This window comes from Companilactobacillus sp. RD055328 (genome assembly GCF_022835675.1).
Taxonomy (GTDB): Bacteria; Bacillota; Bacilli; order Lactobacillales; family Lactobacillaceae; genus BQUT01.
In genome coordinates, this window is record NZ_BQUT01000005.1 from 230,685 (window position 1) to 447,109 (window position 216,425).

212 protein-coding genes and 2 riboswitches (1 of these 214 only partly in view) are annotated in these 216,425 nt (G+C 32.9%); of the genes, 32 read left to right on the forward strand and 180 right to left on the reverse strand.

Features of this window, described 5'->3' with window-relative positions; genetic code table 11:
- Positions 1–605: the 5' portion of a lipoate--protein ligase gene (locus RD055328_RS03290; RefSeq protein WP_244087381.1), read on the reverse strand. Its footprint begins 409 nt before the window's first position; only the first 605 of its 1,014 coding nucleotides appear in the window; it begins with the start codon at positions 603–605; its stop codon lies off the left edge, out of view.
- Between the two features lie 151 nt (positions 606–756).
- On the opposite strand from RD055328_RS03290, the gene RD055328_RS03295 reads away from it, so the two are divergent.
- From RD055328_RS03295 to RD055328_RS03325, 7 genes are all read left to right on the forward strand, one after another.
- Positions 757–1,134 (forward strand): EbsA family protein, encoded by a 378-nt coding sequence (locus RD055328_RS03295; protein WP_244087382.1) that lies wholly within the window; start codon positions 757–759, stop codon positions 1,132–1,134.
- Positions 1,135–1,147: 13 nt separating this feature from the next.
- Entirely contained in the window at positions 1,148–2,815 is a 1,668-nt protein-coding gene (locus tag RD055328_RS03300; protein ID WP_244087383.1) for a formate--tetrahydrofolate ligase, read from the forward strand.
- Between the two features lie 16 nt (positions 2,816–2,831).
- Positions 2,832–3,284 carry a signal peptidase II gene (gene lspA / locus RD055328_RS03305; RefSeq protein WP_244087384.1) on the forward strand — a complete coding sequence of 151 codons (453 nt, stop codon included), beginning with the start codon at positions 2,832–2,834 and terminating at the stop codon, positions 3,282–3,284.
- A gap of 3 nt (positions 3,285–3,287) precedes the next feature.
- Positions 3,288–4,205: an RluA family pseudouridine synthase gene (locus tag RD055328_RS03310; RefSeq protein ID WP_244087385.1), complete on the forward strand. Its 918-nt coding sequence runs from the start codon at positions 3,288–3,290 to the stop codon at positions 4,203–4,205.
- 119 nt (positions 4,206–4,324) lie between these two features.
- Entirely contained in the window at positions 4,325–4,840 is a 516-nt protein-coding gene (gene pyrR / locus RD055328_RS03315) for a bifunctional pyr operon transcriptional regulator/uracil phosphoribosyltransferase PyrR (RefSeq protein ID WP_244087386.1), read from the forward strand.
- 15 nt (positions 4,841–4,855) lie between these two features.
- Positions 4,856–5,923, forward strand: coding sequence for a carbamoyl phosphate synthase small subunit (locus RD055328_RS03320; RefSeq protein ID WP_244087387.1), 1,068 nt, complete (start codon positions 4,856–4,858; stop codon positions 5,921–5,923).
- 22 nt (positions 5,924–5,945) lie between these two features.
- Complete coding sequence (locus tag RD055328_RS03325) at positions 5,946–8,321, forward strand: ATP-grasp domain-containing protein (protein WP_244087388.1); 2,376 nt, start codon at positions 5,946–5,948, stop codon at positions 8,319–8,321.
- On the opposite strand, the gene RD055328_RS03330 is transcribed toward RD055328_RS03325, so the two are convergent.
- A complete protein-coding gene (locus tag RD055328_RS03330) occupies positions 8,310–9,977 on the reverse strand; it encodes an NFACT family protein (protein WP_244087389.1) in 1,668 nt (555 codons plus the stop codon). The two genes, RD055328_RS03325 and RD055328_RS03330, sit on opposite strands and share 12 nt — an antisense overlap.
- A gap of 99 nt (positions 9,978–10,076) precedes the next feature.
- On the opposite strand from RD055328_RS03330, the gene RD055328_RS03335 reads away from it, so the two are divergent.
- The gene (locus RD055328_RS03335) at positions 10,077–10,943 is read left to right on the forward strand and encodes a DegV family protein (protein WP_244087390.1); all 867 of its coding nucleotides are present in this window, start codon (positions 10,077–10,079) and stop codon (positions 10,941–10,943) included.
- An 18-nt stretch (positions 10,944–10,961) separates the two neighbouring features.
- On the opposite strand, the gene RD055328_RS03340 is transcribed toward RD055328_RS03335, so the two are convergent.
- Positions 10,962–12,287, reverse strand: a complete 1,326-nt coding sequence (locus tag RD055328_RS03340; RefSeq protein ID WP_244087391.1) for an APC family permease — start codon at positions 12,285–12,287, stop codon at positions 10,962–10,964.
- 147 nt (positions 12,288–12,434) lie between these two features.
- Between RD055328_RS03340 and RD055328_RS03345 the strand changes: the two genes are divergently transcribed.
- The 3 genes from RD055328_RS03345 to RD055328_RS03355 are packed head-to-tail and all read left to right on the forward strand — an operon-like array spanning position 12,435 to position 14,273.
- Positions 12,435–13,112, forward strand: coding sequence for a VIT family protein (locus RD055328_RS03345; protein WP_244087392.1), 678 nt, complete (start codon positions 12,435–12,437; stop codon positions 13,110–13,112).
- Positions 13,113–13,117: 5 nt separating this feature from the next.
- Positions 13,118–13,810 (forward strand): VIT family protein, encoded by a 693-nt coding sequence (locus RD055328_RS03350; RefSeq protein WP_244087393.1) that lies wholly within the window; start codon positions 13,118–13,120, stop codon positions 13,808–13,810.
- 28 nt (positions 13,811–13,838) lie between these two features.
- Positions 13,839–14,273: a Fur family transcriptional regulator gene (locus RD055328_RS03355; protein ID WP_244087394.1), complete on the forward strand. Its 435-nt coding sequence runs from the start codon at positions 13,839–13,841 to the stop codon at positions 14,271–14,273.
- Between the two features lie 17 nt (positions 14,274–14,290).
- Here RD055328_RS03355 and RD055328_RS03360 read toward each other — a convergent pair whose 3' ends face one another.
- The gene (locus RD055328_RS03360) at positions 14,291–15,526 is read right to left on the reverse strand and encodes a D-alanyl-D-alanine carboxypeptidase family protein (protein ID WP_244087395.1); all 1,236 of its coding nucleotides are present in this window, start codon (positions 15,524–15,526) and stop codon (positions 14,291–14,293) included.
- 234 nt (positions 15,527–15,760) lie between these two features.
- On the opposite strand from RD055328_RS03360, the gene RD055328_RS03365 reads away from it, so the two are divergent.
- Complete coding sequence (locus tag RD055328_RS03365) at positions 15,761–17,446, forward strand: DUF6792 domain-containing protein (protein WP_244087396.1); 1,686 nt, start codon at positions 15,761–15,763, stop codon at positions 17,444–17,446.
- A 41-nt stretch (positions 17,447–17,487) separates the two neighbouring features.
- Here RD055328_RS03365 and rbsU read toward each other — a convergent pair whose 3' ends face one another.
- The 5 genes from rbsU to parE form a co-directional block, all read right to left on the reverse strand.
- Positions 17,488–18,381: a ribose/proton symporter RbsU gene (gene rbsU / locus RD055328_RS03370; protein WP_244087397.1), complete on the reverse strand. Its 894-nt coding sequence runs from the start codon at positions 18,379–18,381 to the stop codon at positions 17,488–17,490.
- 105 nt (positions 18,382–18,486) lie between these two features.
- Entirely contained in the window at positions 18,487–19,410 is a 924-nt protein-coding gene (locus tag RD055328_RS03375; RefSeq protein ID WP_244087398.1) for a manganese-dependent inorganic pyrophosphatase, read from the reverse strand.
- Positions 19,411–19,427: 17 nt separating this feature from the next.
- Positions 19,428–20,396 carry a LysR family transcriptional regulator gene (locus tag RD055328_RS03380; RefSeq protein ID WP_244087399.1) on the reverse strand — a complete coding sequence of 323 codons (969 nt, stop codon included), beginning with the start codon at positions 20,394–20,396 and terminating at the stop codon, positions 19,428–19,430.
- Between the two features lie 79 nt (positions 20,397–20,475).
- Positions 20,476–22,950 carry a DNA topoisomerase IV subunit A gene (parC, locus tag RD055328_RS03385; protein ID WP_279593912.1) on the reverse strand — a complete coding sequence of 825 codons (2,475 nt, stop codon included), beginning with the start codon at positions 22,948–22,950 and terminating at the stop codon, positions 20,476–20,478.
- 17 nt (positions 22,951–22,967) lie between these two features.
- On the reverse strand, positions 22,968–25,028 hold the full coding sequence (gene parE, locus RD055328_RS03390; RefSeq protein WP_244087400.1) for a DNA topoisomerase IV subunit B: 2,061 nt from the start codon (positions 25,026–25,028) through the stop codon (positions 22,968–22,970).
- 103 nt (positions 25,029–25,131) lie between these two features.
- Between parE and plsY the strand changes: the two genes are divergently transcribed.
- A complete protein-coding gene (plsY, locus tag RD055328_RS03395) occupies positions 25,132–25,746 on the forward strand; it encodes a glycerol-3-phosphate 1-O-acyltransferase PlsY (RefSeq protein ID WP_244087401.1) in 615 nt (204 codons plus the stop codon).
- Positions 25,747–25,787: 41 nt separating this feature from the next.
- On the opposite strand, the gene RD055328_RS03400 is transcribed toward plsY, so the two are convergent.
- From RD055328_RS03400 to dnaE, 34 genes are all read right to left on the reverse strand, one after another.
- Positions 25,788–26,669 carry an aldose 1-epimerase family protein gene (locus RD055328_RS03400; RefSeq protein ID WP_244087402.1) on the reverse strand — a complete coding sequence of 294 codons (882 nt, stop codon included), beginning with the start codon at positions 26,667–26,669 and terminating at the stop codon, positions 25,788–25,790.
- Positions 26,670–26,678: 9 nt separating this feature from the next.
- Positions 26,679–28,079 (reverse strand): ATP-dependent protease ATPase subunit HslU, encoded by a 1,401-nt coding sequence (hslU, locus tag RD055328_RS03405; RefSeq protein WP_244087403.1) that lies wholly within the window; start codon positions 28,077–28,079, stop codon positions 26,679–26,681.
- Positions 28,080–28,089: 10 nt separating this feature from the next.
- The gene (gene hslV, locus RD055328_RS03410) at positions 28,090–28,614 is read right to left on the reverse strand and encodes an HslVU peptidase proteolytic subunit (protein ID WP_244087404.1); all 525 of its coding nucleotides are present in this window, start codon (positions 28,612–28,614) and stop codon (positions 28,090–28,092) included.
- Positions 28,615–28,631: 17 nt separating this feature from the next.
- A complete protein-coding gene (xerC, locus tag RD055328_RS03415) occupies positions 28,632–29,528 on the reverse strand; it encodes a tyrosine recombinase XerC (protein WP_244087405.1) in 897 nt (298 codons plus the stop codon).
- A gap of 66 nt (positions 29,529–29,594) precedes the next feature.
- Positions 29,595–31,667, reverse strand: a complete 2,073-nt coding sequence (gene topA / locus RD055328_RS03420; protein WP_244087406.1) for a type I DNA topoisomerase — start codon at positions 31,665–31,667, stop codon at positions 29,595–29,597.
- A 104-nt stretch (positions 31,668–31,771) separates the two neighbouring features.
- Complete coding sequence (gene dprA, locus RD055328_RS03425) at positions 31,772–32,551, reverse strand: DNA-processing protein DprA (protein WP_244087407.1); 780 nt, start codon at positions 32,549–32,551, stop codon at positions 31,772–31,774.
- Between the two features lie 37 nt (positions 32,552–32,588).
- Positions 32,589–33,341, reverse strand: coding sequence for a ribonuclease HII (locus RD055328_RS03430; RefSeq protein ID WP_375708062.1), 753 nt, complete (start codon positions 33,339–33,341; stop codon positions 32,589–32,591).
- Positions 33,328–34,185 carry a ribosome biogenesis GTPase YlqF gene (ylqF, locus tag RD055328_RS03435; RefSeq protein WP_244087408.1) on the reverse strand — a complete coding sequence of 286 codons (858 nt, stop codon included), beginning with the start codon at positions 34,183–34,185 and terminating at the stop codon, positions 33,328–33,330. The genes RD055328_RS03430 and ylqF overlap by 14 nt, the downstream gene beginning before the upstream one ends.
- 11 nt (positions 34,186–34,196) lie before the next feature.
- Positions 34,197–35,609 (reverse strand): S41 family peptidase, encoded by a 1,413-nt coding sequence (locus tag RD055328_RS03440; RefSeq protein ID WP_244087409.1) that lies wholly within the window; start codon positions 35,607–35,609, stop codon positions 34,197–34,199.
- Between the two features lie 10 nt (positions 35,610–35,619).
- On the reverse strand, positions 35,620–35,844 hold the full coding sequence (locus tag RD055328_RS03445) for a YozE family protein (protein WP_244087410.1): 225 nt from the start codon (positions 35,842–35,844) through the stop codon (positions 35,620–35,622).
- Positions 35,844–36,455 (reverse strand): YpmS family protein, encoded by a 612-nt coding sequence (locus RD055328_RS03450; RefSeq protein ID WP_244087411.1) that lies wholly within the window; start codon positions 36,453–36,455, stop codon positions 35,844–35,846. The genes RD055328_RS03445 and RD055328_RS03450 overlap by 1 nt, the downstream gene beginning before the upstream one ends.
- Positions 36,452–37,264 (reverse strand): SGNH/GDSL hydrolase family protein, encoded by an 813-nt coding sequence (locus RD055328_RS03455; protein WP_244087412.1) that lies wholly within the window; start codon positions 37,262–37,264, stop codon positions 36,452–36,454. The genes RD055328_RS03450 and RD055328_RS03455 overlap by 4 nt, the downstream gene beginning before the upstream one ends.
- Positions 37,265–37,313: 49 nt before the next feature.
- Complete coding sequence (locus RD055328_RS03460; protein WP_244087413.1) at positions 37,314–38,168, reverse strand: DegV family protein; 855 nt, start codon at positions 38,166–38,168, stop codon at positions 37,314–37,316.
- Between the two features lie 84 nt (positions 38,169–38,252).
- Positions 38,253–38,732: a dihydrofolate reductase gene (locus tag RD055328_RS03465; RefSeq protein WP_244087414.1), complete on the reverse strand. Its 480-nt coding sequence runs from the start codon at positions 38,730–38,732 to the stop codon at positions 38,253–38,255.
- Positions 38,733–38,743: 11 nt separating this feature from the next.
- Positions 38,744–39,694, reverse strand: coding sequence for a thymidylate synthase (locus tag RD055328_RS03470; protein WP_279593913.1), 951 nt, complete (start codon positions 39,692–39,694; stop codon positions 38,744–38,746).
- A complete protein-coding gene (locus RD055328_RS03475) occupies positions 39,694–41,583 on the reverse strand; it encodes an ABC-F family ATP-binding cassette domain-containing protein (protein WP_244087415.1) in 1,890 nt (629 codons plus the stop codon). Before RD055328_RS03475 ends, RD055328_RS03470 begins: the two co-directional genes overlap by 1 nt.
- Positions 41,584–41,682: 99 nt before the next feature.
- The gene (locus tag RD055328_RS03480) at positions 41,683–42,150 is read right to left on the reverse strand and encodes a hypothetical protein (RefSeq protein ID WP_244087416.1); all 468 of its coding nucleotides are present in this window, start codon (positions 42,148–42,150) and stop codon (positions 41,683–41,685) included.
- A gap of 48 nt (positions 42,151–42,198) precedes the next feature.
- A complete protein-coding gene (locus RD055328_RS03485; protein WP_244087417.1) occupies positions 42,199–43,395 on the reverse strand; it encodes a CCA tRNA nucleotidyltransferase in 1,197 nt (398 codons plus the stop codon).
- Between the two features lie 9 nt (positions 43,396–43,404).
- The gene (locus RD055328_RS03490) at positions 43,405–44,655 is read right to left on the reverse strand and encodes a lipopolysaccharide assembly protein LapB (RefSeq protein ID WP_244087418.1); all 1,251 of its coding nucleotides are present in this window, start codon (positions 44,653–44,655) and stop codon (positions 43,405–43,407) included.
- 99 nt (positions 44,656–44,754) lie between these two features.
- The gene (locus RD055328_RS03495) at positions 44,755–45,030 is read right to left on the reverse strand and encodes an HU family DNA-binding protein (RefSeq protein WP_244087419.1); all 276 of its coding nucleotides are present in this window, start codon (positions 45,028–45,030) and stop codon (positions 44,755–44,757) included.
- Positions 45,031–45,205: 175 nt separating this feature from the next.
- A complete protein-coding gene (gene der / locus RD055328_RS03500; RefSeq protein WP_244087420.1) occupies positions 45,206–46,519 on the reverse strand; it encodes a ribosome biogenesis GTPase Der in 1,314 nt (437 codons plus the stop codon).
- Between the two features lie 48 nt (positions 46,520–46,567).
- On the reverse strand, positions 46,568–47,761 hold the full coding sequence (rpsA, locus tag RD055328_RS03505; protein ID WP_244087421.1) for a 30S ribosomal protein S1: 1,194 nt from the start codon (positions 47,759–47,761) through the stop codon (positions 46,568–46,570).
- 68 nt (positions 47,762–47,829) lie between these two features.
- The gene (gene cmk / locus RD055328_RS03510) at positions 47,830–48,483 is read right to left on the reverse strand and encodes a (d)CMP kinase (RefSeq protein ID WP_244087422.1); all 654 of its coding nucleotides are present in this window, start codon (positions 48,481–48,483) and stop codon (positions 47,830–47,832) included.
- Between the two features lie 80 nt (positions 48,484–48,563).
- On the reverse strand, positions 48,564–49,286 hold the full coding sequence (locus tag RD055328_RS03515) for a LysM domain-containing protein (protein ID WP_244087423.1): 723 nt from the start codon (positions 49,284–49,286) through the stop codon (positions 48,564–48,566).
- A gap of 89 nt (positions 49,287–49,375) precedes the next feature.
- Positions 49,376–49,930 carry an ECF transporter S component gene (locus RD055328_RS03520; RefSeq protein WP_244087424.1) on the reverse strand — a complete coding sequence of 185 codons (555 nt, stop codon included), beginning with the start codon at positions 49,928–49,930 and terminating at the stop codon, positions 49,376–49,378.
- Between the two features lie 81 nt (positions 49,931–50,011).
- A riboswitch (FMN riboswitch) is annotated at positions 50,012–50,129 on the reverse strand.
- A 5-nt stretch (positions 50,130–50,134) separates the two neighbouring features.
- Positions 50,135–50,863, reverse strand: coding sequence for a pseudouridine synthase (locus tag RD055328_RS03525; RefSeq protein ID WP_244087425.1), 729 nt, complete (start codon positions 50,861–50,863; stop codon positions 50,135–50,137).
- Entirely contained in the window at positions 50,856–51,452 is a 597-nt protein-coding gene (scpB, locus tag RD055328_RS03530; protein WP_244087426.1) for an SMC-Scp complex subunit ScpB, read from the reverse strand. Before scpB ends, RD055328_RS03525 begins: the two co-directional genes overlap by 8 nt.
- Positions 51,436–52,188, reverse strand: coding sequence for a ScpA family protein (locus RD055328_RS03535; RefSeq protein ID WP_244087427.1), 753 nt, complete (start codon positions 52,186–52,188; stop codon positions 51,436–51,438). The genes scpB and RD055328_RS03535 overlap by 17 nt, the downstream gene beginning before the upstream one ends.
- Positions 52,181–52,558, reverse strand: coding sequence for a RibT protein (locus tag RD055328_RS03540; protein WP_244087428.1), 378 nt, complete (start codon positions 52,556–52,558; stop codon positions 52,181–52,183). Before RD055328_RS03540 ends, RD055328_RS03535 begins: the two co-directional genes overlap by 8 nt.
- 13 nt (positions 52,559–52,571) lie before the next feature.
- Positions 52,572–53,474 carry a site-specific tyrosine recombinase XerD gene (gene xerD, locus RD055328_RS03545; protein WP_244087429.1) on the reverse strand — a complete coding sequence of 301 codons (903 nt, stop codon included), beginning with the start codon at positions 53,472–53,474 and terminating at the stop codon, positions 52,572–52,574.
- 20 nt (positions 53,475–53,494) lie between these two features.
- On the reverse strand, positions 53,495–54,376 hold the full coding sequence (locus RD055328_RS03550) for a S1 RNA-binding domain-containing protein (protein ID WP_244087430.1): 882 nt from the start codon (positions 54,374–54,376) through the stop codon (positions 53,495–53,497).
- Positions 54,377–54,522: 146 nt separating this feature from the next.
- A complete protein-coding gene (gene pyk / locus RD055328_RS03555; protein WP_244087431.1) occupies positions 54,523–56,295 on the reverse strand; it encodes a pyruvate kinase in 1,773 nt (590 codons plus the stop codon).
- Positions 56,296–56,327: 32 nt separating this feature from the next.
- A complete protein-coding gene (pfkA, locus tag RD055328_RS03560; RefSeq protein WP_244087432.1) occupies positions 56,328–57,287 on the reverse strand; it encodes a 6-phosphofructokinase in 960 nt (319 codons plus the stop codon).
- A 115-nt stretch (positions 57,288–57,402) separates the two neighbouring features.
- On the reverse strand, positions 57,403–60,699 hold the full coding sequence (gene dnaE, locus RD055328_RS03565) for a DNA polymerase III subunit alpha (RefSeq protein ID WP_244087433.1): 3,297 nt from the start codon (positions 60,697–60,699) through the stop codon (positions 57,403–57,405).
- Positions 60,700–60,820: 121 nt separating this feature from the next.
- Between dnaE and RD055328_RS03570 the strand changes: the two genes are divergently transcribed.
- Complete coding sequence (locus RD055328_RS03570) at positions 60,821–61,015, forward strand: YjzD family protein (RefSeq protein WP_244087434.1); 195 nt, start codon at positions 60,821–60,823, stop codon at positions 61,013–61,015.
- 43 nt (positions 61,016–61,058) lie between these two features.
- On the opposite strand, the gene RD055328_RS03575 is transcribed toward RD055328_RS03570, so the two are convergent.
- From RD055328_RS03575 to obgE, 20 genes are all read right to left on the reverse strand, one after another.
- Complete coding sequence (locus tag RD055328_RS03575) at positions 61,059–62,372, reverse strand: hypothetical protein (RefSeq protein WP_244087435.1); 1,314 nt, start codon at positions 62,370–62,372, stop codon at positions 61,059–61,061.
- 18 nt (positions 62,373–62,390) lie between these two features.
- Positions 62,391–62,819 (reverse strand): accessory Sec system protein Asp3, encoded by a 429-nt coding sequence (gene asp3 / locus RD055328_RS03580; protein WP_244087436.1) that lies wholly within the window; start codon positions 62,817–62,819, stop codon positions 62,391–62,393.
- A 1-nt stretch (position 62,820) separates the two neighbouring features.
- Positions 62,821–64,362 carry an accessory Sec system protein Asp2 gene (gene asp2 / locus RD055328_RS03585; protein WP_244087437.1) on the reverse strand — a complete coding sequence of 514 codons (1,542 nt, stop codon included), beginning with the start codon at positions 64,360–64,362 and terminating at the stop codon, positions 62,821–62,823.
- Positions 64,362–65,942: an accessory Sec system protein Asp1 gene (asp1, locus tag RD055328_RS03590; RefSeq protein WP_244087438.1), complete on the reverse strand. Its 1,581-nt coding sequence runs from the start codon at positions 65,940–65,942 to the stop codon at positions 64,362–64,364. The genes asp2 and asp1 overlap by 1 nt, the downstream gene beginning before the upstream one ends.
- Positions 65,939–67,195, reverse strand: a complete 1,257-nt coding sequence (gene secY2 / locus RD055328_RS03595) for an accessory Sec system protein translocase subunit SecY2 (RefSeq protein ID WP_244087439.1) — start codon at positions 67,193–67,195, stop codon at positions 65,939–65,941. Before secY2 ends, asp1 begins: the two co-directional genes overlap by 4 nt.
- Before the next feature lie 25 nt (positions 67,196–67,220).
- Complete coding sequence (locus RD055328_RS03600; protein ID WP_244087440.1) at positions 67,221–67,403, reverse strand: hypothetical protein; 183 nt, start codon at positions 67,401–67,403, stop codon at positions 67,221–67,223.
- The gene (gene gtfB, locus RD055328_RS03605) at positions 67,400–68,734 is read right to left on the reverse strand and encodes an accessory Sec system glycosylation chaperone GtfB (protein ID WP_244087441.1); all 1,335 of its coding nucleotides are present in this window, start codon (positions 68,732–68,734) and stop codon (positions 67,400–67,402) included. Before gtfB ends, RD055328_RS03600 begins: the two co-directional genes overlap by 4 nt.
- A complete protein-coding gene (gtfA, locus tag RD055328_RS03610; protein ID WP_244087442.1) occupies positions 68,727–70,238 on the reverse strand; it encodes an accessory Sec system glycosyltransferase GtfA in 1,512 nt (503 codons plus the stop codon). Before gtfA ends, gtfB begins: the two co-directional genes overlap by 8 nt.
- An 11-nt stretch (positions 70,239–70,249) precedes the next feature.
- Positions 70,250–71,275: a sugar transferase gene (locus tag RD055328_RS03615; RefSeq protein WP_244087443.1), complete on the reverse strand. Its 1,026-nt coding sequence runs from the start codon at positions 71,273–71,275 to the stop codon at positions 70,250–70,252.
- 9 nt (positions 71,276–71,284) lie between these two features.
- Entirely contained in the window at positions 71,285–72,307 is a 1,023-nt protein-coding gene (locus tag RD055328_RS03620) for a beta-1,6-galactofuranosyltransferase (RefSeq protein WP_244087444.1), read from the reverse strand.
- Between the two features lie 21 nt (positions 72,308–72,328).
- Entirely contained in the window at positions 72,329–74,671 is a 2,343-nt protein-coding gene (secA, locus tag RD055328_RS03625; protein WP_244087445.1) for a preprotein translocase subunit SecA, read from the reverse strand.
- A gap of 189 nt (positions 74,672–74,860) precedes the next feature.
- Positions 74,861–76,084, reverse strand: a complete 1,224-nt coding sequence (locus tag RD055328_RS03630) for a hypothetical protein (protein WP_244087446.1) — start codon at positions 76,082–76,084, stop codon at positions 74,861–74,863.
- 150 nt (positions 76,085–76,234) lie between these two features.
- Positions 76,235–79,660: a KxYKxGKxW signal peptide domain-containing protein gene (locus RD055328_RS07280; RefSeq protein WP_279593914.1), complete on the reverse strand. Its 3,426-nt coding sequence runs from the start codon at positions 79,658–79,660 to the stop codon at positions 76,235–76,237.
- Between the two features lie 245 nt (positions 79,661–79,905).
- A complete protein-coding gene (locus RD055328_RS03650; protein ID WP_244087447.1) occupies positions 79,906–81,156 on the reverse strand; it encodes an Ig-like domain-containing protein in 1,251 nt (416 codons plus the stop codon).
- Between the two features lie 157 nt (positions 81,157–81,313).
- Positions 81,314–81,496, reverse strand: coding sequence for a 50S ribosomal protein L32 (gene rpmF, locus RD055328_RS03655; RefSeq protein ID WP_244087448.1), 183 nt, complete (start codon positions 81,494–81,496; stop codon positions 81,314–81,316).
- Positions 81,497–81,577: 81 nt separating this feature from the next.
- Complete coding sequence (locus RD055328_RS03660) at positions 81,578–81,841, reverse strand: lipopolysaccharide assembly LapA domain-containing protein (RefSeq protein WP_244087449.1); 264 nt, start codon at positions 81,839–81,841, stop codon at positions 81,578–81,580.
- 9 nt (positions 81,842–81,850) lie between these two features.
- Positions 81,851–82,651, reverse strand: a complete 801-nt coding sequence (locus RD055328_RS03665; RefSeq protein ID WP_244087450.1) for an SDR family oxidoreductase — start codon at positions 82,649–82,651, stop codon at positions 81,851–81,853.
- A 3-nt stretch (positions 82,652–82,654) separates the two neighbouring features.
- Positions 82,655–83,587 carry a ribonuclease Z gene (rnz, locus tag RD055328_RS03670; RefSeq protein WP_244087451.1) on the reverse strand — a complete coding sequence of 311 codons (933 nt, stop codon included), beginning with the start codon at positions 83,585–83,587 and terminating at the stop codon, positions 82,655–82,657.
- A gap of 14 nt (positions 83,588–83,601) precedes the next feature.
- Positions 83,602–85,503, reverse strand: a complete 1,902-nt coding sequence (locus RD055328_RS03675) for an acyltransferase family protein (RefSeq protein ID WP_244087452.1) — start codon at positions 85,501–85,503, stop codon at positions 83,602–83,604.
- Positions 85,504–85,537: 34 nt separating this feature from the next.
- Complete coding sequence (gene obgE, locus RD055328_RS03680; RefSeq protein WP_244087453.1) at positions 85,538–86,812, reverse strand: GTPase ObgE; 1,275 nt, start codon at positions 86,810–86,812, stop codon at positions 85,538–85,540.
- Positions 86,813–87,048: 236 nt separating this feature from the next.
- Here obgE and RD055328_RS03685 point away from each other — a divergent pair, with 236 nt between their 5' ends.
- The 3 genes from RD055328_RS03685 to RD055328_RS03695 are packed head-to-tail and all read left to right on the forward strand — an operon-like array spanning position 87,049 to position 90,616.
- Positions 87,049–87,795: a DeoR/GlpR family DNA-binding transcription regulator gene (locus tag RD055328_RS03685; protein WP_244087454.1), complete on the forward strand. Its 747-nt coding sequence runs from the start codon at positions 87,049–87,051 to the stop codon at positions 87,793–87,795.
- Positions 87,795–88,709, forward strand: coding sequence for a 1-phosphofructokinase (gene pfkB, locus RD055328_RS03690; protein WP_244087455.1), 915 nt, complete (start codon positions 87,795–87,797; stop codon positions 88,707–88,709). Before RD055328_RS03685 ends, pfkB begins: the two co-directional genes overlap by 1 nt.
- An 11-nt stretch (positions 88,710–88,720) precedes the next feature.
- A complete protein-coding gene (locus RD055328_RS03695) occupies positions 88,721–90,616 on the forward strand; it encodes a fructose-specific PTS transporter subunit EIIC (RefSeq protein ID WP_244087456.1) in 1,896 nt (631 codons plus the stop codon).
- Between the two features lie 36 nt (positions 90,617–90,652).
- Here RD055328_RS03695 and RD055328_RS03700 read toward each other — a convergent pair whose 3' ends face one another.
- The 6 genes from RD055328_RS03700 to uvrC all read right to left on the reverse strand — a co-directional run bounded on the left by RD055328_RS03700 (position 90,653) and on the right by uvrC (position 95,209).
- Positions 90,653–91,411, reverse strand: coding sequence for a hypothetical protein (locus RD055328_RS03700; RefSeq protein ID WP_244087457.1), 759 nt, complete (start codon positions 91,409–91,411; stop codon positions 90,653–90,655).
- Positions 91,411–92,115 (reverse strand): ABC transporter ATP-binding protein, encoded by a 705-nt coding sequence (locus RD055328_RS03705; protein WP_244087458.1) that lies wholly within the window; start codon positions 92,113–92,115, stop codon positions 91,411–91,413. The genes RD055328_RS03700 and RD055328_RS03705 overlap by 1 nt, the downstream gene beginning before the upstream one ends.
- The gene (locus RD055328_RS03710; RefSeq protein ID WP_244087459.1) at positions 92,108–92,476 is read right to left on the reverse strand and encodes a GntR family transcriptional regulator; all 369 of its coding nucleotides are present in this window, start codon (positions 92,474–92,476) and stop codon (positions 92,108–92,110) included. Before RD055328_RS03710 ends, RD055328_RS03705 begins: the two co-directional genes overlap by 8 nt.
- Positions 92,477–92,568: 92 nt before the next feature.
- Complete coding sequence (locus tag RD055328_RS03715) at positions 92,569–92,745, reverse strand: hypothetical protein (RefSeq protein WP_244087460.1); 177 nt, start codon at positions 92,743–92,745, stop codon at positions 92,569–92,571.
- Positions 92,745–93,401, reverse strand: coding sequence for an NAD(P)H-dependent oxidoreductase (locus tag RD055328_RS03720; protein ID WP_244087461.1), 657 nt, complete (start codon positions 93,399–93,401; stop codon positions 92,745–92,747). Before RD055328_RS03720 ends, RD055328_RS03715 begins: the two co-directional genes overlap by 1 nt.
- Positions 93,402–93,403: 2 nt before the next feature.
- Positions 93,404–95,209: an excinuclease ABC subunit UvrC gene (gene uvrC, locus RD055328_RS03725; protein ID WP_244087462.1), complete on the reverse strand. Its 1,806-nt coding sequence runs from the start codon at positions 95,207–95,209 to the stop codon at positions 93,404–93,406.
- A gap of 116 nt (positions 95,210–95,325) precedes the next feature.
- Between uvrC and RD055328_RS03730 the strand changes: the two genes are divergently transcribed.
- The gene (locus RD055328_RS03730) at positions 95,326–95,469 is read left to right on the forward strand and encodes an SPJ_0845 family protein (protein ID WP_244087463.1); all 144 of its coding nucleotides are present in this window, start codon (positions 95,326–95,328) and stop codon (positions 95,467–95,469) included.
- Between the two features lie 304 nt (positions 95,470–95,773).
- On the opposite strand, the gene add is transcribed toward RD055328_RS03730, so the two are convergent.
- The 15 genes from add to RD055328_RS03805 all read right to left on the reverse strand — a co-directional run bounded on the left by add (position 95,774) and on the right by RD055328_RS03805 (position 111,210).
- On the reverse strand, positions 95,774–96,802 hold the full coding sequence (gene add / locus RD055328_RS03735; RefSeq protein WP_244087464.1) for an adenosine deaminase: 1,029 nt from the start codon (positions 96,800–96,802) through the stop codon (positions 95,774–95,776).
- A gap of 193 nt (positions 96,803–96,995) precedes the next feature.
- Positions 96,996–97,421: a universal stress protein gene (locus RD055328_RS03740; RefSeq protein ID WP_244087465.1), complete on the reverse strand. Its 426-nt coding sequence runs from the start codon at positions 97,419–97,421 to the stop codon at positions 96,996–96,998.
- 14 nt (positions 97,422–97,435) lie between these two features.
- A complete protein-coding gene (locus RD055328_RS03745) occupies positions 97,436–99,004 on the reverse strand; it encodes an Nramp family divalent metal transporter (protein ID WP_244087466.1) in 1,569 nt (522 codons plus the stop codon).
- A 240-nt stretch (positions 99,005–99,244) separates the two neighbouring features.
- Positions 99,245–99,700, reverse strand: a complete 456-nt coding sequence (locus RD055328_RS03750; RefSeq protein ID WP_244087467.1) for a low molecular weight protein-tyrosine-phosphatase — start codon at positions 99,698–99,700, stop codon at positions 99,245–99,247.
- 212 nt (positions 99,701–99,912) lie between these two features.
- Positions 99,913–101,250 (reverse strand): M20 family metallopeptidase, encoded by a 1,338-nt coding sequence (locus tag RD055328_RS03755; protein ID WP_244087468.1) that lies wholly within the window; start codon positions 101,248–101,250, stop codon positions 99,913–99,915.
- Between the two features lie 12 nt (positions 101,251–101,262).
- Complete coding sequence (locus tag RD055328_RS03760) at positions 101,263–102,765, reverse strand: YfcC family protein (RefSeq protein ID WP_244087469.1); 1,503 nt, start codon at positions 102,763–102,765, stop codon at positions 101,263–101,265.
- A gap of 140 nt (positions 102,766–102,905) precedes the next feature.
- A complete protein-coding gene (locus tag RD055328_RS03765) occupies positions 102,906–103,892 on the reverse strand; it encodes a quinone-dependent dihydroorotate dehydrogenase (protein WP_244087470.1) in 987 nt (328 codons plus the stop codon).
- The gene (gene pyrE, locus RD055328_RS03770; protein ID WP_244087471.1) at positions 103,889–104,521 is read right to left on the reverse strand and encodes an orotate phosphoribosyltransferase; all 633 of its coding nucleotides are present in this window, start codon (positions 104,519–104,521) and stop codon (positions 103,889–103,891) included. The genes RD055328_RS03765 and pyrE overlap by 4 nt, the downstream gene beginning before the upstream one ends.
- Complete coding sequence (gene pyrF / locus RD055328_RS03775; RefSeq protein WP_244087472.1) at positions 104,521–105,219, reverse strand: orotidine-5'-phosphate decarboxylase; 699 nt, start codon at positions 105,217–105,219, stop codon at positions 104,521–104,523. Before pyrF ends, pyrE begins: the two co-directional genes overlap by 1 nt.
- A gap of 117 nt (positions 105,220–105,336) precedes the next feature.
- Positions 105,337–106,599: a dihydroorotase gene (locus RD055328_RS03780; protein ID WP_244087473.1), complete on the reverse strand. Its 1,263-nt coding sequence runs from the start codon at positions 106,597–106,599 to the stop codon at positions 105,337–105,339.
- Positions 106,596–107,489 (reverse strand): aspartate carbamoyltransferase catalytic subunit, encoded by an 894-nt coding sequence (locus RD055328_RS03785; protein ID WP_244087474.1) that lies wholly within the window; start codon positions 107,487–107,489, stop codon positions 106,596–106,598. Before RD055328_RS03785 ends, RD055328_RS03780 begins: the two co-directional genes overlap by 4 nt.
- Positions 107,490–107,878: 389 nt before the next feature.
- A complete protein-coding gene (locus tag RD055328_RS03790) occupies positions 107,879–108,538 on the reverse strand; it encodes a Crp/Fnr family transcriptional regulator (protein WP_244087475.1) in 660 nt (219 codons plus the stop codon).
- A gap of 19 nt (positions 108,539–108,557) precedes the next feature.
- Entirely contained in the window at positions 108,558–109,103 is a 546-nt protein-coding gene (locus tag RD055328_RS03795) for a DNA starvation/stationary phase protection protein (protein WP_244087476.1), read from the reverse strand.
- The gene (locus RD055328_RS03800; protein WP_375708063.1) at positions 109,100–109,318 is read right to left on the reverse strand and encodes a heavy-metal-associated domain-containing protein; all 219 of its coding nucleotides are present in this window, start codon (positions 109,316–109,318) and stop codon (positions 109,100–109,102) included. The genes RD055328_RS03795 and RD055328_RS03800 overlap by 4 nt, the downstream gene beginning before the upstream one ends.
- Before the next feature lie 59 nt (positions 109,319–109,377).
- Positions 109,378–111,210, reverse strand: a complete 1,833-nt coding sequence (locus tag RD055328_RS03805) for a heavy metal translocating P-type ATPase (protein WP_244087477.1) — start codon at positions 111,208–111,210, stop codon at positions 109,378–109,380.
- A gap of 135 nt (positions 111,211–111,345) precedes the next feature.
- Here RD055328_RS03805 and RD055328_RS03810 point away from each other — a divergent pair, with 135 nt between their 5' ends.
- On the forward strand, positions 111,346–112,287 hold the full coding sequence (locus RD055328_RS03810; RefSeq protein WP_244088137.1) for an NADP-dependent oxidoreductase: 942 nt from the start codon (positions 111,346–111,348) through the stop codon (positions 112,285–112,287).
- Between the two features lie 31 nt (positions 112,288–112,318).
- Here the strand turns inward: RD055328_RS03810 and RD055328_RS03815 are convergent, their stop codons facing one another.
- From RD055328_RS03815 to rpsO, 15 genes are all read right to left on the reverse strand, one after another.
- Positions 112,319–113,197, reverse strand: a complete 879-nt coding sequence (locus RD055328_RS03815; protein ID WP_244087478.1) for a sulfite exporter TauE/SafE family protein — start codon at positions 113,195–113,197, stop codon at positions 112,319–112,321.
- Between the two features lie 163 nt (positions 113,198–113,360).
- Entirely contained in the window at positions 113,361–113,762 is a 402-nt protein-coding gene (locus RD055328_RS03820; RefSeq protein WP_244087479.1) for a GNAT family N-acetyltransferase, read from the reverse strand.
- Positions 113,755–115,149, reverse strand: a complete 1,395-nt coding sequence (nhaC, locus tag RD055328_RS03825; RefSeq protein WP_244087480.1) for a Na+/H+ antiporter NhaC — start codon at positions 115,147–115,149, stop codon at positions 113,755–113,757. Before nhaC ends, RD055328_RS03820 begins: the two co-directional genes overlap by 8 nt.
- Positions 115,150–115,167: 18 nt before the next feature.
- Positions 115,168–116,574: a tyrosine-tyramine antiporter gene (gene tyrP / locus RD055328_RS03830; protein WP_244087481.1), complete on the reverse strand. Its 1,407-nt coding sequence runs from the start codon at positions 116,572–116,574 to the stop codon at positions 115,168–115,170.
- Between the two features lie 32 nt (positions 116,575–116,606).
- Positions 116,607–118,457, reverse strand: a complete 1,851-nt coding sequence (gene tdc / locus RD055328_RS03835; protein ID WP_375708064.1) for a tyrosine decarboxylase — start codon at positions 118,455–118,457, stop codon at positions 116,607–116,609.
- Positions 118,458–118,591: 134 nt separating this feature from the next.
- Positions 118,592–119,845 carry a tyrosine--tRNA ligase gene (tyrS, locus tag RD055328_RS03840; protein WP_244088139.1) on the reverse strand — a complete coding sequence of 418 codons (1,254 nt, stop codon included), beginning with the start codon at positions 119,843–119,845 and terminating at the stop codon, positions 118,592–118,594.
- Positions 119,846–119,866: 21 nt separating this feature from the next.
- Positions 119,867–120,058, reverse strand: a complete 192-nt coding sequence (locus RD055328_RS03845) for a helix-turn-helix domain-containing protein (RefSeq protein ID WP_309295421.1) — start codon at positions 120,056–120,058, stop codon at positions 119,867–119,869.
- A gap of 370 nt (positions 120,059–120,428) precedes the next feature.
- A complete protein-coding gene (yihA, locus tag RD055328_RS03850) occupies positions 120,429–121,010 on the reverse strand; it encodes a ribosome biogenesis GTP-binding protein YihA/YsxC (protein WP_244087483.1) in 582 nt (193 codons plus the stop codon).
- Between the two features lie 64 nt (positions 121,011–121,074).
- Positions 121,075–121,398 carry a heavy metal-binding domain-containing protein gene (locus RD055328_RS03855; protein WP_244087484.1) on the reverse strand — a complete coding sequence of 108 codons (324 nt, stop codon included), beginning with the start codon at positions 121,396–121,398 and terminating at the stop codon, positions 121,075–121,077.
- A 95-nt stretch (positions 121,399–121,493) separates the two neighbouring features.
- On the reverse strand, positions 121,494–122,747 hold the full coding sequence (gene clpX / locus RD055328_RS03860; RefSeq protein WP_244088140.1) for an ATP-dependent Clp protease ATP-binding subunit ClpX: 1,254 nt from the start codon (positions 122,745–122,747) through the stop codon (positions 121,494–121,496).
- A 108-nt stretch (positions 122,748–122,855) separates the two neighbouring features.
- On the reverse strand, positions 122,856–124,145 hold the full coding sequence (gene tig / locus RD055328_RS03865; RefSeq protein WP_244087485.1) for a trigger factor: 1,290 nt from the start codon (positions 124,143–124,145) through the stop codon (positions 122,856–122,858).
- Positions 124,146–124,301: 156 nt separating this feature from the next.
- Positions 124,302–125,492: an elongation factor Tu gene (gene tuf, locus RD055328_RS03870; protein ID WP_244087486.1), complete on the reverse strand. Its 1,191-nt coding sequence runs from the start codon at positions 125,490–125,492 to the stop codon at positions 124,302–124,304.
- A 204-nt stretch (positions 125,493–125,696) separates the two neighbouring features.
- Entirely contained in the window at positions 125,697–126,629 is a 933-nt protein-coding gene (locus tag RD055328_RS03875) for a hypothetical protein (protein ID WP_244087487.1), read from the reverse strand.
- Positions 126,630–126,683: 54 nt separating this feature from the next.
- The gene (locus tag RD055328_RS03880) at positions 126,684–128,366 is read right to left on the reverse strand and encodes a ribonuclease J (RefSeq protein ID WP_244087488.1); all 1,683 of its coding nucleotides are present in this window, start codon (positions 128,364–128,366) and stop codon (positions 126,684–126,686) included.
- 162 nt (positions 128,367–128,528) lie between these two features.
- Positions 128,529–128,798 (reverse strand): 30S ribosomal protein S15, encoded by a 270-nt coding sequence (rpsO, locus tag RD055328_RS03885; protein ID WP_244087489.1) that lies wholly within the window; start codon positions 128,796–128,798, stop codon positions 128,529–128,531.
- Positions 128,799–129,003: 205 nt separating this feature from the next.
- On the opposite strand from rpsO, the gene rpsT reads away from it, so the two are divergent.
- Positions 129,004–129,258 (forward strand): 30S ribosomal protein S20, encoded by a 255-nt coding sequence (gene rpsT, locus RD055328_RS03890; protein WP_244087490.1) that lies wholly within the window; start codon positions 129,004–129,006, stop codon positions 129,256–129,258.
- 35 nt (positions 129,259–129,293) lie between these two features.
- On the opposite strand, the gene holA is transcribed toward rpsT, so the two are convergent.
- From holA to pdhA, 14 genes are all read right to left on the reverse strand, one after another.
- Complete coding sequence (gene holA, locus RD055328_RS03895; RefSeq protein ID WP_244087491.1) at positions 129,294–130,301, reverse strand: DNA polymerase III subunit delta; 1,008 nt, start codon at positions 130,299–130,301, stop codon at positions 129,294–129,296.
- A gap of 1 nt (position 130,302) precedes the next feature.
- Positions 130,303–132,336 carry a DNA internalization-related competence protein ComEC/Rec2 gene (locus tag RD055328_RS03900; protein WP_244087492.1) on the reverse strand — a complete coding sequence of 678 codons (2,034 nt, stop codon included), beginning with the start codon at positions 132,334–132,336 and terminating at the stop codon, positions 130,303–130,305.
- 188 nt (positions 132,337–132,524) lie between these two features.
- Positions 132,525–133,151 carry a helix-hairpin-helix domain-containing protein gene (locus tag RD055328_RS03905; protein WP_244087493.1) on the reverse strand — a complete coding sequence of 209 codons (627 nt, stop codon included), beginning with the start codon at positions 133,149–133,151 and terminating at the stop codon, positions 132,525–132,527.
- A gap of 50 nt (positions 133,152–133,201) precedes the next feature.
- Entirely contained in the window at positions 133,202–133,696 is a 495-nt protein-coding gene (gene coaD / locus RD055328_RS03910; RefSeq protein WP_244087494.1) for a pantetheine-phosphate adenylyltransferase, read from the reverse strand.
- Positions 133,697–133,699: 3 nt separating this feature from the next.
- Positions 133,700–134,251 carry a 16S rRNA (guanine(966)-N(2))-methyltransferase RsmD gene (gene rsmD, locus RD055328_RS03915; RefSeq protein ID WP_244087495.1) on the reverse strand — a complete coding sequence of 184 codons (552 nt, stop codon included), beginning with the start codon at positions 134,249–134,251 and terminating at the stop codon, positions 133,700–133,702.
- Positions 134,252–134,260: 9 nt separating this feature from the next.
- Positions 134,261–134,533: a YlbG family protein gene (locus RD055328_RS03920; protein WP_244087496.1), complete on the reverse strand. Its 273-nt coding sequence runs from the start codon at positions 134,531–134,533 to the stop codon at positions 134,261–134,263.
- Positions 134,534–134,547: 14 nt separating this feature from the next.
- Positions 134,548–135,714, reverse strand: coding sequence for an FtsW/RodA/SpoVE family cell cycle protein (locus RD055328_RS03925; protein ID WP_244087497.1), 1,167 nt, complete (start codon positions 135,712–135,714; stop codon positions 134,548–134,550).
- Between the two features lie 100 nt (positions 135,715–135,814).
- A complete protein-coding gene (gene typA / locus RD055328_RS03930) occupies positions 135,815–137,659 on the reverse strand; it encodes a translational GTPase TypA (RefSeq protein WP_244087498.1) in 1,845 nt (614 codons plus the stop codon).
- 83 nt (positions 137,660–137,742) lie between these two features.
- Positions 137,743–138,510, reverse strand: a complete 768-nt coding sequence (locus RD055328_RS03935) for an inositol monophosphatase family protein (RefSeq protein WP_244087499.1) — start codon at positions 138,508–138,510, stop codon at positions 137,743–137,745.
- A 330-nt stretch (positions 138,511–138,840) separates the two neighbouring features.
- A complete protein-coding gene (locus tag RD055328_RS03940) occupies positions 138,841–139,122 on the reverse strand; it encodes a UPF0223 family protein (RefSeq protein ID WP_244087500.1) in 282 nt (93 codons plus the stop codon).
- A gap of 109 nt (positions 139,123–139,231) precedes the next feature.
- The gene (lpdA, locus tag RD055328_RS03945) at positions 139,232–140,659 is read right to left on the reverse strand and encodes a dihydrolipoyl dehydrogenase (RefSeq protein WP_244087501.1); all 1,428 of its coding nucleotides are present in this window, start codon (positions 140,657–140,659) and stop codon (positions 139,232–139,234) included.
- A gap of 6 nt (positions 140,660–140,665) precedes the next feature.
- Entirely contained in the window at positions 140,666–141,955 is a 1,290-nt protein-coding gene (locus tag RD055328_RS03950) for a 2-oxo acid dehydrogenase subunit E2 (protein WP_244087502.1), read from the reverse strand.
- A 32-nt stretch (positions 141,956–141,987) separates the two neighbouring features.
- Entirely contained in the window at positions 141,988–142,965 is a 978-nt protein-coding gene (locus RD055328_RS03955) for an alpha-ketoacid dehydrogenase subunit beta (protein ID WP_244087503.1), read from the reverse strand.
- A 2-nt stretch (positions 142,966–142,967) separates the two neighbouring features.
- Entirely contained in the window at positions 142,968–144,068 is a 1,101-nt protein-coding gene (pdhA, locus tag RD055328_RS03960; RefSeq protein ID WP_244087504.1) for a pyruvate dehydrogenase (acetyl-transferring) E1 component subunit alpha, read from the reverse strand.
- A gap of 312 nt (positions 144,069–144,380) precedes the next feature.
- Here pdhA and def point away from each other — a divergent pair, with 312 nt between their 5' ends.
- From def to RD055328_RS03980, 4 genes are all read left to right on the forward strand, one after another.
- Positions 144,381–144,941 (forward strand): peptide deformylase, encoded by a 561-nt coding sequence (gene def, locus RD055328_RS03965; RefSeq protein ID WP_244087505.1) that lies wholly within the window; start codon positions 144,381–144,383, stop codon positions 144,939–144,941.
- A gap of 137 nt (positions 144,942–145,078) precedes the next feature.
- Positions 145,079–145,291, forward strand: a complete 213-nt coding sequence (locus RD055328_RS03970; protein WP_244087506.1) for a DNA-directed RNA polymerase subunit epsilon — start codon at positions 145,079–145,081, stop codon at positions 145,289–145,291.
- A 5-nt stretch (positions 145,292–145,296) separates the two neighbouring features.
- On the forward strand, positions 145,297–146,985 hold the full coding sequence (rnjA, locus tag RD055328_RS03975; protein ID WP_244087507.1) for a ribonuclease J1: 1,689 nt from the start codon (positions 145,297–145,299) through the stop codon (positions 146,983–146,985).
- A gap of 64 nt (positions 146,986–147,049) precedes the next feature.
- Positions 147,050–148,015, forward strand: a complete 966-nt coding sequence (locus tag RD055328_RS03980) for a diacylglycerol kinase family protein (protein WP_244087508.1) — start codon at positions 147,050–147,052, stop codon at positions 148,013–148,015.
- 18 nt (positions 148,016–148,033) lie between these two features.
- On the opposite strand, the gene eis is transcribed toward RD055328_RS03980, so the two are convergent.
- The 26 genes from eis to mraZ form a co-directional block, all read right to left on the reverse strand.
- The gene (gene eis, locus RD055328_RS03985; protein WP_244087509.1) at positions 148,034–149,251 is read right to left on the reverse strand and encodes an enhanced intracellular survival protein Eis; all 1,218 of its coding nucleotides are present in this window, start codon (positions 149,249–149,251) and stop codon (positions 148,034–148,036) included.
- Positions 149,252–149,254: 3 nt separating this feature from the next.
- Positions 149,255–151,633: an ATP-dependent RecD-like DNA helicase gene (locus RD055328_RS03990; protein WP_244087510.1), complete on the reverse strand. Its 2,379-nt coding sequence runs from the start codon at positions 151,631–151,633 to the stop codon at positions 149,255–149,257.
- Between the two features lie 4 nt (positions 151,634–151,637).
- A complete protein-coding gene (locus tag RD055328_RS03995; protein ID WP_244087511.1) occupies positions 151,638–152,300 on the reverse strand; it encodes a lipopolysaccharide assembly protein LapB in 663 nt (220 codons plus the stop codon).
- Between the two features lie 8 nt (positions 152,301–152,308).
- Entirely contained in the window at positions 152,309–152,968 is a 660-nt protein-coding gene (locus RD055328_RS04000; protein ID WP_244087512.1) for a histidine phosphatase family protein, read from the reverse strand.
- Between the two features lie 105 nt (positions 152,969–153,073).
- On the reverse strand, positions 153,074–154,189 hold the full coding sequence (gene mnmA / locus RD055328_RS04005; RefSeq protein ID WP_244087513.1) for a tRNA 2-thiouridine(34) synthase MnmA: 1,116 nt from the start codon (positions 154,187–154,189) through the stop codon (positions 153,074–153,076).
- A gap of 9 nt (positions 154,190–154,198) precedes the next feature.
- The gene (locus RD055328_RS04010; protein WP_244087514.1) at positions 154,199–154,534 is read right to left on the reverse strand and encodes a DUF1831 domain-containing protein; all 336 of its coding nucleotides are present in this window, start codon (positions 154,532–154,534) and stop codon (positions 154,199–154,201) included.
- A gap of 1 nt (position 154,535) precedes the next feature.
- A complete protein-coding gene (locus RD055328_RS04015; protein ID WP_244087515.1) occupies positions 154,536–155,675 on the reverse strand; it encodes a cysteine desulfurase family protein in 1,140 nt (379 codons plus the stop codon).
- A 15-nt stretch (positions 155,676–155,690) separates the two neighbouring features.
- Entirely contained in the window at positions 155,691–156,374 is a 684-nt protein-coding gene (locus RD055328_RS04020; protein WP_244087516.1) for a 5'-methylthioadenosine/adenosylhomocysteine nucleosidase, read from the reverse strand.
- A 20-nt stretch (positions 156,375–156,394) separates the two neighbouring features.
- Positions 156,395–156,598, reverse strand: coding sequence for a hypothetical protein (locus RD055328_RS04025; RefSeq protein WP_244087517.1), 204 nt, complete (start codon positions 156,596–156,598; stop codon positions 156,395–156,397).
- Complete coding sequence (locus tag RD055328_RS04030) at positions 156,591–157,154, reverse strand: NUDIX hydrolase (RefSeq protein ID WP_244087518.1); 564 nt, start codon at positions 157,152–157,154, stop codon at positions 156,591–156,593. The genes RD055328_RS04025 and RD055328_RS04030 overlap by 8 nt, the downstream gene beginning before the upstream one ends.
- Positions 157,138–158,556 carry an MFS transporter gene (locus RD055328_RS04035; protein ID WP_244087519.1) on the reverse strand — a complete coding sequence of 473 codons (1,419 nt, stop codon included), beginning with the start codon at positions 158,554–158,556 and terminating at the stop codon, positions 157,138–157,140. The genes RD055328_RS04030 and RD055328_RS04035 overlap by 17 nt, the downstream gene beginning before the upstream one ends.
- A 52-nt stretch (positions 158,557–158,608) precedes the next feature.
- A complete protein-coding gene (locus RD055328_RS04040) occupies positions 158,609–158,809 on the reverse strand; it encodes a cold-shock protein (RefSeq protein ID WP_244087520.1) in 201 nt (66 codons plus the stop codon).
- A 1-nt stretch (position 158,810) separates the two neighbouring features.
- Entirely contained in the window at positions 158,811–161,588 is a 2,778-nt protein-coding gene (gene ileS, locus RD055328_RS04045; RefSeq protein WP_244087521.1) for an isoleucine--tRNA ligase, read from the reverse strand.
- Positions 161,589–161,889: 301 nt separating this feature from the next.
- A complete protein-coding gene (locus RD055328_RS04050; RefSeq protein ID WP_244087522.1) occupies positions 161,890–162,663 on the reverse strand; it encodes an RNA-binding protein in 774 nt (257 codons plus the stop codon).
- Positions 162,660–162,926, reverse strand: coding sequence for a YggT family protein (locus RD055328_RS04055; RefSeq protein WP_244087523.1), 267 nt, complete (start codon positions 162,924–162,926; stop codon positions 162,660–162,662). The genes RD055328_RS04050 and RD055328_RS04055 overlap by 4 nt, the downstream gene beginning before the upstream one ends.
- Positions 162,927–162,945: 19 nt before the next feature.
- Positions 162,946–163,338, reverse strand: a complete 393-nt coding sequence (locus tag RD055328_RS04060) for a cell division protein SepF (RefSeq protein ID WP_244087524.1) — start codon at positions 163,336–163,338, stop codon at positions 162,946–162,948.
- Positions 163,339–163,352: 14 nt separating this feature from the next.
- Positions 163,353–164,621: a cell division protein FtsZ gene (gene ftsZ, locus RD055328_RS04065; RefSeq protein WP_244087525.1), complete on the reverse strand. Its 1,269-nt coding sequence runs from the start codon at positions 164,619–164,621 to the stop codon at positions 163,353–163,355.
- A gap of 36 nt (positions 164,622–164,657) precedes the next feature.
- Positions 164,658–166,043, reverse strand: a complete 1,386-nt coding sequence (gene ftsA, locus RD055328_RS04070; protein ID WP_244087526.1) for a cell division protein FtsA — start codon at positions 166,041–166,043, stop codon at positions 164,658–164,660.
- Positions 166,044–166,135: 92 nt separating this feature from the next.
- Positions 166,136–166,891, reverse strand: coding sequence for a cell division protein FtsQ/DivIB (locus RD055328_RS04075; protein ID WP_244087527.1), 756 nt, complete (start codon positions 166,889–166,891; stop codon positions 166,136–166,138).
- 14 nt (positions 166,892–166,905) lie between these two features.
- Positions 166,906–167,997 carry an undecaprenyldiphospho-muramoylpentapeptide beta-N-acetylglucosaminyltransferase gene (gene murG, locus RD055328_RS04080; RefSeq protein WP_244087528.1) on the reverse strand — a complete coding sequence of 364 codons (1,092 nt, stop codon included), beginning with the start codon at positions 167,995–167,997 and terminating at the stop codon, positions 166,906–166,908.
- Positions 167,994–169,370 carry a UDP-N-acetylmuramoyl-L-alanine--D-glutamate ligase gene (gene murD / locus RD055328_RS04085; RefSeq protein ID WP_244087529.1) on the reverse strand — a complete coding sequence of 459 codons (1,377 nt, stop codon included), beginning with the start codon at positions 169,368–169,370 and terminating at the stop codon, positions 167,994–167,996. Before murD ends, murG begins: the two co-directional genes overlap by 4 nt.
- 17 nt (positions 169,371–169,387) lie before the next feature.
- Positions 169,388–170,350 carry a phospho-N-acetylmuramoyl-pentapeptide-transferase gene (gene mraY, locus RD055328_RS04090; RefSeq protein WP_244087530.1) on the reverse strand — a complete coding sequence of 321 codons (963 nt, stop codon included), beginning with the start codon at positions 170,348–170,350 and terminating at the stop codon, positions 169,388–169,390.
- Positions 170,351–170,369: 19 nt separating this feature from the next.
- Positions 170,370–172,541 carry a penicillin-binding transpeptidase domain-containing protein gene (locus tag RD055328_RS04095; RefSeq protein ID WP_244087531.1) on the reverse strand — a complete coding sequence of 724 codons (2,172 nt, stop codon included), beginning with the start codon at positions 172,539–172,541 and terminating at the stop codon, positions 170,370–170,372.
- Positions 172,541–172,915, reverse strand: a complete 375-nt coding sequence (gene ftsL / locus RD055328_RS04100; RefSeq protein ID WP_244087532.1) for a cell division protein FtsL — start codon at positions 172,913–172,915, stop codon at positions 172,541–172,543. The genes RD055328_RS04095 and ftsL overlap by 1 nt, the downstream gene beginning before the upstream one ends.
- A 14-nt stretch (positions 172,916–172,929) precedes the next feature.
- The gene (rsmH, locus tag RD055328_RS04105) at positions 172,930–173,874 is read right to left on the reverse strand and encodes a 16S rRNA (cytosine(1402)-N(4))-methyltransferase RsmH (RefSeq protein ID WP_244087533.1); all 945 of its coding nucleotides are present in this window, start codon (positions 173,872–173,874) and stop codon (positions 172,930–172,932) included.
- 8 nt (positions 173,875–173,882) lie between these two features.
- A complete protein-coding gene (mraZ, locus tag RD055328_RS04110; protein WP_244087534.1) occupies positions 173,883–174,314 on the reverse strand; it encodes a division/cell wall cluster transcriptional repressor MraZ in 432 nt (143 codons plus the stop codon).
- A 228-nt stretch (positions 174,315–174,542) separates the two neighbouring features.
- On the opposite strand from mraZ, the gene RD055328_RS04115 reads away from it, so the two are divergent.
- Positions 174,543–174,653 carry a DUF4044 domain-containing protein gene (locus RD055328_RS04115; RefSeq protein ID WP_244087535.1) on the forward strand — a complete coding sequence of 37 codons (111 nt, stop codon included), beginning with the start codon at positions 174,543–174,545 and terminating at the stop codon, positions 174,651–174,653.
- A 60-nt stretch (positions 174,654–174,713) separates the two neighbouring features.
- Here the strand turns inward: RD055328_RS04115 and thiT are convergent, their stop codons facing one another.
- The 10 genes from thiT to RD055328_RS04165 all read right to left on the reverse strand — a co-directional run bounded on the left by thiT (position 174,714) and on the right by RD055328_RS04165 (position 187,153).
- Positions 174,714–175,292: an energy-coupled thiamine transporter ThiT gene (gene thiT / locus RD055328_RS04120; protein WP_244087536.1), complete on the reverse strand. Its 579-nt coding sequence runs from the start codon at positions 175,290–175,292 to the stop codon at positions 174,714–174,716.
- Between the two features lie 38 nt (positions 175,293–175,330).
- Positions 175,331–175,428, reverse strand: a riboswitch (TPP riboswitch).
- A 69-nt stretch (positions 175,429–175,497) separates the two neighbouring features.
- Complete coding sequence (gene mreD, locus RD055328_RS04125) at positions 175,498–176,046, reverse strand: rod shape-determining protein MreD (RefSeq protein WP_244087537.1); 549 nt, start codon at positions 176,044–176,046, stop codon at positions 175,498–175,500.
- Positions 176,046–176,903 carry a rod shape-determining protein MreC gene (gene mreC / locus RD055328_RS04130; RefSeq protein ID WP_244087538.1) on the reverse strand — a complete coding sequence of 286 codons (858 nt, stop codon included), beginning with the start codon at positions 176,901–176,903 and terminating at the stop codon, positions 176,046–176,048. Before mreC ends, mreD begins: the two co-directional genes overlap by 1 nt.
- Before the next feature lie 54 nt (positions 176,904–176,957).
- On the reverse strand, positions 176,958–177,956 hold the full coding sequence (locus RD055328_RS04135) for a rod shape-determining protein (protein ID WP_244087539.1): 999 nt from the start codon (positions 177,954–177,956) through the stop codon (positions 176,958–176,960).
- A 96-nt stretch (positions 177,957–178,052) separates the two neighbouring features.
- The gene (radC, locus tag RD055328_RS04140; RefSeq protein WP_244087540.1) at positions 178,053–178,709 is read right to left on the reverse strand and encodes a DNA repair protein RadC; all 657 of its coding nucleotides are present in this window, start codon (positions 178,707–178,709) and stop codon (positions 178,053–178,055) included.
- Between the two features lie 25 nt (positions 178,710–178,734).
- Entirely contained in the window at positions 178,735–180,003 is a 1,269-nt protein-coding gene (locus tag RD055328_RS04145) for a folylpolyglutamate synthase/dihydrofolate synthase family protein (protein WP_244087541.1), read from the reverse strand.
- A 42-nt stretch (positions 180,004–180,045) separates the two neighbouring features.
- On the reverse strand, positions 180,046–182,688 hold the full coding sequence (locus RD055328_RS04150; protein WP_244087542.1) for a valine--tRNA ligase: 2,643 nt from the start codon (positions 182,686–182,688) through the stop codon (positions 180,046–180,048).
- A 318-nt stretch (positions 182,689–183,006) separates the two neighbouring features.
- Entirely contained in the window at positions 183,007–184,224 is a 1,218-nt protein-coding gene (thiI, locus tag RD055328_RS04155; RefSeq protein WP_244087543.1) for a tRNA uracil 4-sulfurtransferase ThiI, read from the reverse strand.
- 11 nt (positions 184,225–184,235) lie between these two features.
- A complete protein-coding gene (locus tag RD055328_RS04160; RefSeq protein WP_244087544.1) occupies positions 184,236–185,381 on the reverse strand; it encodes a cysteine desulfurase family protein in 1,146 nt (381 codons plus the stop codon).
- A gap of 77 nt (positions 185,382–185,458) precedes the next feature.
- Entirely contained in the window at positions 185,459–187,153 is a 1,695-nt protein-coding gene (locus tag RD055328_RS04165; RefSeq protein ID WP_244087545.1) for a septation ring formation regulator EzrA, read from the reverse strand.
- A gap of 317 nt (positions 187,154–187,470) precedes the next feature.
- Here RD055328_RS04165 and rpsD point away from each other — a divergent pair, with 317 nt between their 5' ends.
- On the forward strand, positions 187,471–188,079 hold the full coding sequence (gene rpsD / locus RD055328_RS04170; protein WP_244087546.1) for a 30S ribosomal protein S4: 609 nt from the start codon (positions 187,471–187,473) through the stop codon (positions 188,077–188,079).
- Positions 188,080–188,132: 53 nt separating this feature from the next.
- On the opposite strand, the gene RD055328_RS04175 is transcribed toward rpsD, so the two are convergent.
- On the reverse strand, positions 188,133–188,702 hold the full coding sequence (locus RD055328_RS04175; RefSeq protein WP_244087547.1) for a DUF1054 family protein: 570 nt from the start codon (positions 188,700–188,702) through the stop codon (positions 188,133–188,135).
- 60 nt (positions 188,703–188,762) lie between these two features.
- Here RD055328_RS04175 and RD055328_RS04180 point away from each other — a divergent pair, with 60 nt between their 5' ends.
- The 3 genes from RD055328_RS04180 to RD055328_RS04190 all read left to right on the forward strand — a co-directional run bounded on the left by RD055328_RS04180 (position 188,763) and on the right by RD055328_RS04190 (position 191,174).
- Complete coding sequence (locus RD055328_RS04180; RefSeq protein WP_244087548.1) at positions 188,763–190,037, forward strand: replication-associated recombination protein A; 1,275 nt, start codon at positions 188,763–188,765, stop codon at positions 190,035–190,037.
- 265 nt (positions 190,038–190,302) lie between these two features.
- Positions 190,303–190,587, forward strand: coding sequence for a hypothetical protein (locus RD055328_RS04185; protein WP_244087549.1), 285 nt, complete (start codon positions 190,303–190,305; stop codon positions 190,585–190,587).
- Between the two features lie 113 nt (positions 190,588–190,700).
- Entirely contained in the window at positions 190,701–191,174 is a 474-nt protein-coding gene (locus RD055328_RS04190) for a universal stress protein (RefSeq protein WP_244087550.1), read from the forward strand.
- Positions 191,175–191,191: 17 nt separating this feature from the next.
- Here RD055328_RS04190 and RD055328_RS04195 read toward each other — a convergent pair whose 3' ends face one another.
- The 22 genes from RD055328_RS04195 to RD055328_RS04300 form a co-directional block, all read right to left on the reverse strand.
- Positions 191,192–192,031, reverse strand: coding sequence for a helix-turn-helix domain-containing protein (locus tag RD055328_RS04195; protein WP_244087551.1), 840 nt, complete (start codon positions 192,029–192,031; stop codon positions 191,192–191,194).
- A 130-nt stretch (positions 192,032–192,161) separates the two neighbouring features.
- On the reverse strand, positions 192,162–192,455 hold the full coding sequence (locus tag RD055328_RS04200; protein ID WP_244087552.1) for a glycine cleavage system protein H: 294 nt from the start codon (positions 192,453–192,455) through the stop codon (positions 192,162–192,164).
- Positions 192,456–192,470: 15 nt separating this feature from the next.
- Positions 192,471–193,679, reverse strand: a complete 1,209-nt coding sequence (locus RD055328_RS04205) for an FtsW/RodA/SpoVE family cell cycle protein (protein WP_244087553.1) — start codon at positions 193,677–193,679, stop codon at positions 192,471–192,473.
- A gap of 12 nt (positions 193,680–193,691) precedes the next feature.
- Complete coding sequence (locus RD055328_RS04210) at positions 193,692–193,910, reverse strand: DUF2969 family protein (RefSeq protein ID WP_244087554.1); 219 nt, start codon at positions 193,908–193,910, stop codon at positions 193,692–193,694.
- 14 nt (positions 193,911–193,924) lie between these two features.
- Positions 193,925–194,176, reverse strand: coding sequence for a membrane protein insertion efficiency factor YidD (gene yidD / locus RD055328_RS04215; RefSeq protein WP_244088141.1), 252 nt, complete (start codon positions 194,174–194,176; stop codon positions 193,925–193,927).
- An 8-nt stretch (positions 194,177–194,184) separates the two neighbouring features.
- Entirely contained in the window at positions 194,185–194,370 is a 186-nt protein-coding gene (locus RD055328_RS04220) for a DNA-directed RNA polymerase subunit beta (protein WP_244087555.1), read from the reverse strand.
- Between the two features lie 13 nt (positions 194,371–194,383).
- Positions 194,384–195,364, reverse strand: a complete 981-nt coding sequence (locus RD055328_RS04225; protein ID WP_244087556.1) for a rod shape-determining protein — start codon at positions 195,362–195,364, stop codon at positions 194,384–194,386.
- Positions 195,365–195,454: 90 nt separating this feature from the next.
- On the reverse strand, positions 195,455–196,774 hold the full coding sequence (murA, locus tag RD055328_RS04230) for a UDP-N-acetylglucosamine 1-carboxyvinyltransferase (RefSeq protein ID WP_244087557.1): 1,320 nt from the start codon (positions 196,772–196,774) through the stop codon (positions 195,455–195,457).
- 14 nt (positions 196,775–196,788) lie between these two features.
- Positions 196,789–197,019, reverse strand: a complete 231-nt coding sequence (locus tag RD055328_RS07285; protein ID WP_279593915.1) for a DUF1146 family protein — start codon at positions 197,017–197,019, stop codon at positions 196,789–196,791.
- 104 nt (positions 197,020–197,123) lie between these two features.
- Complete coding sequence (locus RD055328_RS04240; RefSeq protein WP_244087558.1) at positions 197,124–197,555, reverse strand: F0F1 ATP synthase subunit epsilon; 432 nt, start codon at positions 197,553–197,555, stop codon at positions 197,124–197,126.
- Between the two features lie 11 nt (positions 197,556–197,566).
- Positions 197,567–199,012 carry a F0F1 ATP synthase subunit beta gene (atpD, locus tag RD055328_RS04245; RefSeq protein ID WP_244087559.1) on the reverse strand — a complete coding sequence of 482 codons (1,446 nt, stop codon included), beginning with the start codon at positions 199,010–199,012 and terminating at the stop codon, positions 197,567–197,569.
- Between the two features lie 17 nt (positions 199,013–199,029).
- Positions 199,030–199,953: a F0F1 ATP synthase subunit gamma gene (locus RD055328_RS04250; protein WP_244087560.1), complete on the reverse strand. Its 924-nt coding sequence runs from the start codon at positions 199,951–199,953 to the stop codon at positions 199,030–199,032.
- Between the two features lie 21 nt (positions 199,954–199,974).
- Positions 199,975–201,492 (reverse strand): F0F1 ATP synthase subunit alpha, encoded by a 1,518-nt coding sequence (atpA, locus tag RD055328_RS04255; protein ID WP_244087561.1) that lies wholly within the window; start codon positions 201,490–201,492, stop codon positions 199,975–199,977.
- Between the two features lie 18 nt (positions 201,493–201,510).
- Complete coding sequence (atpH, locus tag RD055328_RS04260) at positions 201,511–202,056, reverse strand: ATP synthase F1 subunit delta (protein ID WP_244087562.1); 546 nt, start codon at positions 202,054–202,056, stop codon at positions 201,511–201,513.
- Positions 202,043–202,561, reverse strand: a complete 519-nt coding sequence (gene atpF / locus RD055328_RS04265) for a F0F1 ATP synthase subunit B (RefSeq protein ID WP_244087563.1) — start codon at positions 202,559–202,561, stop codon at positions 202,043–202,045. Before atpF ends, atpH begins: the two co-directional genes overlap by 14 nt.
- Positions 202,562–202,599: 38 nt before the next feature.
- Entirely contained in the window at positions 202,600–202,812 is a 213-nt protein-coding gene (gene atpE / locus RD055328_RS04270; RefSeq protein WP_244087564.1) for a F0F1 ATP synthase subunit C, read from the reverse strand.
- Between the two features lie 25 nt (positions 202,813–202,837).
- On the reverse strand, positions 202,838–203,548 hold the full coding sequence (gene atpB / locus RD055328_RS04275; protein WP_244087565.1) for a F0F1 ATP synthase subunit A: 711 nt from the start codon (positions 203,546–203,548) through the stop codon (positions 202,838–202,840).
- Between the two features lie 164 nt (positions 203,549–203,712).
- Positions 203,713–204,342 carry a uracil phosphoribosyltransferase gene (gene upp, locus RD055328_RS04280; RefSeq protein ID WP_244087566.1) on the reverse strand — a complete coding sequence of 210 codons (630 nt, stop codon included), beginning with the start codon at positions 204,340–204,342 and terminating at the stop codon, positions 203,713–203,715.
- Positions 204,342–205,364: an L-threonylcarbamoyladenylate synthase gene (locus tag RD055328_RS04285; RefSeq protein ID WP_244087567.1), complete on the reverse strand. Its 1,023-nt coding sequence runs from the start codon at positions 205,362–205,364 to the stop codon at positions 204,342–204,344. Before RD055328_RS04285 ends, upp begins: the two co-directional genes overlap by 1 nt.
- Positions 205,365–206,219, reverse strand: coding sequence for a peptide chain release factor N(5)-glutamine methyltransferase (gene prmC / locus RD055328_RS04290; RefSeq protein WP_244087568.1), 855 nt, complete (start codon positions 206,217–206,219; stop codon positions 205,365–205,367).
- A complete protein-coding gene (gene prfA, locus RD055328_RS04295) occupies positions 206,197–207,294 on the reverse strand; it encodes a peptide chain release factor 1 (protein WP_244087569.1) in 1,098 nt (365 codons plus the stop codon). Before prfA ends, prmC begins: the two co-directional genes overlap by 23 nt.
- Before the next feature lie 12 nt (positions 207,295–207,306).
- The gene (locus RD055328_RS04300) at positions 207,307–207,882 is read right to left on the reverse strand and encodes a thymidine kinase (RefSeq protein WP_244087570.1); all 576 of its coding nucleotides are present in this window, start codon (positions 207,880–207,882) and stop codon (positions 207,307–207,309) included.
- Positions 207,883–208,030: 148 nt separating this feature from the next.
- Between RD055328_RS04300 and RD055328_RS04305 the strand changes: the two genes are divergently transcribed.
- Positions 208,031–209,368, forward strand: a complete 1,338-nt coding sequence (locus RD055328_RS04305; protein WP_244087571.1) for a Mur ligase family protein — start codon at positions 208,031–208,033, stop codon at positions 209,366–209,368.
- A 73-nt stretch (positions 209,369–209,441) separates the two neighbouring features.
- On the opposite strand, the gene RD055328_RS04310 is transcribed toward RD055328_RS04305, so the two are convergent.
- Complete coding sequence (locus RD055328_RS04310; RefSeq protein WP_244087572.1) at positions 209,442–210,392, reverse strand: LysM peptidoglycan-binding domain-containing protein; 951 nt, start codon at positions 210,390–210,392, stop codon at positions 209,442–209,444.
- A gap of 207 nt (positions 210,393–210,599) precedes the next feature.
- Here RD055328_RS04310 and RD055328_RS04315 point away from each other — a divergent pair, with 207 nt between their 5' ends.
- On the forward strand, positions 210,600–211,220 hold the full coding sequence (locus RD055328_RS04315) for a CPBP family intramembrane glutamic endopeptidase (RefSeq protein ID WP_244087573.1): 621 nt from the start codon (positions 210,600–210,602) through the stop codon (positions 211,218–211,220).
- A gap of 319 nt (positions 211,221–211,539) precedes the next feature.
- Positions 211,540–212,052 carry a hypothetical protein gene (locus tag RD055328_RS04320; RefSeq protein ID WP_244087574.1) on the forward strand — a complete coding sequence of 171 codons (513 nt, stop codon included), beginning with the start codon at positions 211,540–211,542 and terminating at the stop codon, positions 212,050–212,052.
- A gap of 508 nt (positions 212,053–212,560) precedes the next feature.
- Here the strand turns inward: RD055328_RS04320 and RD055328_RS04325 are convergent.
- The 7 genes from RD055328_RS04325 to RD055328_RS04355 form a co-directional block, all read right to left on the reverse strand.
- A complete protein-coding gene (locus tag RD055328_RS04325) occupies positions 212,561–213,133 on the reverse strand; it encodes a hypothetical protein (protein WP_244087575.1) in 573 nt (190 codons plus the stop codon).
- Between the two features lie 567 nt (positions 213,134–213,700).
- Positions 213,701–214,654: a GH25 family lysozyme gene (locus RD055328_RS04330; RefSeq protein ID WP_244087576.1), complete on the reverse strand. Its 954-nt coding sequence runs from the start codon at positions 214,652–214,654 to the stop codon at positions 213,701–213,703.
- A gap of 2 nt (positions 214,655–214,656) precedes the next feature.
- A complete protein-coding gene (locus RD055328_RS04335) occupies positions 214,657–214,860 on the reverse strand; it encodes a hypothetical protein (protein WP_244087577.1) in 204 nt (67 codons plus the stop codon).
- A complete protein-coding gene (locus tag RD055328_RS04340) occupies positions 214,857–215,138 on the reverse strand; it encodes a hypothetical protein (RefSeq protein WP_244087578.1) in 282 nt (93 codons plus the stop codon). Before RD055328_RS04340 ends, RD055328_RS04335 begins: the two co-directional genes overlap by 4 nt.
- Before the next feature lie 116 nt (positions 215,139–215,254).
- Positions 215,255–215,560 (reverse strand): hypothetical protein, encoded by a 306-nt coding sequence (locus tag RD055328_RS04345; RefSeq protein ID WP_244087579.1) that lies wholly within the window; start codon positions 215,558–215,560, stop codon positions 215,255–215,257.
- A 2-nt stretch (positions 215,561–215,562) separates the two neighbouring features.
- Positions 215,563–215,988, reverse strand: a complete 426-nt coding sequence (locus RD055328_RS04350) for a hypothetical protein (protein ID WP_244087580.1) — start codon at positions 215,986–215,988, stop codon at positions 215,563–215,565.
- A 66-nt stretch (positions 215,989–216,054) separates the two neighbouring features.
- The coding region (locus RD055328_RS04355; RefSeq protein ID WP_244087581.1) for a hypothetical protein at positions 216,055–216,425 on the reverse strand (371 nt) is incomplete at its 5' end.

Here is a 216,425-nt window from a genome sequence, read left to right on the forward strand (position 1 = left end):
CTAAATTCTTCAGTTGTTAAACCTTGGTAATTAGAATCAAGATAAGAATTTAAATTAGTCACACGACTTCTAATAGATTTAATACCTTTAGATTTGATCTTATCTTCGTTAACGTGTAAAGCTTTAGTTAATACATCTAAGTCAACATTATAAGAAATTGTTCCATGAGAAAAAGTCTTGCCATTTTTTGAATACATGGCATTACCTGAAAACTTCTTACCATCTACTAAAAGGTCGTTTCTTCCTGAAACTTCAGCTGATGTTGCTCCCATTTGATGTAATGCATCAATAATAGGTTGGGTGAATGACTTAAAATCACCAAAATTGGAATCATCGGAATTCACCACAAAACTGAAACAAAGATTTCCTAAATCTTGATAAACTGCTCCACCACCTGAGAGGCGTCGAGTAACCGTAATATTATTTTCTTTTACAAAATCATGATTGATTTCTTCAAGCGTATTCTGGTTTCTTCCAACAATAATACAAGGACCTTCAATATAAAACAGCACAAGAGGTTCATCGAAGTTCTTATTGTTCATTAAATATTGTTCAGTAGCCAAATTTTCACGGATATCACGTGATTTCATAACAACATATTTCAAAATAATTTCCTCCAGCTTTTTATTAGCACACTTTAGTTATATATCAATTAGTTTAATTAAGCTAGTGTAAACGATTACTTTTTTTATTTTAATACTTTTTTTATTACTTTCATTGTACAATTATCATATTAATTATAGGGGGTCAAAGTTATTGAAAATATTCTATCAGCCTGGTGGTGAGAAAGGCATAATTAGATGGTCATTATTACTAATGCTTTTTATGCTAGGGATTATAACGCAATTAGAAATATTTAAATCAAATTATATTGCGCCTATTATTATGATAATTGCATCTATAATTATTATTTGGTTCATTCTCAAATCATATCTCGTAGCTGATAATGAAAAATTAATAATATATAGTCCTCTTAAGAAACAAATTAGAACGATTAATATTTCAGAACTTTCATCAATCCGTTCTGGAAAATATTATTTAGTTCTAAACTTTAAGTCAGCAGAGTTCTTTCCAATAAGAATAATTGCCTTTCCAAAAAGCATTAAAAAGTTGTCTTCTTTAATCAATAAATAAGGATGGTTTTAAAATGAAATCAGATATTGAAATTGCTCAAGAGTCAAACTTGTTAAAAATTAAGGAAATTGCAGAACAAATTGGTTTAAATGATTCAGATATTGAAGCCTATGGTGACTATAAGGCTAAATTCAAATTATCGACAATAAAAAATTTAAAGAATAATAAAGCCGGTAAGTTAGTATTAGTTACTTCTATTAATCCAACTCCAGCAGGAGAAGGTAAATCTACTGTACTTATTGGCCTTGCTGATGCTTTAAGACAAATTGGTAAGAGCTCAATCGTAGCATTAAGAGAGCCATCTTTAGGTCCTGTTATGGGCATGAAGGGTGGGGCAACTGGCGGAGGGTTTGCACAAGTTGTTCCCATGGAAGATATTAACTTACACTTCACTGGTGATATGCATGCACTAACGGCTGCTAATAATACTTTGGCTGCCTTAATCGATAATCATTTACAGCAAGGTAATGAGTTAAACATCGATTCTAGAACGATTACTTGGCGCAGAACTCTAGATATTAATGATCGTGCGTTGAGAAACATCGTAATTGGGCTTGGTGGAAAAACATCCTCAGTTCCGAGAGAAGATCATTTTGACATTACAGTTGCTTCTGAACTAATGGCCATTCTTTGTTTATCAACGGATATTTTGGATCTTAAAAAGAGAATAGGAAAGATTTTGATTGGCTTTTCTTACGATAAAAAACCAGTTTTTGTTAAAGATTTAAATATACAAGGTGCTATAACTACATTATTAAAAGATGCAATCAAACCTAACTTAGTTCAAACCTTAGAACACACTCCAGCTATTATTCATGGAGGTCCTTTTGCTAACATTGCGCATGGATGTAATAGTATCTTAGCAACTAATACTGCATTAAAACTTGGTGATTATGCCGTAACTGAGGCTGGATTTGGGGCAGATCTTGGCGCTGAAAAATTCTTAGATATTGTCACTCCTAATTTGGACAAAAATCCTGATGTTATTGTGATTGTCGCTACTATAAGAGCTTTAAAGTATAATGGTGGGCAAAAATTATCGGACTTAAGCACTGAAGATACACAAGCACTTAAAGAAGGATCTATTAATCTAATTAAGCATATTGAAAATATGCAAAAGTACCATATACCAGTTGTCGTAGCAATTAATAAATTTGCTACAGATTCAGACAACGAACTAGAGCTTTTGACAAGTATTTGCAGAGAAAAAGGTGTACCTATTGAAATTAGTGATATTCATGCTAATGGTGGAAAAGGTGGCATAGAATTAGCTAATGCTGTAGTACAAGCTGGAGAGCAAACATCTAACTATACTAGATTATATGATGATGATAATTCGGTACTTGATAAAATAAAAACCATTGCAACCGAAATTTATGGTGCAAAAGATATTAATTTAAGTCCTAAAGCATTGTCTGATCTCAAGTCAATAGAAGATAATAACTGGGATAAGCTACCTGTATGTATCGCTAAAACACAGTACTCATTAAGTGATGATCCCAAATTATTAGGACGTCCCAAAGACTTTACATTAAATATCAATTCGATTTCACCAAAACTTGGATCTGGGTTTATTGTTGTTCAAACGGGTAAAGTCCTTACTATGCCAGGATTGCCTAAAAAACCTGCTGCTTTAAATATTGACATTAACGAAGATGGAATTGTTAATGGTATTTTTTAGAAAAGGAAAGACATTTATGCCGTTACTTTTATTTATTGGATCTATTATATTAATCATTTTAGATCAGTTATTAAAACTTTATGTTACTAATAATATTGCGCTTGGTTCTGTCCATGAGCTAATTCCTGGGATTGTTTCTCTAACAAACATCACTAATACAGGTGGTGCTTGGAGTATTTTTTCAGGAAATATATTTTTCTTCTACTTAGTAACGGTTATTGCAGTAATAGTAATTATATATATGCTTAAAAAAGCAAAAAAAGGAATGATTATTTATCCAATTGGCTTGGTTTTATTATTAACTGGAACCATTGGTAATGCTATCGATCGTTTCACAAAACAGGCCGTTACCGATATGTTTAATCTTGAATTTATGAACTTCGCTATATTTAATTTAGCTGATATTTATATAACGTTCGGTGTAATTTTCTTAATTATTTATTTACTATTTTTAGATAAGGATTCATAACACATGACAAACAAAATTCAACTAACAGTTGAAACTGATTTTAACAATACTCGTTTAGATAAATATTTAACTGAAAAACTTGATAGTAGTCGTTCACAAATCAAACTTTTGATTAATGATGGTGCAGTTTCTATTGATGATTCTATTATTAAAAAAACTGGATACAAATTAAAATCGAACAGTAATATCACAATTGATATACCCACAGAACAGCCACTAACAGCTGAGCCTGAAAAGATGGACTTAGATATCATATATGAAGATGATGATGTTTTAGTCGTTAATAAGCCACAAGGAATGGTAGTTCATCCTTCAGCAGGCCATCCTAATCACACATTGGTTAACGGTTTAATGTATCATACAACTCTAGCCCCTGAAGATTCTACATTACGACCAGGTATTGTTCATCGAATAGATAAAGACACATCTGGATTACTTATGGTAGCAAAAAACGAAAATGCCCGTGAGTCATTAATGAAACAATTAAAAGATAAAACTAATACACGAGAATATTTAGCAATTGTACATGGAACTTTTTCTCAATCAGGTGGAAAGATTAATGCTCCAATTGGTCGTTCTCATAAAGATCGTAAGAAACAAGCTGTAATTCCTGAAGGACGTAACGCTGTTACACATTTCAAGGTATTAGAACAATTTGCAGAATATTCATACTTATCTTTAAATCTGGAAACTGGGCGGACCCATCAAATTCGTGTTCATCTAAAATATATTGATCATCCGGTTGCTGGAGATCCTTTGTATGGTCCGAAAAAAACATTAAAAGGTTCAGGTCAATTCTTACATGCTTACAAATTAGGTTTTAAACATCCTAGAACTGGTGAACAAATGGAATTTAGTGTAGAACCACCAGCTGTTTTTAAGGATACGTTGTCTAAGTTGAAATTGACTGTAAGACAATAATCAGGTACGATAATCATAATTTAATAGCTTTAATGTATGTCCTGTGAGACGTAAAAGCAGAACAACTTTTAACACACTCACAATTATATATTGAGTGTGTTTTTATTTTGGAGGAAAAAATGGCAAAAGAAATAATTGACGGAATAACAATGCAACGTGCATTGACTCGTATAACTTATGAAATTATTGAACGTAATAAAGGCATTGATAATCTAGTATTAGTTGGAATCAAAACCCGTGGAGTTTACATCGCACATAGAATCGAATCACGTTTGAAGCAATTGGAAGGAATTACTGTTCCTGTTGCTGAACTTGATATCACACCATTTCGTGATGACAATAACGACCCAAATGCAATAAAAAACGCTGACTTAGGTATTGATATTACTGACAAAAACGTAATATTAGTTGATGATGTTCTATATACAGGCCGAACAATTAGAGCCGCAATGGATGCTATTATTGTATCTGGAAGACCAAAGAAAATATCTTTAGCAGTGCTTGTTGATCGTGGACATCGTGAATTACCAATTAGAGCTGACTTTGTTGGTAAGAATATCCCAACTTCACGAAAAGAAAAAATCAATGTTTCAATGAGTGAAATTGATGACGAAGATAAAATTGAAATTGAATAGATAAAGAGTGAATACATGAAAAGATATCTTGTTTTAGATGATGGCTTTACATTAGAAGGGGACTCAATTGGTTCTCCCATCATTGCTGCTGGACAATTAGTAATTTCAAATAATCTCTACGGTTTAGAGCAAACATTAACCGATGCAACTTATAATGGTCAAATTATTGCTTTAACTGCACCTGCTAATGGTGCGTCTGGAATTAATCCAAATGAATATGAAGCTATCAATCCTACCTGTAAGGGCGTTATTTTTAACTCAACCGCTGTTCATTCCAAAATGGAACGCGATCAATCGTTAGATGAATTCTTAAAAAATAAAGACATCCCTGGAATAACTAATATAGATACTCGTGCATTAGCTGCTCATGTTCAAGAACATGGACAGTTAAAAGCCAGTATTTCAGATACAGATGATGAACATGCTGTTGATCAAATCAAAGCACTAGTTATCCAAAGAGATTTGGTAAAACAAGTTTCAACTAGACAACCATATCCAAATCCTAATTCTGGTAAGAAAATCATCGTTATTGATATGGGCATGAAATATTCTATTCTTCGTGAGTTATCTTATCGCGATTGTAATTCTATAGTAGTGCCATATAACTATTCAGCGGCACAAATAGATGAACTAAACCCTGATGGTATTATTATCTCAAACGGACCTGGTAATCCTGAAGATGTAACTCAGACAATTAAAGTTGTTGAAGAATTACAAAACAATTATCCGCTATTTGGAATTGGTTTAGGTCATTTGATCATTGCACTTGCCAATGAATGTCATATTTCAGTTATGAAGTTGGGGCATCATTCTACTTCTTATCCAGTAAAAGAAATTGCCAGTGGTAAGATTGAATACACTAATCATAATCATATATATACTATTAGCAATCATGGTATTAGAGATGCAAACTTCATCGTTACACATATTTGCCCATCTGATGGAGCAATTGAGGGTATTCGTCACATGTATCGACCAACATTTTCCGTACAATTTGATCCTGAAGCAGCACCCGGATCACAAGATATGACATATTTATTTGATGAATTTCTCGATATGATTAGTTCATACGAAAGAGCATAACAAAACGTTAGAAGGTGAGACCTTGGAAAAAGATATTCAAAATATTTTAATTATCGGAGCAGTTAATAGTAAAACTAATGTTGATTTAACTAATTCTATTTACCGTACATGCAGAATTATTAATAAATTAAACTATAAAACTATTCTAATTACCGAAAATCCAATATCTATTCTTACCGATGCAGATTTTATAGATAAATTAATTATCAGTGATATTAATGCTGAAACTATAAATAATGTAATTGAAAATAATAAAATTGACGCAATAATACCAACATTAGGTGACCGAAATGCCTTAAGTATTATTGCAGAAAATAGTATTCCTAAAGACGTAAAAATTCTTGGTTCTAATAATCTTGCAGCTCTGGCAAACTTCAATCGTGACGTATTTAGCAAACACTTAGAATATAATCATTTACCGGTTATTAATTATATTAGTACTAAAAACGAAAACGATATTTATGATTTTGTTCGTAAAAACGAGTTCCCAGTTATTTTGCGCCGCCGTTTTAAAAACCGCATGTCATCAGGTTGGACTAATATTGAAAACTTATATGATTTAAATAACTTCATTGATCGTGATCCTGATTTCAAAGATTCTGTAGAAATTGAAAAAAGCATCCGTGGGCAAAGAGAGTTTTCAATAACCACATTACGTGACAAAGCCAACAACACTAATATTGTTGGGGTTATCGAAGATATTCAGCCAATAGGTATTCATCATTTAGATTCCTTATTATTAACCCCAGCACTTACGCTGACAAATACACAGATACAACAACTACGAAAAGCCGCAATTAAAGTTGCTAAAGCTTTTAATATTGTTGGTGTTTGTACAACACATTTTGCTTTAGATACAAAAAATTCGGGTGATTTTTATATTACTGAGATAATTCCACGACTAAGTGAAGAAACTCAGTACTTAGAAAAGGCTTATAATTACCCAATATCTGAAATCTCAGCTCAATTAAATGTTGGTATGACAATTGATAAGCTAATAGATACATCAGGAAAGAAGTTCAATGCTGCTTATGAACCAAATATTGAATTTTTAACAGTTCGAGTACCAACGTGGAGCAATATTCAAGAAACAAATATGGAGCCTAAAAAGACGTCTAACGGAGCTTTTATCATTCGTGGTAAAGATATTGGCGAAGTATTTAAAAAAGGTCCTCTTAACGCACAAATAACGCAAACTAACGTATTGAACTCTGGCAATTATAAATTGTTAGATGATGATGAGCTATTCGAAAAAATTATTCATCCAACAAATCGACAATTAAGTATATTAAAAATTGCTTTGAATCGTGGTTTTGATATTCCTTACTTATCAAATGTTACAAAGATCCATCCAGTTTATTTAGAAACGCTTCGCCACTTATCTAAAATAAAAATTAACCTAGTGAAAAATAAAGGTGATGTTGATATTCTTCGTGATGCTTTAATCTCTGGATTTTCAATCAATGAGATTGCTACACTTTGGAAAATTAGCGAAGAGCAATTACAAGAATTGATTAAGCAAGCTAATATCAATTTCCAATTAAAGGATTCATCTTTTATCACTAATGAGAATAAAAGTTTTGAATTCAATCCAAGTATTGGTAATTACAATGAGTTTACATATGATGATAAAAAACAAACTATTATTATTAAAACGAGTCCAGAGATGTCTTTTAGTGATCAGGTTAGAAATAACTATTTAATTAGTCGCATCGCAAATGCTAATCAAAAAAATGGTTTTAATACAATATTAGTCGGTAAGACTACCCGTGAAATTATTAATATTAACGGGAGTAATATTTCTCAAATTATCGATCCTTTTGACGAAGTCATACAATACCGATTATTGCCTAAAGAAGCTTTTGAGCACACTATTAGACTTACAAATGACTTGTCTGATAAAAACGGTCTTTTAGATGAAGGAGAGACAAAGATTTTTGAAGATTCAACAGTCAAAAGTAATGAAGAATATGAATTCAATATTCTTCGCGATAAGAAGGACTGGGTAATCACTTCTTATGTAAAATCTAATGAGGCTGAAAAATCGACTTTTGCAAGCTCAAATTTGAATTCTTCGGCAGAATTAACACAAATAATATCTGATTTCATCACACAAAATTTAACGTCTGCACAACAAAAATATTCAAAAATTCTTAACTTCACAATATGCTTCATAAATGATGAGGTAAAAATTAAAAAAGTATCAATTGGATTCAGTGATAATATCATTGAACATGATATTGTTAGTACACTTGATCTAATTGATACATATATTAAATTAGTAATAGGTATTAGTCTTGATGAATTGAATTTAGGTATTAATGAATTTCACTTTGTTGAAAATTCAAATGGGAAAGAAATATCTCTTTCAAATGATTCATTTAAGTTAACTATCTAAATAGTTCTTCTTTAATTGCTCAACGGTTTGTAAATCCGGTGTTGTTATTAAGGTCTTTTGACCTTCATATATAACAAATCCTGGTTTAGAGCCGTTGGGTTTTTTTAGTTGTTTAATAGGAACGTAATCCACTTCAACTTTGCTTGAATTTTTTGCTTTAGAATAAAACGCAGCTAACAGAGCCGCTTCATTTAATGTTTGTTCACTAGGTTGATTATCAGAAATGATTACGTGTGAACCAGGTATATTCTTTACATGTAGCCAAATATCGCTCTTCTTAGCTGTTTTAAGAGATAGTTGGTCATTTTGTACATTATTACGCCCAACTGTAATGAGAGATCCATCAGTACTAATAAATTTATTCCCCATATCTTTATTAGGTTTACGTTTTTTAGGCAGATTCTTCTTGCTAATATAACCACCGGCAATTAATTCAGCCTTTATTTCTTGTAAGTTATCTAAACGTGATTCACTAATTTGATATAAAACAGAATCAAGATAATCAATTTCCTCTTGTGTTTGAGCTACTTGTTCATTGATATGAATGATTGATTTTTTTAATTTCTGATAAGTTTTGAAGTATCGTTGAGCATTACCATTAGGAGTTAATTTAGGATTGATTTTTATTGTGATTTTTGAATTATCATAATAATTATCCAATGTTACCGAACTCATTCCTTGCTTAACTTCGTGCATATATGTGGTTAATAGTTCACCGTTAATACGAAATTGATCCATTGTCTCAGTTTTTGTCATATCAGATTTCAAACGTTTTAATTTGTTTTTATCTTTTTTAAGAGCACCATTAACAACACTTAGTAAGTTCTCTGCTTGTGAACGAATACGATCACTCTGAGCTTTTTCACGATAATAATCGTCTAACATCTCTGAAAGTGATGAGAACTCCTTAACATCCCCATCAACGCTTGAATATTTAATAGGGTAGAAGTTCATTTTAGAGTTCTTGGTAACAACGTTAGGGGAGATATTACTATCGATTTCATTGAAAAAATCACGAAATGCAACGCGTTTTATTTCAGATTTATTCATTCGATATTTGATTTCTTCTGCTGTATCTTTTGCCAATCCTTCAAAGCTACTGCGTAAATCGATTAAATCTAAGTCAGAAAAATCTTTAAATGGATTTTTCTTGTTAGAAGAAGGAGGGAATACATAATTTTCTCCCGGCATCAATACACGAAAACGATTCTTTGAGCTCGGTACATGCTTAATTAAATCTACAATCTGATTATCTTTATTGACTAGAATAATATTGCTATATCTTCCCATTATTTCAATAATCAATTTGAATGATACTTTATAGCCCAATTCATCTTTAGTCTCCAAAGTCATTGTTACAATTCTGTCATTATCAACTTGTGTAATTTCTTTAATAATTGCACCATCAATATTTTTTCTTAATGACATTACAAAGTTAGAAGGGCGATCAGGATTAGCAAAATCAACATGAGTAATCTGCATACGCGAATATGTGGGATTTGCTGATAACAATAAAGGATAGTTAACACGATTACTTCTAATTATTAAAACTAACTCATTATTAAAAGGCTGTTGAATTTTAGAAATTCGCCCGCCAATCAATAATTTATTTAATTCAGTTACCATAGCATGTGTAAAAACACCGTCAAAAGACATCTAATCACCTCAAAATTTCTATCTCTTTCATTTTAACAGATTTTTTTGTGATATAATTCCATTACGTACTTTCAAAACAAATTAAGTGGTGAATTATTCATGAAAATCGCAATAGTAACAGACAGTACTTGTTATTTACCAAAAGAAGAACTTGAAAAATATAACATAACTGTTGTGCCTATACCCGTCATTATAGATGGAAAAACTTATCAAGAAGACGTTGATATTTCTACGGAAGAGTTCTATGACAAACTACGTGTTTCAAAAGAGCTTCCTTCAACATCTCAACCTTCATTAGGTCAAATGGTTGAGTTATATACAAAACTCGGAGATGAAGGCTACGATGCTGTCATTTCTATTCATTTAGCTAGTACTATTTCTGGCTTTGTTAACACATTATCAACTGCTGTAGCTGATATGGTTACAAATACCAGAGTCATTCCTTATGATTCACAAATAACCGTTTTACTAATGGGTAATTTAGTACTTCATGCGGCTAAGATGGCTCAAGAAGGATATGAGCTTGATGAAATCTTGGATAGCTTAGATGCACTTCGTGCAACGATGGATGAAGTATTTATTGTTAATGATTTGAAGAACCTTGTTAAAGGTGGCCGTTTATCTAATGCATCAGCTGTCATTGGTAGCATGCTTAATATCAAGCCATTATTAACATTTGACAATAATAGTCATGCAATTGTTGCATATGATAAAGTTCGTTCTATCAAGAAGGCTTACTCAAAAGCTGCTGAAGCTTTTAAAAAAGCAAAAAAAGAAGCTAACTTTAAATATAAGCTAATAGTAATCCACGCTAATGATCCTGAAGAAGCAAAAAAATGGTCAGATGATTTACATAAACAGTTCCCTGAAGAAAAGATAGAAATTAGTTACTTTGGACCTGTTATTGGTACTCATTTAGGCGAAAAAGCTATCGCTCTTGCCTGGATTAAAGATACAGAAAATTAAAAAAGAATGAATCTAAATTTAATTAGATTCATTCTTTTTTTGTACATATAAATAAATTGGAATTCCAATCACCGTAATAAGTAATCCTATCAAGCTAATCACTAACTGTGTAAAGATAGTATTAATAACAATAAGTGCTCCACCTAATATTGCTACTATTGGAATTATCGGATACAACGGAACTCGATAAGGACGTTCAATATCTGGCTCTAATCTGCGTAATCTAATAACAGCAGTAAATGCCATTGTATAAAAGAACCATATAACAAAGACTAACATATTCGTTATAGTATCAAATTGCCCTGAAAGCATCATAATTACAGCAATAAAAAATTGACAAATACCAGCAATGACGGGGACACCAGCATCATTTAATTTTGCAAAATGATTACTAAAAGGTAATTGTTTTTGATATCCCATTACATATGGAACGCGCATTCCAGTCATAATATAACCATTTAGTCCACCATATACAGAGATAAGAATTCCAATGGTTATTATTTTTCCACCAAAATCTCCAAAAATAATTTGAGAAACGTCAGATGCGATATTCATATTACCAATGATATTGTTTACAGGTTGAATCCAATAAAACACGCCATTAACAGCAACATACACAACCATAACTAAAGCAATCCCAATTGAGATAGCAAGTGGTAGATCGCGTTTAGGATTCTTCATTTCTCCAGCTATATTACCTACATGAAGCCAGCCATCATAAGCAAACATAGTTGCTAATAATCCTTGACCTAATGCAGACCAGAATGAACGATCAGCTCCCGCAACAATTGGAAATAAGCTAACGTTTCCCGTTTCTTTATGGAAAAATCCTAAAATAACAATTGCAATTATAGGAATTAATTTACATATAAAAGCAATAGATGTTACTCGCCCGGCTGCTTTAATACTAATAAAATTGATTAAATATAAGCTTAGGGCACATAGAGCTGAAATGGGGACTATGTAAAGATTTGATAGAGCAAACAAATTAACAACCTGTGTTCCAAAAGCAATTGCTATTGCAGCAATATTAGCAGGGAAGTAGACAACTGTCTGAGCCCATCCAGCAAGATATCCCCAGAATTTTCCATATGATTTAGTAATATACCGTGTTAATCCACCGGTTTCAGGATACATTGCAGCTAATTCTGCAACTGTAAGACCGGCACAAATAGTTATCAATCCACCTAATATCCATGACCACATTGCTAAGCTAGACGAGCCTGTATATTCAGTCACTGCTGATGCTTTAAAGAACACTCCAGCTCCAATAACCGTTCCTGCAACAGTTGCAAGGGCAGTTCCAAATCCAATAGTCTTTTTTAATTCTTTATTATTACTCATAATAATTACACCTTAAATTATTTATTTAAATTGGCTTTATTCATAGAAAATAATTTTAACATGTAAATAAATTATTTTCTTGCAATTATAACTTAAAGGACTATAATTCAATGAGTTACTTAGAATCATTCCAATTAGGGGTTGAAAATGAAAAAATTATCACTTGCAGAAAAAAACAATTTAATTAGAGCAGCCGTAATGGGTGCAAACGATGGAATCCTTTCAGTTTCTGGTATTGTTATTGGTGTTGCTGGTGCTACTTCTAGCACTTTTGCAATTTTTATAGCTGGATTTGCCGGAGCATTAGCTGGAACTGTTTCTATGGCAATGGGAGAATATGTCTCTGTTCATTCACAAAATGACGCACAGACAAAAGCCGTTAGTGAACAAGAATATGCTTTAAAACATAATTATGATGAAGAATATAATTATGTAAGCAAAAAATATACGGATCAAGGTATCTCTATTGTTTTAGCACAAAAAGCTACTACCGAAATGATGAATAATGATGCTTTAGCAACAACTGTTCGTGAACGTCACGGTTTTTCAATTAATCATGAAGTTTCTGCAATTGGAGCTGCCGTTACTTCAATGATTGCCTTTCCTTTAGGTTCGTTATTACCAATGATGGCAATTACATTATTTCCAACTGATATTAGAATTATTGCAACAGTTATATCCGTCTTGGTTGCGTTGAGTATTACTGGATATTTAGCAGCAACTTTGTCACAAGCTAATCGTACGACGGCAACAATTCGTAACGTCATTTCAGGTATCTTTACAATGATAGTTACATATACAATTGGATCACTAATAGGTAGGTAAGCATAATGAAAAATATAAAATCAGATAAAAGTAATAAAACCTTAGAAGAGAGAATGAATGTCATAAGAGCAGGGGTTCTTGGTTCTAATGATGGTATACTGACTGTCGTTGGTGTTTTGTTTTCTGTAGGAGCAGCAACTAATAATCAATTCACTATATTTATCGCTGGACTTGCCGACTTATTAGCTTGTGCTTTATCAATGGCTTCTGGTGAATATGCGTCTGTGAGTTCACAATCTGATTCCGAAAAAGTTGTTGTCGCTAATGAAACTCGCCGACTTGAAGAAAACCCCAGTATGGTTGAACAAGAAATTAGTGATATTTATGTAAGTAAAGGTATTACTAAAGAAACAGCCAATGAAATTGCTAAAGAGTTAATGAATAAGAATCCTCTTCAAACAATTTTATCGTTAAAATATGATATTCAATTAAATCATTATGTTAGTCCATGGGGAGCTGCATTTTCATCATTAGTATGCGCTGCTTTAGGTGGGGCTTTCCCTTTGATTGCTCTTGTAATCACAACTGCAAATTGGCAAGTTGTTACAACAATACTTGCTACAACAGTAGCAGTGGGTTTAACAGGTTACTTGAGTGCGCTAATAGGTAATGGTTTGCCTAAAAAGGCAATCATAAGAAATATCGTTATCGGGTTGATAACAATTGCTATTCATTATGGAATTGGGTTATTATTCTAGTATATATAGTATTAAGGGGGGAGATCATATGAATAACCATGAAATAGATTTGGTAATCAATAAATTGAAGAGCGCCGGAAATAAAGTTACGGAACCTCGAAAAATGATTATTGAATATATGATAAATCATCAAACTCATCCAACAGTTGACATGATTCATTCAGATTTAAATAATCTTCCATTGTCAACGATTTATAATACTTTAGAGTTACTTGTTGATATGAACATTGTTATAGAGATTGATAGTACAAATGACGAAAAGACTCATTATGACTATTTTGGTAAACCACATTATCACGTAGTATGTACCAACTGCGGAAAAATTACCGATGCTGATAATTTTGATTTCAGTAAATTGCCAACAGCTGCAAACGAGGCAACTGATTATCATATAACTGGTATGGGTGTTGAGGTATATGGACTTTGTCCGGACTGCCAAAAAATAACAAATAAAAAGGAGTGATATATAATCACTCTTTTTTATTTGAATAACTCCGTAATTTTACGATAGTAAGTGGTAAAAATATTAGCTCTTTCAATGTTTTTAGTCGTTGCATACTTAATAATCGGTGTTTCTTCTAAAAAATCATTGTAATTAGAATTATCAGTCATTATTTTTCTAGTAGCAACTACTTCATTTTTCTTCAAAGGCGCTGATTTCTTTTGATAATTAATCTTGGAAGTTAATTTCAACTTATCACCAGTTTCAGTAAATAGATAATTATCTGAAACTGGTTTTAGTTTGATTTCACCATTTTTAGCCTTAGCATTATCTACTTTATGCGTCACTGTATTAGCAATTGGCAAGATAGAAGTATTAGCAGTCACTTCATTTAAAATTTGAACTGTATCATTGAATGTAGTTTCATAATTCATATTATCTTTAGAATTAAGCACTACAGTAATGACTGGTTCGTTATCAATATGCGTTAATCCAACAAAATTCTTACCATTATTCGGCGTCGATCCAGTCTTAAGTCCTTCAAACTTATATTGATCATTATCTAACAAATCATCTGTATTATTAATTGCTTGATTATTTCCATCTTTATCAGGGAATTCAGCAGTTTTTAGACTTGTAATATTAGTTATTTCTGGAAAATCTTCTAATATTTTTTTTGCAAGAAGGGCAACTTCTCGAGCTGATAATTGATTTTCTACTGATTCAGATAATTCAGGATTATTATATATTCCTAAATCGCCATTTCTCAAGCCCGAAGCAGAAATAATATTTGCATCTTTTATACCCCATGAATTTAGTAATTTATCAGCTTTTTTGTAGTAGTTTTCTTGACTACCAGCCACAAGATTGGCTAAAGAAATTGCTGCAGCATTAGAAGAAGGCAACAGGGCCGCTTCTTCGAGTTGCTGCACAGTATAGCTTTTAGTTGGGCTCATAGGAATATTAGCAAACATTAGATTATCACTAAATGTAGCAACATCTTGTGAAACGTTAACTAATTGGGTTCTTTTAATTTCATTACCTTTAATTGCTTGTTCAACCATATAAATAACAATTAACTTTGATATCGATGCAATTGGTAGACGTTCAGAGCCGTTTTTGTCAGCAATGACTTGACCAGTATTCAAATCAGCAACCAATGCAGCTTCAGAGTTAATGTTCGCTGGTTCAAGAATTGCAGCACTTACAGTGCCAGTTGAACCTAATATCATAAAAATAATTATCATACGTATTAAGTGTCGAGTATATTTCATTGAATGTTTAATTCCTTTTTACTAATAGTTATCTACTTATAGAGTATATATATAAATTATAGTTCATACCAGGTTTTTAAGAGGAGAAGTAATCGGATTTATTTAAGGTTACATAATATATATTATACGAAGTTGTTGTTTAAGAAGAATATATCACCTATTTATCCAATGGTTCATAATTAATATTATTTGCCAAATAGTGTAAACTATTCTTAATAACGAGGATAATTAATTATGTTAGATATTGAAAAAATAATTGATGATTTATATCAATTAGAAAAAATTCTAAATGATCTTGATAAACTTAAGTTTCGTGCGTACACTTATATGCCACTTACTTTTGATGAATCGGCTGTCCAAGAACTTTTAGTCAAAAACAAGCGAATATCTTTTAGATATGAACAATTAAAAATTAAAAAAACGCGCCTAATTAACAAACTACTTGGTTATTCAGCTAAAGCTGATTCCACTAACAACTATATCACTTACAAATTGACCCGACTTAAACAATTAGACGATGACAGCCTTAAACTTAATATAAATAATAATAATCGGAACAGAAAAATCAACAATTTAAAGACAATACTAAGCAATCTAATAAATGAACACATTGCTGAATCATTAATTACTGTTAATCAAATAAATGCATATTTATTTGATTTGGACTCTAATAATTTCAGACAAATAGATCCTATTGATCTATATTCCAGCAAAGACTTTAAAATCACCGTTATGGAGTTAAATTATTTATCTATTTACTTTAGTAATGATGAAATTAAAACCTATATGAAATATTTAATCTTTAAATATAGTGGCCATTTTGCTTCTGACATTCAATTCTTTGACGCACGTACTATTTTACCCGAATCAACAAATAGTGGCTTCTCGGCCTTTGCTTATGCCTTTAAAATCGATGGTAACCTCCAATGCTATATATCTTTTAAAGGAACTGAAGGTTCGATGGAAGATCCCAGAATTAAGTCCTTTACAAAACGGTTTGATAATTACGTTAATGAAAGTTTTTTAGACTGGGCTTACAACATAGATTCAATGTTACTTGGTAATAACGAGAATAATAAACAATTAGATCTAGCTCGTAATTTCACACATATTATAATTGGTCATATGAACGAACTCGACTCTAATAATACGATATATGCATTGGGTCATTCTTTAGGTGGACATTTTGTCCAAACAATCCAACTACTTGATACTGCTTTTGATTTCGGCTATACGCTAAATTCTGCTCCGATACAATTAAAACAAGTACGTTATTATAAACCTAATTTATTTGATGAAGATACCTGGAACAAATTATATTCATTAACTAATTATAATGCTCAAGATATTGAAACCGACCTATTCATACGTAATTTAATGCCTAAGAGTTTTAATGAAATAACAAATGAGTGGTTTAGAAATGATATAACAAGAGTTTATTTTGGTTTCCCAAATACTTTCTATATTGGTACTTCTAATTATCTGAATACTACTAATTGGTACTACCCTTTCAAATCGAATATTACGGGTTATCTTAAAGAAGAAGATATTCAGATTTATACTGACTTTTTTGGCGGCTTAATTGCTTACTTAAAACATGTGAAATCAAAAAATGGTACTCGTATTATGGGACGTATCCTTCTTTATACCTTCCAAACTCTACGTATGTTATATGAATCTATAAAAACTGAGAAGGCAAAGAATGTTTTCAAAGACTTTGCTACTTATCTTTATGATTCTAAAATATTCAAAGACACACCTACTGTCGTTCAAGATAATTTCAAACGTGATCTTTCTAAGCCAATGACTACACTTCGTGTCTTCCAAGGAGAATGGCCGTTTCTAAGTAGTCTTAATACCGATATGATGGACACTGTAATTTATTTTCATACCATTGAAGGTGCTAAATTTTTCAAATAAAAAAGAACAATCAAACGATTGTTCTTTTTTATTAATTATTTTTATTTGATAAAGGCTGTAGCTGAACCGGCTATTACGATTAATAATAATCCAATAATAACTGCAGTCATTTCTTTGTTTGTCTTTTTTTCTTTCAATATATAGATACCACCTAAAGTTGCTACAATAGCACTCGTTTGTGATAATACAAATCCAGTAGCCATACCATTGACGGATGTTTGCATTGAAATTAATAATGTTAATGCTGCAAAAGCAAAGAAGAAACCACTGATAATATTCATATATGATGTACGTTCAGCAAATGGTTTTTCTTTGGGAGAGAAAGTAATATATAATCCATAAATTGTCCCAGCTATTGCCATTCCAATTGCTTGTGGTAAAAAGGCATGCATTCCGTCAGCATTAACTGATTGTGGGAATGCTGAATATCCAAGATATCCAATTTCGCCGATTAATAGGAAAATAATACCTTTCATGACTCCTTTTTTAGCGGAACCTGTTTCTTTTTTCTCGCTCCAAGCTGTCAAATATACACCGATAATAATTAAGATCATTGCTGAAAAACCGATTAATTTAGCCTGTGATGTTGCCCAACTTCCTCTGAATAGTACTGCAAACAATGAAGCACCTATCAATTGAAAACCTGTTGTAATCGGCATTGTTCTTGAAACGCCCATAAGCGTAAAAACATAAAAAGTAATGATTTGAGCAGTTGCCCAACAAGCACCGGATATAATACTAAAAACTAAAGTTTTTGTATCATTTGGAAACCAAGCACCAGTAAACATCGCCGTAATAACGGCAAAAACAAGTGTTCCATACGTAGTTCCGATAATTTGGTTAACTGGCTTACCACCAATTTTTCCTACTAATACTGGGAAAATACCCCAGCCAATCATTGGCATTAAACCAATTAAAATATTCCCAAAGTTCATACTATCAACCTATCCTTTTATCAAAAATAAAAAGATGGACTCAAATCCATCTTTTAACGTAATTCTATTATATTGGTCTGTACCAGTTTTTTCAATAACTCTTAACTAAAAGTTAGCATTTAATTGTGGTACAACTTGCTTCTTACGTGAAACAACACCAGGAAGAAGTGCAATATTATCGACAAGTTTTTGATCAAAAGTTTTTTCAAATACAGAAACTGATTCATCATCACCTAAAACGATTGCCTTGGTATCACTTGTAAGAATATTAGTTATCAAAAGAATAAATAGATTTTCGTTTTCAGCAGACATTTCAGCCTTAATTGCTTCTTCGAATTCTGCTTTTCTTTGTAATGTTTCGTCTAAATCAACAGTATTAATTTGATCAATACGGATTGATTTGTTGTTCATATCGAATGTTTTAGCATCCATTTCAATTAACTCTTTAGCTGATTTACTTGCTAAATTAGTACCAGCCTTTAACATCTCTAGACCATATGATTCATAGTCTAATCCAGCTGTTTTAGATAGGCTCTTAAGCGCTGCTTCATCTTCATTAGTTGTTGTTGGTGATTTTAGTAATAAAGTATCAGAGATAATAGCTGACATCATTAATCCAGCAAGTGTTGCTGGAATTTCTATTCTTGCTTGATTCATTAATTTCCAAATAATTGTACTTGTAGATCCAAGTGGTTCTGCGTGATAGAATAGTGGATTTGCAGTTTCAAAATTAGCTATTCTATGGTGATCAATAACATTTGTGATTTCAACATCACTAATATTATCAACACTTTGTTTAGGTTCATTATGATCAACTAACATAACTTGTTTTGTATCTGCTGAACTAATGATACGTGGGTAGTCATAATTAAAGTGATTAAAAACAAATTTTGTTTCTTCATTTGGTTCCCCTAAAGCAACAGCCTCAGTATCCTTACCACTTTCATTCATCATATATGAATATGCAATTGCTGCAATTATAGCATCTGTATCTGGATTTTTGTGTCCAAAAATTAGTTCCTTAGTCATTAAACTCTGCCTCCAAATTAAATTGTTTTTGTTTCTCTTAAACGTGTTAAATAATCTTTTTCATGTAGATATCTATCCCAAATACCAAAGAAATTCTTAATACGAGGAATTTGATCTTTGTCTTTTCGATAGACAAAAGCCATTTCGCTACTAATATTAGGATCAAAATGAGCCTGATATCCCTTCATATTATCTAGGTTTGCCGTTACAAAACTGGTTGGTAAAGCTGCATATGAACCAGTATTGTTAGCAAATCTAAGAATTTGGTATGGCGAAGAGAATCTTGCGCTAGCTTTAGGAACATCAATTAATTCATTCTTGTATTTTTCTTGGATCAATTCGTTCAAGTAGTAACTCTTAACATAGCCAACCCAATCATTATCAAGCGTATCTTTTAATTTAATCTTTTTCTTTTCAGCTAAATTATCATTGCTATGAATGAAGAGCATGTCATCATCAATAATCTTTTTGATTTTGTATGGTTTCCAGTTTTTAATATTTTCATCAGGAAGATACATTATCGCTAAGTCTATTTTATTGTTTTCTAAGCGTTCCCAGATATCTCTTCTTGTTAGTAAGTAGACATCAATTTTAACTTCCGGAACTTCTTTGAAATGATGAGTAACGAATTCTTCAATAACTGAATCTTCCATTGATGCCAAAACACCGATAGAAATTCGACCACTTGTCGCAGTAGTTGAGTGTTGTATTTCATCACGAGCTACATGAATTTTTTCCAAAATCTCAGTTGCCATTTTTAACAGAGTATTACCGGCATCTGTTAGCTGTATTTTCTTACCAACAGAATAAAATAACGGTGCGCCTACTGATTTTTCAAGCTTTTTGATTTGTTGTGTTAACGCGGGTTGAGTGATTCCTAATAACTGCGCTGTTTGCGTATAACTTAAAGATTTAGTCAAATCAACAAAGTATGTTAAAGCTTTTGATGTGAAAATATCAGATTTTGTACCTTTTTCTTTAGTCATCAAAATTCTCCTTTAAGGAAATGGTTAGTTATTCAATATAACTTATTATAACAATTACTTTTTGAATTCGATACTACAATTACTTATCCGTATCAATAATCGGTTCAGCTTCTTGAATATCCATTCTTATTGGCATTCCATCAGCTTCAACGTCTAAAATAAACGTTCCATTTGAATAACGATCAACAGTTGAATGATCAGCAATATTAATATCAAAATCCTTATTGTCATCAGTAATTATACTTAATTGTGCATCTAGAGCAACTAATTGGATTAGTTGAATCTTATGAGCGTTAGATTTTAATTCCCTTAAAGTGATAACTCCACGTTTAGCACGCGATGTGACAGGTATTTCTGATAATTTCATTTGTTTATAAGAACCCCGTTGAGTGATTAACGAAATAATTTTTGAACTATCACTAATATCATTAATCATGAAATCAACAATATAATCTTCATCTTTAAGATTTACAAACTTCACTCCCGCTGCCTTAGCTCCAACAATTGGGACTTCATCTAGATTAAATGCCAAGGCATATGAATTGCGAGTAAAGGCATAAATTAATTGATCTTTTTGATCGAAATTCAAATAATATGCATGTAGCATTTCTGAATTTTCATTATGCATCTTCATAGCAGTGATTGCTTTAGATTTATATGTTCTACCAGGTTCTAAGTCTTTAAATAATACTTGTTTAACGTAACTATCATTTGTCCCAAATACAAAACTACCCTTCTCATCTAATGACTTAAATGCTTTAACAGATATAACTTTTTCATCATTAGCAAGTCCAACTTCTTGAGATAAGTGAGCTCCTGTATCTTTCCAACGACTATCAATAATTTCATGCACAGGACGATAAACCAGATTACCCTTATTAGTAAACATGAAGATATGATCTAGTGTATCAGTCTCAGCATCAAAAATAGGATAATCTTCGGCTTTCAGACCATTATCACCACTATCAGAGGCTGTATATGAACGAACAGAACTACGTTTCATATAACCATCATGACTAACAAGTACACGAACTTTTTCATGAGGAATAATAGCACTTTTGTCTATTTCAATTGTCTGTACTTCATTTTCAATTTTTGTTAGACGTTTACTACTATAATTTTTACGAATTTCTTGCAATTCTTTTTTAATTACATTCATCAAAGTATTTTTATCATTCAAGATCTTTGATAGTAACTCGATTTGTTCATTAAGTTCTTTATCTTCTTTTTGAAGGTCTGTGACATCAGTATTTGTTAATCGATAAAGTTGTAATGAAACAATGGCTTCAGCTTGTTCAACAGTAAAATCAAATTGCTTAACTAAATTATCTTTAGCATTTGATTTATTTTCACTAGCTCTGATTGCTTTAATTACGTCATCTAGAATTGATAGTGCTTTAATAAGTCCTTGAACAATATGTAATCGCTTAGTAGCTTTATCTAATTCAAAATTACTACGGCGAACAATAACATCTTCTTGATGTTTGATATATGCTTTTAAAATTTGAATAATTCCAACTTGTTGAGGTCGCATATCATCAATTGCAACCATATTGAAATTATAAGAAATTTGTAGGTCAGTATTTTTGAATAAGTAATTCAAAATACCTTCAGCATCAGTATCTTTCTTTAATTCGATTACAATCGAAAGACCATTTCTATCAGATTCATCTCGAACTTCTGAAATACCTTCAACTTTTTTAAGCACTCGCATATCATCAATTTTTTTGACTAATACAGCTTTATTAACTTCATATGGAATTTCAGATATTTCAATCTGACTCTTATGTCCGCGTAATGGTACTATTTCAGTTTTTGATCGAAGAACTACTTTACCACGACCAGTTTCATAAGCTTTTTTGATTCCATCTTTACCTTGAAGAATTCCACCAGTTGGAAAATCTGGGCCTTTAATAATCGACATCATCTTCTTCAAGCTAGTTTCTGGGTCATCAATTAATTGAATAGTTCCATCAATTACTTCAGTTAGGTTATGAGGTGGTATTTCAGTGGCATATCCTGAAGAAATACCAGTTGCGCCGTTAACTAATAAATTGGGGAACTTAGCTGGTAGAACTGTTGGTTCTTCAGCTGTATCATCAAAATTTAAAACCATATCAACGGTTTCTTTATTGATATCTTTCAACATTTCGCCAGCAATTTTACTTAAACGAGCTTCTGTATAACGCATCGCAGCAGGCGGATCACCGTCCATTGATCCATTATTACCATGCATTTCAATTAATGGTTCACGTAATTTCCAATTTTGACTTAAACGCACCATGGCTTCATAAATTGAACTATCACCATGAGGATGAAAATTACCCATTACATTACCAACAGATTTTGCTGACTTTCTGAAACCTTTATCGAAAGTATTCCCATCAAGGTTCATCGCATACAAAATACGACGTTGCACCGGTTTTAATCCATCTCGGATATCAGGAAGCGCACGTTCTTGAATAATATATTTTGAATATCTACCAAATCTATCGCCCATGATATCTTCAAGCGATAGTTCTTGAATTTTTGAATTATCTTTTGTTTTTTCCAAAATTTTCACTCACTTTTTTATATGTCGAGATCTAAAGAAATTTGAGTCTCTGAGTCATCATCAGTAGCTTGTTTTAACAAATCATCAACTACTTCTTCTTTTTTTGATACTGGTTCGTCTTTGTCTGTATTAGTGGTATCAAGGATACTACCGTCTTCTTCTAATGTGAAACGAACATTATCTTCAATCCAAGTTCTTCTTGGTGCAACTTTATCGCCCATTAGAGTTGTAACACGTCTTTCAGCTAAAGCAGCATCTTCGATAATAACTTTAATCAAAGTTCTATTATTAGGATCCATTGTTGTTTCCCATAATTGATCAGCATTCATTTCTCCAAGACCTTTGAATCGTTGTAATGAATAACCTTTACCGATAACTTCAGTCTTTTCAGTTAATTCATCATCCGTCCACGCATACTCAACTTTTTGTTTAGCTCCACTACCTTTTTGTAATTTATATAGCGGTGGTAAAGCAATATACACTTTGCCAGCTTCAACAAGAGGTCTCATATATCTATAGAAAAATGTTAATAGTAATGTTTGAATATGAGCACCATCAGTATCCGCATCGGTCATAATAATGATTTTGTCATAATTACTATCTTCAACGTTAAATTCAGCTCCAACGCCAGCACCTATTGTATAAATCATGGTATTAATTTCTTCGTTTTTTAAAATATCATCAAGCTTAGCTTTTTGAGTATTTAAAACCTTACCTCGTAAAGGCAAGATAGCTTGAAACTTACGATCTCTACCTTGTTTTGCTGAACCTCCGGCTGAATCACCCTCAACTAGATATAATTCATTCTTTGATGAATCTTTTGATTGAGCAGGTGTTAATTTACCTGATAGAAGTCCATCGTTTTTCTTTTTCTTTTTATCATTACGACTATTTTCACGAGCTTTACGAGCAGCTTCACGAGCTTCTCTAGCTTTAACGGCCTTTTTAACAAGAGTTTGTGCAAATTCACCATTCTCCATCAAAAAGAAATTCATTTGCTCATATACTAAGTTATCAACAGCTGATCGTGCTTCTGTTGTACCTAACTTACCTTTAGTTTGACCTTCAAACTGTAGTAATTCTTCAGGTATTCTAACAGATAGAACGGCACTGATACCTTCACGTACATCACTACCTTCAAGGTTCTTACTATTTTCTTTAAGTAAGCCAACTTTGCGCGCATATTCGTTAAACGCTTTTGTTAACCCTGACTTCATACCAGCTTCATGCGTACCACCATCACCAGTTCGAACATTATTTACAAAAGAAATTATGTTTTCTGAATAACCATCGTTATATTGAGCCGAAAATTCTACTTCAATTTCTTGATTTTCACCTTCAAAATAAATCACGTTACCTAGAGTATCTTTACCCTCATTTAGGTATTTAACAAAAGATTGAATACCATCTTCAAACAAGAATACTTCTTGACGTTCTTTACCAGAACGTTTATCCGTCATGGTGAACTTAACACCTTTAAGTAAGAAAGCCGATTCTCTTATACGTTCAGCCAGTGTTTCGTAGTTGAATTTTGTAGTAGAGAATATTGATGCATCAGGCTTAAATGAAATTGTAGTTCCATTAGGCTCTTTAGTTGTTCCAGTTTTTTCTAGCGTTCCTACAGGATGTCCACCGTTTTCAAATCGTTCTTCAAAAACTTCGCGGTCACGAACAACACGAACAGTCATCCATTCAGATAAAGCATTAACAACTGAAGATCCAACACCATGAAGTCCCCCAGAAGTCTTATAGTTACTCTCAGAGAACTTACCACCTGCATGAAGAACAGTTAGGATAACTTCTATTGTTGGCTTTCCAGATACATGCATACCAGTTGGCATACCACGACCATGGTCTTTTACCGTAATAGAATTATCTTCGTTAATAGTTAATTCAACATCATTACCGAAGCCTGATAAAGCTTCATCAACTGAGTTATCAATTATTTCATACACCAAATGATGTAGTCCACGTCCATCAGTAGATCCGATATACATTCCCGGTCTTTTTCTAACCGCATCAAGACCTTCTAAGATTTGGATGGACGAATCATCATAAGATGATTTTGTGTTTGCCATAATAATAATTCCTTCTTTTAAAAATAAACTTTTTTCAAATTCGCTAATCTATTCTATAATAGTTAAAGTACTAATCAAATAGAAAATAATAAATGGTGATCAAATGTCAAATTTTTTACTGAGTATAATTTTATCATATCTTGTTGGCTCATTCCCATCTGCTTATGTAATTGGGAAAATATTTTATAATAAAAACGTATTAGAACTTGGTAGTAAGAACGTTGGGACCACCAATGCCTACCGAGTACTAGGCCCTATTCCAGCCATATTTACAATGGTGATTGATATTCTAAAGGGAACTTTAGGTTCTTTCATGCCTGTCCTTTTAGGTATTGGAGATCGTCATTTTATGTTATATATCGGTTTCGCTGCAGTATTAGGACATTCTTTTTCAATATTCCTTCGCTTTAAAGGCGGAAAAGCTGTTGCAACTAGTGCAGGAATCCTTCTAGCTTATAACCCACTGTTATTTATAATGGCCTTTGCAACTTTTGTTACACTAGTGTTGTTAACAAGCACTGTAAGTTTCTCTAGCCTTACTACTTTAACACTATTATCAATAATTAGTTTGTTCGGACATGATACAATCTTTTCTGTCATTGCTATTCTTGTAACAATTTTTATTTTTATAAGACATATTCCAAATATCAAACGATTAATTCATGGAAACGAAAATATATTAAACTTTGGACTACTACATTATTTAAAAAATAAATAATATAGTAACCAAATTAAAAAGAGTCCTAATGGACTCTTTTTTTATGCTCTAAAAGTAATTGTATAGTTAGCATTAAACTCATCATTTTGATTGTCTAAATGCTTAATAGCAAATTTCTCTTCAAACTTACCACTTGCATCGACTTTATCAGCTGTTCCCCACCATGGTTCAATACATACAAATTGTCCATCAGTAGGATATGTTGACCAGAGACCAACAAATTCAGCGTTATCAGATGAAATATCAACCCCTCGAGTGCTTTTATCACTCTTAATCGAAATTGTATTTGCACCTTCTAGTTCAAAGATTAGAGCATCATCTTTAAATAGCTCACGATTTATTGGAATATTGTTTTCTTTAGTTGAGTAATGTTCAGCAGGTTTAATATTAGAATAATCTAATGGAATACGATAGCGTTCAATATCAGGCGAAAGTTCAAAGTAATAATCAGAATACTTCAAGTCTTCTCCTAGAGGTAATGTGAATCCTGGATGAGCACCAACTGAGAAGTATAGAGTCTTATCACTAGGATTAATTACTTGATAGTTAACAAGGATTGAACGTTTGTCTAACGTGTAGTTAATATAAAATTCAAATTCAAATGGATATTTAGCTAGTGTCTCAGCTGAACTTTTTAAAACTAGTGAAACAAAATTACCACTTTGTTCAGCGACTTCAAACTTCATATCACGTGCAAATCCATGTTGTGTCATATGAAATTCTTTATCTTCATACGTAAATTGATCATCTTTTAATTTTCCAACAAATGGAAATAGTACAGGAGCATGTCGGCCCCATACTTCAGGGTCAGCTTGCCACATGTATTCTGTACCGTCATTATTGTCTTTAACACTAACTAATTCTGCACCACTTAAGTTAATTGAAGCTGTTAGATATTCATTTTCTAAACTTATATTATCCATGTTACTCTCCTATAGAATATATTTTGAAAGATCTTTATCTGCAACAATATTACCAACTTGATCATCTACATACTTCTGAGTAATAGTAATATCACCCATATTCATATCAGGAGATTCATAAAGGATATCCTCTAATAATTTCTCTAATACAGTATGTAATCGACGAGCACCAATATTTTCATTTTCACGGTTCAACTCAAAAGCAACCTTAGCAATTTCTTCAATTGCTTCTTTTGTAAATGTTAATTTAATTCCGTCAGTCTGAATTAATGCCATATATTGCTTAACTAAAGCATTGTTAGGAACTGTAAGTATATTTACAAAGTCTGCTTCACTTAATTCTTCAAGTTCTACACGAATTGGGAAACGTCCCTGTAACTCAGCAATTAAATCACTAGGCTTGCTTTCAGCAAAAGCTCCAGAAGCGATGAATAAGATATGGTCTGTATTTACAGCTCCATATTTAGTATTAACTTGGGAACCTTCGACGATTGGCAAAATATCACGTTGGACACCCTCTCTAGAAACTTCACCACTGTTCTTCTTATTACCGGCAGCAATTTTATCGAACTCGTCAATAAAAATAATACCATTGTTTTCAACTAAGTTAATTGCGTTTTGATAAATCTTATCGTGATTAACAATCTTGTTTGATTCTTCTTCAATTATTAATTCACGTGCTTCTTTTACAGGAAGAGTTCTAGAAATCTTTTTCTTGGGCATGATGCTGTTCATCATTCCACTCATATCAATGCCCATTGTTCCCATCGTATCATTCATGGGATTAACTTTATTTGATTCTTCAAGTTGAACAGTTACTTCTTTTTCGTCTAGTAATCCTTTATCCAACTGCTCTTTAATTGTTAATCTTTTGTTTCTGATTTCATCAGTAACTTCTTCTTGTTCTTCTTCTGTTTGAGTTTGTCCGCTTGATAAATTATTTAACATACTCATCATGCTTGCCATATCATTTTGACGCGTTTGTTTCTTAATTCCTGGCACCAAAATTTTAACTAGCTTCTTATCCGCCTCACGAGTTGCTTCACCACGTACAAGCTTAAACTCTTCTTTTTCTGCCATTTTAACAGCAACGTCCATTAGATCACGAATCATTGATTCAACATCACGACCAACATATCCCACTTCAGTAAACTTAGTAGCTTCGATCTTAATAAAAGGCGCCTTAACAATTTTTGCCAATCGACGAGCTATTTCAGTTTTACCAACACCTGTTGGTCCAATCATCATTAAGTTTTTAGGGGTAATATCTTGTTGTTGCTTGATAGGCAACTGAGTACGGCGAAATCTATTATAAAGAGCTATCGCTACAGATTTTTTTGCGGCATTTTGTCCGATTATATAATTATCAAGTTCAGAAACTATTTGTTTAGGAGTTTTTTGTTCGTTCATTTATTCCACCTTAAAATTTGTCTGTAATAATATTTTGATTAGTATAAACATCAATGCTAGAAGCAATATTAATTGATTCTTTGGCTATCTCTTCAGCTGTCATATCTTTAGCACGTCTAATCATTGCGGTAGCTGCAGCTTGAGCAAAGTTTCCACCAGATCCGATTGCAATAACATCTTCATCTGGTTCAATTACTTCACCATTACCAGAAATTAGTAAGATAGTTTCTTTGTCCATTGCAATTAATAAAGCTTCAAGTTTTTGAAGTGTTGGATCTTTACGCCAATCTTGAGCAAGCTCTACAGCCGCTCTTTTTAAATTACCTGAATAAGTTTTTAGCTTCTCTTCTAGCCATTCCTGTAGAGTAAATGCGTCAGCAACGCCACCAGCAAATCCAATAATCACTTGATCATCATAAATTCGTCTAACTTTTTGAGCTGAACCTTTCATGATGAATTTTTCACTCATTGTTACTTGTCCATCTCCAGCAATAGCTGTTTTTCCGTTATTTTTCACGGCACAAATTGTTGTCATTTATATATCTCCTAAGTTTATGATCTGGGAAAAAAGTTTCGATAATCTTTTTGTAAATGTTCCATAGTTACATGCGTATAAATCTGAGTTGTTGATAGACTACTATGTCCAAGCAACTCTTGAACAGTTCGCATATCCGCTCCGTTATCTAGCATGTGAGTCGCAAAAGTATGTCTTAACATATGAGGATGAATATCTGCCGTTAAACTAGTTTTTTTAATTAGTTGATCTAGCACATATTCAATTCCTCGAGAAGTAATTTTTACTCCATTTTTGTTAATTAATAGATAATCACTCTTTTCGTTATTTTTTTCAACTAATTGCATTCGTCCTTCTGACAAATATTTCTTAAGTGATTTTTTAGCGTATTCTCCAAAAGGAACATATCTATCCTTATTACCTTTCCCATGCACTAGAATAACGTTCATTCCCATGTCAATTTGTGACAGAGTCAAATCTGCCAACTCACTAACACGCATTCCGGTTCCATATAGCAGTTCTAAAATCACTGAATTTCTCTGCATTAATGGCGTATCACCTTGAACGGCTTTAAAAAGAATATCTATCTCTTTTTGATAAAAAAATCTTGGTAATTTACGACTTTTACGTTTTAATTGCACAAGGTCAAACGGATCATTTGTTATCAATTGATTGCGTTGCAAATGTTTATAAAATGATCGTAATGAGGAGATTCGACGCTGAACTGTATCAATTGAATACTCTTTATTATCCATATATTCTAAGTAACTATCAATATCAATTGAACCAACATTCTCAAATCCTTTGAAATCACCTTGATCTTTCAAAAATCTTACAAAAATATTTATATCATCACGATATGCTTTAATTGTTTCTTCGGAGTAGTTTCTATCTATAGTCAAATAAGTTATAAAATCTTCTATCATTTTTTCCATAAAATAAAAAACACCTCCAATTACTTGATAGATTAACACAAGTAACTGAAGGTGACACATATTTTATTATTTTTGAATACTTTCTTCATAATCGCCATTTGGACATACCACTTGGCGACCACCTTTAACTTTCTTTTCAACTAGATAATGACCATCTTTTGGACAATCACGACCTACCGGTTTGTTCCAATCCACAAAATCACATTCAGGATATCTAGAACAACCGTAGAAAATTCGGTTACGTTTTGATTTTCTTTCGATAACTTGACCTTCGCCACACTTAGGACAAACCACACCAATTTCTTTAGTGATTGTCATTGTATTACGACAGTCCGGGAAACGTGAGCAAGCATAGAACTTACCAAAACGTCCCATCTTGATAACCATTGGAGCTCCACAAATTTCACAATCTATGCCAGCTGGTTCATCTTTAATTTGTACTTTTTCAATTTCTTTTTCAGCTACACTAAGTTCTTTAGCAAATGGTTTGTAATACTCATCTACAACTTTAACCCAATTTTCATCACCTACTTCGATTTCATCGAGTTGTGTTTCGAGTTTAGCAGTAAATTCCATATTAACAATATCAGGGAAATATTCTTCAATCAAATCATCAACAATTTCACCTAATTCTGTTGGTTCAAAACTTTTACCATTTAATTTAACGTAGTAACGTCTTTGAATTGTATCGATTGTTGGTGCATAAGTAGATGGTCGGCCAACACCATTTTCTTCTAAGGCTTTAACTAATGAAGCTTCAGAATATCTTGCAGGTGGTTGAGTAAAATGTTGTTCAGGATTAGTACTGTTCAATTTAGCAGCATCACCTGTTGCTAAGTCAGGAAGCTTCTTATCCTTATCATCATTATCTGTCTTATAAGCTTTTTGCCAACCAGCAAACTTAAGTTGAGAACCATTAGCTCTGAATTGAACACCATTTTGTTCAATAGTTGCAGTAACTGTATCCATAACCGCCGGTGTCATTTGACTAGCAGTAAATCGTGACCAGATTAAGTTATATAATCTGAATTGATCACGACTAAGATATTCTTTTACTGATTCAGGAGTTCTGAACACTGAAGAAGGACGAATTGCTTCATGAGCATCTTGTGCTCCTTCTTGGTTCTTCAATTTTTTACTCTTGTGTGAAGAATATTCTGGACCATATTCATCAACAATAAAGTTAGCAGCATCACCTTTAGCTACAGCTGAGATACGTTTAGAATCAGTACGCATATACGTAATTAACCCAACTGTACCTTCTCCCTTACCTAGCTTAATACCTTCATACAAGTTCTGAGCTAACATCATTGTTTTACGAGTTTTGAAGTTTAATTTTCTATTAGCTTCTTGTTGTAATGAACTAGTAGTAAATGGATCTGGAGCTGAGCGGCGACGTTCTTTCTTTTGAACATCGGAAATTTCAAAATCTTTTTTCTTATCTATTTTTTTAAGAACAGCTTGAACTTGATCATTATTGTTTAATGGAATCTTTTTACCGTTCTCACCATATAACTTGGCATCAAACTTAGATTTTCCGTGTGTGAATTGAGCATCGATTGTCCAATACTCTTCAGGAACGAATGCCTTAATTTCTTTTTCTCGATCAATTACTAATTTCAAAGCAACCGATTGAACACGACCAGCACTTAGGCCTTTTTTAACTTTTGACCAAAGAATAGGACTAATTGAATATCCTACTAAACGGTCTAACACTCTACGTGCTTGTTGAGCATCAACTAAATCCATGTTGATATCACGCGGTGTTTTAAAAGCATCCTTAACGGTATCTTTAGTTATTTCATTAAAGACAACTCGGTTTTTACCTTCTGGATCAAGATCTAATAAATGAGAAATATGCCAAGCAATAGCTTCTCCTTCACGATCCGGATCGGCTGCCAAATAAACTTTGTCTGCTTTTTTTGCTTCTTTTTTTAGGTCTTTGATGACTGGCCCTTTACCACGAATAGAAATATATTTAGGTTCATAGTTGTTATCAACGTCAACTCCCATTTGGCTCTTAGGGAGATCACGTACATGACCAATACTTGCGATAACGTGATAATTACGTCCAAGATATTTTTCAATTGTTTTAGCTTTCGCTGGGGACTCGACAATTACAAGATTTTTTGTTGGCACAAGCAATCCTCTTTCATATTTATGTTTTCAAACTTTAGCCATAATAGAATAGTAATTAATCTTTTGTCAAATCATAAATTGAAAAATATTAAGAATTAATACACTTATAATAGTAGAACTTGTGCTCCATCACGGATTAATTCATTTGTTCCTTGTGATAATAAATATTCATTAGAACCAGGCAGAGCATAGACTTCACGATTATTTTCAAGCGCTAAACTAGCCGTAATTAATGAACCACTTTTTTTCTTTGCTTCGGTGATAATTAAAATATTTGATAATCCCGCAATAATCCGATTTCGTTCCACAAAATTATAAGGTTTAGTAACATGCTTTGTTGGATATTCGCTAATTATTAACCCCATTTGTTCAATTCTTTGTTTCAATTTTCTGTTTTTAGTCGGATAGCAACCATCGATTCCTGTTCCCATTACTGCTATCGTTTTTAAATTATTGTTGAGCGCACCTAAGTGAGCCATCGTATCAACACCTTTAGCCATACCACTAATAATAACTTTATCATTTGATAAGCGTCGACATATTTTTTCGATAGCTTTTTGGCTATATTCAGTTCCTAATCGTGCGCCAACTATTCCAATTGATGTTTTATTTAATAAGCTTAACTCTCCACGATAATAAAGAATCGCCGGTGGATTATATACTTCGCGCAATTTATCAGGATAGTCTTCATCAAGAAATGTTATCATCTGTAAATTTAATTCTTCAAAATTTTGATAATTATCATGTCGAATTATTTTAGACGCTTTATTTGGAAATTGATGTATCAAATTATTGATTGTTAAATCTTTCATCTTTAATAAAACTAATAATTCTTTATTACTCAATACTTCTGTCGCTGCAATTTTTGCAAATAAATTATTCATAAAAAAACACCTCCACGACCAAATTACGCGAGATGTTTTAAATTATATTTTTTACTGGTGAAAAAGATTTTCGATGAATAGGTGTAATCCCTTGATTCTCTAAGCCTTCAAGGTGGATTTTAGTGCCATATCCGGCATTCTGTCCAAAACCGTAACCAGGATACATAATATCGTACATCTTCATAATATCATCACGAATTTCCTTAGCAACAATACTTGCGGCAGCAATACTAACACTATTAGCATCACCTTTAATAATCTTTTCTTGTTTAATATCAACTGGAATTGTCATAGCATCAACTAATAAAAAATCCGGACGCATATTTAGACCATCAACAGCTTGTCTCATTACCAATTCGGTAGCATGATAAATATTTTCTGTATCAATTAACTCTGAACTTCCAATTCCAATAGAAATATCTAACGCTTGTTGGCAAATATTTTGGTAATAAATACGACGTCTTTTATCTGATAATTGTTTAGAATCATTCACTTCTTTTAAAGTGTTGTTGGCAGGCAAAACAACTGCAGCAGTGACAACTGGACCCGCTAGCGGACCCCTTCCAACTTCATCAACACCAGCTACAATTTTTCCCTGCTTCCACAAAGGAATTTCATATTTTTGGCGTTCTAGAAATTCTCGCTCAAGTTGGGCCGTTCTTTCTATTTCTTTATAGTATTTTTTTAATGCTAATTGAGCGCCTTTTCTTTGATCATTAGCAATTAATTCTAGTTGTTCCGGGCTTGGATTATTGCACAAAACTTCTTTAATTTCTTTAATCGATTGCATTCTCAGCCTCATCAATTTGATCTAGGGTATAAGCTCCAAGAGTTCCCTTTCGAACATCCATCATAATTTTTTCAGACATGCGATCAAAATCATCTCGCATTCCCATTTTTTTAGTCATTAACAATAAAAGTTCAGGGTTTTCTAATTCTAAGTCTTCTTCCGTAACTTTATAGGCCTTAATAAGTTTTTCTGGATAGTATTTCTTGAAATAGTCTATAGCAAATAAAGCTACATCATCTGCATGAAAAACACTATCTTTGATAGCTCCTGTTAACGCTAATTTTAAACCTACTTTTTCATCTTCGATTTTAGGCCAAAGAATTCCAGGTGTATCAATAATATCTACATCATACTTGGTCTTAATCCAGTTTTGATTCTTTGTGACTCCAGGTTTATTTCCTGTTACAGCAATATTTTTTCCGGCAAATCGATTCAATATTGTAGATTTACCGACATTTGGAATTCCAATGCACATAGCTTTGATTTTATAATTTTTAACGCCAGCATTTTGATACTTCTCAACTTTTTGTGCCACTTCTTTTTTAATACTGTTAATTAAATTGTTCATATTATTAGCATGTTTTGAATCAACTATATAAGCACTAATTCCATGCTCTTCAAAATAATCACGCCAGACAGTCGAAGCCTTGGGATCTGCTAAATCTGACTTATTAAGTATGATAACTCGTTTTTTATTGTTAGTAATTGAATCTAGCATAGGATTTCTCGAGGACAAAGGTAAACGAGCATCAACTATTTCAATAACAACATCTACCAACTTCAATCTATCTTGAACTTGATTTTTTGCCTTGTTCATATGTCCAGGGTACCAATGAAATGCCATTATTTGACCTCCTAACGGGTTTTCACAGCTGTTTGATATACATTATCATGATCTTGTAAATAAGATGCTACAGAGACTAAAATTGACTCTTTAGTGTTCTTATCCAACTTACTTGTTTGTTCTAGCCCTTTTTCTTTTTGATATTTATTAATCGCTTGGACTGTTTGTTCATTAAACTCACCAGAAGCATCAACTTGATATCCAAGTGCCGATAAGGTTTTTTGAGCAAATTTCACATCATCATTTTTATCGCCAGCTTGATAAGTTTTATTATCAGTAAATCCAATTTCATCAAGCAAAGGATCTGATTTTACAGCAATCGTTGGCTTAATTCCCTTATGATGAATCCAATTATTATTAGGAGTTAACCATTTTGCCGTTGTTAATTTGAATTCTGATGTTGTATCAACGGGGACGATTGTTTGTACAATCCCTTTACCATAGGTTGTTTCTCCAATGATAGGCGTTTTTATATTCTCATTTAAAGCAGCCGTGAATACTTCAGCGGCACTAGCCGAGTTCTTATCAACTAATAATGAAACAGGTTTTTTAAATTTATAACCATTATTATCAGACTTTTTAACTTTATAAGTTATTTTCTCTTTAGATCTATCCGTTGTTGAGACCACGGTACTTCCATTTTTCAAAAATAATCCCGCAGCACTAACTGCTTGATCTAACTGTCCACCAGGATTACCTCGAAGATCAATAATTACACGCTCAACTTGTCTTTTATCTAATTTCTTTAATGCATTTTTCAAATCTTTAGCGGTATTATCAGTGAATTCTTTAATCAGAACATATCCGACTTTTTTGTTATCTTTATCAACTTTCCACTCAATAGAAGAAATTGTTAATTTTTTTCGAACGATTTTTTTAGTAAATGTTTTATTGCCACGATTAATAGTTAATTTAACACTAGTACCACTTTTACCTTGAATATTCTTTGAAGTCTCTTCAAGAGTCATTTTTGAAGTATTCTTATTATCAATCTTGACGATCACATCATCTGCTTTTAAGCCAGCATGATCGGCCGGCGAATCACTAACAACAGAAACAACCTTTACTTCATTAGACTTAGTAGAAACCACGACTCCAATACCTGATACGTCACCAGAAATATTATTATTAAATGATTCCATATTTTCAGCCGAAATATACTCAGTATATGGATCATTAAGTGAACTTACCATTCCGCTAATAGCACTATTAATTAATTTTTCAGAATCAGTCTTCTTATAATATGACTTATTTAAATCATTATAAACCGTCGTAAATCGTTGTAAGTCAGCTTGTTCTGTTTGATTATAAGTATTTGCATAATTAAAATAAGCTATTACTGCTGTAATAGTTATAATTATTCCTAAAAATAATGATCCTATAATTGATAACAATAAAGTTAAGAGATTAAACCGTTTTTTCATTATATTAATCCTATCTAGTATTTCTTTCTAAGTACATCCGGTATGCATCGTCAAAAACATCCATATTGGGTAAATATGAACCGCTCAATTCTAAATATTCTGAAATTTCAGAATATTTCTCTGCTTGCTTAGGAAAAGTCAGATCATAAAAAGCCGAATTGGCAAATTGGGCTATTTCATCTTTTCCGTTGGGATCTCTTAGCGTCATTAGATACTCATAAAAACTTCTAATCATTATTTATTCCCTTTTTTAAAGACTTCAAATTTTATATCATTATTCTTTAAGTCAATTTTTTTGGCTTCAACAGAGTAACCTGTCTCCGTTCTATATTGTGTCAATTTTAAATCAACAATTTCTTTTTTACTATTCATTTGTACCCATTTTGGTAAATGATACGTATTACCAATATAGTTAATAACAAAACTTAACGGAACTGGTAATGTCCCCAATTTTAATGACTTGGCCTTTAACTGAACATCTCCATTAGTTTTGATATAAGGGTCTAATACTAATTTAAAGTCAATATTTGAGCCTAAAAACTTCAAGCTTCCCAAAATATTGGCATGTTTTTCATCTACTTTGAATTTATATTTAATATCATCACTCGTTAAAAATTCATCAATATACTGTCCAGCAACTGTATTCACTTGTTTTCTAGTCAATGAAACAGTAAAAATACTGTCTTCTGGATTTATTATATTTTTTTCTGAATTAGTTTCTGAAATCGGAGTAAATATTTTAAAGCTTAATGCTGATATTAAAATAATAAGAATAGTAATAAAACTAAAAAAACTTATTTTCCACCAGTTTCTACTTGTATTTTTTTTCTTATCTTGCCTTTTCATTCTGTTTCTAACCAACTATCTTCAGATTTAATCATAACTTTATACAATTCATCCGTGATTAACTTATACCCTTTGTCGTTAGGATGAAAGTGATCTTCTGTAAATAAATATGGATTCTCAACATCTCCATTTTTATCTTTTGTTTTTTTCTTGGGATCTGATAGTAATTTATCAATATTTACAAAATGTACATTGTAATTTTCGGATGCTGTCTGTTTAGAATACTCATTCCAATTTTTTACTGCTGTTGTCATATATTTAATATCTTTTAAGTATACGCCAAACGGATTATAAATACTTATCAAATAAATCGGAGCGTGATTATTATTTTTACGAATATCTGTAATTAAAGTATTTAAATTATTTTCAAACTTCACTGTCCCACTTGTGACATCTTGTTTTTTTAATTTCAAACCTTTTTTAGAAAGGATATGCATCAAATCATTCCCACCAACAGTTACAGTTATTATGTCGGCATTTTTTAGATCTGATTGAATCTTGGATTTATTTTCAATTCGCTTAATAATCTGTGTGCTTGTTTCACCACTAATTCCGTAATTCTCTGATGAAACATTAACATTCTTATGTTCTTCTAATTTCTTACTTACTAAAGTAACATAACCACCTTTTTTAGTAGAATCTCCTACACCATAAGTTAAAGAATCACCGATAGCTACTAATTTAAGTTTTTGAGGCTTTGACTTTTTTTCAATTGGTGTAGATTGTTGATTTACATAATCATTAACAATAAATCCAATTCCGACTACCATTAATAAACCAATGATTCCTAATGCTATTTTTTTCTTCATTTAATATTCACCATATAAAAAAAGTAGATGTACACCATCTACTTTTTATTTATTTTTCATAAAAGATTAAAGCAAATGCGCCTACTCCTGTATGTGTTGAAATTACAGGGCTTGTTGTTCTAATAGGTACATTTAATTCTGGGGCAACTTCTTTAATACGATCTACAATTTGTTTACAGTAGTCTTTATTATCACAGTCGGATAAGCCAATCATTTCAATATTATCTTTGTGTTCTGAAATATATTCAAAAACACCCTCAAGATAACGATCAATTATTTTTTTACCGCGGCCACGTTTTGCGATTTCTAGTTTCCCATCATTTAAGTTTAAAACAACACTAATATTCAAAAGAGTGGAAATAGTTCCGGCTAATCGTCCTAGGCGTCCACCTTTTAAAATATTTTCAATTGTTGTTACACCCATATGTAGTTGAGTTTTTTCACGAATTTCAGTTAGTATAGGCAAAATTTCAGCGATAGCCTTACCTTCTGCAGCAAGTTGCGCCGCTTTTAGCACTTGGAAAGTTTGTCCCCAGTCAGTATATTCTGAATCTACAACTGTAATATTATCTTTATTAACAATCTCAGCAGCTTGTCGAGCAGCATTAATCGTACCACTCAAACTCTCAGTCATATGAATTGAAAGTATTTGTGCATCTTTATCGTCAGCAAATATCTTTTCATAAATTTCAGTATAACTTCCTAACGGTGGTTGCGATGTTGTTGGCAATTGTTTTGATGAATTCATTTTAGAAATAAATTCATCGCGTGTAATATTTACTCCATCAACATATTGTTCACCATCAATAACAATATCCAAAGGGACAATATAAATATTATTATTTTTTATTTCTTCTTCACTTAATTGAGCTGAGGAATCAGTTACAACATATACTTTAGCCATTGAATAAGGCCCAACTTTCTTTTTTAATACTTCTGACGATTTAAATTATAACAAAGTCGAAATGATTTTCATATCAACTAATTATTACTTTCTTTCATATTCTTCAAAGCTGTGTGCCCAAAGGTTTTGTTCATCAACTTTACCCTCAATACGAGACACTAATTCAAATTTTTGCCATGGCAAATCAACCATAAAAGTATCACCAGTAAACTCATGATCAATTTTAGTGACAAATAATTTATCCACTATATCAGAATAAAGTTTAAATATTTGTGCTCCACCAATAACACAATAATTTTTATTAGGATCCATATTTAACTCATTAATATCTTGAATTACTGTAACTCCTGGATAAGAGAAGTCGTTATTACGAGTAATAACAATATTTTCTCTTCCAGGTAGTGGACCATTTGGAAAGCTCTCAAATGTTTTACGTCCCATAATAATCGGATGTCCACTAGTCACCTTCTTAAAGAATTTCATGTCGTTTGGCAATTTCCAAGGAAGTTTTCCATTTTTACCAATTACATGATTTTTATCTTCTGCCCAAACAAAACTTATCATCTTATATTCTCCTATACAGCAACTGGAGCTTTAATAGCTCCATCCGGATTATAATCAACAACTTTTATATCATCAAAATCCAAATCAAAGATACTTTTATCGCTTGTAATTTCAAGCTTAGGTCCTGCTTTAGGGGTTCTTGTTAGTTGCTCATTTACTTGGTCAAAATGATTACTGTAGATATGAGCATCTCCTAAAGTATGCACAAATTCGCCAACTTCAAGGCCGCATTCTCTAGCTATTAAATGTGTTAATAATGAATAACTTGCTATATTAAATGGAACTCCTAAAAAGACGTCTCCACTTCTTTGATAAAGCTGACAAGACAATTTACCATCATTTACATAGAATTGAAACATTGTATGACATGGTGGCAATGCCATATCCGGAATATCCTCGGGATTCCAGGCACTTACTAATAACCTTCTTGAATCAGGAGTCTTCTTAATCTGTTCAATAACATTTTTAATTTGATCAATAAATCCGCCATCTCGCTTCAACCAGTGACGCCATTGACTCCCATAGACGTTTCCTAAATCACCCCATTTTTTAGAGAATTCTTCATCTTCTAAAATATTTTTGCAGAATAAGTTTTTTTGCTCTTTATATTGAACTGCAAACTCTTGATCGTTTAAGCTTCTATGACCAAAATCAGTCATATCAGGTCCTGTATATTCATCACTCTCAATATACTTTTTAAACGCCCATTCATCCCAAATATGGTTATTATGTTCTAATAAATACTTAATATTGGTATCTCCATGTAAGAACCAAAGTAATTCACTCTTAATTAATCCAAAAGGAATTTTTTTAGTTGTTAGTAATGGAAATGATTCTTGTAAATCAAAATGCATTTGATAACCGAAGATACTCTTAGTCCCGGTATTCGTACGGTCAGTTTTTTCGTGTCCATTTTCCATAATGTCTTTTGCCATTACTAAGTACTTATCTTCATTCATCATTATTCTCCCAATTCACTAAGTTCTTCCCAACGATTCATTAATTCTTCTGACTTCTTATTACTCTCTTCAAGCTCAGCTTGATAAGACATTAAATCTTGGTAATCAGCATGTTCATCTAATAACAATTTATTTAGTTCATTGATTCTTTCATCAAGCTTCTCAATTTCAGGTTCTATTTTTTTCAACTCTATTTGCTCAGCGTATGTAATCTTACGTTTATTATTTTCTGGTTTTTCATGCTTGACTGGTTCTGATTTTGTTACCTTCTTATGTGATTCATTCTTTTTATTTGCTTCATTTTCTAGATAATTTGAATAAGTATCTAAAAGTTCAGTTATAACTCCATTACCTTCAAATATTAGTAATTTTTGCGTAATTTTATCAAGGAAATATCTATCATGAGAAACAGCAATAACAGTACCACTGAAGTTTAGAATGTAATCTTCTAATATAGTCAATGTTTGAATATCTAAATTATTAGTAGGCTCATCTAATAAAAGTACATTTGGCTGGCGAATTAGGATTGCAAGTAAAAACAAACGTCTCTTCTCACCACCAGATAACTCTCTAATAAAAGCCCCTTGTAATCGACTGTCAAATTGAAAAGTCTCTAATAAGTTCGAAGCAGTCATTCTACTACCGTCTTCAGCTTTTACGTTTTGACCAATTCCTTCCAGGTAAGTAATCACTCGTTTATCAGGATCCATATTCTCACTATATTGAGTATAAAAACCAATTCGAACAGTTTGTCCTACTTCAAGAATTCCAGAATCAAGCTGAATTCGTTCATCTAAAACATTCAAGAATGACGTTTTACCTGCCCCGTTTACACCAACAATTCCAATGTTTTCCTTACGATTTATTAGATAAGAAAAATCTTTCAGTATTGTCTTATTTTCAATAGTTAAATTAGCGTGTTCTAAATTAAATACATCTTTACCTAAACGAGTTTTAGCGATATTAATTTCCATATCACTTTGTGTTTGCGGTTGATCTTTTAATTCTGCTTTTAAATCACCAAATCTATTTTGTCGTGCATTTTGTTTGGTTCCACGTGCTTTTGGACCGCGTTTCATCCATTCGAGCTCTTGCTTAAATAACTTTTGTTTATGAGCCATAGTGGAAGCTTGTATTTCTTCATTCTTAGCTTTTTGACCTAGATATTTCTCATAATTACCAGAATATTCATTAAGACGTTCAAACTCAATTTCAAAAATTCTTGTAGCCACTTGATTCAAGAAATAACGATCATGTGTTACAAAAACAACTGCACCTTTTATGCGACTCAAATATGTTTCTAACCATTTAATCGCTTGATAATCCAAATGATTAGTTGGCTCATCTAAAATCAACAAGTCAGATTCGGTTATTAAAGCTTGAGCTAGTGCAACTCTTCGCTGCTGTCCTCCAGATAGATTGGCAACTTTCTTATCAAATTCATTAATACCTAGTTTGGTTAGGACGGTTTTTACTGTTGTATCTAAGTCCCAACCATCTTGATTATTCATACGTTCCTGTAAATCAAAGAACGACTTTTTATATTTGTCATTATTAGGATCTTGATTGAAGAGCTCTAATGCCTTCTCATAATTTTTGACCAATTCAAAAATATTATCATCACCATCAAGTACTGCTTCAAAAACAGATTTTTCAGGATCAAGTTCTGGTTGTTGGCGTAAATATGTAATTTTATAGTCTTTAGGCGTATTAATCTCACCACTAGTTAATTCATTTGGATCAACCAAAGAATTTAATAGTGAACTCTTACCTGAACCATTCAGCCCTACTAAGCCAATTTTATCGCCTTCGTTAATAAGAAAATTAGCTTTTTTAAATAAGGTGCGATCACCAACATTTTTTGTTAAATCAGTCGCTGCAAAAGTTTTCAAAATTCATACTCCAATATGTATTTCAGATTTAATTATTTAATATTCATTATACAAGTATCTGAGTATTAAAAAAAGCCGACAATTGTCAGCTTATTAAATTTATAGGCGATCTTGATATTTATCAAAAACATTTGCTTTAGCATCAATTACAACATAAAGGTTTTCATTTTGTTTAGAAATTGCACTTGTTTGATAAATGTTATCTAAGCCTTCAGAATTTTTAGCCTTGAATGGGAAATAAATTTGTAAGTTTTCATCTGTGTTAACATCATCGAAAATCAAATCACATTTCTCAATATCTTGATAATTCATAACACGATCAAACATTCCTACAGAAGTTGTCATGCTGATTTTATCTGTTTCTTTTTGATAATTAGCTTCTTTTAGAATTTCAATCTTAAAACTCTTGCAAGGATGTATTTCTTGCATTTTACCACCATTAATACGTCCATAACTAGTAGTAACACGTGCCAACCAAATGTCGCTCATTTCTTTGTGATCAACTGTCCAAGTATCACCGTTTCTAAAATAAAACTTCAATTCTTTAAAAACACGTTTAGTATCCATAAAATATCTCCTTTTTTGAAAATGCTTACATGTTTATACTAGCACATTTTAAATGAGATTTTTACAATAAAGAATGATTTTATTTGAATTATTTTCTAATTGTCCAAATACGACTTTCTTTTCAATTTCGGTAAGTAGTTTTCCTAGTTGTGGGCCCGGTTTTAGATTCAATTCTTTTATAAGAGTTTTACCATCAATAGCTAATTCTTTTTTTGATTTGATAGGTAATTGATTATATATATTAATTACTTTTTGACGATCATAATCAATATGTCGCAATTCACAGATATTATCAATCTCATTCAAAAAAGTATCACCAACTTTATAAAAACTCCAGACGTCATAATTATCTTCTTCAATATTATCAATTAGTTTATTGATAGATTGAACATCAGCTTTTACTTTATTAGATTCTTTCCACAAAGTTAGAAATTTATTTAAATCATTTGTTTTTATTGCTTCGGTCAGAATAGCCCAAGCAGCTTCAACAGAAACTATTTGTATATCTTTGTACTCTAGAAGCTTGGTAAGTTCATAATGTTTATTGTTTAACTGAGGACAATATTTATATAAGTCAGTCGTTAGAAAATTCTTATAGCCAAGTTGCCAATTCTTAGCTAATAGCATTTTAACAAACTCTGTATTTATTCGTTCAACAGATATTTTCTCAAGAAGCTCCGCATTTAATTCGATAGCTTTTAGAGTTTCTTCTTCAATTACAAATCCTAATTGACTCTGAAATCTCACTGCTCGCATCATTCGCAAAGCATCTTCATGGAATCTATCTTGTGCTACTCCAACTGCTCTTATTGTTTTTGACTTTAAATCTTCTAATCCAGAGAATTCATCTATTACTTCACCGTCAGTTGCAACAGCTAAAGCATTAATAGTGAAGTCTCGACGTTGCAAGTCATCTTTTAATTTACGAACAAACGTTACTTTATCAGGCCTGCGAAAATCTTGATAACCACTTTCGGTTCTGAAGGTTGTTATTTCATAAGGAACATTATCATCCATAACTGTAACAGTTCCGTGTTCAATTCCAGTATCTATTGTTCGAGGAAATATTTTTTTTATTTCATCAGGATATGCACTTGTAGCAATGTCTACATCATGAATAGGTAGATTTAATAAATGATCACGAACACTTCCGCCCACAAAATAAGCCTCAAATCCTGCGGCTTCAATTGCTTTTAAAATATGGAGTGATTCTTTAAAAATATCCGGTAATTTGTCTAATTTCATTATTAATTCCTAGTTATCAAAAATTGAACGCATGTATTCGTCATCTGGGTTTAACTTCAAGTAACGATTCAATCCATCTTTTGCAGTCGTCATGTCACCGAAGTCACGCAAGATTAGCACTAAATCTCTTAAGAAGTCAGGATTATCCTGTAAATCATTATATGCTGACAAGATATTATTACGAGCCTCAGCAATTTCATCCAACTCTCTATTTGCCTTAGCCATATTCCAGAACAAATAAGGATCATCATTTATTGTTTCATCGCCACTATTAATAATCTCAATAGCTTTTTCATCTTGATTACTTTCAAGATAATAATCACTAATTAATTTCTTCAATTCATTAGGCTCTTCAACTTTATCAATACCATTAATAGCAAGTTTAACTGCCTCATCAGCCTTATTAATTTTTCTGGATGATTTTATTAGTATTCTATACAAATCTAAGTTGTATTCGTTAAATTTAAGTCCATTAACCGCTGTACGATATGATTCTTCATAGTTATTCTCATCATATAGCAAACTAGCTAATAAGTAATATGCAGGTGCATAATCATGATTAATATCAATTAATTCATTCAACGTTTCTTTCGCATCAGTTAAATTACCAACTTGATAGTATAAACTACCCTTTTTGTACAAAATATCTTCATTTATTAATAAGCGATTGATTTGCACATATGATTCAATTGCTTCTTCAAATTTACCAACACCAGCTAATGAATCACCAATTCTTTCATGAATCGATATTCCAGACATTTCTTCAATGTCGTTTTCTAATAAAACATCATATAAGTTGAGTGCTTTTTCAAAGTTCCCTTGTGTAAAGTACAATTCTGCAAGCGCAAATTTAATAACTTCTTCATCTGGATATAAACGAATTGCCTCTAATAATTTTTGTTCACTTACTTCATATAGTCCCATTGATTGATAAACATCAGCAGAGGTTAATAGTGCTTCAGCATATGCATACGATTCAGAAGTGATTTCTGATAAGTAATCAATGGCTGTATCATTATCTCCATCGGAAACTGCAATTTCTGCTAATCTTGTACGTAATTCATCAGCATCAGGATTCTTATCAAGTAAATTCTCAAAAATTTCTTTTGCTTGAACAGATTGTCCCATTTCTAGTAGGTTATCACCTAAATTGAATAAAGTATCATCATCATCAGATTCAATTGCCTGACTGATTAATTCAGCTGCTTTATCAACGTTTCCATTATAAAATTCATCTAACGCCTGTTGCGAATAGCTCATTTAACGACCTTCTTTAATAATAGTATTCTTTCATGGTTTATTATAACAAAAAAGAACAGGCAACTAGCGTCGCCTGTTCCTTATAATTAATTAAATTAATTATTTAACAGCATCTTTAAGAGCTTTACCTGGCTTGAATGCAGGTACTTTTGATGCAGGAATCTTAATTTCTGCACCTGTTTGAGGGTTACGTCCCTTACGTGCAGCACGTTGACGTACTTCAAAGTTACCAAAGCCAATTAATTGAACTTTTTCACCTTTAGCAAGTTTTTCTTGGATTGCACCGAATACTGCATCTACAGCAGCAGTAGCGTCTTTCTTAGTAATCCCTGTTTTTGTTGCAACACTATCAATAAGTTCTGCTTTGTTAGCCATAATATAAAACCTCCAGAATATATATATTGTAAAAACAATATGCTTTTTCGAGTAATGACAATGGCTTATCATTATCCACAAACTAAATTACCACACTAAACGCCGTTATGACAAGTATCATTTGGAATTTACACTGTTTTTTTTGAATAAAGTCATTTTTTAGTTTATTTTTTTATTATTTTCTCATTCTAGCAATGATCTTAATAGGAGTTCCAGTAAAATCAAACGATTCTCTCAACTGATTGATTAAGAATCTTTCGTATGAAAAATGCAATAATTCAGGATCATTAACAAATACGACAAATGTTGGAGGAGCAACTGCAACTTGTGTCATATAATAAATTCGAAGTCTTTTCCCATTGATAATTGGTGTTGGTGCAATTGAAGTCGCACGCAACAAAATATCATTAAGTAATGAAGACTGAATTCTCATACTTCTATTATCAGCTACTTGATTAACTAATTCAGGGATTTTGTCTAATCTTTGTTTTTTAGTTGCGGATGTGAAAAGAATTGGTGCGTATGACAAGTACTGAAATTCAGATCTTATCTTATCTTCAAAATTCTTCATAGTCTTATCATCCTTAGTAAGAGTATCCCACTTATTGACGATAAGAATAACTCCACGGCCTGCATCATGGGCATAACCGGCGACATGTTTATCTTGCTCTCTAATACCTTCTTCAGCATTAATAACAACACAAACAACATCAGAACGATCAATAGCTCTAAGAGCTCTTAAAACTGAGTATTTTTCAGTGTTTTCATACACTTTACCTTTTTTACGGATACCAGCGGTATCAATCATAGTAAATTCTTGATCCAAATTGTCATCAAAGAACTTTGTATCAATAGAATCACGTGTTGTTCCTTCAACATTAGAAACGATAACTCGATAATCGCCAAGAATAGAATTAACTAATGAAGACTTACCAACATTAGGACGACCAATAAAACTGAATTTAATACTATCATCAACAATTTCTTCTACATTCGCTGGGAATTCTTTTACAACATTATCCAATAAATCACCAATACCTGTTCCTTGAACACCAGATACTGGATTTGGCTCTCCAAAGCCAAGTGAATAGTAATCATATATATCTTGACGTTGTTCTGGATTATCAGCCTTATTAACAGCTAAAACAACTGGTTTATTGGTTTTATAAAGAATCTTAGCAACATCTTCATCTTCTTTAGTGACACCGGTTCTACTATCGGCAATGAAAATTATAATATCAGCCTCTTCCATCGCAATTTCAGCTTGTTGCTTAATTTGCTCAGACATTGGTTCATTACTTATCTCAATACCACCAGTATCAATTAAGCGGAATTCTTTACCCAACCAAAAAGCACGTGAATATATCCTATCACGTGTTACACCAGGTGTATCTTCCACAATTGATAATCTTTCATTAATTATTCTATTAAAAATTGTTGATTTACCCACATTAGGGCGACCAACTAGAGCTACTACGGGAACTACCATTTTATTTCATCCTTAATTGCAAAAAAGCTGGGATACCCAGCTTTTTCATTATTCTTTATCTTGTTTTACTACATCAGCCAAATTAAATCCGTGACTTTCTTCTGGCATTTCGAAGTTTTCAATTTCTTCCTTTGGTGATTCATTACTTGGGTTAGGGTTTTCAGTCAATTGTTTAATTGATAGTCCTAATCGTTGTTTATCAGTATCAAAGTTAATAACTTTAACTTGTACTTCTTCGTTTTCTTTCAAAACATCAGCAGGAACTTTTATATGATTCCATGATATTTCTGAAACATGTACAAGTCCTTCAATACCAGGAAGAACTTCAACAAAAGCCCCAAAGTCAGTTAGTTTTTTAACTTTACCGTCTAAAACATCTCCAACCTTAAGTTCTTCTTTTGCCTTATCCCATGGACCAGCTTGAAGTGCTTTAATTGATAGAGAAAGTTTATTTTTTTCTTTATCAAGATTTAAAACTTTAACTTCAACTTTTTGATCTACTGATAATACATCAGATGGTTGAGCAATATGTTCATGTGAAATTTCAGAAATATGAACTAATCCATCAATTCCACCAACATCAACAAAAGCACCGAAGTTAGTTAATCTTCTTACGGTACCTTCAAGAGTATCGCCGGGCAATATCTTGCTGTATACTTCTTCTCTTGCTTTTGCTTGCGTTTCAGCTTCAACAACACGATGATTCAATACCAATCGATTTTGAGCTTTATTCAATTCAGAAATTTCAACATTTAAAGTTTGTCCAACGTATGGTTGTAAGTCTTTTACGAAATTAGTTGAAATTAATGAAGCAGGAATAAATCCACGTAATCCCTTAACGTCAACTAATAATCCATTTTTGACTGTTTGTGTAACTACAACATCAAAACGAGCTTTGTTATCGAAATCAGTTTCAAGATCTTCCCACACTTTTTGTGCTTCAATGCGTTTTCTTGATAATAAGAAACTACCATTGTCTTTATTTGGGTTCAAACGTTTAACAACGATCAATTCAATCTTGTCGCCACGTTTAAGTTGTTCTCTTAAATCAACATTTCTGTCATTTGAGAATTCCTTAGCAGTAAGTACTCCTTCAAACCCAGTTCCATCAATACCAATAATAGCTTCGCCATCATCAACTATTAATATTTCTCCACTAATTTTGTCACCAATTTCTACTTTACCAAAGTTATCTAAAGCAGATAAAAGCTCTTGATTCATATCATCTGAAGCATTTGTCATATTTACACCTCTTTTTACGGTTATACCTATATAATAATTGAATTTTTACTTAAAGACTAGCATTTTTTCTATTTTTTGATTATGTCAATTACTTTTTGCACAACTTGATCAATTGAAAGACCCGTAGTATCCAACTCAATAGCATCTTTAGCTTTTTTCAATGGTGATATTTTTCTATGTGAATCTTTGTAATCACGATCTTCTATCTCTTTTTCTAGAGTTTCTAAAGAGACATCAATACCTTTTGATTCATATTCTTTAAATCTACGGACTGCTCTTTCATGAACACTAGCAATCATGAATATTTTGACTTCAGCATTTGGTAAAACAGTTGTTCCAATATCACGTCCATCCATAACTACATCGCCTTCTTGTGCTATACGACGTTGTTCTTCAACTAATCGTTCACGAACAATTGGTAAGGCAGAAACTTCAGAAACATTATTTGTGATTTCTACAGTTCTTATTTCTTCAGAAACATCTTGATCATTTATAAAAACTCGTTGCCCTTCGACACTATTTTTGAAACTTATTTTAAATTTATCCATTAATAACAATATATTTTCTTCATCATTATATTTTACGTTATTAAGCTTGGCCATTAATGTAACAGCTCTATACATTGCACCTGTGTCACTATAAATAAAATTCAATTCTTTAGCGATTAGTTTTGCGATTGTACTTTTACCTGCTGATGCAGGCCCATCAATTGCAATTTGCATATTTAACCTTACCTCGACTATCTATTAATCTTAATTTTGGCCATAAAAAAAAGCGAAAATCATTCGCTTCTTATTTTACATTATTTTACTCTTAAACGCATTCCCGGTGTTAAAACTGTTCCAGGTTGTAGTCCATTAAGTGCATATAGCTCTTCGGTACTCAAATTATGGTTATACGCAATACGGAAAGGATTGTCACCTTGTACTACTGTATAATATCCTGAATCATCTGCAGCTTGCTTAGCTGCAGCGGCATCATCTGCTGCCTTTTGATCTGCTGCTTCTTGTGCAGCTTTTTCTTCAGCGGCTTTTTTTTCTGCTGCTTCTTGTGCAGCTTTTTGCTCAGCAGCTTTTTTTGTTGCTTCATCACTACTATCTTTTTTTGTAGATTTAGATTTTTTTGAAGTTTTCTTTTTTGAAGATTTTTTACTATCTGATTTGTCAGATTTACTTTTGTTACCTGCGTTAGCAACTATTTCATTATTACCGTTGCCATTATTATTAGGATGGAAATTAGCATCAACTACCCAATTAATTACTGGAGCTAACATTAATAGTACCAATGCAGCAAATAGCGCTACAACAAGTGTTCTGACACCACGTTTCTTCTTGTTTTTAGCAACTCTAGAAGGTTTGCCCTCTTCATTTAAATCATCTTCAAATTGCTTATTCCAGGGTTTATTCTCTTCAGTTAAGTTTAATTTTTCTAAATCCTCAGGAAGTACTGAGCCGTTTAGTCCTACAACTGAATCAGGTAAATCTGGCATTTTTTTCTTTAAATCAGAGTCATTTTTTTCGGTCAAAATATGGCCCTCCTGTCTTAATATTACACTAGAATATCATACAAACATTAAGAAAGAATTAAGGAGTACTAAAGAAAAACAAAATATAATTAAATTTCGTTTTTCTTCAAATAATCTTTCATACGATTATAGACAATCATACTAATAATCATCACTAAACTACCTTTAATTAAATTGAATGGAATAACAATCGTTAAAATATATTTCATTAGTGGCATACCAATTTTCATATCTGCCAGAATCATATAAGCTGGCATTAAGAAAAAGTAGTTAACTAATGCTGAAATTATAGTTAAAGAAAAAACACTAATAATTATTTTTAAAAAGACATTTTTATTTTTAAGTAATACTGCTGGTAGCATAACAGCAATACTTCCAATAAACCCAGCAAAATTGCCAATCAATCCAATTAATCCACTACCTTTTAATATCCAATTAACAATTGAGCGAATAAAAGCAATTAGTATTCCGGCAACTGGTCCGAATGTTGTTCCACCGATAATTGTAACAACATCGCTTAAATCAACTTTTAAAAAAGGTGCCATCGGTAATATTGGAAACTCAAAAAACATTACTAATGTAGCTAAGGCTCCTAAGACAGCAATATAAATAATGACACGCGTCGAAAGAAATTTCTTTTCCATAATATAATAGTCCCAACCTTTCGTTGGCTTCCTAAGAAAAAAGAAATCTATTTTTGTTGTACACAAAAAACAGGTCTCTCAACTTGTTTTCTTCCATCTAGACTTTAACTATCGGTCTTGGAGTTTCACCAAGTCAACCATTACTGGGTCGCGGACTATCACCGCCGGTCGGGAATTACACCCTGCCCTGAAAACCAACTATTATTATTTTTTATTTTTTAGAAGTAAACTCACTTCTGTTGATCCCAAATCACGATACTCCCCAGAAGTCATTCCGTCAAGAGTTAAGAACCCATATCGTTCACGGGATAGCTTATCTACTTGATAGCCAATTGTTGAAAACATATCTTTAACTTGATGGTTATGTCCTTCATGAATAGTAATTCTAACTATTGCTTTGTTTTTAACTCTATCTTCTGACATAATCTTGACTTTGGCTGGAGATACTCGATAGTCTTTAACTTTCAAGCCACCTTTTTCAAGCTTAGCTAGATCTTCACGTTTTGGAATCCCATTAAGCTTAGCAATATAAGTTTTATCAACTTTGTATTTTGGATGCATTAATCTATTAGCGAAATCGCCATCATTTGTCAGAATCAATAAGCCAGAAGTATCATAATCTAAACGACCAACAGGATAAACACGTTCATCAATATCCTTGATATAGTCAGTTACCACTTTACGACCTTTTTCATCTTTAACAGAAGAAATAACTCCACGAGGTTTATAGAATAATATATATCTTTTTTCTTCTTGATGGATTAACTTATTAGAAACTTTGATTTTATCTTTCGGTTCTACTTTATATCCTAATTCGGTAATTACAGTACCGTTAACAGTAACTTCTCCCATTGTAATCAGTTCTTCTGATTTACGACGTGAAGCGACACCGGCATTAGCCATTACTTTTTGAAGACGTTGCTTTTCAGCCATTGTTTTCCTCATTATTTTCTAATTTTTCAAATTTACTATAAAACAAATCTAAATTACCATCTTTATCCAGTTCACTATCTTCAAATTCTGAGATATCTGGTAATTCTTTTAATGTTTTTAAACCAAAATAGTCCAGGAACTGCTCAGTTGTCGCATATATTATTGGCTTACCTGGGACATTCTTTCTACCATTTTCTTTTACTAACTGACGAACAATTAACGTTTGTAGTGTACCAGAGCTTTGAACCCCACGAATTTCGTCAATTTCAACACGTGTTACAGGTTGTTTATAAGCAATAATTGATAATACTTCTAAAGCGGCCTGACTAAGAGTTGTTGATAAACCACTCTTGAAATAACGGTTCAATAAAGATCCAAATTGTGGTTTCGTAACTAATTTATAAATATCATCAAACTGACTAATTATAAGTCCACTTTGTTCATCTGCTTCAAGATTTATCTTTAATTCATCTAATGATTGACGCAATGCAGACTTAGAAATTTCAAGTAACTCCGCCATAATTCCTAATTCTAATCCTTGATCTCCACTAGTATATAAAAGCGCCATTATTTCAGCTTGATACTGCATCTGAATTTCCCCTTAAAATTACTAACAAATCACTATCAAATGATTCTTGTTCACAACTAACTTCTTTACTTTTCATCAATTCTAATGTTGCCATGAATGTTGTTACAACCTCATCAATAGAATTCTTATTAATTAATAAATCTCTAAACGATTTAGTTTTTTTATCACCTTGTTTTAGACGATCCAAAATATTGAATTGTGCTTCTTCTATTGATAATGACTCATTTTCAACTGTTTCTGTAATTGGCTTACGTTGTTCTTGACGGTTCAAAATATCTGCCATTGTAAATGCTAAATCACTAGCTAGAACTGAGTTTGGTTGCAAGAAAGGTTTGATATCAGTATCAGGAATACTAATTTCTTTCGAAAACGACTGTCTACGACCTGTTTCACGGTCTTCAAAGTACTTACTAGCCTTTTTAAAAGTTTGATAAGTTAATAATTGAGCAACCAAATCATCACGTGGATCACCAACTTCTTCAGGTTCATCATCATCAAAATTAGTCATTGGCAGTAATAATTTACTTTTGATAGACATTAGAGTTGATGCCATAACCAGATAGTCACCAGCGATATCTAGTTGCAATTTCTTAGAATTATCCAAGAAACTAATATATTGGCTAGTAACTTCTGATATAGGAATATCATAAATATCAATTTTTGACTGTTTAATTAAATGTAATAATAAATCTAACGGACCTTCAAAATCCGTTAATATAATTTTCAGCTCATCCATTATTTTTTCCCGTTAATTCTCGATCACGTTTCCAACTATTAGTCATTCTTGATAACTCTATCGAAGAAAGTATGTGTTTATTTTTATTAGTATTTTGTAAATCATCAAAAATACGATAGATATTTTTACCAGTTCTATATGCCGGATTTAAACAAAGATATCTAACATACACGAAATCTTCACCAATATCAGTAGCAATAATACCAATAAAATCACGTTCAGGTCCACGCTTATATAAATATAATTGATGTTTGGGTGTTTGTAATAAGCGCAATTCATCAGTTAAAAAATCAACATCTTTTAATTCTTTGCGATATGACAAAAATCCCATGGTGATTTTTTTATATTCTTCACTGTATGGTATTAGCATATATACTACCTTCCTAAGATCTTGGATGAGATTTATTATACACATCACGTAATCGTTGCTTTGTTATGTGCGTGTAAATTTGAGTTGTTGAGATGTCAGAATGTCCCAGAAGCTCTTGAACAACACGCAAATCTGCTCCATTTTCTAATAAATGTGTAGCAAATGAGTGTCGTAAAGTATGTGGAGTAACATCCTTATCAATTCCAAGTTCTAAAATATATCCTTTAATCATGCGCCATATAGATTGACGCGTTAATCTTTTACCGCGAAAGTTTAAAAATACGGAATTATTATTTCCATACAAGTTAATTTGCGGGTTGCGAACTTCATTAATGTATCTAATAATCCATTTAGAAGCGGTATCACCAATTGGTATAAGACGTTCTTTATCACCTTTACCAATTGTTTTAATCAAGCCAATATCTAAATGCAAATCATCCATATTAAGATTAATCAGTTCCGACACACGCAAACCCGTAGCATACATCGTTTCTAAAATAGCACGATCTCTTATTCCCAATGATTTTTCAACATCTGGAGCTTCAATTATACTATCAACTTCAGCCATTGATAATGCTACTGGTAAATGAATACCTTTTTTAGGAGAGTCCATATCTAACATCGGGTCAGTAGAAATATAATGCCCATGCATTAACCACTGATAGAATTTCCTAAGAGAAGAGAACATTCTTAAAATCGAATTTTCTGCCTTATTAGACTTTTTTAAATCGGTAAAAAAATCTAAAACTTCACGTCTATCTTCAGGGAAAAAATCCAAATTAGACTCATTAATAAATTGAGCAAACTCACTGATGTCCTGTTTATACGATGTAATTGTATTCTTAGATAATCCACGGTCCAATCTTAAGTAACGAGCATAGTCATTTATCAAATCCGTCATTTTAGACTGTGTCATAACTATACCCTCTCCTTAGATCAGTCTTCTTTTTTTGGTTCTTCTTTAATTAAAACCGTAAATCCATTTTCTTGCTTGATATATCGATTCTTTAATAGATTACCAAGAGCTTTTTTGAAACTCCCTTTACTTATACCAAAATATTCCATTATATCCTCTGGAGTACTTTTATCAGTATAAGGTATTTTCTTGTCTTGAGAATGTTCAAGTACAGTCATTATCATTTGAGCATCATCACTTATTTCTTCATAAGCAAATGGTTTCATCGATATATTATAACGGTAATGGCTAGTTCCAATAGTTCTACCTTTGATGCGCTGACCAACTCTTAATGTTCCAATAGATTCAGATGGATGAATAAATCCAAGATAGAAATCGTCCGTCAAAACAAAACTGCCGGATAAGCGATTGGCAATTATTTGCCCTTCAATGAAGCGATTCTTATCGTTTTCAGGTGCTGTTCTTACTAATTGATCAATCAAATCAATATCTGCCGGTTTTGCCCACATACGTTGTTTATTGTCATTAATAATTTTGACCATCAAAACATCGTCTTTTTTTGGCCATTCATATTTATCTAGTGGTAAATCATCAAGAGAAACTACAATATCTTTGTCAGGTAATCCGATATCGACAAAAACACCTAAGTCTCTTCTTACATCAACTACTGTTCCTTTACCGTACATACCTATTTGTACTTCTGGTAATTTAGTAGTGATAATATTTTTATGTTCTTTATTTTCATAGACAAAACCTGTTACTAGATCATCATTAATTAAATCATCTTGTATTTCCGTTTTATCTAGTTCGAAAGTAATTCCATTTACTTGCACGAAATAACTCTCGTTATTTTGATCGGTAATTTTGCCTTCGTAAGTAGTTCCATAATTTATAGTTGTCATATTTCTCCTAAATTAAAACAGTTAATTAGCTATCTACACTATTGTACCAAATACAAGTCCAACAGTAACGTTTGGTTACATAAAATTATAATTTTTCGAATCAAAAAAGTTGAAGGATATTCCTTCAACTTTTTTATTATTTTTTATTAAAGTGTAGTTGAAGCACCGTGATAAACTGATCCACGACGAGTATCAACTGTGATTGTATCACCATCTTTAATTGATGATGTAGCACCTTCAGCACCAACAATTACAGGAACACCCATTGCAATACCAACAACTGCAGCGTGTGAAGTTAATCCACCAGCTTCAACAACAACAGCTGAAGCTTTTTCAATAGCAGGTAGGTAATCTTTATCAGTAATTGAAGCAACTAAAATGTCACCTTTGTTCATTTTGTCAGCAGCGTCTTTTGCAGAAGTTGCAACAACAGCTTTACCAACAACTGTATCATCACCAACACCTTGTCCATTAGCAAGTTGTGAACCAATACGTGTAACACGCATTACGTTAGTTGCACCACTTTCACCAACAGGAACACCAGCAACAATAATAATTAGGTCGCCTTCTTCAGCAAATCCAAGATCTTGAGCTTGTTTTGCAGCCAATTCAAACATTTCATCTGTGTTTGAAGGACGATCAGCAACAACTGGATGAACACCCCAGTTAACTGTCAATCCACGTTGAACTTTTTCATCAAATGTAATTGCCAAAATATCAGTACTTGGACGATATTTAGAAATCATACGTGCAGTATATCCTGATTTTGTAGCAGTAACAATTGCTTTAACTTTTAATTCTTCAGCAGCTCTAACAACTGATTCACCGATTGATTCAGTGATGTTTGAACCTCTGTATTCTTCAAATCTTTGAAGAGCAAGAGTGTTCTTACCTTGTTCCATTTGTTCTTGAGTTCTTTCATCAATACGAGCCATTGTAGCAACAGCTTCAACAGGGTAATCACCATTAGCACTTTCACCAGAAAGCATAGTAGCGTCTGTTCCGTCCATTACTGAGTTAGCAACGTCAGTTACTTCAGCACGTGTAGGACGTGGGTTGTCTTGCATTGAGTCAAGCATTTGTGTAGCTGTAATAACAGGCATACCAAGTGCATTACACTTCTTAATCAAAGCTTTTTGAACAAAAGGAACATTTTCAAATGGAATTTCAACACCCATGTCACCACGAGCAATCATCAAACCATCAGAAACTTTAAGGATATCATCAATGTTATCGATACCTTCTTGTGATTCAATCTTAGGGAAGATTTGGATATTTGCTTTTCCTTTTTCTTCAAGGATTTCACGAATATCTAAAACGTCTTGAGGTTTACGAACAAATGAAGCAGCAATGAAGTTAACATCTTGGTCACAACCAAAACGAATATCATCGGCATCTTTTTCTGTAATACCAGGAAGGCGAATTTCAACACCAGGTGCATTAACACCTTTCTTTGAACCAATTTTACCTGAGTTTTGAACTTCAGTAACTAATTCTTTATTAGCTTCGTCTTTTTCAATGATCTTTAATCCAACTTCACCATCATCAATAAGAACCATTCCACCAACGTGCGTATCATCATATAAACCAGGGTATGTAACAGCGATTTTTTCAGGTGTACCAACAAGTGAAGCATCCATAGAGATACGCATTGTATCTCCAGTTTTAGCCATGAATTTTCCACCTTCTTGGTCAGTTGTACGAATTTCAGCACCTTTAGTGTCAAGCATCAAACCAACAGTTCTACCAGTAATCTTTTCAGCTTCACGAACATTGCTCATTCTTCCAGCATGTTCTTCATGATCACCATGTGAGAAGTTAAAACGGAATACGTTAGCACCAGCTTCGATTAGCTTAACTGTTGTTTCCACGTTATCACTAGCAGGTCCAAGTGTACTTACAATTTTTGTTCTTTTCATGAATTAAGTTTCTCCTATTTAATATATATTTATTAGCGACTCATTGATTCGTTTAAATCAAATAATGATAAATCAGGTTTGTGTTTGCCATCAAACAAGTCCAACATATCGTGATATGTCAACTTATTATCTAACATTCCTACGGCGATTCCACCTTTACCTTCAAGCAACAGATCAACTGCATAAGCACCCATCTTGCTTGCCAACACACGATCTCTAGCTGTTGGTGAACCACCACGTTGTACATGTCCAAGAACAGTACTTCTAACAGAGAAATCTCCGTATTCAGAAAGTTTTTCAGCAAATTCATCGGCGTGCATAACACCTTCAGCAAGAACAATAATGATATGTTTCTTGCCTTTTTCACGAGCTGTTTTGATTTTTTTAGCAATTGCTTCAATATCAAACTTGTGCTCTGGAACAACAATTTGTTCTACACCGCCTGAAACTCCAGCCCATAATGCAATATCACCAGCTCCACGTCCCATAACTTCAACAACGAAAGTTCTAGCATGTGAACTAGCAGTATCACGGATCTTATCAATAGCTTCAACAGCTGTAGTAACAGCAGTATCAAAACCAATTGTAAAATCAGTATATGGAATGTCATTATCAATTGTTCCTGGCAATCCAACAGCATTAAATCCATGTTCTGTTAAACGCAAAGCTCCGTGATAAGAACCATCACCACCGATAACAACTAAAGCCTCAATACCGAACTTTTTAAGTTGTTCGATACCTTTAAGTTGTCCTTCGACTTGAGCAAATTCAGGATAACGTGCAGAGTACAAGAATGTACCACCACGTGAAATGCGGTCTGATACTGATTCTGCTGTCATTGGAAAAATATCTCCAGCAACTAATCCAGCATAACCGTAATTAATACCATAAACTTCTAAACCTTTGTCAATAGCGTGACGCGTCACAGCACGAATAGCTGCATTCATACCTGGTGCATCTCCACCACTTGTTAAAATACCAATTCGCTTCATTTTTCACACTCCTGGTTGAAATATCCCACTTGAGATACCTTTTTAACATTCCTAAAAAGAATACCATTATTTGCTTTTTAAAGGTACCTTTGGAAACGTTTTCCAACGAAAAAAGTTAATTTTTTCTATCGATTATATTTTTAATTCCAAATTTTTTAACCAAACTAGCTTTTAATTCTGATGTGTAATTTATTGCCTTGTCGTCAGAATATAAAACTTTCTCATCAGTCTTAGGATAAAAAACTAATGTTTTTTTAGTTCCAGGATTTTGATTTAACAAATTATTCAAATTAGTTCTTGTTGCATCATCATCCATATTCACTGGCACTCTAATGAATAAAGCATCATCTAGTTTGGTGGCTTTTTTAGGCTGTATAATTTCATTGGCAACAAAATTCAATCTATCCCTATTGTCTCTAGATAACTTCCCTGTGATATAAATAATATTTCCTTCAGATAAGAAATCTTGGGATTTCTTATAAGTTTCAGGAAAGACAGTGACAGAGATATCTGTAGACTCATCTTCGACACTAACAAAGGCCATTTGATCTCCTTTTTTTGTTCTAATGATTCGAATTTCACGAATATAACCAACTACTGTAGCTTTTTTATCTTCTTTTAAATTACCTATATATTCTAGATTCTTATTTCGATAACGTTCAACTGGATGTCCTGAAACATAAGTTCCTAAGTACATTATTTCTTGGTCAAGCTTTTCTGACTCTTCATAATCAGTTACATCATGTTTCTTCGGACTAAGAATATCGAATAACGAAACATTGTTTCCTGATAATTGAATGCTTTCAATTAAATCTCTAGTGTCATATAACAACGCTTTACGATTCTCATTAAATTCATCTAGCGCGCCGCTCAATATTAATGGTTCGATATTATCGTTCTTAACGAATCTAACATCGATTCTTTGTAGGAAGTTCAATACACTAGTAAAGCGACCATCTTTTCGTGCTAATAAAATATTCTTAGCAAAATCACGCCTTACTCCTTTTATACAAGTTAATCCAAACATTATCTCTTTATTTTTGTTTTCAAACATATATGAAGAATTATTAATGCTTGGTTTTTCAATTCTTATTTTTCGAGATTTTGCATCTTGAATATAAGTTTTAACTTTATTTGAATCTTGGATATTAGAATTCAAGATAGCCGTGAAAAATGCTGAAGGAAAATGTGTCTTAATGTAAGCCAGCCAAAAGGCCACCTTACTATAGGCAACCGAATGAGATTTGTTAAATCCATAATTAGCAAATTTTTCGATATAATCATATACCTTTATAGCTGCCTGTTGCTGATGCCCATTAGTAACAGCTCCAGTAATAAACTTATTACGTAATTTTTCAATCTCGTCTTTATGTTTTTTAGCCATAGCTCTTCTTAGTTCATCAGCTTGTGCCAAAGTGAATCCAGCCATAGTTGAAGCAACTTGCATTACCTGTTCTTGGTAAACCAAGATGCCATATGTCGATTGCAAAATAGGCTTCAAAGACGCGTCTGGATAAGAAACAACTTCATTATTATTCTTTCTAGCCGCAAAAGTATCAATATTTTGCATTGGACCCGGACGATACAAAGCATTGACTGCAACTATGTCTTCAAAAGAATCTGGTCTAATCTTTCGTAAAACATTTCTGATACCTGAAGATTCAAATTGGAAAACTCCATCAGTATCGCCGCGCTGAAACATTTTTAATGTAGCTTCATCATTAAGGTTGATTTTTTCAGTAAGTAATTTCTTTCCTACTTGTTTAGTAACATTCTTAATAGCGTTATCTAAGATTGTAAGATTTCTTAGACCTAAGAAATCCATCTTTAACAATCCCAGACTTTCAACATTATCTTTAGTTTGCTGTGTCAGTGCAATTCCATCAGATCCCATACGCAAAGCAACTGTCTCAGTTAATTCCGATTTACCAAGCACAATTCCGGCCGCATGAGTTGAAAAATGTCTTGGTAATCCTTCAATCTTAATAGCCGTATCATATAACAATTTATTCAATTCATTAGCTTCAACTAGATCTTTAAATTTTGATGAGTCTTGATAAGCCGTTAATAAATCTACTTTTAATCCTGCAGGAACGGCATTTGACCATTTATTCATTTCTATCTGGCTTTGGCCAAATACTCTTCCCACATCACGTAATGCCATCTTAGAAGCTAATGTACCAAAAGTAATTATTTGCGCCATATGGCTTTGACCATATTTTTCTTGCATATAAAGAACTAATTCATCACGTCTAGTATCTGGAATATCTAGGTCAATATCCGGCATGCTAACACGTTCTGGGTTCAAGAATCTTTCGAACAGTAAATTATATTCAATTGGATCTACGCCAGTTATGTTTAGCGCATATGAAACCAGTGATCCCGCGGCTGACCCACGACCTGGCCCCGTAATAATTTTTTTTTCATGAGCGTGCCTAATTACGTCCCAAATAATTAAGAAGTAATCAGCAAACCCCATTTCATTGATAATATTTAATTCATATAAAGCACGTTCTTGATAATTTTTTGGAACCACGTTATTGAATCTTTTTTTCAATCCAGAAACCACTAAATCTTGCAGATATTGTGACGATGATTTCTGATTAGGCGTTTTAAATACTGGCAATTCAGCACGTTTAAACTCAATTTCTACATTACATTCATCAGCAATTTTTTGAGTATTTATTGCTGTTTCATTTAACTGCAATTGTTGATAATATTCAGTCAAATCGGAAGCATTCTTTAGATAGAAATCACCACCACGTTGTGAATAATCTAATGGATTATCAAATACATCACCATCATCTATCATTCTCAGTATTTGTGTTGCAAAAGCTTGATCTGAATTAAGATAATGCGTATTTTCAACAAAAGCGGTTGGAATATTAAGCTCTTGGCTAATTCGTAATTGAATTTCAAATAAACTCTTTAAATTAGAAGAAATTCCAATAAAAATATTATTTCGGTCTGTATATTTACTTAAAATATCAAAGAATTCATTAGAACGCTCATTAAGTTCCATGATTTCTGATTTATCCGCGGAAGTAATTATAAATAAACCATCTAAATACTCAGCAATTTTAGAAAAAGATACATTATTTTCAGCTAATAAAATTATTGATGATATTTTTAATAAGTTCTGATATCCTCGATGATTTTTTGCTAAAAGAATAAGACGATATATTTTGTCTTGATTAATTACTCCACCAACTTCTATCGTTAAACCGATAATTGGCTTTATATCTTGTTTTTTTGCTTCATTATAAAAATCTACACTACCATATAGATTATTCAAATCTGTTAAGGCAATAGAAGTATAACCACGTTTTTTAGCTTCTTTAACAAGATCACTAACTTGAGTTGGACTTTTTAACAAACTAAAGCTACTAAATGTTTGTAATTGTGTTTGCATAAAAAGCCCTCCTTTTTCAATAAGTAAATTATATCAAAGTCACAAAATTATATCAGCTTTGTTGGTTTAGCAATTAAAAATATGATAGAATACTTTCAATAGTTGAAAGCGAGATGATAACATGAAGTACGTTATGACAGTTTTTTGGGCAATCATTTTGGGACAAGTAGCCGGATTTATCGGATCAGCATTAACTCACGGTAAATTCGATTCAATGCTTACATTAATTATTTCTATAATCTTCGGCATTATAGTAACAATTCTTCCCTTAATCTTACAAAATTCATCACCAGCACCCGAAATTAAAGACAAATAAAAAAAACTTCCTAAGTTAGGAAGTTTTTTTTATTTGTCTTTAATTATATCTTATTAATTTCTAACAATATTTCTTTAGCACGAACATAATTAGGTTCATCCGGATAAAGATTATTTCGGAAATAATTCAAGAATTCATCTGAAAGATAAATGTTTTTTAACCCTTCTAAATCATTGTTATATAGATCAATTATAAACTTATCAATCCCCAGATCAGGAGCAGGATTAACTTCGTTGGTTGCCACCTCATATAAAGGTTTTTCATTTAATAATGAAACTATTTCAAAGACTGATTTCTTCAATTGAATTCCCGAACGAATCATTCCGCCAATCACTTCAAGATTATCAAGTTTTTGTTGATAATCTTCTTCAGTAATATTCAATACCAAATCTTCTAATTGGGTTAGATCATCAATCACCCAGCCAATATTGTTCTCAAGAACATAATCGGCTAACGCAATTTTTGACCAAACAATTAAAGGTATTTCAGCCGCTATATACATTGAAAATTTGTGAGGAGTATTTAAAATCTCATATAATCCTTTACCCCCAATTACTTCAGGATAGTCTAACGAATCCCAAACTAATCCGTAAGCTCCCTCAAGTGACATAATCAATGCATCTGGATCAAACTTGCCCATGATATTAGCATTAGGATGTTCTTTTAAATAGAATTTAACGCCGTTTTCACCACTATTTTCACCGCTTGAACCACCATAAATATTAAAATTAATCCTTGGTGAATTATCCATTAATTCATTAAGACTTCTATTTTTTTCAAAACTTCCAGCAAAAATAACTGTATCAGATTTTTCTGTACGATCAGTAACCATAAGCGTATCGAAGCCATGAGGTCCTGATATACTTATTGGCCCTTCATAACCTATATCATGACGTAACTGCACTGCCATATTTTCCGTTGGACAAATCAAAGCATCAAACTCTCTTAATTGAATATATGCTAAGTAATAACTAAAAGCCGGATTGACTTCTTTATTCTTCCAATCATTATAGTCGCCACGATACAAATTAATATCATGAATATAACCTACGACCTTAGCACCATAAAGTCGTGCTCGCTTGAAAAAGAATTCCAAATATTTAGGCGAATTAGTCCCATTAGGATATAACTGAATAATGATGTCGCCTTTTTTAATCTCAGATAGCATCCCATCCATACGCCCATTTAATGATTCATCAGGCTCATCATCCCAGTCATAAGCAAACATCGGGATTGGCCTGGCACCAATTTGTTCTAAAAATTTGTGAGCATCTTGTCTAGCTTTTCCTGCTGCACCATAATTTCTAAACGGAACATTGCGGGCACCACTGACAACTTTTCCATACCATATATTCATGTCTATCTCCCTTATTTATTAGTCAACTGAATCAGAAATAACTAACTTATCGAACTCAATTATTCTTGCACCTTTATTAATTAATTCAATTTGATAATTATAAGCATCTTCTAAATAAACAAACTCTTGATTACTGTTTTTAATCACTTCCATGCCAACTTTATTATCAAAACGATCAAAAAAAGTAATTAATACGAAGAACTTATTCTCAGGAATACTCTTGCTATCAACTGTTAGTTGATACTTCTGATTACGTTTCAACAATGGCAATTCCATAAGAATTCTATTTGATTGAAATGGTAATTTCGATGACCAGCGAACAATACTTGTTCCTGGGGACATAATATCATTTCGAAAACTAACGGACTTATCATGATTAAACTTAACTTTTGAACCATAGAAGAAATAATCACTATTATCTTGATACCATTTAATCTCAAAATTCATATTATTTCCCCTTTCTTCCATAATCCTTACGTAAAATTCGCTTATATTGTGCATTGAACCAATCAACAATTGCACTGGTATTATCATTATGTCGACCCAGTACACCTTTACTAATAACATTACTATCTGACATAGACAACACATCTAATAAGTCATGATAAGCAGTTGCATCATAATCATCGTTTTTCATATAGGCGATATTAAATTCCGTATTAGTAAAATCTGCACTCTTAAATTGTTTCCAGAATCTATCATTCAGTCTTTGACTGCTATTAGGTGTCAAATCACCTTCCAGCATATTTTGCATATCTAAAGACTCCACGAAATCCATACCAGGTCGTACAATTGTATGATTAGCAACTGCATTACCAATACTTGCTATCGGTTTACCTAGAACAATATATTTAGGATGTAACCTAGTACCATAAAATAATGCGCCAAAAGTCCCCATTGATAATCCAGATAAAAGCAAATCATCATTAGTAAAACCTAACTTATCAAGACTATCTTGTATAGCTTGTGTTATAGCATCCTCTAAATAGTCACTACCTATGTAAAAAGATCCACCTTGTAATCTCTGATCGGCAATCAATAGAAATGGTGTACCGAGGGCTTTCATCATGTAATACCCTTCAAAACCTTCGGCACCTTTGAAACCAGAAAAATATACTGTCAAAGGTGGTTTTAAGTCACCTGGGTTAAGCAAATAAAACAACTCATCATTGTTTTTGGGGTCCATAACTTTTTTACCACCAAGTAAGAACTCGCCATAACCGTGACGAGACATCCGATAATGCAATGGACCTACATTCAAGGTTCCGCTACCCTTAACCACTAAGGATACAGCCATATAAGCTTCATCTTCATTACTATCAATAGTAATACCAGATTGAATCTGAGATTCAGAAAAAGTTAAAACCTCAGAAATTAGATTAGATCCTGAAATAATTTTTTCACACACCAATTCAATTTCAACATCATCACTATGTTCAAATTGTAAAACCAGGTCCAAATTATTAACATCTAAAGAGACATTTTTTTGCCAAGTAAGTAATGGTTTATTATCAACAGATGAGAAGTCACCTTTTAATTGTAAATATGCTTCACCATTTTGTTTGATACCACCTGTGAAACTCTCATCAACCTTGATTTGATAACTTCGTAAATAAACCCCAAATTGTCCACTGAAGAAATCTCTAGCAATACTATCAATTACTGACTGTTTATCAGATAAATCCCAAAAATGTGGCAACTTCAAATCAATAACTTGCTTATCAATCTCTTGCTCTAATTGCTTATCAATAATTAAAGAATATGCTTCAATATTATTCTTTAACTTATTGAATAATTCTTCTGAAACAGAATCAGTAAATACTGTTACATTAATTTTTTCTTTCTTTAGCTTCTTAAAATCTTCGTCTACATAATTATCAGAGTCAAGATAACGCCATTCTACTTGTTTGGATTCATCCAAGTTCAAGACAGTATCAAGCCAATTATTCTTTCCAACTTGCAAGACCAAAATTTTTGTATCTACAGCCATTATTGTTCTCCCGTTATTTCTAGCAAATAATTTTTAAGAGCATCACCAGAATACTGCGAAATTTTCTGTGCAGAGTACGCACGTGCATCTTGCCAATACTTCAATTGGTTTAAGTAACGATTAAGTGCTTTTTTTAAACTTGCTATATCTTTGATAACAATCCCATTTTTGTTCTCTTCAACAAATTCAGTTTTAACCATGTTAATTTGTGGAATTCCAGTACTAATTGCAGCTATCTGTGTGAATTGATCCGGTTGATGTGACAAATCAACAATGATTCGAGCTCTATTCAAACTCTTCATAAGCTCATCGTCAGTATTAATTATTTCATAAGCTATACCTTCAATAACTTCAGCAAGGAACTTCACATTCGAGTTGAATTTTAATAAGTAAAGCTGATCTACCGGATTTTCACTTGCCTTTAATTCCATAAATTGTTTAATTAGGTCAAGTGTATCTGGATAGAGTTGATTAATTATTTCATTAACAATACCTTTTAACTTATCTTCATCATCAAGATTACCTCGAAGAGTTAATCCAATCTTACGGTCTTCTTTCTCGTCACCAGTTTTTTTCATGTTTTTGAATATGTATTTTAATATCTCTAATATTGCATCATGCAAATCGCTATCAGACAAATTTCTAGCATCAAAAAAGATTACTTCTTCTTTCATCTCTTGACTCTTGCCAAACTCGAATCTCGTATCATAAGGACTTATTTTATGTATCGTATTTAAGTCCCCTACAATCTTATTCAGCTGTTCATAATTCGAATCAGAATCAACCAAGGAACTCTTAATATCAGTGACAAACTCTTTTAACATTTTCTTTTTGTCTTTTGAAAAAGTAAATCTATCAGCAAAAAAAGAAGCTGTTAATTGTTTTTTGAATTTAACATTCTTCATGTACATAAAATTATCATCAGTTATCGACATAACTATGGAATCATTATCATCTAATTCACTTAGTTTCTTATTCAACATCTCGAATTCAATCTCATGCATATTCGAATATTCTAACTGTGACAAATATTGGTTAGTAGCTGAATTAACTTTCACAACATGACTGTCAGCAAACTCATGCAACACCCAATCCCCATCAAGATTGAAGTAGCTAGTATATAATAATTTTTCATCTTGAAATATTTCTCGTGAAGAGATGAATCCTCGATCATCATAGTGATCATGATAAATAGGTAGTCCATCTTTAAAATAAAGAGCACTTTGAACCTGACCACTTTGCTCTGTACGTATCTCAGCAATTGTTTGGTCATCACTTCTGGCCAAAATAACAAATGGAGTATAAATCAATCGGATATCATCATCAAAATCGAAATCATCTAATGTTACGGCTCTTTGTTGAACTTCGGTAATTCCTTGAAGCTCGTCAAATAAATTCCAATAATTACTCTCTAAGATTTCATAACGATGCAAGAAATATCTACAAAAAGGCATGTAATTACTTACTAAGACTTGATACGCATCATCACTATGCATAAATGACTTAACTTGACCAATCAAGTCATCTGATGAAACGTTATTAATTGTCTTTTCATGCCATGAAGGAATAAAAGTTATCATTTTTTGCTCCTTTTAATTTTGACTTCCGCAAACTCTGAGTAACTCCCACGTCCATATAATGAAACGAATTGAATTAATATTTGTTGAATTAGAATTAACCACATACTCCACATTGTAATTAGAAATGCCCATTCTTGAATAGGCTGATAAACAACGCCCACTAACATTGGAACACCCATTACTAAAACATTAAACAATGTACCTACAGTTGCCACGCGCATAACCTTGTCATGCAGATACTTCTCAGTATTCTTTCCAGGGTAGACATTTGGAAAATAATCGCCTGATTTTTTCATGTTCTCTGCTATTTCTTTGTTATCAATATTAACAAATGAGAATGCATAACTAAGTAGAATAACAACTAATATCAAAAAAATTATTCCTGGTAGGTTATCCTGACTCAAGTAATAATTTACTGTGCTAAGAATCTGAGAATCAGGATAATAAATACTTAATAAACTAATAGCATATTGAGGCAGTGCCACAATCGTAAAAGCATACATGAAAGGCATTCCACCAGCAGGGTTAACAGATATTGGAAGATATGATTCTGATTCATATTTGTTATTTAGCATAATGTGTTTAACTGGCAGGCGTAACTGCCCGTTAATAAAAAATATCGTAAAGACTGAAAAAATTATTACACCAATAATTACGGCAATTAAGATTAAAATCGTTTTGTAATCATCGAATTTTATAGTTGAAATTTCTGCTCGAATTCTCTGAATGAACCCACGAGACATCCCTGCCATAACAATGATAGTTGCCCCACCAAGTCCATAGTGCATATTCAAATTGCCTAGCCAAATTAATACGGCAACTCCAGATAATAGAATTATCATTAGCATTATTAATCTAGTTGTTGAGCCTTCATTAAGATTACCCTGTAAAATCAAGCCTGCTGCTTGAATAGCACCAAAAAACATACTTGCAAAAAATTTCGCCATATAACTCTGTTTTTTTGTTAGATTATCAATTTTAGGAATCTTGATAGCTGTAAGTGCCCTCCACAAAATTAACGCCGACATCCACGGACCAATTCCGATTGAAAAAAGTGACATTCTATCTAATGACATCCCTGCCATCTGCAAAGAAAATGCCGCGTTAGGATTCTTAGTCAATAACGTCAACATTGGCTTAGCGTTAATTCCTGGAAGAGTTATATTACTTCCAACAATATAAATAACTGTCACAAAAAGTGTGAACAGTATTTTTTTGTATGCTATTTTTTGATACATTTTCTTTAAATCCATAATTAACTAACTACTTTCATTCCAGTTATTTTGAAAAAATATTAATTAGAATTGTAATTAATCCAGCCGCAATTCCGGCGAATAATAAAACCGAAGTAATAATTGCTACGGCAGAATGCTTGGGCTTCTTGTTGATTAATTTTGTTTCTTCGTGAATCTTTTCAGTCTTTTGAGTTATTTTTTTTTCGATAGGATTTTTTTCTGTCATGCTAATGTCCTTTTATACTCTGCTATTGTAGCTTGTCCGGCTGCTTGTCGTTGGTCTGACAAAGCTTGTTTATAATCAGCATAGTTTTTTGCGGCATTTTTTAATTTATCACTCAATAATGTTACTTGTTCGTGATTAATTATATTTTGTGGATCAATAAATGCCTTGTTATGAACTGTGTTATCAAATGCGAAAATCAATTTGTTATTATCAAATATTTGGCGAATAATATTCACCACTTCATTACCATGATTAATATCTAGATAGAATGAACACTGTCTAGATAAATCATTAATCTCTTCAATTGTAGTATTAGGATGAAGTGTAATATTTTCATGTCTTTCAAAATCCATTAATTTACTAGACATTTCTGTTAATGCTGCAATATGGATTTGCCATCCTGGCAATTCCTGGACTAATTCACTCAAACCTTCAACTTGATCAGAGTTGGTCAAAACAAATATTGAGTTGTTCATATTGGTATTGTCATGATAATCATAGATGAAGCCAAGATAACTTAAAATGTCTTGATTATCGGTTTGTTTTTGAAGTCTTACAAACTCATCATAACTCTGAACAATAATCTTCTTAGTTAGAGATTCCTCAGAATCAATAATAGATCTCATATTACCAGGCATTTCTTGTGACTCTTCTTGCCAGAATAATACATGAGAAGTGTTTTCTGGTTCCTGATTAGCTTCTAGCTTATCAACAATGAAGAATGGTATTGATAATGAATTATAATAAATACTATCGAGACTTAATTTTGCACAATCAAAATAAAAAATCACAAAATCAATATATGAATCAAATACATAGTTCTTACCTTGATACATAACCTGAATCGTATCAGTAATGTGATTGAATAATATAACTTCTTGTTGTTGTTTATTAAAATAACTAGTTAATGACAAATCACCATCACTATAAGTTTTCTTACCAAACAACTTACCAAACTTGTTATACATATCAACTTGACGGACACGTTCGATATCGTTGTACCATTTAACTTCTTTGATAATACGGTAATCATTGCCACGATTACTATATTCTATTTGTCCACGTTTTTTGTAACCTTCAAATATCTCACCACTTTGTGAGCTTCCCTTAATTTCCCAATAATTAGGAACAGCCACTTCATTGAAGAACTTAGGTTCTGAGGTTTCAGACTCATCATACATCCCTGTAAAAAATGCAACTGGTGATGTTGCTCCATCAAACAAGAAACCATCATCATTAAGAATTACTGTTTGATTATTGAATCCAGCAGTATTAAGTGAACGGATTAAGTCAGCAGCTTTAGCATCATATTTATCGAATAAGTTAATCATTGACTTGCTCCTTTTCTAATTGTAACCACATCTCTTGAATTCTAGTTGTAAGAAATGGCTTGGCAATCTTATATGAATATTCACCCATCTCAGCTAGCTTCTTATCATCTGACATTAACTCTACTAATGTCTCAGTGAAATCATTAACATTTCTAGGCGTATCATTCTTATGGTATTCAATCAAGAAACCATTCTTACCATTATCAATAAATGTTTGATTACCATATTTAACATCTAATCCAACCATTGGTAATCCAGAACCAACGGCTTCTAATAATGTTAATCCAAAGCCCTCACTTGTGGAGCCAGATACATAGGCATCATATTGACAATAGATATCACTTAAATCGTGGTGACCTTTTAGATGGATATAATCACTAGCATGGAATCTACCAATCATATCCTGTAACTTCTTTCTTTGAGAACCACGACCATAAATATCCAAGCTAATATCTGAAATACTTTCATGTGCTTTAGCAACAGCTTCAACAAGCCAATCGATGTGCTTCTCACTAGCTAGTCTTGAAGCTGTGATTAATGAATGACGAACACGATTATCACCAGGAGTTAATTCATCAATACTTCCGACTGGAATAGCATAGATTTTGATATCGCCTTTGTGATATTTCTTGAATTGATCTTCAATAACTTGTTTTTGAATCTCCGTTGCAGTAATGAAGAAGTCGATACTACCAGCATTTTCAAGTTGGTATTCATAAAAATTATTCCAAAGAATTCGCTTATCGGTTGTAAGAGGTTCATTATAATGCTCAGCATGAACTACTACTCCGACCTTCATTTTGCATTCATTCTTTGTCTTGATAATAGAAGGCCCATTATCAGTCGATCTATCCATAATCAAAATATCATCTTCAGTCATATTTAATGATTTCAAGAAGTATTCAGCTAGAGCTTCTTTAGAATAAATAGTCCGATCTTTAAGGATATATAGACTTTGTGCACCATTCAATAGTTCATCATAAGCTCTTGAACCATCTTCATTGAAGAAGCGACGTTGATATAGATTATCTTTGTCCTTAACTGGCTTATAGTATTCAGAATAAGTTCTTACATAAGAATAGAAATCTTTTTGGACTAAATCATCATTAATAAAAGTTTCTACTAAATAAACTGTATTTTCACCACAATGGCGATCTACATGCGCTTTAAGTCGTAGCTTACCACCATTGAAGTTATATTGTTTACCAAATGTTGTCGGATGAGTTGAGTCTAGCTTCTGCGTGAATGTTGCTTCTAAATCATCAATAGTATAAGTAGTTGGACTAATCTTCACATCAGTGAAATATTGATACATCCAAATAATCTCATCATCTTCAAAACCGATATTTTTTGTCATTGGTTGAAGATTCTCTTCAAATAAATCCGTAAAAATAAATTTGGCATGTTGATTGTTTTTTCTAAAAATATTGGCACGGTAGGCTTGAGCATATTCAACCCCACTACTTGCCCAGCCGATTCCAATATTGAGATTATAAATCGTCATTTCAATTCCCCTTAGTGCTCTAGTAATATTTGTTCTTCAACTTCTAATAATAATTTTTTTGCAAAGAAACCACTTCTAACGAGTGCCGAGACATTCTTTGTATTTTGAGCCATCACATTGTATTCATCATTAGTTATATTTTTTACATATTCAGCTACATCATCTAATGAATCAGCAACATACCCTATTCCATATTTTTCAACAAATTTTTGCTTAGCTAGTCCCTTGTTAACAATAATCGGAATCCCCGCAGCTAAGTATGTGCTGAACTTATATGAAGCATTCATCGTTGAATATTCGCGTTCTGCTTGATTATCAATATCTTCACTCCACACCAAACCAAAGCCACCGTTATTCAGCTCATGAAGAAGTAATTCATCTTCCATGTAGCCTTTGACATTCATATGTTCGGTACTTCTTACCGTAGTATCATCAGGTCCATTGGGACGACAATATACATTCAAGTCAATATCCTTATCCCAGTTAATTGAGAATGGGAATCTTATGAAATTACCTATGAAATTAATCTCACGTTTAAAAGTAGGCAACTTGAAGTCATTAGTTCTTGTATAGTGATCCCAGATTCCTTGAACAATATATGGTGTAGTTAAGCCTTCTGATAATAATTTGTTACCCATCTTTTCTGAAGGAACAATGACTAAATCAGCCTTATCATAGGCTTCAATGAAGCGTGGCATCAAATAATAGTTGTTCTCAAACATCAAGGGAATCAAGTCTTGAATGAAAACAATTAACTTAATATTTAATTCCTTAATTCTATTAATAAGTGCTTCCTCAAACTCAAAATTATTCCAAGTAGGTGTTTGTAAAATAATTAAGTCATCTTTACTAACACGACCAAGTATTGTGTCAATTCTCGCTTTAAGTTCCGAATCAGAATCATTTAAGGTCCCATTAGTGGGAACTGGCAATTCAATATACCCTTGATCTTTAGCTATCTTAGTAAACATGAATTGAGCATTTCTAGCTGTACTAAAGAAACTATGACCATATAAATTAGTAATAAATTTTTTCATATTTCACCTTTAATGTTTTAAGAGTAAGAATTCTTCAACTTCTAATAATAATTTTTTGGTAAAGAAACCATCTTTTATCAACCACGAAACATTATTTACATTCTTAATTAAGTCATCATATTCTGCTTCAGACATATTCTTTACATAATCAACTGCATCATCTAATGAACTAGCAATATAACCAATCTTATTTTTCTTAACAAATTCTTGTTTTGCTAAAAGTTCGTTAGCAATAATCGGAATACCTGCGGCTAAGTACGCACTGAACTTAAATGATACATTCATCTTCGAATATTCACGTTCAGATCGATTCTCAATATTCTCACTCCATACTAAACCAAAGCCACCTTGATTTAATTCATGTAATAATAATTCATCACTTTTGAAACCTCTAACATGTAAGTAATCATGACTATAAACTATTCCATTAGGTCCTTTAGGCTGACTGAATACATCTAAGTCAATATCTTTATCCCAGTTAATCGTGAAGGGAAATCTATCAAAGTCACCCGCAAAATTAAGTTTTTTTTGAAAACTAGGTCTACTTAGTTGTACTAAACTAGTCGGATGGTCCCAAAGTTCTTGAATAATATAAGGTATATTCAATCCTTCGCTTACTAGCTTTTGCCCCATTTGTTCAGATGGAACAATAATTAAATCCGCCTTATTATAGGCATCTAAGTAGCGTTGCATTAAATAATAGTTACTGTCAAACATTAACGGTACGAAGTCATGAACAAAGACTACCATCTTATCAACTCTTTGACGCAAGCGTTCAAGAAATACCTCATCAAAAGCTATCCCATTCCAAGAAGGCATCTGGGCAATCACTAAATTTTCAGGCCAAAGTGGTGTCAAAATGCCATCAATTTGGCTTCTTAATTCAGAATCTGAGTCTTCTGACGCACGAAGTGTTGGAATTGCTAACTCTAAATACCCTTCATCCTTAGCAATGTCAGTAACCATATGTTGAGCATACATTGCTGTACTAGCATTACCATGCCCATATAAATTGGTGATATATTTTTCCATAACAATTTTATTATTAATAGCCTAAGGGAACGTAACTATTAATTCTCCTTTAATAATTTCGATCATGCTTAAAGCCGCATTTCTTAAAATATTATTTTGACAAACTTGTTGATATAGTTCATAAGATTGGCGTGCTTCTTTTTCATATTCCAATATTGGATCTCTTTGAGCTGAAGACCGTTGTCCTACCACTATCCTTAATTGATCTAAGGCATCAACTTGTTGACTCCAACTGTTATCAATTGCTTTAAGAACCGTTATTTTCAAATACTCAGTAAATGCTTGTGTATTGTTCAATTCTTGTTTTCTTGATTCTAAGTTATTATCCAAAATTCCTAACAAGAAACTTAATGCTTCTTGAGTTGAATAACTTGTCTTATCACTCTTAAACATTGATTCTTTGAAATTATAATCAACATTATCAAAAATGAACTGTTTAAGTTCTTTACGAGAAATTTCAGCTTGATTACTAAATTTCTTCTCAATCGTATCGTATGCATTATTAACTATAATTCTACGAATATCTGACTCATTTGTAATTCCCAATATAAAATCACGACTCTTATCTACAAAACCTTTTTGTAACCGCAAAATCTCGTCGAATTGTAGACTTGTAAAACGCGCTGAATAACTTGATTCTTCGGATTTTTGCTGTGCTTTAGTAAACTGCCGTTTGATCCTCAATGAGTGGATTGGCGATTGTTTATTGATATGTCTTTGGTAATATTTTTGAATATTTTCTTGAACATTAGTCTTAATAACTTCATCTTCTAGAGATTCATAGGCATACGTATCACCAGGTAATCCTTGACGAGCACTACGTCCTTGAGCTTGAAGTTCAACTCGCTTATTCAGCATTAGTTCTCCTAGTACTACTGCTAAGCCACCTAACTCAATGGCCTCAGAATCAACACCAATATCAGTTCCTCTTCCTGCCATCGTGGTTGCTATAGTAAGGGCACCTTTTTTACCAGCTTCTTTAATGATCATTGCTTCTTTAGCATTGTTCTTAGCATTGAGCACGTTATGAGAAATTCCCATATTAAGTAAATGCATTGAATACAACTCTGAAATATCAACCGAACCAGTAATTACTAACACTGGACGTCCTACTTCGTGTAACTCAATAATCTTCTTTAACGATGCAGCAAGTTTGGCATTAAAAGTTACAAATCGTTGATGCTTATGGTCTTTTCTAATGTTTTTTTTATGTGTTTTAATTTTTTTAACAGTCATATTATAAGTTTCAATGAACTCATTCTTATTAGTGGCTGCAGTTCCAGTCATACCGGATAACATCTTGAATTTTCTGAACAGATTCTGATAAGTAATGGAAGATATTGTCTGAGACTCCATAGTTATTTCAACTTCTTCTTTTGCTTCTACTGCCTGTTGCATACCGGCTTGTAAATTCATACCTTCCATAATTCGACCATTCTTATAATCAAGTAATTTAATTTCTTCATCATCAATTATGTAATCACGATTTTTTTTCAGTGTAAAATTAGCCTTCAATGCTAAAACAATATGTTGATATAATTTGAAATTTTCTAAGCCTAATAAGTTATCAATAGAGAAGTAGTCTTTAGCATTCTCGATTCCCTTAGCTGTCAACCACACATTCTTACGCTCTTCGTCATATTTATAGTCAATATCTTCTTCCAGAGTTAGAACAAATGAGTTACAAATAAGAAAATAATTAGATTGAATTGTTGGAGCACCTGAAATCAACAACGGTGTTTGTGCAATATCTAAAAGAATTGAATCCACTTCATCTAAGATGGCATAATTCAATTCACACATATATTGCGAGTGTTCATTTGATGCTAAGCCATCAATTAAATAATCGAATCCCAAAGCAGAATTAGATGTATAGATAATGTCAGCATTATAGACAGCTTTTTTCTTCTCTAAAGGCACATGCTCAGTCTTAATTGATGCCATAATACCATCAGATACCGTTAAGCCCAGCCATTGGAAGAGCTTAGCATTACTTTGATAATCACGATGAGCCAAGTATTCGTTAGTAGTAATTAAGAATACTCCCTTAGTCTGTAGTGCACGCAAAAACAAAGGCATTGTAGCGACTAACGTCTTACCCTCACCGGTTTTCAATTCTGCAATATCACCATAGTAGATAGTAATGGCACCCAAGATTTGTTCATCATTTGGAAACAAGCCGATAATTCTTTTATCGGCTTCTCTAACTAACGCGAAAGCATAAATAATAATCTTACTTTCTTTAACATCATCAGCCAACATTTGACGAATAATTGGTACTTGAGCTTGTAATTCTTCATCGCTCATTTGAGCCATCTTTGGTCTTAACTTATTAATCTTTTTCAACATTTTTTTATAATTCATATAATTCCCTCAAAACTACTTCGTGATACGCAAAAAAGCCGTATTTAAATAAAATATGGCTTTTTGTATTTATTTAATTGAATATTGTTAAGTCCCCACATTAACATATCCCCCAAAACACTTAATTAACAAACTTTATAATGTACTCAGTATAACATTTTGGGAGGATAATATTAATAGTATTGATTATTAGATACTATTTTTTTCAATGATTCTTAATGTTGGGGTCTGTTTATCCACTTGAGTATCAATACTTGGTCTTGGATTACCAAAGTTATTATTATTTAGCATTAACTTAATAGCCATAACATCACGGTTAGTAATAGTCTTTTGTGTCCATGGATATCCACCAGAAGTATGTACTAGTATAGCGTTCATTACATCATCATCAATACCCAGTCGATAATTATCAGGCATACCATAATATTGACCTCCAGAAGTATGGTCTAAGCCTAGGGCATGACCTAATTCATGGCGAATAGTGATAAACAACATGTTGATATCATAATCACTACTATTTGGATCTAGTGCCCACTTAACTAGATTAGGATCAATTCTTGTAACGCCAAGGCTTGTAGCACTACCATTATTAGGATCACCAACTCCAATTACATGTGTCATAGCCTCATCAGTAGTATCTGCATTAATAAAGGTTGGTTTGTCTTTATCAATAGCATCATTCCAACTTTTGATAGCTCTATCAAAATTCTCTCTAAACATTTGTAATGCATAAGCTGGGTCTTCGTACTCTTTGAAATTATCTTCTGTTGCAGTACATTTATAAATAATTTGTCCATTCTCATTATACGAATTACTAATCATTTGTGTGTTAACAGGCATATTTTCATTTCCATAAGTAATTGTCGTTCCTAAAAACATACCATCTGGTAAAGCTATTCCATTACTATTCTCTGATGGGTACGTGGATGAAAGATCCAAATTAAGTGCGTGTTCATCAATCCAATACCATGTTTTACCATCCATTGAAACATGAACAAACGTCGCAGTTCGCCCTGTTTTTTCACCAGAAGTATACGTAACTTGCATCGTTGAATCATTGTAAAGTGTTGTTCCAATTTCAAATTTAGAATCCACAATATTTTCTGTGTCCGATTGTCCATTAGTTAACTGAGAATAAATTGGATAGTTATTGTTAAGTACCGAATTATATCTATAAGGCTTTAGTGGATTCACGGCAGTAGGAACATATTGAGATAACATTATGTCGTCAGAATAATCTGTTACTTCTCCCAATGTTATATTGCTTCCTTTTAATTTCTCATTACTTTGATCTTTGATAAAAGTTGATATCTTAATATCTTTTTGTGCCTGTATTGAATTAACATTAATGATATTTGTTGTTACTATCATCAAAGATAACATTGTAACTGGAATAATTTTTTTATTACGCATAATTTTCTCCCTTGTGAATTAATTTACAAATAAATTTTAACAAGTAGATATAAATTATACAAATGATAACCATAAACTAAAGAAAATTGTATTTATGCAACAAAAAAAGACGTTAATAATTTAATTAACATCTTTTTAATTTTAACTATATTAGTTATCTTTCACTTCTGATTCTTCTTCGTTTCTTTTCTTACGACGATAACCAGCAGCGGCTGTTAATCCAAGTACACCTATACCAAGAGATTCTAGTAATGTAGTATCTGTATCTCCTGTTTGTGGTAACTCAGTATTTGCAGGTATCGTTTCAGATTTAAGATGTGATAATGATTCAGAAATTGAAGCACTTGCACTTACTGATTCAGAACTTGACTCTGATTCTGACTTATCTTTTGAAGCTGACTCGGATTCTGACTTGTCTTTAGATGCAGATTCGGATTCTGACTTATCTTTTGAAGCAGATTCTGATTCTGATTTTTCTTTAGAAGCAGATTCTGATTCTGACTTGTCTTTTGAAGCTGATTCAGATTCTGATTTATCCTTAGATGCAGATTCGGATTCTGATTTGTCTTTAGATGCAGATTCGGATTCTGATTTGTCCTTAGATGCAGATTCGGATTCTGACTTGTCTTTTGAAGCTGATTCAGATTCTGATTTATCCTTAGATGCAGATTCGGATTCTGACTTGTCTTTTGAAGCTGATTCAGATTCTGATTTATCCTTAGATGCAGATTCGGATTCTGATTTGTCTTTAGATGCAGATTCGGATTCTGATTTGTCCTTAGATGCAGATTCGGATTCTGATTTTTCTTTTGATGCAGATTCGGATTCTGACTTGTCTTTTGATGCAGATTCTGATTCGGATTTTTCCTTAGATGCAGATTCGGATTCTGATTTGTCTTTAGATGCAGATTCGGATTCTGATTTGTCCTTAGATGCAGATTCGGATTCTGATTTTTCTTTTGATGCAGATTCTGATTCTGACTTATCTTTTGATGCAGATTCGGACTCTGATTTTTCTTTTGATGCAGATTCTGATTCGGATTTTTCTTTAGATGCAGATTCTGATTCTGACTTGTCTTTTGATGCAGACTCGGATTCTGATTTTTCTTTAGATGCAGATTCTGATTCTGATTTTTCTTTAGAAGCTGACTCTGATTCTGATTTGTCTTTAGAAGCAGATTCGGATTCGGACTTATCTTTTGATGCTGATTCAGATTCTGACTTATCTTTAGAAGCTGATTCAGATTCTGATTTTTCTTTTGATGCTGATTCAGATTCTGACTTATCTTTTGAAGCTGATTCAGATTCTGATTTCTCTTTAGATGCAGATTCGGATTCTGACTTGTCTTTTGAAGCAGACTCAGATTCTGACTTCTCTTTAGATGCAGATTCAGATTCTGATTTTTCTTTAGATGCAGATTCGGATTCTGACTTGTCTTTTGAAGCAGATTCAGATTCTGATTTTTCTTTAGAAGCGGACTCGGATTCTGATTTTTCTTTAGATGCAGATTCGGATTCTGATTTTTCTTTAGATGCAGATTCGGATTCTGACTTGTCTTTTGAAGCAGATTCAGATTCTGATTTTTCTTTAGAAGCGGACTCGGATTCTGATTTTTCTTTAGATGCAGATTCGGATTCTGACTTGTCTTTAGATGCAGATTCGGATTCTGATTTATCTTTCGAAGCAGATTCGGATTCTGACTTCTCTTTAGATGCAGACTCTGATTCGGATTTCTCTTTAGAACCTGCTGATTCTGACTCTGACTTGTCTATAGATGCAGATTCGGATTCTGATTTTTCTTTTGAAGCTGATTCGGATTCTGATTTCTCTTTTGATGCAGACTCTGATTCGGATTTCTCTTTAGAACCGGCTGATTCGGATTCTGATTTGTCTTTAGAAGCAGATTCGGATTCTGATTTTTCTTTTGAAGCTGATTCGGATTCTGACTTCTCTTTAGATGCAGACTCGGATTCTGATTTGTCTTTAGAAGCAGATTCGGATTCTGACTTCTCTTTAGATGCAGACTCGGATTCTGATTTTTCTTTAGAACCGGCTGATTCGGATTCTGACTTGTCTTTAGAAGCTGATTCGGATTCTGATTTCTCTTTTGAAGCCGACTCTGATTCTGATTTCTCTTTTGATGCAGATTCAGATTCAGATTTTTCTTTAGATGCTGATTCAGATTCTGATTTCTCTTTAGAAGCAGATTCGGATTCTGATTTCTCTTTAGAACCGGCTGATTCGGATTCTGACTTATCTTTTGATGCAGATTCTGATTCTGACTTGTCTTTTGAAGCTGATTCGGATTCAGATTTTTCTTTTGAAGCTGATTCAGATTCTGATTTTTCTTTTGAAGCAGACTCTGATTCTGATTTTTCTTTTGAACCTGCTGATTCTGACTCTGACTTGTCTCTAGATGCAGATTCGGATTCTGATTTTTCTTTTGAAGCAGACTCTGATTCTGATTTCTCTTTAGAACCGGCTGATTCGGATTCTGACTTGTCCTTAGAAGCTGACTCTGATTCTGACTTGTCTTTAGAAGCAGATTCTGATTCTGATTTCTCTTTTGATGCCGACTCTGATTGACTGGTAGTATCTGACTCAGTCCCATCATTACTATTACTTTCTGAGATGGAATTAACAAAGTCATCATCTCTAGTAACCATATTTGAGTCAGTATCAGTACGAGTCCCATCAACAAATACATACAGTAATCCATACCCATTTGAATCAGATTCTAATTGACTAATTACATTAGTAAGTTCCTCAGTTGACAAGTAGTAGTACAAGGTAGAATTAGCAGGAATATCATAAGTTTGTGTAAAAGGCGCTGCTGGTTGACCAGAACTCATTTGGGCGTCAAGATTTTGAAAATTGAATCCAACGTTTTTCATTACTGTACTTTGGCTATTATGAACCGCAAAATATACTTGCCCATTAGGAGCAACCCCAATTGTATCAATCCCCACAGTAGTACCAGAATGAATCATTTCAACCCATAATGCACCTTTGAAATGTTGCGCAAAAACTGCTGGACTACCTCCGGATTCTTGATCGAAGCTATCCCAAATGTCTCCACCAGAACCATTAATGTTTACATCATTAGCACTTGGTCCTGTTTTAGTTAATCCCGTTTCTTCTACATTGTTATTGTTCTCGGTTGAAGTTTTTTCTACGTTATTGTTATTTTTAGTTGAATCTAAAGTAATTGTAACTTTATCTTTTTGTGCTAGCGCATCCGTATCGACTTTTTTCTCTACGGCGTTGTTATCACTAACATCGGCAGCACTAACTTTAGCAGCATGTCCCATGGCACTTACGCCAATACCTGCTGCTAATCCCGCAATTATTTTCAATCCTTGTTTAGTTCTCAGACCGTCACTATCGTCGTCAAGGATTTTTTGATATTGAACATCATCATGTTCTTGGTTCACTTTGACAGTCGATTCATCTTTTTTAGAAAAAAGCATGAATTTACACTTAGTAATACCGGCAACAACCCACTTCTTGCCAGCTTTGTACATCTTAAAACGAGTGACTTCTTCAATAAGCCCTCTTTTATTATTTTTCCCCATTGTCTTCTCCCCAGAATTAACGATTATAATACTTATTCATAGAAAGTATTAACATAAATAAATTACTTTCGTATTTTATCATTTTTGTAGTGAAATATTAACCGGGTTAATTAATATTTTTCATCTTTTTGAATATTTCTAATGAATATTGGTGATATATAAGTATTTTTAATAAATATTACATTTTTGTTACATTTTATTTGAGCAACAAAAAAACATTGTCAATTAGACAATGTTTTTAAAAATTATTTCTCATCAGCTACAACAGTGATGTAGTATGGATCACTCGTTTCATCCTGAGTTCCATTATACTCTGTCACAGAGAACATATTACCCACAAAGAACCAACTTGCTGGAATATTATTAATAAACCATATATTGCCTGGTAAAACTTGGGTAATCATTGTTTCTCCCGTTGATAAGTTCGTAAGTGTAATCACATCAAAAATCTCTGACCCTTTACCTTTTAGACTTCTTGCTGATTCAGAAATAGTATTTCCTGTATCAACAGTTGGCGGTAATAGTTGATTAGGATCTTGTTGAACGATTGTTGTTGTCGGTTTACTTTCACCAACACCTGTATTTTCTGTAACTGATAATATTGTACCTACTGCTTGTCTTGGGATTGCTACTTCATAGATACCACTATCATCTGTTACACCTTTTCCAATAACCTTACCATCAGCAGCATCTCGTACTGTTATTGCTGATTTAGGATATGCAACTCCACTGATTTTTGTTGAAGTGTTATATACAGGTTCTTTAATGGTTGGAACATTTTGTAAAAGATCATATCCTGGGTCAAGAACTTCTACTGGAATTAGATCGCTACCATTTGTATTTCCTACCAGTTCCCAATCAATAATTTCACCGACTGCCGCTAATGTCGTAGCAAATTGATAGTTCTCTCTATTAATAGCATGTGGGATTCTCATGCCTGTATCTGTTACTAACGCTCCTAAATCTAGATTCATACTTACTGTTAGTTTTGTATTAATTCCGACACCAGATATTCTCGGATTCTGAAGTTTTAGTAAATATGCATTTGAGTATGGATCCTTTGAAACAGACATTTCACCTTTAGTATAATCATGTTCTACGTTTCCACCGATTGTACTGTTATATGAAAAATGAGGAGACTCAATATAATCAATTAATTTTCCACTCGCAGCAATTTCATTTAATTCCTCAGGTAATTTAAAAATTGCTTCTGTTTTGTCATTCCAATTAATTGATGCGTATGATTTAACATCATATTGTAAATGTAGATTACCTCTAGTAACGGTGTTATTTGAAACTAGTTCTAAGCCATCCATTGCTGAACCACTTAAGCTTAGAGTACCTTCTGTTTGAAATTCGATACCTGCTGGTTTAACATTTTCGGTTTTTTGGTCATTAGTTGTTTCAGCATTTACTACTGATGCACTTGTATTGACCATTAATCCTAATACCATTGATGATACTAATAATGAATTTACCAATCTACTTTTCTTCATTTCAAATCTCCTCAAACTAAATTATTTGTAATTTATATTACTTTTTAATAATAAAATCCATAAGTATTAACAGTCAAGAAATAACACAAGCAAATTTTTATTTACAAAAAAAAGACTTAACAGATAACTGTTAAGTCTTTTTGGATTGCTATTTTAATTAAGCATTTGCGTTGTCTGAAACTACTTGTTCACCTTTGTAGAAACCTTTAGGTGATACATGGTGACTTACACGGTATTCACCAGTAGCTGCATCAAATTGTACGTTTGGTGTGTTTAATTTGATATGTCCACGACGTTGACGCTTCTTTTGTTTTGATGTTTTTCTCTTAGGAACTGCCATATTTAATTACTCCTTATTAATCGCTTTGTTTAACTAACTCTTACAATAATACTATCACATAGCTAAAGTATCAAGGGAAAATTACTTATTTTCTGAGGTATTTTTGTTTTTTGATGTTGGAACAGATTCTTTGTCTTCTTTTTTATTACTAAATGAGAATAAGTATGATGCAATCGCTCCTAAAATGAAGGTAACAATTATCAAAATAATTAACGGTACTTGTAATTTAGCAAATAAAAAGTTAACAGTAATTGTTTCCATATTAAAAATTGAAAATAGAACTACAATTAATACTAATACTATCGATAAAAAGAATTTTGCTTGTTTTTTTGTCATTAATTTCATATACATCCCCTATTTGATATCCCCAAATTTATCAGTTAAATAATCACCAATCTCTGGTGCTACCTTATATAACACGCTAGCTACTGCCATAATTCTTGGACGGTTAATCTCTCGTTTATGTGTGCCAAATGCATTCACAATCTCTAAAGCTAACTGATCTGGTTTTAAGAATAACATATCTGACATCGGCATTTTTTGCAAATTAGTAATATAGTTACCCGACGGATCCGCCATACCAAAGAAGTTAGTGTCTACAGGTCCAGGGTTTACTGAAGTTACTTGCACATTGAATGGCTTCAATTCTAATCTCAAGCCATCACTAAATGCAATTACTGCCGCCTTAGTTGCAGCATATGCTGTTGCCTTAGCAGTTGGTATTTTACCAGCCATAGATCCAATATTAATAATATGACCAAAACCTTGTTCAATCATCTTACTAGCTATCACACGCGACATATACATTAAGCCTAAAACGTTAGTATTGAATACGTCTTTAATATCAGCAAAATCAGTATCGACATAGTTCTTACTAAAGTCACCAAAACCAGCAGCATTTAATAACACATCTACTTGATCAATATTTGTAACTACTTCATCAAGATTATCAGTATCTTGGATATCTAATTGATATACCGTTGCTGAATTTGCCCATATTTGATTACAAATATCTTTGACTTCATTCAACTTATCAAGATTACGAGCTAACAAAATCACTTTTGCACCGCGTTGAACAGATTGAATTGCTACTGCTCTACCAATTCCAGATGATGCACCAGTAATTACTACTGTCTTATTCATTAAATCTTTCATACTCTACTCCTTTACAAATGGAATACTATACTCATAGAAATCACGTACAACTTTGGTATTTTCAAAGACCTTACGTGCTTCATCTTGTAGAATCAAAGCATTCTTACCCGCATAACGAGCCGAAATATGCGTTAAGAATAACTTCTTCACTCCATTTTCTTCAGCTAGTTTAGCAGCTTGTAGTGAAGTTGAATGATAGTAATTCTTGGCTAATTTAGCTTCTGAAGCAGAAAAAGTACTTTCATGAACAAGAACGTCTGCGTCTTTAACCAGATCAGCTGCCATAGGTGTAAAGCGAGTATCACTAATAACTGCAACAATACGCCCCTTCTTAGCTTCGCCGATGAAGTCTTTACCATTAACAACACGTCCATCATCAAGTGTAACTTCTTCGCCCCTTTTAATGCGACCATAAATAGGACCACTTGGAATCTGCATTTCTTGTAACTTATCAACTAATAGTTCACCAGGATGATCTTTTTCAACTACTCGGAAACCAAAACAATCAATACGATGATCTAATAATTTAGCAGTAACTGTAAATGTACTATCGTCTAATAAAGTCTTACCATCAGTAATTTCTTCATAATAGATTTTGTAATTCAGATGACTCTCTGAAATTTTTAATGAAGTTTTAACAAATTGTTCAATTCCTTTAGGTCCATATATCGTTAATGGGCTGTTCCCACCTTGATTAGCTCTAGAAGATAGAAATCCGGGTAAACCAAATATATGATCACCATGTAAATGTGAGATGAATATCTTTGTAATTTTACGTGGTCGTATATTAGTTCTTAATATTTGATGTTGTGTAGCTTCTCCAGCATCAAATAGCCAAACTTCCTTGCGCTCTTCTAATAGTTTCAATGCAACACTAGAAACATTTCTTCCTTTAGAAGGAACGCCTGCACCTGTTCCTAAAAATTCTAATTCCATATCTTTTTTCCATTCTATTTTTCATTTTTCAAAATGGCTTTTGCAATAAATGTACTGTAGTAAATTGAGCCTGTTGGATTAGGATGTACCTTATCACCATAGAACCAATCCGGATGACTCTTAGAATAATTATTCCAATCAATAACTGTTAGGTTCTTATACTTACGTTTGGCACCATAAAGTGTGTTATTAACCATTTTTTCCCAAGGTCGTGTCGGAACATGGACATTAATCCAATAGACGTTTCTTTTTTTACCGGCAATTTTCATAACCTCATCAACTTGTTGAGGCGAAACCGCTCCATTAGTTCCTAAACCGATAACTATAACTTGAGGGAGCACGCCTTGTTTAACGTAACTATTCAGTAAATCAAAACTTCCGTCCATTTGACGACTTATTCCCGCATCGACAATCATATTAGGAAATATCTTCTTCAGTTCATTTGACCCATCAGCCATTACAGAATCGCCAATTGCTAATGCCTTAATATCTTGAGCGCGTTGCAAATCGACTTGTTTAAGACCATATTGTTCTAATTGTTGATTTACGGGTTTACTTTCAGCTAATTTTTCATATTTCTTATTTTGAGAAGTATTTTCATTAGACTTATCTTTTTTTAATTTAGCTATCAACTTCTTATTAGCTTGTTTATTATCTTTTGTATTATCACTTATCTCTTTAACCAATGCATTGTCGACATTTTTAGGAGCAGGAGTATTGACGGCTTCAACAATCCCCGCTGTTCCAATAGTTGTTAATAAGAAACAAACTGCAAATATCGCTTGTGTTTTAACATTAGCTTTGGGTAAGTTCTTGAAATAATCCAATACTTTTTTATAGTCGAATTTTGCCAATGGTTGTTCAACAAATCTAAATGACAATTCAGACAAAGTCATTATTATAATTATTTGAATAACTGAATACAAAACTGGATGGCTAGCAACATTAGTAAAAATTGATTCAAAAAATATCATTACTGGAAATTGCCATAAATATAATCCATAACTACGACTACCAATATAACTAAATATCGGGTTAGTCAAAATCTTATTCCAGATAGCAGCTGGATGAGCAACGATTGCTACAACAACGGTAGTAAAAATACTAAAAATAAACATTCCACTACGATACATGAATGGGCTAGTAGCCTTCATTTTAAGTAATAACCATAGCATTACTAACATACTAACTAATCCAATGATATTAAGAATCATTCGATCATGGCTAGATATTTTTGTCTTCAACTTCATTGAAGGCCAAACTACTGCTAAAGCTGAACCTAAAAGAATTGAGAATATTCTTGTATCTGTACCATAGTATACTCGACTAGGATCAACACTAGGATTAAACAATATAGCCATCAAAATAGCTGACATAGCTGATACTGCAATTAATCCAATAAATAAGTTACCTTTTTTAATATTTCTTCTTAATAGAAAAAGTAATAATAATGGCCAAATTATATAGAACTGACCTTCAATAGATAAAGTCCATAAATGTGTAAATGGTGATTGATTATTAGCGAATCTTTCAAAGTAAGATTGCCCGTTAGCTATCTCCCACCAATTAAATACATTCAATATATTAGTAACGAATATTTGATGCAAATTATGTAATAAGTTTCTCTGAAATAAGAAGATATATGTACTGGCCGTAAATAACATCAGTAATAAGCCAGGATATAATCTCTTAATTCTTTTTATATAAAAATTCTTCAAAGAAAAATTTTCGTGGTTATCATGAATGCGTAACAATTGATCAGTTATCAAATAACCTGAAATACACAAAAAAATCGGTACTCCCAAATATCCTCCTGCAAATAATTCAGGATTGAGATGATACATAATCACCCCTAGTACCCCAATTGTTCGTAGCCCATCAAAACCCGTAATGTATCTCCTACGGTTGTTTGTCATTAAATAAGCCCTCTATTAAATAGTTAATTCGTTTTTATACAAACTCAAATGTAAAGTCATCAATCATAACAGTATCGCCAGATTCAATTCCTGCTTCTCTTAATGCATCTTCAATTCCCATTGATTTCAATTGACGAGCGAAGCGCATAATTCCATCTTGATGATCTAGATTACTCATAGCAAAGAGACGTTCAACTTTTGGTCCAGAAAGAACAAAGACATTATCTTCATCTTTAGTAACTTCAAATCCTGGTCCTTCAGGTTCAAAGTTATATTCATAAACATCTTCAGTTGTTTCTTCAACTGGTGGTACATATTCATCAAGCACTTGTCCTGCATGTTTAAGCAATGTATCAACACCATTTTGTTGGATACTTGAGATTGGATATAAATCTTCATCTTTCAAGTTCATTGCTTCTTTAAATTCTGCTAGTCTTTCATCAGAACCTGGCATATCCATTTTTGTAGGAACAATAATTTCAGGTTTATCAAGAATTTTTCCATCATATGTTGCTAACTCTTGACGAATCTTTTGATAATCCTCAACCGGATTACGTCCAGAATTAGGATCCATTTCAACCAAATGAAGAATAACTTTTGTACGTTCAACGTGGCGCAAGAATTGAATTCCTAAACCAACCCCATTTGAAGCACCTTCAATAAGCCCTGGCAAATCGGCCATAACGAAGTCATTACCATTATCTAGTTGAACCATTCCTAAGTTAGGAGCTAAAGTCGTGAAATGATAAGCAGCAATCTTAGGACGAGCTGATGTAGATACGGAAAGTAATGTTGATTTACCAACTGATGGGAATCCAACAAGTCCAATATCAGCAATAACTTTCAACTCAAGTCTTAAATTAAGTTCAATTCCCGGTTCACCGTTTTCAGCGACTTCAGGTGCTCGATTTCTTGAAGTGGCAAAATGCATATTACCACGGCCACCTTTTCCACCTTTAGCTACAACTAAATGTTGATCCTTCTCTGTTAAGTCACCAATTATGCGACCAGTATCATCATTATAAACAGTTGTTCCAGCTGGAACTTGAATAACTAAATCTTCGGCACCACGGCCATACATTTGTTTATTCATTCCGTTTTGACCAGATTGGGCTTTGAAATTATGTTTGAATCGAAAGTCCATCAAAGTTCTAAGACCTTCATCCACAGCAAATATAATGCTGCCACCTTTTCCACCGTCACCACCAGCTGGTCCACCTAGTGGCACATATTTTTCATGACGAAAAGCTACTGATCCATTACCACCAGCTCCTGATTTTACTGAAATTTTGACATTATCTACAAACATTTAGATCTCCTTTAATTACAATCCTAACGCAAATCTTATATTTCAGGATTGCTTACGCGGTATATCATGTACTTTTGCACAAAATCTTACTTGTAGCATTTTAACACAAAAAGCCATAAATACCTACGAACAACTAACGTAATTTATCTTCATTTTAGTTACTTTTGAATGTTTTTGAAGTTTTATGATTGATTTTGAACGTTTAATATTATATTATTTAACTCGAGGTGATGAAAGTGCTTACAGAACAACGTTATCAATATATATTGAATAGTCTAAAAAAAGACGGCATTGTTAAATTACAGAGCTTAATTAATGGTACTGGAGCTTCTGAGTCGACATTAAGACGTGATTTACAAGAACTTGAAGACGATCATCAATTACAGCGTATTCATGGTGGAGCTAAGCGAATTATCTCCGCTAATGAAGAGCGAACTGTCTTTGAACGTTCAAATCTTAATCATGTCGAAAAAAACTCAATTGCTAAACTTGCTACTACTCTTATTGAAGATGGCGATGTGATTTTTCTTGATTCAGGAACATCAACTAAAGAAGTAATTCAATACTTAACAGCTTTTAAAAATATTTTAGTTGTTACCAACAGTATTGACAATGCTTCCCTATTAGCTGATTACCAAATTAAAACTTATTTGCCTAGTGGTATATTAAAACATTCTACTAAAGCTTTAGTTGGTGCCCCATTAGTTGAATCACTTGAGAAATACCGTTTTGATATTGCGTTATTAGGTACTAATGGTTTTTCTCTTGAAGCTGGATTTACTACACCAGACCCTGAGGAAGCTACAGTTAAATCATTAGCCATTAAGAATGCTAAGAAATCATTCGTGCTAGCTGACAAAGAAAAATTCAATCAAGATGCTTTTTGTCAATTTGCAACGTTTGAAGATAGTACTCTAATTACCAATAATGTCGATAAAGACTTATCACACTTAGTTAATTTTAATATTTTGGAGGTTCATTAATGATCTATACAGTTACAGCCAATCCATCGATTGATTATATTGTTCAAATCAATCAAATAAATATCGGTGAAATTAATCGTTCACATTATGACGCTAAATTACCCGGTGGTAAAGGAATCAATGTGACAAGAATTCTTAAAGAATTAGGAGCAGACTCAACCGCACTAGGTTTTGTTGGTAATGCTACCGGAGCAATGTTTGAGAAATTATTAGAAACCCATCATTTAATTACTGATTTTACCCAAGTAAAAGACGATACTCGCATTAACGTTAAAGTTAAAGCAGATGATAATGAAACAGAAATTAACGGAACCGGTCCCAATATTTCTACTCAAGAACAAGAAGAATTGTTGAATCAAATCCGTCAATTAACTTCTGAAGATATCGTAATAGTATCGGGTAGTTTAGCTAGAGGTTTAACACCTAATTTTTACTTAGAAATCGCAAAAATTGCTAATGAACGAAATGCCGAGTTTGTTATTGATACAACCGGTCAATCATTATTAGAAACACTAACTTATCAACCATTTGTTATTAAGCCTAATCATCATGAACTAGCCGAACTATTTAATGTAGAACTAAAAAACGATAGCGACATTATTATATATGCTAAGAAGTTACTTCAATTAGGAGCTAAGAATGTTTTAGTATCAATGGCTGGTGATGGTGCAATCTTAGTTACACCTGAACATAATTATAAGTGCAACGCACCTAAAGGAACTGTAATTAATTCTGTAGGTGCTGGTGACTCGATGATCGCAGGCTTTGTGGGAACATATATGCAAACTCATGATTTCACAGAAAGCTTCAAAAAAAGTGCTGCCTGCGGGAGTGCAACAGCATTTAGTGAAGACCTGGCAACTAAAGATAAAATCGATGAAATTTATTCACAAATCACTGTAAGTGAGATATAAGGAGAACAATTATGGATTTGAAAGAATTGTTATTAAAAGATGCAATGATTTTAGATTTGCAAGCAACAACTAAAGAAGCCGCTCTTATCGAAATGGTTGATAAACTGGCTGAAGTTGATGTTATTAATGATAAAAAATTATATTTAAAAGATATTCTTGCTCGAGAAGCAGAAACAAGTACTGGTATTGGTGATGGAATTGCTATGCCCCATGCCCATGACAAAGCTGTTAATCGTGCTACAGTATTATTTGCTAAAAGTAAGTCCGGTGTTGATTTTGATGCATTAGATGGTCAACCTGTTAAATTATTCTTCATGATTGCCGCACCAGAAGGTGCAGATAACGTTCATTTGCAAGCACTAGCCCAACTATCTTCATTATTAATAGATCCTGAATTAATTAAGAAATTAAAAGCTGTTCGTAGTGCTAATGGCGTTCAAAGAGTATTCACTGAAGCTCAAAAAGAAAAAGAAGCCAAAGAACAAGTAGCCACAACAAGTGTTACTGATGATAGTAAGCCATTCTTTGTCGCTGTTTCTGCTTGTCCTAATGGAATTGCTCATACTTACATGGCTGAAGAAGCCTTGAAAAAAGCTGCAGAAAAATTAAACGTAAATATCAAAGTTGAAACAAATGGTTCTGAAGGTGTTAAGAACAAGTTAACAGCTGATGATATAGCCAAAGCTGATGGTGTTATTATCACAGCTGATAAAAAAGTCGAAATGGCTCGTTTTGATGGTAAAAAACTTCAAAACAAACCAGTTATCGACGGTATCAACAAACCTGAAGAACTTGTTCAAAATGCTATTGATGGCAAGAGCTCTATCTATCATTCAAATGGTGAAGAATCTTCTGAAGAGTCAACTGAAGATAAGAAATCACTTGGTTCAAGAGTCTATGCTGATCTAATGAACGGTATTTCAAATATGCTACCTTTTGTTGTTGGTGGTGGTATTTTAATGGCAATTTCTTTCTTATTAGAAAACTCAGTTGGTGCTCATTCAACTTCTTTCTTGTTCTTTAATAACTTAGGAAATTATGCTTTCCAATTCTTAATCCCGGTATTAGCAGCATATATAGCCCAAGCAATTGGTGATCGCCCTGCTTTAATGCCTGGTTTTGTTGGTGGTTTTATGGCATCACAAGCAACTGCAAGTTTCATCCCTTCTAAAAGTCCTGCTGGCTTCATTGGTGGATTACTTGCCGGATTCATTGCTGGTATTACAATTAACTGGCTTAAAAAAGTCTTCAAGAACTTACCTAAGAATCTTGAAGGTTTAAAACCAATGTTGATTTATCCTATTCTAGGATTATTGATTGTTGGAGCAATCATGTACTTCGCTGTTGACCCTGTCTTCGCCGTTGTTAATCAAGCTATCACAACATTCTTAAACCATATGGGAACTGGTAATGCAGTTATTCTTGGTGCATTACTTGCTGGTATGATGGCTTTAGATATGGGTGGCCCTTTCAACAAAGCCGCATATACCTTTGCTATTGGTGCCTTCACTGCTACAAACAACGGAACATTAATGGCCGCCGTTATGGTTGGTGGGATGATTCCTCCGTTAGCAATTGCAATTGCTACAACTTTCTGGAGAAATAAGTTTACAGAACAAGAACGTCAAGCTGGATTCAGTAATTACATTTTAGGCGCTGCATTTATTACTGAAGGTGCTATTCCATTCGCTGCTGGAGATCCTCTAAGAGTAATCGTTTCTAGTGTGATTGGTTCTGCCATCGGTGGTGGTTTAACACAATTATGGAAGATTAATATTCCCGCTCCTCATGGTGGTGTGTTCGTTAGTCCTCTTGCTAATAGTCCATTATTATATCTATTAGCTGTTATCATTGGTGCTATCATTGCTGGTATTATCTATGGAATTTGGAAACCAAAGAACAATTAATCTATAATAAAAAAGAACTCCTAAAGGAGTTCTTTTTTATTTGCTTGTTTCGACAAAACGTAACAAATTCATATTAATAACAACAAAAATAATTATTTCAATAATCACTTGCATAATAGAATAAGATAGATCATTAATATCCCCTGTCCAGTCAACCCCCGGAAGCCATCCAGCAATATCAACATAACTGCTAACTTTGTAAATTAGAAAAATAGCAATAGCATACACAATCCATTTAACAATTTTTTGCTTACCGCCAGGAATAAAGCTGGTGATAACAGATCCGAGAATATTAATTGTATTACACATTATCATTCCAAAAATAAAAATACTAAAAATTAAAAATAATGCTAATAACATCATGATGATTTCATTGAAATGAATATCAGAAAACATCCTTGAGATCATTTTTTTATCGGCAATTATTAAAACGCTAGATCCAAGAATAATCAAATCAATTAAACAAATATACATAAAACCGAATACTGTGCTCAAGAAACTTCCCATATATAACTTAATATCTGAAATTGGAATAAGTCGAAAACGGTTTGAATTAACTTCCAAATTCATAAAAGAGATTAAATAAACAATACTAACAATTCCTAAAGCTATCAGTGAACCCATCTCAATAGCAGTTACATTCGCAAGTGTTTTATCATTACTACCCATGTTACCCTTAAAAAAATCATACAAACAACTACCAATGATAACTGAGATTTGAACCAATATTATCTGATTCATTAATTTAATTCGTTTAACTGTCATCTGTTTTAAAACACTACCAAAACTCGTCATTACTTATCCTCCCAGTAAATGTTTTCGAAATATTCTTCTATAGATTTACCTTGTTCATTACGAATATCATCCGTTTTTACATGTTCATAAATTCCATAATCTTTCATGATGATTATTTCATCTACAACATTTTCGATTTCTGATAAATGATGACTGCTGACAATAACCGTTGAATTCTCATCAACCCATGTTAACAATCCCTTAATTATCTTGTCACGACTCATTACATCTATTCCACTAAACGGTTCATCAAGTAAATATAAGGCAACCTGTCTTGATAATGTTAAGGCAATTACTAATCTTTCCTTCATACCTTTTGATAAGCTGCTTAAATTATTATTACAATCAACATCCAAAAATGCTGCTATTTCATCAAATTTCTCTTCAGAGAAGTCAGGGTAAACTTGAGAATAGAACTTTTCAATATCACGAATTTTTGTACGTTTTGAAAAACCTTCTAATTGATCCGAAAAACTCACCATTGTCTTCTTTTCTTCTGGTTTTGTTTTTCCATCAATTGTAATTTCACCACGATAGTTTTTTGCAACACTTGCAATCAAACGTAATAGCGTTGTTTTACCAATACCATTCTCACCAGCCAGTGCGATAAAATGCCCTGCTTGTACTTCTAAATTAATTTCACGCAAAATTAATTTTTGATTTATTCTATAACTCAGATTTTTTATTTCTAATAAATTACTCATCCCGTTTCTCCTTCATGAAGTTTTGAATATGGTAAATAACTTCTTGATCACTCAACCCCATCTCGGTTAAGTCATTGTACATTTCTTCAATAACCGAATTAATTCTAGATCCTTCTAGATTATCAATAATCTCTATATCTTCAGTTATAAAATTTCCTAATCCGCGCTTAGTAACAAGTACTCCCTCAGCTATCAATTCAGTCAGTGCCCGTTGCATTGTGTTCATATTGACTTCAAATTCAATTGAAAAGTCTCTAACTGACGAAACTTTTTGTCCCATCTTATACTGACCAGAAATAATACGACTGTTAATAATATCTTTAATTTGAATAAAAATCGGAATATTGTCTTTAAACTTCATCTATTATTATCTCCTTTTTGTGTACCACCATACTAATACACTATAGAATTGTTTGCAAGGAAAAAATAAAAAAGACACTCTACGAGTGTCTTTTACCATCCTTTATGATTCCAAATACGACCATCAAGCTCACCTTGTTTTTGTTCGATTCGAGTTGCTAATTCATCAGCAAGCTTATCAAGCTCATGATAAAAAGCTCGCTTCTCATATGACTTAGCTTCTGTCTGCAGTTTAGTGGCTTGTTCTTTTATCCAGTTAATCTCATCCATTAGCCTTCACCATCATCTTCTCTCATTGTTTTAACTTGCCAAGATAAATCATTTAATTCATTCTTTTTTGCTAATAATGTGTCAGCAAGTAAATCTTGCCCATCATCTTTAAGCCTTTTTATAAACCAATTCAATCTACCATCAAAATTATCATCAATTTGTTGCAAATAACATTGATAATCCACTACCAAAGCTTGTTTTTGTTCATTTGTGAAATACTCAAACTGATTAATAACTAATGGTCGAAGATAACTCATTTGTAACTTATTAGCGGTCATTTCAAATGGTTTTAACATTTCAGAAATCGTAAATTTTTCATTGCCGCCAGCTTGAAATTGCTTATCAGAAATTCCAGTTGAGACAACAATTCCAAATTCTTTGTTTGCTAATGGTTTTTGACCAGCAAAAATAAAATCACCATCTAAGACTTCATCCATCCACTTCTTAAGAGCAGCTGGCGCCGTATACCAATATAATGGAAATTGGAGAATTATCCGTTCATTTTCTATCAATAATTGTCGTTCATGTTCAATATCTATATCATCTACTACTTCATGCCAAGTCACTTCTTCATCAAGTGGAAAACTAGCTTTCAAAAAATTCTGAGTAGCTGATTCATTAATATCTGGATGACTAACGATAACTAGTGTTTTCATGATTATTTCCTTTTCTTTGGTGTGGTCGATAATGATAATTTGATTGTTTGTGCTACTTGTTTAGAAACACCTAATGACATTAAATCATCAAGTGGGGCCTCTTTGATTTTTTTAACTGAGCCGAATTTCTTTAAAAGTTTAGTTCGAGTTTTAGGGCCTACACCTTTAATGCTTTCAAGTTGTGAAGATAGTGCGTTTTTACTTCTAGTTTGTCGATGGAAAGTTATTGCAAAACGGTGAACTTCGTCTTGAATTCTCTGCAATAGGTAGAATCCTTGACTTTTAACATCAAGATCAACTGCGGTTCCATCTTCACCAACAATTAAATGCGAAGTATTATGCTTATCGTTCTTAACCATACCAGCAACGGGAATTGATACTCCTAGTTCGTTTTCCAATACGTCCATTGCAGCTCGTAATTCAATTATCCCACCATCCATTAATATTAGATCTGGTAGTGGCTTCTCTTCTTTAATCAAACGAGAGTAGCGACGATAAATAACTTCACGAGTGTTGGCAGCTTCATCTGATCCTTTTTGATGTTCCACTTCACCTTTGATTTTGTACTTACGATATTCATTTTTATAGGGATGTCCATCTTTAAAAACAACCATTGCCGAAACTGGGCTTGTTCCTTGAATATGTGAATGGTCAAAAGATTCAATAATATGCCCGTATGAAAGACCTAACGCTTCAAATATTTCTTCTTGAGCACCAAATGTCTTACGATTATCTAATTCCATTAATCGGAATTTTTCTTCCAATACTAGTTTGGAATTTTTATATGCCATATCTAATAAATCACGTTTTTGTCCACGTTGTGGAGTTCTAAAAGGTACCTGTAAAATATCTTCCATAACCGAAGTATCAATATCTTTGGGTACCAGAATTTCTTTTGGCAAAACGTTATTCTTACGATTATAGAATTGTAGAATGAATGTCTGTAATTCTTCTTCAGGCGTGTTGATGCATGGAAAGATACGTTTCTCACGTTTCATTAATTTAGCCTGACGAATGAAGAATACTTGAATAGAAATCCAACCTTTTTCAACATAGAAATTAAAAATATCACGTGGTGTATTATCGTTAGAAATGATTTTTTGTTTTTCAACTGTTGCTTCAATGTAGTGAATTTGATCGCGAATATCAGCGGCACGTTCGAATTGTAATTTTTGAGAAGCTTCAAGCATTTCTTCATTTAATTCTTTTTTAACAGCTGAAACATTTCCATTTAAGAAACTGATAATTTTTTCTATTTGTGAATCATATAATTCTTTTGGTACATCTTTGAAACAAGCGCCTAAACATTGATCCATATGATAATACAAACAAGGACGTCCAAGATTCCCTTGGCATCTACGTAATGGATAAACTTTTTGTAAAAAATGCAACGTTTCTTCAGCAGCATAAACATTGGGATATGGGCCAAAGTAATTAGCACCATCTTTTTTTACTTGTCCCGTAATTAACATCGTGGGATTGCGTTCTTTAGTAATTTTAATGTAAGGATACCCAGTACCCTTCTTAAGCTTAATATTGTAATAAGGTTGGTGTTTTTGAATTAAGGTAATTTCTAATAAGAAGGCTTCCTTATCAGTGGAAGTAATAATTGTTTCAAAGTCGACTATTTCAGAAACCAATCGTGCAGTTTTTCCTTCATGAGCACTCTTAAAGTAAGAACGAACACGATTTTTTAAATTTTTAGCTTTACCAACATAAATAATTTTCGAATTAAGATCTTTCATCAAATAACAACCAGGTTGAGCTGGTAGTAAAGATAATTTTCGTTCTAAATGTTCACTAGCCATGTTCTTCCCCCTGTTATTAACTTGCTTATTTTATTTTAGACTATTTTGGAATAGTTTCAAGAATTGCGATTTCAAAAAATATCAGTTATTATTATGGAGAAAGATGAGGGGTAATTATGGGACTAACAGTTAAACAAGAAAACAATTTTGGTGAATTATTCGATAAATTCGCATCATTGCCTGATGACGTTAAAAAAAATGTCGATCGTGTTAAAGATGCCGATAAGAAATCAAAAGAAAATAAAAAAGAAGATAAATAAAAAGTAGCGAATCAATTGATTCGCTACTTTTTTTATATTTCTTAAATTCCTTAGAATTTAAAGTTCAACTTGTTAATGTTTTTAATATATACCATATATTCAACTAAAACCAACAAGCCAATTCCTGCAAATAACATCATAATGTTATCCTCCTGCTATATTAGATTAGATTGGATACTATTTCTCTTTCCATAATCAAATCTAACACCTTAAATACACATTAGCAAATTAACTTTCATCTAATTTTTGACGCCCATAAATAGGCGTTTTAGGCCATAAATCAGTCAATTATTAGAAGATAAAATTATTTGTTGAAAGTTTCTACATATTCATCAACTTGTTGTAAATAAATTTCTTTCATTTCGTTTGATATCCAAGATGCTTTAAAAGAGTTTTTGGCCAATTTTATTACTTGTTCTTCACTCAAATTATTATTATTAATGAGCTCCAAATAATTATCGACTATGTAGCCTCCAAAGTATGCTGGATCATCTGAATTTATCGTTACCAAAACATCTTTTTCTAACAAATCAATAACTTCTTTTCCCTTGTTATCACTTTTACCATTATTCATTGTCACTAAAGAATTCGACAACGGACATGAAGTTAATCCAACCTGAGTTTTCGCAACCCACTCAACTAAATCAGCATCTTCTACAATATTAGTTCCGTGATCAAGTCTTTGAACGCCAATAACTTCTAGTGCATCTTTAATATGTTGTATCGAATTAAGTTGATCAACATCAGCATGCATAGTTTGCTTATATCCTTGAAGCATAGCATCGCTGAACTGACGAGCAAATTTCAATGGCGGATTATGATGTTCATCAGAGTCTAGTCCTACACCAGTAATCAAATGACGATATGGTTCGGCTTGTTTCAAAGTTTGGTCCGCAGATTTGGCAGAAAAATCACGCAAGAAACACATAATTAATTGTGCATCAATTCCAAAAGATCTGGCATCAGAAACTGCCCTACTCAAACCTTCAATTACTGTAGAAAATTCAATCCCTCTTGAAGTATGAGCTTGGGGATCAAAGAAAATTTCAGCATGTTTAATACCATTCTTCTTAGCTCGAACAAGATACTCCATGGCTAATTCATAAAAGTCTGACTCTGTTTGAAGCACTTCCATAGCTGGGTAATATACATTCAAAAATGACACTAGATCATTAAACTTCAAACTATTCTTTACATCCGCTATAGTTTTTTGATCTAATTCGATACCATTTTTTTTAGCAAGTTTTAGCTTTAATTCTGGTTCTAAAGTACCTTCAATATGAACATGTAGCTCTGCTTTTGGTAGATCTGTAACAAACTCTTTAGTTAACATAGATTTCCCTCCTGTAATAAAAACATTTTAACGAATAATTAAACAGTAGTAAACCGATAACATTCGTTATTAAGGAGAATTTATTTTTTTATATTAATATGATTCATTAAAAACCTGTAAATAGTCGCATATTGTTAAAATTAATTCAATTCCAAAATAAAAAGCAATGAGGATTTCCTCATTGCTTTTTATTTTATCTAACTACCAAAACTGATACTGGTGAATATTTCGCCATATAAGCAGCTTGGCTACCAAAGTATTTATTAATACCCCTTTTCGCCAATGAACCGACAATTAGCATATCCGGTTTAACTTGTGGAATGATTTTTTTAACAATTACTTCACCAGCTTTACCTTCACCAACAATAACGCTAACTTTGGCAACACCTTTTTCTTCTGCTTGTTTTTTATAGTCTTCAATATGTTTTTCTAATTCTGCTCGCTCGCCATGTATATAATCAATATCCATAGCTTGATAAACATTCATTTCATCACTTTCTAAAACAGATGCAATAACTAGTTCGGCCTTATGTTCAACAGCTTCTTTTATCGCATGGTCAAATGCTAAAAGCGCATCTGCTGAATCATCTACACCAACCAAAATTCTTTTGATTTCCATAGTAATTCCTCCTTTTATTCAAGACCAAGTTTTTCAGCATATTTCTTGTTACCTTTGTATAGTTCAAAGATTGTCCATACTAATAATGCTAAAACACCAATGATCAAAATATAAGCAATTAGATCAGCGATTTGAATTTCTGTACCTGTTGGATTTGCCCCAAAGAATGCCTCTAATTGTCCTGGCAAACCAATTAAATTCAAATAAGTAAGTCCTAAGACAGATATCCATCCTAAAGCTTTAATCCACAATGTATTCTTAAATCGATCACCCATTTCAACTCGACTATCAGTCATCATTAGTAATGGTAGCATCGAAAATGGTAATGCGAAGGCTAAGAATACTTGTGAGTTATTCATCAAGTCGTTCAAGGCAGCATGTTCTTCAATAGCACTCTTTCCGCTTGTCATCATTACACAAATAATTACAGGAATAACTGAAATTACACGTGTAATCAATCTTCTAGCCCAAAGTGGCATTCTCATATGAACAAAACCTTCCATAATTACTTGTCCCGTTAAGGTTCCAGTAATAGTTGAATTTTGTCCTGAAGCTAATAATGCTACGGCAAACAGAATAGAAAGTATTCCAGATTTAGCAACTCCAGCTAATACACTATTACTCAAAGTAGAACCATCAGATAAAGCTTGGAACAATCCAAAAAATGATGGATCTTTAACAGCGCCACTCTTAAATACAGCAACACCCATGATTAATAATAGTGCATTTACAAAGAATGCCAATGTTAATTGGATATTAGAATCCCAAGCTGAGAATCTAACAGTTTGTGCTACAGATTCTTCATCCTTATGATCTATTTCACGTGTTTGGGAAATAGCAGAGTGAAGATATAAATTATGAGGCATAACTGTTGCACCAATAATTCCTAACGCACCAGTTAATGGTGTTTGTCCACCGATATGTCTTGTTGATGAGAACGTATCAGCCGTTGGTACTAGTCCTTTTAATACTCCTGACCAATTTGGATCAGACAATGCAACTTGATAAACGAATACTAGTAAGATAACCAAAATCAAAGCAACAACTAAGGCTTCAATTTTTCTAAATCCTACTTTAGTTAATAATAGCAATAATAAAACATCGAGAACAGTTATTAGCACAGCAATTAATAATGGAATATTGAATAACAAATATAGAGCAATCGCTGCTCCAATAACTTCAGCAATATCCGTAGCCATAATAGCTAATTCTGTTAATATCCATAATACAATCCCCAAAGATTTACTTGTTCTAGCACGAATAGCTTGTGCTAAATCCATTTGACTCACAATGCCAAGCTTAGCTGCCATGTATTGTAACAACATCGCAATTAAGCTTGACATTAAGATGACTGACATCAATAGGTACTGGAAATTTTGACCTCCAGTGATTGAAGTTGACCAGTTACCTGGATCCATATATCCTACGGCAACTAATGCTCCTGGTCCTGAATAAGCAAATAATGTTTTCAAGAACCCCTTATCTTTTGGTACTTTAACGGTACCATTAATTTCTTCCAGTGATGGCCCATTCGCATATTCTATTAATTTATGCTTATGGGCAACCTTTTTTGAATCACTCATAGTAATTCTCCTTTCAAATTATTACTCCCTATTGTATGTCCTAAATATGAAATTATTCAACATTTTTTAGGATACCCTAAAAAATAACACACCCTAAACAAACGTATAAACCTTGATAAATCAACGCTTTAAATTATTAGGGTAACCTAAGTTTTTTTATAGAAATGGTAGACCGCTAACAGTAAATGATAAACAAAAAAGCGATATGTCTTATAGACATATCGCTTTTTTTCTTAATATTTATTCCGAAACTTTGTTAATCCACTTAGGTAAAACTTCAGCAAGTTGTTGATATGTTCTTTCAAAATTTTCATCATACCACGGATCTTGAATTTCGTATTGTTCATCAAGTACAGAAGTAGCCATATAAATTTTACTTTTTGCCTTATCATTTGGTGCCAGTTTAATTAAATCATCAATATTAGAATTATCCATTCCAATAATATAATCGAACTCTTCAAAATCATTATCTGTAATTTTGCGTGCGTAATGTTCAATCATCGGAACATTCTTTTCTTTTAACTTTGCTATTGTTCCATTATGAGGTGGGTTCCCTATTTCATAAGTGGAAGTTGCAGCTGACTGTATTTTAATCTGATCAGATAACTTTGCTTCTTTGACTAAATTAAACATCATCATTTCTGCCATTGGTGATCTACAAATATTACCTAAGCACACAAAAAGTATTGATTTCATGACTTTCTCCTTCACTTTTTAATTAATTATATCATGAATTAAATATTTTTTATCAAATAGCTTGCATTATAAAATTCTAATGATTATAATTAGTTTCAAATGGAAGATAATTTTCTCCATTTTAACTTAACACCTCGGTGTTCCCCCTAACACCAATTTTTTAGTATTTCCCCTAATGAAAAAGCTAACGAATTTCGTTAGCTTTTTTTGATTTATTTAATTAATAGTTGATACAGTGCTTCCGCATATATTTCCATTGCAGTTCGCATATCTTTTAGCGGCCAATTCTCATTAGCTTGATGCATGAAATCTGGAGTTGTTGTCAACATTGCACCGAAAGCAACACTATTCTTCATAGTACGAGCAAACGTTGCACCTCCTGAAATACCAGGTTGTGATTTTGTATCCCCTGTTATTTTGGCATATGAACTCATCAATGTATTAACTAGCTCACTGTCTTTTGGAACATACAATGGTTCAAGATAATCAAAATCTTCATATCTTAGACCAAATGGTGCTACTTTTTCTTCGATAGTTTTAATAAGATCATCGTGTTCTACTTTAACTGGAATACGCATGTCAATTTGCATACGTGATTCTTTTTCATTGATTTGTAGACTCGAAATATTAAATGTTAATTGACCAGAAACGTCGTCTTTTATCTCACCTAATATGTTTGATCCAGTAGCATCTTCACCAAATTGTTTGATGAATTCAAGAGCTTCAACTCCGTCAAAGACATCTGCCAAGGCAATTGCTAAACGTAAAACAGCATTAGTACCTTCTGGAGCATTCATAGCGTGAACAGAATTACCTTGAACTGTTAAGCCATCAGTATTTCTTTCGTATTCAAAACCATGATTTTTTAATGCAGATTCTACTTTATCTAGCTTTGGACCATTGTAGTTTGCTAATCCAGGAACCGCATTGAAAGCATTCATCAAATCAAGCTCTAGTTTATCAGTTCCAGGTCCAATCAAATATGATTGTTGAAGTCCTTTTTCAGCATAAACTAGTGGGAATTCAGCATCGGGTGCAATCCCCATGTCAATTCCACTTTCTTTTTGGTTATACTTATCCATGCCACGCCATAAGATTTCTTCATCAGTTCCAAATATAAATCTAATACGTTTATTAAATGTATATCCTTGATCTAAGAGAGCTTTTACTGTGAAAAGTGATGCAATAGTAGGGCCTTTATCATCTTGTGTACCACGGCCAAATAGTGAGCCATCTTTTTGTACTAATTCAAATGGATTAGTATCCCAAGCAGATAAGTCACCCGCAGGTACAACATCCACATGACAGATTAAGCCAAAGATTTCATCACCCTCGCCGATTTCCGCATAACCGTAATAACCCTCAGGGTCTTCGTAAGTTCTAAATCCTAATTCATCAGCGATTTTAATAATTTCATCTAATGCTAAGCGAATTCCTTTACCAAAAGGAGCATTAGGCTCAGCTTCTGTATTAAATGATGGTTGTGCAACCAAGCGTTCTAACGCTTTGATTGCTGAGTTTTGTATTTCATCTGTTATATAGTTAGTCATAAAAATTCCTCCTTAAATTAAGGTACAAATTACTAGATAAACCATAGTTACTAGAGCCAAAATCCCCATTAATTTTGCAGTATATTTCAACCAAGTAATAATATCAACATGAGCGATTGCTAAGGCACCCATAACAATTCCAGAAGTTGGTGTAATAATATTTACCCAACCAATAGCGCCTTGATAAGCAGTAATAATAAGATCAGGTGAAACACCAGAGAACTTACCAAGAGGTCCCATAATTCCCATTGTTGCAGCAGCAAGTCCTGATGTTGATGGAATTAAGAATGACATCGGAATATAGAAAATAAATGTCAATACGATGAAAACTCCTGATGGTAGATTTTGAAGTCCTTGTTCTCCAGCATGTAATACTGTGGCAGTAATATAACCATCATTCATTACAATTTGAATACCACGAGCAACTGCAATAACAATTGCAACACTTAAAAATTCACCCATTCCACCAAGAAATGCATCGATAAAGTCGCTCTCACGCATTCTATAAACAAACATGATTACTACCGACATGAATAAGAATAGCATTGTCATTTCACCGAAATACCATGTACCAAATGGTGCCATGTCACGCCCTAAGAAATCACCCACAAACGGAATTTTAACTATCCATTTTGTAATATCATCAAAGAAAGTCCACTTAGGGTTAATACTATTCCAAGGAACCAATCCAACAATCATTACGATAAATGTTGTAGCGAATAGCACTAGAACTGATTTTTGACGACCTGTCATATCTGCTTCATCTGTATCTTCTTTGATAGCAAACTCTTTTAAATCTTCTTCACGACGAGCATAGACATAAGATTTTTTAGGGTCTTTTTTTACTTTGTTTGCGTAACGCATAACATAAATAATACTGATTGATATTGTGATAATTAATAAGATTAAACGTTGAATTAATCCATCTCCAGGAGAGATATTTAAGCTTTGTGAAGCTACTCCTGTAGCAAACGGATTGACTGTTGATGCTAATATTCCGACTTGTGATCCAATAAGTGCAATTGATATTGCCACAAGTGAATCAAAACCAACACTAATCATAACGGCAATTAGAATTGGGTAGAAAGCAATAGTTTCTTCACCCATACCAAATGTTGAACCACCAATGGCAAAAAGAGTCATCAGAATAGGAATCAACAGTTTTTCTTTGCCAGCATACTTTTTCAAAGTAGCAGAAATTCCGTCATCTAGTGCTTTAGTCTTATTAACTACTCCTAAGAAGCCACCAATAACTAAAATAAATAATGAAATGGCAACTGTCCCATCGCCGTCAGCAGTTCCAACCATTCCTTTGATTGGAGCCATAAAGACATCCCATAATCCTTGTGGATTAGCGGCTGTTTTATGGTATGTATTAGCAATAATTTCTCCAGATTTTGTTGTCGCATATTGTCCCGCAGGAATGATCCAAGTCAAAACTGCGACTGCAATAATTAAGAAAAATAAAATTGTAAAAGATGAGGGCATTTGAAATTTTTTCTTATTTTTTAGCATAATCCACTTCCTTTTCCTGTAATGTATACGATTTATATATAAGCATACTGTAGAACATAGCATTAATAAAGGTAATTATTAAAATAAAATTAATTTTATATCAGAATAAAAAAACGCTAATATAAATTAGCGTTTTTTAGTTAGATAGTGTTAATAATATTCTTAAAAATACTTGGTCCTTCATATATCATTCCAGAATAAATTTGAATTAAATCCGCTCCTGCTTCTATTGCTAACTTAGCATCTTCTGCATTAAAAATGCCACCAGAATGCATAATTACTAAATCTTCACCATAATTTTCTTTTATGTATCTTACTTGTTTAAGTACCATCTTAAATAGCGGTTTACCACTCAATCCGCCAACTGCATTTTGGTTTTTTGATACTAGTGATTCTCTTTTTTTGGAGGTATTAGATAAAACTACTCCTTCAATTTCATTAACTACACTATCCAAACATTCTTTTAAGCTTTGGTTATCAAGATCACTACTAAATTTCAAAAAGATTGGTTTTGATGTTTTAATTTGATTTAAGAGTTCTACGATTACATCTTTTGTCTGTAAACTTTGGACTCCTTCTTGATTTGGACAGCTCAAATTTAAAGTGATGAAGTCACAAGACTGTTCTATTATTGAAACAGTTTCAGCCATTTCTTTTATCATTATTTCTGTTGATAATCCATGATTAGGAGCAACACTAAGACCGATAGTTGTTTCTGGCTTAACTTTAGCAATGCTGTCTCTGACTTTTTTTACTCCCACATTATTCAATCCCATATTATTAATCAGTGCTTTGTCTTCCGATAAACGATGTGCTCGCGGTTTCTTATTGCCGTCTTGAGGTCTCAATGTAACGCTACCTATTTCTACGAATCCAGCACCTAAAGCGGCTATCCCGTTATAGAACTCTCCGTTTTTATCAAATCCGGCAGCCATTCCAACTTTATTTTTATATTCAACATTACCGATAGTTACAGGATTATGCTCCTTAACTTTAAATAGTTGTTCTGTTAGTTTCATAAGTCTTGAACTTCTGTGAACTTTTGCTAGTCCATCCGCTACTAACTTATGATCTGTTTCTGGATCAAGCGCAAAAGCTATAGGTCGCATTATTCTGTATAAAATCAATTAGTTACACCATCCTTTAGGTCTTTATGCCATTTTTTTAATAGGGTTAATTCATCATCTGTTATGTAGTCAATTTCTCTTGCCGTTTTTATTAAGTCAGAAAAACTTGCTATGGTAATTAATTCAGTATTTTTATCAGCAAAATTTCTATCAGCTTCATTTAATCCGTATGAGAATATTGCGGCAGTTCCAATTACATTTGCACCGGTATCTCTAATCGCATCTACAGTTTGTAAGATACTTCCACCCGTTGAGATTAAGTCATCTATTAAAACAACATTATCGCCAGCTTCGCATCTTCCTTCTATTTGTTTTCCTTTTCCATGATCCTTTGGTGTTGTTCGTACATAATTAAGTGGTAGTTGTAAGATATTAGCAACCTGTGTCGCATGTGGAATTCCTGCAGTTGCTACACCTCCAATTACGGTCACTTTTGGATAAGTTGCTCTGATTTTGTCTGCCAATAATTGTGCAATATTTTGTCTAATTTTTGGATAAGCAATAACGGCCCTATTATCTGTATAAATTGGCGATTTTAATCCACTAGCCCACGTATATGGATTATTAACATTTAACGAAATTGCTTTTATTTCTAATAAGTCTTTTATCAAATCAGTCGCTGTATACATTAACTCCACTCTCCTTTTATTTTTTTATATGTTAATAAAGGATCTTCACTTTTTATTATTGGTCTACCAATAACAATGCCATCACTGCCTAATTCTTTGGCAAGTTGGGGAGTCACTACTCTTTTTTGTTCATCATTACTTGCCCATGTTGGTCTTACTCCGGGATTAATACAAAGGAATTCTTTGCTTGTTTTTTCTTTTATTGTCGCTATTTCAAGCGCTGAAGAAATAACTCCATCTGCCCCGAATTTATAAGCTAACTGTGCCAAATTAGTTACATTCTCATTACTAGAATAATTGATGTGAAAATCGTCACGTAAATTAGTATCATTCAACGAAGTAAGTTGTGTAACAGCAAGTAACTTAGTGTTATTTTTATGACTTAACAAACCTCTTTTAGCAGCAGCTATCATTTCGCTCCCACCATTTGCATGAACTGTTAAATACTGAATATCCCACTGTGAAATAATGCGACAAGTTCTCTCAACAGTGTTAGGAATATCATTTAGTTTTAAGTCTAAAAACACTGAAATATCAAGATTTCTAATATCTTTAATAAATTCAACGCCATAATTGACAAACATTTCTAGGCCAATCTTCACAAATGGCTTTTCATCATTTTTTAATAGTTTGGAAATTAATGCCATACATTCTTCTTTGCTATCGTAATCAAGAGCAATAATGATCGGTCTACTCATCTTTTACCTCATACTGTTTATATTTACGGGAAATATCTTCCCAAAAAATTGCCTTTGTTGTAATTAAAGTAATTTCAAGTTTATAGTCATTAAATATTGAAAATAAATACATAATATCTATCCTCCATAAACCACTTTTCCATTACATACTGTTAATTTAATTTTTCCATACACGAGCCAATTATTAAATGGAGTATTTTTCCCTTTTGAAAGAAAATCATTAGTATCAATAGAATATGAATCCATGATATCGATAATGTTCAAATTAGCTTTTTCACCCACCGAAATTTTAGGAGCTGATAAATTAAAAATATGTGCTGGCTTAGTTGAAATAAGATTAATTAACTCCGTTAGTGGAATAACTGATTCTTTTACTAATTTGGTATAGATTAATGGAAAAACTGTTTCTATTCCGGATATTCCAAAAGCACTGCCAATAAATCCGCCTTCTTTTTTTGAAGCTACGTGTGGGGCATGGTCGGTAGCAATAATGTCAATAACCCCTTCTTGAATTCCTTTTATTAAAGCATCCTTATCTTCTTTTGCTCTTAATGGAGGGTTCATTTTGTAGAGTGCATCATCACTAACTATATCTTCTTCACTTAATAGCAAATGATGTGGTGTTACTTCACAAGTTACATTTAACCCTTTTTCTTTAGCTACTCTAATCATTTCAACACTTTCTTTAGTTGAAATATGACAAGCATGATAATGAACACCAGTTTCAGCAACTAATGCCAAATCTCTTGCCAATTGTGCCGTTTCAGCAACCCTTGATATTCCTGGAAGATTAAATTCTGTTGATTTTGTTCCTTCGTTAATTACACCATTTCCAAAAATATCAGCATCTTCAATATGAGCAGCTAGATGACTGTTTAATTGCTTTATTTTTTTCATAGCTTCAAACATTGTTTTGGTATTCGTCACGCCTTTTCCGTCATTTGAAAATGCAAAAGCTCCTAATTTTTGTAGTTCTACAAAATCTACAAGTTCATTCCCAGTCTCATTAACTGTGATTGGTGCATACTGAACTACATTAATATCTGCATTACTATTCAATTTCAATTGTTTATTAAATTTATCTGTTGTATCTGGAACTGGTGTTACGTTTGGCATAGCTCCAACAGTAGTGAAACCGCCACGTGCTGCTGCTTTAGTTCCCGATTCGATTGTTTCTTCAGTTTCTTTTCCGGGTTGTCTTAAATGTACATGTGGATCTACAAATCCAGGGTTTATAACCATATATTGTGCATCAAAAATTTGTGAATCTGATTCATCTTTAATATCTTCTGATATCTCTGTTATTATTCCATCTTGGATTCTTAAATCCTTTTTTTCATAATTGCCGTTTAAATAGACACGTCCATTTTTTATTATCATTGGGCTTCCTCAAGCAGAACTTCTTCAATCATTGCCATTCTTGCAAAAACACCATTAGTCATTTGTGGGAAAATAACTGACTTATTACATTCAACAACTTCATCAGCAATTTCAATGCCCCTATTTACAGGCGCTGGATGCATAATAATAGCATTTGGAGACATTTTTTTAGATCGATTCATTGTTAATCCATATTTTTCTAAATAATTTTCAGGTGTGAAATCACTACTTTCATTAACATTTAAACGCTCTTTTTGAACACGCAATAACATAATTACATCCATAGTATTTACAAGTTCATCGATATCTCTATATTCACCAAATTTTTGGAATTCTTCTGTATACCATGATTTTGGACCACCGTAATACAAGTTAGCTCCTAATCTCTTAAGTACACTACTGTTAGAATGAGCAACACGTGAATGTTTCAAATCGCCTACTATTGCAACATTCAAGCCTTCAAACTTGCCAAATTTCTCATAAATAGTCATTAAGTCTAGAAAACTTTGAGAGGGATGTTGTCCTTTACCATCACCGGCATTTAATATATGAATATTTAAATCCTTAAGTTCTTGATAATATTCATCTTGGCTATCTCGAATTACGGCAATATCGACACCAATACTTTCTACAGTTTTGACAGTGTCATATAAGGTTTCACCTTTTTTAATAGATGATGTATCAGCGTCAAAATTCAAAATATTCATTCCCAGATTTGATTCTGCCATCTGAAAACTAGTTTTAGTACGAGTACTATTTTCAAAAAACATATTCATAATACTTTTATTGCCAATATTCAACTTTCGCCCTTTCTTAAATTCAAGAGCTCTATTGATGATTCTCATCACATCATCAGTTGTAATTGATTCCATTGTTAAAATGTTTTCCATGATTTCACCTCATCAAAAAAGGGATACTGGTTTTATCCAGTATCCCTAAAGTTTTTGTCAGTATGTACCTAAAAAGACAGAACCTTTAGAATCTCACTGGACTCTATTAAAAATTCCTAAAAACAAAAAGCTTTCATTGCCAGTTCGACAAAGAAAGCCTCTTTTGGGTGGTCTCCCACCAATTGATACTTTCTAAGTCTCTCTGGACTTAATTAAAAGCTATATGTTGAAACTTATGTTACAAAGTTTTGAACCGTAAGTCAATACTAAATTCATCATAAGTTTAAAATAAATATACATGACCCATTGAACAATTAACAATTATTAAAAGTTCACATAAGTATACATTATTTTATTTTAAATTCTTGCTTTTTGTGAAAATCACACCATTAAAAAATATCTTCTAGTTCATCAGAGTTTAAGATCGTAATCGTCAAATGTTTTTTCAGAATCAATTTTTTATCTTCTAAATCTCTTAATTTTCTTGATAACGTTTCAGGTGTGGTTCCTAAATATGTAGCTAGTTCTTTTAACTTGAATGGAAGCTCAACCGTTTGGCTTCTTTGATCAACACTCAAATCGAGTATATAAGTAGCTAATTTGGATTCCACACTCTCTGAGTTAAATAGTTCAACTTGTCGTTCCAACATCCCTATCTTTGTTGCAAAATCCGCTAGTAAATGTTGACTGATTTCTGGATATTCACTTAATAATTCTTGAAACTTAGTTTTAGATAACGTACATAGAGTTGAGTCTTTTAAAGCTGTCGCATATAAACTCTGATTCTCAATTCCATAAAGAGCCTTTTCCCCTTCAAATTCCCCTGGCTGCATAACTCTTAACAGCTGTTCTTTACCATTCTTATTTAACTGATATATTTTAATACTTCCAGATGCAAGTATCATCAGTTCGTTCTGATTATCGGGAGTAAAGAGTAACTCACCTTTTGTCACTTTTTTATGTTGTGTTATTGCAGATATTTTTAATAAATCCGCCTCAGATAATTGTTTAAAGATTGGTACTATTTCTGCGCAAATATGTTGTTTCAAAATACTAACTTCTTTCTACTTAATCTTCATCTTCTTCTAATTCAGCTTTTATTCTAACTATTGAAGTATCTGTTTGAGCTTTTAAAACTCGAAATTCATGTTGACTATATTCAAGAATAGAAATCAAAACTTTTTGAAGACTATATAAATCTTCTTTTTGAGCTAACTTGATTGCTCGTGTAATAAACATCATATTCGTCTGTATATCATCAGCTAGCATGTTTATCATCTTTGTACCTTCATTATATTTATACTTACTATCTTCTTTTAGCATCGTAAATTCTTGAAATTCATCTGAAACACTAGGTACAAACTCCAACTCATCTAGTAATACTTCACCTAATTGGTCTTTAAACTTCAATGTATCATTTAAAAAATCTTGTAAATGATTTTGTAGGCTAATCTTATTATCACCTACATAATACCACTTCACTTGTTGAATCTTTTGTTCTAGGATTTGTAAATTAGAAATAATATGACCTGACATTGCTCCAGCAGTTGGTGTTTTGTGATCTATTTCCGACTGTTTCAATTCTTGTTGATATAATTCTTCTGGATTCATCATTTCACCTTTACTCCTTTCACTTCATATCCTAGATTTGTAACTGTATCAACTAACTTATTTTGATCTACTTTTGTTTCATCAAAATCAACTTTCACTTTACTTGCGTTGAATAAAACTTTTGCTGTATTAACGCCTTTTATTTGACCAACGCCTGCTTCAATTTTTTGTAGACATGAAGGACATGATAATTCATCTAATTGCATAACTATTTTCATAATATTTCCTCCTTTTTATCTATCATAGTTTCAGTTGAGATTAATATAATTGATTCAAATCAACTTTTGTAATTATATTTAATTAATCTCATTGCATTAATAATTACTACTAGAATACTTACCTCATGAAATAGCATTCCACTTGCCATATTAATAACTCCTAATAGCAATCCAATTAACAACAAGACAACAGTAACAATCGCAATAAAAATATTTTGCTTAACGTTATTTGTAGTCTTCTTACTTAAAGCATACGCATAAACAAGACTTTTCAAACTAGTATTAGTTAATACAATATCTGAGGTTTCAATCGCCACATCAGTCCCGTTTCCCATTGCAATTCCAATATCTGCAGTTGCAAGTGATGGGCTGTCGTTTATACCATCACCGACAAATGCAACAGGATTTTTATGTTGAAACTCTTTTACATATTCCAATTTTTGATCCGGTAATAATTCACCTATGCCCTTATCTACTTTCAATTTATTAGCCACATAATTGACTGCCAATTTATTATCGCCAGAAAGTATAACCAAATTCTTTGCGCCTAACTTACGTAAATCATCTAATGATTCTTGAGCAGTATTCTTCAAGACATCACTGATTCCGATTATTGCTTTTAACTTATATTGCCTTGCATATAATACTGTGGATACACCATCTTGTTGAATCTGATTCAAATCATTTTTTTGAGCTTCTGTTAGCATAACTCCATTGCTATTCAATAATAATTCATTACCTAACAAGGTCTCTTGATAAATTAATCCTTGTCCTTTTATGGTAATAACATCTATTGAATCTTGTTGCCCATCGAAATATTTAGTAATTGCTTGAGCTAAAGGATGATCTGATTTTTGTTCCATACCGTTAATAATGCGTTTATCGTCATCCGTTAATTCTTCATATTCTTTAACTTGGCTGACTACCATTTCACCATTAGTTAAAGTATTCGTCTTGTCAAAAACAAATGTTTTTATTTTAGACATTTGGTTAACAATATTCCCACCTTGTAGTAAGACACCTTTATTAGCTCCGTTTCCGATTCCTGCTACCATCGAGACAGGTGCCCCAATTACCAAAGCTCCTGGACATCCCAAAACTAGTATTGTAATTGCTAATTTAATATCTCTAGTTACTACGAATACTACTAAAGAGATGATAAGTACTGCTGGAGTATAGTATTTAGCAAATTTATCGATGAACTTCTCAGCAGGAGATTTTGTATCTTGAGCTTCTTCAACTAGTTCAATAATCTTACCAAGAGTTGTTTCGTCACCAATTCGAGTTACTTTAACTTCAATATCTCCACTGTCAACAATTGATCCAGCAAATACTTCTTTGTTATTATCTACTGCAACTAATTTTGATTCGCCTGTAATTGCTGCCTGATTAATGTTAGCCTTACCCTTAACAACTTGACCATCTACAGGAATTTGTCCTCCAGGTTTTACGCTAATACGATCGTCTACTTTTAAATCATCAACAGAGACTTTTTCAATTTCACTTGCATTCGTTATTTTGTTAGCCGTTTTAGGTGCTAAATCGACTAACTTACGAATAGAATTGCGAGTTTTCTTTAATGTTTTTTGTTCCAAATAACTACCTGCCAAGAACAAGAATGCTACAATAGCTGATTCTTCAAATTCTCCAATTAATAATCCACCGATAATTGCAATGCTTACTAACAAATCAATGCTAATAACTTTTATTTTCAAAGCCTCATACGCCTTAACAAAAATAGGTACTCCACCAATTATTCCGCCTAGCAAGAAGAAATAATTCCCCACCTTAATTTTTAAGAGTCCTATGGTTATTAATCCCAACGCTGAAAGTATTCCTGTCATAAGCGCAATTTGATTGTTATGTTTATTGATATATTTGATCATCTCCATCACCTCACAATTATTATTAAACATTTTAATGAGATAATAATTGATACAAATCAAGTTGTTTGACTAAATTTATTATTGATTGGTAAACTGTTCTTCTAATTCTAAAAAGAAGGTTCTAGTATTATGACAAAAGATATGCAAGCAGTTGTTATTAATCATTATGGTGATGAAAGCACATTAGAAATGGCAACTCTACCAATCCCAGAAATTACAGATAGCCAAGTATTAGTTGAAGTTAAAGCAACATCAATTAATCCTATCGACTGGAAACTACGCGAAGGTCATCTACAGCAAATGTTTGATTGGGAATTTCCTATTGTCTTAGGATGGGATGTTGCTGGTATTATTAAAGAAGTAGGTTCAAAAGTAACTGACTGGAAAATTGGCGACGAAGTTTTTGCCAGACCTGATACAACAAGAAATGGTACCTATGCGCAATTCACAGCAGTTGACACTAGCTTATTAGCTCATAAACCTAATAATATTTCATTTGAAGAAGCTGCTGCCGTTCCACTAGCTAGTGAAACAGCCTATCAAGCATTATTTACACATGGACATCTACAACCGAATGAGACAGTTCTAATACAAGCAGGTTCTGGTGGTGTAGGAACTTATGCAATTCAACTAGCTAAAGCTCATGGAGCTCATGTAATAACAACTACGAGCCAAAGCCACTTTGAACTTGTCACAGATCTAGGAGCCGATGAAATAGTTGATTATCGTAATGAAAAAATTACCGATAAGTTAAAGAACATTGACTTAGTTATTGATACTCTTGGTGGTGCTAATCAAGAAGAAGCATTCTCAGTTCTTAATCCCAAAACAGGTCGTCAAATCTCTATTGTTGGAGAATCTAAAAATACTCAAGATATTATTAAAGATACTAACTTACAATTCACTGGTATTTGGTTACAACCTAACGGTGATAATTTACAAGAAATCGCTAATTTAATGAGTGAAGATAAAGTTAAATCTATAATTGATTCTGTATTTCCTTTCTCAAAAGATGGGATTGTAAAAGCTCACCAATTAAGTGCTACAAATCATTCAACGGGAAAAGTTATTATTAAATTCTAAATAAAAAAGCTAAGACTAATGTCTTAGCTTTTTATTTATTAAATTTTGTATCTTCTTGTATACTCATAAACATTGATATTGCTGTATAAACAAGGACAACAATAACCAACCATTGAAGCATCGAAGTATTCAGACTCTTAACAAAGAATACTGCAACTAATACTCCTAATACGCCAAAAATAGAAGAGAACAGTGATATTTTCCTTGAATAACTCTGTAATTTAACGAACTGAATACTACCTACTGTAATTGAAAAAGCAGCAGAGCCCATCATGATTGGAAACGCGGCGCTTGGATTTAAACCCATGATATAAACTGTCGCCATTGTTAAGGCAAAAGAGCCAATCCCAATATTATTTAGAGCACCAAAAATAAATAACAAAATAGCAGTAATTAATAACTTGTACCCATGCAATTCTGTGGCAGTCCCATGTGAAGAAATGATATTGAACTTACCGGCAAGGATTAATAATGAAGCAATTATTAATCCCATAGTCACAAAGTACTTAATAGTTTTAATTGGTAATTTAAGAACAAATTTTGGTCCAATGTATGCTCCAATAACAGCAGAAATAATACAAATGACTAAAGTTTTAATATCAACCGTGATGGCTGATAAATAACATAATGCCATCACCATCAAAGGAACAACACATTGTGTATTTAGCGTACCAGTTAATTGTTTGATTGACTTAGTCCAATTAAACTTAGTATATATAGCAGTACTAATTGCAAAATCAGAAATACCAAAAGTCGATAGAAAGAAAATGACAAAAGAGCTAAATGGTAACCACAAAGTGCTAGCATTTTCTTTCATAACTTCAGTTCTATTCTTAATTAAATCTCGAACAAAATAAAAAGCAAATATTATATTAATAAGTATTATTAGTGCTATTAAAATTTCAATCATTATTTATTCCTTTTATTTTGATTGCAGATTTAAGTTTTGTCACTAAGTAATAACTATAGCAAATATTTTAATATTTTATGTAAAAAACATATTAATTTACCGTTTGAATACAAAAAAACCTTCAAAAAAATTTGAAGGTTTTTATTTTGATTGGTATTAATAGTTATCTTTCATCTTTAGGCCATTTCATATAACTATTTGGCCAAGCTGTGAAGCCAACTTTGGGATAGTAATTAACTGCTACATCAGCCGCTAGCAGTACAAGATGAATATCATCACCTACTAACTCATCAACCAAAGATAACAAATTTTTACCGATACCTTGTTTTTGATAATTTTCATCAACACATAAATCAGCCAAATATGCGCTATCAGCTTGATCGCTCAATCCGCGTGCCATTCCTACTAATTCGCCTTGATCCCAAGCTGTACACAAGAAGTCCGCATTATCTATCATCTTTTGTAATCGAGCAATACTGTCTATTCTTCTTTCCAATTTGGAATTGACAATTAATTTTTTTAATTGTAATGGTGTTATAGTCTTATTTTTTTCATAATTAATCATTTTCACCCTCACGACTTATCATTTTTTTATTTAAAATAATCGCTACTAAAATATTTAGAATCGGGGTAATTAAAGGATAGAATGCAAATGGTAAATAATTTATTGTTGAAACACCAAGTGTTCCAGCAATAAACACTCCGCTAACTCCCCATGGAATTAACGCATTAACATTAGCACCTGAAGTTCCTAAAATTCTTGAAAAATATTTTGGTTCAATATTTTGTTTTTCATATTCTTTTTCAAACATTGATCCGGGTAAAATCATTGATAAATATTGTTCACCAACTAATATATTTACTAAGTAACCACTAATTGACGTAGCAGTTACCAATTTTGCCGGATTGTTAACAAATTTACTAATAGAATTAATTATGTTATGGACAACGCCTACTTTGATTAGTAATCCACCAAGAGTTAATGCACATAAGATTAGAGAAATTGATCCCATCATGGAATTAATTCCACCACCACCAATAAATGTATCGACACTTTCTATACCAGAATTACTTTCATAACCATTCATTAACAAATCACCAATATAATGAATATCAAACTTATGATAATGAATCATACCTATTATAAGCGAAGTAAGTGACCCTAATAATAATGATGGTATAGATGGTAATTGAAACCATGCAAATATTAACAGTAACAATACGGGCAATAATAAGATTGGCGTAATTGAAAATGCTTGATTTAGATCGCTACTCATTTTCAAAATATTATCACTTGATCCATGACCACTTAGTGAAGGATTAAATATTATATACAATAACATTGTAATAATAAAACTAGGAATTGAAACTTTAGCGACATTTTTTAAATGCTCGTATAGATTAACTTTAGTAATTCCCGTTGTTAAATTAGATGTATCTGAAAGTGGTGACATTTCGTTACCAAAGAAAGCCCCTGATACAATTGCTCCAACAGTTAATGCTGGATTAATGTGCATCATATTGCCCATTCCAATAAATACTATTCCCATTGTTGAAATCGTTGTAAATGAACTACCTACAACAATTCCTACAACACCACAAACGAAGAAAATTGTGGGTATTAAGAAATTGACATTAATAATTTGAAATCCATAGTACATAATACTTGGTATAACTCCTGAGAATAACCATGAAGCAACCATTACTCCAATTAACATAAAAATAATTATTGGAATAATTCCAGGTTTAATTCCTTCAATAACTCCATCAAAAATTTCATCCCAAGAAAAACCACGAAATTTAACGTAGAACATTAATGCCATGAACGAAAAAAGAATTGGAACTTGCGGTGCAAGGCCCAACCCTATGATACTAATTCCTAATATAACGAAAATACTGATTAGAATGATGTAGCTTTCGAATAAACTTATTTCTTTCTTTAAATTATTCATCTGCTTCACCTTAATAAACTATTTTAAATCTTTTTGAACGTTAACTAGCCAACTGCTCTTCTTATTATGATCGATAATCAATGGAATTACAAACATAACTACAGTGACAATAACAACGAATAACGCATTAACTAAATCAGTAGAAATCAATGTTGCAATTATAATAACTGCAATACCGAATAGTAAGAACCCTGCCCAAGTGAAGGCAACTGCGTTACCTTTCTTTCCTAGCCTATAAGGTCTTTCTATATCAGGTTTTTGTAATCTTAATCTAATGATTGAAAGTGCAATCAATACATATACAATTGCATAAATGATTGTTGTGGCATTTGTAAGTGTTAAGAAAACACCGTTAACATCTTCCATAAATCCATATAGTAATGCAAACAATGAAATACAGATTGATTGTGTTAACACAACATTTCTTGAAACGCCAAATTTATTGACTTTGTGGTAACCCATTTTATCAGAAATTTGACCTTCTTTAGCAACTTGTGTCATTGATTTTGAAGGACCTGTAACCCAGGCTGACAATTGAATTAATACACCAATAACAACCATGAAACTAAAGATGTTAGCAATAATTGTTGGTAATCCTAAAATCTTACACCAGATTAGAATTGGTTGTGTAATATTTGATAATTGTATTTCGTTGTTAGGTACAACAGCTGCAACCAAAATACCATTAAGCAAGTTCATAACAACTAATCCAATAAGTGCAATGAAGATTCCTTTTGAATAATCACGTTTTGCATCTTTTAATCTTGGAATATAAACCGAAGAAATTTCAATCCCAACAAAAACAAAAGCAATTGCGGCAAAATATTGTAGTGATTCAATATTTGAAAAACTTGGTAATAATTTATCCCATGAGAATGATCCTAAGTATGAAATTGGTCTGATACCAACTTTAATCATTGATGCTACACCCATAACAAGCATAACTACAATTGGAATATATACTCCAAGCCAAACACCAACACTTCCACCGAACTTAGCCATATCAAATTTCAAATTCAAGATGGTAATTATCCAATAGAATATCAAGATATTTGCCAAAACAAACCAATGATTGTTTCCAAGTTCTGGATTACCAATTACATTCCCCCATAGAGGTCCGATTGTTGAGGCAACCATAACCATTCCAGGAAACATTTGGACCCATAGCAACCAAGCGGTAGTGAAGCCCCACTTATTACCAAGACCATTCTTTACCCATAATTGAGGACCACCATCATCTTGCATCATAGTTCCTAATTCACCAGAAATCAAAGCAATTGGTAATGCAAAGAAGATAACGGCAAATAGTACATATGTTATTTGTGTCCAACCAGCAGCTGATAGTGAGGGAATACTTCTAACAGTAGCACAAAGTGCCATCGTCATTCCCACAAATGTTCCTAAAGTTATTTTTTTTGAATCCATTATAATACTCCTATTTTCTATTACAAATTTTATTATTTAACAATATCTTCAAGATATTCTTGAATAGCATCATGAATAGAAGAAGTAAAGTATTTAAAGTTTTCTTTGTCATTCATATATGGACTCATAACTGAAGCTCTAATAATTGTAACCTTACCAGCTTTTCTCCATTCATCTTCGCTAAATCCTAAACTCTTAACATAGTTTAAAGGACTGTCGCCATAGTCATCTTGAGCAAAGTCAGTATGTGAAACAATATAACCTTTACTGTATAGGTTTCCATCAACATATGAAGCTTTATTATAGAAATCATGGTTCAACTCATTCATTGCAACTAGATTATCATTACCTTGTTCTTTAACTACGTAATCAACCATATTAAAGTCAGGTGATGTTAATGGATGAATTTCAAATGTTCTACCATCAACGTCAAATGTTTGTCCTTGCAAGAAGTTATAGTATCTTTGTGATCCTTCAATTGAAGCACCAATTAATTTACCATAACCTGAGATATTTAGAGGTAATGTTTGATGAGCAGCCCAAACGGCAGCAGCTGTAGCACCAGCTTTTGATCCTTCAAGAATGTAAGCACCAAGAAGTGCAGGAATATCAGCACCTTTTTCGAATACGTATGTAGCAAAGTATGAAATAACGTCACGCATTCTAATATCTTTTATAGCAATACCACCGGCTGAATAAGGAATATATCCCATCTTATGCGGATCAATTGTTACTGATTCAGCTTCTTCAACTGCTTTGTAAGCATTATAAACTTCTTCTTTAATGTGATTACCTTTTTCAGTAAAGACATTATACTTGTTGAATTCTTCTTCAAGTTTGTCATAAGGAATAAAGTTATTATCTTCGTCTAAGAAAATTGCACGTCCATAACCGCCATAAGCAGCATCAACATGTAAGTAGAAGTAAATATTTTCTTTTTGTAATTTGTTTCTTAATTCAACAATTTTATCGATACTATCAACAGCACCTTCTTCAGTTGAACCTACCACACCAACAACACCTAAAATAGGAATTTGTTTGTCTGTTAATTCACGAATAGTTTTTTCTAGTGCATTGATATCCATACGATAGTGATCGTCAACATCAACTGCAACAACTTGGTCTAAACCAATACCAATAATATCGGCAGCTTTTAACCATGAATAATGTTTTGTACGAGGGATAAGCCATTTTCCAAGTTTGTTCAAATTACGACCTGAACGAGCTGAGGCGTTTTTGATTTCTTCAATCTTATCACCATTAGCAGCAACTAAGTCCATAATTTCTGCAGTTGTCATATTTAGTAATTCCCATTCATCTTTACCTGAAACAGATTCTGGAACTACTTCTTTCAATGCGAATGGAAGTGATTTAATATTTCTTGCATACCAAAGTCCTTCTAAGTTAGCTAATGAACCGTCGGCAACAATGTGTCCCCAACCTTCTTTGTAGCTCATTAATTTAGCAAATTCTTCACCAACTTCTTCTTCCATTTCAGAAGTAGCAGGAGATGACTCATATGCAACGTTATTACCATTCCATAGCATTGCATAAGTATATGCAAGTACGGCTGGCATAAGTGTTTCAGAGTTCATGTGTCCCCAATATCTACCAGCTGAATGCCAAGGAACTGATTTGTCTCTTAGTCTTCTAGAAACTTCAGCAAGAACATCTTTCATATGGTTTTGTGTTTTAATAAAACTTTCAGATGATTGTTCTTCAGGCGTAATCATTGCCTTGTCTTTTGGGAAATAGTTCTTTCTCCAACCGACATGTTCGTCAATTAAATCTGACATTACTTTTTTAAAGTAATCACCGTTTTCTGCTTTATCACCAATGAAAAGTGCTGATAAATCTAAATCTTTTTGATCATTCATATTCATGGTCAAAACCTCCGTTAATTAATTACCCCGTAAGGAGTATCTAAATACAATATAACCGTTTGGAATTACCCTGTAAAGGGTTTCTAAAAAATAATAATAAAAAAAGAAGTCATATTACATGACTTCTTTTTTTATTATTTGATTTTTGCCAAGAAGTAGTTCTTTTTACCTCTTCTAATAACAATGAACTTACCGCTAAATGAAGAGCTTGGATCAATAACGGTTTCTATATCTGTAATTCTTTCTCCATTAATGTAAATTGCCCCATTATTAACATCTTCTCTTGCTTGTCGCTTAGAAGAATCCACTTCGGCAGCAATTAATAAATCTACAATATTAATTAATTCGTTTTCAATTGTTGCAGATGGAACAGAATTAAATGCTTGTTCTGCTTCTTTGACACTTAAAGCCTTTATATCACCCTGGAATAAACTTTCAGTAATCTTCTTAGCTTCTGTTAAATCTTCTTCTCCATGAACAAATCTTGTAACTTCTTCTGCCAATTTAATCTGAGCTTCACGTTTTTCTGGCTGTGTCTTAACTTTTTCGTGTAAATCATCAATTTCTTCTTTTGTTAAAAATGTAAAGAACTTTAAGTATTTAACAACATCACGATCATCTTGATTTAACCAGAATTGGTAAAATTCGTATGGAGATGTTTTTTCTGAATCTAACCATACTGCTCCTCCCGCTGTTTTACCGAACTTTGTACCGTCAGCTTTTAACATAAGTGGAATTGTTAAACCGTAAACTTCTTCATCCGCACCGTCAATTTTGTGAATTAAATCAATACCTGCCGTAATGTTTCCCCATTGATCACCACCTCCAATTTGTAATTGGATATTATGTTGATGATGTAATGTCCAAAAGTCAACTGATTGTAAAATTTGGTATGTGAACTCTGTAAATGATATTCCATTTGCTAATCTACTTGCTACAATATCTTTAGCAAGCATTGTGTTAATATTAACAAGTTTTCCGTAGTCTCTTAAAAAATCTAGCAATGATATTTTTGATAGCCAATCGAAATTATTTACCATTGTTACATTTGCATCACCACCGAACAATAATTGCATTTGTTTGGTTAGAGCATCAACATTATGTTGAACTTGTTCCATAGTTTGTAGTTGGCGCTCTGTTTTACGTCCCGATGGATCTCCAATACTACCTGTAGCGCCACCAATTAAAATAAATGGATGATGTCCAGCTAATTCAAATCTCTTCATCATCATAAATGGAATTAGATGTCCAATATGCATGCTATCACCCGTTGGATCAACACCACAGTATAGAGCAATTTGTTTTTCAGATGTTAGCTTTTTCAAACCTTCTTCATCAGTAGTTTGATTAATAGCATCTCTCCATTTTAATTCATCAATAATATTCATCATAATTAAGCACTCTCCAAATTATTTTATATTTTTTCTTGCATTTACTTCTGTCTGTCCCGTAATAGCTTCCATTGCTTTTCTTGTAACCACTAATTGTTTACCAAATCTTCGAATCGACCCCTTAGGAAACTTATCCGGATATTTTCTGTAAATTTGTCTAACATAATCCGAAGAACGATTCCAACGTTTTGAAGCCTCAACAGAAGACATTATATCTCTATCATCTAATCTAATCATTCCGTATTAATCCTCGGTACCATGCTGTCTTCATATATTCATATTCACTCAAACAAACCACCTCCAAAATAAACAAAAAGCGCCCCTGTATAATTTACAGGGACGCTCACAGCGCGGTACCACCCAAGTTCAGGTAAAAGTTACCTGCTCTCTTTGTTTATATTTAAAATTTTAAAGTATTTCAACATACTGACCTGCATAGCTCACACCAACCGCTATTTCTCTGGACACCGAATCAATATGTTTATTAACTTGATTATAATGCTATACAAAATTAATATTAATGTCAACGTTTTTATAAAGAAAAAGAGCAACAAAATAAAATTTGTACATACAATTACTACTACATGTGGGCTTCAATCCATTGCCAAACTTGGTCTTTACCATATTTAGTTTCGGCACTAAATATTTGAAAATCAGTTGTTTCATCAATTTGCATAGTTTTTCTAATAATACTTTCGCTCTTGTTCCATTGGTTACCTTTAACTTTGTCCATTTTGGTCGCCACGATTAATACTGGTATCTTGTAATATCTAACAAAATCGTACATAGAAATATCGTCTTCACTTGGTTCATGGCGGCCATCAACCAAAATAACGATCCCCTTTAACGGCTTTCTTGTTGTAAGGTATTCTTCAATCATTACCCCAAATTCTTCACGTTGTTTCTTTGATACCTTCGCATAGCCATATCCTGGAACATCAACTAAATATAATTGTTCTTCAATATTATAGAAGTTAAGTTGTTGGGTTTTACCTGGCTTACTTGATGTTCTGGCAAAACTATTACGATTAATTAGAGTATTAATCAAAGACGACTTACCAACATTAGAACGGCCTGCTAACGCTATTTCTGGATAACCTTCAGTTGGGTACTGTTTTGAGCTAACAGCACTCATATTCATTGATACATTATTTACTTTCATAGATAACTCCTTAATGTCTGATATCTATTATATATTAAAAAAGGCGCCATGAGGCGTCTTTTTATTACTTAAATTTAACTGCCGTTCCGTATGCGGCAACAGATTGCATATCAGTTCCAATTGAACCTGAGTCAAAACGCATCATAACAATGGCATCAGCACCCATTTCTTTGGCATTTTCACGCAAACGATCAATTGAAATATCACGTGATTCAGTCATCATCTCTGTATATGCTTTAATTTCTCCACCTACTACATTCTTGAAAGAAGCACCGATGTTTTTAAATACGTTTTTTGATTGTGTTGTTAAACCAAAAACTTCACCAATAATTTCATATTCTTTACCTGGAATTGTTTCGGTTGTTGTAACTAATAATTCTTCAGCCATAATAATTTACTCCCTTTTTAAAGTACTTATATTATAACCTATCAAATATTATTTTTCAGTGAAGACAAATAACAAAAAAAGACGCTTACGCGTCTTTATGCAACTTTACCATTCTTCAATTGTAATTCTGGCTTACCTTTTTTCAAAACAGCATCTTTAGTTACAACGACTTTTTTAACGTCATCTCTACTTGGAATTTCAAACATTGTATCTAGCATTGTTTCTTCAACAATTGCTCGAAGTCCACGTGCCCCTGTCTTACGATCCATTGCAGTTTTAGCAATGGCTTTTAGAGCACTCTTCTTGAATTCTAATTCCACATCATCAAGTTGTAGTAATTCTTGATATTGCTTAATAAGAGCATTCTTTGGTTTTGTTAGAATTTCTACTAAATTATCTTCAGTAAGTTTTTCTAAAGTAGTAATAATTGGTACACGGCCTATAAATTCAGGAATAATCCCAAACTTAACCAAATCTTCTGGAATAATTTGTTGCATCAAACTATCAGTATCCTCAAGATTTACATTAGAATCTGCTGATCCAAATCCAATAGTACGTTCACCTAATCGGTTCTTGATAATTTCTTCTATTCCATCAAAGGCACCACCGATGATAAAGAGAATATTAGTTGTGTCAATTTGAATTAATTCTTGTTGTGGATGTTTACGTCCACCTTGAGGTGGAACACTAGCGGTAGTTCCTTCAAGAATCTTAAGCAATGCTTGTTGAACACCTTCACCTGATACATCACGGGTAATTGATACATTCTCACTCTTTTTAGCGATTTTATCAATCTCATCAATATAAATAATGCCACGTTCTGCACGTTCCACATCATAATCAGCATTTTGTAAAAGTTTTAATAGAATATTTTCAACATCTTCACCAACATAACCAGCTTCAGTTAAAGTTGTAGCATCAGCAATTGCAAATGGTACATCCAAAATTCTAGCAAGTGTTTGAGCTAAGAATGTTTTACCAGAACCAGTTGAACCAAGCATGGCAATATTACTCTTTTGTAGTTCAGTATCGCCTTCTTTAGCTTCATTCATTTTATTAACACGTTTATAGTGATTATAAACTGCAACAGACAAAGCACGTTTTGCAGAGTTTTGTCCAATAACATAATCATTTAAAATTTTATTTATTTCTGTTGGTTTAGGAATATCTTCAAGAACGTTTACAGTTGACTCATGAGCCAATTCTTCTTCAATGATATCCTTACATAAATCAATACATTCATTACAGATATAAACCCCAGGGCCAGCAACTATTTTCTTTACTTGATCTTGAGTTTTTCCACAGAATGAACATTTGATTGAACCATTAACTTCTGTTGTATCCAAAATAGTGAATCCTCCTATTTAACTAACAAATGGTAGTTTATCATCATTTATTAATTCCCGAAAGTAATTGGTCTTAAAAAAAAAGAAACTCTTAAAGAGTTTCTTTTGAAATTATTTTTGAACAGCAGAATCAACAATAATATCAAGAGCTTTTTTAACTGATACATCATGTTTAACCATATCATCAGTTAAAGCTTGACGTACAACAGATTCTTCCATGTTGTATTGACCAGCTAATGACTTGATTTCATCATCAACATCTTTCTTAGTTGGTTTAATCTTTTCAGCTGCAACAACAGCTTCAAGAACTAAATCAGTCTTAACACGTGTTTCTGCGTCTTTCTTGAATTGATCACGTAAATCAGCTTCAGTAGTACCTGTTAGTTGGAAGTACATTTCAGGATTCATACCTTGTGATTGAATTGTGTTCATGTATTGGTTCATTTGGTTATCAACTTCTGTGTTAATCATAGCTTCTGGAATTTCGTCTATTTTAGCATTCTTAACAGCTGCAGATGTTGCGGCTTCTTGAATTGCATTTTCAGCGTCATTTTCCATTCTCTTCTTGATTTCAGCTTTGATGTTTTCTTTTAGTTGATCAAGATTTTCAACATTTTCGTCAACATCTTTAGCAAAATCATCATCTAATTCTGGAAGTTGTTTTTCTTTAACTTCATGAATAGTTGTTGCAAATTCAGCTTCTTTACCAGCTAAATCATTAGCGTGGTAGTCTTTAGGGAATGTAACTTTAACAGTTACATCTTCTGAAGCTTTGTGTCCAACAAGTTGTTCTTCAAAACCAGGAATAAATGAGTTAGATCCTAATTCAAGTGAATAGTTCTTAGCTGAACCACCATCGAATTCTTTGCCATCAACTGTACCTGTATAGTCGATAACAACTGTGTCGCCATCAGCAGCTGCTGCATCTTCTTTAAGAACAAGTTCTGCTTGTTGTTTACGAGTGTTTTCAAGTTCATCTTCAACCATTTTTTTAGTTACAGTAGTTTTTTGCTTAGGAACTTCAAGTCCTTTGTAGTCACCTAATTTAACTTCTGGTTTAACAGTTACAGTAGCCTTTAATACCCAAGGTTCTGTTTCTGATAATGAATCAACATCAATTTTTGGTTGGTCAACTGGTTCAATTTTTGTATCTTCAATAGCTTTGTTATAAGCTTCTGGCAAAACAGCATTTAAAGCTTCTTCATATAAAGCAGCTTCTCCATACATTTTGTTGAAGATTTGTCTTGGCATTTTACCCTTACGGAAACCAGGAGCATTAAGGTTCTTACGAACCTTCTTAAATGCAATATCAAGTCCTTTAGAAATAGTATCTCTATCGATTTCGAATGTTAATTCTCCATCAGTTTTACCTTTTTTAGTCCATTTTGCTTTAGAAGCCATTAGAATTCCTCCGGTTATATATCAATTCTGTAAATCTCATACTAGATGATTTTACCTTAATTAGTTGTGGTTGTAAACGTCTCAGCACTTTTTTATCCATTAAATAAAAAAACCCAAGACAAAGTCTTGAGTTTTTATTTGCTATAAAAATTTATGTTAGTCCAAGATATCTGTAACAGAACCAGCACCAACAGTACGTCCACCTTCACGAACAGTAAACTTAGTACCTTTTTCGATAGCAACTGGAGCAATCAAGTCAACTTCAAAAGTAACTTGGTCACCAGGCATAACCATTTCTACCCCTGAAGGTAGTTCGATAACACCAGTAACGTCAGTTGTATGGAAGTAGAATTGAGGACGGTAGTTTGAGAAGAATGGAGTATGACGTCCACCTTCGTCCTTGCTCATGATATAAACTTCACTCTTGAATTTAGTGTGAGTTTGAATTGAGCCAGGAGCAGCAAGAACTTGTCCACGTTCGATTTGATCACGATCAACACCACGAAGAAGTGCACCGATGTTATCACCAGCTTCACCTGAATCAAGTGTCTTACGGAACATTTCTAGTCCAGTAACAGTTGTCTTCATAATATCTGGTTTCAAACCAATGATTTCAACTTCATCACCAACGTTAACTGTACCACGGTCAATACGACCTGAAGCAACAGTACCACGACCAGTAATTGTAAATACGTCTTCAACAGGCATCAAGAATGGTTTGTCTGTATCACGTTCTGGAGTTGGAACATATTCGTCAACGATATCAAGAAGTTTTTGTACGTTAGCAACTTGGTCAGCATCTCCTTCAAGAGCTTTAAGAGCTGAACCGTGAACAACAGGAATATCATCACCAGGGTAATCGTATTCTGAAAGTAATTCACGAACTTCCATTTCAACCAAGTCAACCAATTCATCATCGTCAACTAAGTCAGTCTTGTTAAGGAATACAACGATGTAATCAACACCAACTTGGCGAGCAAGTAGGATATGTTCACGTGTTTGTGGCATAGGACCATCAGTTGCAGCAACAACAAGGATAGCACCATCCATTTGTGCAGCACCAGTGATCATGTTCTTAACGTAGTCAGCATGTCCAGGGGCATCAATATGTGCATAGTGACGTGCTTTTGTTTCATATTCAACGTGGGCAGTATTAATAGTAATACCACGTTCTTTTTCTTCTGGAGCAGCATCGATGTTAGCGTAGTCTTGAGCTTGTGCCAAGCCTTGGTCAGACAACACCTTAGTGATTGCTGCAGTCAAAGTTGTTTTACCGTGGTCAACGTGACCAATTGTCCCAATATTTACATGGGGTTTTGTTCTCTCATAATGTTCTTTTTCAGCCATTAAAAGATCCTCCTAATTATGCGTTCTTTATAAGAATTCTACTGCAAAAACAAAAAGAGTTTTGCAGCTCACTCTTCAATGATAAATTATACTACTTTTAGGTTTTAATTCAATGATAATCGCCTAAAAATATACTCTTAGAATTATACGGACGGATTATCGAAAAGTAAACACATTTATCATAAATAAATCAAAAATAATTAATTAATTTTCAAAAGTTTCAAGTAATTTACTATATCTATCAAGCCACATCACTATTTTTTCATTTTTCTTGGTTGGCTCAATATAGTCTTGATTATAGCGTTTTAAATAAATATCAATCCAAAAATCAATATCATCAATAATTTCACCTATGAATGGATAACTCATTGAAATATACAATAAAAACTCATTAATCATTAAATTAGCTTCATAGTCATCGTAATTAGCAAGTTTTTTAGACATTATTTCTCGAGCATTAGTATATTCTGGAGAAAATAATAATGTTTTTAATTTAAATGGATTAAATTCACGAATTTCGCCAAAAAAGCTAATTGTATATTGCTTATTTAGTTTAAGTTTCACCAAATTTTCTATAATCTCATTTTTAAAAAGCGGATGTAAATAAGGATTTAATAACAAGTTTTGAGAAACATCTAAGAAATTATTAATCGGTAAATATTTCATATTACGAATTTTACTTGCTTGTATGCCGGCTTGCATAGTAACCAGAGACATTAACTCTTTTTCTTGATTTTCAATATCTTTTTGATGGTCAGATATAAAAGCACGCTCACATTCTTCTAGCTGGTCACTAATTCGACTTATTTCATCATCACTTAATATCGTATATTCATCTTCTTTAACTATTTCCAAAAACTGATATGTCATTAAAAATTCGTTGGCATCCATTAAAATTTGAAATAAAAACTTTGCGTCTACATCATTTTCCAGATAACGACCATAATAAATAGAAGCTTGATCAACAGCATCATCAAATTTCCCAATTTTCAATAAACTAGCAACAATTTTTTTGTTAATATCAAATGTATTTTTTATTAAAGAAGCTTGTCCAAAAAAATAGATAGCTTCTTTCCAGTTACGTTTTTCAAGTGCCTCTTCGCCTTGTCTAACTAAATCAGATCTATCATTATCCATTGTTTAACCTACTTTTATTATTGAAATTAAAAAATCGGCTTTCGCCGATCTTATTTATCTACGAGCACGATGACGATTTTGGTTTACTTCCATAATCACAGGAAGAATCATCGGACGACGTCTTGTTTGTTCAAATAAATATTTATTTAAATTATCACGAACTTCTCGTTTTAGATTAGCCCAATCAAATTCTTTGTTTTCTAAATTATCTTCGATTGCTTTGGTAATAACATCGATACTTTCATTTAATAATTCTTTGTTATCCCTCATGTATACAAAACCACGGGCATTAACTTTTGGACGCGAAACAATTTTTTTCTTTTTGCGATCAATTGTTACTACTGCTACAAACACTCCATCTTCGGCTAGCATTTGTCTATCTCTTAATACAATAGAACCAATATCACCTACTCCAATACCGTCAATCATTGTATCTCCCGCTTCAACAGCAGTACCACGATTAAACTCTTTACCATCATATTCTAATACATCACCTTTTTGAGTCATGAAAATATGATCAGTGGCGATACCAGTTTCGTGTGCTAACTCTCCATGATTATCCATAAGACGATATTCACCTTGAATAGGAATAACATTTTCTGGATGAAGCAAATTAATCATTAACTGTAAATCATTCTTGTTAGCATGACCTGAAGGGAATAACCCATCACTAACAGTCTTCACTTCAGCATTAGCACGATAAATCATATCACGTGTTTTTGCCACAATTGTTTCCATAGCATGGGTTGGTGTTGTAGCGATAAACACTAAATCACCTTCCATGATTTTAAAAGGTCCTCTTTTGGCATTAGCCATACGTTGTAATAGCTTAATTGGCTCACCCATACGACCGGTCTCAACCAAGACGGTTTCTTCTGGTTGATGATCTTTAAGTTCTTTTTCAGAAATTAAGACACCTTCTGGAATCTTGAGATAACCTAATTGCATAGCAGTACGTACAATTTTTTCAGCATCTTTTCCGGCAATTGCAACTTTTCTATTTAATAAAGAAGATGCATCAATAATTTGTTGCATACGTTGAATATTTGATGCCACACTAGCAACTACGATTCTTCCTTCATGATATTTAAAAGTATCTAAAATATACTCATAAATTTCACGTTCACTTGAATTTTCGTGTAATGATTCCGCATTTGCTGAATCACTTAATAATGCCAAGACTTTTTCTTTACCAATATCGGCAATGCGACCAAAATCTGTACGATACATTGGAATAGCAGCTTGATCGAATTTAAAATCACCCGTATAAACAATCTGACCTTCAGATGTTTTGACACTAATCCCTAATGAACCAGGTATTGAATGGGTAGTTTTGAAGAATGAAACTGAAGCATTGCTAAAATCAATAGCAGTGTTTTCATCAATTTCATGAAAATCATTAAAGTTACGGCTCTTCTTATCACTTTGAGTAGTGATTTTTGCAAGAGCTATCGTAAGTTTTGAACCAAAAACTGGAATATCATGATTGGCAACAATATATGGAATAGCTCCAATTGCATCAATATGACCATGTGTTACAAAAATACCAACAATCTTATCAATATTTTCTTCAACATAAGTTAAGTCAGGTACAACAACATCGATACCTAATAGTTCATTATCTGGATACTTTAACCCAGCATCCAAAATAAAAATTTCGTCCCCAACTTCGATAGCGTACATGTTTTTTCCGTTTTCACGTACTCCACCTAAGAGGACAATTTTGATATTATCCATTATAAAAAAACCTCATTATTATTTTTGTAGAATTATATTTTTCTGTTTAATTCTGTCTAATACAGACAACTTGTCTACACTTAGTGATAAGTTTAGCACATTTTATTTTTTTTTACATTAAAACGAAACAAAAAAAAGCCCGCCAAAGGCGAGCTTTTAATATTAACGACGTAAACCTAATGACTTGATCAAATCACGGTAACGAGCAACATCCTTATTTCTAAGGTAAGCAAGCAAGTTACGACGGTGACCAATCTTCTTCAATAGACCAACATATGAATGATGATCTTGTTTATGAATGCTCAAATGTTCATTCAAAGCGTCGATATCTGCAGTTAATACAGCAATTTGTACTTCAGGAGAACCAGTGTCTCCTTCTTTAGTAGCATACTTTTTGATGATTTCGTTCTTTTGTTCTTTTGAAATAGCCATTTCAAATTCCACCTTTTATATTATTTCATAAACCAAATACTAAGTAAGCGCCGGTGAAAGCAACAAACTGAGTATCGGTATTACAAGTAACTAATTTACAGTAAAATAAAAAAATAATCAATAGTTTAGAAAGTTTTATTGCAATGTTCCCATGGTTTTTGTATAATCAATCGTATTGAGTTTAAGAATTATCGGAGGTGAAAACATGCCACAAATTAAGTCTGCTATGAAGAGAGTTAAAACTATCGCCAGCAAAAACTTGCGTAACACTTCTCAAAGAAGTGAAATGCGTTCAACAATTAAAAAGTTTGAAGTTGCTGCTGAAGCTGGTAGTAAAGACACTGAACAATTGTTCAGAAATGCTTCTAAAGCTATCGACATGGCTAAGTCAAAAGGACTTATCAAGCCAAACAAAGCTGCTCGCGATAAATCAAGACTAGCAAAATTAAACAGCAAATAATAATAAAAGCCATCTAATTAGATGGCTTTTTTATTTTATGCAAATTTAGCGATAAATAGATCAAACAACATTTCTTTATTATCAGAACCTGTTTTCATCTTATAATCTATATTAACAATATATTGATACATCTCTTGTAAAATATCTAAAGTGAATCTTTTTGCTTGGGTGTTAGCCATTTTCACACGAAACGGATGTACTTTAAGCGTTGATGCAATAGTTGCTTGTGTTAATCCCTTAGCTGATAAAATATTAATCTGAATTAATAATCGTAATTGTGACAGTATTAATCCATTCAAAGCAATCGGTTCTATTTTTTGAATCAACATTTGTTGATATAAATCTTCTGCTAAAGCAGTATTTTTATTTAAAATTGCATTAACTAAATCAAAAACATTGTCATCCAAACTATTAGGTACTAATTTATCGACTGCTTCTAAGTCGATTTTTTTTGTATCCAGACAATATAAGTAAATTTTTTCAAGATTAGTTTGAATAGATGAAAAATCAGCATTGGTTTTTTGAATAAGTAAATCAAATGCATCGTTATCAATTGAATAGCCTTCATTTGTTATTAATGCTTTTGCATATCCTTCTACTTGATTGGCAGAAATCTTAGCCGTGTCTATTATTTGAACAGACTTATTCAACTCTTTAACTATTTTTTTTCTAGAATCTAACTTTTCATAGTTAGCAAAAAATACTAAAACTGAACTTAGCATTGGATTTTTAATGTAATCACTTAATATTTCAACATTTTGCTCAATACTTTGATTCTTTTCACCGGTTAAAAAAACAGGATTATTAACAAAAATGAGGCGACGATCACCAAAAAAAGGTGCAGAAATAGCTTCATTAATAACATCTTCTAATGAATCTTCACGCAAATCAAAATCACTAAAATTCATATCTAATTCTTCAGGTTGTAGCAGCTCTTTAAAAATTTTAATAGCTTTATCATTTAAACTAGCTTCATTACCAACAACCATATAAATGGGTTCAATTTTTACTTTTAATTGTTTTTGTAATTCTTTTAAATTCATTTTATTTTCCTAGAAAAGTGTCTATTTTATAATTTCCTAAAAAATCATATTTCCAAGTAATCATACCATATTCTGAAGTCTTAAATATCTGAACATGATTTGTTTTCAAGGTGTTTATCGTTTCTTGATTAGGATGTCCATATCGATTCTTTCTACCCACTGAAATAAAAGCAGCTTTGGGTTTCAGCTTCTTGATGAACTTAGGGTCAGAAGATGTCTTACTACCATGATGCCCTACTTTTAAATAGTCAATATTAGGATGAAACTTATGCAACACTTCTAATTCTTTATCACGTGGCAAATCACCAGTAAATATCCAATTTCTTTTGCAAATTCTGGTAGTTAGAACCATCGAATCTTCGTTTTCTCCTGGACCCGGTTGTAACGGCGATAATACTTTAAACTTCAACGTAGAAAAATTTAATATATCGCCCGCATGAACTGAAGCAATGTTCATATGTTGACTATAAGGTTTCAAAACCTTTTGTACTTTGGGATTATTTTGCATTCCCTCGCCAAAATAAACTTGATTAACTGAGAATTTCTTTAACAGTTCTCCTAAATCACCAATATGATCACTATCTTGATGCGACATAAAAACAGCATCAATATGCGTAATTCCTTGGCTCTTTAAATAAGGAATTGTAATTTTATCTACGTTAAAGTTAGTGTTTCTTCGCCCATTAAATATCAACTTTCCACCAGTATCAATTAAAAATACTTGTCGTCTTAATGGTGTTGTAATTAGAATACTATCGCCTTGTCCGACATCAATTAAACTAACTTGACCTGTTAATGGAAATTTATTGATTACTATAAAAAGTCCAACTATTCCCCAAAAACACCATAAGGATTTTGTGTTTCGTTGTTTAGCCTTATTTGAAATGATAATTAGCATCAATAATACCAAAACAATTACTACTGGCAGTGGCAACTTACCTGTTATTATTTTAAAAACTTGAATTTGTGCTACTTGATTACAACAGTCGTAAAAAAACTTGATAATTGAATCAAATAAGTTAACTATTTGTATGTTATAACTACCAAATATCGAAAAAATTATGGTAATTGGCAAAATAAACCACTCAAAGATTGGTGCAACTATTACATTAATAGGTATAGTTGCTAAGTTGAATTCATAATTATTTAAAATAATTAATGGCATACATAACAAATTAATCATTAATGCCATTTTAAAAACGGATAAACGCCACAAATATATTAATGCAAAAGATAACAAATATGTCAGTTGACCACCCAGTAATAATAAGCATTTTGGATCAATAAATAATCCAATTATTAATGAAGCACCAAATATTTCGGTACTTGTATTTTTATAATTTAGACGACGATACACTATTTTTGTTAAGGCCAAAATAGTCGCACGACAGATACCTGTTTTAGTGCCAACTAATATGCAATATATTGGCAATATAATAAATAGCAGCACTTCTAGGCATTCCATCGTACATATTCTTGTGAAACTACAAAACTTCTTTAGAACAGCAATTAATATTAATAAATGCAAACCAGATAAACTAAATAAATGAATGATTCCTAATTGCGAGAAACTTTGTAAATAATCTTTTGTCTTGATATCTTTTTCATTCATTCCAAGCAGCAAAGCATTGGCATTGAATCTTAAAGTCGGCGGCAATTTTTTAAAATACATAATCAATTGCCATCGCCATAAAAGAATTTTATCAACTAACGAACTTGGTCTTGCATATATTATCTGGTATGAATGAATTTTTAAACTTCTGAATATATTTTTACTGTAATAATACTTTTGAAAATTTATTTCTGCAGGATTCGTTGCTTTTTTAATGTTTTCTAGTTCAAAGTCATTTGTTTTTAAATATATTATTTTATTTGGTTGTTGTTTAAACATACCTTTTGAATTATCGATAAAAAAACTGAACTTTTCCGATTCAGAGTTGGCTATACCCGTACAAAAATCATGATTCATTGAAAATTCAGTAGGATTTATTTTTAAAATAAGAGACTGATAAGAGTGATTTACTAATTGTGGCACTAATGATAGTCGAAATAAAAATATTATGGCGACTATTGTTAACAACCAAAACGTTTGCCATTGTCTTAGTAATAAAATACGAAAAATAATAAATAATAAAATTGTAAAAAAAATAAAGTGACTAAAAAAATTAATAGAACTAATCAATCCTAAAACAACTGCTATTATTAGAAATTTATTCTCATTAATCAAATCGTAATTTGATCTTTTAATGTTTCTAATGTTTTTTCACCAAAACCAGATACTTTAGTTAAATCATCCGGCTTTTCAAACCCACCGTTTTCTTCTCGATACTGAACAATCTTTTCAGCTTTCTTAGGCCCTACACCTGGTAAGTTTTGCAGCTCATCTACTGTTGCCGCATTAATATTTACTTGTTCAGTTTTTTCATCACTGTCTTGATCCATATTCTCTTTTATTAAAGGTGGGTCAGTAATTTCACCAATTTTAGGTATATAAACTTGTTCTTGATCAGTTATTTTTTTTGCTTGATTAACATTCTTACGGTCTGCTGTATCTTTTAATCCTCCAGCTAACTGTAATAAATCAAACACTCTAGCCGTTGCCTTTATACGATAAAATCCAGGTCGATTAACCTCACCTTGTATATCAACATAAATATATTTAGAAGATTTTACAACATTTGCCTTTTTAAAAACCTTCTTAGATTTAGCATTATCAGTAAAAACATTACTCCTAACTGGAGTTGGTTTATTATTCAATATTACAAAAATAATAATTAACAGCGCTGCAAAAGAACCAATTATAATTTCTTTTTTATAATCTAGTATTTGTTGCTTAATATTTTCGATCATTCGTAATCCTCCTTGTTAAAAGAAATTACGAAAAAAGGAATTCATTATTGTTAATGAATTCCTTTTATTTTATTTTTTAATAATTTTTCAACTTCAGGTGCAACCAACTGACTAACATTACCGCCAAAGGTGATAATCTCTTTAATCATACTTGAAGAAATATTTGCATATTTAGGATCTGATAATAAGTATAACGTTTCAATATTATTATCTTGTAAATGATTAATTTGTGATACACCAGATTCATAAATAAAATCATTAGTATTTCGCATAGATCTAACTAAGACATTAGCTTTTAGTTCTTTAGCCAAATCTACAGTCAACTTATTCTCCCCATCAACAACTGAAACATTGTCCAATTTTTCGAACTGTTGATTTATCATTTTCTCTTTTTCTTCATACGAGAACATATAATTTTTTGAAGTATTTGTCATAACTGCAACAATTACTTCGTCAAATATTTGAGCAGCACGTAAAACTATATCGTAATGTCCGTTAGTTATGGGATCAAAACTCCCAGCGTATAAAGCAATTTTTTTTGTCATAATCTATTCCTCATACTTATATATAACGATTTGCGTCTCACCATATGTTTTTTCTTGTATAGTTGTTAAATGTTCATCGCTTATCTTTTCTATTACATAGTCTGTTTCAATAACGATTATACATTGATCATTAAGTAAGCCTTCAGAAATCATATTTTCAACAATTTCATCGGTAATGTGCATACGATATGGAGGATCCAAAAAAATTAAATCAAACCTTATCTTATCAGCAGCAAATTTTTTTAGCGCATCAGTCGCATTACCTGACTGAATAATAAATCTGTTTTCGCTATGAGTTTTTTCAATGTTTTCTTTGATGGTTTTAATTGCTTTGTAATTTTTATCAACTAAATAACCTGTTTCATATCCGCGTGATACTGCTTCAATACCCAAAGAACCTGTGCCAGCAAATAAATCTAAACAAATACCATCAGTTAAATACGGATTAATGATACTAAAAATCGACTCTTTCACCTTTGCTGATGTAGGACGTGTTGAATCACCTGGTACGGCCTTTAAATTTAATCCTCTAAATTCACCCGAAACAACTCTCATAGTCAACTCCTACTCGCTATATACTGTATCTTTAATATTTGATGCACCGATTTTCGTTTCAAAATCCATATCAATTTCATCACGCAAAGATAATTCAACTTTTTTAACAAAACGCATCTTTGAAATTTTTTCTATAGTTGCTTCAAGATTTTTTTTATCGACATACATTACTGCGTATTTCATTTTTTTGGAAACATAATATACATTGCCCAGATTTTTTAACGATTTCTGCCCGCGCAATGAATACATCCAAATAATTAATCCTTTACGTAACTGTTCCATTATTTTTACACCTATTATTTCGAACTAGATAATTTTTTTTCAAAAGCACTAACATTTAATACAAGACCTATTGCGGCTGATAGCATCAATAGACTTGATCCACCATAGCTAATGAATGGCAAAGTAACCCCTGTTAGAGGGATTAGACCTAATAGTCCACCGACATTTAAAAAAGTTTGGAAGAATAACATTGCTGCTACTCCGAAAACTAAAAGTGATCTAAAAGTATCGTTTGAACGTGTACCAATCTGAATACATCTGAATATAATTGTAAATAATAAACTAATAATTACAAATACACCAATAAAACCTAACTCTTCACTGGTAATTGAAAGAATAAAATCAGTATATGGTTCTGGTAAATACCCTCTTTTTTGAATGCTATTCCCGAGTCCAACCCCAAAAAGACCGCCATTATTAATGGCATATAAAGAATTAACTAATTGCGAACCTATTCCAGATTCATACTTAAAAGGATTCTTGAATGCCATAAATCTTCGATATTGATAGTATTTTTCAAGAAAACTAATATTATAATGCGTCAAAACATAATAGACAATTAACATAGGAATTCCCCAAAGTGAATTAATCAATGCCATACTTTTTTTAGGAATACCTGAGGTGGAAATCATAACAATTCCAATAAAGAATAAAATCCCAGTACCACCAAAATCTGGTTGTAAAATGACTAAAATTAAAATTGAAAAAGCAACAACTAGCGGACCTGATAATTCTTGAAGAATATTTCCTGGAACTAAACGATCTTGTCTTCTACTAAATATAAATGCGAAATAAATGATCAAAGATAACTTTGCAATTTCTAGCGGTTGAATATTGAAAAATCCTAATGGAATCCAAGCAGCTGATCCATTAATCGCGGATGCAGGATTGATAGCTTTTCTAATTAGAAGTATTAATAGTAATATTATTGTCCCAAAAATTAAAATTTGAATCAGTCTTGGATTTTTTAATAAATTAATTTTCATCATGAATGCAAGTGTGCACAAGATTAGTCCAATAATTACAAAGAAAACTTGTTTAATAAAATATGAAGATGCTGAACCACCATGATTCATAACTGTATCAAAACTTGCTGAGTAAACCATTATAATTCCGATTCCCATTAAAATTAAATATGGAATAAGAATCCAATAGTCCAAATTTTTAAATTTTAAACTCACAACGACACTCCCCTAGCTTAATAGTGTTAATTATATCATCAAAACTCATAAAATGAGTAATTCATTCCAATAAAAAAAACCGACAATAGTCGGTTTTTTATTAGCCTTGTGATGCTAGTTTTTTCTTCTTGCTAGCTTTTTGTCTTTCACCTGTATTCAAAATCTTCTTACGTAAACGAACACTTTGTGGAGTTACTTCACAAAGTTCATCATCGTTCAAGAATTCAATTGATTCTTCAAGAGATAATGTCTTAGGTGTTTTAATTGCAGCAGAGTGATCTTTACCTGAGGCACGTGTATTTGTAAGGTTTTTACCTTTAGTAACGTTAACGGCAATATCTTGATCACGAGAACTTTGGCCAACAATCATTCCTTCGTAAACTTCAACTTGTGCGCCTAAGAACAATTGTCCACGGTCTTCAACTGATTGAAGTGAATATGTTGTTGTAGGTCCTTGGTTAATAGATACAAGTGCACCATTACGACGACCAGGTTCCCAGTTTTTAACAACTGGTAAGTATGAATCGAAAGTATGGTTCATAATACCGTATCCACCAGTCATTGAAAGGAATTCAGTAGAATAACCAATCAACCCACGTGATGGGGCAAGGAATGAAAGTCTTGTTTGACCATTTCCAGTACTTTCCATGTTTTTCATCTCACCTTTACGTTGAGACATAGAATCAATAACTGATCCTACATATTCGTCAGGTGTATCGATTTGAACAGCTTCATATGGTTCACAAGTTGTTCCATCAATATCTTTATAGATAACTTCAGGACGTGATAATTGTAGTTCGAATCCTTCACGACGCATTTCTTCAACAAGAATTGAAAGATGCAATTCACCACGACCAGAAACCATCCAAGCACTTGGTTGATCAGTATCTTCAACTTTTAAAGAAACATCAGTATGAAGTTGTGAGCGTAGACGGTCTTCGATTTGACGACCTGTAACTAAATCACCCTCACGGCCAACAAATGGTGAATCATTAGCTAAGAACATCATTTGTAGAGTTGGTTCATCAATTCTAAGTACAGGTAAAGCTTCTTGATTATCAACTGGTGTAACTGTTTCTCCAACGAAGATATCGTCCATACCAGATAAGGCAATTAAATCACCGGCTTTAGCTTCTTGAATTTCAACTTTTTGAAGTCCAATGAAACCAAACATCTTAGTAACGCGGAAGTTTTTAGTTGTTCCATCAAGCTTCATAACAGTAACTGAATCACCAATCTTGATCTTCCCACGGAATACACGACCAATACCTATACGTCCAACAAAGTCATTATAATCAAGCATTGAAACTTGGAATTGTAATGGTTCATCTGAGTTATCAACTGGTGCAGGAATTGTATCCAAAATTGTTTCAAATAATGGTTCCATTGTATGTTCTTGAGTTGAGATATCATCACTTAAACTTGTTGTTCCGTTCATAGCTGAAGCATATACAACAGGGAATTCAAGTTGTTCTTCATCGGCACCTAATTCAATAAACAATTCAAGTACTTCGTCAACAACTTCAGCTGGACGTGCACCTTCACGGTCAATCTTATTAATAACAACAATTGGTGTTAGGTTTTGTTCAAAAGCTTTTTTCAACACAAAACGAGTTTGTGGCATTGTTCCTTCGTATGCATCAACAACAAGCAAAACACCATCAACCATTGTCATGATACGTTCCACTTCACCACCGAAATCGGCATGTCCAGGTGTATCCAAGATGTTGATTTGCTTTCCGTCTACTTTAACAGCAGTATTTTTTGAAAGAATTGTGATACCACGTTCTTTTTCAATATCATTAGTATCCATGGCACGGTCGCCAATTTCTGTATGTGAGTCTAATGTATCTGATTGTTTAAGCATTTCATTAACCAATGTTGTTTTACCATGATCGACATGGGCAATGATAGCAATATTTCTTATATCGTCTCTTAATTTCAAGGTTTTCTTCCTTCCAAATTCCATTAAATTATTAATTCTATAAATGGCAATAAAAAAGCTGTGAAATCACAGCTCCGTTGGCTCTAATTCAGTATGGTTAGAACCTCTTGGGTTAATTGCTTTGTTCCAATAATTACAAGTTGTGATTTTAGCATATTAACAGGTCTCCCGTCAATGCCTACTACTATATATCCAAGTGATTCGGCCAAGATTTTTCCAGCCGCTAAATCCCATGGAGCTAATTTTGAAATATATGCTCCTTGTCTATTTTCAAGAAGTCTTCCAAAAACAACCCCAGCACTTCCCATCATACGAATACCACTACTTTTTTTAATTACTTCTTTCATATTTAATTCTTCATTAAAAACAAGTCGCGCACTCACTGTAATAAGAGAATCACTCAATGAATGATCACTAATGGTAATTAATTTTTTATTATTTACCAAAATATCAGATCCCGGACCGCCAACATATAATTTATCAGCCATCACATCAATAATTGCTCCCAAAATAGGTTCTCCATCAAGATACACTCCTATCATTGAAGCAAAATCTTTTCGTTGTTTTACATAATTTAAGGTCCCATCAATCGGATCAACAAAAAAAACCAGACCATTAATATCCTTTATATCGTCACCATAGCCTTCTTCACTTACGAATTTTGCAGTAGGATAGGATTTCTTTAACTCAGTAATAATAAAACGTTCAACTTCTTTGTCCATATTTGTTACTAAATCGTTCTTACCATTTTTTGTTTCTATTAATAAATCTGAGTTAAAACTTGTTTTTAATTTTGTAGAAACACTTTTTAAAATATTTGAAATATTTATTTTGAGATTATTCTTATCCATTAACTTTTTCTCCTCCTTCCTCTTAGTTTTTATTTAATAATCAACTGTTAAATATATATAGTTGCAATAGAATACGGCATTAACCATTAACAGCTAGAATTAATTTATGGTGCATTATTTTAAATTATTTGAATTTTTTCTCAAAAATAGCTTGACTAAGTTATCAAAGTATTAGATTATATTCTTGTTAGTTAAACGAGTTTTAACTACACTTGATATTTTATATCAAATGTCTTCCCCAAAGACAAACACATCCCCATTAATACATTTACTCCCAAGTAGATGAGTAAAAAAGTCACAGACCCCCAAAACTGTGGCTTTTTTGTTTGTCTAAAATTTAATATATTCTATTGTAGCTCCTTGAGCAGCTTTAATAACCTTATAGATAGAATATCCTGATTCTGTTTCAAATCGTTTAGACAGATTATTCTGATCCATTTTCATTGGAACTATCTTTCGAAAGTCATTATAGGCTGATAATAATTTATTTTTATCAACTCCACCTTCGTAAGCTTCTTCAATGACGTTATAAAATTTTATTATATTTGTGATTTCTTCAGTGCTCCAGTCATAATCGATTGGGTACTCATAATTATTATTTTCTTTTTTCATAATTTTAGTTTATCAAAAAAGAACCATCTTGAGTCGTTTTTCGCATTAACTTAAATAAAAAAAACCTAAGCATTCATTTGCTTAGGTTTTTTTATTATTTATATCTTGATTAGATATGTGTTGGATATCCCATCAATATATCAGCAGCTTCAGCAATAGGTTCTCCTAAAGTTGGATGTGGATGAATTGTTAACGAAATATCTTCTGCATTCATTTGACTATTAATTGCCAAACTAAGTTCTGATATCAAATCACTAGCACCAGGTCCAACAATTTGACCACCAATTAGTGTATTTGTTTCTTTTTCAGATACTAATCTCACAAATCCTTCTGGAGCTCCTAATGATACAGCACGAGCATTACCAGCAAATGGGAATTTAGCTACATTAGTTTCAATTCCTTTTTCTTTTGCTTCAGCTTGTGTCATACCTACAGCAGCTAATTCAGGATCAGTGAAACATACAGCTGGCACACCGATATAATCATTTTCAGTGTTCAACCCAGCAATTGCTCCAGCAGCTGTCTTAGCTTCAAAGAATGCTTTGTGAGCTAATGCAGGACCAGCAACAATATCACCAATTGCCCAAATGTTGTCAACTGATGTACGTCCTTGTTTGTCTACTTCAACAAGTCCTCGATCAGTCATCTTAACATCAGTCAATTCTAGTCCAAAATCATCAGTATTAGGACGACGTCCAACAGTTACCATACAGTAATCAGCTGTAATCTTTTCAGATTTGCCGTCTACTTCATATGTAACTTCAACGTTCTTATCTGATTCTTTACCTTCTTTAGCCATAGCATTCGTGATAATAGTTACACCTTTAGCTTCTAGGCTCTTCTTAACTACATCTACCATGTCTTTTTCGAAGTTAGGTACTATTTGGTTAGTTCCTTCAAGAATCGTTACATGAGCGCCTAAATCAGCGTATGCTCCAGCTAATTCAGTTCCTACATAACCACCACCGATAACAACAAATTCTTTTGGAACAGCTGTTAGGTTAAGTCCACCTGTTGAATCAATGATTCTTTCACCAAACTTGAATCCTTTGATTTCAATAGGACGACTACCTGTGGCAATAATCAAGTTCTTAAACTTAATTGTTTGACCACCACCATTATCCATGAATTGCTTAGGTCCTGTAGCCATAATTCTTAATTGTTCATTGTTGTCAATAAAGGCTTCACCTTGAATAACTTCAACTTTATGTTTCTTGAGTAGCATATTAACACCATTAGTCATACGACCAACAATTTCGTTATCTTTCCACTCTTGAGTTTTTTTGAAGTCAATCTTAGCATCAGTCTTATCAATACCATACATTGATGAATCGCGGGTTTCACGTAATCTATGTCCGGCAGCAATCAAAGCTTTTGAAGGCACACAACCAACATTTAGACAAACACCACCAACCGTTTCAGCTTTTTCAATTATGGTAACGTCTTGTCCTAACTCAGCAGCACGAATTGCAGCAACGTATCCACCGGGTCCTGAACCTATAATAACTGTTTCTTTTTCAACTACATTATCTGCCATTTTAAATTATCCCTCCATCAACAACATATCTGGATCATGTAATAATTCTTTTAATTTGTTCAATGCGTTTTGTGCCAAAGCACCATCAATCAAACGGTGATCATAGCTCAATGAAAGTTTAAGCATATTACCAACTTGGATTGCACCATTTTCGTCAACATATGGTTCTTTAGCAATCTTACCAACACCAAGTATTGCTACTTCTGGGTAGTTAATTACTGGTGTAAACCAACCACCACCAATTGATCCAACATTACTAATTGTGATAGAACCACCACGCATAGCATCTCCACCTAGCTTGTTGTCGTATGCAGCTTGTGAATTTTCAGTGATTTCTTTGGCAATTTCAAACATACCTTTTGAATCAGCATTCTTAATATTAGGAACATATAGACCATGTTCTGTATTTGTAGCAATACCAACATTGTAGTAGTGTTTGTAAACTACTTCTTCAGTTGTATCGTCAATTGAAGCATTTAGTTCAGGGAATTCCTTCATTACTGCAACTAAAGCTTTAACAATATATGGTAAGAATGTAAGTTTGATATCCTTACCAGCAGCAATTTCTTTATACTTCTTACGATTTGCCATCAATGCTGAAACTTCAACATCATCAAAACTTGTAACGTGAGGAGCGATATCTTTACTTGTACGCATTGCTTTAGCAATAGCTTTACGAGTTAGACTCATCTTTTCACGTGTTTCTAATTCTGGAGTTGCTGATGTATATGCAGCAATTGGTGCTGCTTTTGTTTCAGATGCTGCAGCCGTTTGTGATGTTGAAGCAGCAACAGGTGCTGCTGTTCCATCGAACCCATCAACGTCAGCTTTAGTAATTTGTCCGTGTTTACCTGAAGGAGTAACTTGTGACAAATCTACACCCTTGTCTCTTGCATATTGACGTACTGAAGGCATTGCCAAATAGTTTGCATTTGCATCACCAGTTTTAGCAGCAGTTGCAACTTCTTTTGGAGCGTCTTCTTTAGCAGATTCAGCAGGTGCTTGTTCTACTTTTTCATCAGCTTTCACTTCTACTTCGTCATCACCTGAGTCAGCAGATCCATCATCGATAACAATTAAAGTATCTCCGATTTCAACAGTTTGACCTTCTGCTGCAACAATTTGTTTAACTGTTCCAGATACTGGAGTTGGTAGTTCTTCTACCGATTTATCATTTTGAACTTCAACAATCGAATCATCTTCTTTTATGGTATCGCCTTCCTTAACTAACCAGCGAGCGATCTCACCTTCGGCCATACCTTCACCCAATTCGGGTAATTTAAACTTAAATGCCATATTGAAAATCCTTCCTTTGAATTAATATCAGACTAGAAATTTATAATTTCGCGTACTTTAGCTTCTATTTCTTTTTCACCTGGAATCCACACTTCTTCAGAAAGAGCGAATGGATAAACAGAGTTAGGTGCAGCTACGCGTCCAATAGGTGCATCAAGATTTAAGACTGCATGTTCTGATATTTCAGACGCTACATTTGCGCCTACTCCAGCCATCTTTTGAGCTTCTTGAACAATCACAACTTTGTGTGTTTTTTCAATTGACTTAAAGATAGTTGCAGTATCAATTGGAGAAACTGTACGTAAATCAATAACTTCCATTGAAATATTTTCTTCAGCTAATTTATCGGCCACTTTAATAGCTTCATTAACTTCAGCACCGTAGGCAACAACAGTTATGTCAGTTCCTTCACGAACAACATTTGCTTTGTCTAACGGAACAGTATATTTATCTTCAGGAATGTCATCTTTCATTGAACGATATAATTTTAAGTTTTCCATAAATAAGACTGGGTCATTATTTTCAATTGCTGAAATTAATAAACCTTTTGCATCATATGGATTACTTGGCATTACAACACGCAAACCAGGAGTTCCTGTGAAGTAATTTTCCAAGTTATCGGCATGCATTTCAGCAGTATGTGTACCACCACCATAAGGTGTTCTTACAACAATAGGTTGTGTTTTTTCACCATCAAAACGGAATCTCATACGTGCCATTTGTCCAACAATAGAATCAACAGCTTCAAAACTGAATCCCATAAATTGGATTTCAGGAATTGGACGCCATCCAGTTAGTCCTAACCCAACAGCTAATCCCATTATTCCTGATTCAGCTAATGGAGTATCGAAAACTCTTTCTTCACCATATTTTTCTTGAAGTCCTTGAGTTGTTCTAAATACACCACCATTTTTACCAACATCTTCACCAAAGATTAAAGTCTTTGGATCTTCTTCTAGCTTAATGTCCAAAGCATTAGTAATAGCTTGGATATATGTCATTTTTGCCATAATTATTTAGACTCCTTTTCTTCGAATTCTTTGATTTGCTCTTGAATATCTGGAGTTGGCATTTCAAATGTACGTTTCAACATAGCAGACACTGTATCAGGAGCTACTGAATCAGCTTCTTTAATTGCATCTTTGAATGAAGCTTTGTATTCTTCAATTAATTTTTCTTCTTTTTCTTCTGACCAAAGTTTCTTATCAGTAAGAACTTTTCTTAATCTAATCAAAGGATCTACATCAAACCAAGGTTTCTCTTCAGCTTCTGTTCTGTAACGTTTTGGATCGTCACCAGCAGATGAATGAGCACCATATCTAAATGTAAGTGTTTCAATTAATACTGGACCATTACCAGCTAAAATATATTCACGTGCAGCTTTAGCAACAGCATAACAAGCTAAGATATCCATACCATCAACTTGTACACTAGGAATACCAGCAGCAACACCTTTTTGTGCTAGTGTTGGAGCAGCTGTTTGTTTACTTCTTGGAGTTGAAATTGCATATCCATTATTTTGAACAATAAATAATACTGGAGATTGGAATGCTCCCGCAAAGTTCATTCCTTCATACGAATCACCTTGTGAAGTACCACCATCACCTGTATATGTGAATGCAATTGCATCTTCACCATTCTTTTTAAGTCCCATACCAATACCTGCTGCTTCAACATAAGCAGCACCAATAATGATTTGTGGCATCAATGCACGAGCTTTGAATTTGTTACCTTCAACATGCCCTCTAGACCATAAGAATCCTTCGGTTACAGTTGCTCCATGTTGAATTAATTGAGGAATATCACGATATGCTGGAACAAGATAGTCTCGATCCTCCATCGCCATAACTGTTCCCATTTCAGAAGCTTCTTCACCAGCAGTAGGTGCGTAGAATCCCATACGTCCTTGACGTGAGAAGTTCATAGTTTGTTCATGCAATGCACGCTCCCAAACCATTTTTTCCATGAATTCAACTAACTGTTCGTCTGAAAAGCTTTCGAAAACTTCTTTATTTACGACTTCAGATTTTGAATTTAAAACTTGAATAGGATCTGGATTATTGCTTAATCCTTTTTTGATTGCCGAGAAATCGACAACTGTTTTTTTTGCCATTTCAATACAGTCCTTTCCGTCATTAAATTGATATAAATAATATCTGTACATATAAAGCGTACCCATCCTTGTAACCGTTTGCAAGTGATATTGTAAATGTTTTCACTAGTTCTAAAATATTTTTTTTTGAAGTCTCATAAACGTTATTCTGTTGCGGTTTTGATTGTGAAAAATTGAACAATCATTTCCCAATAAATTTTGTATTTTTACAATTTTTTTCGATTGAATTGACTTTCATAAATTGATGCTTTAAATGACAGTTTTTTTAATGCTATAATTAACGGATATATATAGAACAATTGGAGGCCAAAAATGTATTTAATGAAAGACGTAACTCGTGATGGTAACCCAGTATTACGTAAGGTTGCCCAAAAAGTAACATTCCCTATCTCAAAAAAAAATAAACAATTAGCTGATGATATGATGGAATATCTTATTAATAGTCAAGATGCGCAGTTAGGCCAAAAATACGGACTTCGTGCTGGTGTCGGTTTAGCCGCTCCACAAGTTGGTGAATCAGTTGCAATGGCTTCAGTACTTATTCCTAATCTAGATGAACCTGACAAAATAGATTTACAGATGACTTTAATTAATCCGGTTATTATCAGTGAATCTGTACAAGTCACTGCACTTGGCGAAGGCGAAGGCTGTTTATCAGTCGATACTGAAGTACCAGGTTACGTCCCCCGTCATAATAAAATTACCATTAGATATGATGATTTTGATGGTGTAAGCCAAACAATGAAACTTAGAGGATATCCCGCTATTGTTTGCCAACATGAAATTGATCATTTAAATGGACATTTGTTTTACGATAAAATCAATAAGAAAGATCCATTCACAATTGATGATAAAGCTTTAATAATCGAATAATTAGACGCTTTTAGCGTCTTTTTTTATTTCTAAAATATATACATAAATAATAAATTATGATAATATTTATGTAACTGTTGATTCGTCAACCACCTGTTCGGATAGAAATAAATACGCAACAATAAAGGAGAACAATTTTGATTTATAAAGTACTATTCCAACCTGACAAGTCTCAAACTCCCCGTAGAGAGACAACAGAATCTATTTATGTAGAAGCTGATTCACAAATTGAAGCACAAGCAATGGTAGAAAAGAACACAAACTACAACATTGAACTAGTGCAGGAACTAAGTAAGGATTTTCTTGAATACGAAAAGAAGAGCCTTAACTTTAAAATTACGAAGTTTTAATAAATATGCCATTTGAAATAAATGACAAAGAAGTTTTCGTTTTTGCCATCGGGGGACTAGGTGAAATCGGAAAAAACATGTATGGCGTGCAGTATCGCAATGAAATCATTGTGATTGACGCTGGTATTAAATTCCCAGAAGATGATCAATTAGGTATTGATTATGTTATTTCTGATTATCAATATCTAATGGACAATCAAGATAAGATTAAGGGACTATTCATCACTCATGGTCATGAAGATCATATTGGTGGAATTCCCTTCTTCTTACAAAAAGTTCAAGCTCCAATTTTTGCCGGTCCTTTGGCCAGTGCATTAATTAAAGGAAAACTTGAAGAACATGGTTTGTTGAACAAAACAGAAATGCACGAAATCCAAGAAGACACAGTTATTAAGTTCAATAATATGAGTGTTGACTTCTTTAGAACAACTCATTCAATTCCCGATGCTTTAGGAATTGCAGTCCACACTCCACAAGGAGTAATTGTTGAAACTGGTGATTTTAAGTTTGACTTAACTCCAGTTGCTGGACTACCTTCTCCAAATCTACAAAAAATGGCACAACTTGGTGCTGAAGGTGTCTTATTACTTATGTCTGATAGTACTAATGCCGAAGTATATGGCTTTAGTAAATCAGAGCGTTACGTTGGTGACACTATTCACAAGATTTTTGAAACCATCAAAGGTAGGATTATTTTTGCTACTTTCGCTTCAAATATCTATCGTGTTTCACAAGCGGTTGATGCTGCCTTACAACAAGGCCGTAAAGTTGCTGTCTTTGGACGTAGTATGGAATCGGCCATTGTTAATGGTCGTGAACTAGGATATTTGAATATTCCTGATGATATGTTACTAGATGCTTCTGAGATTAATAAGTTACCTCCTGAAAAAGTCATGATCTTATGTACTGGTTCGCAAGGTGAACCTATGGCTGCTCTAAGTAGAATTGCTAACGGATCTCATCGTCAAATAACTATTCATCCTGAAGACACTGTCATCTTTTCAAGTAACCCAATCCCAGGTAATACTTCAAGTGTTAATCATGTTATTAACCTATTATCTGAAGCTGGAGCTAATGTTATTCACGGTAAAATTAATAACATTCACGCTTCTGGTCATGGTGGTCAACTTGAACAAGAATTAATGATTCGATTAATGAAACCTAAGTACTTCATGCCAATTCATGGTGAATTCAGAATGCTAAAAATTCATACTGAACTCGCACAGAAGTGTGATGTACCTAAAGAAAACTGTTTCGTAATGGAAAACGGTGATGTTTTAGCCTTAACTAGTGATTCAGCTAGACCAGCCGGACACTTCCCTGCTGACGATGTTTATGTCGATGGTAATGGTATTGGTGACATTGGTAATGTGGTTATTCATGACCGAAAGATGTTATCAGATGAAGGTTTGGTAATTGTTGTAGCTACAATTGACTACAATAAAAAAATCGTATTAGCTGGACCTGATATCCTTTCACGTGGTTTTGTATATATGCGTGAATCTGGCGAATTAATTAGTGATGCACAAAAACGTGTATTCCATTTAATTAAAAATGCATTTAACGAATCGGAAACAGAAGTTACTGAGGCAATGCTAAAAACTATTATTACTGACGGATTACAAGATATGCTTTACAAAAAGACTGAACGTAACCCTGTAATTTTACCAATGTTGATTTCTGCTTCAGTTTAACGATTAGGAGTCCCATTCGGACTCCTTTTTATTTTGTCTAATATGACATATTTGAGGAAAAACTATGAACTATAAAAAACTACATATTATTTTGAATGAACATGCATCTTCTGGAAATTCAAAAAAACGTGGTCAAAAAGTCATTCGAATCTTGAATCAAAATAAAATTCCATATACATTATCAATCACTAAGAAGCCAGATGATGGTATTCGCTTAGGTAAAGACTTTGCAAATTCAAAAGCTGTCGACGATACGCTCTTAGTGATTATTGGTGGTGATGGTACACTCAATCAATGCCTAAATGGAATAAGAAAATCAAAAAATCCTCATACACCTATTTCTTATATCCCCTCTGGATCTGGAAATGATTTTGCTAGAGGATTAGATTTAGAAACTCACATTGAAAAAATCATTACTGCACTAAATACAAACCAAGAATTTAAAGAAGTTGATATTGGTGAATATCAAGATAATAATTCTAAGAACTCATATTTCTTTGTTAATAATATTGGGATTGGCTTTGATGCGGCAATTGTCTATTCAACAAATCGCTCCGCATCGAAGAAATTCTTAAATATGTTAAGACTTGGTAAGCTTTCTTACCTATCTCAATTGATTAAAGTTTTTTTCAAACATGATAATTTTGACCTTACTATTTCAGATCTTCAAAATAAGGATACTAAAATTTTAAAAAATGTTTTTCTGGTAACTACAACTAATCATCCTTTCTTTGGTGGTGGTGTACCCATTGCACCTGTAGCATCACCTTTTGATCACGAATTAGATCTGATTGTTGTTGAACAGATGGGTGCTCTTGATATAGTGAAATTATTCATAAAAATGTTAAAAGATGGTAGTCATTTACAAGACCATCGTGTTCATCATTTCATATCAAATGATTTGAATTTACAAGCAAATAAACCAGAATATGTTCAGATGGACGGTGAAGACTTCGATAAAGCTGACATCAATCTAACTTTCTCAGTTCATCATCATCCATTCTTAATGGTAAATAAAAACAGCGACTAATTAGTCGCTGTTTTTTGTTTAGAAATAATCTGAATAATATGGTGTTTCTATAGGAATAATGTTTTCCAAGACTCTAATTGCATGATGACTAGTTTTTAGTCGTTCAATTTTAGCAAGGTATGATGGGCGTTTATAACTCATCATCATAGTAGTTAAGGTTTGAATATCACAAACTATTTCTTCTCCTATTGCATCATGTGTTATTTCAAGTTGACCTTCTTCATCAAAATGAAGACCAAAAGTATTATTATTCCATTCAGCCAATGGGTCATTAATAACAAAATGTATATCTTTGCCACCATCTTCAAAAGGATACATCTTAAAGAACTCTTCTACATCAACAATTCGAGCCATAAAATATGGTTCTATTGTTTCTTTTATATCACCATCATCTAATAAAAAGTCTAAAGGTTCATCTTTATAAATATGACCTTTAACTTTATCTAGCATTGAGAAATGAGCGCTGATAAAGTTCCATAGTCCTAATCGCGCTTCTTGGTTTAGATATATCATTTCTTTAACATGAAATACATCATTTGCTATCCAATAAATAATATAGCCATCTTCACGACCATTCTCATTATAATAGACAGCTGCCATTCGTTCTTCTTCATTTTCCCAACGCCAATATTCATCCCAATTCAATTGACTTCGAATCATTGAACCATGATTTTGTTTAGCAAATTCTTCGTAAATAGCAAAGATCGCCCCATCATCAATTTCAGTTCGTTCTACACGCCCAGGTACGTCAACTTGTTTAGGTAATTGTGTATCTTTTAACTCAAAAGTTAAATGATCTGACATAATTTCCCAACCTTTTTTACGATAAAAAGGTATGTCATAAGGATATAGATAAGAAATCCATTGCTGGTGAGCTCTCATATGATTCAATGCAATTTTTACCAAATCATGCATCAAACCATTACCAGCGTACTCAGGATAAGTTCCAACTCCTGTAATGCCTCCCATTTTGTAAATATTACCGTGAATATTCACTTCGCAGGGATATATGGCAATTTGAGAAATTAATTCATTACGCTCATTAAACCAGCCAAAAACATCAGAAACTTCAAGGACTGGCTGTTTAGCACGTTCAATTTCTCCTTCTTCATAACCACTTTCAGATAAATCTTTATTAGTTACTTGAAAAACATAACGTAGTAAATCGTTAAATTGTTCAACATTTTCAACTGTTACCGGTCGGATTTCTAAATTTTTTCTTATTTCGTCGCTCATTTTTTACTCCTCTTTTGACATAAAATCATATGGGCTAATATCTGTCATTCCTATCATTGGATCAACATTATTATTCAATATTATTTCATTTGTTAATTCATAATTTATTGATGTGGTTTCTACTTCTTTAGTTGTAGATATTTCGAAAGTCTTTAACAATCTATTAATTAAAGTAGTTGCTCTCTTACTAGAGATATCATTGATAGCGTCAATATATGCTTGTTGATCACCTATCATTATAAGCATTGATTTTGCACGAGTAATACCAGTATATAATAAGTTACGTTTCAACATACGTTTTGCTTGGCGAACTAGTGGCATAATTACTAATTCAAATTCACTACCTTGTGCTTTATGAATCGAAGTACAATACGCCAATGTTATTTTATTCCAATCTGAACGTGCATAAGATATTTCTTGACCCGAAAAATCAAAGTGTAGTTCATCACTGTTAATATCGCTATCTTTTGCATATGTGATACCAGTAATAAGTCCTATTTCACCATTGAATACATTATTTTCTGGATTATTAACTAAATGAACAACTTTATCACCAATTCGATAATCAACATTCCCAAACTTCACACTTTTTTTATTAGAGTTAAGTGGATTCAAAATATTTTGAATTATTAAATTAAGATTATCAATACCTGCAGTTCCTCGATACATTGGCGCTAATGTCTGTACATTATCGATATCAAAGTTTTTGTCTTTAACACGTTGAAAGACTTGTTCAATTACACCAGGAATTTGCTTATCGCTAGCTCTAATAAAACTCCGGTCTTTGAAATTTTGAAAAATTTCATCACTTACTATACCTTCGTTAATATCATGAGCCAACTTAGTAATTGATGAATCACTGTCTTGACGATAGATAAAATCAAGCTTCTTAGTAGGTAACGCCTCGCTATCAATTAAGTCAGAAAAAACTTGTCCCGGTCCAACTGATGGCAATTGATCTTTATCACCTACTAAAATTAATTGAGTTCCCGGATTTATGGCTCCCATTAATTGTTTGAATAAATTAATATCAACCATCGACATTTCATCAATAATTAGTAAGTCGGCTTCGACTTCACCTACTGTTGCATTATTGATATCTTCATTCCCATTAAGTCCTAATAGTCGATGTATTGTGCTAGCAGGCAAGCTAGTTGTGTCGGCCATTTGTTTTGCTGCACGTCCAGTAGGTGCTGCAAGTGAAATAGGAAACACGCTATCTTTATAGTCAGTGATATCTAACGATACTTTGTGTAATTTAGCATAAGCTGCAACAATTCCATTAATTATGGTAGTTTTCCCGGTTCCAGGCCCACCTGTTAATAAGAAGATAGGATGTTCAAGAGCCTGTTTAATTGCTTCTTTTTGTGAATTACCATATTTTATTTTCAATTCTGATTCTACTTCAGAAATCGCTGAATCAATTTTTTCTTCAGCTATATCTTGATTGAATCCTTCATTTATCAACTTTAAATTTGATGCTATAGTCCATTCGAAGTCATAAAGATATTTCAGATATAAACGTTCATCTTCACGAATAATTAAACCATCAGTAGTTAATTGTTCTATTTGTTTAGAAATTTTGTCTTCAACATTATCAGTATATCGACTACTCATTAAGAGTCTTTGAGTTTCAGTCTCTAATATACTTTCATTCGCATAAGTATTACCTTCAAGTGAAGATAATAAATTCAAGACATGTAAGATAGCTCCACGAATTCTAAATTCATTATCAACGGCAAATCCAAGTTCTTCAGCAATCGCATCAGCCTTTTTGAAACCTACTCCATTAATATCTTCAACTAACTGAAATGGGTTATTCATAACTATTTCTAAAGTCTTTGAATGATAAGCTTGAAATATTTTAGTAGCAATCGTATTACCGATGCCTAACTGGTTCAATTCCAACAGAATTTGTTCCGTCTCATGATTAGACTGAACTTGATTATAAATTATATCAATTTTGTCATTACTTAAATGTAATCCATCTAATACTGATTTATCTTTTAAAATCTTATCTATTGGATTACTTCCTACAACTTTTAATAAATTTTCAGCCGTCTTTTTCCCAATACCGGGAAATAAATCACTTGAAAAATAATTAATAAGACTTTGCGTATCAGTCAACTTCTTTTGTGAATAAGAATCAGATTTAAATTGTTGACCATACTTAGGATGATTCGTTACATCACCTATAAACTTGTATTCTTGTTCTTCATTGAGATCGCCAAAATAACCCGTGACAACAATTTCTGGTTCATTCCAGTCTATATTTGTATCTTCTACAGCAACTAGAATAATCTTATAAAAATTGTCTGGGTTTTCAAAAAAAACAGATTCAACTGTACCTTCTATATATTTTTGTTCTTCGTCAGCGTCCATGTTTTTATTTATTCTCATTAATTATTTTTTGTATATCTGTTAATCGTTGAATATTATCTTCATAATACTTCTGATTAATGGCTTTTGATTCTTTAAATACAGATTGAGCTTTAGGATCATCAAGAGTAAACAAACATACTCCTAAATTGAAAGTGTTCCTCTCGTTTTTTCTAATATCTGTAGATATTAAATAATATTTCTTAGCATCTTTTACATTACCCATTGCTAAGAAGATATCACCAACTAATTGAGCATATCCCTCATCTTCATGCTCATTTTCGGCGGCAGTAATAGCGTAAACAAGTGCATGATTATTATCACCCAATTGTTGATAACACTGAGCTAACATAAAGGACGCAGGATTTCTCATCTCTGTCTTTAATAGTTCAGTAAATATTGGTAAAGCTTGATCAATTTTACTTTGATTAAAATAAATATTACCCAAATTATATTTAATAGTATCTTCATCGGGGAAAATATTGAGTGAACGTTTTAAAAGCTCTTCAGCTTGTTCAAATTCACCACCATAAGAAAGATAAGTAGATAGCTGTAGGATTATTTCTAATTGCTTAAAATCATCATTTAACGCCTTTGTCAAAGTAATAACAGCTGCTTCTTTATCACCAGATTCATATTGTTTAGCAGCTTGTTTTGCAACTTCATTCATATTATCACCTAAATCGTATCTGTAACGTCTTTTTTCTTATGTAAGAATTGCGTATTGTTCCAATCTAGCAATTCGAAACTTTCACCGTAATCATCTGTTTCCATAGTTGTTACACTTGTATTTGATAGTCCGCCATCTTTACGTAAATCATTTAGCTTCTCATTTGCTAATGACTTAATCATTGCTACTAAAGCTGCACCATGACTGACAACGATATAGTTCTCATCTCCTGTTGAATCTTTAGCAATTGATTTAATCAATTTATTAGTACGTTTTATTACATCCTGAAATGACTCACCATTAATGATTGTTTCATCATAATCTTCTGGACTATTTCTAAATGCCCAAATAAGTCCTGGAAACTTAGATTCTACGTCTTTGAACTTCTCACCTTCCATAATACCTAAATTAAACTCTCTCAGTTCATCATAAGTAATAATTGGAATATTTATACCCATATCGTTAATTAATGTCTCAGCGGTTACCTGAGCCCTTTTTAAAGGACTTGAAAATACCTTATCAAACTTGATGTCTTGTAAGAACTCACTCAAGTATTTAATATCGGTATAGCTTTCTTCAAGTAATGGTGAATCTCCATTTGCCCCTTGATATCTTCCTTCAAGATTCCACTGTGTTTTTCCATGCCTAATAAAATAAAATTTTGTCACTATTTGACTCCTACTATTTTCCCTATATGTAAACATTATGGAGATTTTCATGAGTTAATTCAAGTAATAAAAAAAGAAGCTTAACTAAGCTTCTTTTTTACATATTTAAATATATTGTAATTCTTTAGCATTCATGTAAGCAGCATCAATAGTTGCTCCGCCTAAACACTCTTGATCGTCGTAGAAAACTACTTCTTGTCCAGGAGTAATTGCACGAACAGGTGCATCAAAGATAACTTTAACTTTGCCATCACCTAACATCTTTACAGTAACGCCTGTATCTTTTTGACGATATCTAAACTTGGCTGTTACATGGAACTCGTCCCCACGATCGATGGGCGTATTCAATGATAAATCAGATGCAACTAATTCATCAGCATATAACGCTTCATTTTCATATCCTTGATCGACATATAAAGTGTTGGTTTTCATATCTTTACCAACAACAAACCAAGGATCATTTGAAGTACCATTTCCACCAAGTCCTAATCCAGAACGTTGACCGATTGTATAGTACATCAAACCGCCATGCTCACCCATAATTTCTCCACTTGGAGTCATCATCTTACCAGGTTGAGCAGGTAAAAATTCACCTAAGAATTGTTTGAAATTTCTTTCTCCAATAAAACAAACACCAGTTGAGTCTTTCTTTTTAGCAGTTGCTAGTCCTGCTTCTTCAGCAATACGACGCACTTCTGATTTTTGTAAGTGCCCAATTGGGAATAGTACTTTTTGTAATTGGTCTTGGCCTACTGTACTCAAGAAATATGTTTGGTCTTTGTTATCGTCGGCACCACGTAACATATGAACAATACCGTTCTCATCACGTTCAATTTGTGCGTAGTGTCCCATAGCAATATAATCGGCATCAAGTTTCATAGCATAATCTAAAAATGCTTTGAACTTAACTTCTTTATTACACATAACATCTGGATTTGGTGTACGACCTTTTTTATATTCATCTAAGAAATATGTGAATACTCGATCCCAATATTCCTTCTCAAAATTAACAGAATAATAAGGTATCCCTATTTGTTCTGCAATCTTAGCAACATCTTCAAAGTCTTCTGTCGCAGTACATACACCAGAATCATTAGTGTCATCCCAGTTCTTCATGAATACACCAATAACATCGTAGCCTTGTTCTTTAAGTAGTAAAGCACTAACTGTTGAATCAACTCCACCACTTAAGCCAACTACGACTCGCTTCTTTTTTTCCATGATTAACCCCTAATTCTTAACTAAAATTTCTCTTTTAATAAAATCATCTAAAATATATTGATATAGTTCAATCATTGCATCAGTATCTTTTAATTTTGAAATGTTAATATCTGTCATACCTGTCATATCAGTTACAGACATTTTTAATTTGTCCAAATCTTTAGCGATACTAATCTTTAATTTGAATTTGGCATCATAAGGAGAATCACCTATTGGACGGTCAAATAAAAAATTACCATTGTTAGTTTCAACAAAACCAACATCTTTTAATGAGTATTTTTTTATATTTGGTGATAATGTATATTTTTGTTCATCACCTGTTACTTGATCTGTTAAATGTGCCATCTTAATTCTCCTTAGATAATTCTTTTACAATATCGACTAACTTATCAACAAAAATTTGTAATTCATCTTCAGTAGTCATTTTACCAAAACTAATACGAATTGATTCATTTATTCTATCTTCATTATCAAACATTGCTTTTAATACATGTGAAGGTTCGAGACTTCCCGCAGTACATGCCGAACCACCAGAAACAGCAACTCCAACCATATCAAGACGAGTAATCAAAATATCTCTTTGAATTCCTTTAAGCCAAATGTTTAAAACATGAGTGGGACTATCAATTAAACCATTCACATCATAATCAATATTATTTTGTGACAAGGTTTCAACAATCATATTTTTATAGCCTTGATACTTCTTAACTAAAGTTTGACTATCTTCTAATCGTTCAATAGCTTCAGCAAATCCCGCAATCCCAGGAATATTTTCAGTCCCAGCGCGACGTTTGGTTTCTTGATCACCGCCACGTATAAATGAAGGCAAAATTAACTCATCATTTATATACAAAGTACCTAAAAATTTTGGTCCATATATTTTATGTGCTGAAGTTGATAGTAAGTCTACATTTAATTCTTTAACATCAATGTTCAACATTCCTAAAGCTTGTACTGCATCGGTATGAAAAACAGCTTGATGATTTTTAACAACTTCACCAATTTCTTTAATTGGCATTACCACACCAGTTTCATTATTAACCATCATAACTGATACCAAGATAGTATCATCACGTAATGCATTTTCAACTTGATCGGCAGTAATTTGTCCTTGTCGATTAGGTTTTAAATAAGTTACTTCAAAACCTTGCGATTCCAAATATTCAAGCGGTTTTAATACTGATTCATGTTCAATCTGTGTTGAAATAATGTGTTTACCATATTTCGATCTTGCTTCAGCTGTTGAAATAATAGCAGTATTATTGCTTTCACTTCCACCACTTGTAAAAATAATTTCTTTTTCTTGAGCATTTATCCTGTTTGAAATTATTTTTCGACTTTTTTGTAGAGTTGCCTTGGCTTTTCTTCCCGTAAAATCAGGGGTTGATGCATTACCAAAGTCATTCTTCATCTCTTCAGTTATTACATCAATAACTTTTTCATCCATTGGTGTGGTGGCAGCATAATTAAGATATATATTGTTCATTGTGCCACCTCCTATTTAATTATTATTCAAAAAATTCAATAGCATTGATACTGAGTTCTTACCTGCAGTTACCACAAATTCGTCAAAATCAACTGCGGCATTGCTATCTCCAACATCACTCATTGAGCGAATTACAACAAATGGTATTTTAAACTCATTACATACTTGAGCAACCGCTGCTCCTTCCATTTCACTGGCAAGGGCATCGGGGAAATTACCCAATATTTGTTGGTTTTGTTCATTAGTTCCGATGAATTGATCACCAGTAACAATTAACCCTTTATGAAAAGCTAAACCTGTTGCAGTTGCAGCACTAGCAATTTTTTCAACGGAGTTTGAATCTGCTTCAAAAAATAGTTCTCGTTTGGGTAATTGACCATGCTTATATCCAACAACATTAACGTCATGGTAAGCAAGTTTTGTAGATATTACTACATCACCGATTTTAAGTCCTTGACCAATACCTCCAGCTGAACCTGTATTAATAATAAGTTCAGGCTGATAAATATTAGCCATCAAAGTCGTTGTCATTGATGCTTGGACTTTTCCAATTCCAGATAAAGCAAGAACTAGATGATGTTTTTTATATGTTCCTTGATAAAAAGTTACACCGGCAATATTACTTTCTTCGATATTCTCCATCGATTCTAAAAGTAATCTTTGCTCTTCTTCCATGGGGATAATTACACCTAAATTCATATACTCTCTCCTTTTAAAAACTACAAGAAAAACAATATCAGATATACAATAATAATCAAAACAAAAACAACTAGAATTGCACGATTTAATCGACTTTTTAGTTTATTTTTTTTCTCGCGTGCGACTAATCGGCGATTTGTTTCAATTCTTTCGGGATTTTCTCTTGCATAACGCTCTTCAGCTTCTAATCTTTGCTTGTCTTTTTCTTCAAAATTATTATCCATATTGACTACCTCTATTCATTTGCCAATAGTTAATAGCTAATAATGTTTTTGCATCACAGATGAATTCTTGTTCAATCTGCTTATTTATTTCTTCCAATGTGAACCATTCAACATTTAAGAATTCATCACTGTCTAGCTTCAAATCGTCAAATTCTCTTTTTGGATTAACTGCAAAGAATGTATAAAACATTTCATTTGAATATCCCACACTACAATAGAATTTATCTACTAGTACGAGATCATCAGCTTGGAATCCTGTTTCTTCTCTTAATTCGCGTTTTGCAACTTTTTTAAAATCAGTTTCGCCAATATCAATTTTCCCAGCAGGAATTTCCAAAGTTTCTTTGGCCATTGGAGCACGCCATTGACGAACTAAGGCAATTTTATCATCTTGAATTAAAATAATACCCACGCCGCCATTATGTTTAATCACTTCACGTGTAGAAGTGCTACCATCAGGAAGTTTGACATCTTGTACTGAAAGATCAACAACATTCCCTTTAAAAATATTCTTTTCAGATATAACTTTTTCTTCGAATTTACTTTGTTTGCTCATTTGAACGATACCATCTTATTCCTGTAGTTATTAATGCCAGAATACAAATACCAAATGCAGCCCAGAATGTGACATGCATTCCTGATATAAATATCTCAGGTTTATCATTTAGATAGGTGGTTACTGAATATCCGGCTGAACTACTCATTGAACTAAATAATATAGTAGTTGCTAAAGAAATTCCAATAATCATTCCCATATTTCTAGCTAAAGAATTCAACCCACCTGCTATTCCTAAATATTTCTTATCTACAGAACTCATAACTATTGAATTATTAGGAGCTTGGAAAATTCCATTTCCAAAACCAACTAGACCAATAAAAATCATAACCATCCAAAGTGGTGTATTAAGATCCATCAATGCATAGCTTACCTGACTAATTGCGATTATAACTAATCCGATAAACGTCATCATCATCGGACTAACACGATCGGAAATTCTACCAGCAAACGGTGCAACAATTACTTGTACTAAAGGAAAAATCATCAGTACATATCCAGCGTGAGAGGCATTCATTCCTCGTGCATTTTGTAGATAAAATGGTGAGATAACATTAAAGAAGAAGTTAGTTACAAAAATTAAAAATCCACATAATAAACTAATTGAAAAATTACCATTTTTAAAAATTTCAAAATTAATCAAAGGATAACTAATTGAACGTTGTCTTCTAACAAATAATGTAAATAAAATTATGGCTATAATGAAGGCTAGTAATATATATACATTACTAAATCCTATTTCTTGTCCCACAAATATTGCACCAAAAAATGCTACGATTGCAAGGAAATATGACATGAAACCTAAATAATCAATTCTACTCTTGTTAGTAGTTTCATCTTTAGGCAAATACATTTGTCCAAAAATAAACGCAAAAATTCCTACTGGTACATTAATCCAGAATATATAACCCCATGGTAAGGCACCTAAAATAATGCCGCCTAAACCAGGGCCAGCTATTGAACCTAATGCCACAAAAGAACCAACCCAACCAAGAGCTTGTCCACGTTCAGTAGCTGGGAAAACTTCAGTAATAATTCCATTATTAGTACTCATTGTCATTGCTGCTCCAATTGCTTGTACTGTGCGTCCAAACAATAAAAACAATAGACTATGATTAAATCCACAAAGTAAAGACCCTAAGATGAATAAAGCCCCACCTAATTGAAAAATTTTGACTTTACCTATCGTATCACCTAGTTTTCCAAACAATATTAAAAAGGCACATATAACAATTAAATAAATTGATACAACCCATTCTGCTTGATTCATGGGAATATTTAAATCTCTTCCCATAGTAGGTAGTGCAATATTTACAATACTTCCATCAAGCACTGACATGAAAGTAAATAGATTAACCGCAATTAATATTTTCCAGCGGTTAGGATTAACATTAGTTTTCATTAAAAATCTTCCTTTTCCAAAAATAAAAAAGCACAATGCGTGCTTTTTTATTTTACAACAATATTATATTTACTGCTTGAGGACCTTTTAATCCCTGTGCAATTTCAAATTCAACTTCGGCATTATCTTCAATATATTTTTCATCACGATTCTTAAATGATGTTATAAAAGCGAAATATTGCTTACCTTCATTATCTTCAATAAAGCCAAATCCTTTTTTAGCATCGAACTTAACTACTTTTCCTGAGAACATATTATTCAAGTCCTTCCGCAACTGCTTCTGGATAGTTATCACGCACAATCTTTGCGCAGCGAGCACAAAGTTCTGGTAAATCACTATCACTTCCAACATCTGTCTTAGTCATGCGACATCTCTTACATACATCACCATCTGCTTGTTCTACTAATACTTTTACTTCTTTATAAGTATCAGCATCATCTGTTGCTTCTGATAATTCTTTCAATTCAAAACCAGAAACAATTAATAACTGTTCAAGATCACTATCAAGATTTTGTAACAATGATTGGATATTTGAATCAGCATAAATTGTAACTTTTGCTTCCATTGATTTACCAATCAATTTGGCATTTCTTGCTTCTTCTAGTGATTTTAAGACATTATCTCTAATAGCTAAAAATTCACTCCAGTTATTTAATAATTCAGAATTATTAATTTCAACCTTAACTGGCATTTCTGATAATTGAATATATTCTTCATTCTCTTTAGTAAACTTCCAAATTTGTTCCATAGTAAATGGCAAGATTGGAGTTAGAACTTTAGATATTTTGACAACTGCATCATACATAACCGTTTGCATACAACGACGTGCATGACTATCAACACTTTCGATATAAACTACGTCCTTAGCAAAGTCTAAGTAGAATGCAGACATATCATTTGTAATGAATGCCATAACTTCTTTATATACCGATGAGAAGTCATTGTTTTCATAATGATCTAGCACATTATTGATTAACATATCTAATTTAACAGACACATATTGATCAACTTGTCGTAAATCATCATAAGCAACACTATTAGTTTTTGGATCAAAATCATCCGTATTAGCTAACATAAATCTCAACGTATTTCTGATTTTACGGTAGATATCTGAAACTTGCTTGAATGAATCAACGCTCACTGGAACATCAGAGCTAGTATCAACTGATGCAACCCATAAACGGATAATTTCAGCTCCAAATTGTTTTTCAATATCACTTGGTAAAATTGTATTTCCCAATGATTTACTCATCTTATGTCCGTTTTTATCAAGAGTGAATCCTTGTGAAAGGATACTCTTAAATGGTGCTTGTCCATTAACGGCAACTGATGTAATCAAACTAGAATTGAACCAGCCACGATACTGATCAGAACCTTCAAGAATTAGGTCAGCTGGAAAGCCAAGATTAGGGCGTGCTTTCATTACACCACGATGTGATGACCCTGAATCGAACCAAACATCCATAATATCAGTTTCTTTAGTAAATTGACCATTTGGACTTCCTGGATGTGTAAATCCTTCGGGTAGAAGATCTTTGGCGTCTTTTTCTAACCAAATATTTGAACCAAATTCACCAAATAAATCAGCAACATGATTAATTGTTTCAGAAGTCATTATTGGAGTGCCGTCTTCAGCATAGAAAATTGGTAATGGAACACCCCAGGCACGTTGTCTAGAAATAACCCAATCACCACGATCTTTAATCATATTGTAAAGACGTTGTTGTCCCCAATCAGGAGTGAAATTAATCTTATTGATTTCATCAAGAATGTCTTGTCTGAATGGATCAATTGAAGCAAACCATTGTGGTGTTGCTCTAAATATAACTGGCTTTTTAGTACGCCAATCATGAGGATAACTATGAGTGAAGAATGATAATTTAAGTAATGCACCTTTTTCTTTCAATAATTCAGTAACTGGCTTATTAACATCATCGTAGTACATACCTTCAAAACCAGGAGCTTCATCAGTCATATTACCATGTCCATCAACTGGTGAAAGAATCGGCAAGTCATATTTTGATCCAGCATTAAAGTCATCTGTACCATGGCCAGGGGCTGTATGAACAAGACCTGTACCATCGTCTAATGTAACATGATTACCTAAAATAACTAATGAATCACGATCATAGAAAGGATGTTGTGCTGTCATCATTTCTAATTCTGAACCCTTGATAACTTTAAGGACTTTAACATCCTTGAATTCTAGAGTTTCTGCAACTTCATTTAGTCGTTGGCTTGCTACGACATATTTCTTACCATCGGCTTCAATTAATGAGTATTCGAATCTCGGATTAACTGCAATAGCAACGTTAGCTGGCAATGTCCAAGGCGTTGTTGTCCAAATAATAAATGATGTATCGTTATCTAATAAATCTTTGCCATCTTTCACTTTAAATGCGACAAATAAAGAAGGTGACTTAACATCTTTATATTCAATTTCTGCTTCAGCCAAAGTTGATTCTGAAGATGGTGACCAGTAAACAGGTTTTTTACCACGGTAAACAAAACCTTTTTCTACCATTTCGCCGAACATCTTAACTTCTTCTTTTTCAAATTCTGGTTGAAGTGTAATGTATGGATTATCCCAGTCAGCTGAAATACCAAGGCGTTTGAAATCTTCACGTTGTTTATCAACTTCACCCATAGCGTAATCAAAGCAAAGTTTACGATATTCAGATAACGTCATTTCTTTTCGTTTGATACCTTTTTTGGCTAATTGTTGTTCAATAGGAAGTCCATGTGTATCCCACCCAGGAACAAATGGTGCACGGAAACCATTCATTGATTTATAACGAACAATTATATCCTTTGAAATCTTATTTAATGCGTGACCCATATGAATGTTTCCATTAGCAAATGGTGGTCCATCATGTAAATAAAAAGAAGGTTTGCCTTCATTTAAAACTTGGCGTTTGTTATAAAGATCGTTATCTTCCCAATCTTTTGCCCATTGTCCTTCCATGTTTGGCAAGTTTCCACGCATTGGAAATTCTGTATTACCTAAGTTAAGAGTTTCTTTTGTTTTCAACTTTATTTCCTCCATTATTAAAGTAAATAATTATATAGATTAAAATAAAAAATCCCTGCCACTAATATTAATTAGTAACAGGGACGACAGTATCGCGGTACCACCCATATTCGCATCATTAAGATGCCTCTATCTAACTTATTCAATTAATTATAAAAAGTGATATAACCAAATCAGAGAATTATCAACCTTACACCAATCGTTGACTCGCTTAAAATGTTAACTTAGTTACTTGTCTTTTTAATTACTTTGTTATTATAGTCGAAATTTGACGTTTAATCTACTTCGACTCACAATTTTATTATTTTCTAATGACATTAACACTCATTTTCCACTTAGAATTTTGTGTCTGTCCGAATATTTCAGTGATTCTAACACGTCCATATCCACGAACACTAATAGTGTCATTCATTGAAACGAAATGATCGATTTTATTAGTTTTAACCCAGTTAATCGTGACTTTACCACGTGTGATAAAATCCTTAGCATTTTGTCTTGAAACATTATATACCGTAGAAATAATTGCATCTAATCTAAAAGAACGAACCGTAATCGTTTCATTATCTGAATCATCTCTAGGTAATAGTAATTTATTCTTCTCTATAGCTGATAAATGTACGGTATTATTGCCAATCTTTTGCAGATTATTAATGACAAAATCTCTCATTGATTCTTTAACTAGGAATTGCCATTGTTTACCATCAGTAATAATATCGCCAAAAAAGTCGCGATCAATTCCCAAATGGACTAATGCTCCTAATATTTGTGAATGTTTCAATTGAATAAATTTACTATTAAATCGAATCTCTATTATAGATAATTCAAAATCGTTATTATCCAATTGATAGTAATCAGGTGCAATAATTATTCGTTTACGTTCACTACCATAATATCCGCCTTCATAAAAAACTTGAATATCAGGATATCGATTAGCGATATTTTCAACTATATATTGTTCTCTCATATTAAAAAAATCAGTGAGCTCGAGGTAATTATTCTTCTCAACTCGCTGAAATATTTCTTCTATACGTTGAACAAAATGAGTTTCTTCAGACCTAAAAAAATCCGAACTCATAATAGTACCATTAAAATAATTTTATTCAGTCCTTCAAGCAACAGAATAGCAATTAATGGACCGAATCCAATTCCCATAATAGGTGGAACAAATCTATCAATAACATTTAGAAAAGGTGCCACTAATTTCGTAATTAGCTGACCGAATTTAGACTGATATGCTCCTGGAAACCATGATAGTAAAGCATAAATAAGGATTATGGTTTCGTATGCACTAATCAATCTAGTGATAATGTATGGCAAACCAATTATTATATTATTCAATTGAATTTAGTATCCTTTATTAAATTTCAGATTTTTGAATTATTGAACTACCATCAACTTCAAACTTTTGTGGTGTACATAAGAAAATATTCTCACCAACATTTTTAATTTCACCATTAATAGCAAAAACAGTTCCGGCAAGAAAATCAACAATTCTCTTAGCTTGAGTATCATCAATTTTACTAAAATTAACAATAACAGCTTTATTTCCAAGAATTTGTTGTGCAATATCCTTGGCATCAGCATAAGCAACTGGTTCTGAAATAACAATTTTACTTGTTTTTCTAGCATTATTAGCTGACGACATTGGTACTACCTTTTCATCATTATATGTTTCATTTTGTACTTCTTCGTTATTTTCAAAATCTTCATCACCCATACCGAAGAAATTACTCAATTTGTCAAATGCCATATTAATTCCCCTTTTTACTCTGGACGTCTACGTTTAAAGAATGGAGGCATTGAATCGTCACCATCTTTAATATCATCGATGTCTGAACTATCTGTAAATAAGTCAAATTCAGGAGCATCTTTTTTATTTTCTGCTGGTTCTGAAATAACTTCGGAACTATTAGGTAAAGAACTAGTTGGTTCTGAACTTGGAATATCATTCCAAACATCTAATGGATTGTAATTTTCTTCTGGAGTTTGTGTTTTTTCTTCAACAGTTGTTGATGTTGCGGCTGCTGTTCTTTCACCAAAAGCTCTTTCAGATGGACGGTTATTATTTGCAGGAGCAGATTTATCAATACCTGTAGCAATAACAGAAACTTTCACTTCATCACCAAGTGTTTCGTCTATAGAAGTACCAAAGATAACATTGATATCACTTCCAGCAGCATCTTGAACGATACCTGCAGCTTCTTGAGCCTCAAATAGTGAAAGGTCTGAACCACCAGTAAGGTTAATTAATACTTGTTCAGCACCATCAATTGATACTTCAAGTAATGGAGAAGAAATAGCAGCATTAGTTGCTTTTTGGACACGGTCTTCACCGCTGGCTTGGCCGATACCCATTAATGCAGCACCTTGTTCAGCCATTATTGTTTTAACATCGGCGAAATCGACGTTAACAACACCAGCTGATGTAATAAGATCAGAGATACCTTGGACACCTTGTCTTAAAACATCATCGGCAAATTGGAATGCTTCATCAATAGGTGTACGTTTATCAACAATTTCTAACAACTTGTTATTAGCAATTAGAATCAATGAATCAACATTTTCTTTCAAACGATTAATACCATCAGTAGCATTGCGGTCTTTTCTTTGGCCTTCAAACATAAATGGTTTTGTAACTACACCTACTGTCAAAGCTCCGCTATCTTTAGCAATTCTAGCTACCACTGGGGCTGCACCGGTACCGGTACCACCACCCATTCCGGCAGTAACAAAAATCATATCAGCCCCTTGTAAGGCTTCTTGAATTTCTTGTTCACTTTCTTCAGCGGCCTTTTCACCTACTTCTGGATTAGCTCCAGCACCAAGTCCACGAGTTAGTTTAGGTCCGATTTGAATTTTTCTTTCAGCAGCTGATGCTTCAAGAGCTTGTACATCTGTATTAGCAACAATGAACTCAACTCCTGAAATTCCAGCTTTAATCATTCTATTAACGGCATTTCCACCACCGCCACCAACACCTATTACTTTAATTACAGCAGAAGTATTGTTGTTTGAATCTAATGAATATTCCATGTCAATGTCTCTCCTAATCCGATTTGCTTATTATGCTTAATCAAAAAACCTATTCCAGAAACTTTTAGCGGTTTCACCAGCATTTTTGGCTTTACTTTTCGTTGACTGTCTTTGTTCTATCTCTTCTTGTTCATCATTTTCATAATTAGTTGAATCTGTTTCTTCAACTGTTCTAGTTGCATCATTCTTACGAGAAAATCTATCCATGAATCCTCTGTTTTCATATTCAGAGTTATCACTAGGTTGTTCTTTTTTCTCATTTCCTAAAACAACATCGTTAGCAATGCGTTCAACGTCTGACAGCATAGCTGCGTAATATACCAAACTGAGTCCTAATGAAAACGATGGGTAACGCATGCCCATTTGTTCAGGCGTAAATACTTTAGTTTGAACGCCAAATATTCTCTTAGCTAAAGATTCAACTCCTGGCGTTGCGGCAACTCCACCTGTGATAATGACCCCACCAGGTAAATCCAGAGCATTTTTTTCATCAAGTTTTTCTTTTAAGCGATTAAATACTTGTTCAACACGAGCTTCAATTATTTGCGATAAATACTCAAATGTAATTGTTTCTGGTTCAGCTTTTCCAACAACTTCAGCTTGGAAACTCTCAAGAGTTGATACGTCTTTTGAATCTGCATTACCATAATAAATTTTATAATGACTAGCATTTTCAACAGTGGTATTTAAAACAACAGATATATCATGAGTTATATGGTTTCCACCTTCATAATCAACGTCTACCATTTTCAAATTCTTATCGTGGATTACTGATGCAGATGTCTGTCCCGCGCCCATATCAATAATTACTGAGCCAAAGTTGCGTTCACCTTCACTTAGTACAAGATCACTTAATGCGATTGGTGAAACAACTTCATGAGAAATGTTTAATCCGGCTTTTTTAATAGCCATTTGTGCATTATGAACAATGTTTTTAGGAGCAGTATAGATAATACCGTTCATTTCTAAACGTACTCCAATCATGCCCCGTGGATCACGAATGTTACTAAAACCATCAACATTGAATTTCAAAGGTTTTAAAGAAACAACTTCACGTTCGCCTTGTAAGTTTTGTACCATAGCTGCTGCCATGACTTGCCTTACATCATTTTCAGTTATTTCTTTTGATTGTGTTCCCACAGCAATCATTCCTTGACAAGGAGCTATTTCTAGCATTGTTGAAGGTATATTGATGATTACATCATTTATTTGTAAGTTAGATTGTTTTTCGGCTTTATTGATAGCTTTTTTTATCGATTCTGAGGCTTTATCAATATCCACGATGACTCCGCGGCTGACACCTTCAGATCTTTCGCTTCCGACCCCAATAACATTTACTTTTCCTGCTACTGACTCGGCAACAATAACTTTTATGGAACTAGTACCAATGTCTAATCCCACAAAAATTTCTGAATTATTCATAATTGCCTCCCCTTCAGATATAAAGCCTAAAGCTTTATATATTCCTTAAAATTCTAACATATATCCGTACTAATTTTCAGCCTTTTTCAGCATTATTTAGAAGAAAATGGATAAGAAAATGAACCGACTTCTAAATCAACAACACCTTTTTCTTTCATCTGACTTGAAATACTTGGATAATATTTCATTTTTTTGACCATTGTCTTTGTATTGACGATTACTTCATTGCCGTCATTCATATATAAACGGACTTTATTTTTATCAAGTTTTGCAGGTTCATACTTAACTTCTGAAATTGAATTTTTTATTTTCAAATCCAGCTTAGCATACTGTTTAATAGTATTATCAAGAACATCTTTATTATCAAAACCACTATAGACCGGATAATTACCGATCGGTAATTTCAGTTTTTTAGAAACCGTTTTTCCGGTTTCCAAAATTCTATAATAATGACCATCTTTTAAAATAAATCCTACAGTTTCATACTCTTTAATTTTTATATCTAGTTTATTAAAAGAATCTATATCAAAGTTAATAGTTTTTATGGTTTGTAAATCATCTTTAACTCGTTGTTCATATGTACGTTTATGAGAAAAAACATTTAATACTGAAGTATCAGTACTAATTTTTGAAGCATTTATAACTTGTTGTTCACCCAAATCATTAATTCCTGAAACATTAATTTGAGATGTTTTTGACAGTGGCGAACCCAAATAAGCGATAAACAAAACTAATAAAACAATAGCGCCAATAATAAAATTCTTGATATTATCAACGACAAAAGCTTTGAAATCTCGCGCCTTTTTTTTCTCAGTTTTAACTGTTCTTAGCCTTTTTTCTTCACTCATTTTTTCACCATAAATTATTTAACTAATTTCAACATCTCATCAATTAATAAATCTGCCGCATTAGGAATTCCAAGTTCTTTAGATTCTTCTTCCATATTCTTATAAACTTCAGCGTTTCCCATAATATTATTTATAGATTCTAATAATGATTCTTTTGTCAGGTCAGATTCTTTAATTACTGAAGCTGCACCTACTTTTTCTAGAATTTCGGCATTTTTTGTTTGATGATCATGTGTTACATATGGACTAGGAATAAAAATTGCTGGAATTCCAAGTGCAGTAATTTCTGCAATACTTGTTGCACCAGAACGACCGACTATCAAAGATACGTCAGGCAAAATTTCAGGCATCTCGTCTACATATGGAACAACTGAAACATTAGGATTCTTCTTTGCACTAATCTGTTTAATAACATTATCATAATGAATTTTCCCGGTTACAAACAGTACTTGATAATTAGCTTCATTAAACGATGAAATACTATCAACAACTGCAGAATTCAGTGGACGTGCACCACGACTTCCACCAAATATCAAAACTGTCGGTTTATGTGGCACTAAGTTGAATTCTGACAACCTTTCGTTAGGCTTAATTTTAATTACTTCCTGAGCTCTGGGATTACCTGTTAATATCAATTTTGATTTCTCAGGAAACTCTGTAGCAACTTCAGCGAATGATATAGCAATTTTATCAACGAAGTGTCCCAAGAATTTATTGGTTACACCCGCAATAGAATTCTGTTCATGAATAATAGTTGGAACTTTCATTTTGTGAGCGGCATAAACAACTGCGCTAGAAACATATCCGCCAGTTCCAATTACAATATCAGGTTTAAATTCTTTAATAATTTTTTTTGATTTAGAAATACTTGAAAAAAATAAATTAACGGTTTTAATGTTATCTAACGATAGTTTACGTTTAAATCCTTGGATTTCTACAGTAGTGAAAGGAATATTCAAATCCTTAACAATTCGACTTTCCAAGCCACTTTTAGTTCCAACGTATAAAACATCATCTAATAGATTTCGCTCTTTTAATTGATTGATTAATGCGATTGCTGGATATATATGTCCACCAGTTCCACCGCCAGATACAATTACTCTCATTTAGAAGTTTCCTTTTTTATATTTTTTACTTCTTCAATAAATAAATCACCACGTTCTTCAAACGTTTTGAATTGGTCCCAACTAGCACAAGCGGGTGAAAGTAAAATAATTTCTCCAGCTTCACTATCAGCATATGCTTGTTTTGTGGCTAGTGATAAATTATCTACTTTGTTAATTTTTTCAATTCCCGCTACTTTACCAGCTTCAATTAGTTTGTCCGCTGTTTGTCCGTATACAGTTAATGATTTAATATTTTTCAATACAGGAACTAAATCATTAAATCCATTACCTCTATCGAGTCCACCAGCTATCAAATTAACGGGCTTTTTAAATGCATTTAAAGCAACTGAAGTAGCTTTAATATTTGTAGCTTTTGAATCATTATAAAATGATCTGTTTTCAATCTCATCAACAAACTGAATCCTATGTTTAACACCACCAAAAGTTGTTAAAACTTGTTGTATATGGTTATTAGAAATACCTAATATTTTTGCAACACAGATTGCAGCCATTGCGTTTTCAACATTATGACTACCCGGAATACGAATATCGTTAACTTTAACAACTTCTTCATTCTTATAAAAAATAATATCATCTAAGATGTAAGCACCATCTTGATAATCACTAGTTTTAGTAAATGGAACTATTTTTGCTTTACTTTTTTTCGCTAATTGAATCCATTCATCGTTATCATAATTAACGACAAAAAAATCATCTTCTGTTTGATTTCTTGTAATATTCATCTTAGCCGCAACATAATTTTCTCGTGATCCATGGTAATCCAGATGAGTGGAATATAAATTGGTTAAAACAGCAATTTTAGGGTGTAGTTGATTAATACCCATAAGTTGAAAACTTGATAATTCTGATACTAGATAATCATTTTTTTCGGCGACTTGAGCACCATCACTTAGAGGAATACCAATATTTCCTCCAGTATAAACACGGTGAGTGTCTGTTTGTGTTTGAAGCATTAATGAAACTAATGTTGTTGTTGTTGTTTTACCATTAGTTCCAGTAATACCAATCATTGATCCTTCAAGTACTTCATATGCCAACTCTGGCTCGGTTAATATTGGAATTTGTAATTCTTGAGCACGTTTTACCATTACATTGTCGTAAGGAATACCAGGATTTTTGAACATATATGAAAAGTTTTTATCAAATAAATCTAAAGGATGCGAGCCTGTAATTATCTCAGCACCTAATTTTTGAAGTTCTTTAACATCAACATCAGTTGGTGATACTTCTTTTGCATCATTAATCGTTACACTAGCACCAAGTTTTAATAATAACTTAGCAACAGATACTCCACTCTTACCAAGTCCTAGAACCAATACCGATTTATTTTGATAAGTATCAATGTTTTTCACTTTTTATACCTTCGTTCCTATAAGTAATTAAGTAAATATATCGCTGAACAAATCATTCCAAATATCCAAAAAACAATATCAATTTTCCATTCACTCCAACCAAGCATTTCAAAGTGATGATGAATTGGTGTCATTTTAAATATGCGACGATGAAATAACTTAAATGAACCCACTTGTAACATTACACTGGCTGTTTCGATAACATAGACTAATCCGATTAATAATAATGACCACGGACGCTGTAGAATTAAAGCAATTGCAGCCAAACCGCCACCTAGGGCAAGTGAACCAACGTCACCCATAAAAATCTTAGCTGGCTTATGATTATAAAAAATAAATGCTACTAAGCCACCCACAACTGACCAACATACTAGTGCAATATCCATTCGATCTTGACTCATGGCCATCAATGCATATGTTCCATAAGAAATAATTCCTAACCCAGAAACAAGACCATCTAAGCCATCGGTTAAATTCACTGCATTAGAAAAACCTACTAGCCAAAAAATTGCAAACAGAGTAAAAATAATCAGAGAGTTAGTATTACCGATAAATGGTATATAAAGATTAGTTGAAAATCCTTCATGATTATAGGCAAACATAAAAATCAAGCCCACTAAAATTTGGCCTGATAATTTTTGCCAAGCACGTAATCCTAAATTTCTTTTCATACTAACTTTGATAAAATCATCCCAAAATCCTAATATTCCAAATAAGACTATCACTGCAGATACAATAATTAATGGCAATGAGAATAACCCTTTAACAAGTCCCACCCAAATATTAGTTATAAGGATACCAATGATAAAAATCAACCCACCCATTGTTGGTGTCCCTGATTTTTTCAAATGCCATTTAGGTCCTTCTTCGCGAATCTGTTGACCTTCTTCGTGCATTCTTAAGTAGCCTATAAATAATGGTAAAACCATGACTGTAATTGAAAAACTACTTAATAATGGAATTAATATATCTGCTAACATTCTTACTCCTCTTTAATAATTACTTATCTTTTAAATTAACATTTATTTCTTTTGTTTCTGTTAATGATGTTCCCTCAGCGACACTTTGTGAAACTACATAACCAGAGCCAGATATTTTAATTTTCTTTCCGGTTATCTCAGATAGTTTCAATACATCACTCTTTGACCATCCAGTTATATCTGGCATTGTCATCGCTCCATTGGTCATTAATACAACTTTTTGATCTTTTAACATCATCTCATTTGCTCGTGGTAATTGCTGTACAACTTCACTACCTGTACCAATAACAACGGGTGTTAACGAATTATCACTAAGTTTTTTCTTAGCATCATCCAATGATTGACCTATTAAGTTTGGCACATGAATTTGATTGTCACTAATATTTTGATTTTCAGCTTCAATTGTTGTATCGCTCTTCATTAATCTTAATGCCAATGGGTTAAAAATTTCAGATAATATCGTTTCAGCTGGTTTCGTCATATTTTGAGGTTGTTTCATTGTTATGTAAACAAGATATTTTGGATTATCTGATGGTAATATTCCCATAACGGAAAAAATATAGTTACTATTACCCGTTAAATATCCACCGTTTGGCGAAGCAATCTGTGCAGTACCAGTCTTAACTCCCAATTTATATCCGGGAATTTGATATGACTGACCAGAACCATATTTTTTGTAGACAACATCTTCCATAGCAGATAAAACTTGTTTAGCCGTCTTTTTAGAAATTGGTTGTCCAACATTTTCTTTCTTTGTTTTCTTTGTTTTTCCAGTATTAGGATTATAAATCTTATCCACAATATATGGTTTTACCATTTCACCATCATTAGCTATGGCCGAAACCGCCTGTAACATTTGCATATTATTAACATTAATACTTTGTCCAAAGGATGTCATAGCTTGATCACTTTTATTTTCAAATTGAATTTTACCAGTAGACTCATTTGGTAACTCAATCCCAGTTTTTTTAGCTAAATGGAATTTCTTTAAATATTTATCCCATGTATCCGCACCCATTTGTTGTTCTAAATTGACCATACCTACATTACTAGAACGTGGAAAAGCTTGATTAAATGGTATCGTTCCCCATCCTCGTCCATTCCAATCACTAATAGTTCTATCGGCTACTTCTATCTTACCGGAATTATAGAACCCGTCAGGATCGTAGTTACCAGAATCAATTGATGCAGAAAGAGTTAAAATTTTCATAACTGAACCAGGTTCAAACTGATCTTCAACTTGTGTATTTCGCCAACTATTATTTATTCCAGCTAAAGTGGTGGGATTAAAAGTTGGACGTTGTGACATTGCCTTAATTGCGCCACTCTTCGAATCCATTACAACCGCTTGTAATTGCAATGGTTGATAATTAGTTTGAATTTGCGACATTAATATTTCTAAGTAGTCTTGCATTTTAGTATCCAAAGTCAAATACACATCACTACCATTTTGCGACTGTTTAGTAACAACCTTGGTCTCAGGAAGTTCAGCACCTCTACTATCAACTTTAGATATTTTTTCTCCATCGGTTCCTTTTAATGTCTTATTAAAATACTGTTCAACTCCCATGATACCTTCAATTTTTTGAGTATCATTCACATCTTCTTTATTAGAAATCTTCGTAATTCCCACCAAGTTAGTAGCGAAAACTCCATTTGGATACGATCTTGAAGGTGTTTTTTCAAATGCAATCCCCGGTAATTTTTCTTTTTCAATTTGATCCTTCACGTGTAGTGATAAATTTTTACCAGCAGTACCAAACTCAACTTGAAAAACTTTTTTATTTGGAGTTAAATATTTTTTTATTTCATTTTCACTAAGTGATAAATATTTACTTAGTACTTGTGCGGTTTTATTCTTATCTACAACATAATTGTCTTTCCCATTTTTATCTTTGTTTTGCTTATCTAATATTGCATAAATAGAAAATTCGCCAGCATCTGCGGCTACTACATCACCGTTATCGTCATAAATATTCCCACGTTTAGCAACTAATGAACTTTTTTTTGTATATTTAAACTTGGTTCGATAATCTAAATTTTCTCCTTTTGCTTGTCCAGTTATTGCAATTCTAGCAAAATCAAAAATGAATACAAAAAAAACAAGGGCAAAGATAACCGTTAATATTCTTGCAAATAATTTACGATTTTGTTTTGCTCTTGAATTTTTACTTTTCTTATTATTACTCATTATTTCGTAACATTCCTAACATTATTGTCGCTCAACGTCATCCCATGTGCTTGAGCATATTCTGTTAGTCTCTGAGAACTAGTCAGCTCACCAACTTCTTGCCTTAAGTCAACATTCTTACTTGTAATCGTGTCGACCGAAGTATTAACTTTTTGCAATTGTTGTTGAGATACAGTGATTGATACTTTCACAGAAACCAAAGCAATCATTAATGCCATTGTAACAAGTCCCAAGGATGCTAACAATAGTCCTTCCACTCGAGAAATAGGAACTCGTTTTACTCGCGATTGTTTCTCTGGTTCCTGTTGTCTTTTTGGCTGTTGGATTGTTTGTGGTTGTTCGTAAAGTTCAAAATCTCTCGCTGTATTATTCATACCTAATTCCCCATTTAGTTATTAATCTTTTCAACTACCCGCAACTTTGCACTATGTGCACGATGATTGTCCTCTTGTTCATCATCCGTTGGTAAGATAGGTTTTCTACTTATCATTTTTAAGGTTGGCTTGAGATTATCCGGAATAACCGGTAAACCTCGTGGAATTTCCACTTCTGAAAATTCCTTAAACATTTGCTTAACAATTCGATCTTCTAAAGATTGAAAAGTTATCACACAGATTCTTCCATCTACATTCACTAAATCAATTGCATCTTTTAGCGATTTTTCTAATGATCCCAATTCATCATTTACCGCTATTCTGATTGCTTGAAATGATTTCTTTGCCGGATGCCCGCCTGTTCTTCTAGCTGCTGCCGGAATTGAATTCTTAACCAAATCAGCCAACTGAATTGTTGTTTCTATTGGTTTAATTTCTCTTTGACGTTCAATTTCTCTAGCAATCCTTTTAGCAAACTTTTCATCTCCATAACGAAATAAAATTCTAACTAAGTTTTCATAGGTCCATTCGTTAACGATTTTATATGCATCTAATTCTTGATTTTGATCCATTCGCATATCTAATCTAGCTTCATTTTTATAACTAAACCCGCGCATTGGATCATCGAACTGCGGAGATGAAACCCCCAAATCATAAATAATTCCATTAACTTCAGTTATTTCCAATTTGGCTAACTCTGATTTGATATTTTCAAAATTACTTTTAATCATAATCAATTCATTGTTAGATGCTTCTTTAACTTCTTGTGCTAATTTCTCACCTTCAGCAATGGCCGTATTATCTCTATCAAAAGCGATAACTCGACCACCATCTAATTGGCTCAAAATTTTTCTGGTGTGTCCACCACGACCAAAAGTCATATCTACATAAGTTCCAGTAGGAAAAGTGTTTAAGTATTGAACTGTTTCTTCTAATAAAACTGTTGTGTGCTCAAACATATTAGCTCCTATAAATCAAAATCCATCATTTTTTCAGAAATTTCGTCGAAGTTTTCTTCGGCTTCTTTACTGAATTCATTCCACTTATCTTGATCCCATATTTCAATACGATCAGAAACTCCAACAATCACACAATTCTTACTTAGCTTTGCGAAATCCATTAAAGTTGATGAAATATTGATTCGACCTTGTTTGTCAATTTCCGCTTCTGTTGCCGATGAATAAAAGAATCTAGTGAATGCACGAGCATCTTTTTTAGTTAGGGGTAACTTGTCTAGTTGTTCTTTTATCTTGCTCCATTGGTCATTTGAATATCCGAAGAGGCAGCCATCCATACCACGTGTTAAAACGAAATTATCGCCTAAGTTTTGTCTAAACTTTGCTGGAACGATAACCCGACCTTTCGCATCTAAGGTATGTCTATATTCGCCCATGAACATCCAAATCACCCCCCTTTTGTTCTTTCGACAACTACAATATTACCACTATCCACCACTTCGTACCACCTAATTTCCGAAAAAATATTATTTTTATAAAAAAAACACTAAAAACCCTGTATACATAAGGATTTTTAGTGGTGGTTTTCAGTGGAGGAATATCCCCAATTATTGATTGTTTTTTTTGAATGCAGTAAAATGCATTTATTAATTATCAAGGATGTGGATTAAGTGGATAAAAAACCTAGTAAACTTACAAAAATAACAAAGGTTGTTGTTTGGTTAATGTTATTTGTAACATTATTTGGAATTGTTTTTGGTGCAGTTGCTGCACTTGTATAAAACAAAAAAGCGTAAAAGTTTGTGATTACAAACTTTTACGCTTTTTTGTTTTATATTTTTTTATTTAGGTAATAATAATCTTTTAAATGAAGAAGATAACAATAATGAAATTACAATTACTAAAATAATATTTGCTACAGCACTTCCACCATTGACAATCAATGACCACATCCATGGATTCATGCCTTTAGGAGCATAAGCTCCCCAATAATATCCTCCAGCAATAAAATGCATAAAATACTTACCTAAAACTCCTAGTGATCCAAAAAGAATTACCGGTATGATTACATTTTTTTTATGACGAAGATTATTTTGCACTAAATTACTACCTAATCCTGCTATGCCAATCAAAGCAAAAGCAATGAAATACTCAATGAATCCTTGTAATGGGTTCAATACTCCACCATTACCAAGTCCTCTTAAAATTAAATCTAACATTCCCCATGTTAAACCAGCTAAAGTTGCAGGTCCAAAACCTCTTCGAAATCCAAAGACAGTAACGGGTACTAGTCCATAAGAGAATTCAACTGCTGAAACCCCCGTTGTATGTGGCAAATAAGTTAACGCCATAGCAAAAGCAACAATAATCGCCCCTTCTACTGTAACTTGTAAAGCACTGTTTCCTCGTGTTTTTTCCATAAAAAAACTCCCTTCGTGACTAGTCATCACAAAAGGAGTGTACACTCCACACAAATCCCTACGCTTGTATTAACAAACAGGTTCTAAGGGTCAGACTTTAATCTTTCTCAGCCAAATGGCTCCCCCTTTGTGAGACTAATATTCAATTTATATAACACTCTAAAACTAAACCATTGAATAAAAAAAATCAAGTACTAACTTACTTTTAAAACAATTGTTTTCTCATTTCAATAATTTTATCAACTAAGAAAGTTAACGGTATATATAGAATAACAAACGCAATAATATTAAAAAATAACGTTGGCCACATCACAAAAGTTATAAAGTCAATAAAGTTGAAAATTACCGATCGAAAAACTGATCCAAAAGTAAAAATAATAAAACGAATTGTAAGTAGCGCTATTATATACGTAGTAAATTCAAACAAAAAAGTGTCAGGAATTACGTTTTTGATAAAGTGTACTAAATAAACTATTAATGGAAAAAGAACTAAATACACTCCAAAAATCCCCATGTAATAAATATCATAGAAAAATCCAAAGATGAGTGCATAAATTATCAGTTCCTGTTGCTTTTTGAATCTAAAAGCCATTGTAATAAACAATAATAATAATATCTGTGGCAAGCCGTTATTATTGTTATTATTTAAGAAATCTAAATGATACTTTAGAATTCCGTCCATATAAAAAGCAAACATCAAGACCCAAAATGGTGAGCTTTGTTTAAGAAAAATAAAAAATCTTCTCTTTGTCATTAACCTTCACCCACGCTTCTATCAATAGCAGTAACAATTGTGAAATTAGTTAAATTAGTAGCTGGTTTCAAATAAATAACATTAGATAAGCCATATTCATCTTTTTTAACATTAATTACTTTTCCAATATATAACCCACGTGGTGTAATTCCACCCAAACCAGATGTTATAACTTTTTGTCCAGGTTTCACATCTTTTATAGAATTAACTTGGCTCATGATTAAAACACCTGAATCTGCATTATAGCTAGAGATAACACCATTAACATCAACAGAATCGGATTGAATCTCAGCCGCAAATCGATTACTTAAACTATTCTGTGAAGAAATTAATTCAACTTTTGAATTCGTCTTATTTACTTCTGATATACGACCAACTAATCCCGATCCTGACATAACTGGCATATTCTTTTTAATACCATTATTTGAGCCGCGGTTAATAGTTAAATAACTTTGCCAGTCACTAGGAGATCTTGTAATTACAGAAGCAGTTATCTTTGTGTAATCTGTTAGAGTATCATTTAATTCTAATTGTTTTTTTAAATCCTTATTCTCACTTTTAACCGTATCTAATTGAACCTTATCTTGACTATAACTTTGCAGCTTAGATTTTAATCGTTTATTTTCATTATAAGTATCAAAGAGATTAGATGCATTGTCACCTATTTGATTAATACCATTTATAGGAGCAGTAAGAACACTTCCAATTAATCCAACAGAATCATTACCAATCTGTTGAATTAAAGGAGGTGTATTTTTTTTATCTCTTATATTAATAGAAATGGCGATTAGTCCAAAAGTCAAAATCACAGTAACCATTAAGACTATCAATTTTTTATTTGAGAAAAACTTGTTCATCCTTAGCTCCTAGTTAAAACGAATTAAAAAAGCAGGTTTTTAACCCGCTCATAATTAATGACGTCTGATTACATCAATATTTTTAAGCGATTCACCGGTTCCAATTGCTACACATTCTAGTGCATCTTGAGCAATGAATACAGGTACGCTTGTTTCATCTGAGATTACTTCAGCTAAATCACCTAATAATGCTCCACCACCAGTTAACACAATACCATGATCGATAATATCAGCGGCAATTTCAGGAGATGTTTCTTCTAATGTTTCTTTGATAGCTTGAATAATTTCAGCTACATCTTCTTGAATTGCGCGTGCTGCATCAACAGCGGTTAACTCAATAGTTTTTGGTAACCCAGTCATTAAATCACGTCCACGAACTGAGATAGTTTTAGTTGCATCAGCTTTTTCAATTGAAGACGAACCTATTTCCATTTTAATAGTTTCAGCTGTTCTTTCACCAATCAGCAAGCTGAATTGTTGTCTCACATAAGAGATAATTGAGTCGTCAAACTTATCTCCAGCAACTCGTATTGATCTTGAAGATACAATACCACCTAAAGCGATAGTAGCAACATCAGTTGTACCACCACCTATATCAACAACCATACTACCAGTTGGATCCATGACAGGTAATCCTGCACCGATTGCAGCTGCAAATGGTTCTTCAATAACATAAGCTTCTTTCGCACCAGCATGTTGAGTTGCCTCAACAACAGCGCGCTTTTCAACTTCTGTAACACCTGAAGGTACACACACCATAACAAAAGGTTTTCCAGATCCCATAACTTTTTCTAAAAAGTATTTCATCATAGAAGCAGTTGTATCATAATCGGCAATTACACCATCTTTCATTGGACGAATCGCAACGATACTTCCAGGTGTTCTACCAATCATTTCACGAGCTTCTGAACCAACAGCAACTACTTCACCAGTCTGTGTGTTTTTTGCGACAACTGAGGGCTCGTTTAATACGATACCTTTACCATCTACATAAACTAATGTGTTTGCTGTTCCTAAATCAATTCCTACGTTTCTTGCGCCAATTCCAAACAAAATATATCGCCCCTTAAATTGTGTAATAGATTAGAAAGATTATATCATAAATTCTTTTAAAAAATCATTCTATATTTGTCTCTATCGGCTATTTTCCTACATTACCCCTTCTTCCTTCAAGCTTAAATAAGAATCTTTACCAATTATTAAGTGATCTAGTAATTCACACCCCATTACTTCACCACATTTTAATAATCGATTAGTAAATTCCATATCGTGCTCAGACACCGATAGAACACCGCTCGGATGATTATGAGCAATGATAAATTTAGATGCAGATAACTGTAAACATCGTTTAAAAATGTCTCGCGGATGTACCGTGGCAGAATTCAATGTTCCCTTGAAAACATTTTCTAATTTTATTACCTGATTTTTAGTATCAAGATATAAAATTACCACATTTTCTTGGCTAATACCTGCAAATTTCTGCACTAATAATTCTCCAACTTTTTTACTGGAAGTTATTTCCTCATATCTAATTGTTTTAGAATTTTGAACTCTTTTTCCAAGCTCTATTGCGGCTTTTATTTCTACGGCTCTGCACTTCCCCAAACCATTTACTAATTGCAAGTCATCTAACGTTGAAAAATCTAAATCGTAAAAATTTGGATATCTCAACAATAAGTCATATGCTATTTCATCCACTGAATGACATTTGTTACCGGACCTTATTAAGAGTTTAACCAATTCAAAATTTGTTAATCCCTCTACACCAAATTTAATGGCCGTTTGTCTTACATCGATTGTAATCACCTCAACAAGTAATTACGCAAAATAATTATTTTTTGTTGAAATAATTCAAGACAGTTGAAGTAAAGTGAAGTGAGCCCGTTATTACCAATATTTGATTACTACTTTCAGTGATGAATTTATCAATATAATTTTCCCACTTACTATCAAATGACATATTTACTACATCAGATTCTTTCAAACTGCGATTTTCGGCAAAAGTTGTCAAAGTTATGACATCACTCTTTTGTTCGAAAATTTTTATTACTTTGTCAAATTCTTTGTCCTTCATCATGGCCACTAAAAATTTCACATTTTTTTGAGGATAAAAATCATTCAGCGATTTCACTAATGCTCTTGCGGCAGGTTCATTATGTGCCCCATCTAAAATCACTAATGGTTCCTGGTTAACAACTTGCATTCTAGTTAGAACTTGAACTTGCTTCACAGAATCTTTAATTAATTGAAAATCTACAGTTTTATTTTTCTGATTTTGATATTTGATAAATACTTCAATTGCAACTGCGACATTTTTAATTTGATAATTTGCAATACTTGAAAGGCTTATATCGGTAATTTTGTTATTTTTATCTACATAATCAAACGTATATCCATAACGATCTTTTTTTATATTATTGATATAAAAATCTTTTGTTAATCGATACACCTCAGAATGTTCTTGTTTTGCTTTTTGTTCAAGAATAGGAACTAACTTCTTCTCAACATCCCCTAAAATTACTATACTATCTTTTTTAATAATCCCTGATTTTTCACGGGCAGTATCTTTTAGAGTAGGACCAATTAAAGCTTTATGATCCATCCCAATATTATTAATAACTGAAATCACCGAATTAACAACATTAGTCTTATCATGGCTACCACCAATACCAACTTCAATAACAGCCACTTCAACGTTTTGTCGACTAAAATAAAGCAATCCTAGTACAGTAACAAATTCAAACTCAACTAAGAAAAAGTCTGAATCAAGACTTGCTACTTTATCCTTTATTTCATTTATCAGATGCAGTAAATCTGCATCATCAATAAATTGATCATTTATTTGAAAACGTTCTTTGAATTCTACAATATATGGTGAAGTAAACATCCCTACCTTATATCCTGAATTAATTAGCATCTTATCCGTATAATGTGCCACTGATCCCTTACCATTGGTTCCAGTTATATGTATGACTTCATATTCATCTTGGGGATTATTAAATTCAGTCAGAATTTTTTTCATGAAATTTAAATCAGAATTCTTATGGGTTTTAGGTAAGCTGTGTATGTAAGCAATACCTTCTTTAATATTATTTATCATAGTTTAGTTATAACAAAAAAAGCCTGCTTTCGCAGGCTTTTTTTATTTTTGTAATTGATCAATACGTTCTTGAACTTTTTGTAGACGTTCTTGATAATCAATTAATTTTTCTTTTTCTTCATTAACGACTGCTTCTGGTGCTTTCGCAACAAATCCAGCGTTAGATAGTTTTTTATTAACGCGGTCAATCTCTGATTGCATCTTTTTAAGTTCTTCTTGTTGACGACTAATTTCTTCATCAATATTAATTAACTCAGCTAATGGAACATATACTTCAGCCCCATTAATAACAGCCGTCATTGCTAATTCTGGTGCTTTTGCATCAAGACTAATTTCCAGATCCTTAGGATGTCCGAATCTATCAATATATTCAGTATTATCTTCTAAAGTAGCTTTAATATTTTCATCAGCTGCTTTAATAATAATATCAACTTCACTTGATAATGGTGCATTAGCATCTGAACGAATCTTTCTAATTGCCTTAATTAATTCAATTAAGATTGTCATTTGATCATTAGCATCATTGTTTTCGAATTCAGTATGTACTATTGGATATTCTTGCAGTGAAATTGATTGTCCAACATGTTCCATACTCAACCAAATTTTTTCAGTAACAAATGGCATAATCGGATGCATCAATTTCAAGATTTGATCTAATACATAAGCCAATACATAACGTTTGTGGGCTTTAGCGGCTTCATCTTCACCATTAAGAGTTGCCTTACTCATTTCGATATACCAATCACAGAAATCATTCCAGATAAAGTTATACAAATTACGACCAACTTCACCAAAATCAAAACGTTCATATAGGTCTGTAACCTCAATAACAGTATCGTTCAACTTAGCTAATATCCAGTCATCAGATAAGTCATTTTGACTCATATCAGGAATCTCAGTAACTGCTGGAGTATCTTCCAAATTCATAATTACGTAACGACTAGCATTCCAAATCTTATTGATAAAATTCCATGCAGAATCCATCTTATCGTAACTGAAACGAGTATCTTGACCAGGTGTAGAACCATTCATCAAGAACCAACGTAATGCATCAGCTCCGTATTTTTCAATGATTTCCATTGGATCAATACCGTTACCCAATGACTTACTCATCTTACGTCCTTGTTCATCACGGATTAATCCATGGATAACAACATTTTCAAATGGTCTTTCATCAGTAAACTTCAGACTTTGGAATATCATTCTTGATACCCAGAAAAAGATAATATCATATCCTGTAACTAAGGTATTTGTTGGGAAATAACGTTTGAAGTCTGCACTTTCAGTATCCGGCCAACCCATTGTAGAAAATGGCCATAGAGCACTTGAGAACCATGTATCAAGAACATCGTTTTCTTGCGTCCAATTTTCAATATCTTTAGGTGCTTCTTCACCAACGTAGACTTCACCAGTTTGTTTGTGATACCAAGCCGGAATTCTATGTCCCCACCATAATTGACGAGAGATAACCCAATCATGAACATTTTCCATCCATTGGTTATAAGTGTTTTCAAAACGGTCAGGAACAAAGTTTACTCGATCATTTGTTTTTTGATTGTCCATAGCTGCCTTAGCTAAAGGTTGCATCTTAACAAACCATTGAGTTGAAAGACGAGGTTCAACTTGAACACCTGAACGTTCTGAATGACCAACACTATGAACCATTGGTTCAACTTTGATTAAGAATCCTTCACTATCCAGGTCCTTAACCAATTGCTTACGCGCATCAAAACGATCCATGCCATTGTACTTACCAGCACGTTCATTCATTGTTCCGTTATCGTTCATAACATTAATACGTTCTAGATCATGACGATTACCAACCTCAAAGTCATTAGGATCGTGAGCTGGTGTTATCTTAACCATCCCTGTTCCAAATTCCATTTCAACATGGTGATCAGCAATAATTGGAATCTTACGATCTGTAAGTGGCAAGATTAATTCTTTACCAACTAAATTTCTATAACGTTCATCTGATGGATTAACTGCAACTGCAGTATCTCCAAACATTGTTTCAGGACGAGTTGTAGCTATTTCAATATCACCACTACCATCAGCAAATGGGTAACGAACATGATAGAATGCCCCTTCATCATCTTGATGAAGAACTTCAATATCTGATAAAGCAGTTTGTAATTGTGGATCCCAATTAATTATGTACTCACCGCGATAAATTAATCCTTCTTCATACATTTTAACGAAGACTTTACGCACCGCTTTTGATAAGCCTTCATCAAGAGTAAAACGTTCACGATCGTAATCTAATGATAGGCCTAATTTACCCCATTGAGATTTAATTGTTGCAGCATATTCATCTTTCCAGTTCCAAACTTCTTCAACAAATTTCTCACGACCCATTTCATGACGGTCTTTGCCTTCTTTTCTCAACTTAGCTTCAACTTTAGCTTGAGTTGCAATTCCAGCATGATCCATCCCTGGTAAGTATAAAGTATCGAACCCTTGCATTCTTTTTAGTCGAACTAATGTATCTTGGATTGTTGTATCCCAAGCATGCCCTAGATGAAGTACTCCAGTAACATTGGGTGGTGGGATAACGATTGAATATGGCTTAGCTTCTTTATTTCCTGACGGTTTGAATACACCGGCATCAAGCCATTTCTGATAGCGACCATTTTCAACATCAGTTGGATTGTATTTTGAATCCATGTTTACTTCTTTAGTCATAGTTCCTCCAGTATGAGACGTAATCTTTATATCAACTTACGTCAATTATATTTTTCTATAGAATAAAAAAATCGTCCATGTCTTTACGACATAGGACGATTTCTTCGTGGTACCACCTAAATTTAAGAGTACTTAAATATACTCTCCTCAAATAGTTAACGGTATCCCGATCGTATAGATAGCTCACAAGTAACATTCTTATATTCGTTGGATGTTTTCACCAGCCACATCTTCTCTAATCAACGGGAACAATAAGAACCTCTTGGTCTCAGCCTTTAATAGAATACTAATGTAATTAATGCTTACAGTCAATATTTATTAAAGTAAATCACTAATTTCTTCATCTTTTTCATCTAGGAAAGTTTCATTAGGCATAACTATTGTTTCTGTTACTCCTGCTAATGATCTTTGTACTAAGCCATCAATATCTAACTCTGATTCAAACTTAATTGCTTTTTCTAAATTAGGACGAGTCTTGGGACTTGGTGGAGCAAAAACTGTACAGCAGTCTTCATATGGTTGTACAGATAAATCAAACGTGTCGATGTCTTCCGCAATTTTGATAATTTCCGTCTTATCCATATTAGACACAGGACGTAAGATTGGCGTATTTGTTACTTCGTTAATTGCCACCATGCTTTCTAATGTCTGAGAAGCTACTTGACCTACAGCTTCACCATTAAAAATAGCTAAACCATCATTATTTTTTCTAATCAAGTCAGTCAATCTCATCATAAAACGACGTTGAATAGTCATCAAGTAACCTTCTGGTAATTCAGACTTGATAGTTTCTTGAATTTCAGTAAATGGTACCGAAATGAACTTAATTGGACCTGAGTATGCGGCTAGCTTCCCTGTTAACTCTTTTGCTTTCTTCAAAGCATTTTCACTTGTATATGGAGGACTGTAGAAATGTACCATTTCTAATTCAACTCCGCGCTTCATTGCTAAGAATCCAGCAACCGGTGAATCAATTCCACCTGATAACATTAGTTCAGCTTTCCCAGCTGTCCCAACAGGCAAGCCTCCGGCTCCCTTAATAACTTGATTAGATAGATAAATTCCGTCACCGCGAACTTCGACTAATAGTTTGATATCTGGTTTACGCATTTCTACAGCAATTCCAGGGATTTCAGTATATATATAATCGCCAAGCTGTAAGTTAATTTCATTGGTATCTAACTCATAATTGTGGTCAGAACGCTTAGTATTAACCTTAAAGGACATCCCTTCAGTATAAATTTCTTTCATCATTTCTAAAGCGACTTTTTTAACCTCTTCAAAGTCTCTTGAAACTTTTATACTAGGAGAAAATGTCTGAATACCAAAGACTTTCTGTAATCGACTCATTACTTCTTTGTAATCGGCTCCATTTAATTGAATATGCATACGATCACGATGAGGACGAATGCTTAGATTATCAATTCCGTTTAATACTTTAGTTACATTACCGTTTAGACGACTGATAAAGTCCTTACGATTCTTTCCTTTTGTTGATAGCTCGCCGTAGCGAACCATTATTTCTGTATAATTCATGAATTCACCTATTAATTTAGTATTTGAAAATGGTTATAAATTTCATCAAGAGCATTAATGAATAATAACATTTCTTCTTTCGTATTTGTATCATCTAAACTCACACGAACAGCGCTAGTTGCAATATTTTCTGGTACTTGCATAGCTTTTAGTGTTCCTGATTCCACACCTTTTTTAGATGAACACGCACTAGTAGTTGAAATATAAATATCATATTCTTCAAAAGCATGTACTATTGTTTCTCCACGTACACCATGTAAAGCGAAACAAATTATATTTGGTGCATATTTATCAGTAACTGGAGAAAAAATAGTAACGTTATTCATGTCTTCTAAATGATCAACTAACATCTTTTTAAGTTCTAATTGTTGCTTAGCACTACTATCTTCATGTTCTTTTAGCATTCTTAAAGCCTTAGCCATAGCCGCAATAGCTGGCGTATTCTCTGTTCCACTACGTTGACCTGCTTCTTGACCACCACCAGTCATAAAGTCTTCTATTCGTTTACCTTCTTTATAGTAAACAAATCCGACTCCTCGTGGTGCATGAAATTTATGACCAGAAAACGTCATGAAATCTACTCGATCATTCATATATTGATCTTCTAAATTTTTACCAATAGCTTGTACGGCATCGACATGAAAATGAACAGTTGGATATTCTGTCAGGATTTCTGATATTTCATTGATTGGTTGAATAGTACCTATTTCATTATTAACGGCCATAATAGAAACTAAGATTGTGTCTTTTCTGATTGCTTGTTTCACATCTTCAGGACGCACAAAGCCGTTTTTATCAACAGGCAAATACGTTACTTCATAGCCTAATTTTTCTAATTGTTTAACGGAATTAATAACTGCAGGATGTTCAATAGAAGTCGTGATAATGTGCTTACCAAATACACGTTTTTCCATTGCAGTTCCCTTGATAATCCAGTTATTTCCTTCAGTTCCACCACTAGTAAAAAAAATTTCTGATGGTTTAACTTTTAATAGCTCTGCTATTTGTTGACGAGATGATGTTAGTAACTGAAAAGCTTTTTCACCATATTTATGCAAACTAGATGGATTTCCATAAAAATCCGTACTAACTTTATTATATGTATTTAATACTTCAGAATTGACTTTAGTCGTCGCACTGTTATCGAAATAAATCATTATTATTACCACCATTTCAAATAAAAAAGCCGTTAAACGGCTTTTTAACTTTTAATATCATATAACATTTTGTCAATTTAATCATCCATTGATGCTTTTAGTCTTTCAATTGATCCGGGTTCAATTACTTCTAAAGCAGTTGCAATTGTCTTAAAGGCTTCATTATATTCAAAACGTTGATCATATAAACGACGAGCTTCTATAGAAGCCGCATTGATATTTTCATCATTATTAATGTAACGATTAGCATATTGGATTGCACGTTCAGATATTCTCACATCATAAATAAGTTCTTTAGTTTTTTGATCTAAGTTATTTAGATCTTCTTGCACAATTATTAATTGTTTAGAAATATCATCAATATTGATTTTATCTTGACTAAGCTTATCTTGTAACCTATCAATCTCTGTAGCTACCATCTTAAAGTAATCTAAGTATGATTTTGGTAAACCACGTAAACGCATTTGATCAACAATATTCTTTTGTTTCTTCATATCGTTTCTAAAGGTTTTAATACTAACACGTGCGACTCGTTCACCATCAAACATCTCTTGTACATCGTTATGTATTTGACGTTGTTTTTCTTCAATCTTTGTTAATTCACTTGTTATTTTTTCGTACTCACTTAGAACTTTCGAATAAATAACGCTACTCTTACTAATCTTTTCAGCTATATCTTCATAATTTTCACTAAGATTAAAGATTTGTTTTTTAAAATTGCGTGCTGTATCTAATTCGTCATTTAAAAGGACATAATTACGATCAACTTTTTCTAGATCTGTTACTAATACTTCATTTTGTCGTTGTGCATGTTGTAAAAATTCAAATACCGGATTACTTTGTTTTGTTACTTTGATTTTTGCATTACTTTCAGATTCAAGTAAGTCGTATAGTTGATCGATCTCAATAGCGATTGCCTTATTATCAATTTCTACTGATGAAAAATCAAAAACGCCTAATTTTTCTTTTGCACTTCCAATGGCATTGGTAACTTGCATTACCCCATCTTCAATTCCTGGCTCATTAAAAGCAAATTTTTGTGCTTTCATTTTATTATAAACGTGTTCAATTTCTTCAATTTGACCAGGAAATGTATCAATTAAGTCTTGATATAAGGGTTCAGTTTTTTTCATTTGATAATCAATTATATCGGTTTTCTTTTTGATATCTTCTAATAGATTTTTAGCTTCTAAATGATCCCCACTTTCAGTTAGAGCCTTTTCTTTATCAAATAATTGTTCAACTTCTACTAATTCAGCTTCTAAACTAGAAGCAGCTGGGCCATATACAAAAGACTTAGTTAATAATTGTTTTCTAATTTTTTGGTATTTATTTTGCAAACTATCATTTTGAGAAGCATTAATTTTTGTGCTCTCGGCTAAACTAGCCAGATTAGTATTAGTCTCATTCAATTGTGCTTTAACATTATCAATTATTTGAAATTGCTTTTTAATTTTATTATGTGAGCTAATAATCTTAAAACTAGAGTTATTTTCTTGAATTAATTTAATATCTTCATTGATAGAAGGAATAATTTCATCAGCAATATTTTGGTAAGTCTGTTTTTGCTTTTCGTAGCTTCTAAGACTAGCCCCAGTTTGTTGAACATCTTTTAAATCGTCAATTAATTTTTGAGTTTTATTTAATTTGATGAGGTCAACACGTTCTTGTGCCTCAATTAGATTTTTTTCATTCTTATTTGACATGTACCAAATAACCGTAATCAATACGATTAATAGTATAATAACAGCAATAAAAATATTTAATAACACGGTTTCCACCTCAATCTTATAATTCCATCCTATTAATTATAACAAATGATATTAAATGTATTGTTTTTATAAGCGGTTACTTAAGGAAGTTTTAAAAATTAAGAGCTATAGTTATTGACTATATCTACATTTGTCGGTATGATAGTCCTTGTGTAAAATAATGCAGCGATAAGTGGCAAGCTCGTCAACAGTTCAATGCGTAATAGCTCAATTGTGTAACCTGCGGCTGCAAAGGTGAAGATTGAAATGAGAACTGAACGAATGCTGAACTTGTTATTAATTTATTTTACTCCAAAAAAAATTGGAGGACATTATATATGTCAAGATATACAGGACCAAGATGGAAATTATCACGTCGTTTAGGAATTTCACTTTCAGGTACAGGTAAGGAATTAGCACGTCGTCCTTACGCTCCTGGACAACACGGACCTAACAGTCGTGGAAAAGTTTCTGAATATGGTATGCAACTTAAAGAAAAACAAAAACTACGTTTCATGTACGAATTGAATGAACGTCAATTCCGTAACTTGTTCGTTCGCGCCGGTAAAATGGACGGACTACATGGTGCTAACTTGATGATTCTTCTTGAAACAAGACTTGATAACGTTGTTTATCGTTTAGGCTTGGCTTCAACAAGACCTCAAGCTCGTCAACTTGTTAACCATGGTCACGTCTTAGTAGATGGCAAACGTGTGGATATTCCTTCATACGAAGTAAAACCTGGTCAAACAATTTCTCTAAGAGAAAAATCAAAAGACTTAACAATTGTTAAAGAAGCTCTTGAATCAGTTGTTGGTCGTCTAGGATTTGTTAGTTTCGACGAAGCTACAAACTCTGGTTCACTAGTAAGATTACCTGAACGTGAAGAACTAAATCCTGAAATTGACGAATCACTTGTCGTTGAATTCTACAACCAAATCCTTTAAGATTTGGTTATCAAAAAAGACATCCAACTTGGATGTCTTTTTTTGTACCCTTTCTAAATATTATATTCAGAGAAGATATCAAATATAATTGAATAATCTTTTTCCATCGTTTGATAGTTAAACGAATCCTTAGAATATCTAAAACCAATTACTAAATCCTTATTTTTAGTTCTCAAGTATTTGTCTAATGAATGCTGTAAACTCTCTTCAGTTAATTCATTCATCGCACTTGTAGTATGGTCATTAGATATTTGTAATTTTTCATTATAAAGTTTCAATGTTTTTAGCTTATCAACAACCAATTGTCTATCATCAATTTCTGCTAAAAATGATAAGTTCAAATAAAAACTCTCAGGCCACAAACCAATTTCAATGTGTGGCAATGCTTTATACCCTCTTTTATTAGTGCTAATTGCAAACCAAGTATCTGGTGGTGGGTTTTTGTGCCGACGAGCATGCTTAGCTACATGAACATATAATTGTTCATCAAATTGAGGTTGATATTTTTTTATAAGTTCCTCACCTATGATTTCAAATTTAGGATCAATTATCTCTCTTATCTTTTTTAATCGTCCCTCTAATGTTGGATCATCAAAAACTTTAAAGTCATTTGAATTGAACATCTTTTACCTCTTTGCCATTTACTGTTACTATTAAGATAACGAAATTTAAGGAGTATTACAATGCAACAGCCTCTTGCATATAAAATGAGACCCAAAACAATAGACGATATTGTCGGTCAAGAACATTTAGTGGGTCCCGGTAAAATCATTCGTCGCATGGTTGATGCCAAACTCTTATCATCAATGATTTTATATGGACCACCTGGAATCGGTAAGACCAGTATTGCCAGTGCTATTGCTGGTAGTACAAAATATGCATTCCGCACTCTTAATGCCGCAACCGATGGCCAAAAAGAATTAAAGATTATTGCTGAAGAAGCAAAAATGAGCGGGACTGTAGTTTTATTATTAGATGAAATTCATAGATTAAACAAAACTAAACAGGACTTCTTATTACCCCTATTAGAGCAAGGGTCCATTATTTTAATTGGTGCAACAACTGAAAACCCTTATATTAATATTAGTCCTGCCATTCGTTCTCGTACTCAAATTTTTGAACTATATCCATTAAACGAACACGATTTAGAAAAAGCTGTTAAGCGTGCCTTAGTAGATAAAGAAGTCGGACTTGGAGAGTTAAATATTGAGTTAGACGATACCGCCATGAAACTTTTAGTCACTTCCACAAACGGTGATCTTAGAAGTATCTTGAATGGCCTAGAGCTAGCTGCTAAGTCAACTAACCCAAACGAAAAGGGCATAATCCATCTTACTCTTGAAATTATTGAAGAATCGATTCAACGTAAGGCATTAACTGCTGATAAAGATGGTGATGGGCATTACGATGTCATCTCTGCTTTTCAAAAATCAATTCGCGGAAGTGACACTAACGCAGCCTTACACTATATGGGACGCTTGTTAGAAGCAGGCGACTTAGTTTCTGTTGTACGCCGGTTAACTGTTTGTGCGTATGAAGATATTGGATTAGCTAATCCGCAAGCTTGTGCACGTACTGTAGAGGCTACGCAAGCCGCCCTATCTTTAGGATTACCTGAAGCAAAAATACCTTTGGCAGTTGCAGTTATAGATTTGTGTCTTAGTCCAAAATCAAATTCAGCGATGACTGCCATTGATGCCGCAATGAGTGATATCCAATCTGGAAAAACTGGCAACATCCCGGACCATCTCAAAGACTCACATTACAAAGGTGCAGAAAAATTAGGTCATGGTGTTGGCTATAAATATCCTCATAATTACCCTAGCGACTGGGTAGCTCAGCAATACTTACCAGACAATATAAAAGATTCCTTATATTATGAACCAAAAGACACTGGTAAATATGAACAAGCACTTAAACAACAATATAAAAAATTAAATAACATACATATTGATTGATTAAGGGCATTACTATTGATACTATAATGGTATAAATACTTGAATGAGCGATAGGCATTCATCTTAGTTGACTGAACACTTATAACTTGTCCTTGGATACTACACATTACTATGAGCATACTTTTGTGCAAAGAAGTGATTAGTAATGGGGCATCCTAATTCTTTAACTTAAAGCGGGGACAACTACTAGATGCTAAACGTCATTTAAAGTGTTTTAGCGGTTCTATATGAACCGCTTTTTTATTTAAATTTGAAGGAGAAATATATGTTAATCAGTATTCTAATGCTGCTATTTTCATTTTTGATGTTTGGTATCGCCTACTACTTACTAAAACACACTAATGAGCCTTTTGTACAAATAGCACAAGAGAATTTAATTCAATACAAAATCACAACAAGAGCAATTTCAATATTATTTTTAATAACAGCCGTCTTTAGTTTTATAACTGTCTTTTTAGACAATAAAACCTTAAGTCTATCTGCCCTACTATTTGGTAGTATCTGCGCTGCTTATTACGCAATATTCATTTCAAATAAAATTAATATCTAATAAAAAAGCGAGAATCATACAAAAATGATTCTCGCTTTTAGATTTTAAAAAACTTGTGAAAAAATTTTCTAGTGGTTACAATGTAGTTAAGAAAAGCAAACGAGGTGATTACTATGTTACAACAATACAAAAGTATTTTAGTCCCTATCGATGGATCTTTTGAAGCTGAATTAGCCTTCAGAAAAGCTATGGAAGTCGCAAAAAGAAACAAAGCTAGTCTTCACATTCTTCATGTAATTGATACAAGAGCATTCCAAAGTGTCTCAAGTTTTGATTCTGAGATGGTAGAACAAGTAACACAAAAAGCTAAAGAAACAATTGATGGTTATGTAAAAACTGCAAAAGATGCAGGGATTTCAGATGTTGAATCTACCATTGAATATGGTGCTCCTAAGTCAATCATTTCTGAAGAATTTCCTAAAAAAACTAATATTGATTTGATCATGATTGGTGCAACTGGACTTAATGCCGTTGAACGTCTACTCATTGGATCAGTTACAGAATTTGTTACAAGAACTGCTAAATGTGATGTTCTGGTAGTAAGAACCGATCTTGATAATAAAAAACCAGAAAAAAAGGATGACTAAAGTCATCCTTTTTTTATTCAATTCAATTCAATATTCAGTTCGTTTGTTATTTTTTTAGCTTGTTGATTTATATTGTCATTATTTCTAATTGAACTAATCACATATGCCGCCATTGCCGCAAATTTATCATTCTCTAATTGCGCTAAAGTTATATAAAAATTATCTAACAAGAAATATGATTCTCGTTTATTAGATTCTACTATACCCTGTTTAGCATACGACAAAGCTTTTTTATTATTACCTAGTTTAATAAAAATCTCCGAAATATTCTTAAAAATTAGTACTCTATTAATCGAAAAACCATTTTTTTCAAAGTTATTAGATTGAATAATCATTTCAGCTTGATCAGCATAAATTTGGGCCTCTTCTAAAGCATCTTTAGCCAAGTATGCTTCACTAATGAATAAATTTATTAATACGTCATATATATCATTTACTCTAGAAGTGGCATTAAACGCACGTGTATAAATAAAAATTGCTTTGTCGTAATTTTTGTTTAATTTTAATTCTAAATATGCCTTAAAGTAATAATATTGACGAAGCTCTTGATTATTAACTAATTTCTTCTCATCAATTTTATCAATATTTTCTTTTAATTCATTTAAATCAGAAGCATGAAGATTTTTTTCGGCATTCTTTAAGATACCACTAACTAAATTACTATCTTCAATGATTACCGAATCAATACTAAGTTCTAGTCGATCACAAATACTTATTAGAATCTCCATACTCGGTACTTTATTCTTTTTTTCTATTAAACTAATTGTTGCTTGAGTACATATTTCATCAGCTAATTCACTTTGTGATAATCCTATTAATTTACGTCGAGCTTTGATTCTTTCTCCCGAGATTTTCATATTCCGGTTTCCTCCAGATCAATTACACAACAGTACACCTAATAAATAAACTATCGATTAATTCTCTCAAAAAAAACGCTTCGACATTATCTTATATCTGATAGTATCAAAACGCTAATTTATATACAAACTACTTCTTTTCTAACTTAACAAGCCATGTATCATTATCATAGATACTTTCAGGATTATCTTCAACATCACTATTTGTTTCAATAATCTTTGAATCTAACGGCATTTCAAGCTCTACTACGGCTTTTTTAGCTTCAACAGAAGCAAACATATCACCTTTATTCAAACTCTTATTAGATTCTACAATATCGACAAATTTGACATCTCCCAATGCTTCTTTTGCAGATGCTTGAAGTCCAACAGTATAATAATTATCTTCTTCTGTAATTTTTAAATATTCTGAATCATTAGTCATAAAAATAACCTTCTTTTATTTAAAAGTCTTAGTATCACCAAACATATAACTCTTATAATGATACCTCATTGACATTATTAATCCAATTCCTATCATATTTCCTAGTAAGGCAGATCCACCCTGAGAAATGAATGGTAGTGGAATACCAGTCAATGGAAGTAATCCTATACTCATACCAATATTTTCAAAAACATGGAACAGAATCATCATGATTACCCCTGTTGATACATACGCATAAAATTCGTTCTTAGTGTCAAATGTAACTCTAATCATTTGATATATAAGTAAGAAATAAATAAATATTAAAGTACAAGCTCCAATGAAACCAAAATTTTCTCCAATAACGGAAAAAATCATATCTGATTCACGAACTGGTACAGTAACATCAACATTGTTAAATCCCTTACCTACCAGTTGCCCTGATCCAATAGCTTTCATATTCTGCCATAATTGATATCCATTATTTGAAGTGTCTTGTGATGGATTAAGCCATGTATCAACACGTGCAAATTGATACGCTTTGAAACCAAAGTTCTCTAAAAACTTACGTCCATTATCCGTTATAACGAGGATTAATGCTCCACCACCTATAAAACCTGCACCTAGTCCAGCTGTTAAAATGATTTTCCAATCTATTCCTGATACCAAAAACATACCACCAAGAATAGCAATAAAAACTAACATAGTCCCAAAGTCATTTTGCAATTTTAATAATACTAATACTGGTATTGACCAACTAAGCATTTTTGCAATTAAAATCATATCACTTCTAAAACTGTGTAAACTATATTCATTATTATGTACTGTAATTACTTTTCCCAACATTAATATAAATGCCGGTTTCATTACTTCCGATGGCTGAAATGTTAATGGTCCTAGTGCAAACCAACTTTTAGCACCTGTTTTAGCAGCATACGCTCGACTATATAAAAATAAGACTAATATAAGAAGAACAATCCCAGTCCAGTAGGCAACCGTAGCTAATTTCCATAAGTCCTCAGCATCAAATTGCATAATAAATGCAATCATACCTGCACCAATTACATACCAAACTAATTGTGTAATTAACATCTTCACCGGTGAAGTTACCGCTTTATCGTGACTAGCCGCAACATAAATGGAAGCTAGTCCTATCAATGCCAATAACATGACCGACAAGATAATCCCATAATCTATTCTAGAATCATCATCTTTTGGGGATTGTTGTCGATTACTTTTATCCATAAATAACCTCTATTAATGATTGTGTAAATTATATTGAAGTATCAATTCATTAATTGCTTTATCCAAATCTTTGCTGGATTTAAGTGAATCAGTACCATTCAAAACATAATCATACTTATCTGAATTTTTAGTAATTCTACCAATTAAGTATTTTGATTCCCATAGTTCATACTCAATATCTTTTTTTATTTCTTTTAATTCAACTTCTCTTGGCTTGTTCTTTTTTGACAATGTGTTCTCCTAAATTACGTTTGATAAGGACGTTTATTTCTAAAGATTGTAAATTTATCTGGAACCGGATCAAAGCCAGTCTTATTAAATGGATTGCATCTAATTATACGAGCCACACCCATAATTAATCCAAAAAATATCCCATGCTTTCTCAAAGAGTCAATCATATAATTAGAACAAGTTGGCTCAAATCGACAGTGTGGTCTTGTATATCTACTAATATTTCTTTGATAAAAAACAACCAATGAAATCAATATTTTTTTAATCATGGTTTTTAATGTAAAAATCCAAAGAAATGGCTCCATGCTGGTGGCCAAAAAATTAGAAATGGATTAGAACTTCCCATAAGTGATCCAATCATTAAACCAACAATCATTAAAATAAAAAACCACATAATAATTCGTTTAAATGATTTAAACCTTTTATTTCTGTAATCTTTACCATACTCTTCGTTGCGCATTAAAAATCCACCTCTATTTTTTGTTAATGTGTTCTAACAAAATTCCTGTTCCTAAAGCCACTGAATCTAGTGGATCTTCTGCAAGTAATACTGGAATTTGTAATTCTCTAGCAAATAATTTGTCCATCCCTTTGAGTAATGAACCACCACCAGTAAGCATAACACCACGATCAATAATATCAGCCGCAAGTTCAGGAGGAGTAACTTCTAAAACCCCTTTTGTTGCTTCAATAATTGCTTGCAGTGATTCATGTAATGCTTCTTCAGCTTCAACTTCATTAATAGATACTTCACGAGGTAATCCTGTCATCAAATCACGTCCGCTTATAGGAATAACAACACTTGCATCTGGTTCAAAAGCAGATCCGACTTGTTTCTTAATGGTTTCAGCTGTACGTTCACCAATCATCAAGTTATGTTTTTGTTTAACATAAAATTGAATATCTGAATTCATCTTATCTCCGGCTAAACGTAATGAATTGCTTGATACAACTGAGCCCATTGAAAGAACAGCAATATCACTTGTTCCACCACCAATATCAATAACTAAGTTACCTTGTGGTTTAAATATATCCATACCAGCTCCAACAGCAGCAACCTTTGGTTCAAGTTCAAGATAAACTTGTTTGCCACCAGCTTTTTCAGCAGCCTCAATAATTGCACGTTGTTCAACAGAAGTAACATCAGCAGGACAGCAAATCATGATATTAGGCTTTGAGAATTTGCTTCTTACTTTTAATTTATCAATAAAATAAGTCAACATACTCTCAGTAGTTTTAAAATCAGAAATGACACCGTCTTCAAGTGGACGAATAACTTGAATGTTTCCTGGTGTTCTTCCCACCATTTCATAAGCTTCTGTACCAACAGCAACTACTTCATTATTACTTGTATTTACTGCCACAACAGAAGGCTCATTCAAGACAATTCCTTCACCTTTTATATTAATTAATACATTAGCCGTTCCTAAATCAATCCCAATATCCTTTGCCATTAACTGATCCTCCTAAATATTTCTAACTACAAAATTATATCACAAAATGCATTATTCATAACCTAATAAAAAAGACAGGTGAACTGTCTTTTAAGCCAATTTACTATTGTCAGTGATATCTGTTATTAATGTTTCTCGTCCAGACTCATCAATACTTACTCGTTTAATGTCTACGCCTAGTTTTTTAAATTTACTTACAAGTTGATAATAACCACGATCCATATACTCTAATCGCGATACTCTTGTTTCACCGTCTGCGATTACTCCTGCAATTACTAAAGCAGCAGCAGCGCGCAAATCAGTAGCAGAGACTTGAGCACCAGAAAACTTGGTTGGTCCTTCAAGAATTGCTGAATTGCCTTCAATACGGAACTTAGCGTTCATTTTCTTCAATTCTTCTAAATGCATAAAACGATTCTCAAAAACCGTTTCATTCATAGCGCTCGTTCCATTACTCATTAATTGGGCAACTGTCATTTGAGCTTGCATATCAGTTGGAAAGCCAGGATGTGGCATTGTTTGAACATCAGTTGGTTGTAGAACTTCTGGCCCAACAACATGTATTCCGGCATCAGTAACTTCAATTTTAACTCCCATTTCAATTAATTTTGAAATAAGTGGGCGATTATGTTCGTACATTGCATCTTCAATTAATACATCACCTTTTGAAACTGCTGCAGCAACCATATAAGTTCCAGCTTCAATCCGGTCTTGAACTACTGAATGTTCACATCCATGAAGAGCCTTCACACCCTTAATTTTAATTGTATCAGTACCTGCTCCTGAAACTTGAGCACCCATTTTATTTAAGATATTAGCTAAATCAACAATTTCTGGTTCGCGGGCAACATTCTCAATCACAGTATTTCCTTCAGCTAAAGTCGCAGCCATCATAATATTTTGAGTAGCTCCAACACTTGGGAAATCTAAATAAATTTCAGCTCCATGTAAATCTTTAGCTGTAGCTTCAATAAATCCAGCTTGTTGATTAATTTCAATACCTAGTTGTTTTAGTCCTTTAAGATGCAAATCGATTGGTCTTGAACCAATTGCACATCCACCAGGCATTGCTACTCTTGCATAACCCAAACGCGCTACTAATGGTCCTAATACAACAATAGAAGCACGCATTTTCTCAACTAATTCTTGAGGCGCCACGGAGTTCAAATCTGCAGTTGCATCAATAGACATAGTTTTAGAAAACTTATCAAATTCAACTTTAATATTTAACGCTTCTAAAACTTTCCCCATGATAATAACATCAGAAAGTGGTGGAATATTATCTAAATTAACCTTTCCTTCTGATGTAAGAATCGTTGCAGCTAAAATAGGCAAAGCAGCATTCTTTGCTCCTTCAATTTCAACGCTTCCTTTTAATCTGTTTGCCCCATTAATAACAATCTGTTCCATTAAATTACCCTCATCTAAAACAAAAATTTCAAATTCTGTGATGCATTTATTACACTAATAAAAAACGAGCTGACACTAAATCCTAATGTAATCGCAATAAACATCATTAATAACTGCGCTCTTTTAGGATCTCCTCTTTTTATGAACTTACTAGTATCGATCATTGATACCAAGTTTAAACTTATCCAAATAAAAAATAAATGACTAATTATAGTAATAATTCCTTGAAGTCCTATTGATTGCATATTATCTGTACCTTTCTATGAGATTCTATCATATTTAACATACTAGAAATGCCAAATATTAATACCTTAATGAAAAATAAAAAAAGACAGCTAATAGCTGTCTTTTATTTATGATTTGAAACATTAATTCTATTAACAGCACGAGCTAATGCAACACGCGCTCTTTGTTCAGTATCTTTATCTTTTGTTTCTACAGCTTTTTCAATATTTTCTTCGGCTTTTTGGCGAGCATATTCCGCACGACGTAAATCAATGTCACGTGCACGTTCAGCACTATCAGCAACAATAGATACTACATTGTTACTAAATTCCAAGAAACCTCCATTTACTGCAATTGCATTTTCATGATTTGGATTATCAACACGTTTTACACGTAATTCCGAAATCTTTAGTGGTGCAATAATTGGTTCATGATTAGCCATTATTCCTAAACTGCCATCGACAGCCTCAGCAATAATTATTGAAGCTTTATGATCATACACCAACCCAGCAGGAGTAACTATATTGACTGTTATTACATTCTTATCATCAGCCATTATTGTTCCTCCTATTCATTTGCAGCTTTTTGAGTGTCATCGGCTAAAGGTTCAGGGTTATATCCCATTTTTTTAGCTTTTGCAATAACATCATCAATTCCACCAACAAGTCGGAAAGCATCTTCAGGATAGTCATCAAACTTACCATCCAAAATCTGTTTAAATCCTTTAACTGAGTCTTCAGTTGAAACATATGAACCAGGTTGTCCTGTAAATGTTTCAGCAACGTGGAAGTTTTGAGATAAGAAGAATTGAATTCTTCTAGCTCTTGCAACTATTGTTTTTTCTTCATCTGAAAGTTCATCCATACCAAGAATTGAAATAATATCTTGCAATTCACGATATCTTTGAAGAACTCTTTGAACTTCAACAGCTACTTCATAGTGTTCTTTTCCAACAATTTCCGGATCAAGCGCACTTGATGTAGAAGCCAGTGGATCAACAGCAGGATATATACCTTGTTCTGTCAACCATCTTTCAAGGTTAGTTGTAGCATCCAAATGGGCAAAAGTTGTTGCAGGAGCAGGATCAGTATAATCATCAGCTGGAACATAGATAGCTTGAATTGATGTAATTGATCCCTTCTTAGTAGAAGTAATACGTTCTTGCAAACGACCCATTTCTGTAGCCAATGTTGGTTGATAACCAACGGCTGATGGCATACGTCCAAGTAAAGCTGAAACTTCAGAACCAGCTTGTGTAAATCTAAAGATATTATCAATAAATAACAACACATCTTGTCCAGCAACATCACGGAAATATTCCGCAATTGTTAACCCAGTTAAGGCAACACGCATACGAGCCCCAGGTGATTCGTTCATTTGCCCAAACACCATGGCTGTTTTTTCAAGAGTACCAGACTCTTTCATTTCGTAGTACAAATCGTTACCTTCACGAGTTCTTTCACCAACACCGGTAAACACAGAAATACCACCATGTTCATCAGCAATATTATGAATCAACTCTTGAATAAGAACGGTTTTACCAACACCGGCACCACCGAACAATCCAATCTTACCACCTCTTAAATATGGAGCTAGTAAATCAATAACTTTAATTCCTGTTTCTAGAATTTCTTTTGTATTACTTAATTCATCATATTTTGGTGCTTCACGATGAATACTATCACGACGGAAGTCTTTTTTAAACTCTTCTCCGCCATCAATAGGGTCTCCTAAAACATTGAACACACGGCCCAAAGTTTCTTCACCTACTGGCACAGAAATAGGAGCACCAGTGTCAGACACTTTCATTCCTCGTTGAAGTCCATCAGTAGAAGCCATTGAGATAGTTCTTAAAACACCATCTCCAAGTTCTAGGGCAACTTCAAGGGTAATGGTTGTATCGTCATTTTTTGAAACAATAAGAGCATTGTTAATATCTGGTAATTGTTCGTCAAGTGAAAACTCAACGTCAACAACTGGACCAATGACTTGAACAACTTTTCCTTCTTGCATCACGTTACTCCTTTCTCTTATTCAAGTGCAGCAGCTCCACCAACGATTTCAGTAATCTCGGTAGTGATTTGAGCTTGTCGAGCACGATTAAATTTAGTAGTTAATGTTGAAATTAAATTATTAGCATTGTCAGTTGAGCTCTTCATAGCCGTCATAGAGGCAGCATGCTCAGCAGTTTTAGAATCTAGCATTGAACCAAATACTAAACTATCAACAAATTGTGGAAGAATTTGTTGTAATACTTCTACAGGAGAAGGATCAGCAATATATTCTTCAGCAACTTCATTGTCATTATTAACATGATTAGTAATTGGAAGCAATTGATCAGAGATAAACTCTGAAGTTAATGAATTAACATGGTGATTATGGCAAATAAATAATTCGTCATATACACCTGAGATATAAAGTTGAATCAACGTATTAACAATAGGTTTTACATCATCAATAGTTGGAACATCACTAATTCCACGATATTCATATGCTACATTATATCCACGATTTTTAAAGAACTCAGCGCCTGTTGCACCAATAGCGACAATAACAAATTCATCTTTATTATTGTTGTGTTTTTCTTTAATAATATTCATCATTGCTTTCAAGATATTACTGTTAAAACCACCAACTAGGCCACGATCACTAGTAATAACCATGTACGCAGTCTTTTGAACAGGTCGTTCAACTAATAAGTTATTCAGTGATAATAATGAATTTTGATTAGTTACTTCTGCTGCAGCTGAAGTGCGAACTTCTTCTAATAATTTACTGGAGGCCAAATGACTTACAACACTCTTCAACTTTTCAGCATACATCTGATAAGTTATCGATTGCTTTTCAATCTTCATCAACTTTGAACCAGAAACCATTTGCATAGCATTAGTTATTTGACTGGTTTTTTTAGTAGAAGCTATTCTACGTTTGATATCAATTAATGACTCTGCCATCTTGCATCCTCCGATCCATTATTATTTTTTAGCTTGCCCAGCAACAAAACCATCTGTAAAGGCTTTGATTGCAGCATCCATTTTGTCAGTATCTGGTAAATTACCAGTATTTTTGATTTCATCTAATAAGTCTTTGTTATTACTTGCTAAGAAATCAAACAATTGATTTTGATAGTCAAGAATGTTATCGACTTCAACATCATCTAAGAATCCATGTCCCAAGGCATAAAGAATTGCAACTTGATTCTCAACAACGATTGGTGAATGGACTGGTTGTTTCAATACTTCAACTGTACGACGTCCACGATTTAACTTAGCTTGTGTTGCTGAATCCAAATCTGATCCGAATTGAGCAAATGATTCCAATTCACGATATGAAGCAAGATCTAGACGTAATGTACCAGCAACTTTCTTCATAGCCTTAATTTGGGCATCTCCACCAACACGAGAAACAGAAGCACCAGCATCAATAGCTGGACGAGTTCCAGAATAGAACAAATCACTTTCTAAGAAGATTTGTCCATCAGTGATTGAGATAACATTAGTTGGAATATAAGCTGAAATATCACCAGCTTGAGTTTCAATGATAGGTAATGCTGTCATTGATCCTCCACCTAAATCATCACTTAACTTAGCAGCTCTTTCTAGTAAACGTGAATGTAAGTAGAATACGTCACCAGGATAAGCTTCACGACCAGGCGGTCTACGTAGAAGTAATGAGAGTTCACGGTAACCTGTAGCTTGTTTGCTTAAGTCATCATAAATTATCAAAACATGTTTTCCACGGTACATGAAATCTTCACCCATTGCAGCTCCAGCATAAGGAGCGATATATAGTAATGGAGCTGGAGTAGCAGGTCCGGCTTCAACCACGATTGTGTAATCCATGGCACCATATTTTTTAAGTACTTCTACTTGATTTCTAACTGTTGAATCTTTTTGACCAATAGCAACATAAACACAAATCATGTCTTGATCTTTTTGATTCAAAATTGTATCGATAGCAACTGATGTCTTACCAGTTTTTCTATCACCAATAATAAGTTCACGTTGTCCTCTACCAATTGGTACAAGAGAGTCAATAGCTTTCAACCCAGTTTGTAAAGGTTCAAAAACTGACTTACGTTGCATTACACCAGGAGCTGGCGATTCAATTGGTCGAGTTTTATTTGTTTTAATTTCACCTTTACCATCAATGGGTTGTCCCAATGGATTAACGACACGTCCAATTAGTTCATCACCAACAGGAATTTCCATGATACGACCAGTTCTTTTAACTGTATCGCCTTCACGAATATTGTCGAATTTACCTAGAACGATGATACCAACATCATCTGATTCCAAGTTCAAAGCCATACCATACGAACCATTAGGAAATTCCAATAATTCATTAGCCATAGCATTTTCTAATCCATGAGCACGGGCTATACCATCACCAACATAAGTAACAGTTCCCACTTCCTCAACTGAGAGGTCTTCATGATAATTATTAAGCTGTTCTTTAATAAGAGCGCTAATCTCTTCAGCTTTTATGCTCATTAATTTCACCTCAATGCTTTACTTTTCTAGCAATATTTTTTTGATATCACTTAGTTTTCGTTGAATACTTCCATCAATTATTTGATCACCAACACGAATAACTGCGCCACCCATAATGGATGAATTAATATCATTTTTAATATTAATTTCGTTGGAATCAAAGCGCTTCTTTAAAGAATCTTTTAATGCATTAAGTTGATCAGTTTCTAATGGATATGTTGTAGTCACTGTAGCTTCTAAAATACCATTTTGTTCATCGTATAGTGCGATAAAACTATCGATAATAATAGGAAGTATGGCTAAACGATTATAGTCTGACAACAAGCTTAAAAAATTTTGTGTTGTATCACTAAAAGGTTTTTTCAAGGTATCAAGTAATTCAAATCTATCTTTTTTTGATATTGTTCTACTTGATAAAGCCAAAGTTAAACGTTCATTTTCTGAACAAATAACCTGCAAAGCTTTAATTTCTTGAAAAATAGTAGCTAATTCTTTTCTTTCGTTAGCTACTTCAAAAAGTGCTTTTGCATACTTATATGCCGCTTGATTTCTACTTTGTTTCATCAGCGCTCAACTCCTTAATGTAAGAGTCGACCAATGATTTTTGATCATTGGCTGATAATTCCTTTTGAATTAATTTAGAAGCAATTGAAACCGAAATATCTGTTACGTCTTCACGAACATCATTCATAGCGTCAATTTTTGCTTGTTTAGCGTCTTCTTGAGCCTTTTGTCTTACAGCTTCAGCATCCAAATGGGCTGCATCCACAATTGCTTTTCTTTGGTTTTCACCATTTTCTTTAGCAGTTGAAACAATTTCAACAGCTTCAGAACGAGAATTTTTTAAAGCCATTTCACGTTCTTCAACCATTTTTTCGGCTTTTTCACGTTCGCTATCAGCGTATTCTAAATCATCAGTAATTTTAGCTGAACGAGCATCCATCATCTTCATAACGGGACCCCAAGCAAAATGCTTAACTAAAACAACTAAAACGATAAAAGAAATTAAATAAAATAGAAAGTCACCAAGCGTAGAAGTCTCTGCACCAAGTACTAGATATTCTGCCATGTTAAGTCACTCCCTTCTTTTTAATTTAATATATCTTTTTATGCAAAAAGAATAAGGAATGAGATAGCAATTGCCAAGATAGGAACAGCTTCAATCAAACCAACACCAATATACATTGTTCCTTGTAACTTACTTGCAATTTCTGGTTGACGAGTCATACCTTCAATTGTTTTTGAGATAACATGTCCGTTACCATATGAAGCTGCTAAAGCTGCTAATCCAGCTGCGATACCTGCTGCTAATTCTTTCATTTCGTAAATCCTCCAAATAATTAATTTATTCTCTTTCTAGCTTATGTGAAATATAAACCATCGAAAGTGTCGTAAAGACGTAAGCTTGAATTGAGCCAATGAATACTGAGAATCCTTGCCAAATCATTTCGATTGGCATAACTCCAATAAACGTTGCAATTCCAAAACTATGAGCCATACTTCCAATAAGAGCTAATAATATTTCACCGGCAAAAATGTTACCGTACAAACGAAGTGACAATGTCATAAAGTTTGTGAATTCTTCAATCAAATTAATTGGCAATAAAAATCCAACCGGTTTGATATAACTACCTAAATAATCACCAATGCCATACTTCTTCACTCCATAATAATGGCTTAGTAATAATGTGATTAATGCTAATGCCATTGTTACAAGAGGGCTTGCAGTTGGAGATTTGATGATAGGTTGACCATGAACCGTGATTTGTAAGAACAATCCGATTTGGTTCGATACGAAGATAAACAAAAACATTACAAATGCGTAAAGATAAAAAGTACGTCCTTCGTTACCGGGTATTGCTGATTTAACAATCCCATTTGTAAAATCCATCATCCACTCTAAGAAGTTTTGTGCCTTACCTGGTTTCATTTCAACTTTACGCGAAAGTGCGAAAACTAAAATAAAAACAAGAACAGCAGCTAACAATCCTGAGAGACAATTGGCAACATTAAATCTAATGCCCAAAAGCTCTACGATGGGATAATTTTCATTCAAGGTCTAACCCCCTTCCGATTATTTGTAAAATGGATTGATTTACTCATCCATAATAAAACAAATAATAGCACCAAAGATAACAAATTTCAAAAGACTTTTGATATAAAAAAAACAAAAAAATTCACGTCATATCAACGTTTATTCACATTTAAATTTTAATTTTATTACTTTGTGCCAAACAATCTATCACCTGCATCACCTAATCCAGGGAAAATATAGCCATTTTCAGTTAGTTTATCATCTAATGATGCTGCATAAACATCGACATCAGGATGAGCGTCTTGAACGGCTTTTACACCTTCAGGAGCGGCAACTAAAACAACAAGGCGAATATTTTTTGCACCACGTTTCTTCAATGCTTCAATTGCCATGTTTGCTGAACCACCTGTAGCAAGCATTGGATCAACAACAAATAATTCACGTTGATCAATATCACTAGGTAATTTAACAAAGTATTCGTGTGGCATTAAAGTAACTTCATCACGATACATACCTACATGTCCTACTTTGGCTGCAGGAATTAATTGAATAACTCCGTCAACCATTCCTAAACCAGCACGTAATATAGGAACTACAGCCAATTTTTTACCTGCAAGTTGCTTTTGAATTGACTTACCCATTGGTGTTTCAACTTCAACATCTTCTAATGGTAGGTCACGTGTTAGTTCATAAACCATTAAACCAGCAATTTCGTTAGCAATTTCGCGGAAATCTTTTGTTCCGGCATTCTTGTCACGAATCATTGTTAATTTATGTTGAATCAATGGATGATCAAAAACCGTAAATTTTGACATTATTTCTCTCCCTTTGTGTAATGTATCTGACCAGCAGACTTGTTCAATCTATTCATATAAGCTCCAGATATTCCGTCACCAGAATAACCTTGTGCCAAAATAAATTTCACTGCTTCTATATTATCAAAATATCGCAGTCCAGAAAACAGTTCTTGCAAAGAAGTTTGCAAGTTTTTACCAAGTGAAAACGTATTTTTTTCTTCTATATTAAATGTGTCTAATATATCATCGGTTGCTAGAAGTCCTACGACACCTTTTTGACTATATTCTTGATACGCCTCTTTGAAATCGTTTTTATTATCTATAATTATTACTTGAGCCGTTGGTGCGTAATGTTTGTACTTCATTCCAGGTGCTTTAGGAATTTCTTCTTTTTTCACGTGATGTTGATCGCTTTGAACTTCACCTAAAGCATTAGTTAAATCGTCATAGGTAATAAAACCTGGTCTTAAAATAGTTGGAACTGTAACAGATAAGTCGATAACCGTTGATTCAACACCAATTTTACAAGGGCCATCATCTATCACGCCAGCTATTTTCCCATCTAAATCGTGTAGAACATGCATTGGCATAGTTGGACTTGGCTTTCCCGACGTATTCGCAGAAGGTCCCACTAGCGGTTTCTTGAATTTAGAGATCAATTCAAGTGTAACTTCATTATCAGGCATTCTAAAAGCCGCCGTTGTTAATCCACCTGTCACACTCTTTGATAGAGCATTAGGCTTAATAGGCAAGATTATTGTTAATGGCCCCGGCCAAAAAGCATCCATCAATTTTGTGGCTTGTTCTTTGTAAGATTCGTCTGCATATAACCAAACCATTTCTTGATTACTAACGTGAGAAATTAGCGGATTATCACTCGGCCGCCCTTTAGCAAGGTAAACCTTTTTCACAGCTTCTTCATTAGTAGCATCTGCACCTAAGCCATAAACCGTTTCAGTAGGAAATGCCACTAATTCACCCTGCTCTAAAAATTCTGCTGCTTGATTCAAATCATCTTTAGAAATTAATTTCGAATCCATTTAATTAAATTCCTCTTTTCGATACATTTTTAAATAACGCCAATTATCAGTTAAATCTCGATAAAACTCTACTTCAAATTCTGGTAATTGTTTATTAATTAGTTCTTCAAGTTGTTCTTTTTGATGATAACCAAATTCAAAGTATGCTCGACCTTTAGGCTTTAAAAACTGATCTATCTTTGTAAAAATCTTCCTATAGATTGCAAGTCCATTATCATCAGCAAATAATGCTAGTTCAGGTTCAAATTGTAGAACGCTTTGATCCATAACGCTTCGTTCTTCATCAGCAATATAAGGTGGATTAGAAGTAATCACATCAAACTGACCGGTAACTTGTTGAAACAAATCGCTTTGGATAAATTCAACATCTGCAGCTAAATTATTAGCATTAGTTTGTGCTACTTCTAAAGCTTCTTTAGATATATCTAAGCCTAAATAATGATTGTCGGGTTTTTCTAATGATAAAGTTATCAAAATATCGCCCGTGCCTGTTCCAATATCCAGTATATCTAAGCCTTGTTCCTTATTTATATCATGCAAAACTTGTGAAACCAATTCTTCTGTTTCTTGTCGTGGAATTAAAGTATCTGGTGTCACTTTGAACTTTCGCCCATAAAACCATGCCTCACCCAGAATATATTGAGGAGGATGATTTTGGCTGGCTTTTGTAATCATCTCAAAAAAGCGATTGTAGTCTGTTTCTTCCATGATTTCATTTTGATGCAATAAAAACTTTGTATGAGTCCATTGCATCATTTCTTCCATTAAGTAAACAGCCACTTCATTATCGATATTTTTTTCATTAAGTATTAAAAAAGCCCTATTTAGGGCATTAGAATAACTGTGCTTCTCCATTTTGAATTTGCTCCAGTTTATTTGTTTGATCCCATAAGATTAGGGCATCAATAACTTCACCAATTTCACCAGTCATTATTCTGTCTAACTTATTAAGAGACAAACCAATACGGTGGTCTGTGACACGGTTTTGTGGATAATTATATGTTCGAATACGTTCTGAACGATCTCCCGTACCAATAGCTGATTTACGACTTTCATCGTATTCATTTTGGTTTTGTGATTCATAAAAATCATATACACGAGATTTCAAAATCTTCATTGCTTTTTCACGGTTTTGTTGTTGTGAACGTTGATCTTGCATTGCTACAACAATCCCAGTAGGTAAATGGGTCATACGTACAGCTGAAGATGTCTTATTAATATGTTGACCACCAGCACCTGATGAACGATAAACATCAGTTCTGATATCTTTAGGATCAAGTTCCAATTCAACACCATCATATTCGGGCATAACAGCAACAGTAGCAGTTGAAGTATGTACACGGCCTTGTGATTCAGTTGATGGAATACGTTGAACACGGTGTGCTCCATTTTCGTATTTCAGTTTTGAATAAACATTTTTTCCACTGACCATAATAGAAACTTCTTTGTATCCACCAACTTCAGTAGATGTTTGGTCGATTAATTCAAAAGTCCAGCCTTGTTTTTCGGCATAGCGTTCATACATGTTTAATAAATCGCCAGCAAACAAACTAGATTCATCTCCACCAGCAGCTCCACGAATTTCCATAATGATATTCTTGTCATCATTAGGGTCTTTAGGAAGCATCAAAATTTTGATTTTTTCTTCAACTTCACTAAGTGTGGCTTTATCAGAAGACAATTCTTCTTTAATCATGTCTTCCATTTCAGAATCATTAGTTTCACGTAATAATTCTTCATTATCACTAATATTTTGTTTTAGTTTTTTATACTCTCTATATTTGGCGACAATTTCTCTCATGTCCCCTTCTTCTTTAGAGAGTTCCATGTAACGCTTAGTATCATTAATAACTTCTGGATCACTCATTAATTCTTGTAATTCACTATATCTATCAAGCAATCCATCTAATTGATCAAATATTTTGTCCAATGTGTAACTCCCTTAAATATTTTCTGGTGGATTAAAGTAATGTCTTCTGCATACAGGATAGTACATATCATTGCCACCAACAGCAATTTGTTCACCATCAAATACAGCCTTACCATTCAAAACACGCATATTCATGCTGGCTTTCTTCGTACAGAACCAGCAAATTGTTTTCATCTCTTCAAGCTTATCCGCTAATAATAGTAGATATTTAGTGCCTTCAAATAATTCATTTTGGAAATCATTCTTCAATCCAAAAGCCATTACTGGAATATTCAAATCATCAACAATCTTTGTTAATTGAATAATTTGGTCTTTATTTAAAAACTGAGCTTCATCTAATAAGAGACAAGCAATATTTTTATCATGCTTTTGTACTTCTTCGAATATATTAGTATCTTCACTAATAACTTCAGCTTCGCGCTTCAATCCGATTCGGCTCGAAATATAACCAACTTCATCTCGATCATCGATAACACTTGTCATCAGAATAACTGACTTACCTTGTTCTTCATAATTGTGTGCAACCTTTAAAATCTCAATAGATTTTCCACTATTCATTGCACCATACTTGAAAAATAATTGCGCCATTTTCTTCTCACCTCTTAATTTCATTTTCTATTATACCTAAAAAACAAACATTAAATATATTAAAAGTATGAAATAATTGAATTTTTTTGTGCGACAATAGAATTAACATTATGATAATATCTTTTTAAGATATTTTTAGGAGTAAACAATGGGAATTAAAACCGAAATAGCAAAATTCGCTGGTAAATCTTCATATTTTATTTTAAGTAAACTTGGTGGAGGTAGTTCATATCCAGGAAAATTAGCTTACAAAATTGATCCAGATATTCTAGCCGACTTAGGTAAGAAATATGACTTAGTAATTGTTACTGGTACTAATGGTAAAACTTTAACTACATCATTATCAAACAAAATATTAAGCGAAAAGTATTCTAATATTTTAACTAACTCTACCGGATCAAACATGATACAAGGTATTGTAACTTCATTTTTGACACACAAGAAATGGCGTGAACAAAAACCTTTAGCATTATTAGAAGTAGATGAAGCTAATGTCAAAATCATCTGTAAGTACATCAAACCAAAATATTTCTTACTTACAAATATTTTCCGTGATCAAATGGACCGATATGGAGAAATTTATACAACATATCAAAAAATAATTGATGGAATTAAGTTAGCACCAAATGCAACAGTTATAGCTAACGGTGATGCAGCAATTTTTAATTCAATCGACCTACCAAACAAATTTGTTTACTATGGTTTCTCTGATTTAGGTCATGAAAAAGAAGATTTTAAAGCCCCTGCTAATACTGATGGTGTCCTTTGTCCTAAATGTGAAAAAGTATTGCACTATCACTATATTTCGTACGCTAATTTAGGAAGTTATTTCTGTCCTAATTGTGGCTTTGGTCGTCCTGAATTGAAATATCAGGTGACAGATATTGTTTCCTTAAAACCTCACAAATCGATTTTTAATATTGATGATTTCCAATACACTATCAACATTGGTGGTATGTATAATATTTATAACGCTCTAGCTGCTTACGCTTTAGGACGTGAAATGGAAGTCACTCAAGAACAAATTAACTCTGCTTTTGACTATGATGAACAAGTCTTCGGTCGCCAAGAAACCATTTCGGTTAATGACCATGAATTAAACGTTATTCTTGTTAAAAATCCTGTCGGATTAAATCAAGTTTTTGATACCATCAAAACCGATGATAATGAGTACTCAATGGCGTTTTTATTAAACGCTAATTACGCTGACGGCATTGATACTAGCTGGATTTGGGATGCTGATTTCGAAGACTTACCTTATGATGAAATTCCCCAAGTTATTACAGCTGGTGAACGTCGTAAAGATATTAGTTTCCGTTACAAAATTTCAGGTCTTGATGAAAATAAACTAATTGAAAAACCTGATATTCTTGATTTTATTAATGAAATCAAAAATGTTCCTACTAAAAAAATATATGTTCTAGCAACATATACAGCTATGCTACAACTACGTAAGAAATTACAAGAAGCTGGCTATTTAAAATAAAAAAGAAGTTAGGCATAAATGCCTAACTTCTTTTTTATTATTAATATCAACTATTAAAAATCTAAATTACTATTTATTTAGTTGCTTGTGTTGATGGGTCTTGATAGTACCAAGTTAATTCAGCACTAATACCACTACCTTTATAATTATCAGCTACAAAACTTCCATCAGCTTGATCAAAGTTTACAGTAACGTATTTATATTTATTATCATTTAGGTTGATATTCAAATCGTTAGCATAATCTGCAGTCATTCCATTTAAAATACCATTACTAAATGATTCTTCATAAGTAAATTGCGCGATACTATCATCAGTCCAAGGATATTTTTCAGATAAAACACCATCATCAAGTGGGCCGCTAAACCCGAATCCTTGTGTAATAGATTCCCAATTTTCTTTATCAGCTGGTGCTCCTATTTGAATTCCATAATTATTAAGATTAATCAATCCAAAGAATTTTGACATAAGTGTTTGGCTATTTAGATAATAAGCCCAATCTTTATTGTTGTCGCTATTGTTGCCAGTATCGTCATTTCCATTCCCTGGATTATTTGGAGTTGCAGGTTTTGTTGTTGACCCATTGTTGTTATTATTTGATGAAGATTGTGAGTTATCTTTAACAACTGGTTTATTAGGGCTTAAATTATATGATTTATTATTACCGTTCTTATCAGTTGTAGTTAAGGTTCCATTATCACCAGTTCCACTAAACCAAATTTTATTTCCTGAATATATAAGATCGATATTTGAAATTTTATTAATTTCAGCAAGGCGTGTCATATTTGTGTTAATACCATTATTTGTTGCTGCTTCAACAATTGTTGAAAGTGTATCACCCCAAACAATTGTGTAAGGTTTTGTTCCGTTAGTTTTCATACTTGACTGAATGGCTGAAGTTGAACGTGCTGACCATGTAGCTGCCTCAACATGATTTGGATTACTCAACATTGCTAATCCTGTACCCATTCCTAAGATAGTTGCTGTCGCAAGTGCATAATTCTTGTACTCTTTTCCAGATAACATAAATTATCCCTCCATAATTTTTTTATAGTACCAAATGAGTATATCACGTATAACGTATTTTGTGCTGTTTTTTTAAACCGTTTACACAGCTTTCGTGCAATTATTGTGCTGAATATATATATCATCAAATTAAAAATAAAAAACAACTTGTCTAGTTCTTCCTTGTTCTATGTTAAAATCTATCTATTAAAATTTTAGGAGTTCATTTTGAAAACACTGAGAAATGTAATTATAATTTTAGGATTTTACTTACTTCAACAAATACCCGTTACATTAATGACTTTACCTCCTTTTGGCAAAGGTCAAAACGGATTGTATTTACAATTAGCAGTAATTATATTATCCATGATTTTAATTCCACTATTTATGCTTGGCTATTATCATCGCATCAATCATAAATACAAAAATCCTTTTACAAAATATACGATATTAATAATAATTGTAGCGATAGTTATTAATGTATTAATCAACAAATTCTCACTACCATATATGCAACCGACTGGAAACGCCAATGTAGATGCTTTATCAGCTATATTCAAGAACTTCCCAGTCGTGATGCTTTTCTATTCAGTTATTATTGGCCCAATAACCGAAGAAATTTTGTCTCGTGGTTTATTAATGAACATGTTCTTCGTTAATCGTCCATACGTGAGCTTAATTTTGTCCAGTACTATATTTGGATTAATGCATGGCTCAAATGATCCTGTCTACTTAATATCAAAAATCGCTTTAGGATTTGTTCTTGGTTTCACATATTTAAAAACTAAAAATATTAAAGCTAATATCGTTGTACACATTGCTAATAATGTAAGTGCATTTATGATATAAAAAGACTCCTGTCGATTGACAAGAGTCTTTTTTAATTTTGAAAGCTTGTATTTTTAGCTTTCCAATCTTCTAGTTTGATACTCACCCAGAAACCATAAATTCCAATAGTAATAATCCTTTCATTACAAGAATTTATTATAAAATTTGAGAAATCATTTTATTTACAAATTTCACTTCAAACAAATAAAAAAACATTTATGAAGTTAATCATTCCTTGAAGGTTTTATAGAGGTATATGGCACATTGTGTTATTTCTTGCATTAACTATTTCTAGTTGTTAAGTTTATTTTGTAAACGATTACAGAAAGAAGGTAAAGTTATGAAAAAACTTATTATAAGTGGTTTAGTTACTATTTCGGTCCTATCAGGATTAGCGGGAACAGTTGGTAATGTATCAGCTAGTTCGACAGCTAAGGTGTTACCTCAAAATTTGTCGTCTCTTCTGAGAAATAAAATAGCTGATGAAAATCTTGAATTCATTACTCCCGCTGCAACAAATGATCATTTTGTTCAAAAATACTTACTATCCAATGAAATCCGTGCAAATAACGTAATTAATAATACTGTGTCGGTCAATACTACACAAGTTGCCATTGACGCAAAACAGTTCACTATTGATTATGGATACACGTATAAGTTAATAGATACTTACAATGCCAAAAGTGTAACTGGAACGCCCACTACTACTGGAGAACATCCAAATATAATATTTGATACCACTAATTTTTTTGAAAACGATTATTTAGGAGGGTTCTATTTGGTACAGGTTTATGATCCCAATGGAAATCCATGGGAATTATTCTTCATTACTCCCCCAACATCTTTAAAATAAATATTTAATAAAAATAGGATACTCACCTTAACAAGTGGTATCCTATTTTTATTAATCTAACTATTTTAGTGTTTCACCGTAATCTAAATAGCACTTGTTAAACTTGTCTTCATCATTTAAACCATGAAGTTGATATTTTCACTTTGAAATTAAAAATATTGTAGAACATAAATTAGTGTTAAGAATAATTAACTATACATTCTCAAGGAGAAATAAATGATTTATTTTATCTTTTTATTAATAGTAATTATAATATTAAAAATTCAGAGTTGGATGCTAAGAATTATTTTAAATAAATACGCCATTTATTTTTTAATTGCTTCTATTGCATTCATATTTGTAAAGTTTTTACTTGCAAACTGGTTAATATTAATCGGAGTCACCATACTAGGATTTCTTTTATATAATTTTACTGCTGGATTTTTCGAAGAAATACGAAGCAATTAAAAATTATATAAAAAACACATTCAAAATTTGGAATGTGTTTTTTATCTTTTAACATTTCTTATTATCTTTGATTTTTTAAAGTATCATCTAACATCGCAATACTTACAATCTTTAATAATTGGAAAGTATCTTTATTTCTTCCTTTTTTGTGGTTTATTTCACACTCATGATACTTAAGCTGAAATCTTAATAAATACTGATATTCTTTAAATTCATCATCATTGCTTTCAAACGACTCTTTCTTTTCTAACATGTCAATCCAATTATTACACTTATCTACACAAGTATTTGAATAAAAAGCTTGAAGTTTTTCAAAATCATCAGAAAAATTAGAGTTAAAAAAATTTCTTAATTTAGGAACAGAACTGAATTTCATATTTTCTATGTTTTCTATATTTAAACTTATATCATCGTATTTCGTATATCTAAACATATTTCTAAAATTACAAAGCTCTTTAACCGAAATTTTTTCAACTTTACCAAGACTATGAATCATAGAAAACCATCCATTTGTGTGACGAATATTACTATATTTACTGAATTTGTAAGACTTAACAGCAAAATAAAGTCCTAGAACTGAAATTATTGCTGCTATTATTGAAACTATAATTGGTATTAAATCTTCATTCTTCATATTAATCCTCCAATCAAATCATACATAAAACCACATTATTTTTCCATAGCAACAATTTTTTGCACTCATTTCTTAAATCGACTAAAAATCATCAAAATAGTGCAAAAATAATGCAAAATATATCTGTGTTTTATAGTGTTCTTAAAAAACAAAAATCGCATAAGATCAACGTCTTATGCGATTATCTGTGTTCTATAATGTTTTAACTATCACCCGTACGGTATTCTTCGATACCGTTATATCAAGGGTTTAACAACGTAGAGTGCAAAAAAAGTGCAAAATATTTAATTATAATTATTTACTTTGCGTAATCTAGCTTTGGAGGTGATTTCTATTACTATAGAAGAAACTAGAAAATTTATAGAAAATGCGACGTTCGAAGAATTGATCTATATTCATTATTTACTTGATGAACGTTACAAAGAATTAAATAGATTTCCAAAAAAATGAGCAAACAAAAAAAGCCCACTGTAAGAGAGGTCGTTACATAAACTGTAATAACCACTTAAACAGTGAGCTTTATTTTTATATAAAAAACAAATTAATCTAGGATTTCCTCCTAATTTATTATTTAAACGTACCCCAATAGTTTGCACGTTTACCGTTTCTAACTTCTCCTGTTGGAAGGTAACCATAACCATCTTTTCTAGGTTGTCTTATCCACACATAACCGTTGCTCAATGAGAATGCGTCATAGTTTACAACAGAACCTTTTTTAAGAACACCAATTTTAGATGACTTAGTAGTTGCACCCCAACGAAGAATAATTCCTTCATTAACAGTGATTGTAAACTTACCAGTCTCTTTGTACCATTTAACACCTTGTGCGTCTACCCATGAATCAGGGGTTGAAGGTTTTGATGGTGGTGTTGGTGGAGTAGGTTTAACTTCCCCTGAAGCCTTGGCATATTTATCCCAAGCACCCTCATCACCATAAAAGATATTTAAGTCTAACGGACCTTTACCGTTGATACGTCCTGATGAAGTATATTGGAACATAACCATTGATTTCCAATGTTTAAGTTTTCCGTATAAGTCGCGTGGTTGGTATCCAATAACAGCATTGTAGTTGTTATACTGAGCTATCCAAACACCAACATTAGCATCAATTAAAGGTTTCCAGTTAACATTATTTTCGTTTGATAACATCATGTATATAACTGGTGTTACACCAGTCATTGATTTCACTGTGTTAACGAATTCAAGCGCCCAGCTTACATCAGTTTGATTATCTGATTCAAAATCAAGAACTAACATTGCTTTACCAACATAATTCTTAATTGAATTAATGAAAAATTCAGCTTCTTGTTTTCCAGTTCCATGTTTCATACCTGTATCATGGGCAAAATGATACAAGCCAAGTTTCTTACCTGAATCAAGAGCTTGTTTTACTTGTGCGTTACATTGTGGGTTAGTGTAGTTCAATCCCCCTGTCGCCTTAACAATTACAAAATCACCATCTAGATCACCAACATTGATACCTTTATTGTGTCCTGAAACATCTAAACCATTTAATGTCATAATTATTTCTCCTTTGAATTTGAAGTATCAGTAACTAAGCCTAGCGTTATCAACAACACTAGAGCAGAATTAACGATCTCGTTATAATGTGCTATATCAAAATCAGGAATGAACGTTGTTATCAATAATCCAATAGCTCCAGCTACTGACAATAGCCACCGCTTAGATTGATAATCAAACGACCATTTAATTTTCTTTCTTTTCATTTAAATACTTCCTTTCCAATATTTTTTAACCTCTCATCGTGCCTATCTAGTCTCCTATCATGACCATCGACACGAATTTCTATTTCTTTTAAATCGCTTTGAAGTGATGCTAGATTTTGATTTAAGGTTTTAAAATTACTGTTTAATTCTCTAATATCCATTTGAAATGGAGCGAAAACAGCGTATTTAAAAAGCAGGCTTACTACGCCTGCCAAGAATGTAACTATCCCAATAATCGAAACCCACTCACCTAAAGTTAGTCCAGCTAATTGGTGCATATTAAGCTCCTTCAATTATTTCTTCTTTTTCTGCTTTGGTAATCATTCCGAAAGTCAGTAAGTCGTTAATGTCGTTTTCGGAAAGTTCTTTCATTTGAAAGAGCCTCTTATATTCTTCAACCATTATTGGCTCCTTTCATTTCAGCAATTTCTTTCTTAATTTCTAAATTACTTTTAATAAACATTGCATTCATCTTGTCTTGATTTGTTGGAGCTGGTGGTTCAATTGGGTGTGCTTTGTCATATTCTTCTTTTGATACGCCTATCCACTTATCTAAACTTTTATCATACTTAAATGGAGCGTATCCTGCGTATGCAGTAAGTGTTGCATTTTCTGGAATTTCTTGTCCGTCTTTTAATATCTCAAGATGAGAAAAAGACATATCTTCATTCCAAAAGTATAATGTTTTCAATTCTTTCATATCTAATTCTCCTTATTAATTGCGTAGACTGCGAAGCCATATATTTGTCTTGTGTCATCAAGATTACCTAAGATACGTACATCACCATTTGGCTGAACTCGCATTACGACTGGCGACACAATATCAGTTGAGTTTCTAACTTGCATGACACCAACATCTTCAAAAGGTCGATAACCTTTAGGAACTTGATACATTACATCAGCATTTTTTGGGTACATTATATTGTTAATGTTCACAACAGCGATAACATCATTAACCACATATAATTTTGCGTCTTTTTGCGCTGCATTCATACGTGCAAGGTTTATCACTTTCACAGCATTTTCATCTAGATTGATGAAAAAGTCTTTTAGCATTTCAAAATTTTTGTTTAACGATTTTGAAGCGTCAGGCATTGCCTTTTCAAAATTTGTTAATAGATCTAACATAGTTATTCTCCTTATTATTTAAATTACTAAGACACTAACTAAGTTAGATACTTTAGATTAGTGTCCCTATTTTATTTCGTGGTCGACCACATACCATGAATTTAGGTCAACTAGCAAATTACTTGGTCCGCCTCCAGTGAAACTTAGCCATACGCATTTCTGTTCTGCGTTAACATAAATTCCTACTTTTGAAAAATCATCATTTGATGGTTGATACCAAGAAATTGGATAATTTTCGCTAGGAACTAGTTCTGTTGGTAAGTTCGCTATTGGTACAGAAGTTTTCCCCCTTAAATTTCCAACTCTTCCTTTTAAATGGATCAATGACTTATTTTGTCCAGGAAATGTGATTATATTTTTTAAATATAATTCTCCTATCACGCCATTAATAAGTTGCAATTTAAGCGTGCTTAATAGCTTAGGGACGCCCCCCCCCC

What these genes read in the sequence shown, in the direction of transcription:
- RD055328_RS03300 (WP_244087383.1), top strand. Translation starts at nt 1,148, where the DNA reads ATGAAATCAGATATTGAAATTGCTCAAGAGTCAAACTTGTTAAAAATT.
- lspA (WP_244087384.1), top strand. Translation starts at nt 2,832, where the DNA reads ATGCCGTTACTTTTATTTATTGGATCTATTATATTAATCATTTTAGAT.
- RD055328_RS03310 (WP_244087385.1), top strand. Translation starts at nt 3,288, where the DNA reads ATGACAAACAAAATTCAACTAACAGTTGAAACTGATTTTAACAATACT.
- pyrR (WP_244087386.1), top strand. Translation starts at nt 4,325, where the DNA reads ATGGCAAAAGAAATAATTGACGGAATAACAATGCAACGTGCATTGACT.
- RD055328_RS03320 (WP_244087387.1), top strand. Translation starts at nt 4,856, where the DNA reads ATGAAAAGATATCTTGTTTTAGATGATGGCTTTACATTAGAAGGGGAC.
- RD055328_RS03330 (WP_244087389.1), bottom strand. Translation starts at nt 9,977, where the DNA reads ATGTCTTTTGACGGTGTTTTTACACATGCTATGGTAACTGAATTAAAT.
- RD055328_RS03335 (WP_244087390.1), top strand. Translation starts at nt 10,077, where the DNA reads ATGAAAATCGCAATAGTAACAGACAGTACTTGTTATTTACCAAAAGAA.
- RD055328_RS03340 (WP_244087391.1), bottom strand. Translation starts at nt 12,287, where the DNA reads ATGAGTAATAATAAAGAATTAAAAAAGACTATTGGATTTGGAACTGCC.
- RD055328_RS03345 (WP_244087392.1), top strand. Translation starts at nt 12,435, where the DNA reads ATGAAAAAATTATCACTTGCAGAAAAAAACAATTTAATTAGAGCAGCC.
- RD055328_RS03350 (WP_244087393.1), top strand. Translation starts at nt 13,118, where the DNA reads ATGAAAAATATAAAATCAGATAAAAGTAATAAAACCTTAGAAGAGAGA.
- RD055328_RS03355 (WP_244087394.1), top strand. Translation starts at nt 13,839, where the DNA reads ATGAATAACCATGAAATAGATTTGGTAATCAATAAATTGAAGAGCGCC.
- RD055328_RS03360 (WP_244087395.1), bottom strand. Translation starts at nt 15,526, where the DNA reads ATGAAATATACTCGACACTTAATACGTATGATAATTATTTTTATGATA.
- RD055328_RS03365 (WP_244087396.1), top strand. Translation starts at nt 15,761, where the DNA reads ATGTTAGATATTGAAAAAATAATTGATGATTTATATCAATTAGAAAAA.
- rbsU (WP_244087397.1), bottom strand. Translation starts at nt 18,381, where the DNA reads ATGAACTTTGGGAATATTTTAATTGGTTTAATGCCAATGATTGGCTGG.
- RD055328_RS03375 (WP_244087398.1), bottom strand. Translation starts at nt 19,410, where the DNA reads ATGACTAAGGAACTAATTTTTGGACACAAAAATCCAGATACAGATGCT.
- RD055328_RS03380 (WP_244087399.1), bottom strand. Translation starts at nt 20,396, where the DNA reads ATGACTAAAGAAAAAGGTACAAAATCTGATATTTTCACATCAAAAGCT.
- parE (WP_244087400.1), bottom strand. Translation starts at nt 25,028, where the DNA reads ATGGCAAACACAAAATCATCTTATGATGATTCGTCCATCCAAATCTTA.
- plsY (WP_244087401.1), top strand. Translation starts at nt 25,132, where the DNA reads ATGTCAAATTTTTTACTGAGTATAATTTTATCATATCTTGTTGGCTCA.
- RD055328_RS03400 (WP_244087402.1), bottom strand. Translation starts at nt 26,669, where the DNA reads ATGGATAATATAAGTTTAGAAAATGAATATCTAACAGCTTCAATTAAC.
- hslU (WP_244087403.1), bottom strand. Translation starts at nt 28,079, where the DNA reads ATGAACGAACAAAAAACTCCTAAACAAATAGTTTCTGAACTTGATAAT.
- hslV (WP_244087404.1), bottom strand. Translation starts at nt 28,614, where the DNA reads ATGACAACAATTTGTGCCGTGAAAAATAACGGAAAAACAGCTATTGCT.
- xerC (WP_244087405.1), bottom strand. Translation starts at nt 29,528, where the DNA reads ATGGAAAAAATGATAGAAGATTTTATAACTTATTTGACTATAGATAGA.
- dprA (WP_244087407.1), bottom strand. Translation starts at nt 32,551, where the DNA reads ATGAATAATTTATTTGCAAAAATTGCAGCGACAGAAGTATTGAGTAAT.
- RD055328_RS03430 (WP_375708062.1), bottom strand. Translation starts at nt 33,341, where the DNA reads ATGCAATCGATTAAAGAAATTAAAGAAGTTTTGTGCAATAATCCAAGC.
- ylqF (WP_244087408.1), bottom strand. Translation starts at nt 34,185, where the DNA reads ATGGCATTTCATTGGTACCCTGGACATATGAACAAGGCAAAAAATCAA.
- RD055328_RS03440 (WP_244087409.1), bottom strand. Translation starts at nt 35,609, where the DNA reads ATGAAAAAACGGTTTAATCTCTTAACTTTATTGTTATCAATTATAGGA.
- RD055328_RS03445 (WP_244087410.1), bottom strand. Translation starts at nt 35,844, where the DNA reads ATGATTAGAAGTTTTTATGAGTATCTAATGACGCTAAGAGATCCCAAC.
- RD055328_RS03450 (WP_244087411.1), bottom strand. Translation starts at nt 36,455, where the DNA reads ATGAAAAGGCAAGATAAGAAAAAAAATACAAGTAGAAACTGGTGGAAA.
- RD055328_RS03455 (WP_244087412.1), bottom strand. Translation starts at nt 37,264, where the DNA reads ATGAAGAAAAAAATAGCATTAGGAATCATTGGTTTATTAATGGTAGTC.
- RD055328_RS03460 (WP_244087413.1), bottom strand. Translation starts at nt 38,168, where the DNA reads ATGGCTAAAGTATATGTTGTAACTGATTCCTCAGCTCAATTAAGTGAA.
- RD055328_RS03465 (WP_244087414.1), bottom strand. Translation starts at nt 38,732, where the DNA reads ATGATAAGTTTTGTTTGGGCAGAAGATAAAAATCATGTAATTGGTAAA.
- RD055328_RS03470 (WP_279593913.1), bottom strand. Translation starts at nt 39,694, where the DNA reads ATGATGAATGAAGATAAGTACTTAGTAATGGCAAAAGACATTATGGAA.
- RD055328_RS03480 (WP_244087416.1), bottom strand. Translation starts at nt 42,150, where the DNA reads ATGGATACTAAACGTGTTTTTAAAGAATTGAAGTTTTATTTTAGAAAC.
- RD055328_RS03485 (WP_244087417.1), bottom strand. Translation starts at nt 43,395, where the DNA reads ATGAAATTAGACAAATTACCGGATATTTTTAAAGAATCACTCCATATT.
- RD055328_RS03490 (WP_244087418.1), bottom strand. Translation starts at nt 44,655, where the DNA reads ATGAGCTATTCGCAACAGGCGTTAGATGAATTTTATAATGGAAACGTT.
- RD055328_RS03495 (WP_244087419.1), bottom strand. Translation starts at nt 45,030, where the DNA reads ATGGCTAACAAAGCAGAACTTATTGATAGTGTTGCAACAAAAACAGGG.
- der (WP_244087420.1), bottom strand. Translation starts at nt 46,519, where the DNA reads ATGGTAGTTCCCGTAGTAGCTCTAGTTGGTCGCCCTAATGTGGGTAAA.
- rpsA (WP_244087421.1), bottom strand. Translation starts at nt 47,761, where the DNA reads ATGACAAATGCTTCAGATGATATGAATCAAGAGCTTTTATCTGCTTTA.
- cmk (WP_244087422.1), bottom strand. Translation starts at nt 48,483, where the DNA reads ATGCAAATTGCAATTGATGGGCCTGCATCAGCAGGTAAAAGTACAATC.
- RD055328_RS03520 (WP_244087424.1), bottom strand. Translation starts at nt 49,930, where the DNA reads ATGGAAAAGAAATTTCTTTCGACGCGTGTCATTATTTATATTGCTGTC.
- RD055328_RS03525 (WP_244087425.1), bottom strand. Translation starts at nt 50,863, where the DNA reads ATGGCTGAAAAGCAACGTCTTCAAAAAGTAATGGCTAATGCCGGTGTC.
- scpB (WP_244087426.1), bottom strand. Translation starts at nt 51,452, where the DNA reads ATGCAGTATCAAGCTGAAATAATGGCGCTTTTATATACTAGTGGAGAT.
- RD055328_RS03535 (WP_244087427.1), bottom strand. Translation starts at nt 52,188, where the DNA reads ATGGATGAGCTGAAAATTATATTAACGGATTTTGAAGGTCCGTTAGAT.
- RD055328_RS03540 (WP_244087428.1), bottom strand. Translation starts at nt 52,558, where the DNA reads ATGCTAATACCATACAGTGAAGAATATAAAAAAATCACCATGGGATTT.
- xerD (WP_244087429.1), bottom strand. Translation starts at nt 53,474, where the DNA reads ATGACACAGTCTAAAATGACGGATTTGATAAATGACTATGCTCGTTAC.
- RD055328_RS03550 (WP_244087430.1), bottom strand. Translation starts at nt 54,376, where the DNA reads ATGACAACTATAAATTATGGAACTACTTACGAAGGCAAAATTACCGAT.
- pyk (WP_244087431.1), bottom strand. Translation starts at nt 56,295, where the DNA reads ATGAAAAGAACAAAAATTGTAAGTACACTTGGACCTGCTAGTGATAAC.
- pfkA (WP_244087432.1), bottom strand. Translation starts at nt 57,287, where the DNA reads ATGAAGCGAATTGGTATTTTAACAAGTGGTGGAGATGCACCAGGTATG.
- dnaE (WP_244087433.1), bottom strand. Translation starts at nt 60,699, where the DNA reads ATGCAAACACAATTACAAACATTTAGTAGCTTTAGTTTGTTAAAAAGT.
- RD055328_RS03570 (WP_244087434.1), top strand. Translation starts at nt 60,821, where the DNA reads ATGAAGTACGTTATGACAGTTTTTTGGGCAATCATTTTGGGACAAGTA.
- RD055328_RS03575 (WP_244087435.1), bottom strand. Translation starts at nt 62,372, where the DNA reads ATGAATATATGGTATGGAAAAGTTGTCAGTGGTGCCCGCAATGTTCCG.
- asp3 (WP_244087436.1), bottom strand. Translation starts at nt 62,819, where the DNA reads ATGAATTTTGAGATTAAATGGTATCAAGATAATAGTGATTATTTCTTC.
- asp2 (WP_244087437.1), bottom strand. Translation starts at nt 64,362, where the DNA reads ATGGCTGTAGATACAAAAATTTTGGTCTTGCAAGTTGGAAAGAATAAT.
- asp1 (WP_244087438.1), bottom strand. Translation starts at nt 65,942, where the DNA reads ATGATAACTTTTATTCCTTCATGGCATGAAAAGACAATTAATAACGTT.
- secY2 (WP_244087439.1), bottom strand. Translation starts at nt 67,195, where the DNA reads ATGGATTTAAAGAAAATGTATCAAAAAATAGCATACAAAAAAATACTG.
- RD055328_RS03600 (WP_244087440.1), bottom strand. Translation starts at nt 67,403, where the DNA reads ATGACAGAAAAAAATCCTATCGAAAAAAAAATAACTCAAAAGACTGAA.
- gtfB (WP_244087441.1), bottom strand. Translation starts at nt 68,734, where the DNA reads ATGATTAACTTATTCGATAAATATGATGCTAAAGCTGCTGACTTAATC.
- gtfA (WP_244087442.1), bottom strand. Translation starts at nt 70,238, where the DNA reads ATGACGATTTATAATCTCAATATTGGAATCGGCTGGGCAAGTAGTGGG.
- RD055328_RS03615 (WP_244087443.1), bottom strand. Translation starts at nt 71,275, where the DNA reads ATGAAAAAATTTATTACTAATTTATATGGTCATAGTTTCTTTAGTACA.
- RD055328_RS03620 (WP_244087444.1), bottom strand. Translation starts at nt 72,307, where the DNA reads ATGGAAAAATATATCACCAATTTATATGGGCATGGTAATGCTAGTACA.
- secA (WP_244087445.1), bottom strand. Translation starts at nt 74,671, where the DNA reads ATGAATTATAAAAAAATGTTGAAAAAGATTAATAAGTTAAGACCAAAG.
- RD055328_RS03630 (WP_244087446.1), bottom strand. Translation starts at nt 76,084, where the DNA reads ATGCGTAATAAAAAAATTATTCCAGTTACAATGTTATCTTTGATGATA.
- RD055328_RS07280 (WP_279593914.1), bottom strand. Translation starts at nt 79,660, where the DNA reads ATGGGGAAAAATAATAAAAGAGGGCTTATTGAAGAAGTCACTCGTTTT.
- RD055328_RS03650 (WP_244087447.1), bottom strand. Translation starts at nt 81,156, where the DNA reads ATGAAGAAAAGTAGATTGGTAAATTCATTATTAGTATCATCAATGGTA.
- rpmF (WP_244087448.1), bottom strand. Translation starts at nt 81,496, where the DNA reads ATGGCAGTTCCTAAGAGAAAAACATCAAAACAAAAGAAGCGTCAACGT.
- RD055328_RS03660 (WP_244087449.1), bottom strand. Translation starts at nt 81,841, where the DNA reads ATGAAATTAATGACAAAAAAACAAGCAAAATTCTTTTTATCGATAGTA.
- RD055328_RS03665 (WP_244087450.1), bottom strand. Translation starts at nt 82,651, where the DNA reads ATGAAAGATTTAATGAATAAGACAGTAGTAATTACTGGTGCATCATCT.
- rnz (WP_244087451.1), bottom strand. Translation starts at nt 83,587, where the DNA reads ATGGAATTAGAATTTTTAGGAACAGGTGCAGGCGTTCCTTCTAAAGGA.
- RD055328_RS03675 (WP_244087452.1), bottom strand. Translation starts at nt 85,503, where the DNA reads ATGACAAACAACCGTAGGAGATACATTACGGGTTTTGATGGGCTACGA.
- obgE (WP_244087453.1), bottom strand. Translation starts at nt 86,812, where the DNA reads ATGTTTGTAGATAATGTCAAAATTTCAGTAAAATCAGGAGCTGGTGGT.
- pfkB (WP_244087455.1), top strand. Translation starts at nt 87,795, where the DNA reads ATGATCTATACAGTTACAGCCAATCCATCGATTGATTATATTGTTCAA.
- RD055328_RS03695 (WP_244087456.1), top strand. Translation starts at nt 88,721, where the DNA reads ATGGATTTGAAAGAATTGTTATTAAAAGATGCAATGATTTTAGATTTG.
- RD055328_RS03700 (WP_244087457.1), bottom strand. Translation starts at nt 91,411, where the DNA reads ATGACGAGTTTTGGTAGTGTTTTAAAACAGATGACAGTTAAACGAATT.
- RD055328_RS03705 (WP_244087458.1), bottom strand. Translation starts at nt 92,115, where the DNA reads ATGAGTAATTTATTAGAAATAAAAAATCTGAGTTATAGAATAAATCAA.
- RD055328_RS03710 (WP_244087459.1), bottom strand. Translation starts at nt 92,476, where the DNA reads ATGAAGTTTAAAGACAATATTCCGATTTTTATTCAAATTAAAGATATT.
- RD055328_RS03715 (WP_244087460.1), bottom strand. Translation starts at nt 92,745, where the DNA reads ATGGATGAGATTAACTGGATAAAAGAACAAGCCACTAAACTGCAGACA.
- RD055328_RS03720 (WP_244087461.1), bottom strand. Translation starts at nt 93,401, where the DNA reads ATGAAAACACTAGTTATCGTTAGTCATCCAGATATTAATGAATCAGCT.
- uvrC (WP_244087462.1), bottom strand. Translation starts at nt 95,209, where the DNA reads ATGGCTAGTGAACATTTAGAACGAAAATTATCTTTACTACCAGCTCAA.
- RD055328_RS03730 (WP_244087463.1), top strand. Translation starts at nt 95,326, where the DNA reads ATGGGACTAACAGTTAAACAAGAAAACAATTTTGGTGAATTATTCGAT.
- add (WP_244087464.1), bottom strand. Translation starts at nt 96,802, where the DNA reads ATGTTAACTAAAGAGTTTGTTACAGATCTACCAAAAGCAGAGCTACAT.
- RD055328_RS03740 (WP_244087465.1), bottom strand. Translation starts at nt 97,421, where the DNA reads ATGGAAATCAAAAGAATTTTGGTTGGTGTAGATGATTCAGCAGATGCG.
- RD055328_RS03745 (WP_244087466.1), bottom strand. Translation starts at nt 99,004, where the DNA reads ATGAGTGATTCAAAAAAGGTTGCCCATAAGCATAAATTAATAGAATAT.
- RD055328_RS03750 (WP_244087467.1), bottom strand. Translation starts at nt 99,700, where the DNA reads ATGAAATCAATACTTTTTGTGTGCTTAGGTAATATTTGTAGATCACCA.
- RD055328_RS03755 (WP_244087468.1), bottom strand. Translation starts at nt 101,250, where the DNA reads ATGACTAACTATATAACAGATGAAATACAAAACTCAGCAATCAAAGCG.
- RD055328_RS03760 (WP_244087469.1), bottom strand. Translation starts at nt 102,765, where the DNA reads ATGCTAAAAAATAAGAAAAAATTTCAAATGCCCTCATCTTTTACAATT.
- pyrE (WP_244087471.1), bottom strand. Translation starts at nt 104,521, where the DNA reads ATGTATACAGCGACTGATTTGATAAAAGACTTATTAGAAATAAAAGCA.
- pyrF (WP_244087472.1), bottom strand. Translation starts at nt 105,219, where the DNA reads ATGAGTAGACCGATCATTATTGCTCTTGATTACGATAGCAAAGAAGAA.
- RD055328_RS03780 (WP_244087473.1), bottom strand. Translation starts at nt 106,599, where the DNA reads ATGATAATAAAAAATGGACGTGTCTATTTAAACGGCAATTATGAAAAA.
- RD055328_RS03785 (WP_244087474.1), bottom strand. Translation starts at nt 107,489, where the DNA reads ATGGAAAACATTTTAACAATGGAATCAATTACAACTGATGATGTGATG.
- RD055328_RS03795 (WP_244087476.1), bottom strand. Translation starts at nt 109,103, where the DNA reads ATGATGAATCCAGAAGAATTATATCAACAAGAATTGAAACAGTCGGAA.
- RD055328_RS03800 (WP_375708063.1), bottom strand. Translation starts at nt 109,318, where the DNA reads ATGAAAATAGTTATGCAATTAGATGAATTATCATGTCCTTCATGTCTA.
- RD055328_RS03805 (WP_244087477.1), bottom strand. Translation starts at nt 111,210, where the DNA reads ATGGAGATGATCAAATATATCAATAAACATAACAATCAAATTGCGCTT.
- RD055328_RS03810 (WP_244088137.1), top strand. Translation starts at nt 111,346, where the DNA reads ATGCAAGCAGTTGTTATTAATCATTATGGTGATGAAAGCACATTAGAA.
- RD055328_RS03815 (WP_244087478.1), bottom strand. Translation starts at nt 113,197, where the DNA reads ATGATTGAAATTTTAATAGCACTAATAATACTTATTAATATAATATTT.
- RD055328_RS03820 (WP_244087479.1), bottom strand. Translation starts at nt 113,762, where the DNA reads ATGATTAATTATGAAAAAAATAAGACTATAACACCATTACAATTAAAA.
- nhaC (WP_244087480.1), bottom strand. Translation starts at nt 115,149, where the DNA reads ATGAATAATTTAAAGAAAGAAATAAGTTTATTCGAAAGCTACATCATT.
- tyrP (WP_244087481.1), bottom strand. Translation starts at nt 116,574, where the DNA reads ATGGATTCAAAAAAAATAACTTTAGGAACATTTGTGGGAATGACGATG.
- tdc (WP_375708064.1), bottom strand. Translation starts at nt 118,457, where the DNA reads ATGAATATGAATGATCAAAAAGATTTAGATTTATCAGCACTTTTCATT.
- tyrS (WP_244088139.1), bottom strand. Translation starts at nt 119,845, where the DNA reads ATGAATATTATTGATGAATTAAAATGGAGAGATGCTATTAATCAAACT.
- RD055328_RS03845 (WP_309295421.1), bottom strand. Translation starts at nt 120,058, where the DNA reads ATGTCTTCTGTTGAGGCTTCAAAACGTTGGAATCGTTCTTCGGATTAT.
- yihA (WP_244087483.1), bottom strand. Translation starts at nt 121,010, where the DNA reads ATGAAAGTAAATAATGTATCAATGAATATGAGTGCTGTTAGCTCAAAA.
- RD055328_RS03855 (WP_244087484.1), bottom strand. Translation starts at nt 121,398, where the DNA reads ATGGCTGAAGAATTATTAGTTACAACAACCGAAACAATTCCAGGTAAA.
- tig (WP_244087485.1), bottom strand. Translation starts at nt 124,145, where the DNA reads ATGGCTTCTAAAGCAAAATGGACTAAAAAAGGTAAAACTGATGGAGAA.
- tuf (WP_244087486.1), bottom strand. Translation starts at nt 125,492, where the DNA reads ATGGCTGAAAAAGAACATTATGAGAGAACAAAACCCCATGTAAATATT.
- RD055328_RS03875 (WP_244087487.1), bottom strand. Translation starts at nt 126,629, where the DNA reads ATGGATAATGATAGATCTGATTTAGTTAGACAAGGCGAAGAGGCACTT.
- RD055328_RS03880 (WP_244087488.1), bottom strand. Translation starts at nt 128,366, where the DNA reads ATGGATAATATCAAAATTGTCCTCTTAGGTGGAGTACGTGAAAACGGA.
- rpsO (WP_244087489.1), bottom strand. Translation starts at nt 128,798, where the DNA reads ATGGCTATTTCAAAAGAACAAAAGAACGAAATCATCAAAAAGTATGCT.
- rpsT (WP_244087490.1), top strand. Translation starts at nt 129,004, where the DNA reads ATGCCACAAATTAAGTCTGCTATGAAGAGAGTTAAAACTATCGCCAGC.
- holA (WP_244087491.1), bottom strand. Translation starts at nt 130,301, where the DNA reads ATGAATTTAAAAGAATTACAAAAACAATTAAAAGTAAAAATTGAACCC.
- RD055328_RS03905 (WP_244087493.1), bottom strand. Translation starts at nt 133,151, where the DNA reads ATGATCGAAAATATTAAGCAACAAATACTAGATTATAAAAAAGAAATT.
- coaD (WP_244087494.1), bottom strand. Translation starts at nt 133,696, where the DNA reads ATGACAAAAAAAATTGCTTTATACGCTGGGAGTTTTGATCCCATAACT.
- rsmD (WP_244087495.1), bottom strand. Translation starts at nt 134,251, where the DNA reads ATGAGAGTTGTTTCGGGTGAATTTAGAGGATTAAATTTAAAGGCCGTA.
- RD055328_RS03920 (WP_244087496.1), bottom strand. Translation starts at nt 134,533, where the DNA reads ATGGAACAGTTACGTAAAGGATTAATTATTTGGATGTATTCATTGCGC.
- RD055328_RS03935 (WP_244087499.1), bottom strand. Translation starts at nt 138,510, where the DNA reads ATGGATAAGAATAATCTCAAAATAAATATTTCAAATATTTTAAAAAGT.
- RD055328_RS03940 (WP_244087500.1), bottom strand. Translation starts at nt 139,122, where the DNA reads ATGAAAAAAGAAAATAATAATTATGAGTACCCAATCGATTATGACTGG.
- lpdA (WP_244087501.1), bottom strand. Translation starts at nt 140,659, where the DNA reads ATGGCAGATAATGTAGTTGAAAAAGAAACAGTTATTATAGGTTCAGGA.
- RD055328_RS03950 (WP_244087502.1), bottom strand. Translation starts at nt 141,955, where the DNA reads ATGGCATTTAAGTTTAAATTACCCGAATTGGGTGAAGGTATGGCCGAA.
- RD055328_RS03955 (WP_244087503.1), bottom strand. Translation starts at nt 142,965, where the DNA reads ATGGCAAAAATGACATATATCCAAGCTATTACTAATGCTTTGGACATT.
- pdhA (WP_244087504.1), bottom strand. Translation starts at nt 144,068, where the DNA reads ATGGCAAAAAAAACAGTTGTCGATTTCTCGGCAATCAAAAAAGGATTA.
- def (WP_244087505.1), top strand. Translation starts at nt 144,381, where the DNA reads ATGTATTTAATGAAAGACGTAACTCGTGATGGTAACCCAGTATTACGT.
- rnjA (WP_244087507.1), top strand. Translation starts at nt 145,297, where the DNA reads ATGCCATTTGAAATAAATGACAAAGAAGTTTTCGTTTTTGCCATCGGG.
- RD055328_RS03980 (WP_244087508.1), top strand. Translation starts at nt 147,050, where the DNA reads ATGAACTATAAAAAACTACATATTATTTTGAATGAACATGCATCTTCT.
- eis (WP_244087509.1), bottom strand. Translation starts at nt 149,251, where the DNA reads ATGAGCGACGAAATAAGAAAAAATTTAGAAATCCGACCGGTAACAGTT.
- RD055328_RS03990 (WP_244087510.1), bottom strand. Translation starts at nt 151,633, where the DNA reads ATGGACGCTGACGAAGAACAAAAATATATAGAAGGTACAGTTGAATCT.
- RD055328_RS03995 (WP_244087511.1), bottom strand. Translation starts at nt 152,300, where the DNA reads ATGAATGAAGTTGCAAAACAAGCTGCTAAACAATATGAATCTGGTGAT.
- mnmA (WP_244087513.1), bottom strand. Translation starts at nt 154,189, where the DNA reads ATGGAAAAAAAGAAGCGAGTCGTAGTTGGCTTAAGTGGTGGAGTTGAT.
- RD055328_RS04010 (WP_244087514.1), bottom strand. Translation starts at nt 154,534, where the DNA reads ATGGCACATTTAACAGATCAAGTAACAGGTGATGAACAAAAATATACA.
- RD055328_RS04015 (WP_244087515.1), bottom strand. Translation starts at nt 155,675, where the DNA reads ATGAACAATATATATCTTAATTATGCTGCCACCACACCAATGGATGAA.
- RD055328_RS04020 (WP_244087516.1), bottom strand. Translation starts at nt 156,374, where the DNA reads ATGAATTTAGGTGTAATTATCCCCATGGAAGAAGAGCAAAGATTACTT.
- RD055328_RS04025 (WP_244087517.1), bottom strand. Translation starts at nt 156,598, where the DNA reads ATGGATAATAATTTTGAAGAAAAAGACAAGCAAAGATTAGAAGCTGAA.
- RD055328_RS04030 (WP_244087518.1), bottom strand. Translation starts at nt 157,154, where the DNA reads ATGAGCAAACAAAGTAAATTCGAAGAAAAAGTTATATCTGAAAAGAAT.
- RD055328_RS04035 (WP_244087519.1), bottom strand. Translation starts at nt 158,556, where the DNA reads ATGAAAACTAATGTTAATCCTAACCGCTGGAAAATATTAATTGCGGTT.
- RD055328_RS04040 (WP_244087520.1), bottom strand. Translation starts at nt 158,809, where the DNA reads ATGTTCTCAGGAAAAGTAGTTAAGTTCGATGCTAAAAAAGGATTTGGC.
- RD055328_RS04050 (WP_244087522.1), bottom strand. Translation starts at nt 162,663, where the DNA reads ATGAGTTCGGATTTTTTTAGGTCTGAAGAAACTCATTTTGTTCAACGT.
- RD055328_RS04060 (WP_244087524.1), bottom strand. Translation starts at nt 163,338, where the DNA reads ATGGCATTTGACAAATTGAGTAATTTCTTCGGTATGGGTGATGAAGAT.
- ftsZ (WP_244087525.1), bottom strand. Translation starts at nt 164,621, where the DNA reads ATGGAATATTCATTAGATTCAAACAACAATACTTCTGCTGTAATTAAA.
- ftsA (WP_244087526.1), bottom strand. Translation starts at nt 166,043, where the DNA reads ATGAATAATTCAGAAATTTTTGTGGGATTAGACATTGGTACTAGTTCC.
- RD055328_RS04075 (WP_244087527.1), bottom strand. Translation starts at nt 166,891, where the DNA reads ATGAGTGAAGAAAAAAGGCTAAGAACAGTTAAAACTGAGAAAAAAAAG.
- murG (WP_244087528.1), bottom strand. Translation starts at nt 167,997, where the DNA reads ATGAGAGTAATTGTATCTGGCGGTGGAACTGGTGGACATATATATCCA.
- mraY (WP_244087530.1), bottom strand. Translation starts at nt 170,350, where the DNA reads ATGTTAGCAGATATATTAATTCCATTATTAAGTAGTTTTTCAATTACA.
- RD055328_RS04095 (WP_244087531.1), bottom strand. Translation starts at nt 172,541, where the DNA reads ATGAGTAATAATAAGAAAAGTAAAAATTCAAGAGCAAAACAAAATCGT.
- ftsL (WP_244087532.1), bottom strand. Translation starts at nt 172,915, where the DNA reads ATGAATAATACAGCGAGAGATTTTGAACTTTACGAACAACCACAAACA.
- rsmH (WP_244087533.1), bottom strand. Translation starts at nt 173,874, where the DNA reads ATGTTTGAGCACACAACAGTTTTATTAGAAGAAACAGTTCAATACTTA.
- mraZ (WP_244087534.1), bottom strand. Translation starts at nt 174,314, where the DNA reads ATGTTCATGGGCGAATATAGACATACCTTAGATGCGAAAGGTCGGGTT.
- thiT (WP_244087536.1), bottom strand. Translation starts at nt 175,292, where the DNA reads ATGGAAAAAACACGAGGAAACAGTGCTTTACAAGTTACAGTAGAAGGG.
- mreD (WP_244087537.1), bottom strand. Translation starts at nt 176,046, where the DNA reads ATGACAAAGAGAAGATTTTTTATTTTTCTTAAACAAAGCTCACCATTT.
- mreC (WP_244087538.1), bottom strand. Translation starts at nt 176,903, where the DNA reads ATGAACAAGTTTTTCTCAAATAAAAAATTGATAGTCTTAATGGTTACT.
- RD055328_RS04145 (WP_244087541.1), bottom strand. Translation starts at nt 180,003, where the DNA reads ATGATAAATAATATTAAAGAAGGTATTGCTTACATACACAGCTTACCT.
- RD055328_RS04150 (WP_244087542.1), bottom strand. Translation starts at nt 182,688, where the DNA reads ATGACTAAAGAAGTAAACATGGATTCAAAATACAATCCAACTGATGTT.
- thiI (WP_244087543.1), bottom strand. Translation starts at nt 184,224, where the DNA reads ATGAATTATACAGAAATAATGGTTCGCTACGGCGAGCTATCAACAAAA.
- RD055328_RS04160 (WP_244087544.1), bottom strand. Translation starts at nt 185,381, where the DNA reads ATGATTTATTTCGATAACAGTGCGACGACTAAAGTCAATTCTGAAGTA.
- rpsD (WP_244087546.1), top strand. Translation starts at nt 187,471, where the DNA reads ATGTCAAGATATACAGGACCAAGATGGAAATTATCACGTCGTTTAGGA.
- RD055328_RS04175 (WP_244087547.1), bottom strand. Translation starts at nt 188,702, where the DNA reads ATGTTCAATTCAAATGACTTTAAAGTTTTTGATGATCCAACATTAGAG.
- RD055328_RS04180 (WP_244087548.1), top strand. Translation starts at nt 188,763, where the DNA reads ATGCAACAGCCTCTTGCATATAAAATGAGACCCAAAACAATAGACGAT.
- RD055328_RS04185 (WP_244087549.1), top strand. Translation starts at nt 190,303, where the DNA reads ATGTTAATCAGTATTCTAATGCTGCTATTTTCATTTTTGATGTTTGGT.
- RD055328_RS04190 (WP_244087550.1), top strand. Translation starts at nt 190,701, where the DNA reads ATGTTACAACAATACAAAAGTATTTTAGTCCCTATCGATGGATCTTTT.
- RD055328_RS04195 (WP_244087551.1), bottom strand. Translation starts at nt 192,031, where the DNA reads ATGAAAATCTCGGGAGAAAGAATCAAAGCTCGACGTAAATTAATAGGA.
- RD055328_RS04200 (WP_244087552.1), bottom strand. Translation starts at nt 192,455, where the DNA reads ATGACTAATGATTCAGAATATTTAAAAATTACAGAAGAAGATAATTAT.
- RD055328_RS04205 (WP_244087553.1), bottom strand. Translation starts at nt 193,679, where the DNA reads ATGGATAAAAGTAATCGACAACAATCCCCAAAAGATGATGATTCTAGA.
- RD055328_RS04220 (WP_244087555.1), bottom strand. Translation starts at nt 194,370, where the DNA reads ATGCGCAACGAAGAGTATGGTAAAGATTACAGAAATAAAAGGTTTAAA.
- RD055328_RS04225 (WP_244087556.1), bottom strand. Translation starts at nt 195,364, where the DNA reads ATGGCAAAGGATATTGGGATTGATTTAGGAACGGCTAATGTATTAATT.
- murA (WP_244087557.1), bottom strand. Translation starts at nt 196,774, where the DNA reads ATGGAACAGATTGTTATTAATGGGGCAAACAGATTAAAAGGAAGCGTT.
- RD055328_RS07285 (WP_279593915.1), bottom strand. Translation starts at nt 197,019, where the DNA reads ATGCAATCAATAGGACTTCAAGGAATTATTACTATAATTAGTCATTTA.
- RD055328_RS04240 (WP_244087558.1), bottom strand. Translation starts at nt 197,555, where the DNA reads ATGGCTGATGATAAGAATGTAATAACAGTCAATATAGTTACTCCTGCT.
- atpD (WP_244087559.1), bottom strand. Translation starts at nt 199,012, where the DNA reads ATGCAAGAAGGAAAAGTTGTTCAAGTCATTGGTCCAGTTGTTGACGTT.
- RD055328_RS04250 (WP_244087560.1), bottom strand. Translation starts at nt 199,953, where the DNA reads ATGGCAGAGTCATTAATTGATATCAAACGTAGAATAGCTTCTACTAAA.
- atpA (WP_244087561.1), bottom strand. Translation starts at nt 201,492, where the DNA reads ATGAGCATAAAAGCTGAAGAGATTAGCGCTCTTATTAAAGAACAGCTT.
- atpH (WP_244087562.1), bottom strand. Translation starts at nt 202,056, where the DNA reads ATGAAACAAAGTAGAAATCAAGCGGCATATAAGTATGCAAAAGCACTT.
- atpF (WP_244087563.1), bottom strand. Translation starts at nt 202,561, where the DNA reads ATGGCAGAATATCTAGTACTTGGTGCAGAGACTTCTACGCTTGGTGAC.
- atpE (WP_244087564.1), bottom strand. Translation starts at nt 202,812, where the DNA reads ATGAAAGAATTAGCAGCAGGTATCGCAGCTGGATTAGCAGCTTTAGCA.
- upp (WP_244087566.1), bottom strand. Translation starts at nt 204,342, where the DNA reads ATGTCAAAATTTACGGTTTTTGATCATCCATTGATTCAACATAAATTA.
- RD055328_RS04285 (WP_244087567.1), bottom strand. Translation starts at nt 205,364, where the DNA reads ATGGATTCGAAATTAATTTCTAAAGATGATTTGAATCAAGCAGCAGAA.
- prmC (WP_244087568.1), bottom strand. Translation starts at nt 206,219, where the DNA reads ATGGAGAAGCACAGTTATTCTAATGCCCTAAATAGGGCTTTTTTAATA.
- RD055328_RS04300 (WP_244087570.1), bottom strand. Translation starts at nt 207,882, where the DNA reads ATGGCGCAATTATTTTTCAAGTATGGTGCAATGAATAGTGGAAAATCT.
- RD055328_RS04305 (WP_244087571.1), top strand. Translation starts at nt 208,031, where the DNA reads ATGGGAATTAAAACCGAAATAGCAAAATTCGCTGGTAAATCTTCATAT.
- RD055328_RS04310 (WP_244087572.1), bottom strand. Translation starts at nt 210,392, where the DNA reads ATGTTATCTGGAAAAGAGTACAAGAATTATGCACTTGCGACAGCAACT.
- RD055328_RS04320 (WP_244087574.1), top strand. Translation starts at nt 211,540, where the DNA reads ATGAAAAAACTTATTATAAGTGGTTTAGTTACTATTTCGGTCCTATCA.
- RD055328_RS04325 (WP_244087575.1), bottom strand. Translation starts at nt 213,133, where the DNA reads ATGAAGAATGAAGATTTAATACCAATTATAGTTTCAATAATAGCAGCA.
- RD055328_RS04330 (WP_244087576.1), bottom strand. Translation starts at nt 214,654, where the DNA reads ATGACATTAAATGGTTTAGATGTTTCAGGACACAATAAAGGTATCAAT.
- RD055328_RS04335 (WP_244087577.1), bottom strand. Translation starts at nt 214,860, where the DNA reads ATGAAAAGAAAGAAAATTAAATGGTCGTTTGATTATCAATCTAAGCGG.
- RD055328_RS04340 (WP_244087578.1), bottom strand. Translation starts at nt 215,138, where the DNA reads ATGCACCAATTAGCTGGACTAACTTTAGGTGAGTGGGTTTCGATTATT.
- RD055328_RS04345 (WP_244087579.1), bottom strand. Translation starts at nt 215,560, where the DNA reads ATGAAAGAATTGAAAACATTATACTTTTGGAATGAAGATATGTCTTTT.
- RD055328_RS04350 (WP_244087580.1), bottom strand. Translation starts at nt 215,988, where the DNA reads ATGTTAGATCTATTAACAAATTTTGAAAAGGCAATGCCTGACGCTTCA.